The sequence below is a fragment of the Pseudomonas sp. CP-1 genome, assembly GCF_021213715.1.
Taxonomy (GTDB): domain Bacteria; phylum Pseudomonadota; class Gammaproteobacteria; order Pseudomonadales; family Pseudomonadaceae; genus Pseudomonas; species Pseudomonas aeruginosa.
This window is the reverse complement of the sequence record NZ_JAJQKY010000004.1, coordinates 112,037-333,210: the sequence shown is the minus strand read 5'-3', so window position 1 is coordinate 333,210 and position 221,174 is coordinate 112,037. Positions and strand designations below refer to the sequence as shown.

216 protein-coding genes, 2 other RNA genes and 2 pseudogenes (2 of these 220 running past the window's edge) are annotated in these 221,174 nt (G+C 66.5%); 81 read left to right on the top strand and 139 right to left on the bottom strand.

The window, feature by feature from the left end:
* Window positions 1-648: the 3' portion of a LysR family transcriptional regulator gene (locus LT948_RS11000; RefSeq protein WP_003087749.1), read on the top strand. 267 nt of this gene lie to the left of the window's left edge; 648 of the gene's 915 nt are visible here — the last part of the coding sequence; its start codon lies beyond the left edge, outside the window; the stop codon is at window positions 646-648.
* Window positions 649-1,033: 385 nt separating this feature from the next.
* Here LT948_RS11000 and LT948_RS10995 read toward each other — a convergent pair whose 3' ends face one another.
* The 3 genes from LT948_RS10995 to LT948_RS10985 all read right to left on the bottom strand — a co-directional run bounded on the left by LT948_RS10995 (window position 1,034) and on the right by LT948_RS10985 (window position 5,856).
* On the bottom strand, window positions 1,034-3,178 hold the full coding sequence (locus LT948_RS10995) for a 3-hydroxyacyl-CoA dehydrogenase NAD-binding domain-containing protein (protein ID WP_033995746.1): 2,145 nt from the start codon (window positions 3,176-3,178) through the stop codon (window positions 1,034-1,036).
* A gap of 13 nt (window positions 3,179-3,191) precedes the next feature.
* The gene (locus LT948_RS10990) at window positions 3,192-4,397 is read right to left on the bottom strand and encodes an acetyl-CoA C-acetyltransferase (RefSeq protein WP_003087747.1); all 1,206 of its coding nucleotides are present in this window, start codon (window positions 4,395-4,397) and stop codon (window positions 3,192-3,194) included.
* Between the two features lie 571 nt (window positions 4,398-4,968).
* Window positions 4,969-5,856 (bottom strand): AEC family transporter, encoded by an 888-nt coding sequence (locus LT948_RS10985; RefSeq protein ID WP_003087746.1) that lies wholly within the window; start codon window positions 5,854-5,856, stop codon window positions 4,969-4,971.
* Between the two features lie 112 nt (window positions 5,857-5,968).
* Here LT948_RS10985 and LT948_RS10980 point away from each other — a divergent pair, with 112 nt between their 5' ends.
* A complete protein-coding gene (locus LT948_RS10980; RefSeq protein WP_003109519.1) occupies window positions 5,969-6,790 on the top strand; it encodes a cytochrome c in 822 nt (273 codons plus the stop codon).
* A gap of 7 nt (window positions 6,791-6,797) precedes the next feature.
* Here the strand turns inward: LT948_RS10980 and LT948_RS10975 are convergent, their stop codons facing one another.
* From LT948_RS10975 to LT948_RS10950, 6 genes are all read right to left on the bottom strand, one after another.
* A complete protein-coding gene (locus LT948_RS10975; RefSeq protein WP_033995743.1) occupies window positions 6,798-7,529 on the bottom strand; it encodes a peptidase in 732 nt (243 codons plus the stop codon).
* Window positions 7,530-7,610: 81 nt separating this feature from the next.
* The gene (locus tag LT948_RS10970; RefSeq protein WP_003144758.1) at window positions 7,611-8,411 is read right to left on the bottom strand and encodes a transglutaminase family protein; all 801 of its coding nucleotides are present in this window, start codon (window positions 8,409-8,411) and stop codon (window positions 7,611-7,613) included.
* Window positions 8,408-9,361 (bottom strand): alpha-E domain-containing protein, encoded by a 954-nt coding sequence (locus tag LT948_RS10965; protein WP_003087742.1) that lies wholly within the window; start codon window positions 9,359-9,361, stop codon window positions 8,408-8,410. The genes LT948_RS10970 and LT948_RS10965 overlap by 4 nt, the downstream gene beginning before the upstream one ends.
* 2 nt (window positions 9,362-9,363) lie before the next feature.
* Window positions 9,364-10,776, bottom strand: coding sequence for a circularly permuted type 2 ATP-grasp protein (locus LT948_RS10960; protein WP_003087741.1), 1,413 nt, complete (start codon window positions 10,774-10,776; stop codon window positions 9,364-9,366).
* Between the two features lie 349 nt (window positions 10,777-11,125).
* Entirely contained in the window at window positions 11,126-11,824 is a 699-nt protein-coding gene (locus tag LT948_RS10955) for a type 1 glutamine amidotransferase (RefSeq protein WP_003087739.1), read from the bottom strand.
* A 97-nt stretch (window positions 11,825-11,921) separates the two neighbouring features.
* Window positions 11,922-12,263, bottom strand: a complete 342-nt coding sequence (locus tag LT948_RS10950; RefSeq protein WP_003087738.1) for a ribonuclease E inhibitor RraB — start codon at window positions 12,261-12,263, stop codon at window positions 11,922-11,924.
* A 352-nt stretch (window positions 12,264-12,615) separates the two neighbouring features.
* Here LT948_RS10950 and LT948_RS10945 point away from each other — a divergent pair, with 352 nt between their 5' ends.
* Window positions 12,616-14,673, top strand: coding sequence for a putative bifunctional diguanylate cyclase/phosphodiesterase (locus LT948_RS10945; RefSeq protein ID WP_003087737.1), 2,058 nt, complete (start codon window positions 12,616-12,618; stop codon window positions 14,671-14,673).
* Between the two features lie 170 nt (window positions 14,674-14,843).
* Window positions 14,844-17,138, top strand: a complete 2,295-nt coding sequence (gene bglX / locus LT948_RS10940; protein WP_073657173.1) for a beta-glucosidase BglX — start codon at window positions 14,844-14,846, stop codon at window positions 17,136-17,138.
* Between the two features lie 109 nt (window positions 17,139-17,247).
* Here the strand turns inward: bglX and pscL are convergent, their stop codons facing one another.
* The 28 genes from pscL to popN all read right to left on the bottom strand — a co-directional run bounded on the left by pscL (window position 17,248) and on the right by popN (window position 36,156).
* A complete protein-coding gene (pscL, locus tag LT948_RS10935; protein ID WP_003087735.1) occupies window positions 17,248-17,892 on the bottom strand; it encodes a SctL family type III secretion system stator protein PscL in 645 nt (214 codons plus the stop codon).
* Entirely contained in the window at window positions 17,871-18,491 is a 621-nt protein-coding gene (pscK, locus tag LT948_RS10930) for a SctK family type III secretion system sorting platform protein PscK (RefSeq protein WP_003087734.1), read from the bottom strand. The genes pscL and pscK overlap by 22 nt, the downstream gene beginning before the upstream one ends.
* 8 nt (window positions 18,492-18,499) lie before the next feature.
* Window positions 18,500-19,246, bottom strand: coding sequence for a SctJ family type III secretion inner membrane ring lipoprotein Psc (pscJ, locus tag LT948_RS10925; RefSeq protein WP_003120329.1), 747 nt, complete (start codon window positions 19,244-19,246; stop codon window positions 18,500-18,502).
* Window positions 19,243-19,581: a SctI family type III secretion system inner rod subunit PscI gene (gene pscI, locus LT948_RS10920; protein ID WP_003132858.1), complete on the bottom strand. Its 339-nt coding sequence runs from the start codon at window positions 19,579-19,581 to the stop codon at window positions 19,243-19,245. The genes pscJ and pscI overlap by 4 nt, the downstream gene beginning before the upstream one ends.
* Window positions 19,581-20,012, bottom strand: a complete 432-nt coding sequence (pscH, locus tag LT948_RS10915; RefSeq protein WP_003100725.1) for a YopR family T3SS polymerization control protein PscH — start codon at window positions 20,010-20,012, stop codon at window positions 19,581-19,583. Before pscH ends, pscI begins: the two co-directional genes overlap by 1 nt.
* Window positions 20,009-20,356, bottom strand: coding sequence for a YscG family type III secretion system chaperone PscG (gene pscG / locus LT948_RS10910; RefSeq protein ID WP_003109513.1), 348 nt, complete (start codon window positions 20,354-20,356; stop codon window positions 20,009-20,011). Before pscG ends, pscH begins: the two co-directional genes overlap by 4 nt.
* A gap of 2 nt (window positions 20,357-20,358) precedes the next feature.
* Window positions 20,359-20,616, bottom strand: coding sequence for a type III secretion system needle filament protein PscF (gene pscF, locus LT948_RS10905; RefSeq protein ID WP_003087729.1), 258 nt, complete (start codon window positions 20,614-20,616; stop codon window positions 20,359-20,361).
* A gap of 2 nt (window positions 20,617-20,618) precedes the next feature.
* The gene (gene pscE / locus LT948_RS10900; RefSeq protein WP_003100751.1) at window positions 20,619-20,822 is read right to left on the bottom strand and encodes a YscE family type III secretion system co-chaperone PscE; all 204 of its coding nucleotides are present in this window, start codon (window positions 20,820-20,822) and stop codon (window positions 20,619-20,621) included.
* Window positions 20,785-22,083 carry a SctD family type III secretion system inner membrane ring subunit PscD gene (gene pscD / locus LT948_RS10895; RefSeq protein ID WP_073657172.1) on the bottom strand — a complete coding sequence of 433 codons (1,299 nt, stop codon included), beginning with the start codon at window positions 22,081-22,083 and terminating at the stop codon, window positions 20,785-20,787. The genes pscE and pscD overlap by 38 nt, the downstream gene beginning before the upstream one ends.
* Before the next feature lies 1 nt (window position 22,084).
* On the bottom strand, window positions 22,085-23,887 hold the full coding sequence (gene pscC, locus LT948_RS10890; protein WP_003109511.1) for a SctC family type III secretion system outer membrane ring subunit PscC: 1,803 nt from the start codon (window positions 23,885-23,887) through the stop codon (window positions 22,085-22,087).
* Complete coding sequence (gene pscB / locus LT948_RS10885; RefSeq protein WP_003109510.1) at window positions 23,887-24,309, bottom strand: YscB family type III secretion system chaperone PscB; 423 nt, start codon at window positions 24,307-24,309, stop codon at window positions 23,887-23,889. Before pscB ends, pscC begins: the two co-directional genes overlap by 1 nt.
* 33 nt (window positions 24,310-24,342) lie before the next feature.
* On the bottom strand, window positions 24,343-25,173 hold the full coding sequence (exsD, locus tag LT948_RS10880; protein WP_003109509.1) for a T3SS regulon anti-activator ExsD: 831 nt from the start codon (window positions 25,171-25,173) through the stop codon (window positions 24,343-24,345).
* 97 nt (window positions 25,174-25,270) lie between these two features.
* Entirely contained in the window at window positions 25,271-26,107 is an 837-nt protein-coding gene (exsA, locus tag LT948_RS10875) for a T3SS regulon transcriptional activator ExsA (protein WP_003120334.1), read from the bottom strand.
* 297 nt (window positions 26,108-26,404) lie between these two features.
* Window positions 26,405-26,818, bottom strand: a complete 414-nt coding sequence (gene exsB, locus LT948_RS10870; RefSeq protein WP_003109507.1) for a YscW family type III secretion system pilotin ExsB — start codon at window positions 26,816-26,818, stop codon at window positions 26,405-26,407.
* An 8-nt stretch (window positions 26,819-26,826) separates the two neighbouring features.
* Entirely contained in the window at window positions 26,827-27,072 is a 246-nt protein-coding gene (gene exsE, locus LT948_RS10865) for a T3SS regulon translocated regulator ExsE (protein WP_003117722.1), read from the bottom strand.
* An 8-nt stretch (window positions 27,073-27,080) separates the two neighbouring features.
* Window positions 27,081-27,518, bottom strand: a complete 438-nt coding sequence (exsC, locus tag LT948_RS10860) for a type III secretion system regulatory chaperone ExsC (protein ID WP_003100769.1) — start codon at window positions 27,516-27,518, stop codon at window positions 27,081-27,083.
* Between the two features lie 125 nt (window positions 27,519-27,643).
* The gene (popD, locus tag LT948_RS10855) at window positions 27,644-28,531 is read right to left on the bottom strand and encodes a type III secretion system translocon subunit PopD (protein ID WP_023095814.1); all 888 of its coding nucleotides are present in this window, start codon (window positions 28,529-28,531) and stop codon (window positions 27,644-27,646) included.
* 11 nt (window positions 28,532-28,542) lie between these two features.
* A complete protein-coding gene (gene popB / locus LT948_RS10850) occupies window positions 28,543-29,715 on the bottom strand; it encodes a type III secretion system translocon subunit PopB (RefSeq protein ID WP_003087710.1) in 1,173 nt (390 codons plus the stop codon).
* Window positions 29,696-30,202, bottom strand: coding sequence for a SycD/LcrH family type III secretion system chaperone PcrH (gene pcrH / locus LT948_RS10845; protein ID WP_003087708.1), 507 nt, complete (start codon window positions 30,200-30,202; stop codon window positions 29,696-29,698). The genes popB and pcrH overlap by 20 nt, the downstream gene beginning before the upstream one ends.
* Window positions 30,203-30,210: 8 nt before the next feature.
* A complete protein-coding gene (pcrV, locus tag LT948_RS10840) occupies window positions 30,211-31,095 on the bottom strand; it encodes a type III secretion system needle tip protein PcrV (protein WP_003132869.1) in 885 nt (294 codons plus the stop codon).
* Between the two features lie 9 nt (window positions 31,096-31,104).
* Window positions 31,105-31,401, bottom strand: coding sequence for an LcrG family type III secretion system chaperone PcrG (gene pcrG / locus LT948_RS10835; protein ID WP_003109501.1), 297 nt, complete (start codon window positions 31,399-31,401; stop codon window positions 31,105-31,107).
* Window positions 31,402-31,428: 27 nt separating this feature from the next.
* Window positions 31,429-31,863, bottom strand: a complete 435-nt coding sequence (pcrR, locus tag LT948_RS10830) for an LcrR family type III secretion system chaperone PcrR (RefSeq protein ID WP_003100791.1) — start codon at window positions 31,861-31,863, stop codon at window positions 31,429-31,431.
* Window positions 31,860-33,980 carry a SctV family type III secretion system export apparatus subunit PcrD gene (gene pcrD / locus LT948_RS10825; RefSeq protein WP_003087696.1) on the bottom strand — a complete coding sequence of 707 codons (2,121 nt, stop codon included), beginning with the start codon at window positions 33,978-33,980 and terminating at the stop codon, window positions 31,860-31,862. Before pcrD ends, pcrR begins: the two co-directional genes overlap by 4 nt.
* Entirely contained in the window at window positions 33,977-34,306 is a 330-nt protein-coding gene (gene pscY / locus LT948_RS10820; protein WP_003113547.1) for a type III secretion system chaperone PscY, read from the bottom strand. Before pscY ends, pcrD begins: the two co-directional genes overlap by 4 nt.
* A gap of 4 nt (window positions 34,307-34,310) precedes the next feature.
* Window positions 34,311-34,676, bottom strand: coding sequence for a type III secretion system protein PscX (gene pscX, locus LT948_RS10815; RefSeq protein ID WP_003100794.1), 366 nt, complete (start codon window positions 34,674-34,676; stop codon window positions 34,311-34,313).
* On the bottom strand, window positions 34,673-35,044 hold the full coding sequence (gene sycN, locus LT948_RS10810) for a type III secretion chaperone SycN (RefSeq protein ID WP_003087694.1): 372 nt from the start codon (window positions 35,042-35,044) through the stop codon (window positions 34,673-34,675). Before sycN ends, pscX begins: the two co-directional genes overlap by 4 nt.
* Window positions 35,031-35,309: an Acr1 family type III secretion system gatekeeper subunit Pcr1 gene (gene pcr1 / locus LT948_RS10805; protein WP_003087693.1), complete on the bottom strand. Its 279-nt coding sequence runs from the start codon at window positions 35,307-35,309 to the stop codon at window positions 35,031-35,033. Before pcr1 ends, sycN begins: the two co-directional genes overlap by 14 nt.
* A complete protein-coding gene (gene popN, locus LT948_RS10800) occupies window positions 35,290-36,156 on the bottom strand; it encodes a SctW family type III secretion system gatekeeper subunit PopN (protein WP_003087692.1) in 867 nt (288 codons plus the stop codon). Before popN ends, pcr1 begins: the two co-directional genes overlap by 20 nt.
* A gap of 190 nt (window positions 36,157-36,346) precedes the next feature.
* On the opposite strand from popN, the gene pscN reads away from it, so the two are divergent.
* From pscN to pscU, 8 genes are read left to right on the top strand one after another with little or no spacing between them, the layout of a single operon-like run.
* Window positions 36,347-37,669: a SctN family type III secretion system ATPase PscN gene (gene pscN / locus LT948_RS10795; protein ID WP_003100796.1), complete on the top strand. Its 1,323-nt coding sequence runs from the start codon at window positions 36,347-36,349 to the stop codon at window positions 37,667-37,669.
* The gene (gene pscO / locus LT948_RS10790) at window positions 37,666-38,142 is read left to right on the top strand and encodes a type III secretion system central stalk protein PscO (RefSeq protein ID WP_003109497.1); all 477 of its coding nucleotides are present in this window, start codon (window positions 37,666-37,668) and stop codon (window positions 38,140-38,142) included. The genes pscN and pscO overlap by 4 nt, the downstream gene beginning before the upstream one ends.
* Window positions 38,130-39,248, top strand: coding sequence for a type III secretion system needle length determinant PscP (pscP, locus tag LT948_RS10785; RefSeq protein ID WP_079760559.1), 1,119 nt, complete (start codon window positions 38,130-38,132; stop codon window positions 39,246-39,248). Before pscO ends, pscP begins: the two co-directional genes overlap by 13 nt.
* Complete coding sequence (gene pscQ / locus LT948_RS10780) at window positions 39,245-40,174, top strand: SctQ family type III secretion system cytoplasmic ring protein PscQ (protein ID WP_003087676.1); 930 nt, start codon at window positions 39,245-39,247, stop codon at window positions 40,172-40,174. Before pscP ends, pscQ begins: the two co-directional genes overlap by 4 nt.
* Window positions 40,171-40,824, top strand: coding sequence for a SctR family type III secretion system export apparatus subunit PscR (gene pscR / locus LT948_RS10775; RefSeq protein ID WP_003087674.1), 654 nt, complete (start codon window positions 40,171-40,173; stop codon window positions 40,822-40,824). The genes pscQ and pscR overlap by 4 nt, the downstream gene beginning before the upstream one ends.
* 2 nt (window positions 40,825-40,826) lie before the next feature.
* On the top strand, window positions 40,827-41,093 hold the full coding sequence (gene pscS, locus LT948_RS10770; protein ID WP_003087672.1) for a SctS family type III secretion system export apparatus subunit PscS: 267 nt from the start codon (window positions 40,827-40,829) through the stop codon (window positions 41,091-41,093).
* A complete protein-coding gene (pscT, locus tag LT948_RS10765; protein ID WP_003132884.1) occupies window positions 41,090-41,878 on the top strand; it encodes a SctT family type III secretion system export apparatus subunit PscT in 789 nt (262 codons plus the stop codon). The genes pscS and pscT overlap by 4 nt, the downstream gene beginning before the upstream one ends.
* Window positions 41,875-42,924, top strand: coding sequence for a SctU family type III secretion system export apparatus subunit PscU (gene pscU, locus LT948_RS10760; protein ID WP_059298191.1), 1,050 nt, complete (start codon window positions 41,875-41,877; stop codon window positions 42,922-42,924). Before pscT ends, pscU begins: the two co-directional genes overlap by 4 nt.
* 105 nt (window positions 42,925-43,029) lie before the next feature.
* Here the strand turns inward: pscU and LT948_RS10755 are convergent, their stop codons facing one another.
* The 3 genes from LT948_RS10755 to speE all read right to left on the bottom strand — a co-directional run bounded on the left by LT948_RS10755 (window position 43,030) and on the right by speE (window position 47,025).
* Window positions 43,030-45,132, bottom strand: a complete 2,103-nt coding sequence (locus LT948_RS10755) for an LTA synthase family protein (protein ID WP_003087666.1) — start codon at window positions 45,130-45,132, stop codon at window positions 43,030-43,032.
* Window positions 45,133-45,134: 2 nt separating this feature from the next.
* Window positions 45,135-46,004, bottom strand: coding sequence for a YncE family protein (locus LT948_RS10750; RefSeq protein WP_003087664.1), 870 nt, complete (start codon window positions 46,002-46,004; stop codon window positions 45,135-45,137).
* 160 nt (window positions 46,005-46,164) lie between these two features.
* On the bottom strand, window positions 46,165-47,025 hold the full coding sequence (gene speE / locus LT948_RS10745; RefSeq protein WP_003103196.1) for a polyamine aminopropyltransferase: 861 nt from the start codon (window positions 47,023-47,025) through the stop codon (window positions 46,165-46,167).
* A gap of 148 nt (window positions 47,026-47,173) precedes the next feature.
* Between speE and LT948_RS10740 the strand changes: the two genes are divergently transcribed.
* Window positions 47,174-48,067, top strand: coding sequence for a DNA-3-methyladenine glycosylase family protein (locus tag LT948_RS10740; protein WP_003087659.1), 894 nt, complete (start codon window positions 47,174-47,176; stop codon window positions 48,065-48,067).
* Window positions 48,068-48,082: 15 nt separating this feature from the next.
* On the opposite strand, the gene LT948_RS10735 is transcribed toward LT948_RS10740, so the two are convergent.
* The 6 genes from LT948_RS10735 to aroC all read right to left on the bottom strand — a co-directional run bounded on the left by LT948_RS10735 (window position 48,083) and on the right by aroC (window position 52,514).
* Window positions 48,083-48,274: a PLDc N-terminal domain-containing protein gene (locus LT948_RS10735; protein WP_003087658.1), complete on the bottom strand. Its 192-nt coding sequence runs from the start codon at window positions 48,272-48,274 to the stop codon at window positions 48,083-48,085.
* Window positions 48,275-48,322: 48 nt separating this feature from the next.
* Window positions 48,323-49,000 (bottom strand): acireductone synthase, encoded by a 678-nt coding sequence (gene mtnC / locus LT948_RS10730; RefSeq protein ID WP_003087657.1) that lies wholly within the window; start codon window positions 48,998-49,000, stop codon window positions 48,323-48,325.
* Window positions 49,001-49,071: 71 nt separating this feature from the next.
* Window positions 49,072-49,617 carry a 1,2-dihydroxy-3-keto-5-methylthiopentene dioxygenase gene (locus LT948_RS10725; RefSeq protein ID WP_003087656.1) on the bottom strand — a complete coding sequence of 182 codons (546 nt, stop codon included), beginning with the start codon at window positions 49,615-49,617 and terminating at the stop codon, window positions 49,072-49,074.
* Entirely contained in the window at window positions 49,614-50,231 is a 618-nt protein-coding gene (locus tag LT948_RS10720) for a methylthioribulose 1-phosphate dehydratase (protein ID WP_003103182.1), read from the bottom strand. Before LT948_RS10720 ends, LT948_RS10725 begins: the two co-directional genes overlap by 4 nt.
* A complete protein-coding gene (locus LT948_RS10715; protein WP_003087654.1) occupies window positions 50,228-51,379 on the bottom strand; it encodes an MFS transporter in 1,152 nt (383 codons plus the stop codon). Before LT948_RS10715 ends, LT948_RS10720 begins: the two co-directional genes overlap by 4 nt.
* A gap of 43 nt (window positions 51,380-51,422) precedes the next feature.
* Window positions 51,423-52,514: a chorismate synthase gene (aroC, locus tag LT948_RS10710; RefSeq protein WP_003087653.1), complete on the bottom strand. Its 1,092-nt coding sequence runs from the start codon at window positions 52,512-52,514 to the stop codon at window positions 51,423-51,425.
* Window positions 52,515-52,621: 107 nt separating this feature from the next.
* Between aroC and LT948_RS10705 the strand changes: the two genes are divergently transcribed.
* Both LT948_RS10705 and LT948_RS10700 read left to right on the top strand, forming a co-directional pair.
* Window positions 52,622-53,605: an alpha/beta hydrolase gene (locus LT948_RS10705; protein WP_003132885.1), complete on the top strand. Its 984-nt coding sequence runs from the start codon at window positions 52,622-52,624 to the stop codon at window positions 53,603-53,605.
* A gap of 77 nt (window positions 53,606-53,682) precedes the next feature.
* Complete coding sequence (locus tag LT948_RS10700) at window positions 53,683-54,462, top strand: hypothetical protein (RefSeq protein ID WP_003087649.1); 780 nt, start codon at window positions 53,683-53,685, stop codon at window positions 54,460-54,462.
* A 24-nt stretch (window positions 54,463-54,486) separates the two neighbouring features.
* On the opposite strand, the gene prmB is transcribed toward LT948_RS10700, so the two are convergent.
* Complete coding sequence (prmB, locus tag LT948_RS10695) at window positions 54,487-55,401, bottom strand: 50S ribosomal protein L3 N(5)-glutamine methyltransferase (protein ID WP_003087648.1); 915 nt, start codon at window positions 55,399-55,401, stop codon at window positions 54,487-54,489.
* Between the two features lie 170 nt (window positions 55,402-55,571).
* On the opposite strand from prmB, the gene LT948_RS10690 reads away from it, so the two are divergent.
* From LT948_RS10690 to folE, 4 genes are all read left to right on the top strand, one after another.
* Window positions 55,572-56,168: a cysteine hydrolase family protein gene (locus LT948_RS10690; RefSeq protein WP_003110433.1), complete on the top strand. Its 597-nt coding sequence runs from the start codon at window positions 55,572-55,574 to the stop codon at window positions 56,166-56,168.
* A gap of 172 nt (window positions 56,169-56,340) precedes the next feature.
* Window positions 56,341-56,661: a hypothetical protein gene (locus LT948_RS10685; RefSeq protein ID WP_003087644.1), complete on the top strand. Its 321-nt coding sequence runs from the start codon at window positions 56,341-56,343 to the stop codon at window positions 56,659-56,661.
* Window positions 56,662-56,717: 56 nt separating this feature from the next.
* Window positions 56,718-57,275, top strand: a complete 558-nt coding sequence (locus LT948_RS10680) for a Smr/MutS family protein (RefSeq protein WP_003087642.1) — start codon at window positions 56,718-56,720, stop codon at window positions 57,273-57,275.
* A gap of 77 nt (window positions 57,276-57,352) precedes the next feature.
* On the top strand, window positions 57,353-57,898 hold the full coding sequence (folE, locus tag LT948_RS10675) for a GTP cyclohydrolase I FolE (RefSeq protein ID WP_003087639.1): 546 nt from the start codon (window positions 57,353-57,355) through the stop codon (window positions 57,896-57,898).
* Window positions 57,899-57,962: 64 nt separating this feature from the next.
* Here folE and LT948_RS10670 read toward each other — a convergent pair whose 3' ends face one another.
* Window positions 57,963-58,424 carry a bacteriohemerythrin gene (locus LT948_RS10670; protein ID WP_003087637.1) on the bottom strand — a complete coding sequence of 154 codons (462 nt, stop codon included), beginning with the start codon at window positions 58,422-58,424 and terminating at the stop codon, window positions 57,963-57,965.
* A 245-nt stretch (window positions 58,425-58,669) separates the two neighbouring features.
* Here LT948_RS10670 and LT948_RS10665 point away from each other — a divergent pair, with 245 nt between their 5' ends.
* Window positions 58,670-59,050: a VOC family protein gene (locus LT948_RS10665; RefSeq protein ID WP_033939766.1), complete on the top strand. Its 381-nt coding sequence runs from the start codon at window positions 58,670-58,672 to the stop codon at window positions 59,048-59,050.
* A gap of 27 nt (window positions 59,051-59,077) precedes the next feature.
* Here the strand turns inward: LT948_RS10665 and LT948_RS10660 are convergent, their stop codons facing one another.
* From LT948_RS10660 to LT948_RS10570, 19 genes and pseudogenes are all read right to left on the bottom strand, one after another.
* Entirely contained in the window at window positions 59,078-60,067 is a 990-nt protein-coding gene (locus LT948_RS10660) for a serine/threonine-protein kinase (RefSeq protein ID WP_003140077.1), read from the bottom strand.
* The gene (locus tag LT948_RS10655; protein WP_003087627.1) at window positions 60,064-60,792 is read right to left on the bottom strand and encodes a PP2C family protein-serine/threonine phosphatase; all 729 of its coding nucleotides are present in this window, start codon (window positions 60,790-60,792) and stop codon (window positions 60,064-60,066) included. The genes LT948_RS10660 and LT948_RS10655 overlap by 4 nt, the downstream gene beginning before the upstream one ends.
* Window positions 60,792-64,319 (bottom strand): type VI secretion system membrane subunit TssM, encoded by a 3,528-nt coding sequence (gene tssM / locus LT948_RS10650; RefSeq protein ID WP_023091981.1) that lies wholly within the window; start codon window positions 64,317-64,319, stop codon window positions 60,792-60,794. The genes LT948_RS10655 and tssM overlap by 1 nt, the downstream gene beginning before the upstream one ends.
* 15 nt (window positions 64,320-64,334) lie before the next feature.
* On the bottom strand, window positions 64,335-65,204 hold the full coding sequence (icmH, locus tag LT948_RS10645; protein WP_003120354.1) for a type IVB secretion system protein IcmH/DotU: 870 nt from the start codon (window positions 65,202-65,204) through the stop codon (window positions 64,335-64,337).
* Between the two features lie 2 nt (window positions 65,205-65,206).
* Window positions 65,207-66,538, bottom strand: coding sequence for a type VI secretion system baseplate subunit TssK (gene tssK, locus LT948_RS10640; RefSeq protein ID WP_003087620.1), 1,332 nt, complete (start codon window positions 66,536-66,538; stop codon window positions 65,207-65,209).
* Entirely contained in the window at window positions 66,535-67,041 is a 507-nt protein-coding gene (gene tssJ / locus LT948_RS10635; RefSeq protein ID WP_003110438.1) for a type VI secretion system lipoprotein TssJ, read from the bottom strand. The genes tssK and tssJ overlap by 4 nt, the downstream gene beginning before the upstream one ends.
* A gap of 5 nt (window positions 67,042-67,046) precedes the next feature.
* Window positions 67,047-68,240, bottom strand: a complete 1,194-nt coding sequence (gene tagH, locus LT948_RS10630) for a type VI secretion system-associated FHA domain protein TagH (RefSeq protein WP_073657120.1) — start codon at window positions 68,238-68,240, stop codon at window positions 67,047-67,049.
* Window positions 68,241-68,257: 17 nt separating this feature from the next.
* Window positions 68,258-68,398: a hypothetical protein gene (locus LT948_RS10625; protein WP_003087614.1), complete on the bottom strand. Its 141-nt coding sequence runs from the start codon at window positions 68,396-68,398 to the stop codon at window positions 68,258-68,260.
* An 88-nt stretch (window positions 68,399-68,486) separates the two neighbouring features.
* On the bottom strand, window positions 68,487-69,998 hold the full coding sequence (locus tag LT948_RS10620) for a sigma-54 interaction domain-containing protein (RefSeq protein WP_003110440.1): 1,512 nt from the start codon (window positions 69,996-69,998) through the stop codon (window positions 68,487-68,489).
* Between the two features lie 10 nt (window positions 69,999-70,008).
* Window positions 70,009-72,642 carry a type VI secretion system ATPase TssH gene (gene tssH, locus LT948_RS10615; protein WP_218816308.1) on the bottom strand — a complete coding sequence of 878 codons (2,634 nt, stop codon included), beginning with the start codon at window positions 72,640-72,642 and terminating at the stop codon, window positions 70,009-70,011.
* Between the two features lie 6 nt (window positions 72,643-72,648).
* Window positions 72,649-73,656 carry a type VI secretion system baseplate subunit TssG gene (gene tssG / locus LT948_RS10610; protein WP_003087607.1) on the bottom strand — a complete coding sequence of 336 codons (1,008 nt, stop codon included), beginning with the start codon at window positions 73,654-73,656 and terminating at the stop codon, window positions 72,649-72,651.
* Window positions 73,620-75,407: a type VI secretion system baseplate subunit TssF gene (tssF, locus tag LT948_RS10605; RefSeq protein ID WP_023091985.1), complete on the bottom strand. Its 1,788-nt coding sequence runs from the start codon at window positions 75,405-75,407 to the stop codon at window positions 73,620-73,622. The genes tssG and tssF overlap by 37 nt, the downstream gene beginning before the upstream one ends.
* A 159-nt stretch (window positions 75,408-75,566) precedes the next feature.
* A pseudogene (locus tag LT948_RS10600) lies at window positions 75,567-75,734 on the bottom strand (PAAR domain-containing protein); the annotation flags it as partial.
* A gap of 10 nt (window positions 75,735-75,744) precedes the next feature.
* Window positions 75,745-76,152, bottom strand: a complete 408-nt coding sequence (tssE, locus tag LT948_RS10595; protein ID WP_019683149.1) for a type VI secretion system baseplate subunit TssE — start codon at window positions 76,150-76,152, stop codon at window positions 75,745-75,747.
* A 12-nt stretch (window positions 76,153-76,164) separates the two neighbouring features.
* Window positions 76,165-77,640: a type VI secretion system contractile sheath large subunit gene (gene tssC, locus LT948_RS10590; RefSeq protein ID WP_003087596.1), complete on the bottom strand. Its 1,476-nt coding sequence runs from the start codon at window positions 77,638-77,640 to the stop codon at window positions 76,165-76,167.
* Window positions 77,641-77,668: 28 nt separating this feature from the next.
* Window positions 77,669-78,175, bottom strand: coding sequence for a type VI secretion system contractile sheath small subunit (gene tssB, locus LT948_RS10585; RefSeq protein WP_003114607.1), 507 nt, complete (start codon window positions 78,173-78,175; stop codon window positions 77,669-77,671).
* 35 nt (window positions 78,176-78,210) lie between these two features.
* Window positions 78,211-79,767, bottom strand: coding sequence for a type VI secretion system protein TssA (gene tssA, locus LT948_RS10580; protein ID WP_003097814.1), 1,557 nt, complete (start codon window positions 79,765-79,767; stop codon window positions 78,211-78,213).
* Window positions 79,768-80,939: 1,172 nt separating this feature from the next.
* Window positions 80,940-81,542 (bottom strand): glutathione S-transferase family protein, encoded by a 603-nt coding sequence (locus LT948_RS10575; RefSeq protein ID WP_023091986.1) that lies wholly within the window; start codon window positions 81,540-81,542, stop codon window positions 80,940-80,942.
* A 55-nt stretch (window positions 81,543-81,597) separates the two neighbouring features.
* On the bottom strand, window positions 81,598-82,764 hold the full coding sequence (locus LT948_RS10570) for an aminotransferase-like domain-containing protein (RefSeq protein ID WP_003097818.1): 1,167 nt from the start codon (window positions 82,762-82,764) through the stop codon (window positions 81,598-81,600).
* 81 nt (window positions 82,765-82,845) lie between these two features.
* On the opposite strand from LT948_RS10570, the gene LT948_RS10565 reads away from it, so the two are divergent.
* Window positions 82,846-83,322 (top strand): MarR family winged helix-turn-helix transcriptional regulator, encoded by a 477-nt coding sequence (locus LT948_RS10565; protein WP_003097819.1) that lies wholly within the window; start codon window positions 82,846-82,848, stop codon window positions 83,320-83,322.
* 39 nt (window positions 83,323-83,361) lie between these two features.
* Here LT948_RS10565 and LT948_RS10560 read toward each other — a convergent pair whose 3' ends face one another.
* Window positions 83,362-83,997, bottom strand: a complete 636-nt coding sequence (locus LT948_RS10560) for a hypothetical protein (RefSeq protein WP_023091987.1) — start codon at window positions 83,995-83,997, stop codon at window positions 83,362-83,364.
* 230 nt (window positions 83,998-84,227) lie between these two features.
* Between LT948_RS10560 and LT948_RS10555 the strand changes: the two genes are divergently transcribed.
* Window positions 84,228-85,424, top strand: coding sequence for a benzoate/H(+) symporter BenE family transporter (locus tag LT948_RS10555; RefSeq protein ID WP_003087572.1), 1,197 nt, complete (start codon window positions 84,228-84,230; stop codon window positions 85,422-85,424).
* Between the two features lie 6 nt (window positions 85,425-85,430).
* Here LT948_RS10555 and LT948_RS10550 read toward each other — a convergent pair whose 3' ends face one another.
* Both LT948_RS10550 and LT948_RS10545 read right to left on the bottom strand, forming a co-directional pair.
* Complete coding sequence (locus tag LT948_RS10550) at window positions 85,431-86,324, bottom strand: bile acid:sodium symporter family protein (protein ID WP_003087569.1); 894 nt, start codon at window positions 86,322-86,324, stop codon at window positions 85,431-85,433.
* A 158-nt stretch (window positions 86,325-86,482) separates the two neighbouring features.
* Complete coding sequence (locus tag LT948_RS10545) at window positions 86,483-87,244, bottom strand: SDR family oxidoreductase (RefSeq protein ID WP_003120415.1); 762 nt, start codon at window positions 87,242-87,244, stop codon at window positions 86,483-86,485.
* Between the two features lie 250 nt (window positions 87,245-87,494).
* Here LT948_RS10545 and LT948_RS10540 point away from each other — a divergent pair, with 250 nt between their 5' ends.
* Both LT948_RS10540 and LT948_RS10535 read left to right on the top strand, forming a co-directional pair.
* Window positions 87,495-88,499, top strand: coding sequence for an NADP-dependent oxidoreductase (locus LT948_RS10540; RefSeq protein ID WP_003110637.1), 1,005 nt, complete (start codon window positions 87,495-87,497; stop codon window positions 88,497-88,499).
* A 163-nt stretch (window positions 88,500-88,662) separates the two neighbouring features.
* Window positions 88,663-90,384 (top strand): SulP family inorganic anion transporter, encoded by a 1,722-nt coding sequence (locus LT948_RS10535; RefSeq protein ID WP_003087559.1) that lies wholly within the window; start codon window positions 88,663-88,665, stop codon window positions 90,382-90,384.
* Here the strand turns inward: LT948_RS10535 and LT948_RS10530 are convergent.
* Window positions 90,365-92,323, bottom strand: a complete 1,959-nt coding sequence (locus tag LT948_RS10530) for a methyl-accepting chemotaxis protein (RefSeq protein ID WP_009314697.1) — start codon at window positions 92,321-92,323, stop codon at window positions 90,365-90,367. The two genes, LT948_RS10535 and LT948_RS10530, sit on opposite strands and share 20 nt — an antisense overlap.
* Window positions 92,324-92,524: 201 nt before the next feature.
* Between LT948_RS10530 and LT948_RS10525 the strand changes: the two genes are divergently transcribed.
* A complete protein-coding gene (locus tag LT948_RS10525; RefSeq protein WP_003136158.1) occupies window positions 92,525-92,932 on the top strand; it encodes a DUF5086 domain-containing protein in 408 nt (135 codons plus the stop codon).
* 6 nt (window positions 92,933-92,938) lie between these two features.
* Here the strand turns inward: LT948_RS10525 and LT948_RS10520 are convergent, their stop codons facing one another.
* Window positions 92,939-93,547, bottom strand: a complete 609-nt coding sequence (locus tag LT948_RS10520; RefSeq protein WP_003087553.1) for a flavin reductase family protein — start codon at window positions 93,545-93,547, stop codon at window positions 92,939-92,941.
* A gap of 137 nt (window positions 93,548-93,684) precedes the next feature.
* Here LT948_RS10520 and LT948_RS10515 point away from each other — a divergent pair, with 137 nt between their 5' ends.
* Window positions 93,685-94,032 (top strand): GFA family protein, encoded by a 348-nt coding sequence (locus LT948_RS10515; RefSeq protein WP_003114600.1) that lies wholly within the window; start codon window positions 93,685-93,687, stop codon window positions 94,030-94,032.
* Here the strand turns inward: LT948_RS10515 and mnmH are convergent.
* The 3 genes from mnmH to LT948_RS10500 form a co-directional block, all read right to left on the bottom strand.
* Entirely contained in the window at window positions 94,011-95,120 is a 1,110-nt protein-coding gene (gene mnmH, locus LT948_RS10510; protein WP_021264576.1) for a tRNA 2-selenouridine(34) synthase MnmH, read from the bottom strand. The genes LT948_RS10515 and mnmH overlap by 22 nt on opposite strands.
* A complete protein-coding gene (gene selD, locus LT948_RS10505; RefSeq protein ID WP_003087546.1) occupies window positions 95,120-96,154 on the bottom strand; it encodes a selenide, water dikinase SelD in 1,035 nt (344 codons plus the stop codon). Before selD ends, mnmH begins: the two co-directional genes overlap by 1 nt.
* 83 nt (window positions 96,155-96,237) lie before the next feature.
* Window positions 96,238-96,516, bottom strand: a complete 279-nt coding sequence (locus LT948_RS10500; RefSeq protein ID WP_003097836.1) for a hypothetical protein — start codon at window positions 96,514-96,516, stop codon at window positions 96,238-96,240.
* Between the two features lie 114 nt (window positions 96,517-96,630).
* On the opposite strand from LT948_RS10500, the gene LT948_RS10495 reads away from it, so the two are divergent.
* Window positions 96,631-97,668: a patatin-like phospholipase family protein gene (locus LT948_RS10495; RefSeq protein ID WP_003087542.1), complete on the top strand. Its 1,038-nt coding sequence runs from the start codon at window positions 96,631-96,633 to the stop codon at window positions 97,666-97,668.
* Between the two features lie 3 nt (window positions 97,669-97,671).
* Here the strand turns inward: LT948_RS10495 and LT948_RS10490 are convergent, their stop codons facing one another.
* The 10 genes from LT948_RS10490 to LT948_RS10445 form a co-directional block, all read right to left on the bottom strand.
* Entirely contained in the window at window positions 97,672-98,277 is a 606-nt protein-coding gene (locus LT948_RS10490; protein WP_021264574.1) for a DUF4893 domain-containing protein, read from the bottom strand.
* A gap of 110 nt (window positions 98,278-98,387) precedes the next feature.
* Window positions 98,388-99,296, bottom strand: coding sequence for a glutaminase B (gene glsB, locus LT948_RS10485; RefSeq protein ID WP_003087537.1), 909 nt, complete (start codon window positions 99,294-99,296; stop codon window positions 98,388-98,390).
* Between the two features lie 120 nt (window positions 99,297-99,416).
* Window positions 99,417-100,109, bottom strand: coding sequence for a response regulator (locus LT948_RS10480; protein ID WP_003087534.1), 693 nt, complete (start codon window positions 100,107-100,109; stop codon window positions 99,417-99,419).
* Between the two features lie 100 nt (window positions 100,110-100,209).
* Window positions 100,210-102,867, bottom strand: a complete 2,658-nt coding sequence (locus LT948_RS10475; RefSeq protein WP_034014006.1) for a sensor histidine kinase — start codon at window positions 102,865-102,867, stop codon at window positions 100,210-100,212.
* 107 nt (window positions 102,868-102,974) lie between these two features.
* A complete protein-coding gene (gene kdpC, locus LT948_RS10470) occupies window positions 102,975-103,526 on the bottom strand; it encodes a potassium-transporting ATPase subunit KdpC (protein ID WP_003087529.1) in 552 nt (183 codons plus the stop codon).
* 53 nt (window positions 103,527-103,579) lie between these two features.
* Window positions 103,580-105,652: a potassium-transporting ATPase subunit KdpB gene (gene kdpB / locus LT948_RS10465; RefSeq protein ID WP_003087527.1), complete on the bottom strand. Its 2,073-nt coding sequence runs from the start codon at window positions 105,650-105,652 to the stop codon at window positions 103,580-103,582.
* 11 nt (window positions 105,653-105,663) lie between these two features.
* Window positions 105,664-107,358 carry a potassium-transporting ATPase subunit KdpA gene (gene kdpA / locus LT948_RS10460; RefSeq protein WP_023091989.1) on the bottom strand — a complete coding sequence of 565 codons (1,695 nt, stop codon included), beginning with the start codon at window positions 107,356-107,358 and terminating at the stop codon, window positions 105,664-105,666.
* A 10-nt stretch (window positions 107,359-107,368) separates the two neighbouring features.
* A complete protein-coding gene (locus tag LT948_RS10455) occupies window positions 107,369-107,458 on the bottom strand; it encodes a K(+)-transporting ATPase subunit F (RefSeq protein WP_003097848.1) in 90 nt (29 codons plus the stop codon).
* A 187-nt stretch (window positions 107,459-107,645) separates the two neighbouring features.
* On the bottom strand, window positions 107,646-108,800 hold the full coding sequence (locus LT948_RS10450; protein ID WP_003109952.1) for an acyl-CoA dehydrogenase family protein: 1,155 nt from the start codon (window positions 108,798-108,800) through the stop codon (window positions 107,646-107,648).
* 54 nt (window positions 108,801-108,854) lie between these two features.
* Window positions 108,855-109,721 (bottom strand): IclR family transcriptional regulator, encoded by an 867-nt coding sequence (locus LT948_RS10445; RefSeq protein ID WP_003097851.1) that lies wholly within the window; start codon window positions 109,719-109,721, stop codon window positions 108,855-108,857.
* Window positions 109,722-109,962: 241 nt separating this feature from the next.
* Here LT948_RS10445 and LT948_RS10440 point away from each other — a divergent pair, with 241 nt between their 5' ends.
* The 4 genes from LT948_RS10440 to LT948_RS10425 all read left to right on the top strand — a co-directional run bounded on the left by LT948_RS10440 (window position 109,963) and on the right by LT948_RS10425 (window position 114,356).
* Window positions 109,963-110,748 (top strand): enoyl-CoA hydratase, encoded by a 786-nt coding sequence (locus tag LT948_RS10440; RefSeq protein WP_003087516.1) that lies wholly within the window; start codon window positions 109,963-109,965, stop codon window positions 110,746-110,748.
* Window positions 110,749-110,751: 3 nt separating this feature from the next.
* On the top strand, window positions 110,752-112,281 hold the full coding sequence (locus LT948_RS10435; RefSeq protein ID WP_073657123.1) for a 3-hydroxyacyl-CoA dehydrogenase: 1,530 nt from the start codon (window positions 110,752-110,754) through the stop codon (window positions 112,279-112,281).
* Window positions 112,282-112,418: 137 nt separating this feature from the next.
* On the top strand, window positions 112,419-113,066 hold the full coding sequence (locus tag LT948_RS10430) for a FadR/GntR family transcriptional regulator (protein WP_069376763.1): 648 nt from the start codon (window positions 112,419-112,421) through the stop codon (window positions 113,064-113,066).
* Window positions 113,067-113,081: 15 nt separating this feature from the next.
* On the top strand, window positions 113,082-114,356 hold the full coding sequence (locus LT948_RS10425; protein WP_003140135.1) for a CynX/NimT family MFS transporter: 1,275 nt from the start codon (window positions 113,082-113,084) through the stop codon (window positions 114,354-114,356).
* A 51-nt stretch (window positions 114,357-114,407) separates the two neighbouring features.
* Here LT948_RS10425 and LT948_RS10420 read toward each other — a convergent pair whose 3' ends face one another.
* From LT948_RS10420 to LT948_RS10365, 12 genes are all read right to left on the bottom strand, one after another.
* A complete protein-coding gene (locus tag LT948_RS10420) occupies window positions 114,408-115,475 on the bottom strand; it encodes an AI-2E family transporter (protein ID WP_003087507.1) in 1,068 nt (355 codons plus the stop codon).
* A 165-nt stretch (window positions 115,476-115,640) separates the two neighbouring features.
* Entirely contained in the window at window positions 115,641-116,447 is an 807-nt protein-coding gene (locus tag LT948_RS10415; RefSeq protein WP_073657124.1) for a DUF4892 domain-containing protein, read from the bottom strand.
* 8 nt (window positions 116,448-116,455) lie between these two features.
* On the bottom strand, window positions 116,456-117,118 hold the full coding sequence (locus LT948_RS10410) for a glutathione S-transferase family protein (RefSeq protein ID WP_003087500.1): 663 nt from the start codon (window positions 117,116-117,118) through the stop codon (window positions 116,456-116,458).
* Window positions 117,119-117,197: 79 nt separating this feature from the next.
* The gene (locus LT948_RS10405) at window positions 117,198-118,058 is read right to left on the bottom strand and encodes an alpha/beta fold hydrolase (protein ID WP_003097867.1); all 861 of its coding nucleotides are present in this window, start codon (window positions 118,056-118,058) and stop codon (window positions 117,198-117,200) included.
* Entirely contained in the window at window positions 118,055-118,867 is an 813-nt protein-coding gene (locus tag LT948_RS10400; RefSeq protein ID WP_022580598.1) for an alpha/beta fold hydrolase, read from the bottom strand. Before LT948_RS10400 ends, LT948_RS10405 begins: the two co-directional genes overlap by 4 nt.
* Window positions 118,868-118,968: 101 nt before the next feature.
* The gene (locus LT948_RS10395; protein WP_003120430.1) at window positions 118,969-119,610 is read right to left on the bottom strand and encodes a LysE family translocator; all 642 of its coding nucleotides are present in this window, start codon (window positions 119,608-119,610) and stop codon (window positions 118,969-118,971) included.
* 40 nt (window positions 119,611-119,650) lie between these two features.
* Window positions 119,651-120,475, bottom strand: coding sequence for an AraC family transcriptional regulator (locus LT948_RS10390; protein ID WP_019485658.1), 825 nt, complete (start codon window positions 120,473-120,475; stop codon window positions 119,651-119,653).
* Window positions 120,476-120,532: 57 nt separating this feature from the next.
* Window positions 120,533-120,970 (bottom strand): hotdog fold thioesterase, encoded by a 438-nt coding sequence (locus LT948_RS10385; protein WP_003087490.1) that lies wholly within the window; start codon window positions 120,968-120,970, stop codon window positions 120,533-120,535.
* 52 nt (window positions 120,971-121,022) lie between these two features.
* Window positions 121,023-122,690, bottom strand: a complete 1,668-nt coding sequence (locus tag LT948_RS10380) for an AMP-binding protein (protein ID WP_021264571.1) — start codon at window positions 122,688-122,690, stop codon at window positions 121,023-121,025.
* 126 nt (window positions 122,691-122,816) lie between these two features.
* The gene (sixA, locus tag LT948_RS10375; protein ID WP_003087483.1) at window positions 122,817-123,281 is read right to left on the bottom strand and encodes a phosphohistidine phosphatase SixA; all 465 of its coding nucleotides are present in this window, start codon (window positions 123,279-123,281) and stop codon (window positions 122,817-122,819) included.
* On the bottom strand, window positions 123,278-123,619 hold the full coding sequence (locus LT948_RS10370) for a DUF4389 domain-containing protein (protein WP_003097882.1): 342 nt from the start codon (window positions 123,617-123,619) through the stop codon (window positions 123,278-123,280). The genes sixA and LT948_RS10370 overlap by 4 nt, the downstream gene beginning before the upstream one ends.
* Window positions 123,620-123,632: 13 nt before the next feature.
* Window positions 123,633-124,655 carry an NAD(P)H-dependent glycerol-3-phosphate dehydrogenase gene (locus tag LT948_RS10365; RefSeq protein WP_021264570.1) on the bottom strand — a complete coding sequence of 341 codons (1,023 nt, stop codon included), beginning with the start codon at window positions 124,653-124,655 and terminating at the stop codon, window positions 123,633-123,635.
* A gap of 150 nt (window positions 124,656-124,805) precedes the next feature.
* On the opposite strand from LT948_RS10365, the gene LT948_RS10360 reads away from it, so the two are divergent.
* From LT948_RS10360 to LT948_RS10330, 7 genes are all read left to right on the top strand, one after another.
* A complete protein-coding gene (locus LT948_RS10360) occupies window positions 124,806-126,914 on the top strand; it encodes a TonB-dependent receptor plug domain-containing protein (RefSeq protein ID WP_034014003.1) in 2,109 nt (702 codons plus the stop codon).
* A 171-nt stretch (window positions 126,915-127,085) separates the two neighbouring features.
* The gene (locus LT948_RS10355) at window positions 127,086-127,844 is read left to right on the top strand and encodes an ABC transporter substrate-binding protein (protein WP_073647603.1); all 759 of its coding nucleotides are present in this window, start codon (window positions 127,086-127,088) and stop codon (window positions 127,842-127,844) included.
* A complete protein-coding gene (locus LT948_RS10350) occupies window positions 127,841-129,796 on the top strand; it encodes an ATP-binding protein (RefSeq protein WP_003109961.1) in 1,956 nt (651 codons plus the stop codon). The genes LT948_RS10355 and LT948_RS10350 overlap by 4 nt, the downstream gene beginning before the upstream one ends.
* 188 nt (window positions 129,797-129,984) lie before the next feature.
* Window positions 129,985-130,500, top strand: a complete 516-nt coding sequence (gene fabA / locus LT948_RS10345) for a 3-hydroxyacyl-[acyl-carrier-protein] dehydratase FabA (RefSeq protein ID WP_003087475.1) — start codon at window positions 129,985-129,987, stop codon at window positions 130,498-130,500.
* A gap of 11 nt (window positions 130,501-130,511) precedes the next feature.
* Window positions 130,512-131,729, top strand: a complete 1,218-nt coding sequence (gene fabB / locus LT948_RS10340; RefSeq protein WP_003087471.1) for a beta-ketoacyl-ACP synthase I — start codon at window positions 130,512-130,514, stop codon at window positions 131,727-131,729.
* A 153-nt stretch (window positions 131,730-131,882) separates the two neighbouring features.
* A complete protein-coding gene (locus LT948_RS10335) occupies window positions 131,883-133,508 on the top strand; it encodes a methyl-accepting chemotaxis protein (protein WP_003109962.1) in 1,626 nt (541 codons plus the stop codon).
* Window positions 133,509-133,612: 104 nt separating this feature from the next.
* Complete coding sequence (locus LT948_RS10330) at window positions 133,613-134,053, top strand: winged helix-turn-helix transcriptional regulator (RefSeq protein WP_003087468.1); 441 nt, start codon at window positions 133,613-133,615, stop codon at window positions 134,051-134,053.
* Between the two features lie 173 nt (window positions 134,054-134,226).
* Here the strand turns inward: LT948_RS10330 and LT948_RS10325 are convergent, their stop codons facing one another.
* Together LT948_RS10325 and LT948_RS10320 are read right to left on the bottom strand one after the other, a co-directional pair.
* Window positions 134,227-134,703 carry a DUF3859 domain-containing protein gene (locus LT948_RS10325; RefSeq protein ID WP_003087466.1) on the bottom strand — a complete coding sequence of 159 codons (477 nt, stop codon included), beginning with the start codon at window positions 134,701-134,703 and terminating at the stop codon, window positions 134,227-134,229.
* A 68-nt stretch (window positions 134,704-134,771) separates the two neighbouring features.
* Complete coding sequence (locus tag LT948_RS10320; protein ID WP_003140148.1) at window positions 134,772-135,806, bottom strand: amidohydrolase family protein; 1,035 nt, start codon at window positions 135,804-135,806, stop codon at window positions 134,772-134,774.
* On the opposite strand from LT948_RS10320, the gene LT948_RS10315 reads away from it, so the two are divergent.
* The 5 genes from LT948_RS10315 to LT948_RS10295 all read left to right on the top strand — a co-directional run bounded on the left by LT948_RS10315 (window position 135,805) and on the right by LT948_RS10295 (window position 141,463).
* The gene (locus LT948_RS10315) at window positions 135,805-136,710 is read left to right on the top strand and encodes a substrate-binding periplasmic protein (protein WP_003140149.1); all 906 of its coding nucleotides are present in this window, start codon (window positions 135,805-135,807) and stop codon (window positions 136,708-136,710) included. The genes LT948_RS10320 and LT948_RS10315 overlap by 2 nt on opposite strands.
* 38 nt (window positions 136,711-136,748) lie before the next feature.
* On the top strand, window positions 136,749-137,171 hold the full coding sequence (locus LT948_RS10310) for a MarR family winged helix-turn-helix transcriptional regulator (protein ID WP_020751151.1): 423 nt from the start codon (window positions 136,749-136,751) through the stop codon (window positions 137,169-137,171).
* A 206-nt stretch (window positions 137,172-137,377) separates the two neighbouring features.
* Window positions 137,378-137,869: a (2Fe-2S)-binding protein gene (locus LT948_RS10305; protein ID WP_003140151.1), complete on the top strand. Its 492-nt coding sequence runs from the start codon at window positions 137,378-137,380 to the stop codon at window positions 137,867-137,869.
* Window positions 137,866-140,112, top strand: a complete 2,247-nt coding sequence (locus LT948_RS10300) for a xanthine dehydrogenase family protein molybdopterin-binding subunit (protein ID WP_023106761.1) — start codon at window positions 137,866-137,868, stop codon at window positions 140,110-140,112. The genes LT948_RS10305 and LT948_RS10300 overlap by 4 nt, the downstream gene beginning before the upstream one ends.
* Window positions 140,113-140,161: 49 nt before the next feature.
* A complete protein-coding gene (locus LT948_RS10295; RefSeq protein ID WP_003087453.1) occupies window positions 140,162-141,463 on the top strand; it encodes a cytochrome c in 1,302 nt (433 codons plus the stop codon).
* 10 nt (window positions 141,464-141,473) lie between these two features.
* Here LT948_RS10295 and LT948_RS10290 read toward each other — a convergent pair whose 3' ends face one another.
* Window positions 141,474-142,256 carry an AraC family transcriptional regulator gene (locus LT948_RS10290; protein ID WP_073657126.1) on the bottom strand — a complete coding sequence of 261 codons (783 nt, stop codon included), beginning with the start codon at window positions 142,254-142,256 and terminating at the stop codon, window positions 141,474-141,476.
* 80 nt (window positions 142,257-142,336) lie between these two features.
* Here LT948_RS10290 and panB point away from each other — a divergent pair, with 80 nt between their 5' ends.
* Complete coding sequence (gene panB / locus LT948_RS10285) at window positions 142,337-143,158, top strand: 3-methyl-2-oxobutanoate hydroxymethyltransferase (protein WP_003087450.1); 822 nt, start codon at window positions 142,337-142,339, stop codon at window positions 143,156-143,158.
* Window positions 143,159-143,168: 10 nt separating this feature from the next.
* On the opposite strand, the gene LT948_RS10280 is transcribed toward panB, so the two are convergent.
* The 5 genes from LT948_RS10280 to LT948_RS10260 all read right to left on the bottom strand — a co-directional run bounded on the left by LT948_RS10280 (window position 143,169) and on the right by LT948_RS10260 (window position 148,175).
* Complete coding sequence (locus tag LT948_RS10280) at window positions 143,169-143,903, bottom strand: dienelactone hydrolase family protein (RefSeq protein WP_073657127.1); 735 nt, start codon at window positions 143,901-143,903, stop codon at window positions 143,169-143,171.
* A gap of 67 nt (window positions 143,904-143,970) precedes the next feature.
* Complete coding sequence (gene htpG / locus LT948_RS10275) at window positions 143,971-145,875, bottom strand: molecular chaperone HtpG (RefSeq protein WP_003087446.1); 1,905 nt, start codon at window positions 145,873-145,875, stop codon at window positions 143,971-143,973.
* 117 nt (window positions 145,876-145,992) lie between these two features.
* Complete coding sequence (locus LT948_RS10270) at window positions 145,993-147,222, bottom strand: MFS transporter (protein ID WP_073657128.1); 1,230 nt, start codon at window positions 147,220-147,222, stop codon at window positions 145,993-145,995.
* Window positions 147,223-147,258: 36 nt separating this feature from the next.
* Window positions 147,259-147,705 (bottom strand): PaaI family thioesterase, encoded by a 447-nt coding sequence (locus LT948_RS10265; RefSeq protein WP_003087441.1) that lies wholly within the window; start codon window positions 147,703-147,705, stop codon window positions 147,259-147,261.
* Entirely contained in the window at window positions 147,702-148,175 is a 474-nt protein-coding gene (locus tag LT948_RS10260; protein WP_031636299.1) for a PaaI family thioesterase, read from the bottom strand. Before LT948_RS10260 ends, LT948_RS10265 begins: the two co-directional genes overlap by 4 nt.
* Before the next feature lie 172 nt (window positions 148,176-148,347).
* Here LT948_RS10260 and LT948_RS10255 point away from each other — a divergent pair, with 172 nt between their 5' ends.
* Window positions 148,348-148,584: a hypothetical protein gene (locus LT948_RS10255; protein WP_003087435.1), complete on the top strand. Its 237-nt coding sequence runs from the start codon at window positions 148,348-148,350 to the stop codon at window positions 148,582-148,584.
* A 58-nt stretch (window positions 148,585-148,642) separates the two neighbouring features.
* On the opposite strand, the gene LT948_RS10250 is transcribed toward LT948_RS10255, so the two are convergent.
* From LT948_RS10250 to sdhC, 11 genes are all read right to left on the bottom strand, one after another.
* Window positions 148,643-149,407 carry a DUF599 domain-containing protein gene (locus LT948_RS10250; RefSeq protein ID WP_003111671.1) on the bottom strand — a complete coding sequence of 255 codons (765 nt, stop codon included), beginning with the start codon at window positions 149,405-149,407 and terminating at the stop codon, window positions 148,643-148,645.
* A 145-nt stretch (window positions 149,408-149,552) separates the two neighbouring features.
* Window positions 149,553-150,866 (bottom strand): branched-chain amino acid transport system II carrier protein, encoded by a 1,314-nt coding sequence (gene brnQ / locus LT948_RS10245; protein WP_003132922.1) that lies wholly within the window; start codon window positions 150,864-150,866, stop codon window positions 149,553-149,555.
* Window positions 150,867-151,176: 310 nt separating this feature from the next.
* Entirely contained in the window at window positions 151,177-152,064 is an 888-nt protein-coding gene (gene sucD, locus LT948_RS10240) for a succinate--CoA ligase subunit alpha (protein ID WP_003087428.1), read from the bottom strand.
* Window positions 152,064-153,230, bottom strand: coding sequence for an ADP-forming succinate--CoA ligase subunit beta (gene sucC / locus LT948_RS10235; protein WP_031636301.1), 1,167 nt, complete (start codon window positions 153,228-153,230; stop codon window positions 152,064-152,066). Before sucC ends, sucD begins: the two co-directional genes overlap by 1 nt.
* Before the next feature lie 328 nt (window positions 153,231-153,558).
* Window positions 153,559-154,995 carry a dihydrolipoyl dehydrogenase gene (gene lpdA, locus LT948_RS10230; protein WP_003087422.1) on the bottom strand — a complete coding sequence of 479 codons (1,437 nt, stop codon included), beginning with the start codon at window positions 154,993-154,995 and terminating at the stop codon, window positions 153,559-153,561.
* Between the two features lie 68 nt (window positions 154,996-155,063).
* A complete protein-coding gene (odhB, locus tag LT948_RS10225; protein ID WP_003114264.1) occupies window positions 155,064-156,293 on the bottom strand; it encodes a 2-oxoglutarate dehydrogenase complex dihydrolipoyllysine-residue succinyltransferase in 1,230 nt (409 codons plus the stop codon).
* 42 nt (window positions 156,294-156,335) lie between these two features.
* Window positions 156,336-159,167, bottom strand: coding sequence for a 2-oxoglutarate dehydrogenase E1 component (locus LT948_RS10220; RefSeq protein ID WP_003087413.1), 2,832 nt, complete (start codon window positions 159,165-159,167; stop codon window positions 156,336-156,338).
* 256 nt (window positions 159,168-159,423) lie between these two features.
* Window positions 159,424-160,131 carry a succinate dehydrogenase iron-sulfur subunit gene (locus tag LT948_RS10215; protein WP_003087410.1) on the bottom strand — a complete coding sequence of 236 codons (708 nt, stop codon included), beginning with the start codon at window positions 160,129-160,131 and terminating at the stop codon, window positions 159,424-159,426.
* 11 nt (window positions 160,132-160,142) lie between these two features.
* Entirely contained in the window at window positions 160,143-161,915 is a 1,773-nt protein-coding gene (sdhA, locus tag LT948_RS10210; protein WP_003087407.1) for a succinate dehydrogenase flavoprotein subunit, read from the bottom strand.
* Window positions 161,916-161,918: 3 nt separating this feature from the next.
* Complete coding sequence (sdhD, locus tag LT948_RS10205) at window positions 161,919-162,287, bottom strand: succinate dehydrogenase, hydrophobic membrane anchor protein (RefSeq protein WP_003104386.1); 369 nt, start codon at window positions 162,285-162,287, stop codon at window positions 161,919-161,921.
* Complete coding sequence (gene sdhC / locus LT948_RS10200) at window positions 162,281-162,667, bottom strand: succinate dehydrogenase, cytochrome b556 subunit (RefSeq protein ID WP_003104388.1); 387 nt, start codon at window positions 162,665-162,667, stop codon at window positions 162,281-162,283. The genes sdhD and sdhC overlap by 7 nt, the downstream gene beginning before the upstream one ends.
* 348 nt (window positions 162,668-163,015) lie before the next feature.
* Between sdhC and gltA the strand changes: the two genes are divergently transcribed.
* Entirely contained in the window at window positions 163,016-164,302 is a 1,287-nt protein-coding gene (gene gltA, locus LT948_RS10195; RefSeq protein ID WP_003087400.1) for a citrate synthase, read from the top strand.
* 114 nt (window positions 164,303-164,416) lie between these two features.
* On the opposite strand, the gene LT948_RS10190 is transcribed toward gltA, so the two are convergent.
* The 3 genes from LT948_RS10190 to LT948_RS10180 all read right to left on the bottom strand — a co-directional run bounded on the left by LT948_RS10190 (window position 164,417) and on the right by LT948_RS10180 (window position 166,272).
* On the bottom strand, window positions 164,417-165,025 hold the full coding sequence (locus tag LT948_RS10190) for an START domain-containing protein (protein WP_003104390.1): 609 nt from the start codon (window positions 165,023-165,025) through the stop codon (window positions 164,417-164,419).
* 133 nt (window positions 165,026-165,158) lie between these two features.
* Window positions 165,159-165,413, bottom strand: coding sequence for a YkgJ family cysteine cluster protein (locus LT948_RS10185; RefSeq protein WP_003087397.1), 255 nt, complete (start codon window positions 165,411-165,413; stop codon window positions 165,159-165,161).
* Window positions 165,414-165,516: 103 nt separating this feature from the next.
* Window positions 165,517-166,272, bottom strand: coding sequence for a hypothetical protein (locus LT948_RS10180; RefSeq protein WP_015503159.1), 756 nt, complete (start codon window positions 166,270-166,272; stop codon window positions 165,517-165,519).
* 112 nt (window positions 166,273-166,384) lie between these two features.
* Between LT948_RS10180 and LT948_RS10175 the strand changes: the two genes are divergently transcribed.
* Window positions 166,385-166,726, top strand: coding sequence for a DMT family protein (locus LT948_RS10175; RefSeq protein ID WP_003087393.1), 342 nt, complete (start codon window positions 166,385-166,387; stop codon window positions 166,724-166,726).
* Between the two features lie 6 nt (window positions 166,727-166,732).
* Here LT948_RS10175 and LT948_RS10170 read toward each other — a convergent pair whose 3' ends face one another.
* Window positions 166,733-167,599, bottom strand: a complete 867-nt coding sequence (locus LT948_RS10170) for an NAD(P)-dependent oxidoreductase (protein WP_218816309.1) — start codon at window positions 167,597-167,599, stop codon at window positions 166,733-166,735.
* Between the two features lie 103 nt (window positions 167,600-167,702).
* Here LT948_RS10170 and LT948_RS10165 point away from each other — a divergent pair, with 103 nt between their 5' ends.
* Window positions 167,703-168,254: an exonuclease domain-containing protein gene (locus LT948_RS10165; protein ID WP_003087377.1), complete on the top strand. Its 552-nt coding sequence runs from the start codon at window positions 167,703-167,705 to the stop codon at window positions 168,252-168,254.
* A 94-nt stretch (window positions 168,255-168,348) separates the two neighbouring features.
* Window positions 168,349-168,630 (top strand): pyrimidine/purine nucleoside phosphorylase, encoded by a 282-nt coding sequence (gene ppnP, locus LT948_RS10160; protein WP_003087375.1) that lies wholly within the window; start codon window positions 168,349-168,351, stop codon window positions 168,628-168,630.
* 112 nt (window positions 168,631-168,742) lie between these two features.
* Here the strand turns inward: ppnP and LT948_RS10155 are convergent, their stop codons facing one another.
* On the bottom strand, window positions 168,743-169,339 hold the full coding sequence (locus tag LT948_RS10155) for a DUF1287 domain-containing protein (RefSeq protein WP_003087371.1): 597 nt from the start codon (window positions 169,337-169,339) through the stop codon (window positions 168,743-168,745).
* Between the two features lie 9 nt (window positions 169,340-169,348).
* Window positions 169,349-170,494, bottom strand: a complete 1,146-nt coding sequence (locus tag LT948_RS10150) for an ATP-NAD kinase family protein (RefSeq protein ID WP_022580592.1) — start codon at window positions 170,492-170,494, stop codon at window positions 169,349-169,351.
* A 209-nt stretch (window positions 170,495-170,703) separates the two neighbouring features.
* Here LT948_RS10150 and LT948_RS10145 point away from each other — a divergent pair, with 209 nt between their 5' ends.
* Complete coding sequence (locus LT948_RS10145) at window positions 170,704-170,883, top strand: PA1571 family protein (RefSeq protein ID WP_003087367.1); 180 nt, start codon at window positions 170,704-170,706, stop codon at window positions 170,881-170,883.
* A 68-nt stretch (window positions 170,884-170,951) separates the two neighbouring features.
* On the opposite strand, the gene LT948_RS10140 is transcribed toward LT948_RS10145, so the two are convergent.
* Window positions 170,952-171,833: a LysR substrate-binding domain-containing protein gene (locus tag LT948_RS10140; RefSeq protein WP_003132941.1), complete on the bottom strand. Its 882-nt coding sequence runs from the start codon at window positions 171,831-171,833 to the stop codon at window positions 170,952-170,954.
* A gap of 377 nt (window positions 171,834-172,210) precedes the next feature.
* Between LT948_RS10140 and LT948_RS10135 the strand changes: the two genes are divergently transcribed.
* The 6 genes from LT948_RS10135 (at window position 172,211) to LT948_RS10110 (ending at window position 178,599) form a co-directional block, all read left to right on the top strand.
* Entirely contained in the window at window positions 172,211-173,572 is a 1,362-nt protein-coding gene (locus tag LT948_RS10135; protein ID WP_020750793.1) for an MFS transporter, read from the top strand.
* Window positions 173,573-173,624: 52 nt separating this feature from the next.
* Complete coding sequence (locus tag LT948_RS10130; protein ID WP_003087359.1) at window positions 173,625-173,978, top strand: RidA family protein; 354 nt, start codon at window positions 173,625-173,627, stop codon at window positions 173,976-173,978.
* 10 nt (window positions 173,979-173,988) lie between these two features.
* Window positions 173,989-175,386, top strand: a complete 1,398-nt coding sequence (locus LT948_RS10125; RefSeq protein WP_031636302.1) for an FAD-dependent oxidoreductase — start codon at window positions 173,989-173,991, stop codon at window positions 175,384-175,386.
* A gap of 151 nt (window positions 175,387-175,537) precedes the next feature.
* Window positions 175,538-175,726, top strand: coding sequence for a hypothetical protein (locus LT948_RS10120; RefSeq protein ID WP_011666714.1), 189 nt, complete (start codon window positions 175,538-175,540; stop codon window positions 175,724-175,726).
* A gap of 127 nt (window positions 175,727-175,853) precedes the next feature.
* Complete coding sequence (locus tag LT948_RS10115) at window positions 175,854-177,218, top strand: glutamine synthetase family protein (protein WP_031636303.1); 1,365 nt, start codon at window positions 175,854-175,856, stop codon at window positions 177,216-177,218.
* 70 nt (window positions 177,219-177,288) lie between these two features.
* Window positions 177,289-178,599, top strand: coding sequence for an NAD(P)/FAD-dependent oxidoreductase (locus LT948_RS10110; RefSeq protein WP_031636304.1), 1,311 nt, complete (start codon window positions 177,289-177,291; stop codon window positions 178,597-178,599).
* Between the two features lie 31 nt (window positions 178,600-178,630).
* Here LT948_RS10110 and tusA read toward each other — a convergent pair whose 3' ends face one another.
* Both tusA and rlmM read right to left on the bottom strand, forming a co-directional pair.
* Window positions 178,631-178,870: a sulfurtransferase TusA gene (tusA, locus tag LT948_RS10105; protein ID WP_003105999.1), complete on the bottom strand. Its 240-nt coding sequence runs from the start codon at window positions 178,868-178,870 to the stop codon at window positions 178,631-178,633.
* A gap of 84 nt (window positions 178,871-178,954) precedes the next feature.
* The gene (gene rlmM / locus LT948_RS10100; RefSeq protein ID WP_003087345.1) at window positions 178,955-180,013 is read right to left on the bottom strand and encodes a 23S rRNA (cytidine(2498)-2'-O)-methyltransferase RlmM; all 1,059 of its coding nucleotides are present in this window, start codon (window positions 180,011-180,013) and stop codon (window positions 178,955-178,957) included.
* A gap of 326 nt (window positions 180,014-180,339) precedes the next feature.
* On the opposite strand from rlmM, the gene acnA reads away from it, so the two are divergent.
* Both acnA and LT948_RS10090 read left to right on the top strand, forming a co-directional pair.
* Window positions 180,340-183,072: an aconitate hydratase AcnA gene (acnA, locus tag LT948_RS10095; RefSeq protein WP_003132952.1), complete on the top strand. Its 2,733-nt coding sequence runs from the start codon at window positions 180,340-180,342 to the stop codon at window positions 183,070-183,072.
* 372 nt (window positions 183,073-183,444) lie between these two features.
* Window positions 183,445-185,010 carry a methyl-accepting chemotaxis protein gene (locus LT948_RS10090; protein ID WP_003087330.1) on the top strand — a complete coding sequence of 522 codons (1,566 nt, stop codon included), beginning with the start codon at window positions 183,445-183,447 and terminating at the stop codon, window positions 185,008-185,010.
* A gap of 37 nt (window positions 185,011-185,047) precedes the next feature.
* Here the strand turns inward: LT948_RS10090 and cprA are convergent, their stop codons facing one another.
* Window positions 185,048-186,205, bottom strand: coding sequence for a cationic peptide resistance protein CprA (cprA, locus tag LT948_RS10085; protein WP_003087328.1), 1,158 nt, complete (start codon window positions 186,203-186,205; stop codon window positions 185,048-185,050).
* Window positions 186,206-186,293: 88 nt separating this feature from the next.
* Window positions 186,294-186,926, bottom strand: coding sequence for an alpha/beta hydrolase family protein (locus LT948_RS10080; protein ID WP_003105994.1), 633 nt, complete (start codon window positions 186,924-186,926; stop codon window positions 186,294-186,296).
* A gap of 187 nt (window positions 186,927-187,113) precedes the next feature.
* On the opposite strand from LT948_RS10080, the gene ccoN (LT948_RS10075) reads away from it, so the two are divergent.
* The 14 genes from ccoN (LT948_RS10075) to hemN all read left to right on the top strand — a co-directional run bounded on the left by ccoN (LT948_RS10075) (window position 187,114) and on the right by hemN (window position 200,826).
* Entirely contained in the window at window positions 187,114-188,541 is a 1,428-nt protein-coding gene (gene ccoN, locus LT948_RS10075; protein WP_003087322.1) for a cytochrome-c oxidase, cbb3-type subunit I, read from the top strand.
* Window positions 188,542-188,551: 10 nt separating this feature from the next.
* On the top strand, window positions 188,552-189,160 hold the full coding sequence (gene ccoO / locus LT948_RS10070) for a cytochrome-c oxidase, cbb3-type subunit II (RefSeq protein WP_003087318.1): 609 nt from the start codon (window positions 188,552-188,554) through the stop codon (window positions 189,158-189,160).
* A gap of 5 nt (window positions 189,161-189,165) precedes the next feature.
* Window positions 189,166-189,351 (top strand): CcoQ/FixQ family Cbb3-type cytochrome c oxidase assembly chaperone, encoded by a 186-nt coding sequence (locus LT948_RS10065; protein ID WP_003087314.1) that lies wholly within the window; start codon window positions 189,166-189,168, stop codon window positions 189,349-189,351.
* Complete coding sequence (gene ccoP, locus LT948_RS10060) at window positions 189,348-190,274, top strand: cytochrome-c oxidase, cbb3-type subunit III (protein ID WP_003087308.1); 927 nt, start codon at window positions 189,348-189,350, stop codon at window positions 190,272-190,274. Before LT948_RS10065 ends, ccoP (LT948_RS10060) begins: the two co-directional genes overlap by 4 nt.
* Window positions 190,275-190,638: 364 nt before the next feature.
* On the top strand, window positions 190,639-192,066 hold the full coding sequence (gene ccoN, locus LT948_RS10055; protein WP_003087306.1) for a cytochrome-c oxidase, cbb3-type subunit I: 1,428 nt from the start codon (window positions 190,639-190,641) through the stop codon (window positions 192,064-192,066).
* A gap of 14 nt (window positions 192,067-192,080) precedes the next feature.
* A complete protein-coding gene (gene ccoO / locus LT948_RS10050) occupies window positions 192,081-192,692 on the top strand; it encodes a cytochrome-c oxidase, cbb3-type subunit II (RefSeq protein WP_003087303.1) in 612 nt (203 codons plus the stop codon).
* A gap of 5 nt (window positions 192,693-192,697) precedes the next feature.
* Complete coding sequence (locus LT948_RS10045; protein WP_003087298.1) at window positions 192,698-192,883, top strand: CcoQ/FixQ family Cbb3-type cytochrome c oxidase assembly chaperone; 186 nt, start codon at window positions 192,698-192,700, stop codon at window positions 192,881-192,883.
* The gene (ccoP, locus tag LT948_RS10040; protein WP_003087292.1) at window positions 192,880-193,836 is read left to right on the top strand and encodes a cytochrome-c oxidase, cbb3-type subunit III; all 957 of its coding nucleotides are present in this window, start codon (window positions 192,880-192,882) and stop codon (window positions 193,834-193,836) included. Before LT948_RS10045 ends, ccoP (LT948_RS10040) begins: the two co-directional genes overlap by 4 nt.
* A gap of 217 nt (window positions 193,837-194,053) precedes the next feature.
* The gene (gene ccoG, locus LT948_RS10035) at window positions 194,054-195,469 is read left to right on the top strand and encodes a cytochrome c oxidase accessory protein CcoG (RefSeq protein WP_003087288.1); all 1,416 of its coding nucleotides are present in this window, start codon (window positions 194,054-194,056) and stop codon (window positions 195,467-195,469) included.
* A gap of 11 nt (window positions 195,470-195,480) precedes the next feature.
* A complete protein-coding gene (locus LT948_RS10030; protein ID WP_003103941.1) occupies window positions 195,481-196,020 on the top strand; it encodes a FixH family protein in 540 nt (179 codons plus the stop codon).
* Window positions 196,017-198,452 carry a heavy metal translocating P-type ATPase gene (locus tag LT948_RS10025; protein WP_023126249.1) on the top strand — a complete coding sequence of 812 codons (2,436 nt, stop codon included), beginning with the start codon at window positions 196,017-196,019 and terminating at the stop codon, window positions 198,450-198,452. Before LT948_RS10030 ends, LT948_RS10025 begins: the two co-directional genes overlap by 4 nt.
* On the top strand, window positions 198,431-198,640 hold the full coding sequence (gene ccoS / locus LT948_RS10020) for a cbb3-type cytochrome oxidase assembly protein CcoS (RefSeq protein ID WP_003087273.1): 210 nt from the start codon (window positions 198,431-198,433) through the stop codon (window positions 198,638-198,640). Before LT948_RS10025 ends, ccoS begins: the two co-directional genes overlap by 22 nt.
* Window positions 198,633-199,316 (top strand): sulfite exporter TauE/SafE family protein, encoded by a 684-nt coding sequence (locus LT948_RS10015; protein WP_003087270.1) that lies wholly within the window; start codon window positions 198,633-198,635, stop codon window positions 199,314-199,316. Before ccoS ends, LT948_RS10015 begins: the two co-directional genes overlap by 8 nt.
* Before the next feature lie 127 nt (window positions 199,317-199,443).
* The gene (gene hemN / locus LT948_RS10010; RefSeq protein WP_003087267.1) at window positions 199,444-200,826 is read left to right on the top strand and encodes an oxygen-independent coproporphyrinogen III oxidase; all 1,383 of its coding nucleotides are present in this window, start codon (window positions 199,444-199,446) and stop codon (window positions 200,824-200,826) included.
* A gap of 48 nt (window positions 200,827-200,874) precedes the next feature.
* Here the strand turns inward: hemN and LT948_RS10005 are convergent, their stop codons facing one another.
* Window positions 200,875-201,342 carry a hypothetical protein gene (locus LT948_RS10005; protein WP_003087264.1) on the bottom strand — a complete coding sequence of 156 codons (468 nt, stop codon included), beginning with the start codon at window positions 201,340-201,342 and terminating at the stop codon, window positions 200,875-200,877.
* Window positions 201,343-201,587: 245 nt separating this feature from the next.
* Here LT948_RS10005 and anr point away from each other — a divergent pair, with 245 nt between their 5' ends.
* The 5 genes from anr (at window position 201,588) to mdtI (ending at window position 205,132) form a co-directional block, all read left to right on the top strand.
* A complete protein-coding gene (gene anr / locus LT948_RS10000; RefSeq protein WP_003087262.1) occupies window positions 201,588-202,322 on the top strand; it encodes a transcriptional regulator Anr in 735 nt (244 codons plus the stop codon).
* An 85-nt stretch (window positions 202,323-202,407) separates the two neighbouring features.
* Window positions 202,408-202,956, top strand: coding sequence for an adenine phosphoribosyltransferase (locus tag LT948_RS09995; RefSeq protein WP_003087259.1), 549 nt, complete (start codon window positions 202,408-202,410; stop codon window positions 202,954-202,956).
* A gap of 239 nt (window positions 202,957-203,195) precedes the next feature.
* A complete protein-coding gene (locus LT948_RS09990) occupies window positions 203,196-204,032 on the top strand; it encodes a metal-dependent hydrolase (protein ID WP_003087258.1) in 837 nt (278 codons plus the stop codon).
* A 408-nt stretch (window positions 204,033-204,440) separates the two neighbouring features.
* On the top strand, window positions 204,441-204,809 hold the full coding sequence (locus LT948_RS09985) for a multidrug/spermidine efflux SMR transporter subunit MdtJ (RefSeq protein WP_003087256.1): 369 nt from the start codon (window positions 204,441-204,443) through the stop codon (window positions 204,807-204,809).
* Window positions 204,803-205,132: a multidrug/spermidine efflux SMR transporter subunit MdtI gene (gene mdtI, locus LT948_RS09980; RefSeq protein ID WP_003103934.1), complete on the top strand. Its 330-nt coding sequence runs from the start codon at window positions 204,803-204,805 to the stop codon at window positions 205,130-205,132. Before LT948_RS09985 ends, mdtI begins: the two co-directional genes overlap by 7 nt.
* 525 nt (window positions 205,133-205,657) lie before the next feature.
* Here mdtI and LT948_RS09975 read toward each other — a convergent pair.
* Window positions 205,658-205,825: pseudogene (locus tag LT948_RS09975) on the bottom strand (TetR family transcriptional regulator); the annotation flags it as partial.
* 122 nt (window positions 205,826-205,947) lie between these two features.
* Between LT948_RS09975 and LT948_RS09970 the strand changes: the two are divergent.
* From LT948_RS09970 to LT948_RS09960, 3 genes are all read left to right on the top strand, one after another.
* Window positions 205,948-207,531 (top strand): flavin-containing monooxygenase, encoded by a 1,584-nt coding sequence (locus tag LT948_RS09970; RefSeq protein ID WP_003121915.1) that lies wholly within the window; start codon window positions 205,948-205,950, stop codon window positions 207,529-207,531.
* Window positions 207,528-208,415, top strand: a complete 888-nt coding sequence (locus LT948_RS09965) for an SDR family NAD(P)-dependent oxidoreductase (RefSeq protein ID WP_003087246.1) — start codon at window positions 207,528-207,530, stop codon at window positions 208,413-208,415. Before LT948_RS09970 ends, LT948_RS09965 begins: the two co-directional genes overlap by 4 nt.
* A gap of 73 nt (window positions 208,416-208,488) precedes the next feature.
* Window positions 208,489-209,028 carry a CbrC family protein gene (locus LT948_RS09960; protein ID WP_003103931.1) on the top strand — a complete coding sequence of 180 codons (540 nt, stop codon included), beginning with the start codon at window positions 208,489-208,491 and terminating at the stop codon, window positions 209,026-209,028.
* A 12-nt stretch (window positions 209,029-209,040) separates the two neighbouring features.
* On the opposite strand, the gene LT948_RS09955 is transcribed toward LT948_RS09960, so the two are convergent.
* The 4 genes from LT948_RS09955 to dnaX all read right to left on the bottom strand — a co-directional run bounded on the left by LT948_RS09955 (window position 209,041) and on the right by dnaX (window position 213,416).
* A complete protein-coding gene (locus LT948_RS09955) occupies window positions 209,041-210,189 on the bottom strand; it encodes an acyl-CoA dehydrogenase family protein (RefSeq protein ID WP_003111078.1) in 1,149 nt (382 codons plus the stop codon).
* 122 nt (window positions 210,190-210,311) lie between these two features.
* Complete coding sequence (gene recR / locus LT948_RS09950; RefSeq protein WP_003087237.1) at window positions 210,312-210,908, bottom strand: recombination mediator RecR; 597 nt, start codon at window positions 210,906-210,908, stop codon at window positions 210,312-210,314.
* Window positions 210,909-210,986: 78 nt separating this feature from the next.
* Window positions 210,987-211,313 carry a YbaB/EbfC family nucleoid-associated protein gene (locus LT948_RS09945; RefSeq protein ID WP_003087236.1) on the bottom strand — a complete coding sequence of 109 codons (327 nt, stop codon included), beginning with the start codon at window positions 211,311-211,313 and terminating at the stop codon, window positions 210,987-210,989.
* 45 nt (window positions 211,314-211,358) lie between these two features.
* Window positions 211,359-213,416: a DNA polymerase III subunit gamma/tau gene (dnaX, locus tag LT948_RS09940; protein WP_031804324.1), complete on the bottom strand. Its 2,058-nt coding sequence runs from the start codon at window positions 213,414-213,416 to the stop codon at window positions 211,359-211,361.
* A 36-nt stretch (window positions 213,417-213,452) separates the two neighbouring features.
* On the opposite strand from dnaX, the gene LT948_RS09935 reads away from it, so the two are divergent.
* The gene (locus LT948_RS09935) at window positions 213,453-214,319 is read left to right on the top strand and encodes a substrate-binding periplasmic protein (RefSeq protein WP_073657140.1); all 867 of its coding nucleotides are present in this window, start codon (window positions 213,453-213,455) and stop codon (window positions 214,317-214,319) included.
* A 46-nt stretch (window positions 214,320-214,365) separates the two neighbouring features.
* On the opposite strand, the gene ffs (LT948_RS09930) is transcribed toward LT948_RS09935, so the two are convergent.
* The 6 genes from ffs (LT948_RS09930) to smc all read right to left on the bottom strand — a co-directional run.
* Window positions 214,366-214,462: signal recognition particle sRNA small type (gene ffs, locus LT948_RS09930), an RNA gene on the bottom strand.
* A 998-nt stretch (window positions 214,463-215,460) separates the two neighbouring features.
* An RNA gene (ffs, locus tag LT948_RS09925) (signal recognition particle sRNA small type) lies at window positions 215,461-215,557 on the bottom strand.
* Window positions 215,558-215,667: 110 nt separating this feature from the next.
* Complete coding sequence (locus LT948_RS09920; protein WP_003083354.1) at window positions 215,668-216,045, bottom strand: hypothetical protein; 378 nt, start codon at window positions 216,043-216,045, stop codon at window positions 215,668-215,670.
* A gap of 45 nt (window positions 216,046-216,090) precedes the next feature.
* A complete protein-coding gene (gene ligA, locus LT948_RS09915; protein ID WP_073657141.1) occupies window positions 216,091-218,475 on the bottom strand; it encodes an NAD-dependent DNA ligase LigA in 2,385 nt (794 codons plus the stop codon).
* 90 nt (window positions 218,476-218,565) lie between these two features.
* Entirely contained in the window at window positions 218,566-219,435 is an 870-nt protein-coding gene (gene zipA, locus LT948_RS09910) for a cell division protein ZipA (protein WP_023092009.1), read from the bottom strand.
* 165 nt (window positions 219,436-219,600) lie between these two features.
* Window positions 219,601-221,174: the end of a chromosome segregation protein SMC gene (smc, locus tag LT948_RS09905; RefSeq protein WP_003133020.1), read on the bottom strand. It continues 1,915 nt past the right edge of the window; 1,574 of the gene's 3,489 nt are visible here — the last part of the coding sequence; its start codon lies beyond the right edge, outside the window; its stop codon occupies window positions 219,601-219,603.

The window sequence follows — 221,174 nt, the reverse complement described above, 5'->3', positions numbered from 1 at the left end:
GAAACGCCTCACGGCCTGGTACGAATCAACGCACCGCGAAACGCCATCGGTCTCGTCCTCGCGCCACGTTTCGGCGAACTGGCCCGCGACTATCCCGGCATCACCTTGGAAGTGGTGGCGGACGAGGGTTTCGCCAATATCGTCGAAGCCGGTTTCGACGCCGGCATCCGCCTCGGCGAAGACCTCCAGCACGGCATGCGCGCCGTGCGGGTCGGCCCGGACCTGCGCTTGGCCATCGTTGCGACCCCGGCCTACTTCCGACGGCAAGGCAGGCCGGGTAGCCCGGAGGAATTGCTCGGCCACCGTTGCATCGGCTGGCGCAAGGTGTCTTCCGGAGAGCTGTACAAATGGCAATTCAGCAAGGGCACGAAAGCGCTTTCGGTGGCCGTGAGCGGACCGCTGGTCCTCGACGACCCGCGCCTGATGCTACAGGCGGCGCTGGCCGATGTCGGGATTGCCTTCGCCATCGAGGAGGAAGTCGCCGAGCACCTCGCCGCCGGCCGCCTGGAACGGGTCCTGGCGGATTGGTGCGCCCCCTTTCCCGGTTTCCATCTCTATTATCCGAACCGCCGCAACCACCCGGCGGCGTTGAGCGCCGTGATCGACCTGCTGCGCTACCCCGGCGAGGAACACCCAGGTCCCGCGTAGGCACATCGGCGGAAGCGCCCGTGGCAGCCTGGAGGCAAGCATGGAGGCTGGCCCGTACCGACGCACGGCGTAGGGCGCATAACCGCATCGCGGTTATCCGCCGAATCTCGGTATATCGGCGGATAGCGCCTGTGGCGCTATTCGCCCTACCAATGGCGGCTTGGAGGCAAGGGCCTGTACCGACGCGCGGCGTAGGGCGCATAACCGCATCGCGGTTATCCGCCGAACCTCGGCATATCGGCGGATAGCGCCCATGGAGCTATTCGCCCTACCCGTGGCGGCCTGGCTGGCAAGAACCTGGGCATACCGGGGTGGCGTCATCCGCCGCGGTACGCGACCACGAGAAAGCCGGCCCGAAGGCCGGCTCTCCATGCGACGTCAGGACTCAGAACAGCTCGCCCTTCGCCGCCTTCTCCAGCAACAGCGCCGGCGGCTCGAAGCGCTCGCCGTACTGTTCGACCAGGTATTGGGCGCGGGCGATGAAGTCCTTCAGGCCGTACTGGTTGATGAACTGCAAGGCGCCCCCGCTCCAGGCGGCGAAACCGATACCGAAGATCGAGCCGATGTTCGCGTCGGCGGTGGAGTGCAATACCCCCTCCTCCACGCAACGCACGGTCTCGATGGCCTGGATGAACAGCAGGCGGTCGCGTACGTCCTCGGCGGATATTTGCGCATCGGGCTTCTCGAAGCGGCTCTTGAGTTCCGCCCAGAGATGTTTCCTGCCGTTCGCCGGGTAGTCGTAGAAGCCGGCGCCGGCCGCCTTGCCCGGGCGCTTGTACTCATTGACCATCAGGTCGATCACGGCGAACGCGGGGTGCGTCGGCAGAGCCTTGCCCTCGGCCTCGAGGTCGCGGGCGGTCTGGTTGCGGATGTGGGTCATCAGGCTCAGCGAGACTTCGTCGGAAATCGCCAGCGGCCCCACCGGCATACCGGCCTGGCGCGCCTGGTTGTCGATCATCGCGGCGCTCACGCCTTCGCCGAGCATGGCGATGCCTTCGTTGGTGAAGGTGCCGAATACCCGCGAGGTGAAGAAGCCGCGGCTGTCGTTGACCACGATCGGCGTTTTCTTGATCTGCAGCACGTAGTCGAAACCGCGTGCCAGGGTTTCGTCGCTGGTCTTTTCGCCGCGGATGATCTCCACCAGCGGCATCTTGTCCACCGGGCTGAAGAAGTGCAGGCCGATGAACTTCTCCGGCCGCGCCACCGCCTGGGCCAGACCGGTGATCGGCAGGGTCGAGGTATTGGACGCCACCACCGCATCGGCCAGGGCATGTTTCTCGGCCTCGGCGGTGACCTTGCCTTTCAGCGCGCGGTCCTCGAAGACCGCCTCGATGATCAGGTCGCAGCCTTCGAAGTCGGCTTCGCTGACGCTCGGCACGATCCGCGCGAGGAAGACGTCGCGCTTCTCGGCGGACAGGTGCCCGCGCGCAACCTTCTTGTCCAGCAGCCTGGCCGAATAAGCCTTGCCCTTCTCCGCCGCTTCCAGCGAGACATCCTTGAGCACCACCTCGATGCCGGCCGCCGCCGATACGTAGGCGATGCCCGCGCCCATCATCCCGGCGCCGAGCACGCCGACCTTTTTCGTCGCCCGCACCGGATACCCCTGCGGCCGCGACTTGCCGGCGTTGATCTCGTTGAGCTGGAACCAGAAGGTGCCGATCATGTTCTTCGCCACCTGGCCGGTGGTCAGCTCGGTGAAATAGCGCGCCTCGATCAGTTGCGCGGTGTCGAAATCGACCTGGGCGCCCTCCACCGCCGCGCACATGATCTTCTCGGGCGCCGGGAAGCAACCCTTGGTCTTGTCGCGCAGCACCGACGGTGCGATGGCCAGCATCTGCGCCACGTTGGGACTGGCAGGCGTACCGCCGGGAATCTTGTAGCCGGCGCTGTCCCAGGGCTGCTTCGCCGCCGGGTTGGCGAGGATCCAGGCGCGGGCCTTCTCCAGCATTTCCTCGGGGCTGTCGGCCAGTTCGTGGATCAGCCCGGCCTTGAGCGCTTCCGCCGGACGCACCTTCTTGCCTTCGGCGAGGTACGGCAGGGCTTTCTCCAGGCCAAGCAGGCGCACCATACGTACCACCCCGCCGCCGCCCGGCAACAGGCCGAGAGTCACCTCCGGCAGGCCGAGCTGCACGCCGGGATTGTCCAGGGCGATGCGGTGGTGGCAGGCCAGGCAGATCTCCCAGCCGCCGCCCAGCGCAGCGCCGTTGATCGCGGCGACCACCGGCTTGCCGAGGGTCTCCAGGCGCCGCAGTTGGCCCTTGAGTTCGAGGATGCCCTGGTAGAAGGCCGGGGCGTCGGCCTTGGTGACCTTGATCAGCTCGTTGAGATCGCCGCCGGCGAAGAAGGTCTTCTTCGCCGAGGTCAGCACCACGCCGGCGATCCCCTCTTTCTCCGCCTCCAGCCGCGCGATGGTCTTCGCCATCGCCTCGCGGTAGACACCGTTCATGGTGTTGGCGCTCTGCCCGGGCATGTCCATGGTCAGGACGACGACGTTGTCCTGGCCTTTTTCGTAACGGATAGCGTCAGTCATTCCGGTTCTCCCTTCACACGCGCTCGATGATGGTGGCGATGCCCATGCCGCCACCTACGCAGAGGGTGGCCAGGCCGTAGCGCAGGTTGCGCCGCTCCAGTTCGTCGAGCAGCGTGCCGAGGATGATGCAGCCGGTGGCGCCGAGCGGGTGGCCCATGGCGATGGCGCCGCCGTTGACGTTGACCTTGCTTTCCGCCACGCCCATGTCCTTCATGAATTTCATCACCACCGAAGCGAACGCCTCGTTGACTTCGAACAGATCGATGTCTTCCACCTTCAGGCCGGCCTTGGCCAGGGCCTTGCGGGTCGCCGGCGCGGGGCCGGTAAGCATGATGGTGGGGTCGGTGGAGGTCACCGCGGTAGCGACGATCCGCGCCCGCGCCTTCAGGCCCAGTTCGCGGCCCTTGGCCTCGGAGCCGATGAGCATGGCGCTGGCGCCGTCGACGATCCCCGAGCTGTTGCCCGGCGTATGCACGTGCTCGATGCGCTCGACCTGGCTGTACTTGCGCAGCGCGGTGGCGTCGAAGCCCATCTGCCCCATCATCTCGAAACTCGGCTTGAGCGCGGCGAGCCCTTCCAGGGTGGAGTCGGCGCGAATGAACTCATCGTGGTCGAGCAGGACGATGCCGTTCTGGTCGGCGACCGGCACCAGCGACTTGCCGAACAGCCCTTCGGCGCGTGCCTTGGCGGCCTTCTGCTGGGAGCGCAGGGCGAAGGCATCGACATCGGCACGACTGAAGCCTTCCAGGGTGGCGATCAGGTCGGCGCCGATCCCTTGCGGGACGAAGCTGGTGTGCAGGTTGGTTTCCGGATCCAGTGCCCAGGCGCCGCCGTCGGAGCCCATCGGCACGCGTGACATGGACTCGACGCCGCCGACCAGGACCAGGTCCTCGAAACCGGAGCGTACCTTCATCGCCCCCAGGTTCACCGCCTCCAGGCCGGAGGCGCAGAAACGGTTGATCTGCACGCCGGCAACCTGTTCGTCCCAGTCGGCCACCAGCGCCGCGGTCTTGGCGATATCGGCGCCCTGGTCGCCCACCGGCGTCACGCAGCCGAGCACGATATCGTCGACCTGGGCGGTATCCAGGTCGTTGCGCCGCTGGACCGCGCGCAACAGCCCGGCCATCAGGTTCACCGGCTTGACGCTGTGCAGCGCGCCATCCTTCTTGCCCTTGCCGCGGGGAGTACGCACGGCGTCGTAAATGAATGCGTCGGTCATGGCGGTCTCTCTTATCCTGTTCTCGTCCGGCCGAGCGGGCCTCCGCCTACCTTAAACAGGCTCGCCGGCGGGACAATGACCGAACCGCTCAGGCTGATTGACCGCCCAGCTCAGCCTGCAACGCCGGGAAGATAGCACCATGCCATCTTTCGACCGGAAACCCGGACACCGGACGAACGGTCGAGACGCACGCCAGAGCCGTCACCACGCTGTCATATAGAGGGAATATGTCTAGACCGGAGCAGCTTGTATCCAAGTGGTCTAAGCCCGCGCAGGCCGGGGCTTAGACTGATTCATGCAAGCGTTCGAAAGGGAGGTCGACGCCGGGGATGCCGGGCCGACCGAAGAGTACGCCACTGCGTGGCAAGCCGTTCCGCCGGGCCGTAGCGCGGAGCAGGCAGCCACCCGACAACAAGAAAGGCAGACAGGCCATGTTGAACGAGCAGCCAAAAAGATGGCGGCAAGCGAGCCTCATCGTCTTCGCCACCACAGTCATCCTGATCCTTCCCAACCTTAACAGTCTGATCCGCTAGGGCACCCTGCTGCCTGCACGCTGCGCACCGCCTCGCGGTCAGCGCAGCGCAGGCAGCCACCAGGTCAGCAGCAGCGGAATGAAGGCGAACGACAGCAAGGTCGAACACAGCACCAGACTGGCGACCTGATCCGGCGAACGATTGCCGCGCAAGGCGTAGAGATAGTTGAACACCGCCACCGGCATCGACGATTGCACCACCAGCACCCCCTGCGCCAGCGGCGGCAATTGCAACGCCAGCGCCACCGACCAGCCCACCAGCGCCCCCAGCAGAAGACGCAGGCCGCCATAGAAGAAGCCATTGCCCAGTTGCCGCGGACGGATGCTGGCCAGGGACACGCCGAGGGTGATCAGCATCAGCGGAATGGTCAGCCCGGCCATCAGGTCGACGGTATTCGCCATCCAGCGCGGCAGTTGCAGGTCGAGCCCCATCAACAACAAGGCCAGCAGCACGCTGAGCAGGATCGGATTGCCCAGCAGCGAGCGCCAGGAGCGCTCGCCGCTCATCCAGAACACGCCGAGGCTGAAGTTGCCGATCGACATGATCAGGTAGAACGCCACCGCCAGGGTCATCCCCGCCTCGCCGAACGCATACAGGCACACCGGCAGGCCCATGTTGCCGACATTCGGGAAGCTGTAGGCCGGCACCAGCACCTGCCACTCCTGGCGCCCGAGGCGCGCCGCCGCCCAGCCCAGCGCAGCCATGCAGACGCAGATCAGCGCGCTGGCCAGGGCCATCCGGCCGAAGCTATGCAGGTCCACCCGGGTATGCGCCAGGGTGGCGAGGATCAGGCATGGCGAACCGATGTTGAACACGATGCGCGAAACGAACTCGGTCGGATAGGCGTGTCCGAGACGGACCCAGACATAACCGACACCGGCGCCGAACAGCACGGGCGCCATCACGGCGAACAACTCGGCGAGCACGGGAACCCCTTGGTTAGCCAGCTATGCAATGGCCCGCATGCTACCGCGAGGCCCCCGTTCCGTGCCAATCTCTCGCTCCATGTCATAACCGGCGGATGCACGAGGAACCCGCATGCCTGTCACTCTCCCGCGCCTGGCGTTGCTAGGTGCCCTGCTCTTCCCTGTGGCTGCCGCCTGGGCCGCCGAGCTCCGCCTGGAACTGCCGGGGGGCACGCAGACCTGGAGCAGCGAAGAACTGCTCAGGCATCCGCAGGCCCGCGACCTGGACATCCCGGCCGACGTCGCCTACCGCCGGAACATGCGCTACCGCGCCGTGCCACTGGCGGCCTTGTTGAAAGGCGTGCATCCCGAAGACCATTTGCAGGCCGTGGCCAGCGATGGCTTCGCCGCCGAGTTGCCGGCCGCCCCGCTGCTCGCCGAACAGGGCTCGCAAGCCTGGCTGGCGATAGAGGATCCGCAGCGCCCCTGGCCGCCGTTGGGCGCCGGCAAGCCGTCCGCCGGGCCGTTCTATCTGGTCTGGAGCAAACCCGAGGAAAAACGCATCGGTCCGGAGCAATGGCCCTTCCAGGTCGTCCGCATCCGCTATCAGCCCCCTCTGGCCGAACGCTTCCCGGCCCTGCTGCCGGCCGCCGACGCCAGCGCGGAAGTGCGCGCCGGCTTCGCCGTGTTCCAGAAGAACTGCCTGGCCTGCCACCGTCTCAACGGTGCCGGCGACGCCCAGTTCGGCCCGGACCTGAACCTGCCGTACAACCCCACCGAGTACTTCCAGCCGCAATTCCTCTCCCGCTACATCCGCGACCCGCAGGCGCTGCGGCAATGGCCACAGGCGAAAATGCCGGCGTTCCCGGAACGGGTGATCGACGACCAGGAATTGCGCCAGCTGATCGGCTACCTGCGCCACATGGCCGGCCGCAAAGCGGGCGCGGCCGGCTGAAGCGGCGTCAGATGTTGTACGCCGAGGGCGGCGACGGCAGGCGCTCCAGCAAGTCGTGCAGGCCGGCGCTCCACTGGCGGCGGATGGCGCTGAAATAGGCGTCGTCCTCGGTGACCCGGTAGCCCTCCGGCAGGATCAGGCTGTCGCGGTGGTAGACCAGCAGGTCCAGCGGCATGCCCACCGAGAGGTTGCTGCGGATGGTCGAGTCGAACGACACCAGCGCGCAGCGCAGGGCCTGCTCCAGCGGCGTGTCGAAAGTCAGGTTGCGGTCGAGGATCGGCTTGCCGTACTTGCTTTCGCCCAGTTGCAGGAAAGGCGTGTCCGGCGTGGCCTGGATGAAGTTGCCCTGGGGGTAGATGCTGTACAGCGCCGGCGGTCCGCCGGCGATCTGCCCGCCGACCAGGAAGGAACAGCTCAGGTCGGTATTGCCGGCCAGATTGCCGCCGTCGCGGGCCATCACCTCGCGGGTGGTTTCGGCGATCAGCGCCGTGGCGTCGTAGACCGAGGGCACGTTGAGCAGGCTGGCGCCGTCCCGGCGGATGCGCTGCTGCAGCAGGTTGATCACCGATTGCGAGGTCGCCAGGTTGCCGGCCGTCTGCACCACCAGCAGGCGCTCGCCGGGCGTGCCGAAGGTGAACAGCTTGCGGAAGGTGGCGATATGGTCGATCCCGGCGTTGGTCCGCGAATCGGAGGCGAGCACCAAGCCGTCGGCCAGGTGCATCGCGACACAGTAGGTCATCTCGAATCTTCCTTATTCCGTCCGTCCCCGCCCCTCAAGCGTAAAGCCAATCGCCGATAACGCCAGGCGCGCAATAGATCGTCACTGTTGCTGCACCTGCAGCAGCGGCGCGCTGACCAGCACCCGCGCATGCATCTGCTCGCAACCGCCGCCACGGCGCAAACCGCGCACCGGGCAGGCATCCAGGTAGTCGAGGCCGACGGCCAGCTTGAGATGGCGCTCCGGGCGGCCGAGCCGGTTGGTCACGTCGAAGCTGTACCAGCCGTCGCCGAGCCAGGCCTCGGCCCAGGCATGGCTGGCCAGGTGCGTATCGTCCTCGGTGTAGAGGTAGCCGGAGACGTAGCGCCCCGGCACGCCCTTGCTGCGGATGCAGGCGAGGAAGGCATGGGCATGGTCCTGGCAGACCCCGGCGCGTGCGCCGAAGGCCTCGATGGCGGTGCTGTCGACGCGGGTCGCCCCCGGCTGGTACAGGATATGCTCGTGCAGCGCATGCATCAGGTCGAGCAGGCCGCCGCGGTCCTTGCGGCCGCCCATGGCGCGTTCGGCGAAGGCGCGCATCTCGGCATCGGCGCCGGTCAGGCGGGTGCTGCGCAGGAACGGCAACGGCGACTGGCGATCGTGCTCCACCTCGCGCTCCTCGTCGATCTCGACCAGGCCGTGGGCGGCGATCAGGACCGACTCATGCGGTTCGTCCAGGGTCAGGACGTGCAGGATGTTGCCGTACGGATCGCGCAGCGGCCGCGCCGGGCGCGGCAGGTCCAGGCGCCAATCGACCACGTGCTGGCGCTCGCTGTCCTGCGGGGTCAGGCGCAGGTACTGGATGCTGGCGCGCACCCGGTCTTCGTAGCGATAGGTGGTGTCGTGGGTGATCGAGAGTCTCATGCGGCCTCCAGGTAGGAGCTGTGAATGGCGTTGGCCAACTGGCGAACCAGCAGGATGTAGTCGGTGATCCAGGTATGCAGGCCCTGTTCCAGCACCTCGTCGATGCCGGTGTAGCGCACCCGCGCCTCCAGCTCGGCGGCCAGGCGCTGCGCCGGCCGGCCGTTGACACCGGGCAGGCCGGAAAGGATCTCGCTCAGTTCCTCGATGCAGGACAGCAGCGAACGCGGCACGTCCTCGCGCAACAGCAGCAATTCGGCGATGTTGCGCGCGTTGGGCGAGGCGCGGTACAGCTCGGTGTAGCCCTCGAAGGCGGATAGCGCCCGCAGCAGCGCGCTCCACTGGTAGTAGCCGCGCGCGGTGCCCTCGTCCGCCCCGGCGAGCGCCGCTTCGCCCTGGGTCTGGTAGCGCGCATCGAGCAGGCGCAAGGTATTGTCGGCCCGTTCGATGAAGGTTCCGAGACGGATGAAGCGGAACGCATCGTTGCGCATGCTGGTGGCGAAGGTCGCGCCGCGGAACAGGTGCGAGCGGTCCTTCACCCATTCGCAGAAACGACTGATGCCATAGCGCAGGATGCCCTCGGCGGCGATGCCGCGCATTTCCAGCCAGGTGGCGTTGATGTTCTCCCACATGTCCAGGGTGATCCGCCCGCGTACCGCATGGGCACTGGCGCGCGCTGCAGCCAGGCAGCTGTAGATGCTCGCCGGGTTGTCCGGGTCGAGGGCAAAGAAACTCAGCAGGCGCTCGGCGGCCAGTTCGCCGTGGCGCTCCAGGTAGGCGTCGAGGGTGCCGGTGATCAGCAGCGGCATGGCCAGTTCGTCCAGGCCGCCGCCGTTGCGGTCCTGCGGCAACAGCGACAGCGAGTAGCTGACGTCGAGCATGCGGGCGAGGTTCTCCGCGCGTTCCAGGTAGCGCGACATCCAGTACAGGTCGGAAGCGGTCCGGCTGAGCATGCTTATTCCTCCACCACCCAGGTGTCCTTGGTGCCGCCGCCCTGGGACGAATTGACCACCAGCGAGCCTTCGCGCAACGCCACCCGGGTCAGCCCGCCAGGCACCAGGCGAACCCGATCCGGCGCAGACAGGACGAACGGCCGCAGGTCGATATGGCGCGGCGCGACGCCGCTCTCGACGAAGGTCGGACAGGTCGACAGGGACAGCGTCGGTTGCGCGATATAGGCCTCCGGGCGAGCCTTCAGGCGCTCGCGGAACAGCTCGATTTCCTCCCGGCTGGCCGCCGGTCCGACCAGCATGCCGTAGCCGCCGGACCCCTGGGTCTCCTTCACCACCAGCTCCGGCAGGTGCGCCAGGACGTGCGCCAGTTCCTTCGGCTTGCGACATTGCCAGGTCGGCACGTTGTGCAGCAGCGGGTCTTCGCCGAGGTAGAAGCGGATCATGTCCGGCACGTAGGGGTAGATCGACTTGTCGTCGGCCACCCCGGTACCGATCGCGTTGGCCAGCACCAGGTTGCCGGCCCGGTAGGCGGCCAGCAGGCCGGGCACGCCGAGCAGCGAATCCGGGTTGAACGCCAGCGGGTCGAGGAAGGCGTCGTCGATCCTTCGGTAGATCACGTCCACCGGTTGCGGTCCGGCCGTCGTGCGCATGTAGACCCGCTCGTCGCGGACGAACAGATCGGCGCCTTCGACCAGTTCCACGCCCATCTCGCGGGCGAGGAAGGCGTGTTCGAAGTAGGCGCTGTTGAAACGTCCCGGCGTCAATACCACCACGCTCGGCGATTCGACGTCACTGGCCCGCTTTAGGGTGTCGAGCAGCAGGTCCGGGTAGTGGTCGATCGGCGCCACGCGCTGGCGGACGAACAGCTCGGGGAACAGGCGCATCATCATCTTGCGGTTTTCCAGCATGTAGGAAACACCGCTGGGCGTGCGCAGGTTGTCCTCCAGCACGTAGTAGTTGCCGCTGCCGTCGCGGACCAGGTCGACCCCGGCAATGTGCGCGTAGACGTTGCCCGGCAGGTCCAGTCCCTGCATCGCCAGTTGGTACTGGTCGTTGGCCAGGACCTGCTCGGCAGGAATCACCCCGGCCTTGAGGATGCGCTGTTCGTGGTAGAGATCGGCGAGGAACAGGTTCAGCGCCTGGACGCGCTGGATGCAGCCGGCCTCGATGTGCGCCCACTCCGCCGCGGGGATGCTGCGCGGGATGGTGTCGAAGGGGATCAGGCGCTCGGTGCCCTGCTCGTCGCCGTACAGGGTGAAGGTGATGCCGGCGCGATGGAACAGCAGGTCGGCTTCGCGCCGGCGTTGCAGCAATTGCTCTTCAGGGGTGTCGGCCAGCCAGCGAGCGAATTCCCGATAATGCGAGCGGCATTCGCCGCCAGCATCGTGCATCTCGTCGTAAAACATACGTGCCATGCCGGACTCCTTGTCGTCACGAACGATGGGGAACTCGCAAAGCCCGTGCCAGCGCGCGGATCACGGCTCGTCGGCGATTCGCAGGGTCGGCGCGGCGGGTTCGCCCCAGTCTGGTGCATCCTGCCCACAGGGAGAGGAAGGGCGCCCCGTTCGACGGCATGCGCGCCCCGCGGCCACGGACCGGCATCGACCTGCCGATCGCGAAGCGACCTGTGGGACCGATAAGTCTAGAACAGACCCGGAAGGGAGACGGCTTCTCCCCTCCCTTCCATGCAGACAGCCGTCTCGCTCGAACGAGCGATAAAGCGGACCGGCGGTAGTGCCAGGGAAGCGCCCGCGGCCGGGAAGGTCAATCGATCAGCGACAGCCAATGACGGTAGAAACCCTCGGCCACCCGATTCAGCCCGGCAACCTTGGCAGGCAACCCGGCCAGCATGTCCTCGGCGGATTGCTGGCTGGGCTGGGAGGGATCGAGCAGGTGCGGCCAGCCGGCGATCCAGCGCCGCACCAGTTCCTCGGTCATTTCCGGATGGCCTTGCAGGCCGAGTACGTGATCGCCCCAGGAAAACCCCTGGTTCTCGCACCACGGGCTGGACAGCAGGCGCTCGGCGCCCTGCGGCAGGTCGAAGGCATCGCCGTGCCACTGGAAGATCGAGAAGCGCTCCGGCAGCCCGGCCAGCCATGGACTGTCGCGGCTTTCCCGCTGCATGGGCTGCCAGCCCATTTCGGTGTAGGGCTGGTGCCGCACCGTCGCGCCCAGGGCGCGGGCCAGCAACTGGCCGCCGAGGCAATGGCCGATCAGCGGGATGCGCCGCTCGATGAAGCGACGCAGCAGCGCCAGTTCGTCGCGCAACCAGGGCAGGTCGTCGTTGACGCTCATCGGCCCACCCATGATCGCCACCGCTCGCGGGCGTTCGGCGTCGAGACCGGCGAGTTCGCCGAGGTCGGCGCGGATCACGCGGAAGTCCAGGCCGCGCGCCGCCAGCACGGCACCCAGATGGCCTGGCGGACAGAACTCGGCATGGGTCAGGATCAGAATATCGCTCATGGCTTACCTCCTTCCCCAGTCTGAAGGAAAGCCTTCGAGGAAGGAAAGCCCGACGCAGGAGCCCCGGCCCGGGATCGCGGCCGGGGTCCCGCCGCCGTCACGGACGCAGCGAAGTGACCTCCTGGGTCACGCCCCACCCGTCCAGCACGCCGCCCAGCGGCACCACGACTTCCTCCAGGTCGTGTTCGAAGGCACCGATGGCGGCATGGGTGGCGTACATCACCTTGCTGACCTGCAGGTTCCAGGAGCCATCGTCGCGAGCGACGACTTGGGCCCTGAGCGACTCGCCGCGAAACTGGCCCGCTGCCTGGCGGGCCTCCCGCTCACTGGGAAAGATGGCGAAGAAGTCGATGGGATGGATGCGCGCGAAGTCGAAGCCGCCTTCTTTCATGCGACGCAGGACATTCACGCTGACATCATCCGAGAAGGGCTTTTCCATGAGACGCACCTCCTGTCGAGACATTCAGAAAATTCACCGATTCCCCATTCAGCTGAAGCCATCGTCGGCGATCATGAGAGTTTTGTGATCAGGCCAGAGGAGGATCGGACGACCATGGCTTCTTTCAGGGTAGCGTCAACCTGCCAGCGCTGCCGAGCTTTCCGCCGCCTGCCCCGGCGGGCGGCGACCGGCGGCAGACAAAGCGCTGTACAAAACGCCCGGCCGTTGAGCAAGATTCCGCCTGCGCCGGCGACCGTTGGTCCTGCCCGATGGCATTGGCGAAAGCGACTCGTGCAATAATATCAGGTTGATATCAACCACTTCTCTCCCGCTATCCCGTTCGGACGCTTTCATGCTTATCAGCAGCTACAACCAGGTTCTTGTCGCCTTTTCCCTGATTGTGGCCATCCTGGCGTCCTACACCGCTCTCGACATGGCCGGCCGGGTGACCCTGGCGAAAGGCCGCGAGGCGCTCTCCTGGCTGATCGGCGGCGCTTTCGCCATGGGCTTCGGCATCTGGTCGATGCATTTCGTCGGCATGCTCGCCTTCAGCCTGCCGATCCCGCTCGGCTACGACCTGGGCCTGACCCTGCTGTCGCTGCTACTGGCCGTCGGCAGTTCGGCCTTCGCCCTCTGGCTGGTGTGCCAGGCGGAACTCCCCTGGCAACGCCTGGCGCTGGGCGCCCTGCTGATGGGCAGCGGCATCGCCGCCATGCACTACACCGGGATGGCCGCCCTGCTGATGATGCCGGGGATCGTCTACGACCCGCTGTGGCTCGGCCTCTCCATCCTGATCGCGGTGATCGCCTCCGGCGCCGCGCTGTGGATCGCCTTCCGCCTGCGCCATGGCAGCCGGCGCATCGTCCTGGTCCGCGCCGGCGCCGCCCTGGTGATGGGCTGCGCCATCGTCGGCATGCACTACACCGGGATGGCCGCCGCGCAGTTCCCCCTGGGCAGCTTCTGCGGCGCCGCCGGCCGAGGCATCGACAACGGCTGGCTGGCGGTGCTGGTCATCGTGATCACCCTGGCGGTGATCGCCATCGCCCTGATCGTCTCGGTGCTGGACTCGCGCCTGGAGGCACGTACCTCGGTGCTCGCCACCTCCCTCGCACGAGCCAACCGCGAGCTGATCCAGTTGGCCCTGCACGACAACCTGACCAAGCTGCCCAACCGCATGCTCCTCGACGACCGCCTGGAGCAGGCGATCCAGCAGGCGATCCGCGACGATCGCCGGTTCGCCGTGCTGTTCATGGACCTGGACGGCTTCAAGGCGGTCAACGATGCCTACGGCCATCACCTCGGCGACCTGTTGCTGATCGAAGTCGCCGAGCGTATCCGCGCCAACGTCCGCGCCCAGGACACCATCGCCCGCCTCGGCGGCGACGAGTTCGTCCTGCTGATCGAGGCCCGCGAGCCCGCCGACGCCGCGACCCTGGCCGAGAAACTGGTGAAGCGGATCAGCCAGCCGTACCAGATATCCCGCCACGAGGTGCGGATCTCGGCGAGCATCGGCATCGCGCTCTACCCCGGCGACGGGCAGACCCGCCACGAACTGATGATCAATGCCGACGCGGCGATGTATCACGCCAAGGACCAGGGACGGAACGGCTACTGCTTCTTCGAGAGTTCGATGAACGCCAACGCCCAGGAACAGTTGCAACTGCTCCATGACCTGCGCCAGGCCCTGGAGCGCCGGCAGTTGGTCTTGCACTACCAACCCAAGGTACTGGCGCCGAACGGACCGATGGTCGGCGTGGAAGCGCTGCTGCGCTGGGAGCATCCGCAACACGGACTGATCCCCCCCGACCAGTTCCTGCCGCTGGCGGAAAAAACCGGCCTGATCGTGCAGATCGGCGAGTGGGTGCTCGACGAAGCCTGCCGGCAGATGCGCCTCTGGCTGGACGGCGGGCATGCGGAGTGGAACATCGCGGTGAACCTTTCGGCCCTGCAGTTCGCCCATGCCGGCCTGGTCGACTCGGTGCGCAACGCACTCCTGCGCCACAGCCTGGAGCCCAGCCACCTGATCCTCGAGGTGACCGAATCGACCGCCATGCGCGATGCCGATGCCAGCCTGGTGATCCTCGAGCAGTTATCGGCGATGGGCGTCGGCATCTCCATCGACGACTTCGGCACCGGCTACTCCAGCCTGCTCTATCTCAAGCGCCTGCCGGCGAGCGAACTGAAGATCGACCGTGGCTTCATCAACGAGCTGGCCCACGACAGCGACGACGCCGCGATCGTCTCGGCGATCGTCGCCCTCGGCCGCACGCTGAACCTGAAGATCGTCGCCGAGGGCGTGGAAACCGAGGCCCAGCAGGAGTTCCTGACCCGCCTCGGCTGCAATTCGCTGCAAGGCTTCCTGCTCGGCAGGCCGATGCCGGCCGAGCAGTTGCTCGCCAGCGTCGCCTGAGCGCCGCCAGCGGCGTGCCACGGGACCTGTCAGAACCGGCAGATTCGCCCATCGCCGTCTCGTTGACTTCCGCCCGCGCTGCGAACACCTTATGTCGCGCCCGCCGGGCGGCATGCCGCGACATGTCACGCCGCCACGACGAGCGTCTATCCAATAACGAGAAAACATGCATGAACAGGCTGTGTGTACTGGGGCTTCTCATCGGGCTGAGCGGGAGCCCGGCACTGGCGGCTGGCCAGGGCGAATCCGGCAATCCACCGGCTACCGACAAGGAGCGTTTCATCGCCAGCCTGATGGCTCGCATGAGCAACGCGGAAAAGATCGGCCAGCTACGCCTGGTCAGCGTCGGCGCCGACCATCCCAAGGAAGCGCTGATGGCGGACATCCGCGCCGGCAAGGTCGGCGCCATCTTCAATACCGTGACCCGCCCGGACATTCGCGCCATGCAGGATCAGGTCCGCCATAGCCGCCTGAAGATCCCGCTGTTCCATGCCTACGATGTGGCCCACGGCCACCGCACCATCTTCCCCATCAGCCTCGGCCTCGCCGCCAGCTGGGACCCCGAGGTGGTCGCCCGCAGCGCGCGGATCTCCGCCCTCGAAGCCAGCGCCGACGGGCTCGACATGAGCTTCTCGCCGATGGTCGACATCACCCGCGACGCGCGCTGGGGGCGGGTCTCGGAAGGCTTCGGCGAAGATACCTACCTGACCTCGCTGCTGTCCGGCGTGATGGTCCGTGCCTACCAGGGCTCCAACCTGGCCGCCCCGGACAGCATCATGGCGGCGGTCAAGCACTTCGCCCTGTACGGCGCGGCCGAAGGCGGCCGCGACTACAACACCGTGGACATGAGCCTGCCGCGCATGTTCCAGGACTACCTGCCGCCCTACAAGGCCGCGGTGGACGCCGGCGCCGGCGCGGTGATGGTCTCGCTGAACACCATCAACGGCGTGCCCGCCACCGCCAACCGCTGGCTGCTGACCGACCTGCTGCGCCAGCAGTGGGGCTTCAAGGGGCTGACCATCAGCGACCATGGCGCGGTGAAGGAACTGATCAAGCACGGCCTCGCCGGCAACGAGCGGGACGCCACGCGCCTGGCGATCCAGGCCGGTGTCGACATGAACATGAACGACGATCTCTACTCGACCTGGCTGCCGAAGCTACTGGCGGCCGGCGAGATCGACCAGGCCGACATCGATCGCGCCTGCCGCGACGTGCTGGCGGCGAAGTACGACCTCGGCCTGTTCGCCGATCCCTACCGGCGCCTGGGCAAGCCGGACGACCCGCCGTTCGACACCAACGCCGAGAGCCGCCTGCACCGCCAGGCCGCCCGCGAGGTGGCTCGCGAAGGACTGGTCCTGCTGAAGAACCGCGACGGTCTGCTGCCGCTGAAGAAGCAGGGGCGGATCGCGGTGATCGGCCCGCTGGCCAAGAGCCAGCGCGACGTCATCGGCAGTTGGTCGGCAGCCGGCGTGCCACGCCAGGCGGTAACCGTCTACCAGGGCCTGGCCAATGCCGTCGGCGAGCGTGCCACCCTGCTCTACGCCAAGGGTGCCAACGTCAGTGGCGACCAGGCGATCCTCGACTACCTGAACAGCTACAACCCGGAAGTCGAGGTCGATCCGCGCTCCGCCGAGGCGATGCTCGAGGAGGCCTTGCGCACCGCGCGCGACGCCGACCTGGTGGTCGCCGTGGTCGGCGAATCGCAGGGCATGGCCCACGAGGCCTCCAGTCGCACCGACCTGCGCATCCCGGCCAGCCAGCGGCGGCTGCTGAAGGCACTGAAGGCCACCGGCAAGCCGCTGGTGCTGGTGCTGATGAACGGCCGACCGCTGTCGCTGGGCTGGGAGCAGGAAAACGCCGACGCGATCCTGGAAACCTGGTTCAGTGGCACCGAAGGCGGCAATGCCATCGCCGACGTGCTGTTCGGCGAGCACAACCCCAGCGGCAAGCTGACCATGTCCTTCCCGCGCTCGGTGGGCCAGGTACCGGTCTACTACAACCACCTGAACACCGGCCGGCCGATGGACCACGACAACCCCGGCAAATACACCTCGCGCTATTTCGACGAAGCCAACGGCCCGCTCTACCCGTTCGGCTACGGCCTCAGCTACACCGAGTTCAGTCTCTCGCCCCTGCGCCTGTCCAGCGAACGGCTGGCCCGCGGCGACACCCTGGAAGCGCGGGTCACGCTCAACAACAGCGGCAAGCGCGCCGGCGCCACGGTGGTCCAGCTTTACCTGCAGGACCCGGTCGCCAGCCTCAGCCGTCCAGTGAAGGAACTGCGCGGGTTCCGCAAGGTGATGCTGGAGCCCGGCGAATCGCGGGAGATCGTCTTCCGCCTCGGCGAGGCGGACCTGAAGTTCTACGACAGCCAGCTCAGGCACACGGCCGAGCCAGGCGAGTTCAAGGTCTTCGTCGGCCTGGACTCGGCGCAAACCGAAAGCCGCAGCTTCACCCTGCTCTGAAGGCGCCGACCGCACCGCCAGCGTCGCCGCCGCGGGCGAACGGCAGCGCCTCAGCCCTCGGCCCTCGGCCCGGAGCCAACACCCGGGCCGGGGGCGGCGCCTGGTTCCCTCAACCGGCGTCCCCTTCCTCCTCGCCGCTCCGCGCCACGCCCTCCGTCAATGCGGCCTGCAACGCCGCCAACTGGCTGTCGAGCGATGCGTCGATGATCCCGATCTCGGTTTCCAGGATGCAACCGCCCTGGTCCAGCCGGGCATCGCCGACCACTTCCAGGTAGCCCACCTCGGGGAAATCCTTAAGCACCCGGGCGACCTGCTCGCGCACCGCGACCAGCTGTTCCGGCTGGACGTGCAGGATCACCTGCTTCTGGTTGCTCACCAATGCCAGTGCCTCGCGCGTGGCCGCCAGGGTCAGCTCGACAGCGTCGTAGTGGCGCAACACCTTGCGCACCGCCTGCAGCACCACCTCGCCAAGCTGGCGATCGACCTGCCGGTAGTAGCGATTGCAGCGCAGTAGCGTTTCCTGGATCAGCCCGGCCTGGCGCAGACGCGCCTCCTCCAATCCGGCCTCCCAGCCCAGGCGCTTCTGCTCCTGGTAAACCTCGTGGGCCTCGCGCTCGATTTCGGCGGCACGCTCGCGTGCCGCTTCCACCAGGCGGTTGGCGCTGAGGTAGTCCTGGTAGTCGCGGGCGCGCAACAGGGCCTGCCCGGGGGCCAGCCGTACGCGACTGGCGTCTAGTTCAACAAATGGAAGCATTCATCGCTCGCTTGTCGGGCGACCTTCAGGCACAGGGTCCGCGCCAGGGATCGCCGTTGTTCGTCGAAGGTCCAGTCCGCCGGGGCCGGCATGGCCTCCAGACGCAGGCGCAGGCGCCGCGAGAAACCGCAGTCGGCATCGCTACAGGCGGCCAGCCAGAAAGCCAGGCCGCAGCGCCGGAAATAGCCGTCTTCCGGGTTTTCCGGCAAGGCCCGCTGCCAGCCGGGCGGCCAGCGACCGATGAGCAGGTCGAGCTGCTCCAGGCAAAAACGCTGGCCCTGTTCGCCGATCTGCGCGCGGATGCGCCGTACCCGCGCACCGTCCAGCACCTGCCGCAAGGCCTGGCCGTGCAGCAGCGCGCCGAGCCAGCCCAGGGTCCGTTCCAGCGCCGCCTGCGGGTAAAGGGCCAGCCCGCCCAGTTGCGCGGGCATGCGGAACGCGCAGTCCAGCTCCAGTTGCTCCAGCAGCCAGGCGTTGAGAACGCTCTGTCGCCGCCAGTCCGGCAGCGCCGGCAGCAACCGCAGCAATACCGCGGGCAAGTGCGACTCGTGGATGTAGCGGGCCGGGCAGAAGCGCAACTGGTAGGCCGTCAATGGCATCGCGCCGCTCAGCCCCGTTGCCGGTGCCAGAAGAACTGCGCCAGGTTGCTCGCCAGCAGCAACGCCAGCAGCAGGCCGAACAGACCGAGCAGGCGTCCGCGCGAGTGCTCCGCCACCTGGATCGAGAAGACACTCTCGAAGCGTGGCGCCAGCGGGACCTGGCGGACCCCGGCCGACGGCACCAGCACCACGCTGATGCGGTCGTAGCTGAGTCCTTCGATGCCGTTGTTCACCAGTTGCTTGATCTGCGGCACGTAGGCATCCAGTTGCACGTCGGCGGCGTGCTTGATGAACACCGAGGCCGATGCCGGCGAGGACTTCCTGCCCAGTCCGTCGCGCTCCTCGGGCAGCACCACATGGACCCGCGCCACCAGCACGCCATCGATCTCGGAAAGGGTATGGGAAATCTCCTGGGCCTTGGCGTAGTTGAGCCGCGCGCGCTCTTCGATGGGCGAGGAAATCAGCCCGTCCTTGGGAAACACATCCTTCAGCGTGGAGAAGTTCTCCCGCGGATAGCCCTTGCGCTTGAGCACCTCCACCGCCTCGGCGATATCCGATTCCTCCACCAGCAGGCGCACGGTGCCATCCTTGTCCGCCTGCTTGTCCGCGGAAACGCCCTCCGAACGCAACAGCGCCAGCATCTCGTTACCTTCCTTCTGGCTGATCCCGGTATAGAGTTCGACCTTGCACCCGCCCAACGCCAGGACCAGCGCCAGGAGCGCCATGCGCGACAGACCTTTCACCGTTCGCCTCATTGGGTCTTCATCAGGGTTTCGACGTTCTGGCTCATGCGCCCGACGGTCTTGGCGATCAGCTCTTCCTGCATGGTGATGCGCATCAGCGACCACTGCATCTGCATCAGGCTGTTGGGATCGTCGCCGGGCGTCGACAGCTCCACCTGCAACTCCTGCTTGGCCTGGCTGAAACGCTCCTTGATCTGCCCCAGTTCGCTGAGCAGGTCGCCGCCCAGGCTGCCGGCACCGCCCATCGCCCGTTCGAACTCGGCGACGTGGGCCGCGCCGGCCGGGCCGCCGGAGAGTTCTTCGAGACTGGTGATCTGCGCCTGGGCGCCCATCCGAGAGATATCCATCATGACTCCAGGTCGAGTTTGTGGCTGTTGCGCACGAGGTTGTCGAGCATGCCGTTGAGCGGGATCAGCACCTGCAATTCGCGACGCGCCAGTTGCGCCAGGTATTCGCCGCCCGGCGCATGCTCGACTGCACCGAGCAACTGGAGGAGAAAGGTTTGCTGCTGGCGCCCCAGCGGCAGTTCCGCACGGAGCATCGCCTTCAGCTCCAGGCGGTCCGCCTCCAACCCTTGCAGCGGCTGGGCAAAGCGCTGCAGCAGGCGCTCGCCGAGAGCGCCGTTCTCCAACCCGGCCAGGCGGCGTCCGGCCGCCGGCGGCTCGCCGCCGAGGGCCTGCTCGAAAGCCAGCACCTGATCGACAGCCGGCAGGTTCGCCGCCTTTGGACTGGCCGACGGATAGACGGCGAATCCCGGCGGCGTGTCGATGCGGCTCATGTCCGCACCTGGGCGCGCATGCCGGCGGCGAAGTCGGCCAGGGCAGGATCGCTGCTGCCGCCCAGCCCGGCCAGCCTGCGGTCCAGCGCGGCGCCCAGCCCCAGGTGCCACTCGCACAAGGCGAACCAGGGCTCCAGCGCCGGCCAGGGATTGCCATGGGCGAAGACCAGGGCCTCCTGATAGCGCCCCTGGTTGGCCAGGCTGGAAATCCGGATCAGCCGTGCCGCTTCGTCCTGTCCGAGGCGCTCCAGCCACTCGGCGATGCACAGCGCCTCTTCGTGGCAGTGCTGCCCGCTGCCGGCCAGCGCCAGTTCCGCCAATTCGCGTATCAGTGAAGTGTCCATGTTCAGATCTTCTGCAGGATGCCTTGCATCAGGTCGCGCAGCGCACGGGTCACCGTCGAGTTGATGTTGTAGATGACCGACCACTTGTTGATCTTGTGTTGCAGCTCGGCCAGCAGCGCCGGGTTGTCGGCATTGTCGGTCCCCTGCAAGGCCTTGATCGCGTCGTTGACGTCCTTGTTCGCTGCGTTGGCCTGCTCCTTCAGGGCATTGGCCACGGTATCGAGGGTATTCCCCGGGTTGGGGTTGAATATCTGCGCCATGCTTAGTCCTCTGTGAGCTGCGAAAGAATGCCGAGACCGCCTTCGAGGGCCCGGGCCTGCTGTTGCAGGAATTGAAAGCGCTCCGGGCCGGCGCCTCTGGCCAGTTCCCGGCGACACTCCGCCAGCGCCGCCTGCAGACGCTGCCGGAGCGCTGCGGCATGCGTGCCGTCAGCGACCGACAGTCGCGTTTCCAAGGCTGTCATCATGGAGCACCTCCCCTTTGAGATTGATGATGAAACGCTGCTTGCCGCGGGCCACCAGGATCGACTCCGGCTCGATGGCGAGGATTCGCACACCGCGGGATGTCGAGGCGCCCACCGGGTATTTCTGGCCGTCGCCGAGCACTACATAGGGCACCCGCCCCAGCGACACCGAGCGCACCGTGAACTCCAGTTCGTCGCCGCTGGCGCGCTTGCCGCGACTGAGCAGCTCCAGGCTCGGGCGGTTGCCGAACTCCTGCTGGAACTCGCGCTGCAGGCGGTAGAAGGCGCTGAGCTGGACCTCGTCGAGCGTACCGCTCAACTCGATGCGCTCGCCGCGCTCGCGGAAACTCAGTTGCCGGTCGAGGCCGGCGTCCGCCAGCAGGCGCTCGAGGCGGCGCAGGTGCGAGCCGGCCACCCGGACCTGGTTTTCCACCCCGAGCAGGCCCGGCACCTCGGACTCCAGCAATGCGTCGATCCGCGCCCAGCGTTCGTCCTGTTCCGCCAGTTCGCCGTTGAGCCGGACCCAGCCAGGCTTGTCCGCGTTGCTGCTGAGGATCTGCCGATAGCCGAATTTCTGCAGGATGAAATCCACGCCCTGGCGAATGTCTTCCATGCTCCGTGCTTCCAGTCGGTAGTCCACGCCGCTGCCATCGAGGTAGCGCTGCAGCGCCAGGCGCCGAGCGTTGTCCTCCAGGTAGCCGCCGAGCAGGAGACTGTCGCCCTGGCGCTGCACATCCACCTCGCTCATGCCCTGCTCGCGCAGGTAGGCGCGCACCCTCGCCAGGGGCTCCTCGCCGGCCATGCCGTGCTGGCGGGCCGACCAGGGTTCGACGAGCATGCCCAGCAGACACAGCGCCAGCGCCAGGCTGACGCCGAGCAGCCAGGCCCCGCCGGCACGGGCGGACGACTTGCGGCGCACTGGCGCGGTCTGCACCTCGGCTTCGGGGAAACGCTCGGGAAAACGCCGCTGCGGGTCGCAGAATGCCCAGCGCAGCGGGCCGCAGGTCTGCCCGGCAAGCGCCTGCAGGATCGCTCCGGCGACTTGCGCCTGGCCGTCCTGGCGAGGCTCGCAGCCCTCCGCCCACTCCAGCAGGCGCACGCCCTGGGCATCGACCTCGAGCACCAGGTGGACTGCCGCGATGCCCTCGTCGAGCAACACCAGGTCGGCCTGCAACGGATCGCTGCCAAGCGCCACCCGGCCCTCTCCGAGCGAGACTTCGGCGCCCTGGTTCAGCCCGCTGTAGAAGCGGATCTTCCAGGCCATGCTAATTCCCGCGCTCCGCGCCGACGCACCAGGCGCCGTCCTTGGGACAGGCGCCGTCGGTCACCCGCCAGCCCTCCTGCGCACCCATCCGGCAGGGCGTGAGGAACGAACCCTGCCCGGCCTGGCGCAAGCGCTCCTGTTCGGCCCTGGCCGGCGCCAGCGCCTGGCAGCGGGCGCTACCGAGCAGCTTGCGCAACGACAGGCTCTGGTTCGACAACTCGTCGATTTCAAGCAGGCCGCCGCGCAGGTCGCGACGGTTGTTCAGCGCCAGGTAATGGCCGACGCCATCGTCGATCAGCCGAGGCTCGATGAGGAACAGCCGCACCGAGCGGCGCACGGTGTCCGCGGTAGTGCGGAACAGCGCGCCGAGATAGGGAATGTCGCCGAGCCAGGGTACCTTGCGCTGGCTCTGGCTCAGTTCGTCGCGGTAGATGCCGCCGATCAGCAGGCTCTGGCCATGGCCCACGCGGGCGATGGTATCGATCACCGTGCGGTTGATCGTGGGGATCTTGTCCAGGCCGGCGCTGTTGGGTTTCTGGCTGCCGTCCTCGATGTGCAGGCTGAGGCTGATCTCCGGCGTATCGCCGAGAGTCACCACTCGCGGCGTCATTTTCAGCATGGTGCCGTAGGTGATCGCCTTCAGCTCGGCCACCCGCTCGCCCGTGACCCGCACATAGTAGGTTTCGCTCTGGTCGAGCACCGCCTGGGTATTCTCCTGGGTCAGCAGGGTCGGCCGAGATCCGATCTGCGCCTGCCCCTGGCTCTGCAACAGGGTGACCTTGGCCAGCAGGAAATCCAGCCCGCGACTGTCCACCAGGCTGCCGACCGCCCCGTTACCGGCGCCGCCGCCCTCCTCGCTATCCTGGCCGGTGGTGCGGATCTGGATCGACTTGTTGTTGCCCAGGCGAATCCCGGCGCTCCAGTCGACGCCCAGCTGGGCGAGGTTCTCGGCATTGATGTCGATGATCGACAAGCCGACCTCGATCCGCGCCGAGGGCCGGTCGAGGGCTTCGATCAGGCGGCGATACATGGGCAACCGGTCCTTGTGGTCGCGCACCACCACCGCGTTCAGCGACGGTTCCGCCTGGACCACCGCATGGCTCGATTGCGGTCCCGGGCGCAGCTTGCCCGGCTCGTCGCCCACCGCAACCACGTTGGCATCGCTGAGCACCCGCGAGAGGATGCTGGCGATGCCCGGCGCCTCGATCTCGTCGTCGCGGTACTCGATCTTGCGGTCCTCGGCGACCGCATAGCGCAGCGGGAAGATCTCCACGCTGAGGTCGCCGGTCTTTTCGCTGCGCAGGGTGTATTGCTGCTCCAGCACCTGGGCGGTCTGCTCGACCAGTTCGAGATAGCGCCCCGGACCGGACACGTGCACCAGCCGCCCGGAAGGGTCGGCACGCCAGCCGAAGCGCGGTTCCCAGATGCCGGCGGCGGTCAGCGCGCGCTTCAGCTCGGCCTCGCCGACCTGCTCCAGCCTCACCAGCCGCGACTGCATCTCGGTGGTCTTGAATACGTACAGCACGGTGCCGTCGTAGTACCAGCCGAGGTTGTAGAGGGAGGCCATCAACTGCAGGAAGGCCTGCGGGCTTTCCAGGTCGAAGCGGCCGCTGACCTGGTCGTTGACCTTGTCGCTGACGATCACCGAGGCATCGTAGTTGGCGCCGAAGTTGGCCAGCACGTCGCGCAGGCTTTCGCCCTGCGCCACATAGTCGTAAGGCAGGCTGGGCCAGTCCAGCGGCTGCGCGCGCAAGACCGCGCCAGGCAGCAGCGCCAGCAGTCCGCCGATCAGCAGGCGGCGCATCAGGGACGCCACACCGGAACCTGCGGCGGCAACCCGCGGGGCAGCGGCTCCAGCTCCGGCGCCAGCGCCTCGAGCAGCCCCACCTGGGCGGCCAGGGCCCGTTCGAGTCGCTCGGGATCGAGGCCGTCGAGGCCCAGCCGCGCCTGCAACAGCAGGCGCCCGTCCGCATCCAGGACGATGGCCTGGGGATAGCGCCGGCTCCAACTGGCGACCCGCGACAACAGCGCCCGCAGCAACCCCTGCTGGTCGCGCTGCGGGTCCAGGGGGGCGTGCTCCAGCGGGCTTTCCAGCAGCAGGTCGTCGCCCTGGCGCAGCAACAGGACGCTCTGTCCGTCGATGCGCAGGTGGTACGAACCCGTCCGATCGGCAACAAAGGGCCCTTGGCCCAGGCGAGTGGCCAATCCGCTCAACAGATGATCCATGATTCCTCGGTAGGGCCGGCTTTCGCCGGCCGCTCAGCTCTGCCAGTAGAAGTGATCCTGTGCCTGGCACAGGTTGCGTTCGTGCAGCCAGGCCTGGACGGCGTCCGCCGCGCCGACGTCGTCGTCCAGCCGGCAGAGAGGTTGCCAGAGGCATTCGAGGACCTCGGGGATCGGCTCGAAGCCGGCCAGCCCGCCGCTGGCGAGCAGCGTCGCCATGCCCCGCTGCCAGTTCGGCCAGGCGCTCTTCGCCAGTGCCGAAGCCGTCTCCAGCTTGCCGGCCAGTTCGGCCACCTGTTCCTGGGTGCGCGCCTGGCACTTGGCGACCCTGGCCAGTTCCTCGCGGGCCTGCTCCGGCTCCAGCTCGGCCACGCGGGACCAGAATTCGGACTTGATTCGCAGTTGCCGGGACTGGGTTTCCAGCTCCACCAGCGACAGGCGCCAGCCGGGGATCGCCTGGTCGAGCAGGCTTTCCCACCAGCCATAGACCGGCAGCAGGACCCAATCGATCATCGACTGCGGCACGGCGAGGTTGACCCGGTCGCCCAGTTCGGCGCACCAGCCGTCGTCGTCCTGCGCCGCGCAGAGGAGAATCTGCCGCACCTCTTCGCGCCCCAGTGCCAGGCCGCGCGCCAGGCGCTGCTGCAACCATTCGCAGCGGAACAGTTGCTCCAGCCGCAGGCGCGGCAGCATCCGCTGCAGCAACGCCAGTTGCCGCGCACTGATGATTCCGGACTCACGATACAAACTGCTCGATGCGTAACCCGGCACCCGACCCCGCGAGCGGGCGTCCGAGCCCACCACGGATACCCGCCTGCCGGCGAACACCGCTTCTCGGGAGTACTGCTTATCGTCTTCCTGCTCCATTCTCTGCCTTGGCTTCCTCACTACATTGCGCGCTCGTCAGAGCCTGCAATTTGGGCCGATTCTACTCATGCAGCCGCTACCGGGCTTTCAAAAAACGTCAGTTATTTTTAGCCCGGCATTCGTCCTTCCCCTGCCGCGAGCGGCTCGGTGTGCAGCCGAAACGGCGGCGATAGCTCTGGGTGAAATAGGACTGACTGGAAAAGCCCGCCTCCATGGCGATGTCGACGATGCTCATGTCGCTGTTGAGCAGCAACTGATGGGCATAGAGGATTCTCCGCTCGCTGATCCAGGCGCGCGGCGAAACCCCGTAGACACTGCCGAACAGCTCCTTGAAGGTGGTCAGCCCCATGCCGAACTCGCGGGAGAAGTCGGACAGCTTCCACTCGTTGAGGTAGTGCTTCTCCATGAATAGCTGCAGACGCTCGACATGCCGGTTGCTCAGTTGCCGCAGGACCGACATCAGCAGCGGCCCCTGCGGACTGAACGCGAAGAGCATCAGCAACTCCTCGATCTTCAGGCAGGCGAGCATCGGCGGATGCTCATGCACAAGCAATTCCTTCAACCCCTTGACGCAACCGGCCAGCAGAGGCGTGGCAGCGAACGCGATGATGCCCGGCACGGGCTCGTCGCAACGCTCGACTTCACTCAACAGCGCGCCGAAGCGCTGGACGAAGCCTTGTAGAAACTGGGCAGATAATGGAATCCAGAGTATTCGGCTGTCCTTTCCCTTGGTACTTACGACATAGCTTCCGCGGCGGACGAAAAGCAACTCGCCAGGCGCCAGGCAAAAAGTGGAATCGATGTCCTGGACGGTCAGTTCGCCCTCGAGCAGAACATATACGCCCTCTTCCTTGTTTACCCTGTATTCGAAAGTTGGAATGTTCCAATGACAAGACGTTATCTGCTTTCGGCCAAGAGATTTGGCTCCTTGCATATTATAAGAACCCCAACACTTCCCGTCGTACCTTGAATGCCCCGCCTAGCGGAGAGGCATGAATACGCTCCGTTTTATTGATTTTCAAAGCCATGAGCACGGAGTCGATTTTATAATAATCAGGATTATCCGACGTGCGCTGATTCGCAGAGCGAGTCGGCTTCCGCCAATTAATCCAGCCTTCTTTAGAAGCGGAACAAAAGTACCAGTTTTATTATTCGAGGCCTTCCCTGACAACGAACGAGACTTGCACTTCTTTAATCTCCATACGCACTTTCCGAAACAGCAGGCAATGTATCAATCGTTGCCAGATCTTTCTTCCGGGCGAGCGGCCGTACAATTCGGAAAACAGTCGCGCCGAACCAGCCGGACCCGCTCATCGACGCCCGCCGCCACCCGCTGCCAGGCGCTCGCCTGGACCGCCGCGACGCCCACCCAGGAAAGCTCGGTGCGTAGGTACAATGCCTCGCCCTCCAACCTGTCGACCTCCAGATCGAACGCATAGCGCAACGGCAACCCGGACACCCGGTAGCGCCGCTCGGCAATCGTTTGCATCCCTCCCTGAACGACGGCATACAGGCGCAGCCTGAGTTGCGCCTGGCGCGCCTGCAGGGAAACGCCGCCCACCGAACCGCCCACCGTCACCTTCGGCGACATCGGCGCGGGCTGGCTGACGCAACCGCCGAGCAGCAACGCCAGCGGCAACAGCATCCAGCACCTCACCTGCGCCGGACCGTGCGCGCCTCCAGCGGCGTGCCGTCGCCGTCGGCGAGGCGCTGCAAGGCCTGCTCGCTGCGCGGATCGCCAGCCACGTTGCGCGCCAGCCAGCGCGCCAGCCCGGCCACGCTGGAACGGTCGTCGCCGCGAACGGCCGCGCGGGTCACCGAACGCCCCTCGAAATGCCCCACCGTCTCGGCTCCTGCGTCTTGGGACGGCTGCACCGGCGAAATCGATTCGATTTTCATGGGGCCACTCAAACCCTCATGCCGACCGCAGCGACCGCCTCGCGATCGCTGTCGCACGGCAGCAGGCGTTGCCAGAACTCGGCGTGGTCGAGCAGGTTGGCCAGGGTCGCCTCGAAGCATTCGAGGGTCAGTTGCGCTGCGAGAATCTGCGCATACAACTGGACCTTGCCGGTCAGCTCGTCGAAGCCGAAATGCAGATCGAAACGGTGCCAATGGCGGTTGAAGCTGGCGAGCTGGCGAAAGATCCCCTCGCCCAGCACATCGATGCCCGCCACATCGGCCTCCAGCAACAGACGCTCGCGCTCGGCGAGCAGCAACAGGGTGACGCCCACCTGTTCGTCGAACAGCAGGCTCGCCATGCCCTCTTCGTCGAGGGACAGGGAAGGCAAACCGATACGGCCTGCGAACTCGGCAAGCAGTCGGTTGACCTTGCTCGTTAAATCCATGGGGGCGCCTCCTAAAGCTCAGCGCATGCTAGCACCGGGCTATGCATCGCTTTTGTCACTGAGAGACTTTTCTTTTAAGAAAAAAGCCACATCGCTGTGGCCTTTTCCTCCCGCGCGGAGACGGCTCAGACCACTCCGGCCGCCGCACGCCAGGCCTGGTTATGGCTCTGGGTGTACTGCTGGATGAGCTGCAGGACGTCCTTCATGAAGCCGGCATCGAAGCTCATCTGGTCCTCGACCTTCTGCTTCTGGCTCTGCCCGATGGTGGCGTTGACCTCCTCTTCCCGGGCGCTCGCCTGCGACTCGCCCTGGCGCACCTGGACCGAGGCGTTGGCCATCTGGACGAAGGACTGGATCACCGTGTTGGCCACCTGCAGGGCGCCGTTGCGGCTCTCGAAGGCACGGCCCGCCGCGCGCAACGCCACACTGTCCTGCGCCTGGTCCGCCGCCCAGACCTTGCCGACGATCTTGCGATCCTCATCGGAGGTCTTGCCCAGCGCCTGCATCTTCGCGTCGATCAGTTCGTTGCGCCCATCGATGTTCTTCTGCAGGGTCTTCTCCTGGCTGATGGCCTTGCCGTTCTTCAACGCGCCGAGACTGCCGACCACTGCCGAGGCCAACGCGCCGACGCCGGCGATCACCGCCATGGCGATCATCAGCGTGGCGCCGCTGCGCATCTCGTCCACCTGCGCCTTCTGCGCATGGATGATCGCCTGGTTCTCGTTGTCGCGCTGGAGCACGCCCAGCTCGCGCGCCTTCTGCGCGATGCGGAAGAGAATCAGCAGAAGCTCGACGCTGCTGTCCAACTCGCTGCCGGCCGCTTCCATGCGCACCGGGTCGAGCGCCTGGCGCGGAGCGTTCAGCTCGACCCGGTCGGCCCGCGTGGCCGGCGCCTGCGCCAGTTCCGCAGCCGCTTGCGGCGTGCCGACGGAACGCCCGGCAGCGCCGGGAGCGATCGGCTCGGAGGGGATCGCGGCCTGGGTAGCCGCCAGGGAATATTGCGTATCGATCATGTGACGCCTCCTCAGATCGCTGCCGGTCGGCTGGACAGGTTGTGCAGGGTTTCACCCTTGGCCTGGAGCATGGCGAAGATCCGCTCCATGATTTCCTGGAATGCTTCCAGCATGCGGCTCAGCTCTTCCTTCAGGCGCTCGATCACGCCCTGCAGGGTGGTCAGGTCGGCACGCGATTCCTGCACGTCGGCCTGGCGGTTCGCGGCCTTCGCCTGGAATCCCGAATGAGTGGCCTGGGCCGCGCCGTTGGCGACGTCCAGGGTCAGGTCGGAAACCTGCACGCCGAGTTTCAGCGAGTGCGACAGCGATTGGCCGGCCAAACTGCCGAACTTGCCGCCCAGGTCGGCGACCTTGCTCGCCAGGCTGGCGGTCATCTCGGCCGCCTTGCCGCCGATCTTCGCGCCCAGCTTGGCCAGCCCGCCGACCGCTGAGCCGCCGAAGCTGACCACCGCCGCCAGCAGCGCGACGGCGATCTCGATACCCATCAGTGCCGGGCCGAGCTTTTCCATCACTTCCTTGCTGATCAATCCGTCCGCGGCTGCCTGCTGTACCGACTGGGAGACCACTCCCATGACACCGCCCGCGATCATCAGTGCACCCGCGGCCGCGCCGACGCCGGTTGCCACCATGATTGCGCCGACGATGATCGAAGCTATTGCACTGATCCAACCAAAGATTTTGGCTGCCAGACCGGACTTCTGGGCTTCTTTCGCGGCTTCTTCCGATTCCCTGATCTTCTGCTGGTTGTCTTCCATCTTCTGCAGGTTCTGCTTTCGCGCCTGCTCGATTTCGGTCAGCTTGAGTTTCTTCTGCTGGTTCTCGACTTCGCCGGTGATTTTCGCCAGCTCGATCTCGAACGCCTGCGGCGACATCAGGCCGGCGGACAACAGCGTCGAAGCGCCGGCCAGCACAACCTGCCGCGCCAGTCCGGCATCCTCGCCCACTGCTTGCACCAGGCTGGCGATCTCCGCACGATTGGCGACCTCCAGGCGCTGCTGGCTGGCTGCGGACGGCGGCGTCAGCGCCACCCCCGTGCCGCTCGCGGAAGCCGCGGCCGGCGCCGCCAGGCGCTCCACCCGCAGACTCTCGACATCCCTCGCGACCGGCCTGCCGAGCGCCGGGATATCCCCGGCGTCGGCCACCCCGTAGGGCAGTCCGGCGCGTTCAAGCGTTATCGGATTCATATGTTCGATCCTTTCTCGCGGTTACGGCTTCCAACATGGCGCCGGCACGCGCGGCCAGGGCCTCGTGCGCCGGCTGTGCCGCGGCCAGGGCCCGGGCCGAGTAGAAGCCACTCTCGGCTCCGTCGAGATCACCCAGTTGCAGGTGGCACTCGGCGGCATGGAAGGGAAAGCGCGGCTCGTTGATGTCCATCAGCGCGCCGTAGCTGTAGCTCTGCAGGGCCTGTTCATAGAGACCGAGGGACTGGCGGCAGGCGCCCAGGCCGAGAAAGTAGCGGGCGTCGTAGTGGTCCAGCATGCACAGTGCCTGGAAGATCTTCTGCGCGTCGTCCCACTTGCCCGCCTGGTACTGGTTGAAGCCCAGCGCATAGAGCTGCTCCAGGGTGTCCTCGCTGAGTCCGCGAAGCATCGCCAGGGTGCCGCCGTCGCGCAGGAAGGCCTCCAGCGCCTGTTGCTGGTCGGTGTCGGAAGGGGTCGCTTGCTGGTTCATGGATACCTCTAGATCGCGCTGAGAATGTCGCGCAGGACGCTGTCGTATTTCTGGATGAAGCGGTTGAGCGCCTCGACCGCCGAGTTGTAGCGGGAGCTGGTGTCGTTGAGCAGGGTGGTCTTCTCGTTGACCTTGTCGTTCAGCGGACGCGAGCGGTCGCTCACCGTGGTGGCGAAATTGCCGACCGGGTTGTTGTCCTTCTCGAAGGGGTACTCATCCTTGAGGCCCTTGAGTTCCCCGCTCTGCTTCGGCGAGCCGCTGAGAAAATCCTTGATCGACAGCTTGCCGCTGAAGGTATCCAGATTGCTCAGCAACGCATACTCGGGGCTGTCCTTCCACCTGGGATCGCCGACGGCATAGCCATAGAGCGTGGGGTCGACCAGATCGATACCGCCAGCGTCGATCCTGATGCCCTGCTTGGCCGACAGCGCGGCGTTGATCTGCGACTGGATCACGCTGTAGACCTTCAACTCCGCGGTCAGCGCCTTGAGCTCGTCGAGCAGCGCCTTGCGCTTGCCGTCCTGGGTCTGCAGGACATCCTTGTAGACACCGATGACATCCTCGTCGAGACGGCCGTGCAGGCTGAAATAGGCCGACACCAGGAACTCGCGCAAATCCCACTGCGCACCGGGCTGCCGACGTGCCTGCAGGACTTCGCGGAGTACCTCGAGGCCCTGCCCCGGAGGCGCGGACGGATTGGCCGCGAGCAACCAGGCGAGCGCCTTGAGCACTTGCGCCTCGCTCAGCGGCTGGCCGGCGTGGGCCAGCACGATCCGCTCGCTGCGCAACAAGGCCAGCAGTTCCTCCTGCTCGGCACTGGCAGGCGCCGCCGGCGCGGCCAGGAGTTCGTCCAGGAACAGCTCGCGACCGGCATTAAAGTTTCTGACTTCCATCGTGATTCCTCAGATCAACAAGCCACGCATCGGCGTCGGACGCCGCGGCCGGGTACCCTGCTCGCCCTGCGTCGGCTGGGAACTGCGCATGCGCCGCAGTTCGGCCAGCAGCTCCTCTTCGGCGGCTCGCGCCAGCTCTCGCTCCGGCGCCAGGAACAGCAGCTCGCCGGCGTCCGCGGCAAGCCCCAGGCCTTGCCACATTTCCGCCAGCAGGCGGCCGCGTTCCTCGCTGTCGCGAATCGCCAGTTCGGCGGCCTGGACGGTCGCCCGCAGGGTGTCTTCGGTGTATTCGTTCATGTCGCCCATGGTAGGGATCGACGTCGCCGGAGCCTGTCAGGCACGGTCGGGTTTTTGTCGTTTTCGCAGGCTTCGCTGCGTCACCACCCGCCCGGCCTCCAGCTCGAACCAGCCGTCGGCGGGCTCGGCGGCGCCGGTCCAGCGGCGATAGAAGCGCGCCATGCGCTCGCCAGGCAGCGGGCTGCCGGCCAGCGCCAGGACCTTGCCGTAGAGACGCTGGCGCGGCCCCAGCGTATCGAGCGTGGCCTCCGCCAGCAGGTACAGCGCGGCGAATGGATTGGCCAATCCGCTGCGCGCCTGCCGCCGACGCAACATCACGATCCAGACCCGCTCGCCGTCGCAGCGCCAGGCCAGTTCGCAGCCATGGGCCAGGACCTGCCAACCGAGCGCGATCGAGGTGTCGCGCAGGCAATGCGGACGCACCGCCAGGCCGCGGGCGAGAAACCAGGGAATCAGCGGATCGGCGCTCACAACACGATCCTGCCAAGCGGCTGGATGTTGATCTGCTGGGTCAGCTCCTGGTAGGACAGCACCGGCAGCCCGGCATAGTCGCTCTCCACCAGCTTGCGCACGTAGCGGCGGATATCCATGGAAACGATCAGCACCGGCCGGTTCTGCATCTGCGCGAGATCGCCGACGGTCTGCCGCACGCGCTCGAGGAAGGCCTGGGTTATCGCCGGGTCGAGGGCCAGGTAGCTGCCGGCGCTGGTCTGGCGGATGCCACCGCGGATCTGCTCCTCCACCGCCTGGTCCAGCAGATAGGCGGGAAGGATGTTGTTGCCGCTGGAGTACTTGTAGCAGATGTAGCGCTTGAGGCTGCTGCGGATGTACTCGGTGAGCTGCACCACGTCCTTCTCCTTCTGCCCCCACTCCACCATCGCCTCGAGGATCGCCCGCATGTTGCGGATCGAGATGTCCTCGCCGACCAGGCGCTGGAGAATCTCGGTCATCCGCTGCAGGGGAACGATCCGCTGCGCCTCCTTCACCAGCTCGCCGTAACCCTGCTCCATCTGCTCCAGCAGGTAGCGCGTCTCCTGGATGCCGATGAAATCCTCGGCGTACTCCCGCAGCACATGGGACAGGTGCCAGGTGAGCACCTGCTCCAGGCCCAGGCAGGCACAGCCGGAACGCTCCAGGCGATCCTGATGCGCCTGCTCCACCCAGCTCGCTTCCTCTCCCGGCACCTGCAGCTCCGCCGGCTCGTGGGGGACCGCGAGCAGTTCCAGCTGCGCGGCGCGTTCGCGCACCAGCAACCAGCCCGGCCGCAGGCATCCGCGCGCGACCGGGACCTCCTGTAGCTGCACCAGGTATTCGCCATCGCCCATCGCTTCGTTGAAGCGCAAGTGGATACCCGGGAACGGCACGCCGAAATCCAGGTACAGCGCGCGTCGTACCCGCACCAGTTCCTCGTTCAGCGACATCGCCTCCAGACGTTCCTGGAGGCTGGCATCGACGTCGATCAGCAACGGCACGGTGAGGGCGAATTCTTCCTGCTCGGCGAGACGCCCGGCCTTCGGCTTGCCGCCGCCAGCCTTGCCACGCGCCTTGGCCGATGGCGCTCCGGCGCCCTGCGCGAGCAACGCCGGCAGGTCGCGGGAACCGGCGCTGGCCTGGAGCCGCTGGCGCCAGAGCATGAAGTAGCCGCCGCCGCCGACCAGCAGCGCGAGAGCCAGGAAGGTCAGGGTCGGGAAACCGGGAATCAGGCCGAACAGTACCAGCAACAGGCCGCCGATCAGCAGCGCCTTGGGCTGCGCCACCACCTGTTCGCCGATGTCGCTGCCGAGGTCCGCCGATTCGTCGGAAGACACCCGGGTGACGATGATCCCGGCGGTGATGGCGATCAGCAACGCCGGCACCTGCGAGACCATGCCATCGCCGACGGTCAGCACCGCGTACAGTTGCAGCGCGTCGGCGGTGCTCAGGCCCTTCTGCGTGACGCCGATGGCGATGCCGCCGAGGATGTTGACGACGATGATGATCAGCCCGGCGATGGCGTCGCCCTTGACGAATTTCATCGCGCCGTCCATGGAGCCGAACATCTGGCTTTCCTTTTCGATCACCGCGCGCCGCGCCCGCGCCTCGTTGACATCGATCACGCCGGCACGCATGTCGCCGTCGATGCTCATCTGCTTGCCCGGCATGGCATCCAGGGAAAAGCGCGCGCTGACCTCGGCGACCCGCTCGGCACCCTTGGTGATCACCAGGAACTGCACGATGGTGATGATCAGGAAGATGATGATGCCCACCACCAGGTTGCCGCCGACCACAAAGCTGCCGAAGGTGTTGACGATCTGCCCCGCGTCGGCCTGCAGCAGGATCATCCGCGTGGTGCTCACCGACAGCGCCAGGCGGAACAGCGTGGTGATCAGCAGCACCGCCGGGAACACCGAGAACTGCAACGGCGAGCCGATGTACACCGACATCATCAGCAGGACCACGGAGATGGTGATGTTGACGGCGATGAGGATGTCCAGCAGCAGCGGTGGCAACGGCAGCACCATCATGAACACCACCGCCAGCAGCAACACCACCAGCAGGATGTCCTTGCGCTCGCCGACCCGGCCGAGAAGCCCGCTCAGGTCGTTCATTCCCGCGCCTCCAGCTCCAGCGCCCGGGCGTGCGCGGCACGCGCCGCGTCGAGACGTCCGGCGAGCTGTTCGGCACGGCTCAGGCAACGCCACAGACCGGGCTCCTCCTCGCCATCCTCCTGCAACTGCCGGCACAGGCGCACGGCGGGCTCGCCGAGGCCTTGCTGGAGCAACGCCAGGAGCAAGGCGCGGCGCCCGTCGCGGCGCTCCGGCGCAACGCTCAGCAAGGCCTCCAGCAACACCTGGGCGCGTCGCGGCTGGCCGCATTGCAGGTGCAGCCAGCCCAGCATCAGCAACAGGCGCTGTTGCGTCGGTTTCAACGTCATCGATTCATACCTTGTGCAACAGGTTCAGGGCCATTTGCAGCAGTCGCTCGTCTTCGTCGCGCTCGCCGAGCAGGCAGGCCGCAGCCTGCAGGGCTGGCTGGCGGGGCAGCGTGAGGGCCAGGCGGAGATCGCGCAGCGCCTGGCGGAAGTCGCCGGGGCGCAGCAGGCCGTGGAACTCCAGCTGGGGCCGGGCGTAGTCGAACAGGCGCTGTTGCGCCTGCTGCGCGGGATACAGGCTGGCGACGTGGGTCTCCACCGGCCGGCCGTCGGGCGCCAGCAGATGGCGCTCCGGCAGGGGCGGCGCGAACGGCTCGGCATGCGCCAGGTCGAGTCGTTCGATGCCGATGTGCCAGGCACCGACCCGGCTCATGCGGCGAGCACTTCGCTGCGCGCCGAGCGCAGCGCCTGCAAGGCCTGGTGCAGCGTCGGGATGCCGACCTGCCGGGCTTCCAGGGTGATGCACAGCAGCAGGCGCGATTCGCCGCTCCAGGCGCAACGCAGCGGCAGGCTCCCGGCCGCGCGCGCATGGCACAGGCGCAACGCCCGCAGCGTTCCGCGATAGGCCTGGTGCCAGGCCAGGTCACAGGCCAGCCAGAGCGACAACTGTTCGCCATGGCGTTCCAGCTGCAAGGTGCCGCTGTCCTCGAAATCCAGTTGCACCACGCGCGCCAGCGGCGCCGGTACGCTCACCCGCAGGTCCTGGCAGAACTGCGCGACGGCCAGCTCAACCCAGTCCATGCTGCTGCTCCTCTTCGCGCTCGATCGCCAGGTCGAGTGCCATCTGGCAGGCATTCAAAAGATTCTGGCGCTGCTCGTCGTCGCCGAACACTTCGACCGGCAACAGGCGGTAGAGACGCTTCAGTTCGCGGAAGAAATGGATCTGCCGGGCGACGTCGGCCAGCGGCAACGGCTCGAGCAACGCCTGCACCTCGGCGACGCCGACCCAGCGCTTCTCGAGCAAGGCGATGACTGCGCCGGTCAATTCAGAAGGCCCGTATGCCATGGCCCCGCTCCCCTGTCACCAGCACCTGCCAGAGCGCCCCCACCTGCTCCGCCAGGCCGCCGAGCACGCGCAGCTTGTGCATGTCGCTCATGACCCGCTCCAGCTTCACCGGATCGAGCCGGCTCGACTGACTGTCCAGGTCGGCGCTCAGGGCTTTCTGCAGGAAGGCCACGACCCGCTCCAGCGGCGTCGCGGCGAAGCGCGCCTGGATGTCCTGCCAGGCCGCCGACAGGCCCCGGTAGTCGAGTACCGCGTCACGGTAGGTATCGCGCAGCGCCTGGATATCGCCGACACCGGCGGCGGAAGCCTCGGCGGCCAGCGGCTCGATGCGCAGGCCGAGTTCGATCTCCAGGCCCTGCTCGTCGGCCATCCGCAGCAACGCCTGGTCGACCAGCGCCAGCATCGCCCGCGCCTCCGGCCGCCCGGCCAGGACGTCGCGCGCCCGCGACAGCGCCAGGAAGCGCTGGCTGATCTCGCTGGAGAAGCCCTCCAGGTAAGCACTGAGCTGCGCCAGGCTGCTCAGTTGGCCGCTGCCCAGGTGGGCGATCAGCGCCTCGAGCTTCTGCTGGCTTTCCAGGTCCGGAATGCGCTTCCAGTACTCCTGCAGCATGGCCTGGACTTCGCTCAGGCGCGCATGGGCGTCGCTCAGGCGGCGCTTGGCCAGGGATTTCTCGGCGCGCTCGGAAAAGGCGAAGGTCAGCTCTTCCGCGGCATCGGCCAGCGACTGCGAAACGGAAACGTAGTGGACGCGCTCGCCCTGAAAGCTGCCGCCAGCCTGCTGCGCGGGGGCGTTGGCCGCTTCCCGCGGCGCGAGGGGCGCGGCGGAGGAACTCTGGAGGATGTCCATCGTGGCTGTGGTTCCTGGTCTGCAAAGGCGGCGCAGTATAGGAACCGGCCCGGCGGCGCCGATGCCAATATCAGCCGGTTTTTTTTAGCCGCGGCGGCAACCGATTTCTAAAAACTCCCGGCTGGCACTGAAATTCGTCGCGCGAGGCTTTCTCTATAGTGCGCGCCGACTCCAGCCGAACCGATCCGCCATGCCCGCGCCTCTCTCTCCTCTCATCGTCCGGATGCGCCACGCCATCGAAGGCTGCCGGCCGATCCAGATCCGCGGGCGGGTCACCCAGGTCACCGGAACCCTGCTCAAGGCCGTGGTGCCCGGCGTGCGCATCGGCGAACTCTGCCAGTTGCGCAATCCCGACCAGAGCCTGGCGCTGCTCGCCGAGGTCATCGGCTTCCAGCAGCACCAGGCGCTGCTCACCCCGCTCGGCGAGATGCTCGGGGTTTCCTCCAACACCGAAGTCAGCCCTACCGGCGGCATGCATCGCGTGGCGGTTGGCGAGCACCTGCTCGGGCAGGTGCTCGACGGCCTCGGCCGCCCCTTCGACGGCAGCCCGCCGGCCGAGCCGGCGGCCTGGTATCCGGTCTACCGGGATGCCCCGCAACCGATGAGCCGGCGCCTGATAGAGCGGCCGCTATCGCTGGGTGTGCGCGCCATCGACGGCCTGCTGACCTGCGGCGAAGGCCAGCGCATGGGCATCTTCGCTGCCGCCGGCGGCGGCAAGAGCACCCTGCTGGCCAGCCTGGTGCGCAATGCCGAGGTGGATGTGACGGTACTCGCCCTGGTCGGCGAACGCGGTCGCGAAGTCCGCGAGTTCATCGAAAGCGACCTCGGCGAACAGGGGCTGCGCCGCTCGGTGCTGGTGGTCGCCACTTCCGACCGACCGGCGATGGAGCGCGCCAAAGCCGGTTTCGTCGCCACCAGCATCGCCGAGTATTTCCGCGACCAGGGACGCCGCGTCCTGCTGCTGATGGACTCGCTGACCCGCTTCGCCAGGGCCCAGCGCGAAATCGGCCTGGCGGCCGGTGAACCGCCCACACGCCGCGGCTATCCGCCATCGGTGTTCGCCGCGCTGCCACGCCTGATGGAGCGTGCCGGGCAATCCGAGCGGGGCTCGATCACCGCGCTCTACACCGTGCTGGTGGAAGGCGACGACATGAGCGAGCCGGTGGCCGACGAGACCCGCTCGATTCTCGACGGGCACATCGTGCTGTCGCGCAAGCTGGCCGCCGCCAACCACTATCCGGCCATCGACGTGCTGCACTCGGTGAGCCGGGTCATGAACCAGATCGTCGACGACGATCAGCGCCATGCGGCCGGACGCTTGCGCGAATGGCTGGCGAAGTACGAGGAAGTCGAGTTGCTGCTGAAGATCGGCGAATACCAGAAAGGCCAGGACAGCGAAGCCGACCAGGCCATCGAGAAGATCGGGGCGATCCGCCAGTGGCTGCGCCAGGGTACCCACGAAACCAGCGATTACGCACAGGCCTGCGCGCAGTTGCGGAGCCTCTGCGCATGAGCCTGGCGCTGCTGTTGCGCGTCCGACGCCTGCGCCTGGACCGGGCCGAGCGCGCCCAGGGCCGCCAATTGCTACGGGTTCGCGCCGCGGCGCAGGAACACACCGAGCGCCAGGCGGCGCAACGGGACTACCGCGACTGGCGACTGGCCGAAGAGCAACGGCTGTTTCTCGCCTGCCAGGCGGCCATGCTCGACCGCCGACGCCTGGAAGCCTGGCAGCAGCAGGTAGGGCTGCTGCGGGAAAAGGAAGCCGGCCTGGAACAGGACTGCGCCGAGACCGCGCAGCGCCTCGAAGGGGAGCGCGAGCGCCTGCGGCAGTGCCGGCGAGAACTGCTGGAACGCCAGCGGCAACTGGAGAAGTTCGCCGAACTGGAGCGCCACGTCGACGCCGAGCGCCAGGGGCTGCGCGAACGCAGCGAGGAAGGCGAACTGGAAGAATTCACCCGCCACGAGACCTGGCCATGCTCAAGCTGAACGCCGTGGATACGGCTCCGCTCGTGTCGTCCGACACCCCTGCCCCCCTTCCGCCGCTGCGCGCGCAGCAGATCGCCTTCGAACAGGCCCTGCCCGCGCACCGACCGCCGGCGCCCAGGCCACCGTTCGACAAGGGCGACGAAACGACAGAGGCCGAAGAGCCCGCCGCGACAGCCGACGCGCCGACCTCGACGCCTCTCGCCGACCAGCCCGCGGCGCCTGCCGCCGACCGGCCGCCGACCACTCGGCAAGCCCCCGTGCCAGTTGCCGCGGACGCAACGCCAACGCCAACGCCAACGCCAACGCCAACGCCAACGCCAACGCCAACGCCAACGCCAACGCCAACAGTGTCGCCGTCCGGATCGGTAGCACGGCAAGCGCCGGCGGTCTCCGCGCGCGTCGCGGCGTCCACGCAAGCCCGGGAGCCGGCCAGCGTTTCGGCGCCTCCGGTCGACGAACCGCCGCTGGTGCCGGTGTCCTCCCACCCGCAAATCGCAGGTCGGACGCATGAGCGGCCGCAGCCCGGCCCCGGCTTCCCGGCGAAAGCCGCAGCCGAGGTCGCGCCCACGGCGCAGGCCAGTGCCCAGGCTTCGCCGCCCGCGCCGACAGCGGGCGGCGAAGGCCGCGGAGAGGAGCGTCGGCAACCCGGAGAAACCGATCCATCCGCACTGCCCCCCGACGACCAAGCGCCTGTGCCACTGCCTGCCATGCAAACCCCCGGCGACCGCCTGCTGGCACGCATGCTGGCATCGAGCGGGAGCCGGCCACTGCCGCTGGCCGATCTCGCGCGCCTGCTCGATGCCGTGCAGGGGCGCATCCAGGTCGCCAGCGCAGCCGAAAGCCATGCGGCGCGCCTGCAGGTGCAACTGCCCCAGCTCGGCGCCGTGGAGGTGCAGGTCCTGCATGGCCATGGCCAGTTGCAGATCGAGATCAGTGCCAGCCCCGGCAGCCTGGCGTTGCTCCAGCAAGCCCGTGGCGAGTTGCTCGAACGCCTGCAACGGCTGCATCCGGAACAACCGGTGCAACTCACCTTCAATCAGCAGCAGGACAGCGGTCAGCGCTCGCGGCAACGTCGCTACCTGCATGAAGAGTGGCAAGCCGAATGAACGGTGCGGACCTCGACCTGCCGCTCGCCAGCCGCGCCGAACTGGATCTCCAGCGACGTCTCGCACGTTGCCGTCGCCACTATGTCGGCAACGCTTTGCAAGCGCGCCTGGACATCGCCCAGGCCGCCCCCGACGTCGATCTCGAACTGAGCCTGGCGTGGGACGGCCTGCCCCTGCGCTTTCTCTGCCAGGCCCCGGCGCTGGCCCGCTGGCTCGCGCCGAACCTGCAGGAGGCAGCCTTCGCCAGCCTGCCGGCGGCCCTGCAACTGGCCTTGCTGGAGCGCGAAGGCAACGTCTTTCCCGGCCTGGTCTGGTACGGCCTGAGCCCGGCGCAACCACGCGCTGCGATGGGCCTGCGCCTGAGCCTGGAACGCGACGACCAGCGCCTGGCGCTCTGGCTCGACGGCGATCCCGCGACGCTGCTGGCACGCCTGCCGCCGCGCCCCTCGGCGCAACGCCTGGCCATACCGCTGCGCCTGTCGCTGCAATGGCCCGGCCTGCCGCTGGAGGCCGGCGAGCTACGCACCCTGGAGCCCGGCGACCTGTTGCTGCTGCCTGCCGGCCATCGCCCCGACGCAGCGCTGCTGGGGGTTCTCGAAGGACGCCCCTGGGCGCGCTGCCAACTCCACTCCACGCAACTGGAACTGCTCGACATGCACGACATCCCCTCCCTCGCCGACAGCGAGGACCTGCACGAACTCGACCAACTGCCGATCCCGGTCAGCTTCGAGGTCGGCCGCCGCACCCTGGACCTGCATACCCTCTCCACCCTGCAGCCAGGCTCGCTGCTCGATCTCGACTGTGCCCTGGACGGCGAAGTGCGCATCCTCGCCAACCAGCGCTGCCTCGGTATCGGCGAACTGGTCAGGCTCCAGGACCGGCTCGGGGTGCGCGTAACCCGCCTGTTCGGACACGACGAAGCATGATCCAGTTGCCCGACGAGCTCGGCCTGATCCTCGGCCTGGCCCTGCTCGCGCTGGTCCCGTTCATCGCGGTGATGGCGACCTCCTTCATCAAGATGACCGTGGTCTTCTCGCTGCTGCGCAACGCTCTGGGCGTCCAGCAGATTCCGCCGAACATGGCGATGTACGGGCTGGCGATCATCCTCAGCCTGTACGTGATGGCACCGGTCGGCTTCGCCACCCGCGACTACCTGCGCAACCACGACGTCAGCCTGAGCGACTCGGCATCGGTGGAACGCTTTCTCGACGAGGGCATGGCGCCCTACCGGAACTTCCTCAAGCGGCAGATCCAGGAGCGCGAACACACCTTCTTCATGGAAAGCACCCGCCAGGTCTGGCCCAGCGAATACGCCGAGCGGCTCGACCCGGACAGCCTGCTGATCCTGCTGCCGGCCTTCACCGTCAGCGAACTGACCCGTGCGTTCGAGATCGGCTTCCTGATCTACCTGCCCTTCATCGCCATCGACCTGATCATCTCCAACATCCTCCTGGCGATGGGCATGATGATGGTGTCGCCGATGACCATTTCCCTGCCGTTCAAGCTGCTCCTGTTCGTCCTCCTCGACGGCTGGGCGCGGCTGACCCACGGCCTGGTCATCAGCTACGGAGGCTGACCATGAGCAGCGCCGACATCCTCCACTTCACCAACCAGACCCTGTGGCTGGTGCTGGTCCTGTCGCTGCCGCCGGTACTGGTCGCGGCCCTGATCGGCACCCTGGTATCGCTGGTCCAGGCACTCACCCAGATCCAGGAGCAGACCCTCGGCTTCGTCGCCAAGCTGGTGGCCGTGGTGGTGGTACTGTTCGCCACCAGCGGCTGGCTGGGCGGCGAGCTGTACCGTTTCGCCGAAATGACCCTGCTGAAGGTGCCGCTGGTGCGATGAGCGTCCAGGACCTGCAGCAACTGCTGCTGACCTACAGCCTGCTGCTGCCGCGGATCATCAGTTGCTTCGTGGTCCTGCCGGTGCTGGCCAAGCAGACCCTGGGCGGCGGCCTGGTGCGCAACGGCGTGGCCTGCTCGCTGGCGCTGTTCGCCTACCCGATCGTCGCCGGCAGCCTGCCGCCGGCCCTCGGCGCGCTGGACATCGCCCTGCTGATCGGCAAGGAAGTGCTGCTCGGCCTGCTCATCGGCTTCGTCGCCACCATTCCCTTCTGGGCCATGGAAGCGACCGGCTTCATCATCGACAACCAGCGTGGCGCGGCACTCGCCTCGACCCTCAACCCCAGCCTGGGCAGCCAGACCAGCCCCACCGGGCTGTTGCTGACGCAGACGCTGATCACCCTGTTCTTCTCCGGCGGCGCCTTCCTCGCGCTGGTCGGCTCGCTGTTCAGGAGCTATGCCAGTTGGCCGGTGAGCAGTTTCTTCCCGCAGTTCGGCAGCCAATGGGTGGCATTCTTCTACGCGCAGTTCTCGCAGATGCTGATGCTCTGCGCGCTGTTCGCCGCGCCGCTGCTGATCGCCATGTTCCTCGCCGAGTTCGGCCTGGCGCTGGTCAGCCGCTTCGCCCCGTCGCTGAACGTGTTCATCCTCGCCATGCCGATCAAGAGCCTGGTCGCCAGCCTGCTGCTGGTGCTCTACCTGGGCATCCTCATGGAGCACGCCTACGATGCCCTGCTGCTCGCCGTCGACCCGCTGCGCCTGCTGCGTCCCGTGCTGGAGACGCCATGAGCGCCGAGAAGACCGAGCAGCCCACGGCGAAGAAGCTGCGCGACGCCCGCCGGCAGGGCCAGGTGGTGAAGAGCAAGGAAATTGTCTCCAGCGCGTTGATCCTGTCGCTGGTGGCGCTGCTGATGGGCTTTTCCGACTACTACCTGGAGCATCTCGGCAAGCTGCTCCTGCTGCCCGCCGAGTACATCGACCTGCCGTTTCGCCAGGCGCTGGAGACCATCCTGGAGAACCTTCTCCAGGAACTCCTCTACCTGCTGGCGCCGGTCCTGCTGGTCGCGGCGCTGGTGGTGGTGCTCAGCCATGTCGGCCAGTACGGCTTCCTGCTCAGCCTCGACAGCGTCAAGCCGGACCTGAAGAAGATCAACCCGGTGGAGGGCGCGAAGAAGATCTTCTCGATCCGGAGCCTGGTGGAGTTCCTCAAGTCGACCCTGAAGGTCGCCCTGCTCTCCCTGCTGGTCTGGCTGACCTTGCAGGGCAACCTGGCCAGCCTCCTGCGGATTCCCGCCTGCGGGCTGGACTGCGTGGCACCGGTGAGCGGGCTGATGCTCAGGCAACTGATGCTGGTCTGCGCGGTCGGCTTCCTGGCGATTGCCGTCGCCGACTACGCCTTCGAACGCCACCAGCACTACAAGCAGTTGCGCATGAGCAAGGACGAAGTGAGGCGCGAGTACAAGGAGATGGAGGGCAGCCCGGAGATCAAGAGCAAGCGCCGGCAATTCCATCAGGAACTGCAATCGAGCAACCTGCGCGCGGATGTCCGGCGTTCCTCGGTGATCGTCGCCAACCCGACCCACGTCGCCATCGGCATACGCTATCGACGCGGCGAAACACCCCTGCCGCTGATCACCCTGAAGCACACCGACGCCCTGGCCCTGCGGGTCCGGCGCATCGCCGAGGAAGAAGGAATCCCGGTGCTGCAACGAGTTCCGCTGGCACGGGCGCTGCTGCGCGACGGCAATGTCGACCAGTACATACCGGCGGACCTGATCCAGGCCACCGCCGAAGTCCTGCGCTGGCTGGAAAGCCAGCAGACGGATACACCCTGAACGCTATCGGGCAGGGTGGCCGCCTCGGCACCGGCAACGCAAGACGCTGCGACCTGGCGCCGAAAAAAAGGGGCCCGAAGGCCCCTTTCTCATGCTTGCTACGGGTCAGTCCTTGTCCGGGATCCCGTGTACCACGCCCGCGGTATTCTCCAGCAGGCTCTTGGTCGCGGTCTGGATGAACGACTCCAGCTTCTTCTGTAGCTCGGCCTGGTCCGGTACGTCCTTGGTGATCACCGCCTTGGCATCGCCGCCCAGCTGGTAATCGTAGACGCGCACGTCACCGTCCTTCGGCCGCACCAGGATGCGGTTGCCGGAGACGATGGCGACGTTCTGCTCGCTGCCCGACGGCTTGATCACGCCGAAGCCCTTGTCGCCTTCCGGCAGGTTCAGCAGGTCGCGGCCCCAGCACTGGTGGACGGTCTCGCCGCCGAGCAGGCCCATGATGGTCGGCACGATGTCGACCTGGGTACCGACGGTCGGCAGGTGGGTACCGAACTTCTCCTGGATGCCGGGGGCGATCAGCAGCAGCGGCACGTTGAAGCGGTGCAGGTCCATCTCGGTGAGCTGCTCGGGGCTGCCGAAGCCATGGTCGCCGACCACCACGAAAAGGGTGTCCTTGTAGTACGGCGACTTCTTCGCCTTCTCGAAGAACTGGCCCAGCGCCCAGTCGGAATAGCGCATGGCGGTCAGGTGCTCGTCGAGCGAACCGTAGCCGGTCACGCGCTCCACCGGCAGGTCCTTCGGCAACGCGTAGGGCACGTGGTTGGAGAGGCTCTGCAACAGCGCATAGAACGGCTTGCCGGTGCTCGCCAGCTTGTCCAGCTCCTCGTTGCCACGGGCGAACATGTCCTGGTCGGAGACGCCCCAGGTCGGATCGGAGAACACCGGGTCGACATAGTCGTTGCGGCCGATGAAGGTGGTCATGCCCTGGTTGCTGAAGAAGCCGGACTGGTTGTCCCAGGCGAAATCGCCGTTGTAGACGTAGACGTCCTCGTACTGGCGGGCGCTGAGCAACTGCGGCAGGCCGGAGAACTTGTGGCCGCCCTCCGGGGTTTGCATCAGGTATTCGAAGCCCGGCAGGTTGGGGAAGCAGGCCATGGTGGCGAACATGCCCTGGTGGGTATGGGTGCCGTTGGAGAAGAACTGGGTGAACAGCAGGCCTTCCTTCGACAGCTTGTCGAAATACGGCGTGATGTTGCCCGGCGCGCCCAGGGCGCCGACATAGTGGCCGGCGAAGCTTTCCAGCAGGACCACCACCACGTTGCGGATCGGCAGGGTGTTCGCCGCCGGCGGGGTGAACTCGCGGCGCACCGCGGCCTCGTCGGCGTCCACCAGCTTGTCGTTGGGGGTCAGCAACATCTGCCGGGTGGTCTCCAGGGCGACCTTGTCGTCCAGGGTGGCCTTCCAGATGTTCGCGCGGTCTTCGGAGAAGCGCTCCTTGGCCGCCTTGACCAGGGTCAGGGTGCCGTTCAGGCCCAGTTGGTTGGCGAACATGGATTCGGTGGTGAAGGCATCGCCCCAGCGCAGCGGCGGGCCCTGGCGCAGGGTGCCGCGGGCGGCGAGGACGCAGACCAGCACGCAGAGGAACAGCACCACGCCGCGCACGTACCAGGGCGCGGCAGCGCCCGGCCGGGCGATCACGCTGTCTTCGCGCGGCTTGCGCTGGCTCGGGCGGGTCGCCAGGTCGATGGCCTTGAACACCCGGTACAGCACCCAGGTGGCGAAGGCCCAGGCCAGCAGGTAGCGGACCACCGGGAAGCCGTACCAGAGCATGCTCATGACGGTCTTCGGGTCTTCCGACATGTACTGGAAGACCAGGCTGTTCAGGCGCTGGTGGAACTCGCGGTAGAAGTCCAGTTCGAGTACGCCGAGGAACAGGGTGATGCTGGCGAACAGCGTCAACCATGTACGGAACAGGCCGCGAGCGGCCATCGCGCGTACCGCGAACAACGACAGCACCAGCGGCGCCACGGCATAGACGACGACCCGCAGGTCGAAACGCACGCCGTTGCCGAACGCCTCGAGGAAGGTGCTCGCCGGGGTCGCGCCGATCAGTTCGCGGTTGTAGATCAGCAAGGCCAGGCGCAGCAGGCTGAACATGACCAGCAGCACCAGCGCGCTGAGCGCGGTGAACGCCAGGTGGCTGCGGATGGTGGGCTGGAACAGCCGTGGGGGCGATTGGGTGGTTCGGACTTCCGTTTGGTCCATGTTTACAATTCGCTCTTCTGTCGTTCGATTTCGAGAATGCGGTCCCGCCCCTGCTCGGCCAGCAGGTAGCGGCCGGGCCCGATGGGCAGTAGGGACTGTGCGGAACGCAGGCGCCGTACGATCACCTGCAGCGGCCCGTCGGGCGGCAGCAGCAAGGCTCGCGCGTTATGCGTCGAGTCCTCGGTGATCCACAGGCCTTCGCTGTCGCACAGCAAAAAGCTCGGTGCATTCAGTCCGTTCAGCACCACCTCGTCCTCGGCCCCCTCATGCAGACGCATGACGTGGCCACGTTTCTTTTCCGTGTAGAAGACGCTTCCGTCCGGGCAGGCGGCCACCCCTTCGGAGCGCTGCAATCCCTCGCGCAGTACCGTCAGTCCGCCGGTCTCCGGGTCGTAGCGGAGAATCCGCCCGTCCAGGTCGCGATCCTCGGCGGCGTACAGGTAGCGGCCGTCGCTGGCGACGCCCTCCACCTGGATGCCGTCGAACAGCGGCCGGGCCTGCTGGGCATGCCACCAGAACACCGGCGAGGCGCCCTGCTCCTGGCTGATCGCGATGCCGTCGCGGAAGCTGGCCATGCCGTCGGGCTTGGACAGCCCGTCGAGCACCGTATCGCGGCTGCCATCGGCGGCGATGCGGAACACCAGGCCCTTGCCGTCCTGCAACTCCTGGCTCACGTAAAGCAGGCCGTCCGGGTCGCGGGCCAGGGCGCTGACGTGGGGAATGTCCTCGAGCACTACCCGGTAGGTCCAGCCGGATACGGTGGCCGCCGGGGCGAAACGTTGCCAGCCGAGGAAGGCCAGGGCGATGAAGAGGACGCTACCGAGCAGGCAGGAGACTACTACGCCGCTCTGGCGCAATCGTTTGGTCAGCATTCGATGCACTCAAGGACAAAACTGCCATTTATAGCCATGGCAACGGAAAAAAGCGCGCAGATTTTCCCGGATCGATTGTGAAAAAAATGTTAGCTGGCAGTAACAGGGGATGTCGGAGCGACGCATGAAAAAGGGCCTTGCGGCCCTTCCCGGTGAAGCGTCAGTCGTTGTCCTGCTTGCCGATGGCCTGCAGCACGTACTGCGGCAGAGCAAACGCGCCCAGGTGGATATCGGCGTTGTAGTAGCGGGTGGCGATGCCGCTGTCGCGGAAGCGCTGGCGCAGCGTTTCCAGCGGAAGGCGACGCAGGCCTTCGCGAGTCGAACCCCAGGCGAAGGTCATGGCGCCGCCGATATAGGTCGGCACCGCCGCCTGGTAGAAATGCCAGTCGGCGAACAGCCCGTCGGTACGTGCGGCGGTGGTGCGCACTTCCTCCAGTTGCATGAACGGCGTGCCGTTCTGGGTGACCAGGATGCCGCCCTCGTTCAGGCAGCGCCGGCAGGCCTGGTAGAAGTTCTCGGAGAACAGCACCTCGCCAGGGCCGATCGGGTCGGTGGAGTCGGAGATGATCACGTCGAAGCGTTCTTCCGTGGTAGCCACGAAGCGCATGCCGTCGTCGATCACCAGGTTCAGCCGCGGGTCGTCGAAGGCGCCCTGGGAGTGGTTGGGCAGGAACTCCTTGCACATGTCGACCACGGTGCCGTCGATCTCGACCATGGTGATCCGCTCGACGCTCTTGTGCTTGGCCACCTCGCGCAGCATGCCGCCGTCGCCGCCGCCGATGATCAACACGCGCCGGGCCGCGCCGTGGGCGAGGATCGGCACGTGGGTGAGCATCTCGTGGTAGATGAACTCGTCGGCCTCGGTGGTCTGGATCACTCCGTCGAGCGCCATCACCCGGCCCATCCGGGCGTTTTCGAAAATCACCAGGTGCTGGTGCTCGGTGCGCACCTCATGCAGCATGTTGTCGATGCTGAAGCGCTGGCCGTAGCCCTGGTACAGAGTTTCCTGATAATCGCTCATGGGCCGGGATCTCCCTGGTAAGGCTGCAATCTGGCAGCGGGACTTGCCCGCGCCGCGAAGAAAGGCGCGCATTCTACGCTGGCGGCAATGACAGGTCGAACCCCGCCGGCGGATGGCGCCGGATGCGCCGGACGGGTATCGTCTGCCCATGAGCCAGCCTACCTCTCCCCTCGTCCTGCACCTGCCCTACCAGTCGCCCTGGGAATGGCGCCAGTTCCACCAGCATTTCGCCCTGCGCCTGCTCGCCGGTGTCGAAAGCCTGGGCGACGACCACTATGCCCGCAGCTTCCGGGCCAACGGCCGCCCGGCCTGGTTCGAGGTGCGACCGCTGGCGGAACGCCAGGTCCTGGCGCTGAGCCTCAGCCCGTCCGCCCATGCCCTGGCCGCCGAACTCGAGGCACGGGTCCGCCGGATGTTCGATCTGGACAGCGACCCGGCCGCCATCGCCCGGCATTTCGCCGGGGATCCCCTGCTCGGCCCGCTGGTGGCCGCCAATCCGGGGCTGCGCCTGCCGGTGGCCTTCGACCCCTTCGAACAGGCGGTGCGCGCCATCGTCGGCCAGCAGGTCACGGTGAAGGCCGCGGTGACCATCACCGGGCGCCTGATCCAGCGCCTCGGCGAGCCGCTGGAAAATCTCGGCTACGACGGCATCAGCCACCTGTTCCCGACACCCGCCGCGCTGGCGCAAGCCAACCTCGACGGCATCGGCATGCCCGGCAAGCGGGTACAGACGCTGCAACGCTTCGCCGCGGCGATCGCCTCGGGAGAGCTGAGCCTGGACCTGGCGGACGGCCCCGAGGCGCTGGTGGAGCGCCTCTGCGCGTTGCCCGGCATCGGCCCCTGGACCGCCGAATACATAGCCCTGCGTGCCATGGGCGAAGCCGACGCCTTCCCCGCCGCCGACCTCGGCCTGCTGAAATCCACGGTCTGGGGGCCGCAAGGCATCGATGCGCGCAGCCTCAAGGCCCGCGCCGAGGCCTGGCGGCCTTGGCGCGCCTACGCCGCGATCCACCTGTGGCACCACTACGCCGCAGGCGGCTAGCGCCGCGGCGGGAGGCTACAGCCTGACGTTGCCGCGCGGGCCGGCGATGGCCCAGATGATCAGGCCGAGCACCGGCAGGACGATGATCACCAGGACCCAGATGATCTTCATCCCGGTTTCCGCAGTGCTTTTCAGGATGTTGACGATGGCCCAGATATCCAGGGCCAGGATGACCAGGCTGATCAGCCCGCTGAGGGTGGACCCCATGGCGCGATGCTCCCGAGCAAGAGTGTTCCCTCAGGATAGCCGGCGCGCTCACTCCACGACGATGTCGGCGAAGCTGGCCACCGTCGGATGGCCGTCCAGGCTGCCGCCTTCGCGGGCCAGGCCGAGCGTGCGCATGCCCGCGTCGCGCGCGGCATCCAGCTCCTGCACCACGTCGGAAAGGAAAAGGATTTCCGCGGCCGGCAGGCCGATGGCCCCGGCGATCCGCGCATAGGAGGCGCTTTCCCGCTTCGGCCCGCTGGTAGTGTCGAAGTAGCCGGAAAACAGCGGGCCCAGGTCGCCGGCCTCGGAACAGCCGAAGATCAGCTTCTGCGCCTGGATCGAGCCGGAGGAATAGACGTACAGGTCCAGCCCACGGGCCTTCCACTCGCGCAGCGCCTGTACCGCGTCCGGGTAGACGTGGCCCTTCAATTGACCGTCGCGGTAGCCCTGGGCCCAGACCATGCCTTGCAGGGCCTTCAGCGGCGTCGCCTTGCGGTCCTCGGCGATCCATTGCAGGAGGATCGCGATCGCCCGCTCGACATCGGCGTCCGCCTCACCGCTCTCGGCACGCACCGCCGCCAGTTGCGCGGCTACCTCGGGCTCCCCGGCGTGTTCGCGGACGAAGTCCGGCAGGTGCCGGGCGGCATAGGGAAACAGCACGTCGAAAACGAAGCTGACCGCGCTGGTGGTGCCTTCGATGTCGGTGAGGATGGCTTTGATGGTCATGCGGACTCCGGATGAAACCGCCCCCGGCAGGACCGGGGGCGCGGATGGTGACGGATGGGACGGCGCCTCGCTCAGTCTTCCAGCAGGGGGAAGCGGCTGGCGATGTCGTCGCCGGTGAACTGGGCGACCCAGCCCTCCGGGTTGTTGAACAGGCGCACGGCGACGAAATGCGGGTGCTCGCCCATGTCGAACCAGTGGCGCGTGCCGGCCGGCACCGAGATCAGGTCGTTGCGCTCGCAGAGCACGGCGTAGACATGCTCCTCGATATGCAGGACGAACAGGCCGCGCCCGGCGACGAAGAAGCGCACCTCGTCTTCGCCATGGCGGTGCTCGTCGAGGAACTTGGCGCGCAATTCGGCCTTCTGCGGGTGGTCGCTGTTCAGGCTGACCACGTCCACGGTGATGTAGCCGCGCTCGCGCTTGAGCCGCTCGATCTCGTGGGCGTAGGCGGCGATCACCTCGTCCTGGCTGGCGCCGGCGGCGATGGGCGCGGCGGCTTCCCAGCGTTCGAAACGGACGCCGACCTCGGCCAGGGTCGAAGCGATGTCCTCGGCATGGGTCAGCAGCTTCAGCGGCTGCTCCGGCTGGTTCTCGTGATAGACGGTAAGGCTGCTCATCGGCTCAGACTCAGTACTTTCAGTTCACACTCGAACAGAAACTCGAAAGCTTCCACCTGACGCAGGGCATCGCTCATGCGCGCGCCCCAAGTGTACAGCCCGTGGCCGCGGATCAAATACCCCGGGCAGTGCGGATGCGCCTCCAGCCAGGGCTGCACGCGGCTGGCCAGGCGGGCGATGTCCTGGTCGTTGTCGAAGATCGGCACCTCGACCTGGCCTTCGTGGGTGGTGACCCCGGCGAAGGCCTTCTGCAGTTCGTAGTCCTGCAGCACCAGGCGGTCGCCGCGAACCAGGCGGGAAAGCACGGTGGCATTCACCGAGTGGGTATGCAGCACCGCGCCGATCGCCGGGTTCCAGGCATACAGCTGGGTGTGCAGGAGGGTCTCCGCCGAGGGTTTCTTGCCCGGTTCCAGGCTGTTGCCGGCCAGGTCGGTGGCCAGCACGTCGTCGAAGCCCAACTGGCCCTTGTGCTTGCCCGAGACGGTGAGCAGCGCGCGCTGTTCGTCCAGGCGCGCGGAGTAGTTGCTGCTGGTTGCCGGCGACCAGCCGCGGCCGTAGAGGAACCGGCCGGCGTCGATGATCTGCTGGGTCAGCTGTTCACGGTTGTCGTTCATGCCCGCACCTCTTGCAAACGGGTACTGATGATAGCGGCTGCCAGCAAGGCTGCCAGGCTGGCGATGGCGAAGGTCCAGGCAGGGCCCAGGCTGTTCCAGCTATAGCCGGAATACAGCGCGCCCAGGGCTCCGCCGGTACCGGCCAGCGCAGCATACAGGGCCTGGCCCTGACCCTGCTGGCGCGGGCCGAAGCTACGCTGCACGAAATGGATGGCAGCCGCATGAAAACTGCCGAAGGTGGCGGCATGCAGCGTCTGGGCAAAGACCAGCAGCGCCAGGCTGTCGGCCAGGTTGCCGAGAAGCAGCCAGCGCAGCGACGCCAGCAGGAAGCTCGCGGCCAGCACCTGGCGCAGGCTGAAACGTTGCAGCAGGCGTGGCATGGCGAGGAACAACATGACCTCGGCGACCACCCCCAGCGCCCAGAGCAGACCGATCAGCGCCCGGCTGTAGCCCAGCGATTCCAGGTGCAGGGTCAGGAAGGTGTAGTACGGCCCATGGGACAGCTGCATCAGGCACACGCACAGGTAGAACGCCAGCACGCCCGGCTGGCGCAACTGGGCGAGGAAGCCGCCCTCGCCTTCGCGCGGTTCGCGATGGGCCGGCTGGGCATTGGGCACCCACCAGCTGCACAGCACGATGCCGAGCATGATACCCAGCAGCGTCGCCGGGTAGACATCCAGGCTCAGGCGCTCGAACAGCGCGCCGAGACCGACCACGGTGCAGATGAAACCGATCGAGCCCCACAGGCGAATCCGGCTGTAGCTGGCGCTGCGCTCGCGCAGGTGGGCCAGGGTGATGACCTCGAACTGCGGCAGCACGGCGTGCCAGAAGAACGCGTGCAACGCCATCACCAAGGCCAGCCAGGCGTAGCTGTGGCTGACGAAGATCAGCGAGAAGCCCAGCGCCGTGCATACCGCGCCGAAGCGCACGATGGCCAGGCGCTGGCCGCTGCGGTCGCCCAGCCAGCCCCACAGGTTGGGCGCGACGCAACGCATCAGCATGGGAATCGCCACCAGCTCGCCGATGCGCGGGCTGGGGAAGCCCAGGTGATGGAAATACAGGGCGAGGAACGGCGCCGTGGCGCCGAGCAGGCTGAAATAGAAGAAATAGAAGCTGGACAGGCGCCAGTAGGGAACCGCGCTGGTCACGATCCGCCGTTCACCCGTCCCGCACCGCGGCCTGCCACAGCCCTCACAGCTGCGGCAGGACCGGCGTGTCGACGCGCACGTCGGCGTTCTGCCCACGCTGGCGCAGCAACTGGTCGAGCAGGACGATGGCCATCATCGCCTCGGCGATCGGCGTGGCGCGGATGCCGACGCACGGGTCGTGACGGCCCTTGGTGATCATGTCCACCGGCTCGCCGGCGGTATCGATCGAACGGCCGGGAGTGGTGATGCTGGAGGTCGGCTTCAGCGCCAGGTGGGCGACGATCGGCTGGCCGGAGGAGATCCCGCCGAGGATGCCGCCGGCATTGTTCGACAGGAAGCCTTGCGGGGTCAGTTCGTCGCGGTGCTCGGTGCCGCGCTGGGCGATGCTGGCGAAGCCGGCGCCGATCTCCACGCCCTTCACCGCGTTGATGCTCATCAGCGCATGCGCCAGTTCGGCGTCCAGGCGGTCGAAGATCGGCTCGCCCAGGCCCGGCGGCACGCCTTCGGCAACCACGGTGATCTTCGCCCCGACCGAATCCTGGTCGCGGCGCAATTGGTCCATGTAGGCCTCCAGCTCCGGCACCTTGTCCGGGTCGGGGCTGAAGAAGGCATTCTGCTCGACGCTGTCCCAGCTCCTGAACGGAATCTCGATCGGCCCGAGCTGGCTCATGTAGCCGCGCACCTGGATGCCCAGGCCCGCCAGGTATTTCTTGGCGATAGCCCCGGCGGCCACGCGCATGGCGGTCTCGCGCGCCGAAGAACGGCCGCCGCCGCGGTAGTCGCGCACGCCGTACTTGTGGTGGTAGGTGTAGTCGGCGTGGGCCGGGCGGAACAGGTCCTTGATCGCCGAGTAGTCCTTGGACTTCTGGTCGGTGTTGCGGATCAGCAGGCCGATCGGCGTGCCGGTGGTCTTGCCCTCGAACACCCCGGAAAGAATCTCCACCTCGTCGGCTTCCTGGCGCTGGGTGGTGTGCCGGCTGGTGCCGGGCTTGCGCCGGTCGAGGTCGCGTTGCAGGTCCCGGGCGGACAGTTCCAGCCCCGGGGGGCACCCATCGACGATGGCGACCAGCGCCGGGCCGTGGCTTTCGCCTGCGGTGGTGACGGTGAAGAGCTTGCCGTAGGTGTTGCCGGACATGCGAGGCTCCGCGTGAGGACGAGAGGGAAAGACATCGGAGTATACCCGTCAAGGACGGGCCTGCGAACCTTCCCCGGAGGACGCGATCAAAGCGCTATCATCGGCCCATGAAGACCTCCATGCCGCGCGCCCTCCTCGCCCTGTTCTGCCTGCTCGCCAGCCTGGCCCACGCCGCTCCCAACAGCATCCTGCACCGCCCCTACGACCTGGACACCGGGCACGGCGTGCTGCGCGGCTCCTTGCTGCTGCCGCGCAGCGCCGTGCCGCCGCCGGTGGTCCTGCTGGTCGCCGGCTCCGGTCCCACCGACCGCGACGGCAACAACCCCTTCGGCGGCAACAACCGCTACCTGCTGCGTCTCGCCGAGGCCCTGGCCGAACGCGGAATCGCCAGCGTGCGCTACGACAAGCGTGGAGTCGCCCGCAGCCTGGCGGCGGCGCCGCGCGAGGAAGACCTCAGCGTCGGCGCCTATGTCGACGACGTGGTCGCCTGGAGCGAGCGGCTGGCCCGCGACCCGCGCTTCTCCCGGCTGATCCTGGTCGGCCATAGCGAAGGCGCGCTGATCGCCAGCCTGGCGGCGCCTCGCACGCCGGCCGAGGAATTGATCGCCATCGCCGGCAGCGGCCAACCCATCGACCGGGTGTTGCGCGAGCAACTGCGCGGTCGCCTGCCGCCGGCGCAACTGCGCCAGGCCGACTCGGTGCTGGCTTCGCTGAAGGCCGGCGAGACCCGCAGCGATATCCCGCCGGCGCTCTCCAGCCTGCTCCGACCCAGCGTGCAGCCGTACCTGATCTCGCTGTTCCGCGAAGACCCGGCCCGCGCGTTCGGCCGCCTGCGCATCCCGACCCTGATCGTCCAGGGCCGCAATGACATCCAGGTCGGCGTCGCCGACGCCAAGGCGCTCCAGCGGGCCAAGCCCGACTCGCAACTGGTGCTCATCGACGGCATGAACCACATCCTGCGGATCGCCCCGAGCACCGGTCTGCAGCAGCTTTCCGCCTACAACGACCCGAACCTGCCGCTGGCCCGGCAACTGGTCGAGGCGGTCAGCCGCTTCATCCTGCGCGGCGCAGACGCGGAAAAAGGCCGCTGAGCCGCTACAGAAATCGCTTCCCGCGCCGACAAGTTCTGAAAGCCGGCCCGTGAAGGCGGCCGGCCAGAGGATGTCCGATGATCGATAGCGATACCCAACCGGCCGCAGAAGAAGCCGAGAAGAAACCGCCGCACCCCTGGGCCGAACTGGCGCCGGAGCATTTCCGCCTGCTCCGCCTGGCGCCGCTGCCCACCGACCGCGCGACCGGCGCCCGCCCCCTGCGCTTCGTCCAGCTCGGCAGGGTCGAACGGCACAGCGCGGACCAGAGCCTGCTGCGCCTGAGCATCCAGGTGCCAGGCCTGATGCTGCGCAAGGAGCAGAACCTGCTGGAGGTCTGGGCCGATCATCGCAACAAGGAAGTGCGTTTCGGCTCGGACGCCGGGCTCAGCCTTGAACCCTTGAACCGCGGGCTGGGCCGTTTCCTGCTGGCCCAGGCGATCGCCTGGGCGCAACGACGCTGGGCCCACTACAAGGTGGAAGGCGGCGCACTGGCGCTGAAGGATGGCCTGACCGAAGACGCACGCCTGCGCCGCGACCATTTCATCCGCGCCCAGGGCTTCGACGTCAGCTATGAGGACCAGCGGTTGCTCAAGGCCCGCTACAGCGCCGGCCGGGTCAGCGAGCTGCACAGCGATTGGCACAAGGACAAGGTGCAGATCGTGCCGCTGCTGGACGCCGCGGCGATGCTGGAACAGGCCGAGCAGACCCTGCAGGCCCAGGATGCGGAGATCCGCCAACTGGAACAGCGCATCAACCACTACCGCCGCGACGACACCAGCTTGCGCTTCACCATCGCCTGCCTGACCGCCTTCGCGGTGTTCCAGGCCGGCCTGCTGATCTGGATCGCCACTCACTGAACCGGCGGCACCAGCCGCCTCCGATCACTTTTCCAAGCGCGAACGGAACAGTTCCCGGTGCTCGCGGCACTGCGCGGCGGACAGCATGAACACCCCGTGGCCGCCGTGCTCGAACTCCAGCCAGGTGAAGTCCACTTCCGGATACAGCGCCTGCACATGGACCTCGCTGTTGCCCACCTCGACGATCAGCAGGCCTTTCTCGCTGAGGTGGTCGGCCGCCTCGGCGAGCATCCGTCGCACCAGGTCCAGGCCGTCGTCGCCGCAGGCCAGGCCGAGTTCAGGCTCATGATGGAACTCCGCCGGCATGTCGGCGAAATCCTCGGCATCCACGTAGGGCGGATTGGACACGATCAGGTCGAAGCGCTGGCCGGGAAGCCCGGCGAAACCGTCGCCCTGGACGGTGTAGACCCGCTCGCCGAGGTCGTGGCGCTCGATATTGACGTTGGCCACCTCCAGCGCATCGAAGGACAGGTCGGCGAGCACCACCTCCGCCTGCTCGAACGCATAGGCGCAGGCGATGCCGATGCAGCCGGAACCGGTGCAGAGGTCGAGGATTCGCGCCGGCTCGGCCGGCAGCCAGGGCGCGAAGCGCTGTTCGATAAGTTCGGCGATAGGCGAGCGCGGCACCAGCACGCGTTCGTCGACGCTGAAGGGAATCCCGCAGAACCAGGCTTCGCCCAGCAGGTAGGCCGCCGGAATCCGTTCCTCGATGCGCCGCCGGAGGATCTCCGCCAACTCGGCGCGTTCATCGTCTTCCAGGCGGCAATCCAGGTAGCTGTCAGAAATTTCCCAGGGAAGGTGCAGGGAGCCCAGAACCAGGTGGCGCGCCTCGTCCCAGGCATTGTCGGTGCCGTGACCGAAGAACAGGCCGGCGGCGTGGAAACGGCTGACAGCCCAGCGGATGTAGTCGCGCAGGGTGAGCAGACGGGACTCGGACATGACGGAATTGCTCCTCGCAACGCACAAAAGGGCGACATTCTAGCCGATCGCGCCGGAGCTGGCCTCCAGCGCGGGAAGTCCATACCACTTTAGTGCGCATGCGGCAAAGGTTCACAGGCTCGCCGATAGGGGCCAGAATGAAAGGCATGTGCCTTCTCAGGAGTAGTGACATGCCTCATCCGCTCACCCTTTTGCAGATCAGCGGACGCGGCTACCCGCCAGCCCCCCTTCGGCAGAGCACCTTGCTGATCATCGATGCCCAGGAAGAGTACCGCAGCGGCGCCCTGAGCCTGCCAGGCCTGGACGCTGCCGCCGCGGAAATCGGCGTGCTGGTGCAGGCAGCCCGCGCCAACGGTACGCCCATCGTGCATGTGCGCCACCTGGGTATCCAGGGTGGCCTGTTCGATCCGCAGGGTCCGCGCGGCCAGTTCCTCCCGGAACTGCAACCGGAAGCCGGGGAAAAGGTCGTGGAGAAACGCCTGCCCAATGCCTTCTCCGGCACCGAGCTGCACGACCTGCTGCAGAACCACGGCCGTCTCGACCTGATCGTCTGCGGTTTCATGACCCATTCCAGCGTCAGCACCACCGTGCGCGCGGCCAAGGACTACGGCTACCGCTGCACCCTCGCCGACAGCGCCTGCGCCACCCGCGACATACCCACCCTGAACGGCGGGGTCCTGAGCGCCGCGGACCTGCAACGCGCCGAGATCGCCGCCCTCGGCGACAACTTCGCGGCGATCGTCGCCCAGGCCCGGGACCTGCTCTGACCGCCCATCCAGCCGCCCTCCCGCCCCGCCCTGCGGAGGACTAGTCTGCCTGCAGGGCCATGGCTTGCGGCGAGAAGACGAGCGGCGCACGGTTTGCCCACGGCTCCCGGGAATCCGGGAACCCGGCCGGAAGGTTCCGGTCCTAGCCCCGATGACACACGAGGAAGTCGGGATGAAGCTGTCCGATAGTTTCGATGCGCGCCGGCTGCGCCCGCGCCGGCCGAGAGTCTGGCGCTGGCGCCTGGCGGCGGCGTTCGCGGCCCTGGTGGCGAGCCTGGGCGTGCTGCTGTCGCTGGCCGGCACCTCGGCCTTGATCGGCCGCCAGCCGGCTGTCGGCATGCTGCATATCGAACCCGCCGCCGGCGGCGTATTGCTGGCCCTTGGCCTGCTGTCGCTCTGCCTCGGCGTGTTCTTCTGGCGTTTCAGCCGCCGTCGCAGCCGCCGCAACAGCGACCTGAGCCTGTCGCCGAACCTGATGAAAAAGCGCGACTGAGCGGGCTGCCGGCGTGCGGCCGATCCGGTAAACTGCGCCGCTTCGCGGAGGCTCCCATGCAAGACGACGACTTTTCCCTGTTCAAGAGCGAGATGCGCGGCGTCAAGCGCATCTCGGTCGATCGAGCCGATACCGGCAAACCTCGCAACGACCGCCAGCAACTCAAGCAGCGCCAGCTCAATGCCAGCGTGCGCAACGACGAAATCCGCGTCGACGGCCTGTCCGACCAGTTCGTCATCGACGTCGGCCCCGAGGACGAGCTGTCCTGGGCCCGCGACGGCGTCCAGGAAAGCCAGTTGCGCAAGCTCAAGCAGGGCCTGGTGCCCTTCGACGGTAGCCTCGACCTGCACGGCATGAGCGTGGAGAAGGCCCGGCAGACGCTATGGGACTTCCTTGCAGAGGCCACCCGCCTGGAAATCCGCTGCGTGCGCGTGACCCATGGCAAGGCCGCGCGCAAGGACGGACGCAGCCCGCTGGTGAAAAGCCACGTCAATACCTGGTTGCGCCAGCACCCGCAGGTGCTCGGTTTCACCTCCTGCCTGCCACGCCACGGCGGCACCGGTTCGGTCTACGTGATGCTGCGCAGGACCATGCTCGAAGGCCGCGACGAGTAGCCGGCAAGCGCCGAGTCTTGCCAGCGGCCCGGCGACGTCCTACCCTCCGCGCTGGTAATCGTCTGACTGGAACGCTCATGTCCCTGGAACAACACTACTCCTCGATCCTCACTCAGCTCGGCGAGGACGTTAACCGCGAAGGTCTGCTGGACACGCCCAAGCGTGCCGCCAAGGCCATGAAGTACCTGTGCCGCGGCTACCAACAGAGCCTGGAAGAAGTCGTCAACGGTGCCCTGTTCAGCTCCGACAACAGCGAAATGGTATTGGTCAAGGACATCGAGCTGTACTCGCTCTGCGAGCACCACCTGCTGCCCTTCATCGGCAAGGCCCACGTGGCCTATATTCCGAACGGCAAGGTGCTCGGCCTGTCGAAGGTCGCGCGGATCGTCGACATGTACGCCCGCCGCCTGCAGATCCAGGAGAACATGAGCCGGCAGATCGCCGAGGCGGTCCAGCAGGTCACCGGCGCCCTCGGCGTCGCGGTGGTGATCCAGGCCCAGCACATGTGCATGATGATGCGCGGCGTGGAAAAGCAGAACTCGTCCATGGTCACTTCGGTGATGCTCGGCGAATTCCGCGACAACGCCGCCACCCGCAGCGAATTCCTCAGCCTGATCCGCTGAGGCCAGGTCCGCTGGCGAAAGAACCGGCCCCTCTGGGCCGGTTTTGCGTTTCCCTCCCCGGCGATCAGCCGAAGAAGCGCTTCATCGAGCGCGACAACCAACCGCCCTCGCTCTTGTCCTTGACCAGTTCGGACATGCTGTGGCGTACCGCATCCACGTAACCGGCGTCGTCGTTGCGGATGTGGTTGAACAGCCAGCGCGAGAGCAAGCCCTTGAGTTCGTCGCCGACATCCTCGCCGGCCTGGAAGCGCACCCGGTACTCGGAGACCCGGCGGATGAACAGCTCGTGGATCTTCTTGTGCGCCCGGGAAAACTGGTAGCCGGCATCCTCCATCAGGGTTTCCTCGAAGGCGAAGTGCGACAGCGTGTAGTCCACCAGCTCCTCGATCACCTCGGCGATCGCCGCGTGTTCCTTGCCTTGCTGGGCGTCGTGCAGGTGATTGATCATCTCGACGATGCGTTTGTGTTGATTGTCGATGACCTGAATACCGGTATTCAGGTCATCCTGCCAGACCAGATGCGCCATGATGACTTCCCCCAAGCGAACAGCGAACGGCCTTTCCGAACGGCCTGGGGCCAGGGTATTTTTGTGACGCAGTACGGGTATTGACGCCGGTCAAGCGGGACAAGATGTTAATGAATTTCGCATGAATTCATTCGCCCCCCTCGCGGCGGCATGCCCGCTCGATCCGCTCGGTTTCGCGCGGCTGAACATCCGCCATCGTCGCCGGAAAGCGGCGTCACCAGTGGTCCCGACAGGACAGGAAGGAAATGAACCTGATCGCGCACGTGGAAATATCGGTGTCCGACCTGGAGAGGGCGATGCGTTTCTACGCCTCGGTGTTCGGAGTGGCGTTCGGCGAGGTAGCCACCCTGCACGGAAGCAGAATTGCGCATTTCCCCTTCGAGGAAGGTCGTGACGGTGCCAGCGGCGCACTCGCCGAGGGCGACGTCTACGTGCCTACGCTACATGGGGCGATCATCTACCTGAAGGTCGCTGACCTGGATGCCGTCCTTGCCCGGGCCCTCGGCGAAGGCAGCGAAATCCTCTTCCCGAAGACGCCGCTTGGCGACGGCGTGTTCATCGCCGAGATCAGGGACAGCGAAGGCAACCGTATCGCCCTGCAGGGCGCTTGCGGAGAGCGGCCGTAGAGGCCATGCAAACCGAGCGCCGCCGGCTCAACGGGCAAGAACGCCGGCCAGCCAGGAACGCCGCGCGCCCAGCGCTTCCTGCAATTCGCGGACGCCGATGCAGCGCCGTTCGGGATCGAGGCTCAGGGCGGTACGCAGCGCCGGCCAGCAGCGCCGAGGCAGGTGTCCGGGCGCGCGCAGCTGGCGCTCCAGCCCCTGCTCCCGGGCCTGGTTCGAGGGCAGGCGGCGGAACGGATGGCGACCGTCGGCCAGTTCGTAGAGGACGCAGGCCAGCGCATACAGGTCGGCTGCCGGCGACAACGGCGCACCCTCGAGCAGTTCGGGAGCGGCGTAGCCCGGGGTCCAGGCGTCGATGCGGCCCCGGCTGAGCTGCGGCAGGCCGTCCAGGATGCCTGCCTGCGCCTGGCCGAGGCCGAAGTCGAAGAGCCGCACGCCCTCCTCGCCGAGCATCACGTTGCTCGGCTTCAGGTCGCCATGCAGCACCCCTTGTTCGTGGACATAGGCCAGGGCGTCCAGCAACGGCCGGGCGATCGCGCTCAACTCGGACCAGGGCAGGCCTTCGGGACGCTCGCAGAGCAGGCGATCGAGCGGCAGGCCAGGCATGAGTTCCATGACGATGTAGGCGCGCTGGCAGACGGTGTCGACGTCGAAGGTGAACAGACGCACGACGTTCGGATGGCGCAAGCGCCGGGTCAGGGCGAACTCGCTATAGAGCAAGGCGCTGGCGTCGGGTGACTCGGCGACCGATTCGTTGAGCAGCTTCAACGCTACCAGCGGCGCCGGGTCGCCGAACTGCTCATGGAGCAGGTCCCGGGCACGGTATACCGTGCCCATGCCGCCGGCGCCGAGCATCCGCTCCAGACGGTAGCGCCCGGAAAGAACGTCCGGCAGCGGACCGGGCAACACGGCCGGCAGGTCCGGCGCCGAGGCGGTCGGGGCGGCGAAGGCGAAATAGGTCAGGTTCGCGCCGCCCTCCTCCTCCGGCAGCAGCTCCAGCGACGACAGCGGTTCGTTCATTGACGGATCACCACGGCCGTCAGGTTGTCCCGCGCGGCGCCGCTCAGGGCGCCGTCGAACAGCCGCTCCACCGCCACCTGCGGCGATGCCAGGCTCAACGCGCGGCCCAGCGCATCGGCGCTCAGCTCTTCGTAGAGCCCGTCGCTGCAGAGCAGGAAGACATCACCGGGATGCACCTCCAGTTCCAACACGTCCAGCACCAGTTGTTCGCTGGCGCCGACGGCACGGGTCAGCGCGCGCGCCGAGGGATAGGCGCGCGCCTGCTCGATATCCATCCGCCGTTCGTCGACCAGTCGCTGCAACAGCGAGTGGTCGCGGGACAGCTGGTACAGCCGCTGGCCGCGCCACAGGTAGCAGCGGCTGTCGCCGACCCACACGCAGGCCGCCCGCGAACCCTCCACGACCAGCGCCACCACCGTACTGCCGATGATCCTGTCGCCGCGTTCGGCGCTGAGGGTGAGTTCCTCGCCCAGGCGCCGGTTGAGCCAGTGCAGGCACTGGCGCATCGCGTTCAGGCGCTCGTCGAATCCCGCCCGGGCCGGCAGTTCCGCCAGGCTGGTGACGATCATCCGGCTGGCCAGGTCGCCGGCCTGGTGCCCGCCCATGCCATCGGCGACCGCCCAGAGCCCGCGATCCGGGCAGTCCAGGAAGGCATCCTCGTTGCGCGCGCGGACCTTGCCGCGATCCGTGCGCGCCGCGCTGCGCCAGGGCTCAGTGCGTTGCATCAGAGCTGCACCGGCATGCGGAAGCTGCGCAGGACCGCGAGATCGAACGGATTCGGCGTGCGCTGGGCGAGCAGCAGGTAGTTGGCGCGCAGGCCGCCCAGGTCGGCCTTGAGCACCATCACGTCACGCCCGCTGAGGTACTCGGTCTGCATCAGGTCGAACAGCCTGAACAGCGACCAGGGCCCGGTATTGCGTTCGATTCCCACCGGTCGCCCGGCCATCTTCTCCAGCACCAGGCTGGTGCGGCCGCCGTCGGCGTCGCTGGGCCACTTGAACGACATCGGCACGATCGGGCCGTGGCGGTATTCCATGGATTGACCGTCGAAACGGAACTCGGCGCGGCTGACGCCAGGATCGAGGGTATAGGGCTCCAGACGGAAGCGCACCTGCGGCTCGGCCGGGTTCTCGGCGAAGAAGCTCTGGCGGATCACCTGGGCCGTGCCCATCTGGTCGAGATAGACCTTGGACATCGGCAGGCTGTAGCCGTCCACGCTGCGCAGGCGATAGCTGCCCGGGTCGCCGCTGACGAAGGGCCGCATGTAGGTTTCGAAGAAGCGTTCGGCGACGCCCTGCGCCTTGAAGAACTCGCGGAAATCGCTGACCGCGACATCGCTGGCGCTGTGCGCGTTGAACGGGTAGCGCTTGTTGATCGCCTTGCTGTAGAAACCGTACAGCTCGCTCTGGTAGCGCTGGTTGAGGTACAGGTAGGCATCGCCGAGGACCAGCCGCCAGGCGTCTTCGGCCAGCACGCTGAACCATCCGCCAAGCGGTCGCGGCAGTCGCGCGGAGGCGTTGCGCAGGTTGCTCAGGGCATCGCGCTGGCCGCCCATGCGACTCTTCGCCATGTCGAAAGCCGCCTGCTCCGGCTGGCTGGCGCGCGCCAGTCCGGCGAGTTGCAACTGCAACTCGTTGAGCGCCTGCAACAGCGGAGTGAGGTCGGCCGCCGGGCCGTTGTTATCGTCGAGCAGGCGATGCAGGGGCTCGAAGCGGCGTTGCAGGGACTTCTTCGCGGTATCCGGCAGGTTCTTCGCCAACGCGTCCCTGGCCTTGCCGGCCGCCGCGGCGGCCGCCTTGCCCAGCTTGCCGCCCTTTTCCGCGGCCTTGTCGCTGGCCTCTGCCAGCGCCTCGGCGCTCTCCGCCAGGACCGGGAAACGGGTGTTCTCACGGACCTCCAGCAACAACTGGAGGATCGGCGAGTTGGCGGCGAGCAGCCCGGAAACCTGGTCGGCGCCCTCGCCGGCATCGTTGAACGGCAGCAGGCCCAGGCGTCCGACCGCCTCGCTCCAGAAGTTCGCGTAGTCGCGGAAATACAACTGCTCGAGTTCGACCATCAGGCGCCGCAGGTCCATGTCGCTGATCCCGCTGCCCTCGCCCAGGACCCAGTTGTCGCGAAGGATGTCGTTGACCAGGCTGGCGCCCTGGACCACGAAGTACTGCTGGTAGCCCTGCTGGGTGTAGAACCCCGGGATCACGTAGTCGGTGCCGACGAACAGACCGGCCTGCGGCCCCAGGTGCTGGCCGAAGCGATACTCGGGCAGGCTTCGCGCCTGTTCGCGCAGCACCCGGTAGACCACGTTGGCCAGGGACTCGCTGCGCAGCACCTGGCGCGCCTGGGCCACCAGGGTGTCGTTCAGCGGATAGCTGAACGGTTGCTCGAGCAGACGGGCGAAATGCGTGTTCAGGCCATTCTGCACGGTGCCGTTGCCGGCATAGCGCTGCGACCAGTCGTTAGCCACCCAGTCCTTGAGCCATCCGTTCTCGCGGCGCTCGCGCAGATTCAGCATCAGGTAGGCCCGCAGGCTGTTGAGCAGGCGTTCGCGATTCTGCATGTTGCCGCGGATCTGCGCTTCGAGCATCCGCGCCACGCGCGGCAGCAGTTGCGTCTCCAGCTCGCGGCGATAGGCAGCGGCCAGCGGTGGGTTGACCTCGTTGCCCTGGTACAGCCCGGCGCGCTCGTGCAGCGAGACTTCGCCTTTGGGCGGAAACACGGTGGTCGCCGCATAGCTGCTATCCAGCGTCTTCAGCGCCGCCATGGCGTCATCGCGCTCGCCAAGCGCCTGGCGCTGCTGGGTCCATTGCTGCGCCAGCTCGCGGACCCGCTCCAGGCGCTCGTGGTTGGCCGAGAAACCGCCAGCCCAGAGCAGGCCGAATAGCAGAAGGAGCGCCAGCGAGCCGACGTACAGGGCGCGCTGGCCCCAGTGGATGCGCGTGCGTTCGCGGCGATCGAGACCTGCCAGGTTGGCCTCGGGGAAGATCACCTGGCTCAGCAGGTGATGGATGAAGCGCGAGCGCCCGTTGCGCAGGGTCGGCAGCAGGCCGCTGGCGATCCCCAGGTTGGCGCCGATGCCGGCGGTGTCCTCATCCAGCTGCTGGGCCAGGTGCGGCGCACTGGTCAGGTAGAAGCCGCGCAGGCGGCTGGCGCGCTGGTAGCGGTTGCCGGTGAAGGCGAGTTCGACGAACAGGCACAACCGCTCGCCGATCTGGCCAAGCTGGTGCGGGAAGTCGAGGATGCGACCGCGACGCAGGGTATCGCGCTCCTGGTGGATGCGCATGATCACCTGGCTGTTCAGGCGTCGCAGAAGGTCCTCGAACGCCTGGCGCAGGACCGTCACATCGGTGCCGTTCTGCTCCTTGCCGAAGCTGGTGCCCAGAACCTGGTCGCTCTCCTCGCGGCTCAACTGGTCGAAGAACTCGTCGAAGCCGAGCAACTGGTCGGCCTTGCTCAGCACCAGGTAGACCGGCAGATCGAGGTGCAGGGTCTGCTGGATTTCCTGCAGGCGCGCGCGCACCTGGCGAGCCAGCGTATCCAGCGCCATCTCGTCGTCGCTGAGCAACGTTTCCACCGGAATCGACACCATCACGCCATTCAGCGGCCGTGCGCGGCGGCGCTTGCGCAACAGGCCGAGCAGGGTCGCCCAGGCGCCCCCGTCGACCTCGCCGTCGGCTTGGGTCAGGTAGCGCCCGGCGGTGTCGATCAGGACGCCGTGGTCGGCGAAGTACCAGTCGCAGTAGCGCGTGCCGGCGGTATCGCGGGTCAGCTTGCGGTCGATCCGGTTGATCGGGAACTCCAGTCCGGAAAAGTCCAGCAGGCTGGTCTTGCCGCTTCCCTGCGGGCCGATCAGCAGGTACCAGGGCAGCTCGTTGCGCCAGCGCTCGCTACGACCGCGGTACAGGCTGGAGGTCTTCAGGGTGCGCAAGGCGTCCTTGAAGCGGCTGCGCAATTCCTTCTGTTCGTCTTCGATCAGACCGTCGCGGCGCAAGCGCTCCTGGCCCTCGTCGCTGTCCTCGACGGCCTTGCGCCGCACTCCGGCGCGCCAGCTGACGAAGACCATCGCCAGCCCCCAGACCAGGAACATCAGGCTGATGCTCAGCAACCGCGAGGTCGGGCTTTCCCAGAACTTGTAGTCGGCGACCGCCAGCAGCGGCCCGACGAACCACACCAGCAATGCCGCCAGGAGTACCAGCAGCAGCGTCCAGACCCACGTCTTGCGCAGGAAGGCGCCGACTTTCTTGAAGAAGTTTTTCATTTCGCGTCCCTGTGTTTACGAACCGGGCTGTCCTGCCGCCGCATCGAGCGACTGGTAAGGCTGCAGCACCGTGTCGCGTTGCTCGCCGAGAACCCAGGCGAATCCCGAATACATCACCACCAGGCAGACCAGGGTGAACAGCGCCACCATCCACCAGGGCACGATCCGCACCAGGCCGCGACGCTGGTCGCTGAGCCCCTGCCAGTGCGGCGACAGTTCGCGCGGCACGTCGCCGCGCAACTGGCGGATCTGCCGGTAGAGCGCATCGGAAATACCGTCCAGGTCGAGCACGCCGCGAGCCATCACCCGGTACTTGCCCTCGAAGCCGAGGGCCAGGCAGAGGTACATCAGCTCCAGCATCGGCAGATGCTTGACCGGGTTCTTCGACAGCCGGTCGAGCAACTGGAAGAACTTCTCGCCGCCGAAGGTCTCGTTATGGAAGCTGCTCAGCAGGCTGATCTTCGACCATTCGCTTTCGTTGCCCCACGGGGTGGTCACCACCGCCTCGTCGACCACCGTGCACAGCACGTAGCGCGCCGCCATGACCTGGCTGTTTTCCACGCCATCCTGCACGGCGCGGAATTCGAAGAGCTTCATGGCGGAGGTCAACCGCTCCTTGAGCGCCGCAAGGTTCTCCAGCACGCTGCTGTGCTTGAGCCGGACCACTTCCGAAAGCAGTTCGGAAGCCGCCGCCACCAGCGGGTTCAGGCTGACGTTGAAGGCCTCGCCCGGACGCAGGCGCGCCGCGTAGATCATCCGCTCCTCGAGCTGCTCGAAGCGCGGCGGTTCGGCGAAATCGGTCAGCGGCCCCTGGGCCGGTACCTGTCCCTGGTGATCGAGGAGGACGGTCTTCTCGTCCTCGTGGTATTCCCTTTCCTTGATCATGTTCAGTTCCTGATGGCCCAGAATTTCAGTTCAAGCTCGGAGAACTCGCCGGATACGTGGAACGCGAAACCGCCGGAGCGCTCCAGCTGGGTCATATCCTCGGCGTTGGGTTCGAGAATGAAATAGGTCTTGTTGGAGTGGAACGGGATCTGCCGCGGCGCCACCGGCAGCGGCTTGACCCGGATCCCCGGCAGGTGCAGGTTGACCAACTGGCGAATGTGCTCGACCGCACCCACCTTGAGATGCGCGGGCAGGCGCTGGCGCAGTTCCTCCGACTCGCAATTGGCACTGGCGGCGAGCACGAACGAGGCGCTGCCGAGCAGCTTGTGGTCGTGCAGGGGCGAGACCAGGATGCCGTACTGGCGGGCCTGGAGAGGCAGTTCGATGGCATGCTGCTCGAGCACCATCGACAGGACCTGGCGAATCGCCTCCATCAGCCTGCGGAAGCTGGCGCCCTGGTCGCTGTGCTGGTAACGGCTGTCCAGGCGCGGACGCTTGCTCTCGCTGCCGAAGGTGGCGAGGTCGCCGAGCATGGTCAGCAGCACCCGGTACAACTGCTCCGGATGCACCTGCTCCAATCCCAGGTAGTGGCGCAGCAGCAACTCGGTGCGATTGATCAGTTGCAGCATCATGAAATCGCCGACCTCCGCGCCGCCGACCTTGCCATTGGACCGGATACGCTCGGCGATGGTGTCGCCGCGATGGCCGAGCATGCTGATCACCTCCTTCAGGCAGGACAGCAGGTAGGCGGATGCGTGGGCGTGGAGGTAGCTCGGCACGAAGTCGGGGTCGAGGCTGATCACCCCGTCCGGCGTGGTATCCAGCACCACCGCCACCTTCAGTTTGACGTAGGCCTGGTCGCTCTGCTGCTCGCCGAGCAGCAGGCGAAAATCCGGCCGCGCGCAGCTGACCTGCACCATGGAATCCTCGCCGGCGTTGGAGTCCGCCACCTCCAGATCGTAGGCGGTATAGCGCGCCAGGACCTCGGCCTGCTCCGGCCGGCGCGCCTCGATGTGGTTACCGGTGACCAGCGGCAGGGCCAGGTAGATCGGCACGTTCGAGGTATTGGGCGGCACGTCGAGGGCGAGCGGCTCGGTGTTGCCGCCGAGTTCGAACAGGCTGCCGTCGGGCAGTACGCCGGAGGCCTGGCTGATCACCAGCTTGCCCATGTTGAGGAACTGGCGGTCCAGCTCCAGGGCGAGGAAGCCCCAGTTGTAGCTGCCCAGCAACTGGGTCCGGGCCTTCATCTGGTTGTCGTAGTAGCGGTCGTTGTGTTGCAGATGCTGCGGGCGCAGCAGCATGCCTTCCTGCCAGACGATCTTGTGCACGTTCATCGCGCGTCACCCGCCTTGCCGAGCAGTTCGCCGGCATTCAGGATGCCCTTCCGGCCCAGCTTCAGCTCTACCCGGGTCAGCTCTTTCGCCGTGACCGGCACCACGTAGCGCCAGCTTGCCTCGCCGAGATCGCGGTAGGCGGCGAGCACGCCCACGTAGCGGCTCCCCTCCTCCACGCTGAGTTTGAGTTCGACCCGCTCGCCGGGCCGCAGCTCCAGCTCCTCGCTGGTCACCAGGTCGGGGTCCAGGGTCTCCTTGGGACGTTCGTAGAGGCTGAAGAAGTCGGCGTTCTCGAACGCCACCGGGTGCTTCAGCTCGAACAGCCGCACTACCACCGGCGACGGCCGGCCATTGAGGTCGGGATTGACCCGCTCGCCGGCGCTCAGGGCGAGGTCGAGCTTGGTCAGTCTGGAATACGGCGACAGCGTGGAACAGCCGGCCAGCAGCGCCAGGACGGCGAGCATGGCCAGCGCCCTGGCTGGCGGGATCGGGCGACGAGACATGGCGATCATCCTTGGTGCTCGGTGTAGAGGGTGGAAATCAGGCGAACCTGCTCTTCGTAGGCCTGGGCGAAATCACGTGCCAGCAGGCGCTCGCTCCAGTCGTCGTCCTGGCATAGCGACTGGTGGTAGCGACCATAGGCACGCCAGCGGCTGCCCGAGGTGGCCAGCAACGGCCGGCGGCCGTCGCGCTCGAAACGCAGGGTCAGCTGCTGCGGCGAGAAATGCTCGAGGGTCGCGCGCACCGCCGCCCGGCTGGCGCCGAGCAGCGCCACCTGGTGCGCCTGGAGGTCGCGGAAACTGCGTGCGACGGCCTGTTCGCCACTCAACTGGCCAGGCTTGCCATCCCGTAGCAGATGACCCAGCGCCTCGCCGGCATCGGCGCTGAAGCGCAAGGGATTCTTGCCGGTATCGCGCAACGTGCTCAGCGACAGGCGCAGTTCGTTCTTCAGTTCGCTGCGGGTCCGCAGGCTCTGCTGCAAGCCGCCGATGCACTGCCGCAGCAAACCGGCGGCGTTGATCGCCAGCGCTTCGCGCGCAGCGCCGTCGAGGCCTTCGAGGTCCATTCCCAGAGCCTGGCCGAAACGCTGCCAGAAGGCTTCGTCGTGACCCGGACGCGGACTGTCCACGGGTTCCTGCGGAGCCGCCGGGGCGGGCACCAGCTCCGGTACGACCAGGCTTTCCATGTCGATCCGCGCGTAGTCCGCACGCGCCCCGGCCTCCTGGCTGGGCAGGGCGATCGCGCTCAGGTCGTCGAGTTCGTAGGCATCTGCACCGTCCTGGTCGAGCGCCTGCAACGGATCGAGGGCCAGGAAGGCATCGTCCGGAATGATGCTGCCCGCCGGCTGCGGCCGCCCGACGTCCATGGCGAGCTCGTCGGGCTCGCGCAGCAACCGCGCGCGGATCTCGAAGTCGCCGAGCAGGAAGACGCTGTCCTGCTCGATGCGCTGCGGCTCGCCATGCGGCAGGCGGCTGCCGTTGCCGGCGCGGATGCCGTTGCTGCTGGTGTCGGTCAGGTAGAACGCGCCGTTGCGATAGCTGACCCGCGCATGCTGCTTGGACAGGTGCCGCTTGCGATCGGGAATCGCCCAATCGCACTCACCGCCGCGGCCGATGAGGCCGCCGTTCCTGCCGAAGGTCTTGCTGCATAGCTCCGTCGGTACGAATTGCTTGGCGCTGAGCATTTCCAATACCAGTTCCATGAGATCGCTCCTTGCGGTCACTTGCCGCGATTGACCGCCTGCGGATCGCCAAGCGGGCGATAGTCGCCGTCGTTGAATTTGTAGTTGCCGCTGCAACCGGCGAGGCCGCAGAGGACGGCCAGGGCCAGAAGCACGGCGGGCCAGTGACGAACAGGCATCAGGGAGTCTCCATGGAAGGGCTGCGGACGCCGCGCTCCAGGCGCGCGCCCGGCTGGGCTGGTTGGAAGGAAATCTCGATCATGGGTTTCAGGTCCGGGGATCGCCGAAATGAATGTTCAGGCGTCCCATGCGATAGATCAGGGTTCGTCGCGGCAGACCCAGTTCGCGCGCGGCGAGGGTCTGGTTGCCAGCGTTCCTGCGCAGGCAGGCGAGCAGCAGGTCCCGTTCGATCTGCTCCAGGTGCTCGCGCAGCTTGAGCGGCGCCTCCGCTTCCGGGGGCGCGCGCAGGGAAAAGTGTTCGGCCAGCAGCACCTCGCCTTCGCAGAGCAGTACCGCGCATTCCACCAGTCCCTTCAGCTCCCGAACGTTGCCGGGAAAGCCATAGCCGTCGAGCAGTTCCAGCGCTTCCGCGGACCAGCCCAGCGGCGCGCGGCGCAGGAACACGCAGGCGCGTTCGGCGAAATGCCGGGCCAGTTCGAGGGCGTCGCCCTCGCGCTGGCGCAACGGCGGCAACTCGATGGGAAACTGCGCCAGCCGGTAGTAGAGGTCTTCGCGGAACTTGCCATCGCGTACCAGCAGGGCGAGGTCACGGTGGGTAGCGGCGATGATGCGTACATCGACCTTGTGCGTGTCGTTGCCGCCGAGCGGGCGAATCTCGCCTTCCTGCAACACGCGCAACAGCTTGGCCTGGAGCGACAGGGGCATGTCGCCGATTTCGTCGAGCAGCAGGGTTCCGCCATCCGCGGCATCGAACAACCCGGGGCGATCGCGCTCGGCACCGGTAAAGGCGCCCCTGCGGTAGCCGAACAGCTCGCTTTCCAGCAGGTTTTCCGGAAACGCCGCGCAGTTCTGCACCACGAACGCCTGTGCTCGCCGCGGGCCGTACTCGTGGATCGCCCGTGCGACCACCTCCTTGCCGGTGCCGGTCTCGCCCTGCAGCAACACGGTATAGGGGTTGTGCAGGACCTTGCTGATCAGGCGGCAGGTCTCACGCATCGCCGCGCTCCTGCCGATCAGCCCGTAGCCGCTGACCACCGGCGCGCTGGACGGTCCCTGCGGCTCGCCGGAGGGTTGCGAGAGGCGTTGCAGCAGATGCAGCTGGGCCAGCACGAACGAGCCCAACTGGCCCAGTGGATGGGCGAATCCCTGCAGGTCCAGTGGGCGCCGGGTGGCGCAGACCACCATGCCCTCGACCGTTTTCTCCGGGCTCACCAGCGGAACGCAGAGCAGGGACAGCCAGGGCTGCTCCCCTGCCGGCAGGAAGCCGGTCTCGTGCAGCCGCGACGGCAGGTCGACGAGACTGACCACGCGGTTCTGGCACAGGGCGAACTGCAGCAACTGCTCGCCGGTGTAGTCCGCCGGCAGGCTCGACGGCTCCAGCGCCTGCAACAGGCCGTCCCGGCATTCGGCGTTGAGGGTGAGCGCGGTATGGGTCTGGTCGAGCAGATACAGCTGGCTCAGCTCGCAGCCGCTGAGTTCGCCGACTGCGCGTGCGAAACCGCCCAGCAGGGCCGCGATGTCTGTTTCCCGCGACAGCGCGCCGAACTGAGCGAGCAGGGCTTCGGCGAAGGCCAGGGGTTGCGGTACGCGGCTGAACATCGCACCCACCTCAGGCGAACTCGCAGAGCACGCGGCCGTGCTCGCCCAGCGTCGCATGGACCCGCTCGAGACGCTCGTCGCGCGCCATCGCTTCCAGCAAACGGTCGGCCACCAGCGGCAGCAGGTGCGTGTCCAGCAGGTGGTCGATCAACCGTGCGCCGCTGTCGCTCTGGGTGCAACGCTCGGCCAGGTGGTCCACCAGCGCCTGGCTGTAGTCGAAAGCCAGTTGACGGCGGGCCAGACGCTCGCCGAGGCGTTCCAGCTTGATCTCGATCAGCTCGCGCAGTACCGGGCCGCCCACCGGGTAGTAAGGCACCACGCGCATGCGCGCCAGCAGCGCCGGCTTGAAATGCCGGCTGAGCGCCGGCCGGATGGTTTCCTCCAGGAGTTCGGCGGAAGGCCGCGCGCCGTCCTGGCAAAGCGCGGCGATGTGCTCGCTGGCGAGGTTGGAGGTCATCAGGATCAAGGTATTGCGGAAATCGATCTCGCGCCCTTCACCATCGTTGGCCACGCCCTTGTCGAAGATCTGGTAGAACAGGTTGAGCACGTCCGGATCGGCCTTCTCCACCTCGTCCAGCAATATCACCGAATAGGGCTTCTGGCGTACCGCCTCGGTGAGCATGCCACCCTCGCCATAGCCGACATAGCCGGGCGGCGCGCCGATCAGGCGCGAGACGGTGTGCTTCTCCTGGAACTCGGACATGTTGATGGTGGTGATGAAACGCTCGCCGCCATACAGCAGGTCGGCCAGCGCCAGCGCGGTCTCGGTCTTGCCCACCCCGCTCGGGCCCACCAGCAGGAACACGCCGACCGGCGCATCGGGCTTGTTCAGCCCGGCCGCGGTGGCGCGCATCGCGCGGTCCAGGGCGCTGACCGCCTGTTCCTGGCCACGGATCCGCGCCCGCAGGTCGTCAGCGAACCCCATCACCTTGGCGTTGTGTTCCCGCGCCAGTTGTTCCACCGGTACGCCGGTCCAGGCGCCGATCACCTCGGCAACCAGGCGCGGGCAGACCTCGAAGCTGACCAGCCGCCCCTGGGCCTGGGCATCGGCGAGCGCCTGGCGGGTTTCGTGAAGGGCCTTTTCCAGGGCTTCGACACCGCCATGCTCGTCGGCCGGGAAAGCCTCCGCATCCGCCTCGCTGCCCTGCTCTTCCCAGTTCGCCTCGCGGGCCCTGGCCAATTGCTGGCGCAGGGCGAGCAGGCGCTCGGCGAGTTCGCGCTGGCGGCTCCACTGGTCCTCCTGTACGTGCCGCTCGCTTTCCGCCTGGGCCAGACGCTCCTCCAGCGCCTGCAGGGCATCGTGGTCGATCGGCAGGCCTGCCTCGGCATCGCGGCGCAGGGCCTGGCGCTGGCGCTCGCCTTCGGCCAGCTCGCCGCGCAGGCGCTCGAGATTCTCCGGCGCCGCCGCCAGGCTGATGCGCACCCGCGCACAGGCGGTGTCGAGGACGTCGACGGCCTTGTCCGGCAACTGGCGACCCGCCAGGTAGCGGGCGGACAGTTCGGCGGCGGCCACCACCGCGTCGTCGCGCAGGTAGATACCGTGGTTTTCCTCGTAAACCCGGGCCAGGCCACGCAGGATCGTCACCGCCTCGGCAACGCTCGGCTCATGCAACTGCACGGGCTGGAAGCGCCGGGCCAGCGCCGGGTCCTTCTCGAAATACTTCTTGTATTCGGCCCAGGTCGTCGCCGCGATGGTGCGCAACTCGCCACGTGCCAGGGCCGGCTTGAGCAGGTTGGCGGCATCCGAGCCGCCGGCCTGACCGCCCGCGCCGATCAGCGTATGGGCCTCGTCGATGAACAGGATGGTCGGCCTGGGCGCTGCCTTCACTTCGTCGATGACGCCTTTCAGGCGCCGCTCGAACTCGCCCTTCACGCTGGCACCGGCCTGCAACAGGCCCATGTCGAGGGACAACAGCTCGACGTCCCTCAGCGCCGGCGGCACTTCCCCTGCGGCGATCCGCGAGGCCAGGCCTTCGACGATGGCGGTCTTGCCGACGCCGGCCTCGCCGACCACGATGGGGTTGTTTTTCCGCCGACGGGCCAGGATGTCGACCATCTGGCGAATAGCCCCGTCGCGACAGAGCACCGGATCGAGCTTGCCGTCGCGCGCCTGCTGGGTAAGGTTGTGGGTGAAACGCTGCAACAGGGACTCGCCGCCGCCCGGCTTGCCGCTGGGCGCGCCCTCCAGCGGCTGCGAGAGCGCGAAATCCTTCAACCGCTCGATGTCGAGCCGCGCCAGCAGCGGCTGGTAGCGGCTGCCGGCATAGCGCAACGGGTTGCGTAGCAGGGCCAGGATCAATGCCGCCTGGTCGATCTGGCTACGGCCCAGTTCGAGGTTGGCCAGCAACAGCGCATCCTGCAGCCACTGCACCAGCTCGGGCGCGAACACCGGATTGCGCGAGGCGCTGTGCTCGCCCCGCGCTTGCAACGCGGCGTTGAGTTCGCCGGCGTCCACCGCGGCATCCTGCAGGGCGCGCGCCAGCAGTCCCTGGGGACGCTCCAGCAGGCCCAGCAACAGGTCCTCCACCAGTACCTTGCTGCCGCCACGGGCTACGCAGCGCTCGGCCGAGCCTTCGAGGTCGCGCCGGGTGTCGGCATCCAGCGCCTGAATCAGTTGTTGCAGGTCTACGTTGATCATGCTCATCCATCCTTAATGAATCTTGCTGCCCAGCGTCACCACGCCATCGGCGCGCTCCCGGCCCAGCCAACTGGTCCAGCCAAGGCGGCAGGCGTTCTGCGCGCCGATGCGGAACTCGCGGATTTCCTCGTGGCGCAAGACCAGCCGGATGTCGTAGTCGAGCGGGTCGCGCAGGGTGAAGCGGACCAGCGCGCAAAGCGGCTGGTAGCCGGGACCGATCGGCAGGAACTCGTGGAAGCGCTGCCAGTCGAGCTGGCGGATATGAATGCGGAACTTGCCGCTGCGGTCGCGGACCCGTTCGCCCAGCACCGCGTCTTCGCCAAGCTGGCTGTTGAACAGGCCGAGTCGGTTGCGCTGCTCTTCGAGGATCGCGACGCGCCGTTCGATACACTGCTCGGCGACCAGTTCGGCATGCTTGAAGTAGTAGCGCAGCACCGACTCGATCAAGGCCGCCGAGTGCGCCCGCAGGCTGAGCAGGCCCAGGTAGGGCAGCAGGCGTTTCCAGTTCAGTTCCCTGGCCTTGCGGATCTCTTCCCCGCCCAATCCGACGAGGGCGAACAACTGAGCGGAGAACGCATCGCTCGCGCCGCTCTGGAAGCTCACCCGGTAACGGTACTTGCGCCAGATCGGCAACAGCAGCCGATGCAGGCGGTGATGGAAGAGATCGAGGAAGTTCCGCGTAGGATTGCCCTCCTCGCTGTCGCCCAGGGCCTGCTCGCTGTAGAACGCCGGCAACGGCGAACTGGCACCGAACAAGCCGATCAGGTTGAAACGCAGCCGCGCCCGCAGCATGCCGCGCTCTTCGAAGAACTCCACCCGATCGACATCGCTGCCCGGGAAGCCGAGGCTAGGATTGGCCTGGAATTCCAACTGATCGTAGAGCGCCTCGTCTCCCAGGCCGGGATATTCCTCGCGCAGGCGATCCATGACCAGCAGGACCGCCTGGAACAGCGAGTACTCGCGAATGCCCCGGGCCAGCGCGCTTACAGCAGGGGCTGCAAACCCATGCGCGGTTTCCATTGGTACACGTCTCCCTGTGTGCTCCTCACCCGCAACTCGTGGTAGGAGTTGATGCTGGCGTAAAGCGCGAAAAATTCGTTCAGAACCGAAGCGAACACGAACAGGTCGCCCTCGCCGATGTAGCCTTCCGGATCGATCGTCAGCTCGGTACGCAAGCCGCGCAGCGGCAGGCCCCGATGCAGGCGGTCGACATGCTCGTGGCGGACCGCCTTGAGCCCGCCCAGCAGGCGCTTGCTGACCTTCGCCGCATGCTGGTCGTAGTAGCGCGGCAGGTCGTAGGTTTCGAGGATCACCTTGAGCGCGTCGACGTTGGCCAGCGACAGGTAGTTGAGCGACATGTTGCTGATCAGTTTCCAGAGGAAATCGCGGTTCAGCGGCGGCGCGTAGCTCGGCGTCGCCGGGGTGATATTGCGGAAACCGAGGAACTCCGGCGTGCCTTCGCAGGCGACGCAGATATCGCCCAGGCGCAGCCGTTGGGGCAGGTTCTGGTTGGTGCAGGTCAGTTCCACCGACAGCGTCTCGATCTGCTCGGGATGGCGGATGCCGAAGCTCAGATAGGTGTCCAGGCCATCGTGCAGCAACGAGGTACGTTGCCGGACGCTGTAGTGGGGCCGTGCTTCGGGAACGTCGAAGCTGGGATCGTGCTCGAAGGACTCGAACGGCACGTAGGCCTGGTAGCCGAGCCCGCCCGGCCGCCAGCCGGTGACGCCCTCTACCGAGAACACCCCGCAGTCCTCCAGGCTGTATTCGGCCGGCATCAGCAGGTATTCGTCCTGCTTGCCGTCTAGGCGGATCGGCAGCGCATCGTGGCGGAACAGGTTGGCCACCGGCGTACAGTACAGCTTGACGTTCTCCAGCGTCGGGTGCAGGCGCTGGATGCCGCTCTTGCGGATATCGAAGCGCAACTCAAGGCCGCGGACCTGCTTGAGGGTTTCCTCGGGCAGAGCGCCGAGCAGGTCAAGGCCATCCACGTCGACGAACAGGAACTTGTCCTGGAACGCGAAGTATTCCTGCAGGTAGCGATAGCCACGGAAGGTATTCAGCGGATAGGGAATCAACGCCTCGTCTTCGGCGAACCCCACCGGCTGCACCCGCTCGCCCGTCAGGCGGAACGACATCGGCTTGCCGGCCACGCCATCCAGCGGCCGCCCATGGGCGTCCAGCGGAATCAGTTGGATGCTCTCCAGGTTGCGCAGCAGGCACAGATAGAGCATCTGGCTGATGTAGCGCTCGCCGGCCAGGTGCAGGCGCAGCCGACTCAGGCCCAGCTCGCCGAGATGCCCGTCGCAGTTCATCGCCAGGCGCAGGCCGAGCAGCGCACCCTCGCCGGTCACCGAATAGTTGAGCGCCTCCAGCACCAGCGGCAGGACTTCGGTGGCGTAGCAGATACGGAAGCGACAGGCGACCTCGCCCACCGGCCGGCTCTCGACCGGCGTATCGCGCTCCACGCGCAGCGCCCCGCCCGGGCGGGTCAGGGGGTCGAACTGGAGAATGCTGAAAGCCGGCAGCGGGCGCATATAGTTCGGCCACAGCAGGTGCATCATCGAGTGGCTGAGTTCCGGCAACTCGTCGTCCAGCTTCTGCCGCAACCGCCCGGTCAGGAAGGCAAAGCCCTCGAGCAGGCGCTCGACATCCGGATCGCGTCCGACCTGCCCGAGAAACGGGGCCAGGGCCGGGCTACGCTCGGCGAAACGGCGCCCCAGCTGGCGCAGTGCGGTGAGTTCGCTCTGGTAGTAATGATTGAAGGACACGGCTTACCTGCTGGATATCGTTTCACTGATGGCAGTCGTCTGACCGCTGCCGCCAAAACCGCAATGACATTTCTGGCCTGAAGATCGGAAACCCACGGTGTCCGTTGTCTTTCCGTAATCGACCCGATTCGCGCCCATCTCAGAAGACCTCATGGACGAACCAGGCATCGAAGCGGTACAGCGCCAGGCCGAGGCGTCACCCTGGCGGGCCGCCGCGAGGCCGTCGAAGAACACGTCGGCGGAACCGACGACGATGGGGTTGCTGCCGTGCCCGGGGAGCGGACAAGCGGTGGGATCGGAAACGCGGGCTGCGGGTTTGCCGGACATCGAAACCTCCTTAGCTGACCTTCACCTGGCCGCTGCCATCCAGGCGTGCGGAAAAACTCACCTGGCGCTTGAAACCTTCCACCTCCAGCAACCCTTCGATGCTGAAGGCCAGGCGGAGCTGGTCGTTGTCGCGCGGCAGGGAAACGACACGCACGTTGCTCAAGCGCGGTTCGTAAGCCTCGATGAAACCTTCGATGGCCGAGCGGGCCTGGCTCAGGGAGTCGTGCAGGCTCAGGCGCATGTCGTTGAGATCGGGCAACCCGTAGTCGGACAGCGTCTGCACGCTGCCCGCCCGGGTGCTGAGCATCTTGCCCAGATGGGCAGCCACCGACGCCATGGCGGAAACCTCGCGGCTCCAGCCGACGCGCTTATCCGCGTCGCCGTTCAGGCGCTCGAACAGGCTGCCGTATCCGGTCATGGAAAGCTCCGCTTACTCTTTGTCCAGCTTGCCGACCAGCGACAGGGTGAAGTCCGCCCCCATGTACTTGAAGTGCGGGCGCACGTTCAGGCTGACGCGGTACCAGCCCGGCTCGCCCTCGACGTCACTGACGATGATCTGTGCAGCGCGCAGCGGGCGACGGCCGCGCACTTCGGCGCTGGGGTTTTCCTGGTCGGCGACGTACTGGCGGATCCACTTGTTCAGCTCCAGCTCGAGGTCGGTACGCTCCTTCCACGACCCCAGCTGTTCGCGTTGCAGGACCTTCAGGTAATGGGCCAGGCGGTTGACGATCATCATGTACGGCAACTGGGTGCCGAGCTTGTAGTTCAGCTCCGCGGCCTTGCCTTCGGCGCTGATGCCGAAGAACTTCGGCTTCTGCACCGAGCTGGCGGAGAAGAACGCGGCGTTGTCGCTGCCCTTGCGCATGGTCAGGGAAATGAAGCCTTCCTCGGCCAGTTCGTACTCGCGGCGATCGGACACCAGCACCTCGGTGGGGATCTTGGTCTCGATCTCGCCCATGCTCTCGAAGTGGTGCAAAGGCAGGTCCTCCACCGCACCGCCGCTCTGCGGCCCGATGATGTTCGGGCACCAGCGATACTTGGCGAAGCTGTCGGTCAGCTTGGTGCCGAAGGCATAGGCGGTGTTGCCCCACAGGTAATGCTCGTGGCTGTTGGCCACGGTCTCCTTGTAGGCGAACGACTTGACCGGATTCTCTTCCGGATCGTAGGGCGTGCGCAGCAGGAAGCGCGGTACGGTCAGCGCCACGTAGCGGGAATCCTCGGACTGGCGGAAGCTCTGCCACTTGGCGAACTGCGGGCCTTCGAAATGATCCTTCAGGTCCTTCAGGTCCGGCAGGCCGGTGAAGCTTTCCAGGCCGAAGAACTTCGGACCGGCGGCCGCCACGAACGGCGCATGGGCCATGCAGGCCACGCTGGAGACGTATTGCATCAGCTTGACGTCGGGCGAACTGGGCGACATGTAGTAGTTGGCGATGATGGCGCCGACCGGCTGGCCACCGAACTGGCCGTATTCGGCGGTGTAGATGTGCTTGTACAGGCCGGACTGCATCACCTCGGGCGAGTCCTCGAAATCGTCCAGCAGGTCCTGCTTGGAAACGCTGAGAATCTCGATCTTGATGTTCTCGCGGAAGTTGGTGCGGTCGACCAGCAGTTGCAGGCCGCGCCAGGCCGACTCCAGCGCCTGGAAATCGGGATGATGGAGGATCTCGTCCATCTGCGTGCTGAGCTTGGCATCGATCTCGGCGATCATCCGGTCGACCATCGCCTTCTTCACCGGCTCGCCGTCGTTCTGCGGCTTGAGCAATTCCTCGATGAAGGCGGAGACGCCGCGCTTGGCGATGTCGTAGGCCTCGTCGTCCGGGCTCAGGCGGGTCTCGGCGATGATGCTGTCGAGAATGTTGTATTCGCCGTTCTGGTTCCGGCCTTGCTGTGCGGCACTGGTGCTCATGTATCTGCTTCCTTGGCTAGGGGGTGGCTCAGGCGTCCTGGGAGGGGGCGGCGCTCAGCCCCAGCTCGCCCAGCACACGGCTACGGGACTCGTCGTCGGCGAGTACGCTTTCGATGGCCTTGCGGAACGCCGGGGCGTTGCCCAGCGGGCCCTTGAGGGCCACCAGCGCATCGCGCAACTCCATCAGCTTCTTCAGCTCGGGCACCTGCTCGACGATGCTGGCCGGGTTGAAGTCCTTCATCGAGTTGATCTGCAGCCCCACCGCCAGCTCGTCGCTGCCGCCCTCCTCCTGGAGACGATTGGGTACGCTCAGCGTCAGCCCCAGCTCCTGCTTGGCCAGGACCTCGTCGAAGGTCATCTTGTCGATGCCGATCGGCTTGCGGTCCTCCACCTTGCGCTCATCCGCGCGCTGGGTGTAATCGCCGATCGCCAGTAGCTTCAACGGCAGTTCGATTTCTTCCTGGGCACCGCCAGTGGCGGGCTTGAAGGTGACGTTGATGCGTTCCTTTGGGGCTACCGAGCCTTCTTTGGCCATGGCTTTTTCTCCTTGAGAATTGAGGGCGCGAAGCCCTATTCGAGCACCACCTCGAGATCGAGGTGGCACAGCCTGCGATAAATGTCTTCCTTGCGTTCTCGCACGGCGTGGTTCTGCGGCAACAGCTCGCAGCAGCTATGCAGCAGGTGCAGTACATCCAGCGCCAGATCGGGCTCCCAGGCGTGCAATCCCGATTCGTGCAACTGATGGTCGAGGCTCTCCAGCTGGGTCTTGGCCAGCTCGTACTTCTTCGCCAGGAAGCACAGTCGCGCGAGGCTCAGTTGCCAGAAGAACCGGGCGCGCCCGCCGTGGGCGCGCTTCATGCCCTGCTTCAACACCTGTACCGCCGCCTTCAGGCCGTCCTTGCGCAACACCGGCTGGACCTCGTCCAGGGCGACGTCCCATTCGGCCTGCAGGGCCACGGTCTCGACCTTGCGCGGCGCACTGTCGTTCTGGAGATGGGGCATGACATGGGCGCTGATCCAGCCGCGGGTGGCCGCATCGGCGAATGCGCTGCCGTCGTGGAAACGCAGCTCCACCAGCCCCGGCAGACGCTGCAGGAGCAAGGCGAAATGCATTTCGACTTCCCGCATCGCCTGCTCGGCGTTGAGCCCTTGCAGGCACTCCCAGACCAGGCGCTGGCCGTCGAACCAGAACGGCGCCCGTGCCAGGCTCGCCTCCAGCTCCACCAGGAGATCGGCGTACAGGCCCTGGGCGAAACGCTCCTGGTAGCTTTTCAGCTTGTCCGCCGGCACTCCCCTTAGCGCAGTGACCTGTTCGGCATTGCGCTCGGGCATGGACTCGATGGGCAGCCAGAGCATCGTCCGGTTGAGGCGCAGCGCGCGCAGATCGGTGGCTTTCTGCTTCAGCCACCAGGCGCACAGGGGGCGTGCGGCCTCCTGCTGGGCGCGCATGGCCTTGTGGGCGTCGCGCTCGTTGTCGATGGGCGCACCCGGCGCCAGCAACTGGCTGGCCGCCTGCTTGACCTGGGCCACCACGGCGCCGACCACGCCAGGTTCGGGCTGGTTGTCGGCGGCGCGCTGGAGCATGCCCGAAAGGCGTCGGCTGATCGGCAGCAACAAGGGCGCGTCGTCGCCCAGTTGCGCGGTCAGCGCGGTATCGAGTTTTTCCAGGTGCTCGGCGAGACGCCGGAACAGGGGGAGTTGCTCCTTGATCGGTACGTTCTCGTTCAGCGCCTGCTCCAGCCGGGGCACCAGCCAGGCAATGGCCGCGGCGCGAGTGCGCGCCTTGAGCGGATGGATCTCGACCCAATGCCGGCTGCACAGACGTTCCAGCAATCCCAGTCCGGCCAGCAAACCGGGAAAGGATTCCCGTTGGTAGAGAGCCCAGGTCAACCAGGCTGCAACACGCAGGTCCTTGGATTGGGCACGAAGCAGCGCTTCGCTGTTTTCCAGGATTTTCAACCAGTCGGTCTGGCCGTTCTCATGGAGCGAGAGCGCCTTGCCCAGCTCATTTTCCAGCGCCTCGTATTCGCTGGAAAAACGCACATCCTCACCCGCAAAGACATCCTTTGAAATCGGCTGTTCCGCGAGTTCCAGATAATGCGAGGAGAGCTTGCTCGAATAGGTCATCCTAACCCTTCAATGCACACCATGTGCGCCAATGAATATCTTAACAATTCAACTAGTTGGCATAAAAACCGAACAAAAATCCCAATAGCCTGAAGAGCTCTTTGCCTTTTCCATGAAAACAACATAAAAACTGGCAAGCAACAGGACATTCCCTCTTTGGGAATTTTCCTATTCATTGATACGAATCAATGAAAGATTTTCAGCCAAACGTCAGGCGTCTGCGTCCATGCCCTTTACGGCTTGGCTCTAGCCATCATAACGACATTGATGGCCATTTGGAAAACCCTACCAAAACAGGTAGTTAACAATTTATAAAAAATAAGGCAGGCAGTATGGATTCCTCCGGAGAGCCTCGAAACATAGGCGTTCCAAGCGAACCAACAGCTGATTTAGAGCGTAACAGCGATTGTGCAAGAAGTTGCACAATGAAAACCAAGAAATATCCCCAATAACAACCCGCAACCCTTGAAAATACTGGCCTGGACACTACTGCGCAAAAAGTTGCACAACACTGCGCAACTTCTTGCTCAATTCACTTGTTATTTTTCTTTTCAGAATGAGACATGGATAACAATCAGCCATTGGATGAGATTGATTAAAAGAGCCATGAAAAGACTGGCACGGGAATTGTTAGGGAAATTAATCGAGATGGGCGGTCCCATGGCCACCGGCGAGGAAGTTGCGCCGTGACCGACTGCAGGCGGGACGCACCGCTGCGTTTACCCTGGACACGCCCGTACCGCACCGGCTGGGCGGAAATCGATAGCGACCCGAGCAGTCAGGAAAGCAGGATTCGATGACCGCCGCAGCGCCTATCGCCAAGCCCTCGATGACCAACTTATGCGGTAGGCCGCGTACGGCGACGACAGAGAATTGCGCACCGCTTACCCGCTCGACAGTGCTGTGCGCCTACTGGCGAGAAAGCTGCCCGACAGTAGTCGGGTCGGCTAGCGCGGCCAGTCGGTCGATGCCCTCCTGGGCATCGACCTCAACGGCCAGTAACTGACCCGCCACCAGCGCAGCGCCGGGTACCAACAGCAGCGCCAGGAAAGCGAGCTACGAATAATCAGGAAAAACGCGCATCCAGCCCGATGCATAAAAATTTCGCTCTACCCGAAATTCCCGCTCATGACAGAAATCACTGCCTCGCCAACCGCTGATCGAAGCTCCCCTCAATCCAGCATCCCCACATACCCCGGCACCTCCCCCACTCGCTTGATCCACGCGCGGATCGCCGGGTAGGCCGTCAGGTCGAAGCCGCCTTCATGGGCGACATGGGTGTAGGCGTAGAGGGTGATATCGGCGATGGAGAACTGTTCGCCGACCAGGAATGGCGTGCGCGACAGCTGTTTCTCCATGACGTCGAGGGCCTTGTAGCCGCCGGTCTTCTTCTCTTCGAACTCGGCGCGGCGGGCTTCCGGGAGGCCGAGGTAGAGCTTGATGAAGCGCGCCACGGCCACATAGGGCTCATGGCTGTATTGCTCGAAGAATTGCCATTGCAGCACCTGGGTGCGCAGGCGCGGTTCGCTGGGCAACAGAGCGCTGCCGTCGGCGAGGAAGTTGAGGATGGCGTTGGACTCCCACAGGCAACTGCCGTCCTCCAGCTCCAGCACCGGTATCTTGCCGTTGGGGTTCTTCGCCAGGAACTCCGGGGTCTGGGTCTCGCCCTTGAGAATGTCCACCGGAACCCACTGGTAGTCGATGCCGAGCAGCGACATGGCCAGCTTGATCTTGTAGCAGTTGCCCGAACGGTAATCACCGTAGACCTTGTACATCGTGTCGCTCCTCGGATCGGATGGCCGGCGCCCTCGGAGGAGCGCCGATGAGGGTTCAGGCCGCTTCGGCGGCCTGGGCGTCGCGGACGACCTTGGCCAGGCGCCGCAGGCCTTCGTGCAGGCGCTCCGGGGCGACGTGGCTGAAGTTCAGCCGCAGACGCCCGAGGTTCTGCTCCGGCTCGGCGAAGAAAGGTTCGCCGGGCATGAATGCGACATCGGCGGCCAGCGCCGGCTGGAGCAGGGTGCGGGTATCCAGCGGCTGCCTGAGGGTCAGCCAGAAGAACAGCCCGCCCTCCGGGATATTCCATTCGGCCAGCTCGCCGAAGTGCTCCAGCAGCGCCTCCTGCATGGCGTCGCGGCGGACCCGGTAGAACTCGCGCAGTTCGGCCAGGTGCTGGCGGTAGGCCTCGCTGCCGAACCATTGCAGCGCCTGCCACTGCCCTACCCGGTTGGTATGCAGGTCGGCCGACTGTTTCAGCCGCAGCAGGTGCGGGAACAGGTCCGGGGTGGCGATCAGGAAACCGACGCGCAGGCCCGGCAGCAGGGTCTTCGACACCGTGCCGGTATAGATCCAGCTGGACTTGCGCAGGCGGCTGACCAGCGGGGTTGCGCGGCCCTCGTCGAACACCAGTTCGCGATAGGGTTCGTCTTCGATCAGGGTCACGCCGAATTCGTCTAGCAGCGCCGCCACCGCGTCGCGGCGTTCCTCGCTGTAGCGCACGCCGGACGGATTCTGGAAAGTCGGGATCAGGTAGGCGAAGGCCGGCTTGTGTCGCTCCAGGCGCTGCCGCAGGGCAACCAGGTCGGGGCCCTCGGCACCCAGCGGCACGGTCACGCAATCGGCGCCGAACAATTGGAAGGCCTGTAGCGCGGCGAGGTAGGTCGGCGCCTCGAGCAGCACCTCGGTGCCCGGATCGATGAACAGCTTGCTGGCCAGGTCGAGGGTCTGCTGCGAACCGCTGACGATCAGCACCTGGCTCGCCTCGCAGGGGACGCCGAGGGCGCGCGCTTCGGCGGCGATGGCTTCGCGCAGGGCAGGCTCGCCTTCGCTCATGCCGTACTGGCCCATGGAGGCCGGCATCTGCTCCCACTGCACCTTCGGCAGCATCGGCTCGGCCGGCAGCCCGCCGGCGAACGACATCACCTCCGGACGCTGCGCCGCGGCAAGGATTTCGCGGATCAAGGAGCTTTTCAGGCGGGAGATGCGTTCAGAGAAGGCCATGGGATCACCGGTAGCGTAGGCGGGGAAAAATGAGTCAAACTGCTTGACCGAAACTACGATGCCGCGCCCGGAAGCGTCAATATGCCTGACCTGAAAAACCACGCCGTCCAGCAGCAGGCCATGATGGAAGCCTTCTTCTTCGCGTACCAGGCCTTCACCACCAAGCCTGACGAGATGCTCGCCCGCCGCGGCCTGGGTCGCGTGCACCACCGCGTGCTGTTCTTCATCGCCCGCTATCCGGGCCTCAGCGTGAAGGAACTGCTGGCCCTGCTCGGCGTGACCAAGCAGGCGCTGAACATCCCGCTGCGCCAGTTGCTGGAGATGAACCTGATCGGCAGCGCCACCGCCGACGACGACAAGCGCAAACGCCTCCTCGGCCTCACCGCCGAGGGCGTGCGGTTGGAAAAGGCGCTGCGTCGCGAGCAGTCGCGGCTGCTCCAACGCTGCTTCGAGGAAGCCGGCGGCGAAGCGGTCTCCGGCTGGCTGGCGGTCAATCGCACCCTGGCTCGGGCGCATGCAGGCAGCCGCGGCGAAGCGGCGACGGAGGCCGCCGACTGACGCCCCATGGGCCTGGCGCCTGGACGCTCCGGCTGCCCGCTAGCCCCGCTCCAGCTCCCGCGCCGCGCGCCAGCAGGCCAGCGCCATGGCCAGGGTGGCGGCCAGCAGCGGCAGTACCGCCAGCACCAGCAACAGCACCGAAGCCAGCATCGCGCCGCCGGCGATGTCCAGCCAGGCCATGATCCGCAGCGACGGATAGAGGTTTTCCTGCTTGAGCAGACGCAGGCCCAGCCAGAGGGTGGTAGCGCCGATCAGCGCAAGCAGCGCGAAGTACACCAGCGCCTGCCAGTTCCAGCCCTGCAGCGCATCGTCGGTAACCGCCAGCAGGCTCCAGCCCTCGCCCAGCAGGGTCAGGAGAATCGACAACCATACCGGCCAGGCCAGCGAGGGGCCGCGAAAGCGCGACTCGACCAGGTGCTTGAGCCGCAGCAGCAGGTAGGCGCCGAGCAGGCTGAGGAGCAGGCCCAGCCAGTCGGCGTAGACCCCGAACGCGGCGCCATCGCCGAATGCCTCCAGCAGGCTGAGCACCATCAGCACCACGCCGCCGGCTATCGAGGCCAGGCAGAGCCAGGCGAGGATGCGCAGTTGCGCGGACGTCCAGCGCCGGCGGAAAGCATCCGGTATGCCCTGCTCGACCAATTCGACACGCGGCGTGGCGTAGGGGTTTGCATCCATGGCGAAGCTCCTCGGCAAATGCCGGGAAGTTACCAGCTCCGCCAGCTTCCGGCAGCTGCGACTGTATGGCCAACTATGTCCGCGGCTGTACCGGGACAGCCCCTGGCCGGCTGTTTAGGCTGCGCAAAACAGAAAAAGATGATCGGCACTCCGCGCCTCGCGCAACCTGCCCCGTGGCTCCGCCTACCGCCGTGCCCGGTCGTCCCGCACACTCCATGGAAGTACCCGGCATGACCGAAACCACCCAGCCCCAGCCTCGTCTGCGTCCGTTCGCCGACTCCTCTCCCGCCGCCGTGGTGGCCGGCTTCGTCGCCATGCTCACCGGCTACACCAGCTCGCTGGTACTGATGTTCCAGGCCGGGCAGAACGCCGGTCTCAGCAGCGCGCAGATTTCCTCGTGGATCTGGGCCCTGTCGATCGGCATGGGCCTGGCGACCATCGGCCTGACCCTGCGCTACCGGGTGCCGATCGTGATCGCCTGGTCCACCCCCGGCGCGGCGCTGCTGATCAGCAGCCTGCCCGGAGTGCCGTACAGCGAGGCGATCGGCGCCTTCATCGTCTGCGCCCTCCTGATCACCCTGTGCGGCGTCACCGGCAGCTTCGAACGCCTGATGCGCCAGGTTCCCTCCTCGCTGGCCTCGGCGCTGCTGGCCGGGGTGCTGTTCCGCATCGGCATCGAGATCTGCAACGCCGCCGAGCAACAGACCCTGCTGGTGCTGGCGATGTTCTTCAGCTATCTGCTGTGCAAACGCTTCTCGCCGCGCTATGCGGTGTTCGCTGCGCTACTGGTGGGGGTGCTGCTGGCCGGGATACTGGGCCAGCTGGACTTCAGCAGGTTCCGCCTGGAACTGGCGGTACCGGAGTGGACCACGCCGAGCTTCTCCCTGGCCGCCACCATCAGCATCGGCATCCCGTTGTTCATCGTCGCCATGGCGTCGCAGAACATGCCCGGCATCGCCGTGCTGCGCGCCGACGGCTACCAGGTGCCGGCCTCGCCGCTGATCTCGAGCACCGGCATCGCCTCGATCCTGCTGGCGCCGTTCGGCTCCCACGGGATCAACCTGGCGGCGATCAGCGCGGCGATCTGCACCGGTCCCTCGGCCCACGAGGACCCGCACAAGCGCTATACCGCGGCGCTCTGGTGCGGCTTCTTCAACTGCGTCGCGGGAACCTTCGGCGCCACCCTGGCAGCGTTGTTCGCGGCGTTCCCCAAGGCACTGGTGCTGTCCATCGCCGCCATCGCCCTGCTCGGCTCGATCATGAACGGCCTGGCCAACTCGATGGCCGACGAGCGCCAGCGCGAGGCCGCGCTGGTGACCTTCATGGTCACCGCCTCCGGCTTCACCCTGCTGTCCATCGGCTCGGCGTTCTGGGGCCTGGTGGCCGGCCTGCTGACTCAGTTCGTGCTCAACTGGCGGCGCGGCTGACCGACCTCAGTCCGGCGCCGTCACGGGCGCCGGCGCGGCCTGGTGGCCACGGCTGACCCACCAGCCGAAGGCCGCCGCGGTGAAGAACATCAACACCCCGTAGATCGCCGGCGGAATCGCCATGGTGCTGTTGTTCAGCAGGCTCGGACTCAGCGCCAGGGCGATCGCCAGGGTGCCGTTGTGGATGCCGATCTCCATGCCGATGGCCACCGCCTGGGCCTTCGGCAGGCGCAGCAGGCGCGGTACCCAATAGCCCACCGCCAGGCTCAGCAGGTTGAAGGCCAGCGCGGCCAGCCCGACCACCGGCGCGTAGGTGACGAAGGTCTGCCAGTCCTTGGCCAGCGCCAGCAGGATGATCACCAGCAACAGCAGCGCGGAAAGGATCTTCACCGGCTTCTGCAGCCGATCCGCCACGGCCGGCAGGCGGTTGCGCACCAGCATGCCGATGGCCACCGGGCCGAGGACGATGACGAACACCTGCATGACCTTGCCGAACTGCAGGGGAATCGCCTGCCCGTCGCCCATGAAGTATTGCAGCGACAGATTGACGATCAGCGGCATGGTGAGGATGGCGATCACCGAGTTCACCGCGGTCAGGGTGATGTTCAGTGCCACGTCGCCATGCGCCAGGTGGCTGTAGAGGTTGGCGGTGGTGCCGCCGGGCGAGGCCGCCAGCAACATCATGCCGACCGCCAGGGCCGCCTCGAGGGCGAAGCCCTGGACGATCAGGAAACAGGCCATGGGCAGCAGGACGATCTGGCACACCAGGCCGACCAGCACCGGCTTCGGGTAGCGCACCACGCGGAGGAAGTCGGCCGGGGTCAGGGACAGTCCGAGACCGAGCATGATGATGCCCAGGGCGATGGGGAGGAACAGGGTCAGGATGGGATCGGCGGTCATTATTGTTATTGCTCCGATGCGATGGAGACGGGCTCAGGCCCCGGATTCTCGACCCAGGTTAGTCCCCCGGCAGTGGCCTGGCGCGCCAAACCGCGCGCCGACCTGTAACAGAATGCGAATGCCCCGCGCCGGGGCATCCCGATTGTATCGCCGCCCGCTCAGATCGCCGTCGCCCCGCCGTCCACTGGCAAGGCGATACCGGTGGTGAAGCCCGCGTGGTCGCTGCACAGGTAGAGCACCGCGGCGGCGATTTCCTCGACCCGTCCGACCCGACCCAGCGGATGCATCGCGGCGGCGAACTCGGCCTTGCGCGGATCGGCCTCGTAGGCGCGGCGGAACATGTCGGTGTCGATCACCGCCGGACACACGGCGTTGACGCGGATGCCCTTCTTCGCGTACTCGATCGCCGCCGATTTGGTCAGGCCGATCACCGCGTGCTTGGAAGCAGCGTAGATGCTCATCTTCGGCGCCGCGCCGAGCCCGGCGACCGAGGCGGTGTTGACGATCGCGCCGCCGCCCTGGGCCAGCATCAGCGGGATCTGGTGCTTCATGCACAACCAGACGCCCTTCACGTTGACAGCCATGATGGCGTCGAACTCGGCTTCGTTGCCGTCGGCCAGCTTGCCCTGCTCGATCTCGATGCCGGCGTTGTTGAAGGCGTAGTCGAGACGGCCGTAGGCCGCCGCGCAACCCTCGACCAGCGCCTTGACCTCGGCGTCGCGGGTGACGTCGCAGCGAATGAAGAGGGCTTCGCCACCTGCCTGGCGGATCGCTTCGACCGTGCCCTCGCCGCCGGCGCTGTCCAGGTCGGCGACCACCACCTTGACCCCGGCGGCGGCGAAGGCCAGCGCGGTAGCGCGGCCGATGCCCGCCGCACCGCCAGTGACCAGTGCGACCTGGCCGGAAAGAAGTTTGCTCATCTGCTGCTCCTCGGAAAATCGCCTTCCGCCAACCGCGACGGAACCGGGCCGCGCCAGTCTAGCCAGGGCCGGCGCAAGGCATAGCACTATCAGGGGACTGGAGGATGGGCCATCCAGCCCGCTGATAAGACTGATGGCGGCGAATCATCGGCATAGATGACCGGTCATTTCCGCACTCGCCTTCGCTTGCCGCCGGCGCCGGTGCCGGCTATCCCTAGGGACCTGTTTCCCGACATTCGAGTGCCCTGCCATGACCTCCCAGATCAATCGGCAATACCAGTTGGCCCAGCGTCCCAGCGGGCTGCCCGGCCGCGACACCTTCAGTTTCGTCGAGACCCCGCTCGGCGAGCCGGCCGAGGGCCAGATCCTGGTGAAGAACGAGTACCTGTCGCTGGACCCGGCGATGCGCGGCTGGATGAACGACGCCCGCTCCTACATCCCGCCGGTGGGGATCGGCGAGGTGATGCGCGCGCTCGGCGTCGGCAAGGTGCTGGTTTCGAAGCACCCCGGCTTCCAGGCCGGCGACTACGTCAACGGCGCCCTCGGCGTGCAGGACTATTTCGTCGGCGAGCCCAAGGGTTTCTACAAGGTCGACCCGTCCCGCGCGCCGCTGCCGCGCTATCTCTCGGCGCTGGGCATGACCGGCATGACCGCCTACTTCGCGTTGCTCGACGTCGGCCAGCCGAAGAGCGGCGAGACCGTGGTGATCTCCGGCGCCGCCGGTGCGGTGGGCAGCGTTGCCGGGCAGATCGCCAGGCTCAAGGGCTGCCGGGTGGTGGGCATCGCCGGCGGCGCCGAGAAATGTCGTTTCCTGGTCGAGGAGCTGGGCTTTGACGGCGCCATCGATTACAAGAACGAAGACCTCGCCGCCGGACTCAAGCGCGAATGCCCGAAGGGCATCGATGTGTTCTTCGACAACGTCGGCGGCGAAATCCTCGACACGGTGCTCACCCGTATCGCCTTCAAGGCACGCATCGTCCTCTGCGGGGCGATCAGCCAGTACAACAACAAGGAAGCGGTGCGCGGCCCGGCCAACTACCTGTCGCTGCTGGTCAATCGGGCGCGCATGGAAGGCATGGTGGTGATGGACTATGCCCAGCGCTTCCCAGAAGGCCTGAAGGAGATGGCCACCTGGCTGGCGGAAGGCAAGCTGCAATCGCGCGAGGACATCGTCGAAGGCCTGGAGACCTTCCCCGAGACCCTGCTCAAGCTGTTCAGCGGGGAAAACTTCGGCAAGTTGGTGTTGAAGGTCTGAGGTCCGCCGCCGGCGCGAAGAAGCGGCGGATAGCGCCTTGCGCTATCCGCCCTGCGCCTCGCCTCGAAGAGCGTGTGCACTGAAGAAATAATGATTCCCGGCAATCCTGCCGCCTGTCCTTCGGGCTAAGCTGCGGCATCCGCGCCTGCAAGGAAACAGCCGCATGCCACTCGCCCGCTGGGTACCCGGACTCGATAGCCTGCTCCACTACCGCCGCGCCTGGTTCCGTCCGGATGTCCAGGCCGGGCTGTCGGTGGCGGCGATCCAGATCCCCACTGCCATCGCCTACGCCCAGATCGCCGGCTTCCCGCCCCAGGTAGGCCTCTATGCGTGCATCCTGCCGATGCTGATCTACGCCCTGATCGGCAGCTCGCGACAGTTGATGGTCGGCCCCGACGCGGCGACCGCGGCGATGGTCGCCGCCGCCATCACCCCGCTGGCGGCGGGCGACCCGCAGCGCCTGGTGGACCTGTCGATGATCGTCGCGATCATGGTCGGGCTGTTCTCCATCGTCGCCGGCCTGGCCCGCGCCGGATTCATCGCCAGCTTCCTCTCGCGACCGATCCTGGTCGGCTACCTCAACGGCATCGGCCTGAGCCTGCTGGTCGGGCAACTGGGCAAGCTGTTCGGCTACGAGGCGGCGACCAGCGGCTTCGTCGCCGGCATCCTCGCGCTGCTGGAGAACCTGCTGCACATCCATTGGCCGACGCTGATCCTCGGCAGCCTCTCGCTCTTGCTGATGGTGCTGCTGCCGCGGCGCTTCCCGCAGTTGCCCGGGGCGCTCTGCGGCGTCCTCCTGGCCAGTCTCGCCGCGGCGCTGCTGGGCCTGGATCGCTACGGCGTGGAACTGCTTGGCGAGGTACCGGCCGGGCTGCCGCAACTGAGCTGGCCGCAGACCAGCCTGGAGGAACTGAAAAGCCTGCTGCGCGACGCCACCGGTATCACCGTGGTCAGCTTCTGCAGCGCCATGCTCACCGCGCGCAGCTTCGCCGCCCGTCACGGCTACAGCATCAACGCCAACCACGAATTCGTCGCCCTCGGCCTGGCCAACATCGGCGCCGGGGTCTCCCAGGGCTTCGCCATCAGCGGCGCCGACTCCCGCACCGCGGTGAACGACATGGTCGGCGGCAAGACCCAACTGGTCGGCGTGGTCGCCGCGCTGGTGATCGCCGCCACCCTGTTGCTGCTGAACAAGCCCCTGGGCTGGGTGCCGATGCCGGCGCTCGGCGCGGTCCTGTTGCTGGCCGGCTGGGGCCTGATCGACGTGCAGGCGCTGAAGGGCTTCTGGAAGCTCAGCCGCTTCGAGTTCAGCCTCTGCCTGCTGACCACCGTCGGCGTGCTCAGCGTCGGCGTGCTGCCGGGAATCTTCGTCGCCGTCAGCATCGCCGTGCTGCGCCTGCTCTACTACACCTATCGCCCGAGCGACGCGGTGCTCGGCTGGATGCACGGCATCGACGGCCAGGTCGAGCTGGCCAAGTACCCGCAGGCCACCACTCTTCCCGGCCTGGTGATCTACCGCTTCGACGCCCCCCTGCTGTTCTTCAACGCCGACTACTTCAAGCAGCGGGTGCTTGCCGTGGTGGACGGCAGCGAGCGGCCGAATGCGGTGCTGCTCAACGCCGAAGCCATGACCAACCTCGACATCAGCGGCCTGGCCACCCTCCACGAGGTGCAACAGATCCTCAAGGCCCAGGGCGTGCACCTGTCGCTGGCGCGGGTGACCGGGCAGACGCTGGACCTGCTGCAACGCTCGAGCATGCTCGGCGAGATCAAGCCGCCGCTGGTATTCAGCTCGGTGCGCTCGGGGGTCAGTGCTTATCGCTACTGGCTGCGCCAGCAGGAAAGACTCGCCGCCCAGGCCGCGGCTACAAGCGGAAATGCCTGACCATGCCCTGTAGTTCGCGCCCCAGCTCCGCCAGTTGTTCGCTGGACGAAGCCGTCGACTGCATGGCCTGGGCCGACTGATCGGCCACCTCGCGGATCGCCGTGACGCTGCGGTTGATCTCCTCGGCGACCGCGCTCTGCTGCTCGGAGGCCGCGGCGATCTGCTGGTTCATCTGCTGGATCAGCGCCACCGCCGTGGCGATGTTGCCCAGCGCCGCCTCGGTCTGCAGCGCGTCGTCGACGCTCTGGTCCACCAACTGGTGGCTGCGCTGCATACGCTGCACCGCCTGCTGCGTGCCATTCTGCAAGGCACCGATCAGGGTCTCGATCTCGGCCGTGGACTGTTGGGTGCGCCGCGCCAGCGCCCGCACCTCGTCGGCGACCACGGCGAAGCCTCGACCCTGGTCGCCGGCCCGCGCCGCCTCGATGGCGGCGTTCAGCGCCAGCAGGTTGGTCTGCTCGGCCACGCTCTTGATCACGTCCAGCACGCTGCCGATGCGCTGGCTGTCGGCGCTCAGCGCCTCGACGCTGGCGGTGGCCGCGCGCACCGCCTCGGCCAGTCGCTCGATCCGATCCAGGGTCTGGCGTACCACCTCCTGGCCGACGCTGACCTTGCCGTCGGCGCTTTCCGCCGACCCCGCGGCTTCCTCGGCGTTGTGCGCCACTTCATGGACGGTGGCGGCCATCTGGTTCATCGCCGTGGCCACCTGTTCGGTTTCCGCCCGCTGGCTGTCGATTCCCAGGCGGGTGCGCGTGGTAACGCCGGACAGCGCCTCGGAAGCGCCGGCAATCCGCCCGACGCCGTCCTGCAACTGGCTGACGATACCGCGCAGGCTGCCGGTCATGGCGCGCATCGCGGCCATCAGTTGGCCAACCTCGTCGCGCCGCTCGCTGTCGACCCGCACCGCCAGGTCGCCTTCGGCGATCCGCTGCGCCACGCCCATCGCCTGGCGCAGCGGACGGACGATCAGCAGGCTGATGCCGAAGGCCGCGCCCAGGCCCACCAGCAGCGCCAGCACGGCGGCGCCGACGATCAGCAGGGAGTTTGTCCGCAGGCTGTGGAGCATGGCCTGCTGCTGCGCCTCCCAGCTACGGTCGACACGCGCCATCACCTGCCCGGCACGCTCGCCCATGGCGGCGTACATCTGCCGCTCCTGGCGCTGGCTGGCGCGATACTCGGCGAGCTTGTCGGCGAAACCGCGGATATTGGTCAGCACGTCCTTGACCACCGACACGTAGGCATCGTCGGTGATCGCCTGCTCCAGCCGGGCGGCCAGCTCCAGCGCCTCGCGCAGCGATTTCGGCGGCCCCTCCTGCGCATCCGCGGCGCGCGCTTCGAGACGCGAGCGGGCCTCGTCCAACCCCTGCAGGACCAGGCGATTGACCTGGGCGACCTGGGCCGCCTGCTGCAACAGCGGTTCGCCGTCGCGTCCCTGGCTCTCCTTCAGCGCATAGGCGCCATCCTCGGCCAGGCTGGACTGGAGGATATCGAGGCTGTTGGCGGCGCCGTTCAGCGACCAGCTGGCGCTTTCCCAAGCCAACTGGCGTCCCTGGATGGACTGCTCGAAGCGGCCAAACGCTTCGAGGTATGCCGCCAGCACCTGCTCCACCTCGGCCATGCCAAGCGCCTGATCGGCGTCGCCGTCGGCCTTGAGCCGGCCCACCCGTTCAAGGGTCGCGGCCAGGCGCTGGCGCAAGCGCTCGGCGTCACTCTTTTCCCCGTGCAGGGCAAAGTCCTTCTCGGCCTGGCGAACCTCCAGCACGTCGCGATTGATCGCGCTCATCTCCTGCAGGCGCGCGAAGCGCTGCCCCAGCGCATGCAGCGAGAGCACCGCGAGCGCGGCCACCAGCGCGGTCAATAGCAGGACCAGGGTAAAACCGATGGCCAGTTTCTTCGCCGTGCCGAGATCGGCCAGACGCCTGCGCAGCAACCCCAGCATGACTCCCCTCCCCCGTGACGCGCCGTCTGCGTGCGCATTTCCCGCTGTGTCGCGCGTTTTTCGCCGAACCTGAGCGGCCGGGCAAGGTAGTGGCACGATAATGGCCAGGAGAGATATGCGCAGGTCGTTTCCAGGATATCCGGGCTGACGTCGGGCGGGCGCGGCGCCATACTGGGCGCCCCATGGAAAAAGGAGCTTGCCATGCGTCCCGTATTGCCGCTGTTGCTGTCGCTGAGTCTGTGCACCCCCGCCCTGGCCGACTGGAGCGGCCCGATCGAGCAGCCGCTCTGGTCGTTGCCGGCGGCGCCGGGCCTGTCGCGCTGGCTGATCGTACACAACCTGTCGAGCGCGGCGGCCGACGGCCTGTACCACGTCGAGGTCCTGGAGCGCCGCCAGGGCCAGCAGCCCTGGCAGTTCCAGCGCCTGGCCGCGCACCTGGCGCTGACCGAACAGGCGCTGCGCGCGAGTATCGTGGCGCCGCTGAAACGCGGCGGGGTGTATCCGGAAAGCTACCAGTTCGCCTATCGCCAGTGGCAGGAACGGCAGGCCGCGGGCCAGGCGCCGGTGTGCCGGCGCACGGTCGACGAGTGCCTGCGGGCGCCGGACTGAGCCCGACTACCTGGGCCGGATCATGCTGAACGTGTCGCGGGTATAGCTGTAGTGGCTGCCGCCCAGGCGACCGACCAGGTCGAGCCTGTCGCTATCCACATGGCGCTCGTCGGCCAGCACGGCATCGTCGACATGGGCCAGCAGCACGCGGGCGAAGATCAGGTGGCAATTGGGGTTCTCCGCCGGATACGGCTTGATCTCCGCCACCTCGCACTCGAAGGCCACCGCCGCCGCGGCGATCCGCGGCGGCGCCACGCGTACGCTGGACACGGTAGGGATGCCGACCGTCTCGATCTCGCTCACGCCATGGGGCAGCCAGGCGGAGGTGGCGTTCATGGTTTCGGCCTGGGCGGCGCCGACCAGGTGGATCACCAACTGCCCGGTGGCCTGGACGTTGCGCAGGGTGTCCTTGAGGCTGCCGTCGTCGCGCAGGCTGACGTTGACCATCAGGGTCGGCGGCTCGTCGCTGATCACCTGGAAGAAGCTGAACGGGGCCAGGTTGCTGGCGCCCTCGGCGGACAGGGTCGAGACCCAGGCAATCGGTCGCGGGGTGACGGTGGAAGCCAACCAGCGATAGGCCTCGGCGGGAGCGATGGTGGTGAAGTCCAGTTGCATGGCGGTCTCGCGGAAATCGACGGAGGGGACGCCGATTATGCCGCAGCCCCGCAGCTCTCGCGACCGTCTGCGCCGCGGCCCTGCACCACCTGGAGGCAGCGGCTAGACTTGCCCTACCCTCACCCAGGAGCCCTGCCATGAACTATCGAGGAAGCTGCCACTGCGGAACCATCGCCTACGAAGTCGAAGGCGACCTCGACCAGGTGATCCAGTGCAACTGTTCACTGTGCAGCCGGCGCGGCTGGCTGCTGTGGTTCGTCCCGCGCGACCGTCTGGCGCTGAAGACGCCGGCCAGCGCGATGCACACCTACACCTTCAACACCCATCGCCTGCAGCATCACTTCTGCCCCACCTGCGGCTGCGCGCCGTTCAGCGAAGGCATAGGCCCGGACGGCCAGGCGATGGCCGCGGTCAACGCGCGCTGCCTGGAGGACATCGACGCCAACGCGCTCCCGGTACAGCACTACGATGGCCGCAACGCCTGACGCTGGCGCAGGTAGCCGATCACCTCGGCCTGGTTGCCGCGGAACTCGACGCGGTCTTCCTTGCTCTGCCGCTGGAAGGCGTACATCGGGTCGTAGTACTCCTTGAGCAGCCCCTCGATCCAGCCGCGATGGGTATCCACCGAGCCGTCGCGGCCCTGCTCTTCCAGCGCCTGCACAAGGATCGCCGCCAGCCGCTGGTAGCGCTCGCCGCCGAGGCGCTTGACGATGCCGGCGAGGCTCTTCTGCAGGTAGGCGGAGAAGGCGGCGAAGCCCTCCTCCACGCCCACCACACGCTCGAACTCGCTGCGCAGGTCGATCACGTAGTCCCTGAGGATACGCTCGACACGCTGCTCGAAGGCATCCTCCAGCCAGACCAGCGGGTAGCCCTGCATGCCCTGGTACAGCTCCAGCGGCAAGGAGCAGCTACCGACGATCCGCCCCTCATCCTCGAGGACGAACTGGCCGACGCCGCGATGACGCTTCTTCAGGATGTCGATGGCCAGGCGGTTCTCGAAGTCGATCTGCGCCGGCTGCGGCGTGGCTCGCCGGCCAAAGCTGGAGCCGCGGTGGTTGGCGTGGCCTTCGAGATCGAGGCTGTTGTCCAGCGCCGCGATCACCTCGGTCTTGCCGCAACCGGTGAGGCCGCCGACCAGCACGAAATCGCACTCGTCGACCGCCGCGCGGGTGGTTTCGAAAAGGAAGTTGCGCAACGCCTTGTAGCCGCCGATCACCCGTGGGTAGTCGATGCCGGCGTCCTGCTTCAGCCACTGCTGGACGATCTGCGAGCGCAGGCCGCCGCGGAAGCAATACAGGTAGCCGTTCGGGTTGGCTTCGGCGAAGGCTTTCCAGGCCGCCAGCCGTTCGGCCTTGAGCGCCCCGCAGACCAGTTCGTGGCCAAGGGCGATGGCGGCCTGCTGGCCGTGCTGCTTGTAGCTGGTGCCGACCTTCTGCCGCTCGATGTCGTTCATCAGCGGCCGGTTGACCGTGTTGGGAAAGGCGCCCTTGAGGTACTCCACCGGGGCGCGCACATCCATCAGGGGGATATCGTCGAGAAACAGTTCGCGGTAGTGCTGGGTGTTGTCGCGCATTACAGCACCTGTACCGCGAGACTCTGTCGCTCGACCAGCTCGCCGATCGGCGCCAGTTGCAGGCCGAGTTCCGCCGCCACGGCGAGGAACTCCGCCTCGCCTTCCGGAGCCACCGCCACCAGCAGGCCGCCGCTGGTCTGCGGATCGCAAAGCAACAGCTTCTGCACCTCCGGCAGTGGCGCGATGCGCTCGCCATAGCTGTCGAAGTTGCGCAGGGTGCCGCCGGGCACGCAGCCCTGCTCCAGGTAATATTCGGCACTGGCCAGGCGCGGCACCGCGGCGTACTCAACGCGCGCGGTGAGCTTGCTGCCGTCGGCCATTTCCACCAGGTGGCCGAGCAGGCCGAAACCGGTGACGTCGGTCATCGCCTTGACCCCGGCCAACCGACCGAAGCGTGCGCCGGGCCTGTTCAGGGTGCACATCCAGTCGCGCGCCACGCCGACGTCCTCGGCGCGCAGCCTGGCCTTCTTCTCGGCAGTGGTGAGGATGCCGATGCCCAGCGGCTTGGTCAGGTACAGCCTGCAGCCGGCCTCGGCGGTGTCGTTGCGTTTCATGAAACGCTTCTCCACCACGCCGGTCACGGCCAGGCCGAAGATCGGCTCGGGGGCGTCGATGGAGTGTCCGCCGGCCAGCGGGATGCCGGCTTCCTCGCAGACCTTGCGGCCGCCGGCGATCACCTCGCGGGCGACTTCCGCGGCCAGCACGTTGACCGGCCAGCCGAGGATGGCGATGGCCATCAGCGGGTCGCCACCCATGGCGTAGATGTCGCTGATGGCGTTGGTCGCGGCGATACGGCCGAAATCGAAGGGGTCGTCGACGATCGGCATGAAGAAATCGGTGGTGGAGACCACCCCGCGCTCCTCGTCGAGGGCGTAGACAGCCGCGTCGTCGCGCGAGGCGTTGCCGACCCAGAGCTTCGGATCGAGGTTCTGCGCGCCGCTGCCGGCGAGGATCACCTCCAGTACCTTGGGCGAAATCTTGCAGCCGCAGCCGGCGCCGTGGCTGTACTGGGTCAGGCGGATCGCCTCGCTCATCGGTGTACTCCCGTGGATGTCGGAAAAGTGCCCATTCTAGCAAAGCCGGCGCCGCCGCCAGAGGGCCGATCGCCGCGCCCGGCTCAGCGTCCGGCGCGCGACTCGCGGATATAGAAGCGCGCCTTCTCGGCCTTGCTGGTGCAGCCCTCGTAGGCTTCGAACTGCTGCTGGGTCTTGGCCCCGGTGAGCAGGGTCAGGGCCTTCGAGTAGCTGACGGTGCCTGCGAAGCCTTCGGCCTTGGCCAGGTCGAGTTCCTTCCAGGCCGCGTCCAGCTGGTCGGCGCAGTTCTCCCGGTAGGCGGTCTTGCCGGCGCAGCCGGCCAGGGTCAGGGCAAGGACGGGCAGAACGATCCAGGTTTTCATCGAACGATCTCCGGACAGGGAAAGGGCCGCGCATCGCCGCGACGCACTTGGCGGCGGCCGGGCGACACGCGTATCGTTTTCGCTTCGTCACGCAGTATTGGCAAGGGGTTGCAGATGAGCAAACAGGTCGCCCTGGTATTGGGCTCCGGCGGTGCGCGCGGCTACGCGCACATCGGCGTGATCGAGGAACTCGAGGCGCGCGGCTATGAGATCACCTGCATCGCCGGTTGTTCCATGGGCTCGGTGATCGGCGGCATCTACGCCGCCGGCAAGCTGCGCGAGTACCGCGAGTGGGTGGAAAGCCTGGATTACCTCGACGTGCTGCGCCTGCTCGACGTCAGCTTCCGCCTCGGCGCGATCCGCGGCGAGCGGGTGTTCGGCAAGATCCACGAGATCCTCGGCGAGGTGAACATCGAGGACCTGTCGATTCCCTACACGGCGGTTGCCACCGACCTCACCAACCAGCAGGAAATCTGGTTCCAGGAAGGCTGCCTGCACCAGGCCATGCGCGCCTCGGCGGCGATCCCCAGCCTGTTCACCCCGGTCATGCAGGGCAGCCGCATGCTGGTCGACGGCGGCCTGCTCAACCCGTTGCCGATCGTGCCGGTGGTGTCGGCCCACAGCGACCTGATCATCGCGGTCAACCTCAACGCCACCAACCAGAAGCAGTACCACCTGCCGGTGATCGAGCGTCCGGCAGCGCTCAAGGGGCGCTTCGACAGCATGATCGAGAGCCTCGGCCACAAACTCTCGTTCTTCCGCCGCCACGGCGACGACAATACCCCGCCAGAGCTGAGCGCCGACGCCCTGCTCCATCCGGTTCCGGCGGAATCCGAGGAGCCCGCCGAGCCGCAACTGCAACAGCCGGCCGCGGCGCCGCAAGGCAAGGACTCGCCGAAGTCGGCCAGCGGCACCACGGTGGTGGAAAGCAGCGGTCCGGCATCACTGCTGGAACTGGTCAACCAGAGCTTCGAGGTGATGCAGACCTCGCTGGCGCAGTACAAGATCGCCGGCTACCCGCCGGACATCCTGATCAACGTGCCAAAGCGGGTCTGCCGCTTCTTCGAGTTCTACAAGGCGCCGGAGCTGATCGCCCTCGGCCGGCAGATCGCCAGCGACACCCTGGACCGCTACGAGGAAGACAACGCCTGAGCCTCAGCGGCTGAACTCGAGGACCTCGTAGCCGCCGTGCCGTTCCGGGAACAGCAGGAGGAAGCCGCCGGCGTGCGGGCGCAGCAGCGCGACCACGTCGGACTCAGCCGGCGCGCCGTGGGCCAGGCCACTGAAGGTCACCTGGGGCTCGTCGTTGACCGTGGCGCCGCCGAGGAACACGTAGCGCTGCGTGCCTTCGCGGAACAGGTAGCCGCTGACCCGCTGCGAACCGCTGGTCTTCTCCAGGAACAGGCCGCGGTCGGTACGCCGGATGCGGCACTGGAAGTTCGGATAGCGATAGATGCCGTACTGGTCGGCCTGGGTCGAGCGGCACTTCCAGTCGCCCAGCAGGCCTTTCTCGTCGACGGCGACGACGGGCTGCGCCAGGCTGAGTTCCAGTTGCTCCAGTTCCGGCAGGAATTCCTCGAAGGCACTGTCGTAGTAGCGCTTGTTGATGGCCTCGGCGTCCTGCTCGACGGCCAGCACGCTGCGCTGCTGCTGGTCGCTGGTATAGCCACGCCAGTCCGGCTCGGCGGCGCCGGCGTGCGCGCAGGCGGCGAGAACGGTGAGGCAGGCGAAGACACGGGAAACGGGAATCGGGCGGGACATGGCGACCATCCTGGCGAGTGGACCGGCGCATCCGGCGCCGGCAAGCGGTAGCCGCAGAACATAGCGCAGCGGCGCCGGGAATTCGAGCGCCACCACGACGGGCGGCGGTTTCAGAAGATCGACCAGCCGATCCGCTCGCTGAGTTTCTCCAGCGCGGCGATACCCGCCAGCGAATTGCCCGCGGCGTTCAGCTCCGGCGACCAGACGCAGACCGTGAAGCGCCCCGGCACCACCGCGATGATGCCGCCGCCGACGCCGCTCTTGCCCGGCAGGCCGACCCGGTAGGCAAAGTTGCCGGCCTCGTCGTAGAGCCCGCTGGTGGCCATGATCGCGTTGACCTGCTTGGTCTGCCGCTCGTTGAGCACCTGCTCGCCGCTGTGCTTGCAGAAGCCCTTGTCGGCGAGGAAGCAGAACGCCCGCGCCAGGTCGACGCAGCTCATGCGCAACGCGCAATGATGGAAATAGCTGAGCAGCACCGCCTCGACGTCGTTGTGGAAGTTGCCGAACGATTTCATCAGGTAGGCCGCCGCCGCGTTGCGCGAGCGGTGCTGGTACTCCGAGCGCGCCACCACCGAGTCCGACACCACTTCCGGGTTGCCGCACAGGCGCCGGACGAAATCGCGCATCGATTGCGCCGGCGCGGCGAAACGCGACTGGTTGATGTCGCAGATCACCAGGGCGCCGGCATTGATGAACGGATTGCGCGGCTTGCCGCGCTCGAACTCCAGCTGCACCAGGGAGTTGAAAGGCTGGCCGGAGGGCTCGTGGCCGAGGCGTTGCCAGATGTCCTCGCCGGAATGCTGGATCGCCTGGACCAGGCTGAACACCTTGGAAATGCTCTGGATGGAAAACGGCCGCAGGGCGTCGCCGGCATGGAACAGCTCGCCGTCGCGGCTGTACACGGCGATCCCCAGTTGGTTCGGCTCGACGCCGGCGAGCGCGGGAATGTAGTCGGCGACCTTGCCGCGCCCGATCAGCGGGCGGACTTCATCGAGAATCTCGTTCAACAGTTGCTGCATGATGACCTTCGTCGTGACACCGGGGCGCCGACCCGGCGCATCCGGGCCAGCGCGAATGCGCGGCATCATAGGCGATGAACGCGCGGGAGGCATGCCCCTCGCGCAGAATTGCGCTGCGCGTCAGCTGTCGCGCAGGCGATAGCCGACGCCCGCCTCGGTCACCAGGAAGCGCGGGCTGGCCGGATCGTCGCCGAGTTTCTGCCGCAGGTGGCCGACCACGACCCGCAGGTAATGGGTGTCTTCGACGTGGGTCGGGCCCCAGATATCCTTGAGCAGTTGCTGCTGGGTCACTACCCGTCCGAGATGGCGTGCCAGCGCGGCGAGCACCGCGTACTCCTTACGCGTCAGCGCCACTTCCGCACCCTCCAGGGTGACCCGGCGATAGGCGAAGTCCACCTGCAACGGGCCGACCGCCACCGCCGCCTCCGGGCTTTCGCCCTGCGCCGCCTGGCGCAGCAGGACGCGCACGCGGGCGAGGAACTCCTGGATGCCGAACGGCTTGGTCACGTAGTCGTTGGCGCCACCGTCCAGGGCCAGCACCTTCTCGCCCTCGCTGGCGCGCACCGACAGCACCAGCACCGGCACCTGCGACCATTCGCGCAGGTCGCGGAGGATGTCCTGGCCGTCGCGGTCCGGCAGGCCGAGGTCGAGCACCACCAGGTCCGGCCGGTTCAGCGCGGCCTGGGCCAGCCCCTCTTCGCCGGTGCCGGCCTCGAGTACCCGGTAGCCCTGGGCATTGAGGCTGATACGGAGGAACTTGCGGATCTGCGGTTCGTCGTCGATCAGCAGGATGCTGTTCTGCAATTGGGTCATGGCACTCGGCACGGCAGGTGAACACGGCGACGAGCCAGCGGCGGCGTCGCGGAAACGGCAGGAATAGCGCGAGCGCGGGCGCCAGGCAAGTGCGCCGGGCTCATTCGTCGCCCTCCAGTTGCCCGAGGTCCGGCTGCGGATGCAGCGGCAGGTGCAGGACCAGCGTGGTGCCGCGACCGTCGAGGCCTTCGCCGACGCTGATGCGCCCGCCGTGGGCGCCGATCATGCCCTGGCAGATCGCCAGGCCCAGGCCGGTGCCCTGGCCACCGCGGTCGCCACGGGCAGCGGTGTAGAACATGTCGAAGATCTTCTCCCGCTCGGCCTCGGGAATCCCCGGCCCCTCGTCGCTCACCGCGAAACGCAGCTCGGCGGCATCCTGGCTGACCTCGATGCGCAACCGGCCGTGGCTCGGCGAGAAGCGCGCGGCATTTTCCAGCACGTTGATCAGCGCCTGTTCGATCAGCGCCGCATGCACGTAGAGCAACGGCAGGTCGTTGGCCACGATCGCCTGCACCCGGTACGGCGCCAGCACCGCACGCAGGCGGTTCAGCGCGCTGCCGACGATGTCGCCCGGCGCCACCCAGTCGCGCGCCAGCTTCAGGCCACCGTGGCCGAGACGGGTCATGTCGAGCAGGTTCTGGATATAGCGGTCCAGTCGCTCGGCCTCGTCGCGGGTGCTTTCCAGCAGTTCGCGACGATCCGCCGGCGGGATCGCCTCGCCCAGCGCCAGCAGGCTGTCGATGGAACCGCGCATGGCCGTCAGCGGCGTGCGCAGGTCGTGGGACACCGAGGCGAGCAAGGCGCTGCGCAGTTGCTCGGTTTCGCCGTGCAGGCGCGCGGCCTCCAGGTCCTCGGCCAGGCGAGCCCGCGCCAGGGCCTGGGCCAGGGGCTGGCCGAGGGCGGCGAGCAGGCGCCGGCGCTGCGGGCTCAGCGGCTGGCCGTCCAGCGGCGCGACGCCGAGCAGTGCCAGCGGCCCCTCTTCCGCCGACAGCGGCCACCACCACCAGCGTCCTCCGGGCAGCGTGCCAGTACCGAGGCCGGCCGGCTGGTCGTGGGCCCAGGCCCAGTCGGCGGCGACCCGTTCCTGGTCGGCGAGTTGCCGCTGCACGCCGGCCTCGGTCTTCCACTCGCCATTGACCTGACCGAGCAGGCAGACCTCGACGTCCTTCCAGTCGTCGAACTGCTGGGCGGCGGCGGCCAGCACCGCCTGGCGGTCGGTGGCGGCGGTGAGCTTGCGCGACAGCTCCAGCAGCAGGCTGGTTTCCTCCTGGGTATCACGCAGCGCCTCCAGCTGGCGCCGCTGGCGTGCCGCCAGGTTGCCGGTGAGGCCGGCCATGAACAGGAAGAACGCCAGGCTCAGCAGGTCTTCATGGCGATGGATGGCGAAGGAAAAATGCGGTGGGATGAACAGGAAGTCATAGGCCAGGAACGACGCCACCGCGCACAGCAGTGCCGGCATCAGGCTGCTGCGCACTGCCACCAGCAGCACCGCCATCAGGAACACCAGGGAGATGTTCGGCAGTTCCAGCAGGTGCGCCACGACCCAGGCCAGGCCGCTGGCCAGGGCGGTCGCCAGCAGCGCCAGCAGATAGTCGTTCCACACCACCGGATAGCGTGGCCGCGGTTCCGCCGGGCGCAGGTCGGCCTCGCTGTCCAGGGCACTGATCTCCAGGCCCTGGCCGTTGCGCAGCAGGCGCCCGGCGAGACCACCGCCGAAGGCCCGGCGGTACCAGCGGCGCCGCGACTGGCCAACCAGGACCAGGCTGGCGCGGCGCTCGCGGGCATGTTGCAGGAGGGTCCGCGCCACCTCGCCGGCGCGCAGCACGACGATCTCGCCGCCGAGCCGCTCGGCCAGTTGCTGCGCACCCTGCAGGCGCATCCGCGCCTGCTCGCCGCGCAAGCCGCCGGTATCGACGTGTACCACGCTCCAGGGCAGGTGCCGACGTTCGGCGACCCGGCAGGCGTGGCGCACCAGGCGTTCGGCCTGTTCGTCACCGTCGATGCCCACCAGCAGCCGCCCGCGCAACGCCGGCGCCTCCTCGCCGCGCTGGCGGTAGCGGTGGTTGAGGTCGGCGTCGACCCGCGCGGCGGCGGTCTGCATCGCCAGTTCACGCAGCGCGGTGAGGTTGGTCTGCGAGAAGAACGCATCGATCGCCGCCCGCGCCTGTTCCGGCACGTAGACCTTGCCCTCGCGCAGGCGCTCCAGCAGCTCGCGCGGCGGCAGGTCGATGAGGACGATCTCGTAGGCCTCCTGCAACACCCAGTCCGGCACCGTCTCGCGGACCTGCACGCCGGTGATGTCGCGGACCTGGTCGTTGAGGCTCTCCAGGTGCTGGACGTTGACCGTTGTGTAGACGTCGATTCCCGCCGCCAGCAACTCCTGGATGTCCTGCCAGCGCTTGGCGTGGCGGCTGCCGGGAACGTTGCTGTGGGCCAGTTCGTCGACCAGGGCCAGCGCCGGCGGGTCGGCGAGGAGACCGTCGAGGTCCATTTCCTGCAGTTTCATCCCTCGATACTCGAGGCTGCGCAGCGGCTGCTGCGGCACGCCTGCGAGGAGGGACTCGGTTTCCGCCCGCGAGTGGGTCTCGACCACCCCGGCGCGCAGTTTCACGCCCTGGCGCAACTGGGCCTGGGCGGCCTGCAGCATGGCGAAGGTCTTGCCCACCCCCGGCGCCGCGCCGAGAAAGACTTTCAGGCGGCCGCGCCCGTCAGCGGGCAGGTCGGCCAGCAGCGCGTCGGCGCGTGCGGTGTCGGTCATGGATCGGTCGTACTCCGTTGCTCTGCGCCGCGCGGGGCGGACGATCGCCGGCGATCATCCGCCGATGCGGCGATATTGCAAGCCCTTGCGTGGGTCTCTGGGGAAACCTAGCGCTTCAACCCCGCCAGCGCCATGTTCAGCGCCAGCACGTTGACCACCGCCGGCCCCACCAGCGGCCGCTCGGTGTGGCTTTCCACCAGGTCTTCCACCAGCCGCAGCGGCAGCCCGCGTGCCGTGGCCACCCGCAGCGCCTGGTAACGCGCGGCCTGCGGCGGCAGCTGCGGATCGAGTCCGCTACCGGAGGTAGTGACCAGCGCCAGCGGCACCGGCCCCTGGTCGGCGATACGCTCCTGCGCGGCGTCCCTGGCGATGCGCTCGGCCAGTGCCGGGTTGCTCGGCGCCAGGTTGCTCGCGGCACTGGAAACGGTGGCGTAGTCGCCCGCCGAAGGCCGCGAATGGAACCACTCCTCGCCGTCGAACTTCTGCGCGATCAGCCGCGAGCCGAGCACCTTGCCCTCGGCGTCGCGCAGCAGGCTGCCATTGGCCTGCTCGGGGAACGCCAGTTGGGCGATACCGGTGACCAGCAGCGGATAGGCCACGCCGGTGACCAGGCTCAGCACCAGCAGTGACGCCAGTGCCGGACGGAGTTGCTTGAACATGTGCAGATCCTCTCTTCAGTCCCAGGCCCTCGCCCGACGGCGAGGGCCGTTGTTCATGCCAGGCCGACGGCGGTCAGCAGCAGGTCGATCGCCTTGATCCCGAGGAACGGCGCCACCAGGCCGCCGACGCCATAGATCAGCAGGTTGCGCTGCAGCAGTTGCGAAGCGTCCGCCGCCTGCACCCGCACGCCGCGCAAGGCCAGTGGGATCAACGCGACGATGATCAGCGCGTTGAACACGATGGCCGACAGGATCGCGCTCTGCGGGCTTTGCAGGCGCATCACGTTGAGCACGTCGAGCTGCGGGTAGATGCCGACGAACAGCGCCGGCAGGATGGCGAAGTACTTGGCCACGTCGTTGGCGATGGAGAAGGTGGTCAGCGCGCCGCGGGTGACCAGCAACTCCTTGCCCACCTGGACCACGTCGAGCAGCTTGGTCGGGTCGCTGTCCAGGTCGACCAGGTTGGCCGCCTCGCGGGCGGCCTGGGTGCCGTCGTTCATGGCCATGCCGACGTCGGCCTGGGCCAGCGCCGGGGCGTCGTTGGCACCGTCGCCGCACATCGCCACCAGGCGACCTTCGCCCTGCTCCTGGCGAATCCGCGCCAGTTTCTTCTCCGGGGTAGCCTCGGCGATCACGTCGTCGACCCCAGCCTCGGCGGCGATGGCAGCGGCGGTCAGCGGGTTGTCGCCGGTCACCATCACAGTGCGGATGCCCAGCCGGCGCAGTTCGGCGAAGCGCTCGCGAATGCCCGGCTTGACCACGTCCTTCAGGTGAATGGCGCCGAGCAGCCGGCCGTTGGCTACCACCAGCAGCGGGGTGCCGCCGCTCTGGGCGATCTTGTCCACCTCCCGCGAAAGCACCTCGGGCATCTTCTCCCGCGGCAGGTCGATGAAGCGCAGCGCCGCATCCACCGCCCCCTTGCGGTACACCTGGCCGTTCCAGTCGACCCCGGACAAGCGGGTTTCCGCGCTGAAGGCGATCGGCGTCAGCTCCTCGCGGCGCGGCTCCTCGATCGGATGCAGGATGCGCAGGTATTCGACGATCGACTTGCCTTCCGGCGTGTCGTCGGCCAGCGAGGCCAGCAACGCGCCCTCGGCCAGTTCCTTGCCGCTCACCCCCGGCGCGGCGTACAGCGCGCTGCAGCGGCGGTTGCCGAAGGTGATGGTGCCGGTCTTGTCGAGCAGCAGCACGTGGACGTCGCCGGCCGCCTCCACCGCGCGACCGGACTTGGCGATCACGTTCAGGCGCACCAGGCGGTCCATGCCGGCGATGCCGATGGCCGAGAGCAGGCCGCCGATGGTGGTCGGGATCAGCGTCACCAGCAGCGCCACCAGGAACACCAGCGGCAGGTTGCCGCCGGCGAACAGGGCGAACGGCTTGAGGGTCACCACCACCAGCAGGAAGATCAGGGTCAGGCCGATCAGCAGGATGTCCAGCGCTACTTCGTTGGGGGTCTTCTGCCGCTTGGCGCCTTCCACCAGGGCGATCATCCGGTCCAGGGTCGACTCGCCCGGGTTGGCGCCGATCCGCACCAGCAGCCAGTCGGACACCACCTGGGTGTTGCCGGTCACCGCCGAGCGATCGCCGCCGGACTCGCGGATCACCGGCGCCGATTCGCCGGTGATGGCGGCCTCGTTGACCGCCGCCACGCCTTCGATGACTTCGCCGTCGCCGGGAATCATCTCGCCGGCCTGGACCCGTACCACGTCGCCCTTGCGCAGGCTGCTGGCAGCGACGCTCTCGAAACTGCCGTCGGCGCGCCGCTTATTGGCGGAGAGGCCCTGGCTGCCGGCCTTGAGACTGTCCGCGCGGGCCTTGCCACGCCCCTCGGCGAGCGCTTCGGCGAAATTGGCGAAGAGCACGGTGAACCACAGCCAGAGGGCGATCTGCAGCGCCACCGAGGTCGGCACCGCCTGGTCGGGGACGAAGCACAGCAAGGTGGTGAGCACGGCGGTCAGTTCGACCACCAGCATCACCGGCGAGCGCAGCAACTGGCGCGGGTCGAGCTTGACGAAGGCTTGCAGCAGCGCCGGCCGCCACAAGGCGGCGAGGCTGGTGGACGCGTTGTGGCGACGTTCGAGCGATTTGTGCAAGGCGTTCTTGGACGCCTGGGTCTGAGCGTTCATGTGCGATTCCTTCAGAAGCCGAGGCTCAGTTGTTCAGCGATCGGGCCGAGGGCCAGGGTCGGCAGGAAGGTCAGGCCGCCGACCAGCAGGATGGTCACGGTGAGCAGGCTGACGAACAGCGGACCATGGGTCGGGAAACTGTTCGGCCCCACCGGGCTGGCCTTCTTCGCCGCCAGGCTGCCGGCGATGGCGAGGATCGGCAGGATGTAGCCGAAGCGGCCAATGAGCATGGCCAGGCCGATCATCAGGTTGTGGAACGGCGTGTTGGCACCGAAACCGGCAAACGCCGAGCCGTTGTTGGCGCTCCCCGAGGTGTAGGCGTAGAGCAGTTGGCTGAAGCCGTGCGGGCCGGGGTTGGTCACCGCCGAGGCCGGTCCCGGCAGGCTGGCGGCAATGGCGCCGAGCACCAGCACGCCGACAGGCATCACCAGGAGGGTGAAGACCAGCAGGCGGACCTCCTTCGCCTCGAGCTTCTTGCCCAGGTACTCCGGCGTCCGCCCGACCATCAGGCCGGCGAGGAACACCGCGATCAGGACGAACAGCAGCATGCCGTAGAGGCCGGCGCCGACGCCGCCGAAGATCACCTCGCCGAGCATCATGTTCAGCAGCGGCAGCATGCCGCCCAGGGGGCTCAGGCTGTCGTGCATGGCGTTCACCGAGCCGTTCGAGGCGGCGGTGGTGGTGATCGCCCAGAGCATGCTGGCGGCGGTGCCGAAGCGACTCTCCTTGCCCTCCATCGGTGCGCCCTGCTCGACCGGCAACTGCGCCAGCGCCGGGTTCGGCTGGTATTCGGCCCACAGCGACAGGCCCAGGCCGAGGCAGAACAGCAGCAGCATGCAGCCGAGGATCGCGCGGCTCTGGCGCAGGTCCTTCACGTAATGGCCGAAGGTGAATACCAGCGCCGCCGGGATCAGGATGATCGAGGCCACTTCGAACAGGTTGCTCCAGGCGCTCGGGTTCTCGAACGGATGGGCCGAGTTGACGCCGAAGAAGCCGCCGCCGTTGGTGCCCAGCTGCTTGATGGCGATCTGGCTGGCCGCCGGGCCGAGCGGGATGGTCTGCTCGGCGCCTTGCAAGGTGGTGGCATGGACGTAGTCGAAGAAGGTCTGCGGCACGCCCTGCCAGACCAGCAGCAACGCCAGCAGCAGGCACAGCGGCAGCAGCACGTAGAGGGTGCCGCGGGTCAGGTCGACCCAGAAGTTGCCCAGCTGTCGTGTGGAGCGGCGGCTGATGCCGCGCGCCAGGGCCACCAGCACGCAGAGGCCGACCGCCGCGCTGACGAAGTTCTGCACCGTAAGGCCGACCATCTGGCTGAAGTAGCTCAGCGAGGCCTCGCCGCTGTAGGCCTGCCAGTTGGTGTTGGTGACGAAACTGACCGCGGTGTTGAACGCCAGGGTCCATTCCAGGCCCGGCAGGTGCTGCGGGTTCAGCGGCAGGCTGCCCTGCAGCATGAGGATCGAGAACAGCAGGACCAGGCCGGCCAGGTTGAATGCCAGCAGCGCCAGGGTGTAGGTCTTCCAGTCCTGCTCGCTCGCCGGATCGACGCCGAACAGGCGATAGCAGACGCGCTCCAGTGGCGCCAGCGGCGCGCTGAGGAGATTGCGTTGGCCTTCCATCACCTTGAAGCAGTAGCGCCCGAGGAACGGTGCAGGCACCAGGACCAGGGCGAAAAAGGCCAGGATCAAGAGAATCTCGTGGCTGTTCATGTGCCCTCCCCTAGGCACGGTCGGCGCGTAGCAGCGCCACCAGCAAATAGACGAACAGTCCCGTGGCCAGGGCCAGGGACAACCAATCCAGAACGGTCATGTGTGCGATCTCTCCTTCGAACGGCCTCTGCCGCTTGAGGGAAAGTCTCCGCAAAGGGGGCGTAAAGAAGCGATTCCGGGCCGCGCCGGACGGCATAAAGAAAGCGTAAAGAGTGGCGCGGACAGCGCCTGGGAGAGCAACCGGCCGGGGACTGCGCCACGGCCGGTGACAAGGCGAAGGATCGACGCTAGCCCTGGGCGGCGCGGATCATGTTGCGGGCGATCAGCAGTTGCTGGATCTGCGTGGTGCCCTCGTAGATGCGGAACAGTCGCACGTCGCGATAGAAGCGCTCGATCCCATAGTCGCCGATATAGCCGGCGCCGCCGAAGATCTGCACCGCGCGGTCGGCGACGCGGCCGCACATTTCCGAGGCGAACAGCTTGGCGCAGGACGCCTCGGTACCGACATCGCGGCCTTCGTCGCGCTGCCGCGCGGCGTCGATGACCATGCAGCGCGCCGCGTAGGCTTCGGCCTTGCTGTCGGCGAGCATTGCCTGGATCAACTGGAACTCGGCGATCGGCTGGCCGAACTGCTTGCGTTCCAGGGCATAGCGCAACGCATCCTCGAGCATCCGCTCGGCGACCCCCACGCAGACCGCGGCGATGTGCAGGCGGCCCTTGTCGAGCACCTTCATCGCGGTCTTGAAGCCGACGCCCTCGACCCCGCCGATCAACTGGCTGGCAGGCACCCGGCAGTCGTCGAAGATCACGTCACAGGTATGCGCACCCTTCTGTCCCATCTTGCGATCCGGCTTGCCCAGGGACAGCCCGGGCGTACCGCGCTCGACGACGAAAGCGGAGATTCCGCCGGCGCCACGGATCGCCGGGTCGGTGCGCGCCATCACGGTGTAGATGCCGGCCTGCGGGGCGTTGGTGATGAAGCGCTTGGTACCGTTGAGCACGTAGTGCTGGCCGTCACGCACCGCCGTGGTCTTCAGCGAGGCGGCGTCGGAACCGGAGTCCGGTTCGGTGAGGCAGAACGAACTGAGCAGTTCGCCCGACGCCAGGCGCGGCAGGTAGCGCCGCTTCTGTTCTTCGGTGCCGTCGATGACGATGCCCTGGGAGCCGATGCCATTGTTGGTGCCCAGCAGCGAACGGAATGCCGGCGAGGTCCGCCCCAGTTCGAAGGCGATGCTCACCTCTTCCTCCATGGTCACCCCGAGGCCGCCGTAGGCCTCCGGGATCGACAGGCCGAACAGGCCCATCTCGCGCATGCGGGCGATGATCGCCTCGGGGATGCGGTCGGTTTCCGCCACTTCCTGCTCATGAGGCACCAGGCTTTCGCGGACGAACTGGCGGATGCTGTCCAGCAGCAGGTTCAGGGTTTCCGGATCACGAATCATGCTCACTCCAATAGGCCCTTAGGCCGGTTGCCATGATTCCGTCACCGGCCTCGGTCAGCGGGTGGCGGCCTCGATGTTGTGGACCATGTGCAGCAGGCGCGGGCCGATGTCGTCCTCCAGTTTCTCGCGCTTGAGGTGGAAACTCGGCCCGCCGCAGTTGAACGCCAGCAGCCCATGACTCTCGTGGTGCAAGGCCACGCCCACCGCGTTGACGTCGCGTTGCCACTCGCCGAGCGACAGGCAGAAGCCGTAGTCGGCATAGTCGCGGAAGGCCCGCTCCAGCCCCTTGCGCACTTCCGGCCAGTCTTCCGGGTGGCGCTTGCGGATGTGCCCGAGGATGAACTCCCGCTCGTCCTCCGGCATCGCCGCCAGGCAGGCCCGGCCGATCGCGCTGCGGTGCAGCGAGAGGTGGCTGCCGACCTGGCGACGCATGGTCAGGTTGGCCTCGCCATGCACCACGTCGAGGTAGACCATGCTCAGCCGGTCGCGGGCCGCCATGGCCACCGCGGCCTTGGCGTAGCCGGCCATCTCTTCCATCAACGGGCGGGCGAGCGCGCGAATCGACAGGTTCGAGAGCATCGCGTAGCCGAACGACATCACGCCCACTTCCAACTGGTACTTGCCGCTATGCGGCAGGTGACGCAGATAGCCCAGCCGGGTCAGGGTGTGGGTCAGACGCGACACCGTCGGCTTCGGCAGGCCGGTCTTCTTCGCCAGTTCCTGGTTGCCCAGCAGGCTTTCCCGTGGTGTGAAACAGCGCAGCAATTCCAACCCGCGGGCCAGCGCGGTGACGAACTGGCGGTCCTTGAGTTCCTCGTCTTTCTCCTGCATCGGGTCGATCAGCACAGCTTCGAAGGCGGACACTTCCGCTTCCGTACTGGCACCTTCCGCCGGACTCCGACGCTCGTCGTTGCCGCGCATAGTAGGGACCTCTTTTTCAAAAAATCAATAAAACAAAATCATATTTCGCATAGCGAAACTAATAGAAGAGCCCATGCACTTTCAACAACGAAAATAAAAACCTTTTAAAACAGTAAATTGTATAAGTAGATCGTCCGAAATCCGAGGCGAGTATTTACAACGCCACGGCTGGCGCTGATTATTTTCGATAAATCATGAAACTCTATTTCGCATAGCGAAATATCAATTCATCGGAGCTTCCATGTCTGCCGATCCTTCGCCCGTGGTCCTGCTCGAATTTCCCGCAGCCGATATCGCCCTGCTTCGCCTCAATCGTCCGCAAGCCAGGAACGCGCTGAACGACGAAGTGCGCCAGCGCCTCGCCAGCCACTTCCAGACGCTCGGCGCGGATCCGGCGATCCGCGTCATCGTGCTCACCGGCGACTCGCGCTGCTTTGCAGCTGGCGCCGATCTCCGCGATCTCTCGACGAGCACGGCGATCGGCCTGTACGGCCGCCACAGCGAGCGCTACTGGGAAGCCATCGCGCGCTGCCCGAAGCCGGTGATCGCCGCGGTCAACGGCTTCGCCCTGGGCGGCGGCTGCGAACTGGCGATGCACTGCGACCTGATCGTCGCCGGCGAGTCGGCACAGTTCGCCCAGCCGGAGATCAAGGTCGGGGTGATGCCGGGTGCCGGCGGCACCCAGCGCCTGGTACGGGCGGTGGGCAAGTTCCAGGCGCTGCGCATGCTGTTCACCGGCTGCCTGGTGAAGGCTCCGCAAGCGCTGGCCATGGGCCTGGTCAGCGAAGTGGTGGCGGACGAGTCGACGCTGGCGCGCGCCCTGGAACTGGCCACGGAGATCGCCCGCCTGCCCCCTCTGGCGCTGGCGCAGATCAAGGAGGTGGTCCTGGCCGGTGCCGACCTGCCGCTGGACAGTGCCCTGGCCCTGGAACGCAAGGCGTTCCAGTTGCTGTTCGACTCGCAGGACCAGAAGGAAGGCATGCACGCCTTCCTGGAGAAACGCCCGCCGAACTACCAGGGGAAATAGACGATGCCCGATATTCGTTGTATCGCCGTGGTCGGTACCGGTGCGATGGGCACCGGGATCGCCCAGATCGCCGCCCAGGCCGGCCTGACCGTGTGGCTGTTCGACAGCCGCGCCGAGGCCGCCGCCGAGGCACGCCAGCGCCTGCGGCAGACCTTCGAGAGTCTATGCGGCAAAGGCAAGCTGAGCGCCGCCGACGCCGAGGCCGCGCAAAACCGGCTGCGGGTGGCGGAACGCCTGGAACAACTGGGCGACTGCGAACTGGTGGTGGAGGCCATCGTCGAGCGCCTGGAGGCCAAGCAGGAATTGCTGCGCCGGCTGGAAGCCATAGTCGCGCCAGAGACCATCCTCGCCAGCAATACCTCGTCGCTGTCGATCACCGCCATCGCCGCCGCCTGCGAGCGGCCGCAGCGGGTCGCCGGCTTTCACTTCTTCAACCCGGTGCCGCTGATGCGCGTGGTCGAGGTGGTCGACGGCCTGGCCAGCGCTCCGGAAGTCGGCGACGCCCTGCTCGCCCTCGCCGCGCGCCTGGGCCACCGCGGCGTACGGACCAAGGACAGCCCCGGCTTCATCGTCAACCATGCCGGCCGCGCCTATGGCACCGAGGCCCTGCGCATCCTCGGCGAAGGCGTCGCCGAATGCGCCGAGATCGACCGTGTGCTGCGCGAGTGCGCCGGCTTCCGCATGGGGCCGTTCGAACTGCTCGATCTTACCGGCCTCGACGTGTCGCACCCGGTGATGGAATCGATCTACCAGCAGTACTACCAGGAACCGCGCTACCGCCCGCACCCGCTGACCCGCCAGTTGCTCGCCGCCGGCCGTCTCGGGCGCAAGAGCGGCCAGGGCTTCTATCGCTACGTCGACGGCCAGCCGCAGGACAAGCCCGGTCCGCAACCGGTGCCGCAGGCCGCCGCCCGCCCCCCGGTGTGGCTGGGCTGCGAAAACGAGGACGACCGCCGCACGCTCGCCGAACTGCTGCATCGCCTCGGCGTCGAGCCGGAAACCGGCGAACGCCCTTCCGCCGCAGCGCTCTGCCTGCTGGCCGCCTGGGGCGAGGACCTGAGCAGCGCCGTGCAGCGCTTCGCCTGTCCCGCCGAGCGCAGCGTCGGCATCGACCTGCTCTGCGACCTCGAGCGCCGGCGCTGCCTGATGCTCTCGCCGCTGACTACCCCGGCCATGCGCGACGCCGCCCACGCGCTACTGGCTGGCGACGGCGTCGGGGTCACGGTGCTGCGCGACAGTCCCGGCTTCGTCGTCCAGCGGGTACTGGCGATGATCGTCAACCTCGCCTGCGACATCGCCCAGCAGAGCATTGCCAGCGTCGAGGATATCGACCAGGCGGTGCACCTCGGCCTCGGCTATCCCCACGGCCCGCTGGAATGGGGCGACCGCCTCGGCCCGCGGCGCCTGCTGAGCATTCTCCAGCGCCTGCAGGCGCTTACCGGTGACCCGCGCTACCGGCCCAGTCCCTGGCTGCGCCGACGAGCGCAACTGGGCATGTCCCTGCGCGCCGGCGAAACCGCCGCCGTAGACTGACGCATCGGCGACCTGGCGGCGCAGCGTCATGCGTCTCGCCGCCAGGCCAACGCTTTTTCCCCGAGCGACGCTTTCCGGGCTTGCAGTTGCCGAGGTATCCTGCGCGCAAATTCATCCGATGATTGGATGTTTCTTCCGTGACCATTCCCCTCAAGCGCTCCCTGGTGGACATCGCCCTGGAGCAGATCCGCCAGCGCATCGACGCCGGCCATTGGCCGCTCGGCCAACGCCTGCCGCCGGAGCCGGAACTCGCCGAGCTGCTCGGCATGAGCCGCAACACCGTGCGCGAAGCGGTCCGCGTGCTGACCTTCTCCGGCGTGCTGGAAGTCCGCCAGGGCGACGGCACCTACGTGCGCGCCTGCGCCGATCCGCTGGAAACCATGCTGGTGCTGGCGCGCAGCGCGGTGCAGCACTCCCTGGAGGCACGCGGGATGATCGAGATCGAGGCGGCGCGCCTGGCTGCCGTTCGCCGCAACGACAGCGACCTGAGCGCATTGCGCGAGCATCTCGACGCTTCGCGCCAGCGCTACGGCAGCGACGACCTGCAGGACTACATCGAGCACGACGTCCGCTTCCACCAACGGATGGTCGATGCCGCCCACAATCCGGTGCTCAGCGAACTCTACCGCTACTTCTCGCAGGTCATCCGGACCTCGCTGGAACGCACCATGGCCGACCCACAAAGGGCCCAGCCCTGCTTCGAGCTGCACCAGCAACTGCTCGACGCCATAGAACGCGGAGACCCGGACGCTGCCGCCGCGGCCAACCGCGCACTGCTGATCTGAACCCGGGACAGACCCATGACTCACGCCTTGAATGCCCGGCCGGGAGCGCACCCCGGCCATCCTCCGGAAGAACTGCTGATCGATGCCGAAGTCGACGACGAACCAGCCCCGCCGGCGCCGCCGCTACGCCCCTGGCTGCTCCTGCTGGGCCTGGTGCTGGTGGCGCTGAACCTGCGCCCGGCGCTGTCCAGCCTCGCCCCCCTGCTCAACCAGGTACGCGACGATACCGGCCTCTCGGCCGCCGCCGCCGGCCTGCTGACCACCGCGCCGGTACTCTGCCTGGGGTTGTTCGCGCCGCTCGCGCCGCGCCTGGCCCGGCGTATCGGCGCCGAACGCAGCGTGCTGCTGATCCTCTTCTGCCTGGCCGGCGGCATCGTCCTGCGCAGCCTGTTCCCGGTGTTCGGCCTGTTCGCCGGCAGCGTCCTGGCCGGCGCCAGCATCGGCATCATCGGCGTGCTCCTGCCGGGCATCGTCAAACGCGACTTCCCGCGCCAGGCCGGGGTGATGACCGGGGTCTACACCATGGCCCTGTGCCTGGGCGCAGCGCTCGCCGCCGGCGCCACCGCGCCGCTGGAGAAGCTCTTCGGCAACTGGGAACTGGCGCTGGCGTTCTGGTCGCTGCCGGCGATCCTCGCCGCTGCCTTCTGGCTGCCGCAGACCCGCCAGGGCCAGCACGCCCATCGCCAGGCCTTCCGTGTCGTCGGTCTGTGGCGCGACCCGCTGGCCTGGCAGGTCACGCTGTACATGGGCCTGCAGTCGTCCCTGGCCTACATCGTCTTCGGTTGGCTGCCGTCGATCCTGATCGACCGCGGCATGACTGCGGTGGAAGCCGGCCTGGTGCTGTCCGGCTCGGTGATGCTGCAACTGATCACCGCCCTGCTCGCGCCCTGGCTCGCCGCTCGCGCCAGGGACCAGCGCCTGGCGGTGGTGCTGGTGATGGCTACCACCCTCGCCGGCCTGCTCGGCTTCCTCTATGCGCCGCTGCCGACCATCTGGGGCTGGGCGGTCCTGCTCGGCCTCGGCCAGGGCGGCACCTTCAGCATCGCCCTGGCGCTGATCGTCCTGCGCTCGCGCGACGCCCACGTCGCCTCGCATCTGTCGGGCATGGCCCAGGGCGTCGGCTACACCCTGGCGGCCATGGGGCCGTTCATGGTCGGCGTGGTCCACGACCTGACCGGCGGCTGGAACGCGGTCGGCTATATCTTCATCGGCGTCGCCATCGCCGCCACCCTGTTCGGCCTCGGCGCCGGGCGCAGCCAGTACGTGGGGGCCCGCAGCGAACACCTGTAGCCCCGCAGACGCAAAAAGCCCCGCATCGCGGGGCTTTTTCTCCTTCGTCACTCAGGCATCCGGGCCGCGCCCTTCGCCGGGCGGCGTCCGCGGCGTGCTGGCGATCCAGTCGCTGAGCAGGTTGTAGGCCACTGCCAGCAGGATCGGGCCGAGGAACAGGCCCATGAAGCCGAACGCCAGCAGGCCGCCGAACACCCCGAGCAGCACCACCACCAGCGGCAGGTTGCCGCCACGGCTGATCAGGTAGGGTTTGAGGATGTTGTCCACCCCGCTGATGATGAAGAAGCCCCACAGGCCGAGGAACACCCCGTGGCCATAGTCGCCCTTGAAGAACAGCCAGGCGGTGGCCGGGCCCCAGACCAGCGGCGGGACCATCAGCAGGCTGCAGGCGAAGGTCAGCAGGCCGAGCAGCATGGCTCCCGGTACGCCGGCGATCGTGAAGCCGATCCAGGCCAGCAGGGCTTGCGCCGCGGCGGTGCCGATCACCCCGTTGACCACCCGCTGTACGGTGCCGGCGACAAGGTCGCGATAGTGCTCCGCGCGGTTGCCGATCAGGCGTTCCAGGGCACGGTGGACGATGGACTCCAGGCGCGGCCCGTCGCGGTAGAAGAAGAAGATCAGGATCAGACTGAGGACCAGTTCCAGGATCCCTCCACCGATCTTCGCGCTGCGCGCCAGCAGCCAGTTGCCGACCTCGCCGACATAGGGCTTGAGCACGTAGAAGAACGCCACGCCCTGTTGGTCGATGGAGTTCCACCAGCCGATCAGGCGGTCGCCGATCAGCGGGACGCCGGCCATCCACGAAGGCGGCGGCGGCAGGCCCTCGACCTGGAGATTCTTCAATAGCTCCATCAGCGAACGAACGTTGTCCGCCAGGCCGAAGCCGAGCCAGATCAGCGGCAACGCCACCAGGACGATCCAGCCCAGGGTCAGCAGGCCCGCCGCCAGCGACTCGCGGCCACCGAGCAGGCGCGTGAGCATACGCATCAGCGGCCAACTGGCGAAAGCCAGCACCGCGGCCCAGAACAGCGCCGACCAGAATGGCGCCAGCACCCAGAGACTGGCACCGAGCAGGCCGAACAACAGCACGCGAAGCAACAGCCGATCGTTATCGAACATCAAGGCAGGCCTTCCTCAAAGGGGGATACACCGATAGACAGCGCTCGGCGTGCGCCGTTTCCAGCCGGAGCGTGGGGCGCGGGGGAAAGGCAGTCTACTCTGGCGGGCGGCCTTGCCGAAGGCATTTTCGCCATCGCCCGGGCCCGCAGGCCCGGGCGAACGCGTTCAACGCAGCCAGTTGAGGTGCAGGCCCTCGACCTCCGACTGGCCCAGCTCCATGCGGCTGTTCAGCACGCCCTGCCCGCGCAGGGCGTCGCGCCACTCCTGGGCGTGCTTGCCGGACAGCTCGACCCGCACCCCGGTATCCAGGCGCAGGGTCCGCACCAGCAACTCCAGCCAAGAGCCGGCCGGCTCCGCCGGCACATGGCTGAGGGTCAGTTCGCCGTTGGCCTTGAGCAGGCGCAGCAGGGTCGCCGGGCTCGGCAGCAGTTCCCCCAGCGGCGCATCGGCCTTGAGTTCCTCGGCCTGCAGGTAGGCGCGGCGATTGCCGCGGGTGATCGAGTAGACCGCCACCAGGCTGTTCTCCTGTGGCGCCGCCAGGCGCACCAGCAGGTAGGCCTGCTGCTCGTCCGGGCCGTACAGCTTGGCATTGCCGAACACGGCGTTGGCCAGCAGGCTGCTGGAGCCGCAGTCGCGCCGCTCGCACCAGAACAACGGCGTGGCGTCGGCCTTGAGCAGCGCGGTGCGCGCCGCGGCGAACGCCTCCTGGCTGCTGTGCTCGGGCGGCAAGCGGTAGGTCAGCGCGGTCAGCTCGCCTTCGGCGCGCACCTCGCCCTCCATGCGCAGGCGACCGCTGATGCGGCTGATCCCCCCTAGCGGGTAGATCCGCTCCTCGCTCGGCGCCTGGCGGAAGTCGACGATCTCGGCGCGCGGGAAGCGCGGCAGGACGTCCAGGTCATGGCTGCCGGGAAGGTCGGCGGCCAGCGCCGAAAAGCTGAAAACGCCCAGGGATAGCAACAGGAACCCTCGCATACCGGCCCTCAACGGGTCAGCATCGACTGGGCGGTACGGATGGCGTCGTCGCCCTCCTTCTCCCGCCGCGGCACCAGCAGTCCGCGCTGCACCGCGGGACGCGCCTCGATGGCGGCGATCCAGCGCTGCAGGTTGTCCAGCCCGTCGACGGCGACACCGGACCAGTCGTGGATGCGCACCCAGGGATAGGTGGCGATGTCGGCAATGCTGTAGTCGCCGGCGAGGTACTCGGCCTCGCCCAGGCGACCGTCGAGAACTTCGTAGAGGCGCCGGGTCTCATGCTGGTAGCGGTCGATGGCGCCCTGCAACTTCTCCGGGAAATAACGGAAGAACACGTTGGCCTGCCCCTGCATCGGGCCGACCCCGCCCATCTGGAACATCAGCCACTGGATCACCCGCGAGCGACCCTTGACGTCGGCGGGCATCAGTTGCCCGGTCTTCTCAGCGAGGTAGATGAGGATCGCGCCCGACTCGAAGACGGCGAAGTCGTCGTTGTCGCGGTCGACGATGGCCGGGATGCGGCCGTTGGGATTGATCCTGAGGAATTCCGGAGCCTTCTGCTCCTTCTTGTCGAACGACAGCGCGTGCACCCTGTAGGGCAGGCCCATTTCCTCGAGGGCGATGGAAACCTTGTGGCCGTTCGGCGTGGCGGCGGTGTAGAGATCGATCATGCGGTGACTCTCCGTAACGATCCGTCCAGCCTTACGGCTGGACCCGGAATAGTCAAGGAAACAACGGCAAGCCGGTGTTTCAGCGCGCGAAGAAGGCCGCGAAGACCCTGGCCACCGCCTGCGCCCCGGCCTCGTCGTCCAGATGCAGGTGATGCCCACCCGGCAGGTGGTGCCGCTCGAACGGCAGGGTCTCCAGCAGCGCCCGCATGCGCGGCTCCACCGCCAGCATGCCCTGCTCGGCCAGTACCAGGCTGACCGGGCACTCCACGCTGCGCACGAAGTTCAGCGCGTGGGCCTGGGTCAGGCGCAGCGGCGACGGTAGGGTCAGGCGCGCGTCGGTGCGCCAGGTATAGCCGCCGGGCACCGGTTCCAGGCCGCGCTGGGCGAGCAGTTCGGCGGCCTCCCGGGAGATCTCGCCGACCCCGCGCATCCGCGCTTCCACGGCTTTTTCCAGCTCGGCATAGACCGGCTTGCGCTTGTGGCGTAGCGCCAGTTGCGCCTTCAGCGCTTCGCCGAGCTTCTGCGGCGCCTTGTCGGCTTCGCCAGTGTAGGGAATCAGGCCATCGATCAACGCCAGCCGCTCGATGCGCTCGGGCAAGGCCCCGGCGAGCAGCACCGAGACGATGGCGCCCATCGAGTGTCCCAACAGGGAAAACCGCTCCCAGCCCAGTTGCTCGGCCACCATCAGCACGTCCAGCGCGTAGTCCCAGAGCAGGTAGCTGGCACCCTCGGCACGATGCGCAGAATGCCCGTGGCCGGCGAAGTCGAGGGCGACGATACGCAGCCCGGCGAGCTTCGGTGCCAGGCGCGAGAAGCTCATGGCGTTGTCCAGCCAGCCGTGCAGGGCGATCACCGGCTTGCCGTCCGGCGGACCGAACAGATGCGCGGCCAGCTCGATGTGCGGCAGGCTGATGCGTACTTCCTCGACCTGCAGGCTCATGCCGAACGCTCCTCGGTCGTCCGCGACCAGCGTTCGAACACGCCTTTCAGCAGTTCGGCGGTTTCCCGCGGGCGCTCCAGCGGGAACATGTGGCCGCCGGGCAGCGACATGAACTCGCCACGCGGCATCGCCCGGATCAGCCGGGTGTGGTGCGGCAACACCACCTTGCTGTGCCGCCCGCGCACCATCGCCAGCGGCACCTGCAACTGCCGCGCACGCCCCGGACTGCTGTGCGGCACGCTGCGGTAGATGCTGATCTCGGTGGCCGGATCGAAGCGCAGGCGCAGGCCGGAACCGCCGCCGCTGTCGGCCAGCCCGTGGCGTACGTAGGCCTCCAGGCAGTCGGGGTCGAAACGGCGGAACAGCGCCTTGCCGGAGAAGTAGGCCCGCGCCTCTTCCAGGTCGGGGAACGCCTCGCGACGCCCCAGGGTGCGCCCGGCCGGAGTGATCCGGTCGATGAAGCCGAAGCGCTTGGCGGCACGGATCACCAGGCGGTCGGCGAGGGTCAGCACCGGCGAATCGAGCATCACCACGCCGCGGTAGAGTTCCGGCCGGCGCAGCGCCGCGTGGTAGTGCAGCACGCCGCCGAGGGAATGGCCGACGCCCCAGACCGGCTGTTCCAGGCTGGCGAGATGGTGCAGCAGTTCGTCCACCAGGTTGTCCCAGTTGTCGTTCACCGGGAAACGCGGGTCGTGCCCGTGCATTTCCAGGTGATCCACCCGGTACTCCGGCGCCAACGCCTCGAACAGCTTGGCGTAGGTAGCCGACGGGAAGCCGTTGGCGTGGGCGAAGAAAACCGATTGCGACATGCGCGACGTCTCGACAGGGCTGATGCCAGGGATTCTCCGGCAGCCTCGCCGAGGCGGCAATGGCTTTGCCGGCTGCCTTGCACGGCGAAGCGGCCAAAACCTCAGGCAGAGCGGACGAGATGCTCGAGGATCGCCGCCGCCACCAGCAGGAACACCACCCCGCAGGCCGCGTCCAGCCAGGGCACCGCGCGCAACAGGCGGGCCTGCAGGGCCGGGCGGGTAAGGGTCAGGCTGAGCAGGCCGAACCAGCAGGCGCCCATGCCGAACAGCAGCGCCGCCACCGCCAGCTTGCCGCCGAGCGACATCTGCGCAGGAATCAGGCTGCCGAGCAAGGCGATGAAGAACACCAGCGCCTTGGGATTGAACAGATTGGTCGCCACCCCACGCAGCCAGGGCCCCAGGGGCGACGGCGGCAGCGCCCCGTCGAGCCGGCCCGGCTGGCCGTCGCCGCGCCGCAGCCAGGCGCGCAGCGCGCCGACGCCGAGCCAGGCCAGGTACAGCGCGCCGAGCGCCTGCAGGATGGCGAACAGCACAGGCGTACGGCTGAGCAGCAGCGACACGCCGGTCAGCACCAGGGTGGTATGCAGGAGAATCCCGCAGGCCAGCCCCAGCGCGCTGGCCAGGCCGGCCCGCCGCCCCTGGTGCAGGGACGTGCGCACCACCAGGGCGACATCGGGACCGGGGCTGACCAGGGCGACGGCGAACACCGCCGCCAGGGTCAGCAAGACAGACAATTCCTGCATGGCTACTCCACGAAAAAGGGATCGGAAAGGAAAACGCGATTCAGCGCTGGCGCAGGCGCGCCGGCGGTAACCCGTAGGTGCGACGGAACAGACGGGTGAAGTGCGCCTGGTCGTAGAAACCGAACTGCTGGGCCACCTGGCTCAACGGCTGCTCGCCGCGCAGTACCAGCGGCAAGGCGCGCTCCAGACGCAGTTGGGTCAGCCACTGGTGGGGCGGCAGGCCACAGTGACGGCGGAAGCGCCGCAGCGCCTGCCAGGGGCTCAGGCCGCAGAAGGCGGCCAGTTCCTCCAGGCTCGGCGGGTATTCCAGGCGCGACTCCAGCCAGTCGCGCAGCCGCGTCCAGTCGCGCCGGCCGAAGCCTTGCCGGTCACCCTCCTCCAGGCGCAGGCTGCTGCCCAGGCTGAGCAGGCAGGCCAGCGCCTGCCAGAGATGCTCTTCCAGGGCCAGACGGTTCTCCAGCGCCGCCGCGCCGCCGAGCATGCCCAGGTGCAACTGACGCAGGCGCTGCTGCAGACGCTCGTCGCGGACCAGGCTGCTGGTCAGGCGCGGCGCCCCCCGGCGGCCGTCGCTGAAGTCGCGGCTGGCGCGCTCCAGCCAGTCGGCATCGAGCGCCAGGACGCGGATACGGTAGCCCTCCTCGCCGGCGCTGCTGCCGTCGTGGATGCTTTCCGGCGCCATCAGCAACGCGTCGCCGGCCCCGGCCAGGCGCCGTTCGCCGCCGGCGGCATAGCGATGCCGGCCCTGCAGCAGCAAGCCGATGTGGTACTCCAGGTGGAAGTGCCGGGGAAAGGAAAAGCGGTTGTGCTCGGCGTCGATCAGGCGTACGCCGGGAATCCCGCTGCTGAGATGGGTGATCTGCTCCATCCCGCTACTCTACCGCCAGCGGGACGGAACGATCTTGGACAAAATTGCGGACCGCGCTCAGCCCGCCCTGCCCGCCAGCGGCACCACCGCCATGGTCAGGCGGGCGATGCAGCTCGGCTTGCCGTCGTCGCCACTGAGGCGGATGTCCCAGACATGGGTGGTACGCCCCAGGTGGATCGCCCTGGCCACCGCGGTGACCCGGCCGCTGCGCAGGCCGCGCAGGTGGTTGGCGTTCACTTCCAGGCCGACGCAGTAGTACTGGCTGGTGTCGACGCACAGGTAGCTGGCCATCGAGCCCAGGCTTTCCGCGAGGACCACCGAGGCGCCGCCGTGCAGCAGGCCGAACGGCTGGTGGGTACGCGAGTCGACCGGCATGCTGGCGGTCAGCGACTCGTCGTCGAAGGCTTCGAAGCGGATGCCAAGCAGGTCGCCGATGCTGTTCTTCTGCGAGGCGTTCAGTTGCTCCAGGTCGGGCGTTTGTCGCCAGAGGCTCATGGGAATTCCTTGCGCAAGGGGGAAGCCCGGAAGGGCTTCCCGTCGGTGGGAGTCATTCGTGCCAGAGCACGGCCTCGCGGCGTTCCACCCATTCGTGGAAGCGCGAGCCATAGGCACCTTCCACCATATTGCGCTTGATCTTCAAGGTCGGCGTGAGGAAACCGTTGTCCACCGCCCAGGTTTCCTGCACCAGGACCAGGCCGACCAGGCGCTCGTGCTTGTCGAGCGCACCGTTGACCTGTTCCAGGTGCGCCCGCAGGCTGCTTTCCAGCGCCCCGCGGGTACCGTTGAGGGCCTCCCGGCGACCGACCTCGGAGAGCACGCAGAGCCCCAGCGGCGCGCTGAGGCCCTCGCCGACCACGCAGACCTGCTCGATGCGATCGTGCACCGCCAGGCGGTTCTCGATCGGCGCCGGCGCCACGTACTTGCCCTTGCTGGTCTTGAAGATTTCCTTCATCCGCCCGGTCAGGCGCAGGTTGCCGTCGGCGTCCTGCTCGCCCTTGTCGCCGGTGCGCAGGAAACCGTCGGCGGTGAGCACCTCGGCGGTCTTCTCCGGCTCCTTGTAGTAGCCGACCATGGTCGCGCCGCTACGCACCTGCACCTCGCCCTCGTCGCTGATGCGTACCTCGACGCCGGGGCTGTTCTGGCCGATCCAGCCGGTCTTCTGCCGGCCGGGCCGGCAGACGTGGGAGTAGCCGCTGTTCTCGGTCATCCCGTAGACCTCGAGCACGTCCAGGCCCAGGCGGCGATACCAGAGCAGCAGCGCCTCGGGTACCGGCGCCGCGCCGCAGAGCGCGTAGCGCACCGCGTCCAGGCCTAGCCCGGCGAGCACCTTGCGACCGACGATGCGGCCGAGGATCGGCAGCTTCAGCAGGCGGTCGAGCTTCTGCGCCGGCATCTTCGAATACACCCCCATCTGGAACTTGGTCCAGATGCGCGGCACGCCGAACAGCAGGGTCGGCCGAGCACGCTTCATGTCATCGACGAAGGTGTCCAGGCTTTCGGCGAAGAACACCGTGGTTCCCCCGTAGAGCGACCCCATCTCGACGAACATCCGCTCCGCCACGTGGCACAGCGGCAGGTACGAGAGCATCCGGTCGTCTTCGCGGGTGCCGAACAGTTCCACGCCGCGGCTGGCAGCGAAGGCGAAACTGCTGAAGTTGTGCATCACCCCCTTGGGCACGCCGGTGGTTCCGGAGGTGTAGATCAGGGTGGCGAGTTGCTCGGCGGCGGTCGGCGTGTCGCCTTCGAGCGGCGCGCAGGCCTGCAGGTCGCTCCACTGGCGGTCGAAACGCCCTTCCGGGTGCAACGGCATGGCCACGGTCGGTATGCCCTCGGGGACTCCGGGCGCCATCGCCGGCCAGTCGTCGAGCTTGCCGACGAAGACCACCGCCGACTCGGAATGCTCCAGCACCTGGCGCGCCGACTCGGCGGTGAGATTGGGATAGAGGGGGACGGAAACGTGCCCGGCCATCCAGATCGCCAGGTCAGTGACGATCCAGTGCGCACAGTTCTTCGAGATGATCGCGATACGGCTGCCGGCGGGGAGATCCAGGCTGCGCAACCAGGCGGCTGCACGCCGCGCCTGGTCGCCCACCTCGCCCCAGCTCAGCTCCTCGACCCGGCCGCCACCGATGGGCTGCACCAGGTAACGCCGTTGCGGATGACGCTTTTCGCGCTCGAAGAAGACTTCGAGCGGCAGACGATTTGCAGTGACCACGTACCGCCTCCGTTGTTGTTGTTCTGGGAGATCGACCAAGCACTTGCTTGGTCGAATATTCCATCACAGCCAACCGCAGGCAAGCCGGGAAATGTTTCGGTTTGTAGTCGTTGCGCCAGGCGCTTCCTAGCCGTGCCGCGGGTGATGCAGCGAGACCAGGGTCATCAGCCCGGCGGCGGCGAAGTCGCCTTCCAGCTCGGCCAGCGAGGCAGTGCTCATCGGCAACGGATCACGCCGGTTGCCATGCACCAGCAGACCGCCCAGCGCCCCGACCAGGGGCTGGTGGCTGACCAGCAGGAGATTGCGCTCGCTGCGCTCGTCGAGGAAACCGAGCACCTCGCGCGGATCGTCGTCGGGGGTCAACCAGGGGGCGGTGCCGACCGGCTCGACCAGCCCCAGTGCCTCGCGCACCAGCTCGGCGGTCTGCTGGGCGCGCACGTAGGGGCTGGCGAGAATCCCGTCCAGCGGCAACCCGGCCAGCCGCGCGGCGCTCTGCAGCACCTCCTTGCGTCCATGGGCGGTCAGGCGCCGCTCGGAGTCCCGGCTGGCGTGCGATTCGGCCTCGCCGTGGCGCAACAGCCAGAGCTTCACAACTTCGGCTCTTCGTCGCGCGCCGGGTGCGCGGCGGGCGGCACGCTGTGGGCGGCCTCGCCCTCGGCGGCGCGGGCGCTCGGCCAGTCGGCGAACGGCCAGGGTTTCTCGTCGCTGTGGAAGGTACCGAAACGGCCGATCTGCGCCAGGTACTGGCTGAGGCTATCGCCGAAAGCCATCAGGCTGCCGTTCGGCGCGCCGTAGATCAGTCGGTAGACCAGCTGGATCACCACCACCGCCCCGAGGAGCAGTTCGGCGACCTGCCAGACCAGGACGAACAGCAGCATCCAGAGGATGCGGATGGCGATCGATTCGCGTGCTTGCGGGTCTGCGGACATAGCGGTCTCCTCGTCAGAAGCCGGTGGTGGGAATGAAATCGACGTCGGTCTTCGGCTCGCCGCGCATCAGCAGCTGGATGACCTGCGCCAGGGTGCGGCCTTCGAAGAGGATCGCATGGAGACCGGCGACCAGCGGCATGTACACCTGCATCTCGTCGGACTTTTCCTTGAGTACCTTGAGCGTGTTCACACCCTCCGCGGTCTCGCCCATGCGCGATACCGCCTCCTCCAGGCTGAGCCCCTCGCCGAGGGCGTGGCCGACCTGGTAGTTGCGGCTCTTCGGCGAGGAACAGGTGACGATCAGGTCGCCGACGCCGGCGAGGCCGAGAAAGGTCATCGGGTTGGCACCGAGCTTGACGGCGAACCGGGTCATTTCCGCCAGCGCGCGGGTAATCAGCATGCTGCGGGTGTTCTCGCCCATGTCCATCGCCGCGGCCAGGCCGGCCATGATCGCGTAGACGTTCTTCAGCGCACCGCCGAGTTCCACGCCGAAGCGGTCGCGGCTGGCGTAGACGCGGAAGGTGCGGCCGTGCAGGGCCGCCTGGACGCGGGCGCACAGCTCGTCGTCCTCGCTGGCGACCACCGTGGCGGTCAGCTCGTGCTCTGCGATCTCGCGCGCCAGGTTCGGGCCGGAAATCACCCCGATACGGGCTTGCGGGGCGATTTCCTCGAGGATCTCACTCATCAGCTTGAAGGTGTGCGCCTCGATGCCCTTGGTCAGGCTCACCAGCAGCTTGTCCGTCAATGCTGCCTGGTGTGGTTGCAGCACCTTGCGCAGGGCGCTGGAGGGCAAGGCGACGAAGATCAGTTGGCAATCGGCCAGGGTGCGCTCCAGGTTGGTGACCGGCTCGACCCCGGGATGCACCTTGACCCCTTTCAGGTAGCGCGGGTTCTCGCGTCGTGTGCGGATCGCCTCGGCCTGCTCCGGGTCGCGCATCCACTGGCGGACCGCCTGGCCGTTCTCGGCCAGCAGGTTGGCGATGGCGGTGCCGAAACTGCCGCCGCCGAGCACGGCAATCGGTTGCTGCTCTGTCATGATTCATCCATTTCTGGCCGCCACGCGGCAATCACGCCATTATACGGTCGGCCAGCCGGCCGACCAGTCTTGACGCCGGCGCTGGCAAAAGCCCGCGCCTCGTTTACCATGCCCGGGCCAGACAATACCTATCGAGAACAAGGTCGTTCCGTGCCCATCGCTTCGCGTGCTCCCGTCTCCCTGACCCTGCTGGCCCTGCTGTTCGGCAGCAAGCTCGCGGCCGCCGACCTGTTCAACGATCCCAGCGGCGTTCCCGAAGTATTGACCGCGACACGCCTGAAACAATCCCCGGCGGAAGTTCCCGGCAGCATCAGCGTGCTCGACCGCGAGCTGATCGTCGCCAGCGGCGCCCGCGACATTCCCGAACTGATGCGCCTGGTCCCGGGCATGATGGTCGGCTACCTGTCCGGCAACCAGCCCACGGTCAACTACCACGGCACCAGCATGTCGGGGGCGCGGCGCCTGCAAGTACTGATCGACGGTCGCTCGGTGTACCGCCCGGGCCTCGCCAGCGTCGACTGGAGCGACCTGCCGCTGGCCCTCGAGGATGTCGAGCGGATCGAAGTGTTCCGCGGTCCGAATACCGTCAGCTACGGCGCCAACGCATTGATGGGGGTGATCAACATCATCACCCGGGCCCCCGGCGAGTCGCCCGGCACGCGCCTGAAATACACCGCAGGCCAGCGCGGCATCCGCGACTGGTACGCCAGCCAGAGCATCGCCCTGGAAGACAGCGACTTCCGCCTGTCGCTGTCCGGCCAGGAAGACGACGGCTTCGACCACGACCACGACGGTCACGCCCTGCGCGACGGCCGCCGGCTCAGCCGCTTCAACCTCAACGCCAGCCACAGCCTGGCGCCGAACCAGAGCCTGGAGTGGCAACTGGCGGCCAAGGAAGGCTCGAACCAGCACCCCTACGCCTACCGCTCGCCGTTTCCCCAGGTTCCCGACGACGTCGACAACTCCGATACGCTCGCCCACGACTATGCCGGTTCGCTGCGCTGGAACGTCGATCTCGACCCACGCCACAGCTTCTATATACAAGGCTACGCGCAGCACTGGGAGCGCCGGCAGGAATGGAACGCCTGCGAGGCGGGCATCGCCTTCAGCCCGCAACTGGCGCAACTCTGGGAACTGAACCCGGACTACCTGCGCAGGTTCGCCGACGACCCTACCCGGCTGCCGCCCGGCAGCCCCCAGGAGCTGCAACTGGCGACCCAGGTCCTCGACCAGCTACGCAACGGCGGACTACGCCCGGTCTGCGGACGGGTCGACCGCAACATCCGGGAAAGCCGCTACGACCTGGAGATGCAGGACACCCTCAGCCTGGGCGACAACCTGCGCCTGCTGAACGGCCTGAGCTACCGCTACGACCAGGCAAACTCCGAGACCTTCTACGGCGGCAGGGTCAGCAGCCAGATCTGGCGGCTGTTCAGCCAACTGGAGTGGCATGCCGGCGAACACTGGCTGCTGCAGGGCGGCGGGATGCTCGAAGACGTCGAGGCCTCCGGCAGCTCGTTCAGCCCGCGGCTGGCGGTGAACTACCTGTTCAACCCCCAGCACAGCCTGCGCGCGGTCTATTCGGAGGCGGTGCGGTCGCCGGGCATGTACGAAAACGACGTCGACTGGCGCTACCGGGTCCGCCACCTGACACCGGCGCCCTACGGGCAGAGCGAAGCCTACTACTTCGCCAGCGCCCACGGCCCCGGCGACCTGGGCAAGGAACACACCCGTTCGCGCGAGATCGGCTACAACGGTTTTTTCCGCGAGACCGGGCTGGCCATGGATGTGCGCCTGTTCCACGAGGAAATCACCGGACTGATCAGCGATCCGCTCAGCGTCGTCGACTTCAGCCCGGACAACGGCGATCGCATCCGCTTCTCCGGCGCGGAAGGCCAGCTCGACTGGCGCCTGGGCCTGCGCGACCGCCTGCGCGCCACCTACGCCTATCTCGACTACGACGCCACCAGTCGCTACGACCGGCGCCTGACCGCCCGCCACGGCGGCTCGGCCGGCTGGATGCACGACTGGGGCCAAGGCTGGTCCAGCGCCCTCTTCTATTACGGCGACGATTCGCTCAATGGACATCGTTTCGAACGCGTCGACCTGCGCCTGGCCAAGCGCATTCCCCTGGGCAAGGCCGCCCTGGAACTGGCCGGCGTGCTCCAGCAGCGTCTCGACGACCAACCGCTGACTTTTCCCGACAACCGCTACGACAGCCGCCACCTGCTCTACTTCAGCGCCGAGGTGACGTTCTAGATGCGTCGCTTGCGCCCCGCCCGTCGGGCTTTCCAGGCGATTCTCGCGCTCGTCTTCTGTTGTCTCCCGCATGTCGGCGAGGCCGCGCAACTGGTCCTGGTCAGCGCCAACCAGGGGGCCGCGGTGAACGCCTTTCGCGACGCTCTGTCGCAGCGACGGCCGCAGGACCAGGTGGAACTGCGCACGCCCGCGGCCCTGGCGGAGGGGATGGTCTTCGCCGACGACACCCGCCTGCTCCTGCTCGGCCCCGAGGCCCTGGCCTGGCGCCTGCGCCAGCACCGGGCGCCACCGACCCTGGCGCTGCTGCTCAACCGGGTCGATGGCCAGCGCCTGCTGCCAGGCGCCAACGGGCATGGCGGACACGGCGTCGGAGGGCTCTGCGTACTCTGGAGCGACCCGCCGGCGGCCCGCCAGCTCCGCCTGGCGCGCCTGATCCTGCCGGGCATCCAGCGCATCGGCGTGCTCTACGGCAAGGACAGCGAATTCCTCCTCGACGAGCTTCGCCGCGAGGCCCGCAGCCAGGGGCTCGAGCTGTTCGTCGCCAGCAGCAGCGGCAACGACGACCCGCGCCCGCTGCAGTTCCTGCTCGGCAATAGTGACCTGCTGCTCGGCATCGACGACAAACAGCTGTACAACTCGCAGAGCATCAAGAGCCTGCTGCTCGGCAGCTACGCCAAGAACCGCGCGCTGCTCGGACCCACCGCAGCCTTCGTCAAGGCCGGCAGCCTGGCGAGCAGCTACAGCGACCAGGAGGACTGGCTGGACACCCTCGACGAACTGCTCGGCCAGGCGCCCAGGCACTGGCCCCTCAGCCTCTATCCAGGGCATTTCAAGGTGCTCGGCAATCGGCAGGTAGCCCGTTCCCTGGGTATCGACCTGGCCAGCGACGCCGACCTCGGCCGGCGCCTCGCCGAAGGAGAAGAACCATGAGCCAGCGCCACGGCTGGGACATCCGTACCCGCATGCTGGCGATCAGCCTGGGCCCGGCGCTGTTGCTGACCCTGCTGCTCACCGCCTACTTCACCTACTCGCGCCTGCAGGACCTGCGCCAGGAACTGACCCATACCGGCCAGTTGATCGCCGACCAGTTGGCGCCGGCCGCCGAATACGGCGTGATCGCCGGCAACACGCCCGTGCTGCAGAAGCTGCTGCAGGCCACCCTCGACACCCCGCATGTGCGCTTCATCGAGGTACGCGACCGCAACGACAATATCCTGGTGTACGTCGAACAGTTGTCCGGCGCGTTGCAGAACGCCGCGCCGATCGACATCTTCCACTCCACCATCCAGCGCCAGCGCATCGCCCTGGCCAGCGACCCGCTGCTGGACGGCGCCAGCGAAGGCGACGGCCAGTCCGGCGAGGACTACCTCGGCCGGGTGGTGGTCGGCATGTCCAACGACGCCTTCAGCCAGCGGCAACAGGAAATCCTCCTGAAGGCCGCCCTGCTGGCCGCCTTCGCCCTGATCCTCACCTTCCTCGTCGCGCGCCGCCTGGCGCAGCGCCTGTCGGCGCCGATCAGCACCATGGGCCAGGCGGTCGAGGCGATCCAGAGCGGCGACTACAAGACCAGCCTGCCGATCCTCGACGACGGCGAGATCGGCGACCTGGCCCGTCACATCAACAATCTCGCCAGCGGGCTGGACCGCGCGAGCCGGGAACAGGAACAGGCGATCGGCCAATTGATCAGCGCCCGCGAGGAAGCGGAGCAGGCGAACCGGGCGAAGTCCGACTTCCTGGCGATGATGAGCCACGAGCTTCGCACCCCGATGAACGGCGTGCTGGGCATGCTGCAACTGCTGGAAACCACCGAGCAGACCCGCGAACAGGCCGAGTACACGGCGCTGGCCACCGAGTCCACCGAACACCTGCTGAAGGTCATCAACGACATTCTCGATTTCTCAAGGATCGAACGCGGCGCGCTGGAACTGGAGTGCATTCCCTTCAACCTGCTGGAACTGGTGCAAGGCTCCGCCCTGGTGTTCCAGCACAGCGCCCAGCAACGCGGACTGGCGCTGGAATTGCAGATCCAGGCCGGCCTGGAGAATATCGAGGTCTGCGGCGATCCGACGCGGATCCGACAGATTCTGGTGAATCTGCTGGGTAATGCGCTGAAATTCACCGAGGAAGGCGCCATCCATCTCAGCCTGGAGTGGCAGGCGCTCGATCACGACGTACTGTGGCTGACCTGCGCGGTGCACGACAGCGGCATCGGCATCTCGCCGGAACGCCTGGAACATATGTTCGACGCCTTCCAGCAAGCGGATTCGTCGATTTCCCGGCGCTACGGCGGCACCGGGCTCGGCCTGGCGATCGCCAGGACCCTGGCGGAACGGATGGGCGGCACCCTGCAGGCAGAGAGCAAGGAAGGCTCGGGATCGACCTTCACCCTGGAGATTCCGCTGCCCTTCCAGCAGTCGCCGGCGCACCGGCAGCAGGCCGCTGGCGACGCCGCCCCGATTGCCGCCGGTCAGGAAATCCTCCTGGTCGAGGACAATCCGGTGAACCAGACAGTCATAGAAGCCATGTTGCGCAGCCTCGGCTATCGCGTCACCCTGGTCGCCGACGGTATCCAGGCGGTGCGCAGCGCCGAGCGCCAGCGCTACGACGCGATCCTGATGGACTGCCGCCTGCCGGTGCTCGACGGCTACTCGGCGACACGGGAAATCAGGGCCCAGGAGAACGGTCGGCGGGTACCGATCATCGCCCTGACCGCCAACGCCCTGCAGGGCGATCGGGAGAACTGCCTGCAGGCGGGAATGAACGATTACCTGGCCAAGCCATTCAAACGGGCGGAATTGCAACGCATACTGCAACGCTGGATCGGCTCGCAGCCGGAACTCCCCGTGACGTCGAACGAAACCGGACGAGGGGAGCCGGAATGATCTACGACAAGGGCGGCAAGCGGACGCGGGAATAAAGTGAACATCTGTTCGCCGGACACTGTGACTTTCACCGCAACGCAACAGTCTATGACTAGGCTGCCGCTGCGACGCCGATACAATAACCCGGCGCGACGGCCGCTGGACGAACCGCCACAACCCTGCAGTTCAGGGATTTTTGAGGAGCTCGCATGACCAAACAACACGCCTTCACCCGAGAAGACCTGCTGCGCTGCAGTCGCGGCGAGCTGTTCGGCCCGGGTAACGCGCAACTTCCCGCCCCCAACATGCTGATGATCGATCGCATCGTTCACATCAGCGATGTCGGCGGCAAGTATGGCAAGGGCGAGCTGGTCGCCGAGCTGGATATCAACCCGGACCTGTGGTTCTTCGCCTGTCACTTCGAAGGCGATCCGGTCATGCCCGGTTGCCTGGGCCTGGATGCCATGTGGCAGCTGGTCGGTTTCTACCTCGGCTGGCAGGGCAACCCCGGCCGCGGCCGCGCCCTGGGTTCGGGCGAAGTGAAGTTCTTCGGTCAGGTTCTGCCGACAGCGAAGAAGGTCACGTATAACATTCATATCAAGCGCACGATCAATCGTTCGCTGGTCCTGGCCATCGCCGACGGCACCGTCAGCGTCGATGGCCGCGAAATCTACAGTGCCGAAGGCCTCCGCGTCGGCCTGTTCACCTCCACTGACAGCTTCTAAGGGTTATCCGCATGCGTCGCGTCGTTATCACCGGTCTGGGCATCGTTTCCTGCCTCGGCAATGACAAAGACACCGTTTCCGCCAACCTCCGTGCGGGTCGGCCCGGCATTCGCTTCAATCCGTCCTACGCCGAGATGGGCCTGCGCAGCCACGTTTCCGGTTCGGTCGACCTGAACCTCGAAGAGCTGATCGATCGCAAGGTCTTCCGCTTCATGGGCGATGCCGCCGCTTACGCCTACCTGGCGATGGAGCAGGCGATCAAGGACTCCGGCCTGACTCCGGAACAGATTTCCAACCCCCGCACCGGCCTGATCGCCGGCTCCGGCGGCGCTTCCACCCTGAACCAGATGGAAGCCATCGATACCCTGCGCGAGAAAGGCGTCAAGCGCATCGGCCCATACCGCGTGACCCGCACCATGGGCAGCACCGTATCGGCCTGCCTGGCCACGCCGTTCCAGATCAAGGGCGTCAACTACTCGATCTCCTCCGCCTGCGCCACCAGCGCGCATTGCATCGGCCAGGCCATGGAACAAATCCAGCTGGGCAAGCAGGACGTGGTCTTCGCCGGCGGCGGCGAAGAGGAACACTGGAGCCAGAGCTGCCTGTTCGACGCCATGGGCGCCCTCTCCACCCAGTACAACGAGACGCCGGAAAAGGCCTCCCGCGCCTACGACGCCAAGCGTGACGGCTTCGTCATCGCCGGCGGCGGCGGCATGGTGGTGGTCGAGGAGCTGGAGCATGCGCTCAAGCGCGGCGCCAAGATCTACGCCGAGATCGTCGGCTACGGCGCCACCTCCGACGGCTACGACATGGTCGCCCCGAGCGGCGAAGGCGCGATCCGCTGCATGCAGCAGGCGCTGGCCACCGTCGACGCGCCGATCGACTACCTGAACACCCACGGCACCTCCACCCCGGTCGGCGACGTCGCCGAGATCCGAGGCGTGCGCGAAGTGTTCGGCGACAAGGCGCCGGCCATCAGCTCGACGAAGAGCCTGTCCGGCCACTCGCTGGGCGCCGCCGGCGTACACGAGGCGATCTATTGCCTGCTGATGATGGAAGGCGGCTTCATCGCCGGCTCCGCCAACATCGACGAACTCGACCCGGAAGTGGCCGACCTGCCGATTCTCCGCGAGACCCGCGAGAACGCCAAGCTCGATACCGTCATGAGCAACAGCTTCGGCTTCGGCGGCACCAACGCCACCCTGGTCCTCAAGCGCTGGCAGGGTTGATTCCCTCCATCGCCGCATGAAGCGCCCTTCGGGGCGCTTTTTTGTACCCAGCGTTTCTTTACCCGAACTGCATGAACGGGCTAAACCTGGCGCCCCGCCTGCCGATAGAACTGATCAGCCCCGTCTCTCTCCTGCCCCCTGGAATCCGCCATCATGTCTTTGCGCAGTATGCCCATCGCGACCCGTGCCGCCCTGAGTTTCGCCCTGATCACCGCTCTGCTGGTCATCACCGGCATCTTTTCCCTGAACCGAATGGGTTCGCTCAACGAAGCCTCTTCGGACATCAGCGACAACTGGCTGCCTAGCGTCCGCGAAAGCGCCGAGTTGAACGTTCTGCTCGCCGAACTGCGGCAGGTGCAACTGGCCCATGTGCTGGCGGCGGACGACAGCAGCAAACGCTTCCTGGAAAGCCGCATGACGGAAATCGGCAAGGAACTGACCGATCGCGAGGGCGCCTACCAACGGCTGATCAGTGGTGCCGACGAGCGCTCGATCTACGAGCGCTACCTGGCTACCCGGCAGACGCTCCTGCAAAGCCAGCAGACCCTGGTGCAGATGTCGCGCAGCAAGCCGCTGGAAGAGACCCGCCAGTACACCGAAAGCACCTTGCTCGACCAGTACCGCGCCACCCAGCAGCAACTGCAGGCGCTGATCGACTTCAACGTCAAGGGCGCCAGCCAGGCCAGCCACACGGCCGATGAGGTCTATCACAGCGCCTTCGCCGCAGTGATCGGCGTACTGCTGGTCGCCGGCCTCGCTACCGTGGTACTGGCTTGGCTGTTCACCCGCAGCATCACCCAACCGCTCGGCGAGGCGCTGCGAGTGGCCGAGGTGATCGCTTCGGGCGACCTCACCAGCCGCATCGACACCTCTGGCCGCGACGAACCGGCCAAGTTGCTGGTCGCCCTCCAGGGCATGCAGGCACAACTGCGCCAGACCATCCAGCAGATCGGCAGCTCGGCGACCCAACTGGCCTCCGCCGCGGAGGAACTCAGCGCCGTCACCGAGCAGGGCAACCGCTCGCTGACCCAGCAGAACGACGAAATCCAGATGGCCGCCACCGCGGTCAACGAGATGACCGCCGCCGTCGAGGAAGTGGCGCGCAACGCCAGCTCCACCTCGGACGCCTCGTCCGCCTCCGAGCAATCGGCGCAGAACGGACGCCAGCGGGTACTGGAGACGGTCCAGGCGATCCGCCTGATGAGCGAAGAAGTGGACAATACCTCGGCGCTGGTCGGCGGCCTGGCGGAAAAGGCCCAGGACATTTCCAAGGTCCTCGACGTGATCCGCGGTATCGCCGAACAGACCAATCTCCTGGCGCTCAACGCGGCCATCGAGGCGGCTCGCGCCGGCGAGCAGGGCCGCGGTTTCGCCGTGGTCGCCGACGAGGTTCGCGCCCTCGCCCATCGCACCCAGGAATCCACCCGCGAGATCGAGCAGATGATCGCCAACATCCAGGAAGGCACCGGCGCCGCGGTCGGCGCCATGGACAGCAGCAGCGTACGCGCCCGCAACATGCTGGAGATCGCCGAAGCCGCCGGCCTGGCGCTGAACGAGATCGCCGAGCGGGTCGGCCAGATCAACGAGCGTACCCTGGTGATCGCCAGCGCCTCCGAGCAGCAGGCCCAGGTGGCCCGCGAGGTCGACCGCAACCTGGTGAACATCCGCGACATCTCGCTGCAGACGTCCGCCGGCTCCAACCAGACCGCCGCCGCCAGCCAGGAACTGTCGCAACTGGCCATCGACCTGAACAACATGGTCACCCGCTTCGTCGTCTGACCATGCCGTGCGCCGTCTCACGGCGGCGCACTTGCTGCGGTTGCCCAGCGTGGAGCCCGGGTTTTACCATGAAACCCGATCCTCTCCCCCCCGGAGCCGCCCTGATGGTCAAGCGCACCAGCCACAAGCAAGCCAGTTGTCCAGTCGCCCGCCCGCTGGACGTGATCGGCGACGGCTGGTCGATGCTCATCGTGCGCGATGCCTTCGAAGGACTGACGCGCTTCGGCGAATTCCAGAAGAGCCTCGGCCTGGCCAAGAACATCCTGGCGGCGCGCCTGCGCAACCTGGTGGAGCACGGCGTGATGGTGGCGGTCCCGGCCGAAAGCGGCAGTCACCAGGAATACCGCCTGACTGACAAGGGACGCGCGCTCTTCCCCCTGCTGGTGGCGATTCGGCAGTGGGGCGAGGACTATTTCTTCGCCCCGGACGAATCCCATGTCCGCCTGGTCGAGCGCGACAGCGGCCAGCCGGTGCCGCGCCTGCAGGTACGCGCCGGCGACGGCAGTCCGCTCGCCGCGGAAGATACCCGGGTCAGCAGGGACTGATCGAAGGACGAACAGGCTACCATCGGCATCCGCGCGTACGCCGCCAAAACGGCGGATAACCGCGGGCGGCTATTCGCCCTGCCGCACGCAGGCAACCCTTGCCCGGTAGAGCGAATGGCGCCCCCGCGTTATCCACGCGACACAAGAAAACCAGCGCTTTGCATGGCTCGCGCTCAGCGCACGTCGAAGGATTTCTCCGCCAGCAGGCGATCGCCCTGGAACACCATCAACCGCCATTCGCCCTTCACCACTTCGTGCGGCTCGGTGAATTCGTAGGCCATGACATCGGTCGGCGCGCCCGGCACCAGCTTCTGCACCACTTCGAACTTGTCATGCCGCTGGCCATCCGGAGTGACCACGCCCGGGGTGAGGTAGAGCAGCGTCAAAGGCGTATCGCCTTCCTGCTTGCCGCTGAGTTGATAACGCATGCCGAACTTGGTGCCGAGCTTGGCCGGGACTTCGGTGGTCTGCTGGATGTTCTGCTCGCTACGGGTCAATACCCGTTCGCCGGGCTGGAAATCCTGGTAGCGGCTTTCGAACACGCCATATTCGATGGGGCCGTCGATACGCACCTCGGCCTGCGCCGCCACGGCGACGCCGGCGCCGAGCAGGAAGACGGAACGACTGATGCAAGAACGGATGAAGGACATGACTCACTCCTGGATGGGACTGGCGCGAGCCTATGACGCCGGCATGACAGACTGATGACGAATCCGGGTTATTCGCCTCGCGGATCGGCGGGCTGGCGCGGCAGCACCGCCAGGAAGTTGTCCCGCGCCACCTGGCGAGCGACCTGCTCGGGCAAGGCGTCGAGGAACGGATCGAAGCTCGCCATCAACTCGGGCAGGCTGTCGAACTGGCCGACCACATCGGAACCGAGCATGAAGCGTTGCGGAAACCGCTCGACCAGTGCCAGCCACTGCGGGTCGGGCTTGCCCTGCTCGTCCAGCAGGTACGGGCGCAACACCGACCAGGACAGGTCGATGTAGAGGTTCGGGTAGCGCTGCAGCAGACGCCCAAGGGTCGGCAGGAGGAAGTCCAGTTTCTTCTGGTGGCGATGGATCTCCATGCTGGTCCCGGCATGGGCCCAGATGAACCGCACATGCGGGTGATTGCGCAGGGGCTCCTCGATTTCCGCCAGGTACAGCGGGTTGCGTTCGCGCTTGGAAGTGACGTTGGCGTGCAGCAACACCGGCAGGTCGAATTCGGCGGCCAGGTGATAGACCCGCGCCAGCGCCTCATTGTTGGCCCTCGGCACGTCGCCGTAGGTCAGCGCGGTGAGGTCGTCGTGCCGGGTAAAGATCTCGCCGATGCCCTGCCAGAGTCCCGGGTCCAGCTCCAGCATGCGACGGATGTGCGCGTCGGCGTTCTTGTCGGTCGGGTTGAAACCGGTCAGGAACGGATGCACGCGCCGCCGCTGCTCGGCTGGCAGGGATTTCACCGCCGCCGCCACGATCACGTCGGTGGCGCTGTACCAATAGGCTCCGGCATCGTCGCCAGCGTAGTAGCGCGGCCGCTTCGGCTCGTCCTCGTGCCATTTCTTGGCGACCGCGACGCCGCTGAGCATCACATGGTCGACCCGGCCTTTGTCCATCGCCTCCAGCAGGCGCGGCATGCCTTCGCTTTCCTGGAAGAAATCCACGTAGTGCACGTGAGCGTCGCTGTAGCGATAATCCCTGGCATGGGTCAAGGATGTCACCAGGGACAGGGCGAACAATGTCGAAAACAGGGCACGCGTACGGGGGCCAGCCATGGCATTCCTCCTGATAGGCCTGAGTGAACATAGACCGCAGCCGCTCGGCCAGGGTTCGCCGCTCCGCTGGCTGGCCCTGCTGTTCGGCCTGCTGGCCTGGCATGCCGGGGCTGGCGAACGGGTGATCTATCCGCGCCATTCCGAAGGGCGCAACCCCGAACCCTACGTCGTCGAGCTGCTGCAACTGGCGCTGGCCAGGAGCGGCGGCGACTACCGCCTGGAGCCCAGCGCGCAGCCCATGCCGCAGTCCCGTGCGCAACTGCGCCTGGAGCAGGACGATCCGGGCCTGCAGGTGATGTGGGCGCAGTCCCGCGACGACCTGGAAGAGACCCTGCTGCCGATCCGCATTCCGATCTATCGCGGCCTGATCGGCTGGCGCATTCCTCTGGTCAGCGCCGCCAACAAGGACCTCCTGGCCTCGGTGCGGACCCTCGACGATCTCCGCCGCCTGCGCTTCGGCCAGCGCCAGGACTGGGCCGACACACCGATCCTGCGCGCCAACGGCCTGGAGGTGAAGACCAGCCAGAGCTACGAGAGCCTGTTCCGCATGCTCGATGCCGGCCGCTTCGAGGTCTTCCCCCGCGAGGTCGTAGTGATCGACGGAGAACTGGAGGACGCCTCCCGCGCCGGGCTGCACCTGGCGATCGACCAGCACCTGGCCCTGCACTACCCCGCGGCCTTCTATTTCTTCGTTTCGCGTCAACGCCCGGAACTGGCCGAGGCCATTCGCCAGGGCCTGGAGAAGGCGATTGCCGACGGTAGCTTCGAACGGCTGTTCGAGCGACATTTCAAGACGCGGCTGGAAAAGCTTGCCCTTCGGCAGCGGAGAATAATCGAGCTGAAAAACCCCTATCTTCCAGGAAAAACTCCTTTTCAGCGCGAGGCACTCTGGTACCGGCCGTGAGCTAGAATGAGGCCTTCACGCCACCACCGATGCCCAGCATGTCCCGTACCACCCCGTACCGCCTCGACGACCAGATCGGCTTCATCCTGCGCCAGGCCAACCAGCGCTATGCAGCGTTGTTCGCCAATGGCATCGGCAACGGCCTGACACCCACCCAGTGGGCCGCCCTGGTCCGCCTCGGCGAGACCGGACCCTGCCCGCAGAACCAGCTCGGCCGGCTCACCGCCATGGACGCCGCGACCATCAAGGGCGTCGTCGAGCGCCTGGACAAACGGGGACTGATCCAGCGCAGCGCCGATCCGGACGACGGCCGGCGCCTGCTGGTCAGCCTCAGTCCTGCCGGACGCGCCGAACTCGAGGCCGGCCTGGCGGCCGCCCGCGAGATCAACCGGCAGGCCTTGGCTCCCCTCTCCCCGCAAGAACAGGAAACCCTGCGCGGGTTGCTCGCTCGCCTGATCTGAGGCCATTGCGGTCTATCTTTTTTTCCGCGTTACGTCGTCCGGAGCTGCGCCTTTCGTCGTAGCGGCCTGCCATTGACAGTTCGCCGCAGGCATCCATAACATGTTTGTATACAAACAAATTCCCGCAGAGCCGCACGCTACCAGGCACGGCCGACGGGACATCCGCCTGATGAACAGCCATGCCCCCGGCATGGGGAGAAACCGCCATGAGCGATGCCCTTGCCCTGACCGTCAACGGTCAGTCCCTGCGCCTCGATGTCGCCCCCGATACCCCCCTGCTCTATGTCCTGCGCAACGACCTGCAACTGAACGGTCCCAAGTTCGGCTGCGGCCTCGGCGAGTGCGGGGCCTGCACCGTGCTGATGGATGGCGTCGCCACCCGCTCCTGCATCACCCCAGTGGAGGCCGCCGTGGGCCGCCAGGTGGTTACCCTCGAAGGACTCGGCGATGCCGCCCATCCGCATCCGCTGCAACAGGCCTTCATCGACGAACAGGCCGCCCAATGCGGCTACTGCATCAACGGCATGGTGATGACCGCCAAGGCGTTGCTGGATCGCAACCCGAACCCCAGCGACGGCGAGATCCGCCAGGAATTGGCCTACAACCTGTGTCGCTGCGGCACCCATGTGGAGATTCTCAAGGCCGTGCGGCGTGCCGCCGAGAGCCTGAAGGAGCGTCAGGAGGAGCACCCGGCATGAGCCTGGCCAATCCCTCGCGACGCGGCTTCCTCAAGGCCGGCGGCCTGCTGCTGGTCACCGTCAACCTGCCCGCCCCGCTACTCGCCCTCGCCGAGCAGGGCGCCACCGACCTGCCGCTGGACCAGGTCGACTCGTTCATCGCCATCGCCGCGGACGGCAAGGTCACCGCCTTCTGCGGCCACGTCGACCTTGGTACCGGCATCCGCACGGCACTGGCGCAGATCGTCGCCGAAGAGTTGGACGTCGCGTTCGAGCAGGTCGAGATGATCCTCGGCGACACCCGTCGCACACCGGACCAGGGGCCGACCATCGCCAGCGCCAGCATCCAGGTCAGCGCCGTGCCGCTGCGCCAGGCCGCCGCCGAAGCCCGGCGCTTCCTCCTGCGCCAGGCCGGAAGCCATTTCCCGGTGCATCCGGACAGCCTGCGCAGCGAAAACGGCCAGGTCTTCGCCGCCGCCAATCCGCAGCGACGGATCGGCTACGGCGAGTTGCTGCGAGGCCAGCGCTTCAACCTGAACATCGACGGCAAGGCGCCGCTCAAGCCGCGCAGCGAGTACCGCCTGGTCGGCAAGCCGGTGCGTCGGGTGGACATCCCGGCGAAGCTGACCGGCCAACTGACCTATGTCCACGACATGCGCCTGCCCGGCATGCTGCATGGGCGAGTGGTACGCCCGCCCTATACCGGCGCGGATGTCAGCGCCCCGCTCGGCAGCAGCCTGCTGGCGGTAGACGAAAGCTCGGTCGCCGGGCTGCCGGGGCTGGTCAAGGTGGTCGTGATCGGCGACTTCGTCGGCGTGGTCTGCGAACGCGAGGAGCAGGCGATCCGCGCCGCGCGCCAGCTCAAGGTGCGCTGGAAGGACTGGCAGGGCCTGCCGCCGCTGGAACCCGACCGGCTCGAGGACACGCTTCGCCGGCATCCGAAGAAGCCACGCACGCTGCACGACTCGCCCGGTCTCGAGCAGCACCTCGCGGGCATCGCCCGGCCGCTGTCGGCCACCTATGTCTGGCCCTACCAGTTGCATGCCTCCATCGGCCCTTCCTGCGCCCTCGCCGAGGTCGATGCGCAGCGCGCTCGCGTCTGGTCCGGCACGCAGAACCCGCACGACCTGCGCAACGACCTGGCCAGGCTGCTGCAGCGCGAGACCGGGGACATCGAGGTGATCCGCATGGAAGCCGCCGGCTGCTACGGACGCAACGGCGCCGACGACGTCAGCGCCGACGCCGTGCTCCTGGCGCAGGCAGTGGGCCGACCGGTACGGGTACAACTGATGCGCGAACAGGAACATGGCTGGGAACCGAAAGGCACCGCGCAACTGATCGAGGTCCGCGGCGGTCTCGACGAGCAAGGCCGGGTGGCGGCCTACGACTTCGCCACCTGCTACCCCTCCAACGGCGCGCCGACCCTGGCCCTGCTCCTCACCGGGCGGATCCCGGCCACCCCGCAGGTGGCCGACATGGGCGACCGCACCGCGATCCCGCAATACCGCTACCCGCGGATGCGGGTGGTGGCCAACGACGCCGCCCCCATCGTCCGCGCGTCCTGGATGCGCGGCGTCTCGGCGCTGCCGAACGTGTTCGCCCATGAGTCCTACGCCGACGAACTGGCGCACCTGGCCGGCATCGACCCCATCGCCTTCCGCCGCCGCTACCTGGACGACCAGCGCGCCCTGGCGCTGATCGACGCCCTGGTCGCCCGCGCCGGCTGGCAGCCACGCACCTCCCCCAACCCAGAGGCGCGCCGGGACGGCTTGCTGAAGGGACGCGGCTTCGCCTATGCGCGCTACTTCCACAGCAAGTTTCCCGGTTTCGGCGCCGCCTGGGCCGCCTGGATCGTCGACGTCGAGGTGAACCCGGAGAACGGCGCGGTGCGCGTCGCCAAGGTCTGGGTCGCCCATGACTGCGGGCAGATGGTCAATCCCGATGGGGTCAGGCACCAGGTCCACGGCAACGTCATCCAGTCCACCAGCCGGGTACTCAAGGAGTTCGCCACCTTCGACCGCCGCGGCGTCACCAGCCTGGAATGGGGCGGCTACCCGATCCTCGGCTTCCCCGAACTGCCGGAGATCGACGTGCTGCTGCTCGACCGCCCCGAGCAGCCACCGATGGGCGCTGGCGAGTCAGCCTCGGTGCCCAGCGCCGCGGCCATCGCCAATGCGATCTTCGACGCTACCGGAGCGCGCCTGCGACAGGTGCCGTTCACTCCGGAACGCGTACTCGCGGCGCTGCGCAGCGCGCAGGCCTGATCCTTTTCCCCGGGGCGCCGCGGCGCCCCGCGCAGTGGATGACTGACAGATGAAGAAGGCAACACGCATCGGCCTCTGGGCCTCCGGCAGCCTCGTCGCGCTCGCCGCCATCGCCCTCGGCTACGCCTGGCAACCGGCCATCGCGCCACTGGAAGGCACACCCGGTCCCTTCAGCGCCGAGCAGATCGCCCGCGGCGAACGCCTCGCCGCCCTCGGCGACTGCGCGGTCTGCCACACTCGCGAAGGCGGCCCGCGCAACGCCGGCGGACGGGCCTTGCCGACGCCGTTCGGGACGATCTACAGCAGCAACCTCACGCCGGATCGCGCGAGCGGCATCGGTGGCTGGTCCTACCCCGCCTTCGAGCGGGCCATGCGGCATGGCGTGGCCCGCGACGGCAGCTATCTGTATCCGGCGTTCCCTTACACCGCCTTCACCAGGACTCGCGACGAAGACCTGAAGGCCCTGTACGCCTACCTGATGAGCCAGCCGGCGGTGCACAGCGAAACGCCTGCCAACCAGTTGCCGTTCCCCTTCGACCAACGCCAGCTGATGGCCGGCTGGAACCTGCTGTTCCTGGAGCCCGGCGCCTACCGCGACGAGCCGACGCGCAACCAGCAATGGAACCGCGGCGCCTATCTCGCCGAAGGCCTCGGCCATTGCAGCGCCTGCCACTCGCCGCGCAACGCGCTCGGCGCGGAAAAGTCCGGCAGCGCGCACTTCGCCGGCGGCGAGGCGGAGGGCTGGACCGCGCCAGCCTTGAACGCCAGTTCGCCGGCGCCCATCGCCTGGAGCGAGGAGGCCCTCTACGCCTACCTCCGCCACGGCTATTCGGCCTACCACGGGGTCGCCAGCGGGCCGATGGCGCCAGTGGTCGGCGAAGGCCTGGCCAAGCAGTCGGACGAGGACCTGCGGGCCCTGGCCCATTACCTTGCGTCCTACGCCGCTGCCCCGGCCGGGGAAACCGATCAGCAACAGGCGCAACGCCTCGACCGGCAGGGCTACGGCCGCGTGCAACCGCCCAGCGGCAGCGGCGCGCGCCTGTTCGCCGGGGCCTGCCTGGCCTGCCATCATGACGGCGACGGGCCGCGCTTCTTCGGCGTGCGTCCATCCCTGGCGCTGAACAGCAATGTGCATGCGGACAGCCCGGACAACCTGCTGCGGATCATCCTCGACGGCATCCACAGCCCGGCCACCGGCGACCTCGGCTATATGCCCGGCTTCCGCCATAGCCTCGACGACCGGCAAGTCGCCGCCCTGGCCAACTACCTGCGCGAGCGTTTCGCCGGCAAGCCCGCCTGGCCGGACCTCGCGGCCAAGGCGGCAAGCCTGCGCCAACAGGCGGCGCCCTGAAGCATGCGGCTCAGTTGGGCAAGCGCAGGGAGCGGGCGAAGCAACCGGGGGTCTGGCCGAAATGACGCTGGAACAGGCTGATGAACGCCGAGGTGGAGTCGTAGCCAAGGTCGCTGGCCACCCGCGTCACGCTGGCGCCCTCCTCCAGCGCGGCGACCGCGTTGAGCAGACGCAGGCGCTGGCGCCACTCGCGAAACGACAACTGGGTCTGCTCGCGGAACAGCCGCGCCAGGGTCCGTCGGGAAGCCCCCACCAGTCCCGCCCAATCCGAGATGCCGCGCGGATCGGCGGGATCCGCCTGTAGCGCGTCGGTGATCCGGCGCAAGCGCGGGTCGCCAGGCAACGGCAGGTTCAGCGGCGCCTCGCGAAGGCGCCCGACCTCATCGGCGACCACCTGCATGAGACGCTCGGCCTCGCCACCCGGCGGATATTCACGGGGAAATTCCGCCGCCCGCAGTAACAGTTCGCGCAGCAGGCCGGACACCTCCAGTACCCGGCAACCGCCGGGCAGCGAACGATCCAGGTAGAGACTGCGGAACAGCACAGGGTTGCAAGCCTCCGCGGCGTGCCGGACGCGCGGCGGAATCCACAGCGCCCGCTGCGCCGGCACCAGATAGCTGTGCCGCTCGGTGCTGGCGCGCAAAGTGCCGCTGGCGGCGTACATCAGTTGGCCCCAGGGGTGGTCGTGCATCTCCACCCGGTGCCCGGCGGGCATCTCGAAGGCGCGCAGATACACCGCGCAGGGCAGGCTGCGGAATCGCGGCAGGTCGCGTTCTTGTCCCGTTTGCGGCATCGGTTGTCCCCATCCGTCGAGTGAGCGGTGCGTGGCCGATGGTAGCGTGTGGCTCCCCATAGACAAACCGGAGCCACGCCATGAGCAGTCATCGCCCGCAACATCGCCTGTCCGTTCCCGATATCCAGCGCCGCAAGGGTGCCGGCAGCCTGGTGGCGCTGACCGCCTACAGCACGCCCATGGCCCGCCTCCTCGATCCGCACGCCGACCTGCTGCTGGTCGGCGATTCGCTGGGCATGGTGCTCTATGGCATGCCCAGTACCCTGGGAGTGAGCCTGGAGATGATGGTCGCCCACACCCTGGCGGTGATGCGCGGCAGCCGGCGCGCCTGCGTGGTGGCCGACTTGCCGTTCGCCAGCTACCAGGAATCGCCCCGACAGGCGTTCCGCAACGCCGCACGCCTGCTGGCCGACAGCGGCGCCCAGGCGGTGAAGCTGGAAGGCGGTGAGGAAATGGAAGAAACCGTGGACTTTCTGGTACGCCGTGGCATACCGGTGCTCGCCCATATCGGCCTGATGCCGCAGCAGGTCAACGCCATGGGCGGCTTCAAGGCCCAGGGGCGTGACCCGGAAAGCGCCGAACGGGTACGCCGCGACGGCCTCGCCATGCAGCGCGGCGGCGCCTTCGCGGTGGTCATCGAAGGCGTAGGCGAGCCGCTGGCCCGTCGCCTTAGCGAAGAACTGGCGATCCCCTGCATCGGTATCGGCGCCTCGCCGGCCTGCGACGGCCAGGTACTGGTCAGCGAGGACCTGCTCGGGCTAAGCGGCGAACAGGTACCGCGCTTCGTCGAACGCTACGCGCGCCTCGACCGGGAAATCGACGAGGCGGCCCGGCGCTTCGCCGAGGACGTGCGCGAACGGCGCTTCCCCGAGGCCAGGCATTGCTTCGCCATGCGCGAGTGAGCCGGCGGTCTCAGGCGAAGACTTCCGCCAGCAGGTCGTCCATCGCCTGGAAGGCACGCTGGGAGGTCCTGGCGTCATAGTGCATCTTGCCCGGCACCTTGGCGTTCGGATCGGTGAAGGAATGCACCGCGCCGCCGTAGCTGGTGAGCTGCCAGTCGACGCCGGCATCGGTCATCTCCCTGGCGAAGGCCGGCAACTGCTCGCGCGGCACCAGCGGATCGGAGGCGCCGTCGAGGACCAGTACCGCGCCCTTGATATTCCTGGCATGCGCCGGGTCCGGCGTATCCAGGGTGCCATGGAAGGACACGAAGGCCTTCAGCTCGGCGCCGTCGCGAGCCAGCTCCAGCGCGCAGCAACCGCCGAAGCAGAAACCGAAGGCGGCCTGGCGGGTCGCATCGACAGCCGCGAGAGCCGCGAGCGCCTGTCCGCGCAAGGCCGCCAGCGCTGCCTGCATGCGCTTGCGCAGCAGGGCCCGGTCGTTCTTCAGCGGCATCATCGCCGCGCCCGCCTCGTCGCCGTTCTGCGGACGCACGTCCCTGCCGTAGAGGTCCGCGACCAGCACCACGTGCCCACGGCCGGCGACCTGCCGGGCGATGTCCAGCGCGGCGGCGCTCACGCCCATCCAGTTCGGCGCCATCAGCAGGCCCGGGCGCGGTCCCGCGTGGCTGGCGTCGTACACCAGTTGACCTTCGTACGGCTGCCCATCGATGTCGTAGGCGACCGGCTCTACACGAATCTCACTCATGGGTACTGCTCCTGCGAGAGTTGGAAAAGACAAAGCCCGCCGAAGCGGGCTTTGTCGGGGCTACTGCTTAAGCGGACAGCTCCACCAGCAGCTTGTTCAGTCGGCGTACGTAGGCGCCCGGATCCTTGAGGCTGTCCCCCGCGGCCAGGGCGGCCTGGTCGAAGAGAATATGCGACAGCTCGCCAAAGCGGTCCTCGTCCGGCTCCGCATCCAGCTTCTCGATCAGCGGATGCTGCGGGTTGATCTCGAAGATCGGCTTCGAGTCCGGCACTTTCTGCCCACTGGCCTCGAGGATCTGGCGCATCTGCAGGCCAAGGTCCTGTTCGCCGATGGCGAGGATCGCCGGCGAATCGGTCAGGCGGTGGGAGACGCGGACTTCGCTGACCTGCTCGTCGAGCACCTTCTTCAGGCGCTCGATCAGGCCTTCCTTGCTCTTGGCGACTTCTTCCTGGGCCTTCTTGTCCTCTTCCGAGTCCAGGCTGCCCAGGTCCAGGTCGCCGCGGGCGACATCGACGAACTGCTTGCCGTCGAACTCCGGCAGGTAGCTCATCAGCCACTCGTCGATGCGATCGGTGAGCAGCAGCACCTCGATGCCCTTCTTGCGGAAGACTTCCAGGTGCGGGCTGTTCTTCACCTGCGAGTAGCTCTCGCCGGTGAGGTAGTAGATCTTGTCCTGGCCTTCCTTCATCCGACCGATGTAGTCGGCCAGCGCTACGCTCTGCTCGCCCGAATCGTCGCCGGTGGAGGCGAAGCGCAGCAGGCCGGCGATCTTCTCCTTGTTGCCGAAGTCTTCCGCGGGGCCTTCCTTGAGGACCTGGCCGAAGTTCTTCCAGAAGGTCTTGTACTGCTCCGGCTCGTTCTTCGCCAGCTTCTCCAGCATGTCCAGCACGCGCTTGGTCAACGCCGACTTCATCGAGTCGATCACCGGATCCTTCTGCAGGATTTCCCGGGAGACGTTCAGCGACAGGTCGTTGGAGTCGACCACACCCTTGATGAAGCGCAGGTACAGCGGCAGGAACTCGTCGGCCTGGTCCATGATGAACACGCGCTGTACGTACAGCTTCAGGCCTCGTGGCGCCTCGCGATGGTACAGGTCGAACGGCGCGCGGCCCGGCACGTAGAGCAGCGAGGTGTATTCCAGCTTGCCTTCGACCTTGTTGTGGCTCCAGCTCAGCGGGTTCTCGAAGTCATGGGCGACGTGCTTGTAGAACTCCTGGTATTCCTCGTCCTTCACCTCGGCGCGCGGACGGGTCCACAGCGCGCTGGCGCGGTTGACCGTTTCCCATTCCGGCTCGGCCGGCTTGTCGGCCTCTTCGCCGTGGAATTCCTTGGGTAGCTCGATCGGCAAAGCGATGTGATCGGAGTATTTCTTGATCACGTTGCGCAGGCGCCAGCCATCGGCGAACTCCTCCTCGCCCTTTTTCAGGTGGAGGACGATGCGGGTGCCGCGCTCGGGCTTGTCGATGGTGGCGACGTCGAACTCGCCCTCGCCCTTCGACGACCAGTGCACGCCTTCGCTGGCCGGCTGGCCGGCGCGACGGGAGTAGACATCGACCTTGTCGGCGACGATGAAGGCGCTGTAGAAACCGACGCCGAACTGGCCGATCAGGTGCGAATCCTTCTTCTGGTCGCCAGACAAGTTCTTCAGGAAGTCGGCGGTCCCGGACTTGGCGATGGTGCCCAGGTGAGTCACCACATCCTCGCGGCTCATGCCGATGCCGTTGTCTTCCAGGGTGACGGTGTTGGCTTCCTTGTCGAAGCTGACGCGGATCTTCAGCTCGGCGCCGCCCTCGAGCAGCTCGGGATTGGCCAGGGCTTCGAAACGCAGCTTGTCGGCGGCGTCCGAGGCGTTGGAAATCAGTTCGCGGAGGAAGATTTCCTTGTTCGAATAGAGAGAATGAATCATCAGGTGAAGCAGTTGCTTCACTTCAGTCTGAAAGCCCAGTGTCTCTTTTTGGGTTTCCACGCTCATCGCTCCAAGCTCCATCAATGACATAAGCCGCGTACCACGGCGGATGTCCCCTAGGTGGGGCCTTCTTCCGGCTTTTCAAGCGCTTATGCGAAAAAACCGCGCACCGTCGTACGACGACTAGCGTTCGAGCAGTTCGAGACGGGCGATCTCCGCCGGGCGCAACAGGTAGCTCGCCTCCCCCGCACCGGGCATTTCCCGGCGGATCACCAGGCGCCCCTCGCTGTCGAGGCCGGTGAAACGGCCCTCGGCGATACGCCCGCGTACCGTAGTGGCCTTGACCAGGCGCTGGCTGTAGCGCTGCGGTTCGACCTGGACCAGCTCCAGGTCGAGGGTGGCGTTGCCCGGCGCCGGCAGCGCCTGCGGCTCGGACGGCGCTACCGCGGCCACGGTCGCAGGCTCCGCCGGCAAAGCGGGGAACGCGTCGCCGCGCACCGACCACTCCCGCCGGGCGTTCTTCTCCAGCGTCAGCTCCAGCACCTGAGTCTGGCCGGCCACCAGGGCCTCGATACGCAGCGGCCGCGCATGGCTGGCCGCGCGCCAGGACGGCGCCCGCACGAGGCTGACGTCGCGGCTGGCGAAGCGTCGCTGCAGATAGTCGCGCAAGACCAGGGCCAGGGTATCGTCGGAGTCGTAGCCCAGGTCGACCTTGCCGTGCCGATAGCGCAGCCGGTCGGTATACAGCTCGACGTGGCCGCTGAGGGTGGTCCGGTAGTCGCTCGGCAGGCTCAGGTGGAACTCGCCCTCCAGGCGGTTCGGCGCCTTGGGCCGCAGGTCCAGGTGCAAGGTATAGCCACGCAGGAGACGACGCGCCTCGGGCAGGTCCTGCTCCGGTTGCAGCCAGCTCAGCTCGACTTCTGGCAACGCGCCGCCGTCCTCGGGCAGCACGTCCAGGCGCAGCGCCCCGAGCGGCTGTGCCGGAAGGCGGATCTGCAGCTCGCGCTGGGCGTAGAAATCGTGCCCCTGGCGCAGGCTCAGCACGCCGCCGATCAACTCGCCGCTCTGCGGCGCGAAAGGCTTGCCGTTGAACTCCCCGCTGAGCGCGATGGCCAGTTCCGCCGGCGGCCTGGCCTCCGGCTTCAGCCAGCGCAGGCTGAGGATCGCCTCCAGTCGCGCAGCGTCGTGACTGGCCAGCAGCGCCAGGCCGACCACCAGCGGGATGCAACCCAGCGCGGCCAGCCCGACGCCCTTGCGCGCCGTACGCCAGTGCACGCCGATATAGGCCAGCGCCACCGGCGGGAAAAGGCTGCCGTAACCCCACAGCAGACCGGTACCGAAGGCCAGGACGATGACCCAGATATAGCCGGCGACCATCAGCAGCAGGCCGCCCAGAATCAGCAAGGCATCCATCGCGATATCCTCAGCCCACTTTCCGCAGCGTACGGCTCACGGCTCGTCCACCTTGAAATGCGCCCGCGCGGTGGCGATGGGCTCGCCCTGGGTGGTCTGCCAGGCGTTGATCGCGACGTTCGCCACCCGTCGCCCCTGGCGCCAGACCTGGCATTGCGCGTAGGTATCGCGGAAGTGCCCGGCACGCAGGTAATCGATGGAGAAATCGATGATCTTCGGCAGGTGCGGAATGCTCATGAAAGTCAGCAGGTGCAACATCGCCGCATGCTCCATGAAGCCGGCGATCACACCGCCATGGATGGCCGGCAGGGTCGGGTTGCCGATGTTGTCCTTGTTCGCCGGCAGGCGGAAGACCATGTCGTCGCCCAGGCGCAGGCATTCGATGCCGAGCAGCTTGGCGTACGGGATCAGCTCCACCAGCGGGCTGTAGTCGTTGTTCCGGCGCGCGTCGCGGACCAGTTGCTCGAGGCTGGTCGGGCTCATGCCGCACCTCCCTGCGCGGCCGGCCTGGCCGCCCCGGAGCGAGCCGAACCGCCCATGCGCATGAAGGCGCCGACGACATGGGCGATGGGCTGGCTCGGATCGTCCTGGTAGGCGAAGCCGCGGGTGAAGATCACGTTCGGCGTGACCCGGTAGCACTCGGCGAAGCCATAGACATCCTTGTGCGGTTCGGCGGGATGCATATAGTCGATGCGCAGGTCGAGCGTCGGGCAGATCTCGAAGTCCGGCAGCACGCAGACCGTGGAAATACCGCAGGTGGTGTCCATCAGGGTGGTGATCGCGCCGCCGTGGACGACCCCGCTTTCCGGGTTGCCGATGATCGCCTGGCTGTAGGGCAGGCGCAGGGTCAGTCCTTTCTCGTCGGCGGCCTCGACCGTCAACCCCAGCACCTGGCAATGACGCAAGGCCGAGAGAAAGCGCCGGGCGCGCTCGAGGAGAGGATTTTCCGACATGACGGCGACCTTGCTGGGAGTTTTCTGGAGGGCGAATCATACCCTGCCGCCAAAGCCCCGGCAGCCGGGGTTTTGGACATAACGATCGAAATAGTCGAAGTGTGTGGAACTTCACGCCAGCGCAAATGTTCAAAGGGCTACAACGAGGAAAGCCGCACATGGAGGCTAAACGATGAAAAAGACCGTAACTCTTGCCCTGCTGCTCGCTGCCAGCCTTGGCCTGGCCGCTTGCGACAAGAAAGAGGAAGACAAGGCAGCGGCCCCGGCAGCTCCGGCTACCGAGACCCAGCCGAGCGCTCCGGCTACTCCCCCTGCCGAGCCCAGCGCCCCGGCGCCGTCGAGCGACACTCCGGCAACCCCGCAGACTCCGGCACCGACTCCGGAGCAACCGCAACAGAACCAGCAATAAGTTCTCGTTGACGTACCCTGAAAGAGCCCGCGCAAGCGGGCTTTTTCATGCCAGGGATTCAGCCTCTGGGCACCTCGCCCTCGCCTTCCCGCGGGCTTTCGGCGATTGCGGTCTCGGTGTAGACCATCACCTCCAGCACGTCCGAATGGAATTCGCGGCGATACAGGACCAGCACCACGCCGGCCGTCACCAGCATGAAGAACCAGGAGTTGATGAACCAGGCGAGCATGGCCAGGCCGAAATAGTACGAGCGCAAGCCGAAGTTGAACTGGTTGGCCGCCAGCGAGATGACCCGGGCGGCACGCTCGGCAAAGGATTTGCGCTCCAGCTCGCCGACGTTGCGCTCGCCGATCATCGGTGCCGAGCCGACCAGGATCGCCGCGAAGTTGTACTGGCGCATGCACCAGCTGAAGGTGAAGAAGGCATAGACGAAGACCACTGCCAGGCACAGCAGCTTCAGTTCCGACAGTCCCCGGCTGGCCTCCTCCACGAACGGCAGGTCGGCCAGTACCGAGACGGCGCGGTCGGTGGAGCCCAGCAGGGTGAGGATGCCGGCGAGGATGATCAGCGTGCTGGAAGCGAAGAACGACGCGTTGCGCTCCAGGTTGCCGATCACGCTGGCGTCGGCGATACGGTTGTCACGCAGCAGCAGCCGGCGCATCCAGTCCTCCCGGTAGAGGTGCAGGACGCTAGCCAGGCAGGCGGTGTCGCGGCCCTTCCAGGTGGCGTAGCGGGTGTAGCCCACCCAGCAGAACAGGAACCAGAGCGCCGCCAGCAGGTGTTGCGGCAGGTGCCCGTTGAAAATGCCGAGTTCGGCGGTCATGAAAACTCCCTCTTGAGCCGGCCGGGAATCGCCCCGCCGTTGTTTCGCGCCGTTGGGACGCCGCTCGCCGCGGCCAGGACACGACTTTCGTCGGCTCATGAAAAAGGCCGCCCGGAGGCGGCCTTCCTGGGGTTCGCCTGACGTCTCAGGCGACCGCTTCGCGCGGCTTGCCCAGCAGCCGATCGCAAACGACTGCCAGGACCAGCGCAATGGATACCGGCAGCAGCCAGCCAAGGCTCTGATCGGCGAGCGGGAGCTTGGCGAAGACGTCCGGCACCCACCCGTTCAGCTTGGCCGCCCCCAGCCCGTCGACGATGCCGAAGAGCAGCGCGACGATCATCACCGGCACGAACACCCGCGGGGCCGACACCCAGAGCCGGTCGAACAGGCTCAGGGCGATCAGCACGATGGCGAGCGGATAGAGTCCCACCAGAACCGGTACCGAAAGGCTGATCAACTGGGTCAGTCCCTGGTTGGCGACCAGCAGGCTGAACAGCGAGAACACGATCACCACCGTCTTGTACGAAACCGGCAGCAGGTCGCTGAAGAACTCGCCGCACGCCGTGATCAGCCCTACCGCCGTGGTCAGGCAGGCCAGGGTGATGACCACCGCCAGCAACAGGCTGCCGGAAACGCCAAAGGTCTGCTGCACATAGGCGGTGAGGATCTGTACGCCATTCTGGGCGTCGCCGGCGATGCCCTGGCTGGTGGCGCCAAGATAGAACAGCGCCAGGTAGACCAGGGACAGGCCGGTGGCGGCGATGATCCCGGCGATCATGGAATAGCGCGTGACCAGCCGGCTGTCGCTGATGCCGCGGTCGCGAATGGCGGTGGCGATGACGATACCGAAGACCAGGGCACCGAGGGTATCCATGGTCAGGTAGCCCTGCAGGAAACCCTGCACCAGGGGCGCGCTCTGGTACTCGCCGGAACTGCTGCCGATCGCTCCCGCCGGCGCGAAGATCGCCGCGCCGCCAAGAACCAGCAGGGCCGACAGCAGCACCGGCGTGATGACCTTTCCGACCCGGTCGACAAGGCGACCCGGGTTCAGCACCAGGAACAGAACCACGGAGAAGTAAGCGACGGTATAGACGAGCAACGGCGCGCCGCCGTCCCCGGTGAAAGGCGCGACGCCCATCTCGAAGGACACCACGGCTGTACGCGGGGTGGCGAACAGCGGGCCGATGGCAAGATAGACGGCGATGGCGAACGCCACTCCCGCGCGCCGCCCGATCGGCTGGGTCAGGCGGCCAATACCGCCTCCGACCCGGGCCAGGGCGACCACCGTCAGCAACGGCAGGCCGACACCGGTAAGGAGGAAGCCGAAAGCCGCGCTCCATACGTGTTCGCCCGCCGCCATGCCGGCACTGGGAGGAAAGATGATGTTACCCGCGCCGAGAAAAAGCGCGAACGTCATGAAGCCAAGGGCGAGCAGGTCGAACCCTTTCAAATGAGTCATAGGAGGATGTACCACTGGCAGAAGTCTCGGTTGTTCGGGGTTTCCCTTTGGGGGTGTTAGGAAACATCGTCCTTCCGGATGAGGAGGACCGGTCAAGCCGCCCGACCCCTTTTGAGGGCCATGTGGCGCTATAGCTGCAGGCGCGCTGGCCTGCGGGATGATGCGTGGCGCGCCCGGGGTTTTGTCGGACACGAACCGTTGGCAATGATAGCGCATCGCGGCAACATTCGTTTGACGGATGCGATAGAACGACGAAGGCCACCGCTGTGAGGCGGTGGCCTTCGTCCTGGAACTCAGAAAACCCGGGAAATCAGGCCTTCTTCACTTCCCAACCGGTCAGCTCGGCCAGGGCCTTGCCGATGTCGGCCAGGGAACGCACGGTCTTCACACCGGCGTCCTGCAGGGCGGCGAACTTCTCGTCCGCGGTGCCCTTGCCGCCGGAGATGATGGCGCCGGCGTGGCCCATGCGCTTGCCCGGAGGGGCAGTCACGCCAGCGATGTAGGACACCACCGGCTTGGTCACGTTGGCCTTGATGAAGGCCGCGGCTTCTTCTTCGGCGGAACCGCCGATCTCGCCGATCATGACGATGGCTTCGGTCTGCGGATCTTCCTGGAACAGCTTCAGGATGTCGATGAAGTTGGAGCCCGGGATCGGGTCGCCGCCGATGCCCACGCAGGTGGACTGGCCGAAGCCGGCGTCGGTGGTCTGCTTCACGGCTTCGTAGGTCAGGGTGCCGGAACGCGACACGATGCCTACCTTGCCCGGCAGGTGGATGTGACCCGGCATGATGCCGATCTTGCACTCGCCGGGAGTGATCACGCCCGGGCAGTTCGGGCCGATCAGGCGTACGCCCAGCTCGTCGCACTTGACCTTGGCGTCCAGCATGTCGAGGGTCGGGATGCCTTCGGTGATGCAGACGATCAGCTTGATGCCGCCGAATGCCGCTTCCAGGATCGAGTCCTTGCAGAACGGAGCCGGAACGTAGATGACCGAGGCTTCGGCGCCGGTGGCTTCCACGGCTTCCTTGACAGTGTTGAACACCGGCAGGCCGAGGTGGGTGGTGCCGCCCTTGCCGGGGGTCACGCCGCCGACCATCTTGGTGCCGTAGGCGATGGCCTGTTCGGAGTGGAAGGTGCCCTGGCTACCGGTGAAGCCTTGGCAGATGACTTTGGTGTCTTTGTTGATCAGGACGCTCATTACTTACCCTCCGCGGCCTTGACGACTTGCTGGGCAGCGTCGGTCAGGCTGGTTGCCGCGATGATGTTCAGGCCGCTTTCGGCCAGGACCTTGGCACCCAGTTCAGCGTTGTTGCCTTCCAGGCGGACGACAACCGGAACCTTCACGCCGACTTCTTTGACGGCGCCGATGATGCCTTCGGCGATCATGTCGCAACGCACGATGCCGCCGAAGATGTTCACCAGGACAGCCTTCACGTTGCTGTCGGACAGGATGATCTTGAACGCTTCGGTCACGCGCTCCTTGGTCGCACCGCCGCCAACGTCGAGGAAGTTGGCCGGCTTGCCGCCGTGCAGGTTGACGATGTCCATGGTACCCATGGCCAGGCCGGCGCCGTTGACCATGCAGCCGATGTTGCCTTCCAGCGCGACGTAGTTCAGCTCCCACTTCTGCGCATGGGCTTCACGGGCATCGTCCTGGGACGGGTCGTGCATGGCGCGCAGCTTCGGCTGACGGTACAGGGCGTTGCTGTCGATGTTGATCTTGGCATCCAGGCAGTGCAGGTTGCCGTCTTTCTTGATCACCAGCGGGTTCACTTCCAGCAGGGCCAGGTCGTAGTCCTGGAACAGCTTCGCCAGGCCGACGAAGATATGGGTGAACTGCTTGATCTGGTCGCCCTTCAGGCCCAGCTGGAAGGCCAGCTCGCGGCCCTGGTACGGCTGCGCGCCGACCAGCGGGTCGATGGTGGCCTTGAGGATCTTCTCGGGAGTGTCGTGGGCGACCTTCTCGATGTCCACGCCACCTTCGGTGGAAGCCATGAACACGATGCGGCGGCTGGAACGATCGACGACGGCGCCGAGGTACAGCTCCTTGTCGATGTCGGTGCAGGACTCCACCAGGATCTTGCTGACCGGCTGGCCGTTGGCGTCGGTCTGGTAGGTCACCAGGTTCTTGCCCAGCCACTGCTGGGCGAACGCCTTGGCGTCCTCTTTGCTCTTCACCAGCTTCACACCGCCCGCTTTACCGCGGCCGCCGGCGTGCACCTGAGCTTTGACGACCCACTCGTTGCCGCCGATCTTGTCGCAGGCTTCTGCGGCCTCTTCGGGGGTGTCTACGGCAAAGCCCTTGGATACAGGCAGGCCGTATTCAGCGAACAGCTGCTTACCCTGATATTCGTGGAGATTCATGCTTGTCTACCGTTATTCGTCTAGGTATTGCGCATTTCGGCGGAGCGCTCGTGGCACCCCACCACCTGTGACCGTCGCTTCGCGAACCACCCGGCTCGCGAAAAAACAGTCCGGCGGCATACGCCCGCGGCCACCTCGCAACGGTCGCCGGCGCTCACCCGCCGTGGTTCTTCTGAAAGTCTGCCGCCTGCGTCATCCCGACGCAGGCGGCAAACCGTGGATTCTACAGAACCCGGACCCGACAAGGCCAGGAACCTGTCCTGGCCTGACGGACGACGCGTCCCGCGTCGCTGTGACGCCCCTGGCGTGAACCGGGGCGTCGGATCACTCAGCGCTTCTTGCGGTTGGCGATGTGGATGGCATGGCCATTCACCGCCAGGGCAGCTTCGTGCAGGGCTTCGGACAGCGTCGGGTGGGAGAAGACCATCATGCCCAGGTCTTCGGCGCTGGTGCCGAATTCCATACCGATCGCGCCTTGCTGTACCAGCTCGGCGGCGCTCGGGCCGATCACGTGGACGCCCAGGACGCGGTCGGTCTTCGCATCGGCGATGACCTTGACCAGGCCGGTGGTGTCGTTGGCAGCCATCGCGCGACCGCTGGCGGCGAACGGGAAGGTGCCGACGTTGACTTCGACGCCCTCGGCCTTGAGGGTCTGCTCGGTCTTGCCGACCCAAGCGATTTCCGGGTGGGTGTAGATGACCGACGGGATCAGGTCGTAGTTCATCTGCGCCTTGTGGCCGGCGATGCGCTCGGCGACCATCACGCCCTCTTCCGAGGCCTTGTGCGCGAGCATCGCGCCGCGAACCACGTCACCGATGGCGAAGACGCCCGGAACGCTGGTCTTGCAGTGGTCGTCGACGTAGATGAAGCCACGCTCGTCCAGGGTCACGCCGCTGTCGGCGGCCAGCAGGTCGGTGGTCACCGGGCGACGGCCGACCGCGACGATCAGCTTGTCGAAGGTTTCCTTCTGCTCGCCGTTGGCATCGGTGAAGGTCACGGTGACCTGCTTCTTCTTCACTTCCGAAGCGGTCACGCGGGCGCCCAGGCGAATGTTCAGGCCTTGCTTGGTCAGGACCTTCAGGGCTTCCTTGGCGATCTGCTCGTCGGCAGCCGGGAGGAACTTGTCCAGGGCTTCCAGCACGGTCACCTCGGCACCCAGGCGGGCCCATACCGAACCCAGCTCCAGGCCGATGACGCCGGCGCCGATCACACCCAGCTTCTTCGGCACGGCCTGGAATTCCAGGGCGCCGGTGGAGTCGACGATGATGTCGTCGGTCAGCGGGGCCGGCGGGATCTCCACCGGGCGGGAGCCGGAAGCGATGATCACGTTCTCGGCTTCCAGGACCTGGGTCTTGCCGTCCAGACCGGTCACTTCCACCTGCTTGTTGGCCAGCAGCTTGCCGTGGCCTTCGAAGGAGGTCACGCCGTTGGCCTTGAACAGGGTAGCGATGCCGCCGGTCAGGTTCTTGACGATGTTGGCCTTGCGCGCAACCATCGCCGGAACGTCGATGGTGACGCCCTTGGCTTCGATACCATGGACTTTGAAGGCCTCTTTGGCCTCATGGTACTTGTAGGAGCTGTCCAGCAGCGCCTTGGACGGGATGCAGCCAACGTTCAGGCAGGTACCGCCGAGCGCCACCTTGCCTTCCTTGCCGATGTACTTCTCGATGCAGGCGGTCTTCAGACCCAACTGGGCAGCGCGGATGGCGGCAACGTAACCGCCGGGGCCGGCACCAATCACTACCACGTCGAATTTCTGGCTCATATCTCAATCCTTATTCGGGTGAAACCGGACGGCCCCACGAGGGGGCCGCCGTGAAGAGAAACGCTAAATCAGACGTCCAGCAGCAGGCGAGCCGGATCTTCCAGCAGGTCCTTGATCGCCACCAGGAAGCTCACCGCTTCCTTGCCGTCGATCAGACGGTGGTCGTAGGACAGCGCCAGGTACATCATCGGCAGGATCACCACCTGGCCGTTCACGGCCATCGGGCGCTCCTGGATCTTGTGCATGCCGAGGATGGCGGTCTGCGGCGGGTTGACGATCGGGGTCGACAGCAGGGAACCGAACACGCCACCGTTGGAGATGGTGAAGGTGCCGCCGGTCATGTCTTCGATGGTCAGTTTGCCTTCCTTCGCCTTCTTGCCGAAGTTGGCGATGCCGCCCTCGATCTCGGCCAGGCTCATGAACTCGGCGTTACGCAGTACCGGAACCACCAGGCCGCGGTCGCTGGAAACGGCAACGCCGATGTCCTGGTAGCCGTGGTAGACGATGTCGTTGCCGTCGATGGAAGCGTTGACCCCCGGGAAGCGCTTCAGCGCCTCGGTGGCGGCCTTGACGAAGAAGGACATGAAGCCCAGGCGCACGCCGTTGTGCTTCTTCTCGAACAGGTCCTTGTACTTCGAACGCAGGTCCATGATCGGCTTCATGTTGACCTCGTTGAAGGTGGTCAGCATGGCCATGGCGGACTGCGCCTCGACCAGGCGCTCGGCGACCTTGGCCCGCAGGCGGGTCATCGGCACACGCTTCTCGACACGGTCGCCGGCGGCGAAGATCGGCGCCTCGGCAGCCGGGGCAGCAGGCTTGGCCGGGGCGGCCGGGGCGTTCTTCTTCGCTTCGACCGCAGCGACCACGTCTTCCTTGGTCACGCGACCGCCCTTGCCGGTGCCGGCGATGCTGTTCGGATCGATACCGGCCTCCTCGGCCAGCTTGCGCGCGGCCGGGGACAGGATGGCGTCGTCGCCGCCAGCGGCGGCCGGAGCGGCGGCCTGGGCAGCCGGAGCGGCGGCGGGCGCAGCGGCAGCCGGAGCGGCCGGAGCGGCGGCGCCGCCTTCGTTCAGCTTGCCGAGCAGCTCGTTGCTCAGAACGGTGTCGCCTTCGTTCTTGATGATCTCGGCCAGCACGCCGTCAGCCTCGGCGAGAACCTCGATGACCACCTTGTCGGTCTCGATGTCGACGATCAGTTCGTCACGCTTGACCGCTTCGCCCGGCTTCTTGTGCCAGGTGGCGACGGTGCCGTCGGCGACCGATTCCGGGAAGGTTGGGGCTTTGATTTCGATAGCCATTGTGTGCGTTTCCTTAAATTCGGTTTCTTCAGCGCGTAGGCGTTAAACAGTAAAGGCGTCTTGCAGCAGTTTTTCCTGCTGCTCGGCGTGCATCGAGGCGTAGCCGCAAGCCGGAGCAGCGGAGCCTTCGCGGCCGGCGTACTCGAGATTGAGGCCCTTCTTGTGCGCGGCGATGACACGACGCATGTGATGCTGGCTGCAGAACCAGGCGCCCTGGTTCATCGGCTCTTCCTGGCACCAGACGATGTGCTTGAGGTTCTTGTAGGGAGCCAGAACTTCCGCCAGGTCGTCTTCCGGGAACGGATACAACTGCTCGATACGGACGATCGCGGTATCTTCGCGGCCTTCCGCGCGACGCTTCTCCAGCAGGTCGTAGTACACCTTGCCGCTGCACAGCACGACGCGGTCGACCTTCTTCGGATCCAGGCTGTCGATTTCCGGGATCACGGTCTGGAAGGAACCGTTGGCCAGATCTTCCAGGGTCGAGATGGCGAGCTTGTGACGCAGCAGGGACTTCGGCGTCATCACCACCAGCGGCTTGCGCAGCGGGCGGATCACCTGACGGCGGAGCATGTGGTAGACCTGAGCCGGGGTGGTCGGCACGCAGACCTGGATGTTCTGCTCGGCGCAGAGCTGCAGGTAGCGCTCCAGGCGCGCGGAGGAGTGTTCCGGACCCTGCCCCTCATAGCCGTGCGGCAGCAGCATGGTCAGGCCGCAGAGTCGGCCCCATTTGCTTTCGCCACTGGTGATGAACTGGTCGATGACCACCTGGGCGCCGTTGGCGAAGTCGCCGAACTGGGCTTCCCAGATCACCAGCGAATTCGGCGTGGTGGTGGCGAAACCGTATTCGAACGCCAGCACGGCCTCTTCCGAAAGGAAGGAATCGTAGATATCCAGGCGCGGCTGGCCATCGAACAGATTGGCCAGCGGTACGTAGACCGAGTCGTCCTTCTGGTTGTGCAGCACCGCGTGACGGTGCGAGAAGGTGCCACGGCCGACGTCCTGGCCGGTCATCCGTACCGGATGGCCTTCGAACAGCAGGGTCGCGTAGGCCAGGGTCTCGGCGAAGCCCCAGTTGATCGGCAGGCCACCGGCCGCCATCTTCTGGCGATCTTCGTAGATCTTCGAAACCTGGCGCTGAACCACGAAGCCTTCCGGCACTTCCAGCATCTTGCTGGACAGTTCCTGCAGGGTCTTCAGGTCGAAGCGGGTGTCGTGACGCGCGGTCCAGGCATGGCCCAGGTACGGACGCCAGTCGACGAACAGTTCCTTGTTGGGCTCCTTGACCAGGCTCTTCACCACGTGCAGGCCGTTGTCCAGGGCGTCGCGGTAGTCGTCGATCTTCGACTGAACCTGCTCGGCGCTGAGCACGCCGGCGTTCACCAGGGCGTCGGCGTACAGCTCGCGGGTAGTACGCTGCTTGGCGATCTGCTGGTACATCAGCGGCTGGGTGCCGCTCGGCTCGTCCGCCTCGTTGTGGCCACGGCGACGGTAGCAGACCAGGTCGATGACCACGTCACGCTTGAACTGCATGCGATAGTCGACGGCCAGTTGGGTGACGAACAGCACGGCTTCGGGATCGTCGCCGTTGACGTGGAAGATCGGCGCCTGAATCATCTTCGCCACGTCGGTGGCGTACTCGGTGGAACGCGCATCGTCCTGGCGGCTGGTGGTGAAGCCGACCTGGTTGTTGATCACCAGGTGGATGGTGCCACCGGTCTTGTAGGCGCGGGTCTGCGACATCTGGAAGGTTTCCATGACCACGCCCTGCCCCGCGAAGGCGGCATCGCCGTGGATGGAAATCGGTACCACCTTGTCGCCGGAGCTGTCCTTGCGACGGTCCTGGCGGGCACGAACGGAACCCTCGACCACCGGGGAAACGATCTCCAGGTGGGACGGGTTGAACGCCAGCGCCAGGTGGACTTCGCCGCCGCTGGTCATCACGTTCGAGGAGAAGCCCTGGTGGTACTTCACGTCACCGGAGCCCAGCTCGACGATCTTCTTGCCTTCGAACTCGTCGAACAGGTCGCGCGGGTTCTTGCCCAGGGTGTTGACCAGGACGTTCAGGCGACCGCGGTGGGCCATGCCGATGACGATTTCCTTGGCGCCGTAGGAACCGCAGCGCTGGATGATCTCGTCGACCATCGGGATCAGGCTTTCGCCGCCTTCCAGGCCGAAACGCTTGGTGCCCGGGTACTTGGTGCCCAGGTACTTCTCCAGGCCTTCGGCCGCGGTCAGGCGCTCGAGCAGGTGCGCACGCGCCTCGGCGGAGAAGCCGGGACGGCCACGCACGCTTTCCAGGCGCTGGAGGAACCACTTGCGCTGCTCGGAATCGACGATGTGCATGAACTCGGCGCCGAAGGTACCGCAATAGGTGCTCTTCAGGCTGTCGACGATTTCACGCAGGGTCGCCTCTTCCTTGCCGATGTAAAGCTCACCGGTGCGGAAAGTGGTGTCCAGGTCGGCACCCGTCAGACCGTAGTGGTCGATCGACAGGTCGGCAGGCGCGGGACGCTGCCACAGGCCGAGCGGGTCGAGGGTGGAAGCCTGGTGGCCGCGGAGACGGTAAGCGTGAATGAGACGAAGGACTTCGACCTGCTTCTTCTCGTGCTCGCTGCTCACGCTACCGGCGGAAACCGGCTGGGCACGGCGCTGGTTCTTGGCCAGCAGGACGAAATGATCGCGCACTGTGGAGTGCGAGACGTCGGGGGCGGGATTACCATCGGCGGGAAGCTTCTGGAAATACGTGCGCCACTCTTCTGGCACAGCGTTAGGGTCGTGCAGGTAGAGCTCGTAGAGCTCTTCGACGTAGGCAGCGTTACCACCGGATAGATGGGCACTGTTCCACATCCGCTGCATTACGCTTTCGTGCATGCTAGGTCACCCTCGGTAAGGGGACAACCACCTGGCGAAACCTTGAAGGCTCCGAAGTCCTCAGGCAGCGACATCGGTATGGCCACTACAGATCCCGCAGATAGTCCGGGTACCAGCCCGGATGCCCCTGCTGGTCATATTTTTCAAATCTGGGCCATGGCTTTGTGAGCTTGGCCCGCTTAGTTGCTGCGACGCCGGAAGAACTCCGGCGCCACAGGTGTTGCTAGGTACAACTCATATAACAACTGCGAGAGGATCAGGTTCCGCTCTGCAGCAGCATATTACGCACGTGGCCGATCGCCTTGGTCGGGTTCAGACCCTTCGGGCAAACGTTCACGCAGTTCATGATTCCGCGGCAGCGGAACACACTGAACGGGTCGTCCAGCGAAGCCAGGCGCTCTTCGGTCTTGGTGTCACGGCTGTCGGCCAGGAAACGATAGGCTTGCAGCAGTGCGGCCGGACCGAGGAACTTGTCGGGGTTCCACCAGAAGGACGGGCAGGAGGTCGAGCAGCAGGCGCACAGGATGCACTCGTACAGACCGTCCAGCTTCTCGCGCTCTTCCGGGGTCTGCAGACGCTCGATGGCCGGGGCCGGCGTATCGTTCTGCAGGAACGGCTTCACCTTCTCGTATTGCTTGTAGAAGATGCTCATGTCCACGACCAGGTCACGAATGACCGGCAGGCCAGGCAGCGGACGGATCACCAGCTTGCCGCCCTTCAGGCCGGCGGCCGACAGCGGGGTGATGCAGGCCAGGCCGTTCTTGCCGTTGATGTTCATGCCATCGGAGCCGCAGACGCCTTCACGGCAGGAACGACGGTAGGAGAAGCCCTCGTCCTGTTCCTTGATCAGCGCCAGCACGTCGAGGACCATCACGTCCTTGCCGTTGGTGTCGACCTGGAAATCCTGCATGTACGGCGCAGCATCTTTGTCGGGGTTGTAACGATAAACACTCACTTGCAACATGGCGGGCACCCTTAGTAAGTCCGAACCTTGGGTTCGAATGCCGGAACGGTCTTCGGCGCGAAGTTGACGGAACGCTTGGATACGCGCTTCTCACCCGGGAAGTACAGGGTGTGGCACAGCCAGTTCTCGTCGTCGCGCTCCTCGAAGTCTTCACGGGCGTGGGCGCCACGGGACTCCTTGCGGTGCTCGGCCGCGATCGCGGTGGCCTCGGCCACCTCGAGGAGGTTTTGCAGTTCCAGCGCTTCGATGCGCGCGGTGTTGAATGCCTGGCTCTTGTCGTTGATCTTGACGTTGGCGATACGCTCGCGCAGGTCGGCCAGCTGGGCGATGCCCTTCTGCATGTACTCGCCGGTGCGGAACACACCGAAGTAGTTCTGCATGCAGCTTTGCAGCTCGCGCTTGAGCGGAGCGACTTCTTCGCCGCTGGTGCGCTCGTTCACGCCGTTCAGGCGCTTGAAGGAGGCTTCCAGGTCGCTCTCGGAAGCGCCGCGGGCGTCGATGCCCTCTTTCAGCGCTTTTTCCAGGTGCAGACCGGCGGCACGGCCGAATACCACCAGGTCGAGCAGCGAGTTGCCGCCCAGGCGGTTGGCGCCGTGTACCGATACGCAGGCCACTTCGCCCACGGCGAACAGGCCTTCGACGATCTGGTCGTTGCCGTTGGCGTCCTGGGTGATGGCCTGGCCATGGATGTTGGTGGCAACGCCGCCCATCATATAGTGGCAGGTCGGGATCACCGGGATCGGCGCGACGACCGGGTCGACGTGGGCGAAGGTCTTGGACAGTTCGCAGATGCCAGGCAGGCGGCTGTGCAGGACTTCCTCGCCGAGGTGGTCGAGCTTCAGCAGCACGTGGTCCTTGTTCGGGCCCACGCCGTTGCCGGCCAGGACTTCCTTGACCATGGAACGGGCGACCACGTCGCGGCCGGCCAGGTCCTTCGCGTTCGGCGCATAACGCTCCATGAAGCGCTCGCCGTGGGCGTTGATCAGGTAACCGCCTTCGCCGCGGCAACCTTCGGTGACCAGTACACCGGCGCCGGCGATGCCGGTCGGGTGGAACTGCCACATCTCGATGTCCTGCACCGGCACGCCGGCACGCAGGGCCATGCCCACGCCATCACCGGTGTTGATCAGCGCATTGGTGGTGGAGGCGTAGATACGGCCGGCACCGCCAGTAGCCAGGACCACGGCCTTGGAACGGATGTAGACGGTCTCGCCGGTCTCGATGCAGATGGCGATGATGCCGACCACCGCGCCGTCCTGGTTCTTCACCAGGTCGACCGCGTACCACTCGTTGAGGAACGAGGTGCCATTCTTCAGGTTGGCCTGGTACAGGGTGTGCAGCAGCGCGTGGCCGGTACGGTCGGCGGCGGCGCAGGTACGGGCGGCCTGGCCACCCTTGCCGAAGTCCTTGGACTGGCCGCCGAACGGACGCTGGTAGATGCGGCCGGTTTCGGTACGGGAGAACGGCAGGCCCATGTGCTCGAGCTCGAACACGGCCTCGGGGCCGACGGAACACATGTATTCGATCGCGTCCTGGTCACCGATGTAGTCGGAGCCCTTGACGGTGTCGTACATGTGCCAACGCCAATCGTCGTTCGGGTCGGCCGAAGCGATGGCGCAGGTGATGCCACCCTGTGCGGATACGGTGTGGGAACGGGTCGGGAAGACCTTGGTCACCACGGCGGTCTTGTGGCCGCCCTGGGCCAGTTGCAGCGCGGCACGCATGCCGGCGCCACCGCCACCGACGATGATGGCGTCAAAGGAAAGTGTACGAATGCTAGCCATGGATCACATACCCCAAAGAATCTGCACACCCCAGACGAAGAATGCGAACATCGCCATGCCGCAAACCGCCTGGAAGAGGAAACGCACGACTGTCGCCGCCTTGCCGAGAGCCATCGAAGTCAGGTAGTCGGTGGAGATGGTCCACATACCGACCCACGCATGGACGCTCAGGGCAACCAGGGTCAACAGGCTGAAGATGCGCATCCAACCCTGCGAGAACAGGCCGTGCCAGTCCGCGTAGGAAATGTTGGGGTGAGCAATGAGGTAGCCCAGCAGGAAAATGACATAAGCCGCGAGAACGACCGCGGAAACGCGCTGAGCCATCCAGTCGTAGAGGCCGGAGCGCGAGAAGTTTGTGACGTTAGTTACCATACCCATACCCCCGCCAGAACGATCAGCACCACCGCGATGGCGATGACGATTTTGGAGCCACGCTTACCGCCTTCCAGCGTCTCGCCGACGCCAGCGTCCATGACCAGGTGGCGAACACCGGCCACCAGGTGGTACAGCAGCGCAGACAGCAGGCCCCAGATCACCAGCTTGGCCAGGGGACTGGTCAGGCACGCCTTCACCTGCTCGAAGCCTTCTTCCGAACTCAGCGACTTGTCGAGCGCGAACAGCAGCACGGCAATACCGAGGAACAGGATGACGCCAGAGATACGGTGGAGAATGGACGTGTAAGCGGTGACAGGGAGTTTGATGGTCCTTAGGTCTAGGTTTACAGGTCGTTTGCTATTCACGGCTTTTTTCACACTGAGAGCCCTAACGAACAGGGCTAGTTGTCGGGAAGTGCACTTGTCAGGTACCCATCACCAGGGAGTGGCGACCGTCTATGAAAGCGGGCCAGGAATACCCCTTGCGGTCGGACGCCGAGTATAGACAGTTAGGCTACTAATGACAACGAAAACACCCATCGCCAAATGGTTGATTGCGGGCCTTTTATAAAAGGCGTAAATAGCCCCCTTTTTCTGCGAAAACCCCGCAACGAAAGGCTCTACGGCATGGATTCGCGCAAATTGACTTTCGAATTTATCCCTCTATAGTGGTGCGGGCCCTGCGTGGGGGGTACTGATGATTTCAAGCATAAATAGGAGGCCATCATGGCTGACAAAAAAGCGCAGTTGATCATCGAGGGCTCAGCCCCCGTCGAACTGCCCGTCCTATCCGGTACCATGGGTCCCGATGTAGTGGATGTACGGGGCCTCACCGCCACGGGCCACTTCACCTTCGATCCTGGCTTCATGTCGACCGCCTCCTGCGAGTCGAAGATCACCTATATCGACGGCGACAAAGGCGTCCTCCTCCATCGCGGCTACCCCATCGAGCAACTGGCAGAGAAATCCGACTACCTGGAAACCTGCTACCTGCTGCTGAACGGCGAGCTGCCCACCGCCGCGCAGAAGGAACAGTTCGTCGGCACCATCAAGAACCACACCATGGTTCACGAGCAGTTGAAGACCTTCTTCAACGGCTTCCGCCGCGACGCCCACCCGATGGCCGTGATGTGCGGCGTGATCGGCGCCCTCTCGGCCTTCTACCACGACTCCCTGGACATCAATAACCCGAAGCATCGCGAAGTCTCCGCGCATCGCCTGATCGCCAAGATGCCGACCATCGCCGCCATGGTGTACAAGTACTCCAAGGGCGAGCCGATGATGTATCCGCGTAACGACCTGAACTACGCGGAAAACTTCCTCCACATGATGTTCAACACCCCCTGCGAGACCAAGCCGATCAGCCCCGTGCTGGCCAAGGCCATGGACCGCATCTTCATTCTCCACGCCGACCACGAGCAGAACGCCTCCACCTCCACGGTGCGTCTGGCCGGCTCCTCCGGCGCCAATCCGTTCGCCTGCATCGCCTCCGGCATCGCCGCCCTGTGGGGACCGGCCCATGGCGGCGCGAACGAAGCGGTGCTGCGCATGCTCGACGAGATCGGCGACGTGTCCAACATCGACAAGTTCGTCGAGAAGGCCAAGGACAAGAACGATCCGTTCAAGCTGATGGGCTTCGGCCATCGTGTCTACAAGAACTTCGACCCGCGCGCCAAGGTCATGAAGCAGACCTGCGACGAGGTCCTCCAGGAGCTGGGCATCAACGACCCGCAACTGGAACTGGCGATGAAGCTGGAAGAAATCGCCCGCCACGACCCCTACTTCGTGGAACGCAACCTGTACCCGAACGTCGACTTCTACTCGGGGATCATCCTCAAGGCGATCGGCATTCCGACCAGCATGTTCACCGTGATCTTCGCCCTGGCGCGTACCGTCGGCTGGATCTCGCACTGGCAGGAAATGCTCTCCGGTCCCTATAAGATCGGCCGCCCGCGCCAGCTCTATACCGGCCACACCCAGCGCGACTTCACCGCCCTCAAGGATCGCGGCTGAAACCCGTCACGCCTGGCGAGAAAGGCTGCTTCGGCAGCCTTTTTTGTGCCCTCCCCTTTCCTCCGGACACAAAAAAACCGCCCCGGAGGCGGTCTTTTTGCAACGAAGGCGCGCTCAGCGCTTCTCGGCGGCGCTACGCAGGCCCTTGAGGGTGTTCAGCGGCGCGTCGACCACGAAGCTGTTGGCCAACCAGGAAGGAATGCTGCCACCCGGCTCGGTTTCCACCTGGTAGGTCACTTCCGTCACGCCCTGCCCCTTCGGCTGCAACTTCCACTCGCCGACCAGCTTGGGCACGCGGATCTGGCCCTTTTCCTCGGGGATATAGGTCGGATCGGCCTTAAGGTGACGGATCACGGTGCCATCCGCAGTCTTCTCGGTGGTGACATGGATGACCACGTCGCGACCGGTAACTGGCCAGGGCATGTCGATCTTCGAGTAGGTCCAGGCGTCGGCGCCTTCCTGCTTCAGGAGTTTCATCTCGGCGCAGGCATGGATCCACTTGCAGGAACCCTTGACGTCCTCCTGCAGCGCCTCGATGGTCGCCACGTCGGCCTTGATGTCGGTAACGCCGCGATAAGCCTTGTACTTGGAGCCCTGGACACTGCTGAGGTAGACCTTCACGCCATCCTCGTCCTTGGCCAGCTTCCAGTCTTCGGCCAGCGCATTGCCGGCCACCCCGAACACTGCGGCAGCCAGCACGGTCATACGCAAAATGCCACGCATCGTTCCTGTTCCTCTCTTTATGGTTATTTTCGGTTCGCCGGCCGGGCGGTCGACGCCCTGCAAGCCGCGATCCTGAGCCTTCGGCGCAGGATGCGCAGCAGTATGGCGTGAGACAGCCAGACTTCCAACCCGTTCAAGCGGCAGTGATGACTTCCCACTCCGCGATCAGGGCCAGCGCCTGCTCACGGCTGTCGCCGCAGATTTCCGGATCGGCGCCGAACTGGCCGCATACGGCCGGTCGCTCCGGTCGGCCGAACAGCCCGCAGAGATGGTTTTCGTCCAGGTGCAGGCAGCGTACGCCCGCGGGCTTGCCGGCCGGCATGCCCGGCAGCGGAGAGGAAATCGACGGTGCTATGCAGCAGGCGCCGCAGCCGGCTCTACATTGCATGGGAAGGATCTCGCCCGAAAGTTGGCAGAGGAGCGGCCAGGACAGCCGTCCGGAACGGGCGCAAAGAATACGGACCGGCCAGGCCGCCGCCAAGCCCGGCGGATCAGCGGCGCGTTTCCGCCTCGAGACGCGCGCTACGAAGCTGCCACTGCTCGCGGTTGCCGGCAGCGAACAGCCAGGCCCTGGCCGACTCGGTCGCAGCCCGCCATTGCACCCGGCCCGGCTCGCGCAGGTCGAGGGATTGCGCCGCCATCGAGTGGCCGAGGAAGGCGTTGCCAGCGGAACTCCAGTAGCCGGCGACCCCGGCCGGCAAGACCCAGGAGCGACCTTCCGCCTCGTCATCGACGATACCGGACAAGCGCTCCCCCGCTCCACGCCGCCAGGACAGGGCGACCCGGTTCAGCTCGCTGTCCGCCAGCGCGACGCGCACCTCCACGCCGCCCTGGCGCGGCTCGAACGACAGCTCGTAGGCGCTGAGCCGGCCATCGGCGCAGCGCAGGTGCCCCTTCAGGGACAAGCGTCGACCGACCAGCTCGAAGCTCTCCAGGCTCTGCTCCTGGCAGCGCAACTGCAGGCGACCGGCGCTTTCCCGCCCGGCCCCGAGAAAACCGCCCTCGCTCTCCCACAACGGCGGCCGGGCGCTACCCGCCACTGACAGGGCGAGGCTCTTGCCGCCCCAGCTCAAGCGGTATTCGCCCAGGTCGAAATCGCGCGGGATGGCAAACGCCGGCGGCACCCGCAGCTCGCTCCACAGAGCCGGCTCCCGCGACGCCTGGCTCGCCCACCAGGCGGCCGCCAGCACGACGGCCAGCCCGCTCAGCGCGAGCCCCCAGACCAGCGAGCGCTTGTGCAACCGCATACCTTTCATCCTTTTCCGAGCACCAACCCCTACCGACCGATGCCTGCCCACTTGGTTTTATCGCCGCAGCCAATTAGGCTGCGCCGTCCCAGCCCTCCGGAGCCCATCCATCATGCCTGTCTGGCTGCAAACCGCCTTGTTGCTAGCCTGCTCCAACCTGTTCATGACCTTCGCCTGGTATGGCCACCTGAAGACCCTCAACAGCAAGCCCTGGATCATCGCCGCCCTGATCAGCTGGGGTATCGCGCTGTTCGAATACCTGCTGCAGGTGCCGGCCAACCGCATCGGCTACACCGAACTCTCGGTCGGCCAACTGAAGATCATGCAGGAAGTCATCACCCTGGCGGTCTTCGTCCCGTTCAGCGTCTACTTCATGCAGCAGCCGCTGAAACTGGACTACCTCTGGGCCGGCCTGTGCCTGCTCGGCGCGGTGTACTTCATCTTCCGCGCCTGAGCCGCGTCACGAACCTAGCCGGGCGATCAGGCTGGAGGTATCCCAACGACCGCCGCCCATCGCCTGCACTTCGGCGTAGAACTGGTCGACCAGCGCCGTGACCGGCAACTGCGCGCCGTTGCGTCGCGCCTCGGCGAGCAGGATCGACAGGTCCTTGCGCATCCAGTCCACGGCGAAGCCGAAGTCGAACTCTCCGGCCAGCATGCTCTGGTGGCGGTTTTCCAGTTGCCAGGACTGGGCCGCGCCCTTGCCGATCACCTGCATCGCCGCCTCGCCGTCGAGACCGGCGCACTGGGCGAAGTGCAGCGCCTCGGCCAAGCCCTGGAGCAGCCCCGCGACGCAGATCTGGTTGACCATCTTGGTCAATTGCCCGCTACCCACGTCGCCCATTCGCCGGACCATCCGCGCATAGCTGCGCAGCAGCGGTTCGGCGCGTCGATAGAAGGCCTCCTCGCCACCGACCATCACCGTCAGGGCGCCGTTGACCGCGCCCGCCTGGCCGCCGGAGACCGGCGCGTCGAGAAAGCCCAGCTCACGCTCGGCAGCCAGCAGCGACAGCTCGCGGGCGACTTCCGCCGAAGCGGTGGTGTGGTCGACGAACAGGCTGCCCGGCGCCATTCCGGCGAAGGCGCCCTGCTCGCCCAGCGCCACGGCACGCAGGTCGTCGTCGTTACCGACGCAGCAGAACACCAGTTCGGCGCCGGCACAGGCCTCGCGCGGCGTATCGGCGTATCGTCCGGCGTACTCCTCGACCCAGCGCAGCGCCTTGGCCGACGAGCGATTGTAGACGCAGACGTGATAGCCCTCGCGCTGCAGGTGCCCGGCCATCGGGTAGCCCATCGTGCCCAGGCCGAGAAATGCGACCGCAGTCATTCCGTCATCTCCTCGAAATCCGATCCCGCAGCCTAGCACAGCGGTTTGCCGAGGTCCGGAAGCCCCGCCATACTCAGCGCGGACCCTGGTATGGATAGCTCCGATGCCTCACTGGCTGGTAATCGATCTGGAGGCCACTACCGCGGAAGGCGGCTGGCCCCTGGAGGAAATGGAAATCATCGAGATCGGCGCCACCCTGGTCGCCGCCGCGGACGCCCGCGAACTGGACCACTTCCAGCGTTTCGTACGACCGGTCAGGCGGCCGCTGCTGACCCACTTCTGCCGCGACCTCACGCATATCAGCCAGGCCAACGTCGATGGCGCCGCCCATCTCGACACGGTCTGGGAAGCCTTCGAGCGCTGGCTCGCCCAGCATCGTCCGCGACTGGCCGGCTGGGCCAGCTGGGGCGACTACGACCGCCGCCAGCTGGAGCAGGAATGGCGCCAGCACGGGCTGACCAGCCAGCTCAGCGAAGTGCCGCACGTCAATCTCAAGCAACGCTTCGGCGAAGTCCGCCAGCTGCCCCGCCCGGTCGGCCTGAACGCGGCCCTGCAACTGGCCGGGATGAGTTTCCAGGGCCAGCAGCACCGCGCCCTGGAGGATGCCCGCAATACCGCACGGCTGCTGCCGCTGGTATTGCCGGTGGAGCATTGAACGAGGCCCGCGCCGCCTAGTGACGCCTTTCCGAGGCTTGGGCATACTGGCGGGCCTTTTCAAACCCGCCTGTTCACCCCTTCAGGAGAAGCCCATGTTCAAGGTCAACGAATACTTCGACGGCACCGTCAAATCCATCGCCTTCGACATGACCGCCGGCCCGGCCACCATCGGCGTGATGGCGGCAGGCGAATACGAATTCGGCACCAGCCAGTTGGAGATCATGCATGTGGTCGCCGGCGCGCTGACGGTCAAGCTGCCGGGCAGCGACGAGTGGCAGGAATACGCCAGCGGCAGCCAGTTCACCGTCCCGGCGAACAGCAAGTTCCAGCTCAAGGTCGCCCAGGACACCGCCTACCTCTGCGAATACCGCTGAGCCCGGGCAGACAGGAAAACCGGCCGCAGGCCGGTTTTTTCTTGCCCGCCGTCCAGCGGCGGCGGAGGGATCGGTACGCTCATCCGCCGCCGGAGCGGCTTGCCTAGCCCATTCAGCCCTGCGGGAAGCGGTAGTGGCCGATGACCTGGTAGCGGAACAGCAGGTCCTCTTCCCGCACGCCGGCACCGATGTTGTGCAACACCAGCGGCCTGCCCTCCAGCCTGCGATCGGAAAGCACGCCGATATGCAGCAGGCCGTTGTCCAGGCGCCAGGCGACGATGTCTCCGGCCCGGTAGGCGGAGGCGTCGCGGCTCGGCGTCAGTGCCAGGCCCTGGCGGCTGAACCAGGTCATCAGGTTCGGTACGCGGCGGTGATCGATGTTGCGGTCGGTGCCTTTCATCCCCCATTGCTGCGGGTAGGCCGCGAAGTGGCGACGCATGTCCTCGTGCACCGCCTTCTGCAGGTCCAGCCCCTGTCCACGTAGCGCACGGACCACCACGTCGGTGCAGACCCCGGTCTGCAGCGGCACGTCGCCGCCCGGATAGTCCAGTTGCCGGTAGGCCGGGTCGTAGCCCAGGGTCACGCCCACCTGGGCACGCGCCGCATCCACCAGTCGCTGCGGTTCGACCGCAGCGGCCGCCGCCAGTGGCAGTCCGAGCATGGCGAGCAGCAACAGGCGGCGCAACGCGCCGGATACGTCCTTGTCCATCCTTTCCTCCTAGGCGCCCGCGGGCGCGTCCTGGTCCTTCGCGTATCCCAGCGGATACAGCAGTTCTTCCTTGTAGCCGGCCCAGACCCGGATGGCGTCCGGGAAGCTGTCGTCCAGCGCCGGGTCGCCGCTGTCGACCAGCAACGGGCGGCCCCCGAGGGTCCCCAGCTTGCGCTTGGTGGCGACCACCCGCATGCGCTCCAGGCCGATGGCGCGCAACACCCGGGGACTGATCTGCTGGTTGCCGCGACCGATCACGTGGCCCTGGCCGCCGATGGCGGTGACCAGCAGGAACGCCGGATGACCGTCCACCAGTTCGAACAGCCGCGCCTCGTCGACGTCGCGGGCGAGCACCGCGCCATTCTCCAGCACGTCGACGCCCAGCAGGGTGGTTTCCAGGCCGAGGTTGCGCGCCAGGCCATGCAGGGTCGAGCCCGGTCCGAGCACATAACGCACGCCGTCTTCCCAGCTTTCCGCCAGCCAATCGGCGAGGTCCACCAGCACCAACTCCTCGGACTCCATCCCTGCCTGCTTCACGTGCTGCATGAAGTGGCCCTCCTCCGGCACCGTCATCTCGCCGTACCAACGCGCGGCGACGCGGCCGGCGCGCAGCGCCTCTTCGTCGAGATCGCGCACCTCGCCGCTGGCCAGGCGCACCAGGCCGCCCTCGACCAGGCGCCTGGCCAATTCTCCGGCCGCGCGCGGACTGACGGCATAGACCCCGGAGTGGATCTTCACCCCGGCCGGAATGCCGAGCACCGGCTGTTGCTCGCGCACCACCCCGGCAACATCCCGTGCTGTGCCATCACCACCGGCGAACAGGATCAGGGCGACGCCGGCCTCCTGCAAACGCTCGACCGCCAACCGGGTATCCGCCGCGCTGCTGACCGCTCCCTGCCACTCGCCGAGCAGGCGATGGCGGAAGCCCATGCGCTCGAGCAACTCGCCGCCCATGGCCCCGGGAAAGGTCAGGAACTCGATCTTCTCGACCAGCGGCAACAGGCACTCCAGGGCTATCCGGGTGCGCTCCAGCGCACGTGGTTCGGCGCCTCTGGCCAGGGCCTCGGCAGCCACCCCGTCGCTGCCCTTCAAGGCGACCGGGCCACCCAGCCCGGCCAGGGGATTGACCACCAATCCCAGGCGAAACATGTCCATACTCATCCTCGGGCGAACTCCAGGGCGCCCACACCGGTCGGACCACTATAACCAGAAAAACCCAGCGGTAGCCGGCAAGCTGGCACGCCGGCTGCAAGATTGCTATGGTCCATGGCTTTCGCGTTGGAGCGGCACGACATCCGCCGTTTGTCACGGCGGTTTCATCTGCGCTCCCTAGACTGCCGATAAACCTGATGAGGAGACGGGCAATGAATTCGCAACACACCGATACCGCCAAGCGCCGCGTGATCCCCTTCAATACGCAGCAGCACAGCGGTGGCGCCATCATCGACGCCCAGGGCCGGGAAATCCCGATCACCGAGGTGATGATCCAGCGCGCCTGCCGCGAGCTGGACAGGTCCCTGGAGCAGGAACAGAAGCAGGCCTGAGTGCCCGCCAGCACGACTTCGAGGCCCGGCATCCGCCGGGCTTTTTTTCGCTTGCGCGAAGCCGCGCCCTAGCTCGGCGCCGACAGGTCCTCGCCGACCAGGTCGAGGAAGGTCTCGACGATCCGCCGCGAGCGCTGTTCGCGCAGGCACACCAGGGTCTCGGTCAGGCGTCGCTGGCAATCGACGATGGGCAGCGCATGGACCCGCGTGTCGGCGCCGAACTCCGCGGCCGACACCACCCCCACGCCGATCCCCGCCACCACCGCCTCGCGCGAGGCCTCGCGGCCCTCGACCTGGATCGCCGGGCGGATCCGCAGGCCGGCGCGGCTCATCTCCTCCTCCAGGGTCTGGCGGGTCACCGAGCCCTGCTCGCGCAGCACCAGCGGCATGTCGTCGAGATCGGCGAGGCGGATCGACTCGCGCCCGGCCCACGGATGGCTGAGCGAAACGAAGGCGACGATCGGGTCGTTGCGCAGGGTCAGCGAAAGCAACCGCTCGTCGCTGACGTCCCGGCCCAACAGGGCCAGGTCGGCCTGGTAGCTGAACAGTCGCTGCAGAGACTCGTCGGTATTGCCGGTCTCCACCCGCACCGCGATGCCCGGATAGCGCTCGCAGAAACGCGCGATCTGCGGCAATACGTGCACCGGCGCATCCACCGCCAGGGTCAGGGTGCCGGTCTGCAGGGCGCTGGAGGCGGACAACAGCTCCTCCGCCTCTGCCTCGATCGCGAACAGCCGCTGGGTCACCGCGAGCAGGCGCTCGCCCAGTTCGCTCAGGCGCACCGAGCGCTTGTTACGGTGGAACAGCAGCACGCCGTAACGCTCCTCCAGCTTGCGCACCTGGTCGGAAACCGCCGGCTGGGTGAGAAACAGGCGCTCGGCGGCGCGCGTGAAGCTGCCGTACACGGCGACTGCATGGAAAGCCTTCAACTGCGCATGGGATACCGACATGGACCTTCACCACTCCAGGCAGGACAAGGGGTTCCGCGCCATGGGCGGCGCACACGGGGATGACCGTTCGGTCAACTTCCTCGACCCACGCCGCGCCAGGCCTACGGACAAACAAGTAAAACTTATATTTAAAATTTGATAAATCGATTTCATTTATTTATCCGGAATTGTTTCCATCGCTTCACCACAGCGCGCCAGCGCCTCGGCAGCCAGCCCCTGCCTGGGCATCCGCAACCCTTACCCAGGAGGTGAAGCCGACTCCAGATCCCTCTGACCAGGCACCGCGACATGGCGGTGCGGAAGTGCTCATCAGAACAACAACAAGGCGTGTTCCCCTCACACCTGCCGGCACCGATAACAAGATCGAGGTCAGAACCATGAATCAACGTCCCGGGACGGCGCTGCCGTCCTCTCCCGTGTCCAGCTTCCAGCGCTGGCGCCTGCAGATATTCGCGATCACCTGGCTGGCCTACGCCGCCTTCTATTTCACCCGCAAGGCCTTTTCCGTCGCCAAGCTCGGCATCGCCGAAGATCCGGGCTTCCAGTTGGACAAGATGGCGATGGCCGATCTCGACGCCATCTATCTCGCCGCCTATGCCGTCGGCCAGTTCACCTGGGGCGTGCTGGCCGACCGCTTCGGCCCACGCATCGTGGTGTTCGGCGGCCTGCTGATCTCCGCACTGGCCGCGCTGGTCATGGGCACCTTCGCCACCCTGCCGATCTTCGCCACTTGCATGGTGGTCCAGGGACTGGCGCAGTCCACCGGCTGGTCGGGGCTGTGCAAGAACATCGGCAGTTTCTTCGCCACCCACGAACGCGGTCGGGTGCTCGGCCTGTGGAGCACCTGCTACGCCTTCGGCGGCCTGGTCGCCTCGCCGTTCGCCGGCTGGTGGGCGTACAGCGTGTTCGGTACCTGGCACGCGGCGTTCTACTCCAGCGCCGCGGTGGTCGGCGGCGTGGCCCTGCTGTTCCTGTTGTTGCAGCGCAACCGCCCGGAGGACGTCGGCCATCCACCCGTCGAACCGCAGGTCGCGAGCGAGGCCGTGCGCTATGCCGGCTTCAGGCCGGAAGGCGGCAACGGCGGCAGCCTGCAGGTACTCGCCAAGGTGGTGCGCAACCGCACGGTGCTCTGCCTCGGCCTGGCCTACTTCCTGCTCAAGCCGGCGCGCTACGCGATCCTCCTGTGGGGACCGGTGATCGTCTACGAACGCATGCCGGCGCTCGGCAAGGTCGGCGCGGCGATCGTTCCCACCGCCTTCGAGGTAGCCGGCCTGCTCGGCCCGATCCTGATCGGCTTCGCCTCGGACAAGCTGTTCGGCGCACGGCGCATGCCGGCCTGCGTGATCAGCCTGCTGGCGCTGACCGTCTGCCTGGCACTGTTCGTCCCGGCGATGACCACCGGCAGCATTCCGATAGTGGTCGGCCTGCTGTTCATGATGGGACTGACCCTGTACGGCCCGGACTCGATGATCTGCGGCTCCGCCGCCATCGACTTCGGCACCGGCGAGGCCGCCGGCACCGCCTCCGGCTTCGTCAATGGCTGCGGTTCGGTGGGCGCGATCCTCGGTGGCCTGCTGCCCGGCTATTTCGACACCTACACGGTGTTCATCGGCTTCACCGTCGCCGCCCTGATCGCCACCGCGGTGCTCCTCCCGCACTGGAACAGCCGACCCGACGGTGTCGTGAAAGGCCACAGGAACATCCCCAGCCTGGGGGACTTCCGCCCGATCCGCTCCTGACTCCGGCGCGCCCGCCGCGCCACCAGCGTCTTTTCAAGCCAGGGAAACCCTCATGCATATCGAACGCTTCGAAGTCGTCAAACGCCGGGCCGAAATGGCCCTGCACGGCAACACCCTCTACATCGGCGGCCAGGTCGCCGACGATCCCAGCGGTGACATCCAGGACCAGACCCGCCAGGTCCTGGAGAACATCGACCGGCTGCTCCAGAGCGTCGGCAGCGACCGCGGCCAGGTGCTCTCGGTACGCATCCTGCTCGCCCACCGCGAGGACTACGCCGGTCTCAACCAGGTCTGGGACCAGTGGTTTCCCGAAGGCCGGGCGCCGACCCGCGCCTGTAGCCTGGCCGAGTTGATCGACCCGCGCTGGCGGGTGGAAATGATCGTCGTCGCCGCCCGTCCGCAGTGAGAGCACAGCCATGACCTTCCGACCCTTCTGGCTGGACCAGGCCCTACGCTCCGAACATGCGGCCCCCTGCCCGCCGCTGGCCGGCGATACCCGCGCCGACCTGTGCATCGTCGGCGGCGGCTACACCGGCCTGTGGACCGCCATCATGCTCAAGGAGCACGATCCCGGACTCGACGTGGTGCTGGTCGAGGCCGACCTCTGCGGCGCCGGCGCCAGCGGCCGCAACGGCGGCTGCGCGCTGTCCTGGTCGGCCAAATTCTTCACCCTGGAACGGCTGTTCGGGCTCACCGAGGCGATCCGCCTGGTCAAGGCCTCCGAGGACAGCATCCGGGCCATCGGCGCCTTCTGCCAGCGCTACGACGTCGAGGCCGACTACCGGCTGGACGGCACCCTCTATACCGCCACCAACCCGGCCCAGGTCGGCAGCACCGACAGCGTGATCGCCGCCCTGGAGCGCCATGGCATCAACTCCTTCGCCAAGCGCCCGCTGGCCGACGTGCAGCGCCTGGCCGGCTCGCGCCGGCACCTGGAGGGCTGGTTCTCGCCGGCTGCCGCGACGGTGCAACCAGGCAAGCTGGTTCGCGGCCTGCGCCGGGTCGCCCTGCAACTGGGGGTACGCCTGTACGAAGGCACGCCGATGCGAGGACTGGAGCACGGCCGCCCGGCGGAAGTGGTCACCCCCCACGGGCGGGTCGTCGCCGACCGCGTGGTGCTGGCGCTGAACGCCTGGATGGCGAGGGCCTTCCCGCAGTTCGAACGCAGCGTGGCGATCGTCTCCAGCGACATGCTCATCACCGAGCCACGACCGGACCTGCTGCAGGAGATCGGCCTGACCAGCGGGGTCAGCGTGCTCGACTCGCGGATCTTCGTGCATTACTACCACAACACCCCGGACGGCCGGCTGATGCTCGGCAAGGGCGGCAACACCTTCGCCTACGGCGGACGCATGCTGCCGGTGTTCGACCGCCCCTCGCCGTATCTCAGGCAACTACGCGGCAGTTTGCGGGAGTTCTTCCCCGAGTTCGCCGAGGTCGCCATCGAGGCCAACTGGAACGGTCCATCGGATCGCTCGGTGACCGGCCTGCCGTTCTTCGGCCGGCTCGACGGCCGCGACAATGTGTTCTACGGCTTCGGCTACTCCGGCAGCGGCGTCGGCCCATGCCACATGGGCGGGCAGATCCTTTCTTCGCTGGCGCTCGGCCTGGACAATCCCTGGACCCGTTCGCCGCTGATCCAGGGGCCGCTCGGCCGCTTCCCGCCGGAGCCGATCCGCTATGTCGGTTCGCTGATGGTGCGCAACGCGATCCGTCGCAAGGAGCACGCCGAAGACGCCGGCCGGCGCCCGCGTCATCTCGACGTACGCCTGGCTAGGTTCGCCGCCGCCGCGGGCAAGGCCGACAAGGGTTGAGCCGCTTTCCGGGCGTCTCTTCAGCCCATTCGGGGGCGCCCTTCTTTTTCCTTCGGTTTCGATTTCGCTCAAGCAAAGGTCGTAAAAAGCGCATTTAATTCACCCGTCAGCCTGTGCGAGGCTGTTCCAACCCCTGGCCCAGTTTTCCTTCATGCACCTACCGACGACGCGCACCCTGCCCTACCAGCCTTCCGCCAACCCGGCCGGAACGCCCGCGCGTCTACCCCGCAAGCACAGCCGCTGGCTGGAACTGGAGCCGCTCGCCCTCCCTCTCGAACTGGCCTTCTGGGCGCTCTGGCATTGCCGCCACGCGCGTCCGCCGGACGCTCGTCACGCCTGATATCCCTCCGGCCCCGCGCAACGGCGGGGCCGGCCTGCCGCTTGCATGCCGTTCCGCGACGCTGCCGTCGCCGGAGCGCCGCTGCGAGCGTCGCGACGCTACCGGACAAGACCGACAAGAGAGCCCCATGAACTTCGCCTGCGAACAAGAAGCCCAGGATTTCCTGGCCGCCAATCCCGATATCGAACTCTTCGAACTGTTCATCCTCGACGCCAATGGCGTGCCACGCGGCAAACTGCTGCACCGCGACGAACTGCTGGCCGTCTACCGCAGCGGCCGGCCGCTGCCGAGCACCATCCTGGGGCTGACGATGAACGGCGAGGACGTCGAGGACTCCGGCCTGGTCTGGGACGTCGGCGACATCGACTGCCGCGCCTACCCCCTGTCCGGCAGCCTGGTGCGCCTGCCCTGGCGGCAGATCCCGACGGCGGCGGTGCAGGTCAGCATGCACCCGAGCGAGGGCCTGCCCGCCAGCGTCGCCGATCCGCGCCACCTCCTGGTGCGCACCATCGACGCGCTGAAGAGCGAGGGCTATCACCCGGTGATGGCCGCCGAGCTGGAGTTCTACCTGCTCGACCGTGAGCGCGACGCCAACGGCCGCCCGCAACCGGCTCGCGACGCCGATGGCGGCCGCCCGCGGGCGACCCAGGTCTACGGCCTGCGCGAACTGGAGCAGATCGAGCCGTTCCTCGCCGACCTCTATGCCGCCTGCAAGGCGCAGGGCCTGCCGGCACGCACGGCGATCTCGGAATATGCCCCGGGCCAGGTGGAAATCACCCTCGACCACGGCGACGCCCTCGCCGCCATGGACCAGGCGATCCGCTACAAGCGCCTGGTCAAGGGCGTCGCGCACAAGCACGGAATGCTCGCCTGTTTCATGGCCAAGCCGTTCGACGACCTGGCCGGCACCGGCATGCACCTGCACGTCAGCCTGGCCGACGAACAAGGCCACAACCTGTTCGCCAGCGACGACCCCGCCGGCACGCCGTTGCTGCGCCAGGCGGTCGGCGGCATGCTCGCCAGCCTGCTCGACTCGCTCCTGCTGTTCTGTCCCAACGCCAACTCCTACCGGCGCTTCCAGGCCAACAGCTACGCGCCGCTGGCGCAGACCTGGGGCGTCGACAACCGCACCGTGAGCCTGCGCGTGCCGGGCGGCCCGGCCTCCAGTCGGCATATCGAGCACCGCATCTGCGGCGCCGACGCCAACCCCTACCTGGCCGCCGCGGCGCTTCTCGCCGGGGTCCACCGCGGCATCCGCGAAGGCATCGATCCGGGCGCGCCGGTGGAGGGCAATGGCTACGCCCAGGCCGGCAAGCGCCTACCCACCGACTGGCTGACCGCCCTCGACGCCCTGCAAGGCTCCGAGTGGGCGCGGGAAGCCTTCGGCGAGCAGTTCCTCGGCGTCTACCTGGCGGTGAAGCGCGCGGAATACCGGCAATTCATGGGCGAGGTCGGCGAGCAGGACTGGCGCTGGTACCTGACCCAGGCCTGAGCCACCCCGGACCCGCCCGCATACGGCGGCGCGCCGGCAGGACGCGCCGCACTGGAACAAGGAATACCCGATGAACGCAGCAATCCATCCCCGTCCGGCCGCGGAACGCGCGCCGTCCTACTACGCCGCCACGCTCAACGAGGAAACCGACTATCCGACCCTGCTGGGCGCGGTGACGGTCGACATCGCCATCATCGGCGGCGGCTTCACCGGCGTCGCCACGGCGGTCGAACTGGCCGAGCGTGGCTACAAGGTGGCCCTGGTCGAGACCCATCGCATCGGCTGGGGCGCCAGCGGGCGCAACGGCGGCCAGGTCACCGGCAGCCTGTCCGGCGACGCGGCGATGCACAAGCAGATGCGCCAGTGGCTGGGCGCCGAGGTCGAGGACTTCATCTGGCACCTGCGCTGGCGCGGCCACGAGATCATCCGCCAGCGGGTGGAGAAGTACGGCATCGCCTGCGACCTCCGCCATGGCCACCTGCACGCGGCGATGAAGGCCAGCCACATGGGCGAGCTGCAGGCCTCCTACGAGGAGGCGGTGCGCCGCGGCATGGGCGACCAGGTGCTCCTGCTGGACAAGGCCGGCGTCCAGGCCCACCTGGAGACCGCGCTGTACTGCGGCGCGCTGAAGAACACCCGCAACATGCACCTGCACCCGCTCAACCTGTGCATCGGCGAGGCCAGGGCGGCGGCCGGCCTCGGCGCGCTGATCTTCGAACATTCCGAGGTCCTGGATATCGTCCACGGCCCGCGGCCGGCGGTGATCACCCGCGAGGGAAGGATCGAGGCGCAGCAGATCCTGCTTGCCGGCGATGTCTACCACAAGCTCGAACGCAGGCAGCTCAAGGGCATGATCTTCCCGGCCATGGGCGGAATCGTCACCACCCGGCCGCTGGGCGAGCTGGCACGGGAGATCAACCCGCAGGGGCTGGCGGTCTACGATTGCCGCTTCGTCCTCGATTACTACCGCCCCACCGCCGACGGCCGCCTGCTGTTCGGCGGCGGCGCCAACTACTCGGGCCGCGACTCGCGGGACATCGCCGCCGAGCTGCGGCCATGCATCGAGCGCACCTTCCCGCGCCTGAAGGGCGTGGAGATCGAGTTCCAGTGGAGTTGCGCCATGGGCATCGTGATGAACCGCATCCCCCAGCTCGGCAAGCTCTCCGACAACGTCTGGTACTGCCAGGGCTACTCGGGGCATGGCGTGGCCACCAGCCACATCATGGGCGAGATCATGGCCAAGGCGATGAGCGGGAGCCTGGAGCAGTTCGACACCTTCGCCCGTTGCAAGCACCTCAAGGTGCCGCTGGGCGACCTCTTCGGCAATCCGATGCTGGCCGCCGGGATGTGGTACTACCAGCTCATGGAGAAGCTGCGCTGAAGCGCGTGGGATGGCGGGGTCCGCGGAAGGCCTAGTCGGCCTTCTTGCGGATCCAGTAGAGATAGGTGCCCGCCTCTTCCTGCTGCTCGACCAGCTCGTGACCGAGGAACACGCAGAACTTGGGGATGTCGCGGCGGGTCGAGGGATCGGTGGCGATCACCTTGAGCAGGCCGCCGGGCGCCAGGTCGCGGACCTTGTTGTGCAGCATCATCACCGGCTCGGGACAGTTCAGGCCGGTGGCGTCGAGAATGGCGTCGACAGAATGGGTCATCGGGAAACTCCGCAACAGAATCCGCGCATTGTCGCGCATGCGGCGCGGCCGGTCACCTGTCCCCGGCCGGAATGCCGCCGCCCCTCAGCGTTCAAGGCGGCGTAGATGGCAGGTCACTTCCTCGCGGTCGTGATACAGCTGCTTGCAGCCGATCGCTACCTTCAGGCCGCGCGCGTCGAAGCTCTCGCGCAGGCGCTGGAGGATCTTGCGCACCTCGGCGTAGCGCTGCTTCATCGGCAGCTTGAGGTTGACCACCGCCTCGCGGCAAAGCCCTTCGCCGATCCAGGTCTCGATCAACGCACCGGTGCGTGCCGGCTTCTCGACGATGTCGCAGACCATCCAGTCGACCCGCTGGCGCGGGCGGTACTGGTAGCCGTCGACCTTCTGGTGGTCGACCAGCCCGGAATACATCAGGTTCTCCGCCATCGGCCCGTTGTCCACGGCGGTCACCCGCATCTCCCGGTTCACCAGTTGCCAAGTCCAGCCGCCCGGCGCCGCGCCGAGGTCCACGGCGAGCATGTCCGGCGCCAGACGCTTGTCCCATTCGCTGCGCGGGATGAACTGGTGCCAGGCTTCCTCCAGCTTCAGCGTCGAACGGCTCGGCGCCTCGCGGGGAAACTTCAGGCGCGGGATGCCCATCGGCCAGAGCGCGCTGTTGCGCGGCTCGGCGAGGCCGACGAAGACTTCCCGGCCGGAGCGGAAGGTCAGCAGCAGGCGCGGCAGCGCCGGGTCCTCCTGCAACCGCCCGGCCTTCACCAACGCGGCGCGCAGCGGTTTCTCGAACTTGCGGCAGAAGGTCGAGACCTCCTTGCCGGCATTGGTGTCCAGCACCTCCAGCCAGAGGCTGCCGCAGACCGGATAACTCGCCAGTTCCGCCAGCAGCACCTCGATGCGCTGGCTTTCCGGCAATTCGATGAAGCCGGGTCCGCGCGCCCACTGGCGCGGGAAGATCAAGTCGGCGAAACGCAGGCGGCGCATCAGGCGCTCGGCGCCGTCGGCGTCCTGGCAGACGAACTCGACGTGGGCGCTGGCCGGCTTGCTCTTGGCGTAGCCGGGAATCTCGAGAGTGGCTGCATGCTCGGCGATTTCGGCGCAGACTTCACCTTCGAAGCCTGGCCGGCAGTGCATCAACAGGGTATTCATGGGGTTGTCTCCTTGGCCGCGCACTATAGTGCCGGGCATGCCTCAAGGGAACTGCAGCGACCGTTCGTCGGTCCAGTGTATATGGCAGGAGCCCTCGAGCCGGTCTAGCTTGAAGGTTTCGAACAACGCTATCCCAAAGTCTGACTCTCGCCAGCGGCCGGTACCGATGGGATCGGGCCACCGCGCATTACCGAGGTAACGGCACCCTGGCGTCCGCGGACGCCGCGGGTCCCGGGCGAAGCCAGGCACTATCGGCTCGACGACGGGCCTGGCGTCAGGACGAGGCCAGGCCCGCCGCCCCCGGGCCCGCCGTGAGGAAATCAGAAATGCCTGCTTTGGACAGCCTGAAAACCCTTCGCAGTCTCGCTGTGGACGGCAAGACCTACCACTACTACAGCCTCCCGGAAGCCGCCCGGACCCTGGGCGATCTCGGCAAGCTGCCGATGTCGCTGAAGGTCCTGCTGGAAAACCTCCTGCGCTGGGAGGACGGCAGCACCGTCACCGGCGACGACCTCAAGGCCCTCGCCGGCTGGCTCAGGGAGCGCCGCTCCGACCGCGAGATCCAGTACCGCCCGGCGCGGGTCCTGATGCAGGACTTCACCGGGGTGCCCGCGGTGGTCGACCTGGCCGCCATGCGCGCGGCCATGGCCAAGGCCGGCGGCGACCCGCAGAAGATCAACCCGCTGTCGCCGGTGGACCTGGTCATCGACCACTCGGTGATGGTCGACAAGTTCGCCAGCGAATCGGCCTTCGAACAGAACGTCGAGATCGAGATGCAGCGCAACGGCGAACGCTACGCCTTCCTGCGCTGGGGCCAGAACGCCTTCGACAATTTCAGCGTGGTACCGCCGGGCACCGGCATCTGCCACCAGGTCAACCTGGAGTACCTGGGCCGCACGGTCTGGACCAAGGACGAGGATGGCAGGACCTACGCCTTCCCCGACACCCTGGTCGGCACCGACTCCCACACCACCATGATCAACGGCCTCGGCGTGCTCGGCTGGGGCGTCGGCGGCATCGAGGCGGAAGCCGCCATGCTCGGCCAGCCGGTATCGATGCTGATCCCCGAGGTCATCGGCTTCAAGCTCACCGGCAAGCTGCGCGAGGGCATCACCGCCACCGACCTGGTGCTGACCGTCACGCAGATGCTGCGCAAGAAGGGCGTGGTGGGGAAATTCGTCGAGTTCTACGGCGACGGCCTGGCCGACCTGCCCCTGGCGGACCGCGCCACCATCGCCAACATGGCCCCGGAATACGGCGCCACCTGCGGCTTCTTCCCGGTGGACGAGATCACCCTCGGCTACCTGCGCCTGTCCGGACGCCCGGAAAGCACGGTCAAGCTGGTCGAGGCCTACAGCAAGGAACAGGGCCTGTGGCGCGAGAAGGGCCACGAGCCGGTGTTCACCGACACCCTGCACCTGGACATGGGCGAAGTCGAGGCCAGTCTGGCCGGACCGAAGCGCCCGCAGGACCGCGTGGCCCTGCAGAACGTCGCCAGCGCCTTCAACGAGTTCCTCGGCCTGCAACTGCATCCCTCCAGCACCGAAGAAGGCCGCCTGCTCAGCGAGGGCGGCGGCGGCACCGCGGTCGGCGCCAACGCCGCCTTCGGCGAGATCGACTACCAGCACGACGGCCAGACCCACCGCCTGAAGAACGGCGCGGTGGTGATCGCCGCCATCACCTCCTGCACCAACACCTCCAACCCCAGCGTGATGATGGCCGCCGGCCTGCTGGCGAAGAAGGCGGTGGAGAAAGGCCTGCAACGCAAGCCCTGGGTGAAGAGTTCGCTGGCGCCGGGCTCCAAGGTGGTCACCGACTACTTCAAGGCCGCCGGCCTGACCCGCTACCTCGACGAACTCGGCTTCGACCTGGTCGGCTACGGCTGCACCACCTGCATCGGCAACTCCGGGCCGCTGCTGGAGCCGATCGAGAAAGCCATCCAGCAGGCCGACCTGACCGTCGCCTCGGTACTCTCCGGCAACCGTAACTTCGAAGGCCGCGTGCACCCGTTGGTGAAGACCAACTGGCTGGCCTCGCCGCCGCTGGTGGTGGCCTACGCCCTGGCCGGCAGCGTGCGGATCAACCTCAGCGAGGAACCGCTGGGCACCGGCAAGGACGGCCAGCCGGTCTACCTGAAGGACATCTGGCCGAGCCAGAAGGAAATCGCCGAGGCGATCCAGAAGGTCGACACCGAGATGTTCCACAAGGAGTACGCCGAGGTCTTCGCCGGCGACGAGAAATGGCAGGCGATCCAGGTGCCGCAGTCGGACACCTACGAGTGGCAGGCCGACTCCACCTACATCCAGCATCCACCGTTCTTCGAACACATCGCCGAGGCGCCGCCGGCCATCGCCGACGTCGAGCAGGCACGGGTGCTGGCGGTGCTGGGCGACTCGGTGACCACCGACCACATCTCCCCCGCCGGCAACATCAAGGCCGACAGCCCGGCCGGCCGCTACCTGCGCGAGCACGGCGTGGAACCGAAGGACTTCAACTCCTACGGCTCCCGTCGCGGCAACCATGAGGTGATGATGCGCGGCACCTTCGCCAACATCCGCATCAAGAACGAGATGCTCGGCGGCGAGGAAGGCGGCAATACCCTGTACGTGCCCAGTGGCGAGAAACTGGCGATCTACGACGCGGCCATGCGCTACCAGCAGGACGGCACCCCGCTGGTGATCGTCGCCGGCAAGGAATACGGCACCGGCTCGTCGCGCGACTGGGCGGCCAAGGGTACCAACCTGCTGGGCGTAAAGGCGGTGATCGCGGAGAGCTTCGAGCGCATCCACCGCTCCAACCTGGTCGGCATGGGCGTGCTGCCGTTGCAGTTCGAGAACGGCCAGGACCGCAAGAGCCTGAAGCTGACCGGCAAGGAGGTGCTGAACATCCGCGGCCTCGGCGGCGAACTCAAGCCGCACATGCCGCTCAGCGTGGAAGTGACCCGCGAGGACGGCAGCCAGGACAGCTTCAAGGTCCTTTGCCGCATCGACACCCTCAACGAGGTCGAGTACTTCAAGGCCGGCGGCATCCTCCACTACGTGCTGCGCAGCATGCTCTGAGGCAGCGGCGGTACGCGCGGAGGGGTGGCTTCGGCCACCCCTTTTTCATTCCGGCGCCCGGGGCGGCGGGCGCTTCGCAGGGAGAACAACGCCCCGGCGTCATCCGCCGATACCCCGCAGTACCGGCGAATGGCCGCCTCGCGCTTATCCGCCAGGCCCCTCCCCAGCCCATGCGCGCCGCCGGGAATGACACGAAACCGTAACGTATTGACCTCCATCAGCGAATCCGCCATCTATCCGACCACGTGGTCGGTTCTCATGCTTTGGGTCAATAGCTATCTGTTTTTCCTCGTGAAAGCATTCACAAATCCCTCATGTGAAAGGCGTTTTCGCCGATGCAGAGGTAAATGCTTCACTTGTTTTGGAAGGCCCATGCGCAACAATCAACCGATCACCCAGCACGAGCGCGTCTATCCGGCGGAGCAACGCCTGATCACCACCACCAATCTCAAAGGCATCATTACCTACTGCAATGAAGCCTTCATCGACATCAGCGGCTTCAGTCGCGAGGAGCTGATGTCCGCGCCGCACAATCTGATCCGTCACCCCGACGTCCCGCCGGCGGTGTTCGCCCACATGTGGACCACCCTCAAAGCCGGCCGCCCGTGGATGGGGATCGTCAAGAACCGCTGCAAGAACGGCGACCACTACTGGGTCAGCGCCTATGTCACGCCGATCTACGACCAGGGCGCGGTGGTCGGCTACGAGTCGGTGCGGGTCAAGCCGACCGCCGAACAGATCCAGCGCGCCGAGGCCCTCTACCGTCGCCTCGGCGCCGGCAAGCCGGCGATCCCCCGGCGCGACCGCTGGCTGCCGGTACTGCTCGACTGGCTGCCGTTCATCCTGATCAGCCAGATCGGCTTCCTCATCGGTATCTGGCTGAACTCCTGGTGGGGCTTCATCCTCGCCGGCCTGCTCGCCGTTCCGCTCGGCCTGGCCGGACTGCGCTGGCAGAAGCGCGGGCTGAAGCGCCTGATGCGGCTCGCCGAACAGACCACCTCCGACCCGCTGATCGCGCAGATGTACACCGACAGCCGCGGCGACCAGGCGCGCCTGGAAATGGCCATCCTCAGCCAGGACGCGCGTCTGAAGACCTGCCTGACGCGCCTGCAGGACACCGCCGAATACCTCACCGAACAGGCGCGCCAGGCCGACACCCTGGCCCACCACAGCTCCGCCGGTCTGGAACAGCAGCGCGCAGAGACCGAACAGGTGGCCACCGCGGTCAACGAGATGGCCGCCACCACCCAGGAAGTGGCGAACAATGTCCAGTTGACCGCCGACGCCACACAGAAGGCCAACGAACTGACCTCGCGCGGCCGCGACATCGCCGCGGAGACGCGCAACGCCATCCAGCGCCTGTCGGAGTCGGTGGGCGAGACCGGGGCCGCGGTGAGTCGCCTGGCCCAGGACAGCAACGAGATCGGCGGTGTGGTCGATGTGATCAAGGGCATCGCCGACCAGACCAACCTGCTCGCCCTCAACGCCGCCATCGAGGCGGCGCGGGCCGGCGACCAGGGGCGCGGCTTCGCCGTGGTAGCCGACGAAGTGCGCTCGCTGGCGCAACGCACCGCGGCCTCCACCGAGCAGATCCACCATCTGATCGCCAAGTTGCAGAACACCGCCAACGATGCGGTGCATACCATGGAGAGCGGCCTGCAGCAGGCCGAAGCAGGGGTCCAGCGGGTGCTGGAAGCCGACAGCGCGCTGGTCGGCATCAGCGAGGCGGTCAGCAACATCACCGAGATGACCACCCAGATCGCCGCCGCCGCGGAAGAACAGAGCGCGGTGGCCGAGGAAATCAACCGCAACATCAGCACCATCGCCGCCCTGGCCGAGCAGACCTCCGACGAGGCGCTGCGCACGGCGAAACTGAGCGAGGAACTGACCACCACCGCGCAGAGCCAGTATTCCCTGGTCGAGCGCTTCAACCGCTGAGATCAGGCCGCGGGGAGGAAGCTCCCCGCGCCTGCCGTCACTTGAAGTCCCATTGCATCTGCGCCGGGATGCTCACCGCGCTGGACGACTGCACGCAGACGTCGAGGTAGTCGGTGAAGCGCGGTGGCGCGGAGATCCCCTCCTCAAGCAGACGGCTGTTGTCGAACAGGTAGTTGAGGTCGGCAAAGCCGCTGTACAAGCGCAACGCGCGCAGGACCAGACGCGGATTGGCCGGGCCGATGCGCGACTCGAAGCTCTTCGCCAGTTCCTTGAGGTCGTCCACCTCCACCTTGCGGTAGCGCTCGCCTACCGGCGCCGCCCCGTTGGCGCGGGCGAAGGCCTCGTCGATCTCGCCGAAGGTGCAGGCCGCGCGATGGCCGGCGGAGATATGGTAGAGGCTGTGCCCCAGGCACGGCTTCAGCGCCAGGCCGATCAGCGCCTCGGCGCAGTAGTCGACCGGGATCACGTCGATCTGCTCGTCCAGGCCGCAGGTGAAGCTTTCCAGGGCGAAGCCCATGCGGAAGACCCAGAAGATGCTGCCGGAGGCCTGGCAGCCAAGGGTACGGTGGCCCACCACGATGGATGGCCGCGCCACCACCAGGGGCAGGCCCGGCAGTTCCTCGCGCATACGCCGCTCGATTTCCGCCTTGGACGCGGTGTAGTCCACCAGTTGCTGCTCCGCCGCCGGGAATTCCCAGGACTCGCTGATCGGCGACTCTCGCTGCGGTCCGCAGCACATCGCGGTACCGACGTGGAGGAAACGCTTCAGTCGCTTCGAACGGCTCAGCACGTCGGCGAAGGCGAAAGTGCCGTCGACGTTGACCGGCCAGATGGTCGGGTTCTTCGAGAACGACGCCACGGCGGCGCAATTGATCACCCGCTCCACCTGCATCAGGCGCGGCGTCTCGCGGGCCAGCCAGGAGGTGTCGAGGAAATCGCCGCAGAGGATCTGCTCCGCCCGCAGTGCCAGGCAGTCGGCTTCGTCGACGCCATGCATCAGCAGGTTGCCGCGCAGGCGTTCGAGCCCCTGCTGGCGGGACTCGGCGCGGACCAGGAAGGACAGGTTGGCGCCGTGCCCGGCGGCGATCAGCTGGGCGGCGACCGAACCGCCGAGAAAGCCGGTGGCCCCCGTCAGCAGGATGCGTTCGCGGGTATCGATAGCGGTGATCTGCTCACCGTCGGCATGCATGTTCATGTCTTCCCCCCTCAGAGAAGTCAGTCGCCCACGCCTCGATGCGAGGGTGGTTGCGCCGCAGCTTATGAGGGGATGCCTTAAGGAACCGTTAATGGCCCTGGAGCCCGCGAAGGAAGCCGGCCACCTCCCGCGCCGTTGCCGCCAGGTGCTGCTCGTGGGTCAGGCCGGAGGCCTTCAGCGGCTTGAGGTCGTGGTCCGCCGCGGCCAGCCAGTGCAGGCGGATCGTCGGCGCCAGCGCATATCCCGCCACCGCCTCGCGGTTGCCCAGGGCGTCGCGCTCGCCCTGGACGATCAGGGTCGGCGTGCGCAGCCCGGCGAGGTGGGCGACCCGCGGCTTCTCCGGCTTGCCGGCGGCGTAGAACGGGTAGCCGAGGCAGACCAGGGCATCCGCGCCCAGCTCGTCGGCCAGCAGGCTGGCCATGCGCCCGCCCATCGACTTGCCGCCCAGGGCCAAGGGCCCGTCCAGGGTCTCGCGGACCTGCGCATGGACCCGCCGCCAGCAGTCGAGCAACTGCGCCTGCGGATTCGGCGGACGCTTGCGGCCGTCCTCGCGGCGCTGGGCCATGTAGGGAAACTCGAAGCGCGCGACGGCGATGCCCTGGGCGGCGAGCAGTTCGGCGATGCGCTCCATGAACGGGCTGTCCATCGGCGCCCCGGCGCCATGGGCGAGAATCAGGGTGGCCGACAGCGAGCCGGCCGGGCGGTTCCATTTCAGCGACAACTTGCCACACCTCGTATGCAGTGGGGGTCGGGAAGCCAATTGATCCCGATCAATATTTCATAACGCCCCATTATCCATGCTTCCTCTCGCTAATTACGCCAATTAGACCAGCCCCAATGGGGGGACGCCCGGCATCCCAACTGCCGGAAAAAGCCATAGCGTATAACCGTGGATGGAAGCCCATAGCATGAGCACCACTAACCCAGAGTCCGCCTATAACTACAAGGTGGTCCGCCAATTCGCCATCATGACCGTGGTCTGGGGCATCGTCGGCATGACCGTCGGTGTCCTGATCGCCGCCCAGCTGGTATGGCCCGACCTGAACTTCGGCTTGCCGTGGACGAGCTTCGGCCGCCTGCGCCCGCTGCACACCAACGCGGTGATCTTCGCCTTCGGCGGTTGCGCGCTGTTCGCCACCAGCTACTACGCGGTGCAGCGCACCTGCCAGGTGCGACTGTTCTCCGACACCCTCGCCTCCTTCACCTTCTGGGGCTGGCAACTGGTGATCCTGCTGGCCGCCATCAGCCTGCCGCTGGGCTACACCTCGTCCAAGGAGTACGCCGAGCTGGAGTGGCCGATCGACATCCTGATCACGGTGGTCTGGGTCGCCTACGCGGTGGTGTTCTTCGGCACCCTGGTCAAGCGCAAGGTCAAGCACATCTATGTGGGCAACTGGTTCTTCGGCGGGTTCATCCTCACCGTCGCCATGCTCCACGTGGTGAACAACCTCGAGCTGCCGGTGACCTTCACCAAGTCCTACTCGCTGTACGCCGGCGCCACCGACGCCATGGTCCAGTGGTGGTACGGGCACAACGCCGTGGGCTTCTTCCTCACCGCCGGCTTCCTCGGCATGATGTACTACTTCGTGCCCAAGCAGGCCGAGCGTCCGGTCTATTCCTACCGCCTGTCCATCGTCCACTTCTGGGCGCTGATCGCGGTGTACATCTGGGCCGGCCCGCACCACCTGCACTACACCGCGCTGCCGGACTGGGCGCAGTCGCTGGGCATGGTGATGTCGCTGATCCTCCTGGCGCCGAGCTGGGGCGGCATGATCAACGGCATGATGACCCTCTCGGGCGCCTGGCATAAGCTGCGCAGCGACCCGATCCTGCGCTTCCTGGTGGTGTCCCTGGCCTTCTACGGCATGTCCACCTTCGAAGGCCCGATGATGGCGATCAAGACCGTCAACGCCCTCTCCCACTATACCGACTGGACCATCGGCCACGTCCACGCCGGCGCCCTCGGCTGGGTCGCGATGGTTTCCATCGGCTCGCTCTACCACCTGATCCCGAAGGTCTTCGGCCGCGAGAAGATGTACAGCCTGGGCCTGATCAACGCGCACTTCTGGCTGGCCACCATCGGTACCGTGCTTTACATCGCCTCGATGTGGGTCAACGGCATCACCCAGGGCCTGATGTGGCGCGCGGTCAACGAGGACGGCACCCTGACCTACTCCTTCGTCGAAGCGCTGGCCGCCGGCCACCCCGGCTTCATCGTGCGCATGCTCGGCGGTTTCATCTTCCTGCTCGGCATGTTCCTGATGGCCTACAACACCTGGCGCACCGTCAGTGCCGCCAAGCCGGCCGAATACGAAGCCGCCGCACAGATCGCCTGAGGAGCCGAGCATGAAACACGAAATACTCGAGAAGAACGTCGGCCTGCTGGCGCTATGCATGGCCGTGGCCGTGAGCATCGGCGGCCTGACCCAGATCGTGCCGCTGTTCTTCCAGGACGTGACCAACACCCCGGTCGAAGGCATGAAGCCCTACACCGCGCTGCAACTGGAAGGCCGCGACATCTATATCCGCGAAGGCTGCGTCGGCTGCCACTCGCAGATGATCCGTCCGTTCCGCGCCGAAACCGAACGCTACGGCCACTACTCGGTGGCCGGCGAGAGCGTCTGGGACCACCCCTTCCTGTGGGGTTCCAAGCGTACCGGTCCGGACCTGGCCCGCGTCGGTAGCCGCTACTCCGACGACTGGCACCGCGCGCACCTGTTCAACCCGCGCAACGTGGTGCCCGAGTCGAAGATGCCGGCCTACCCGTGGCTGGTGGAGAACAAGCTCGACGGCAAGGACATCGAGAAGAAGCTCGAAGTGATGCGCACCCTCGGCGTGCCCTATACCGACGAAGACATCAAGGGCGCCAAGGACTCGCTGAAAGGCAAGACCGAAATGGACGCCGTGGTCGCCTACCTGCAGGTGCTCGGCACCTCGATCAAGAACAAACGGTGACGGCAATGGATATCGGGACGCTGCGAGGACTCGGCACGCTGCTGATCATGGTCGCCTTCATCGGTCTGGTGATCTGGGCCTACAGCGGCAAACGCAAGAAGAGCTTCGACGAAGCGACGATGCTGCCCTTCGCAGACGATCCCGAAGCCAAAAAGCACGTCGAGCAAGCTTCTAGGAGTAACAAAGAATGACCACCTTCTGGAGTCTGTACATCACAGCTCTTACCGTCGGTACCTTGATCGCCCTGCTCTGGCTGGTCTTCGCCACCCGCAAGGGCGAGGCCAAGGGTACTACCGAAAAGACCATGGGCCACTCCTACGACGGCATCGAGGAGTATGACAACCCGCTGCCGAAGTGGTGGTTCATGCTGTACATCGGCACCATCGTCTTCTCCGTCGGCTACCTGGTCCTGTACCCGGGCCTGGGTAACTGGAAAGGCGTGCTGCCGGGCTACGAGGGCGGCTGGACCCAGGACAAGCAGTGGGAACGCGAGATGAACATCGCCCAGGAGAAGTACGGGCCGATCTTCGCCAAGTACGCCGCCATGCCCATCGAGGAAGTGGCCAAGGACGAGCACGCCATGAAGATGGGCAGCCGCATGTTCGCCACCTACTGCTCGATCTGCCACGGTTCCGACGCCAAGGGCGCCCTCGGCTTCCCCAACCTGGCCGACAACGAGTGGCGCTGGGGCGGTGACCCGCAGAGCATCGAGACCACCATCCTCGGCGGTCGCCACGCGATCATGGCGGCCTGGGGCGACATCCTCGGCGAAGACGGGGTGAAGAACGTCGCCGCCTACGTCCGCACCGAACTCGCCGGGCTGAAGCTGCCGGAAGGCACCAAGGCCGACGTCGAGGCCGGCAAGCAGATCTTCTCGGTCAACTGCGTCGCCTGCCACGGCCCGGAAGGCAAGGGTACCGCCCTGGTCGGCGCGCCGAACCTGACCAACCCCGGCGCGTTCATCTACGGCTCCAGCTACGCCCAGCTCCAACAAACCATCCGCCATGGCCGCCAGGGCCAGATGCCGGCCCAGGAGCCCTACCTGGGCAAAGAAAAGGTGCACATCCTGGCCGCCTACATCTACAACCTGTCGCACAACCAGGGCAGCAACTGACCCCTCCCCCCACCCGCGCCCTCCCGGGCGCGGGTCCTTCCCCCGGTCTCAGACCTTAGTCCCAGGCGGCGCGACGAAGTGTCGCACCAGCGGACGCCTTTCCTACCCTTCCTTTTCAATCGCGTCTAAGCTGCTCTGCATTCGTCCCTCTCCGGCAGAGCGACGGGACACCTAACTTCACCGGCCGAACCCACTCGTCCGGATAGCGCCAGAAAGCCATACGGCCGCCTTGGAAAGCGCTCTGAAGCAGGCATCAAACTGGCGTCGCCCCTGGCCTGGCGCGTTGCAATGCCCACCCGCTTTCTCCATACTTGCCGCCGATTTTTTGTCCCTAAAAAAGTCCATTAACCGTGGAACCCCTAGCATGAGCACAGCAATCAGTCAGACTGCTTATAACTATAAGGTGGTCCGCCAGTTCGCCGTTATGACGGTGGTCTGGGGGGTCATTGGAATGGGTCTCGGTGTCCTGATCGCCGCCCAACTGGTATGGCCCGAATTGAACTTCGACCTGCCATGGACGAGCTTCGGCCGCCTTCGCCCCCTGCACACCAACGCGGTGATCTTCGCCTTCGGTGGGTGCGCCCTCTTCGCCACCTCGTACTACGTGGTGCAACGTACCTCGCAAGCCCGACTGATTTCAGACACGCTGGCGGCCTTCACCTTCTGGGGTTGGCAGGCCGTGATCGTGGGCGCCGTGCTGACCCTGCCGCAGGGTTTCACCACCTCCAAGGAATACGCCGAACTGGAATGGCCGCTGGCCATCCTCCTGGCGATCGTCTGGATCACCTACGCGATCGTGTTCTTCGGCACCATCGTCAAGCGCAAGGTCAAGCACATCTATGTGGGCAACTGGTTCTACGGTGCCTTCATCCTGGTGACGGCGATGCTGCACATCGTCAACCACATGTCGCTGCCGGTGAGCTGGTTCAAGTCCTACTCCGCCTACTCCGGCGCCACCGATGCGATGGTCCAGTGGTGGTACGGCCACAACGCCGTGGGCTTCTTCCTGACCACCGGCTTCCTCGGCATGATGTACTACTTCGTGCCCAAGCAGGCCGAGCGTCCGGTCTATTCCTATCGCCTGTCCATCGTCCACTTCTGGGCGCTGATCTCCCTGTACATCTGGGCCGGCCCGCACCACCTGCACTACACCGCGCTGCCGGACTGGGCGCAGTCGCTGGGCATGGTGATGTCGCTGATCCTCCTGGCACCGAGCTGGGGCGGCATGATCAACGGCATGATGACCCTCTCCGGCGCCTGGCATAAGCTGCGCACCGACCCGATCCTGCGCTTCCTGGTGGTATCCCTGGCGTTCTACGGCATGTCCACCTTCGAAGGCCCGATGATGGCGATCAAGACCGTCAACGCCCTCTCCCACTACACCGACTGGACCATCGGCCACGTGCACGCCGGCGCCCTCGGCTGGGTGGCGATGATCTCCATCGGCTCGCTCTACCACCTGATCCCGAAAGTCTTCGGCCGTCCGCAGATGCACAGCATCGGCCTGATCAACGCGCACTTCTGGCTGGCCACCATCGGCACCGTGCTGTACATCGCCTCGATGTGGGTCAACGGCATCACCCAGGGCCTGATGTGGCGCGCGGTCAACGAGGACGGCACCCTGACCTACTCCTTCGTTGAAGCACTGGTCGCAAGCCACCCGGGCTTCATCGTGCGCATGATCGGCGGTGGTTTCTTCCTCACCGGCATGCTGCTGATGGCCTACAACACCTGGCGCACCGTGCGTGCTGCCAAGCCGGCCGAATACGAAGCCGCCGCGCAGATCGCCTGAGGAGCCCGACGTAAATGAAGAACCACGAAATACTCGAGAAGAACGTCGGCCTGCTGGCCATCTTCATGGTGATCGCCGTCAGCATCGGCGGCCTGACCCAGATCGTTCCGCTGTTCTTCCAGGACGTGACCAATACCCCGGTCGAAGGCATGAAGCCGCGTACCGCCCTGGAACTGGAAGGTCGCGACATCTACATCCGCGAAGGCTGCGTCGGCTGCCACTCGCAGATGGTCCGTCCGTTCCGTGCCGAGACCGAACGCTACGGCCATTACTCGGTCGCCGGTGAAAGCGTCTGGGACCACCCGTTCCTGTGGGGTTCCAAGCGTACCGGCCCGGACCTGGCCCGCGTCGGTGGCCGTTACTCCGACGACTGGCACCGCGCGCACCTGTACAACCCGCGCAACGTGGTGCCCGAGTCGAAGATGCCTGCCTACCCGTGGCTGGTAGAGAACAAGCTTGATGGCAAGGACACCGCCACCAAGATGGAAGTCCTGCGCAAGCTGGGCGTGCCTTACACCGACGAGGACATCGCCGGTGCACGTGAAGCCGTGAAGGGCAAGACCGAGATGGACGCCCTGGTGGCGTTCCTTCAAGGCCTGGGAACCTCTATCAAGAGCAAACGGTGAGTGTGATGGATATCGGGACTCTGCGTGGACTGGGCACCGTGGTGATCATGGTCGCCTTCATCGGCCTGGTGATCTGGGCCTATAGCGGCAAGCGCAAGAAGAGCTTCGACGAAGCGACGATGCTGCCCTTCGCAGACGATCCCGAAGCCAAAAAGCACGTCGAGCAAGCTTCTAGGAGTAACAAAGAATGACGACCTTCTGGAGTCTGTACATTACAGCTCTCACCCTCGGCACCCTGCTGGCGCTGACCTGGCTGATCTTCGCCACCCGCAAGGGCCAGCGCAGCAGCACCACCGACGAGACCGTGGGCCACTCCTACGACGGCATCGAGGAGTACGACAACCCGCTGCCGAAGTGGTGGTTCATGCTGTTCGTCGGCACCCTGGTGTTCGCCGTGGGGTACCTGGCCCTGTACCCGGGCCTGGGCACCTGGAAAGGCCTGATGCCGGGCTACCAGTCCGCCGACGAATTCGCCGACAAGGAAAAAGGCTGGACCGGCGTCCACCAGTGGGAAAAGGAAATGGCCAAGGCCGACGAGAAATACGGCCCGATCTTCGCCAAGTTCGCCGCGATGCCCATCGAGGAAGTCGCCAAGGATCCGCAGGCGGTGAAAATGGGCGGTCGCCTGTTCGCCTCCAACTGCTCGATCTGCCACGGCTCCGACGCCAAGGGCGCCTACGGCTTCCCCAACCTGACCGACGCCGACTGGCGCTGGGGCGGCGAGCCGGAAACCATCAAGACCACCATCATGGCTGGCCGCCACGCCGCCATGCCGGCCTGGGGTGAAGTGATCGGCGAGGAAGGCGTGAAGAACGTCGCCGCTTTCGTCCTCACCCAGATGGATGGCCGCAAGCTGCCGGAAGGCGCCAAGGCAGACATCGAGGCCGGCAAGCAGGTCTTCGCTACCACCTGCGTCGCCTGCCACGGTCCGGAAGGCAAGGGCACCCCGGCGATGGGCGCTCCCGATCTGACCCACCCCGGCGCGTTCATCTACGGCTCCAGCTTCGCGCAACTGCAGCAGACCATCCGCTACGGTCGCCAGGGTGTGATGCCGGCGCAACAGGAACACCTGGGCAACGACAAGGTGCACCTGCTGGCCGCCTACGTATACAGCCTGTCGCACGGCGAGAAGAGCGCCGAATAAGCGCTCCCTCCCCCACGACCCAGACGGCGCCGGCAACCCCGGCGCCGTTTTATTTTGTGCAAAAGAAAAGCGCGAATGGGACAATACGCGACCAAAAGTCGCACAGTTACCGCAAAAAGCCTGATAGATCAGGCGTATAATCAGTAGGCGTGCAACTATTTTCTGACCCTGTCGGCATGTACCGGCCGGGCGCCCCCCACTGCCGTGGTACGCACTGATGAGCAAACAGATTCCCGTTCAAGACGTCACCCCGCCTGCCAAGGGCGACACCAATAACAACGATCTCTACGCCAAGCGCGAGAAGATCTACACCCGGGCCTTCACCGGTATCTTCCGCCGACTGCGCATGGTCGGCGGTGCGGCGCTCTTCCTCCTCTACTTCGGAACCGTCTGGCTCAACTGGAGCGGCCGCCAGGCCGTCTGGTGGGACCTGCCCGAGCGCAAGTTCTACATCTTCGGCGCCACCTTCTGGCCGCAGGACTTCATGCTGCTGTCCTGGCTGCTGATCGTCTGCGCCTTCGGCCTGTTCTTCATCACCGTGTTCGCCGGTCGCGTCTGGTGCGGCTATACCTGCCCGCAGAGCGTGTGGACCTGGATCTACATGTGGTGCGAGAAGGTCACCGAAGGCGACCGCAACCAGCGCATCAAGCTGGACAAGGCCCCGATGAGCGGCAACAAGCTGCTGCGCAAGACCGCCAAGCACAGCCTGTGGCTGCTGATCGGCCTGGTCACCGGCCTGACCTTCGTCGGCTACTTCTCGCCGATCCGCGAGCTGATTCCCGAGCTGCTCACCGGCCAGGCCGACGGCTGGGCCTACTTCTGGGTCGGCTTCTTCACCCTGGCCACCTACGGCAACGCCGGCTGGCTGCGCGAGCAGGTGTGCATCTACATGTGCCCCTACGCGCGCTTCCAGAGCGTGATGTTCGACAAGGACACCCTGATCGTCTCCTACGATCCGCGTCGCGGCGAGAAGCGCGGCCCGCGCAAGAAGTCCCTCGACTACAAGGCCCAGGGCCTGGGCGACTGCATCGACTGCACGATGTGCGTGCAGGTCTGCCCGACCGGCATCGACATCCGCGACGGCCTGCAGATCGAGTGCATCGGCTGCGCCGCGTGCATCGACGCCTGCGACAGCATCATGGAGAAGATGAACTACCCGAAAGGGCTGATCAGCTACACCACCGAGCACAACCTCAACGGCCAGAAGACCCACCTGGCCCGGCCGCGCCTGATCGGCTACGCCATCGCCCTGGTACTGATGATTTCCGCCCTGATCACCGCGGTGGTCCTGCGTCCGCTGGTCGGCTTCGACGTCAGCAAGGACCGCGTGCTCTACCGCGAGAACGAACTCGGCCGCATCGAGAACGTGTACAGCCTGAAGATCATGAACAAGGATCAGCAGGACCACACCTACATCCTCGGCGCCAAGGGCCTCGAAGGCCTGACCCTGGAAGGCCGGCGCGAGCTGAAGGTGGCGGCGGGCGACATCCTCAACCTGCCGATGGAACTGTCCATCGAGCCGGAGAAGCTGCCTTCGACCACCAACGAGATCGTCTTCACCATCGAGTCGGCCGACGACCCGAGCATCCATAAAGAAGCGAAGAGTCGCTTCATTGGCCCACGCACCCGTTGAGTAACTTGAGCATGCAGTCCGAGACCCACCCTCAACCCTGGTACAAACACTTCTGGGCCTGGTTCATCGTGGCCCTCCTGGCGACCTCGGTGGTGCTCGGGCTGAGCCTGGTCACCATCGCAGTGCGCAACCAGGACACCCTGGTCACCGACAACTACTACGAGGCCGGCAAGGGCATCAACCGCTCCCTGGAACGCGAGAACCTGGCCGTACGCCTGCAAGTGCACGCCAAGGTCAAGGTCGACGACCTGACCGGCGAAGTCGAAGTGCGCCTGACCGGCAACAGCCGTCCGGAGCAACTCACCCTCAACCTGATCTCGCCGACCCAGCCGGAGAAGGACCGCCGCGTGGAGCTGCTGCGCAGTAACTCCGACCGCGAGCGCTACGTCGGGCAACTGACCGACGCCGTCGAGGGCCGTCGCTTCGTCGAACTGCTCGGCCAGGAAGGCAGCGGCCAGTGGCGCCTGTTCGAGGAAGAGGTGGTATCGCCGACCGTGGTCATGGAGCTGGGTGACGAACCGCTCCAGGGAGCAGAAGCGAAGCGCCCATGAGCGCCCCCCTGCCCTGCTACCACTGCGGCTTGCCGGTCCCCGCCGGCAGCCGCTTCGAGGCCCGCGTGCTCGGCGAGACGCGGGCCATGTGCTGTCCGGGCTGCCAGGCGGTGGCCGAGGCCATCGTCGCCGGCGGCCTGGAAAGCTACTACCGGCACCGCAGCGAAAACGCCGCCAACCCCGAAGCCTTGCCCAAGGCGCTCAGCGAAGAGTTGCAGCTCTACGACCGCCCGGACGTACAGGGCGGCTTCGTCCGCCATGAGGGCGAGCTGGCGGAAACCAGCCTGATGATCGAAGGCATCAGTTGCGCCGCCTGCGGCTGGCTGATCGAGAAGCACCTGCGCCAGTTGCCTGGCGTGGCCGAGGCGCGGCTCAACCTGTCCAACCATCGCCTGCACGTGCGCTGGCAGGACAGCCAGTTGCCGCTCAGCCAGTTGCTCGGCGAACTGCGCCAGATCGGCTATGCCGGCCATCCCTACCAACCCGACCGCGCCACCGAGCGCCTGGCCATGGAGAACCGCCGCGCCCTGCGCCAGCTCGGTGTCGCCGGGCTGCTGTGGATCCAGGTGATGATGGCGGTGATGGCGACCTGGCCGGAATTCAACCTCGACCTTTCCGCCGGCATGGACCGCATCCTGCGCTGGGTCAGCCTGATCCTCACCACGCCGATCGTCTTCTACTGCTGCGGCCAGTTCTTCCGTGGCGCCCTGCGTGACCTGCGCACCCGCCACCTGACCATGGACGTCTCGGTGTCGCTGGCGATCGGCGGCGCCTACGTCGCCGGCATCTGGTCGACGATCACCGGCCAGGGCGAGCTGTATTTCGACGCGGTCGGCATGTTCGCCCTGTTCCTCCTCGCCGGCCGCTACCTCGAACGCCGCGCGCGGGAGCGCACCGCCGCCTCCACCGCGCAACTGGTCAACCTGCTGCCGGCGTCCTGCCTGCGCCTGGACGCCGCCAACCAGGGCGAGCGCATCCTGCTCAGCGAACTGCGCGTCGGCGACCGCGTGCTGGTACCGCCAGGCGCCGTGCTGCCGGCCGACGGAGTGATCCTCGACGGCCAGTCCAGCGTCGACGAGTCGCTGCTCACCGGCGAGTACCTGCCCCATCCACGCCAGGCCGGCGACGCCGTCACCGGCGGCACCCTGAACGTCGAGGGGCCGCTGACCGTCGAGGTCGGCGCCCTTGGCGACGACAGCCGCCTGTCGGCCATCGTCCGCCTGCTGGAACGCGCCCAGGCGGACAAGCCGCGCCTGGCGGAACTGGCCGACAAGGTCGCGCAGTGGTTCCTGCTCATCGTCCTGCTGGTCGCCGCAGCGGTCGGCGCGCTGTGGTGGCAGGTCGACCACCAGCGCGCCTTCTGGGTGGTGCTGTCGCTGCTGGTCGCCACCTGCCCCTGCGCCCTGTCGCTGGCCACGCCCACCGCGCTCACCGCGGCCACCGGCAGCCTGCACAAGCTCGGCCTGCTGATCACGCGCGGGCACGTGCTGGAAGGGCTGAACCACATCGACACGGTAATCTTCGACAAGACCGGCACCCTCACCGAAGGCCGCCTGACGCTCAAGCAGGTGCTACCCCTGCGCGATCTCGACGCGGATCGCTGCCTGGCCCTCGCCGCCGCCCTCGAGAACCGTTCCGAACACCCCATCGCCCGCGCCTTCGGCCGTGCGCCGGAGGCCGCCGACAGCGTCGCAAGCCATCCGGGGCTGGGCCTCGAAGGCCTGGTGGAAGGCCGCCGCCTGCGCATCGGCCAGGCCGCCTTCGTCAGCGACCTGGGCGGCAGCGCCACGCCCGCGATGCCCGGCGACTCCGGACAGTGGCTGCTGCTCGGCGACGAGCAGGGACCGCTGGCCTGGTTCGGTCTCGACGACCGCCTGCGCAGCGACGCCCCCGCCCTGCTCGCCGCCTGCAAGGCGCGCGGCTGGCGCACCCTCCTGCTATCCGGCGACGCCTCGCCGATGGTCGCCAGCGTCGCTGCCGAACTGGGCATCGACGAAGCCCGCGGCGGCCTGACCCCGGACGACAAGCTGGCCATGCTCGAACGCCTGCACGGCGAGGGCCGCCGGGTGCTGATGCTCGGCGACGGAGTCAACGACGTACCGGTGCTCGCCGGTGCCGACATCAGCGTCGCCATGGGCAGCGCCACCGACCTGGCCAAGACCAGCGCCGACGCGGTGCTCCTGTCCAACCGCCTGGACAGCCTGGTGCAGGCCTTCCGGCTGGCGCGCCGCACCCGCCATATCATCATCGAGAACCTGGCCTGGGCCAGCCTGTACAATGGCCTGGTCCTGCCCTTCGCCGCGCTCGGCTGGATCACCCCGGGCTGGGCGGCGATCGGCATGTCGGTCAGTTCGCTGCTGGTGGTGGTCAACGCCCTGCGGCTGACCCGAATCCCTTCGCCGAGGTCCGTATGGCCGCGCTCTACATCCTGATCCCCGTCGCGATCGTCATCGTCGCCATCGCCATCTACGTGTTCTTCTGGGCGGTGGACAGCGGCCAGTACGACGATCTCGACGGCCCCGCCCACAGCATTCTCTTCGACGACGAAGACCCGAAGCACCAGGCCGGCGTCGACGAAGCGGAGAAGCCGTCGAAACCCGAGGACCGACCGCGTGGCTGAACTGGCGCCGTTGCTGGTTTCCGCGCTGATCCTCGGCCTGCTCGGGGGAGGCCACTGCCTGGGCATGTGCGGCGGCCTGATGGGCGCCCTGACCCTGGCCATTCCCGCCGAACAGCGCGGCCGTCGCCTGCGCCTGCTGCTGGCCTACAACCTCGGCCGCATCCTCAGCTACGCCTGCGCCGGCCTGCTGCTCGGCCTGGCCGGCTGGGCGGTGGCGCGCACCCCGTTGGCCGGCGCGCTGCGGGTGGTCGCCGGGCTGCTGCTGATCGCCATGGGACTCTACCTGGCCGGCTGGTGGAGCGGCCTGACCCGCGTCGAGGCGCTCGGTCGCGGTCTCTGGCGCCACCTGGAACCCTTCGCCCGGCGCCTGCTGCCGGTCTCCAGCCTGCCACGAGCCCTGCTGCTCGGAGCGATCTGGGGCTGGCTGCCCTGCGGGCTGGTCTACAGCACCCTGCTCTGGGCCACCAGCCAGGGATCGGCACTGGACAGCGCGCTGCTGATGCTGGCGTTCGGCCTCGGCACCTGGCCGGTTCTGCTGGCCACCGGCATGGCCGCCGAACGGGTGACCGCCCTGCTGCGCCGTCGCGGCGTACGCATCGTGGGCGGCCTGATGGTCATCCTCTTCGGCCTCTGGACCCTCCCAGGACCGCACCAGGCCTGGCTGATGGGGCATTGACGGACGCCCGTCCCAACATCGGGCGACACATCCTGTATACATTCACCCGCTTGATACAAATCAACAGGCCTTCCCGGCGCAGTCCCTAGACTTCCCGACTAAAGCTCGCCAACTGGGGATCTCTGGCATGCTCGACACCATTCGCTGGGACGCTGACCTGATTCGGCGCTACGACCTTTCCGGCCCGCGTTACACCTCCTATCCGACCGCCGTGCAGTTCCACGAAGGCATCGGCCCGTTCGACCAGTTGCACGCCCTGCGCGACAGCCGGAAGGCCGGACACCCCCTGTCGCTCTACGTGCACATCCCGTTCTGCGCCAACATCTGCTACTACTGCGCCTGCAACAAGGTGATCACCAAGGATCGCGGGCGCAGCGCGCCGTACCTCGCGCGCCTGGTCCGCGAGATCGAGATCGTCAGCCGCCACCTCTCCCGCGAGCAGGTGGTCGAGCAACTGCACTTCGGTGGCGGAACCCCGACCTTCCTCAGTCCCGGCCAGTTGCGCGAACTCATGTCGCAATTGCGCACCCACCTCAACCTGCTGGACGACGATTCGGGCGACTACGGCATCGAGATCGACCCGCGCGAGGCCGACTGGTCGACCATGGGCCTGCTCCGCGAACTCGGTTTCAACCGCGTCAGCCTCGGCGTACAGGACTTCGACATGGAGGTGCAGAAGGCGGTCAACCGCATGCAGACCCCGGAGGAGACCCGTACCATCGTCGAGGCCGCGCGCACCCTGCAGTACCGCTCGATCAACCTCGACCTGATCTACGGACTGCCGAAACAGACGCCGGACAGCTTCGCCCGCACGGTCGACGAAGTGATCGCGCTACAGCCGGATCGCCTCTCGGTGTTCAACTATGCCCACCTGCCCGAGCGTTTCATGCCGCAGCGGCGGATCAACGCCGACGACCTGCCGAGCCCGGGCCAGAAGCTGGAAATGCTCCAGCGCACCACCGAGCAACTCGCCGCGGCGGGCTACCGCTATATCGGCATGGATCACTTCGCCCTGCCCGACGACGAGCTGGCCAGCGCCCAGGAAGACGGCACCCTGCAACGCAACTTCCAAGGCTACACCACCCACGGGCATTGCGACCTGGTAGGTCTCGGGGTCTCGGCGATCAGCCAGATCGGCGACCTCTACAGTCAGAACAGCAGCGACATCAACGACTACCAGACCAGCCTCGACAACGGCCAGTTGGCGATCCGCCGCGGCCTGCACTGCAACAGCGACGACCGGGTGCGGCGCGCGGTGATCCAGCAACTGATCTGTCACTTCGAACTGGCCTTCGAGGATATCGAGACGGAGTTCGGCATCGACTTCCGCAGCTACTTCGCCGAGCTGTGGCCCGACCTCGAACGCTTCGCCGCCGACGGCCTGATCCGCCTGGACGCCAAGGGCATCGACATCACCTCCTCCGGGCGTCTGCTGGTGCGTTCGATCTGCATGCTGTTCGACCGCTACCTGCCCAGCCTCAACCGGCAGCGCTTCTCCCGGGTGATCTGAAAGCGCACCGCCCTGCCCGCACGACAGGGCGGTGAATCCCCGCCCCTTCTACCGGCTGCCCATGACCTTCATGATCAGCGCCGGGTCGCTGATACCCATCTCCTTGATGGCCGATGCCATCGCTGCCGTTGCCGTCTGCAGGGCGGAGTTGAGTTGTTGCAACTCCTTCTGCAACTCAGGCACGCGAGCCTCCTTCGCCCCCGGATCGGACGACCTCATGGCCTCCTGCAGCTCCCTGAGCTTCTCCTCGATCTTCTTCTTCAACTCGCGGATCATCTTCACCATCGGCCGCAACTCCTGCGGGATATCCTCGTCCTCCTCCTCCACCGGCACCCCCATGGTGGCGGCCAGCTCGCGCCCTGCCTGGGAAAGCCGTACATGCTGATCGGCGGCGTCGGTACCGGCGGCCGGGTCTTCCGCCTGCTCGGCGGTGCCGGTCCGCGCGGCCTTGGCGTCCGCGGCGGCGCGCGATGAGGGCGGCACCTGGGTGGTGATCCAGCCACTGAGGGTCAACATTCCAGTCACTCCGGGAAAAATGGAATTCTTCCATTGGATCGGCCCACGCGTCGCGAACTTGAGCCCCCTTTTCGTCGCCCCTTGACAGGGTGCGACAGGTAGTCGCAGCTGTTTGACGCAAGTCACTGATTGGAAACGCCATCGGCCTGTCAGAAATGGTCGTTGCCAGACCTATGGCTGGCACCCGCATCGCGGCTGCGTTACCCTTACTCCTGTTGTGCCTTTAACCTAGCAAGGACCCCTCAATGGCCGAAACCATCAAGGTGCGCGCACTGCCCCAAGCACACTGCAAGGATTGCAGTCTGGCCCCGCTGTGCCTCCCCCTGTCGCTGACCGTGGAAGACATGGATTCGCTGGACGAGATCGTCAAGCGCGGTCGTCCCCTGAAGAAAGGCGAATTCCTGTTCCGCCAGGGCGATCCTTTCGGCTCGGTCTTTGCCGTGCGCTCCGGCGCCCTGAAAACCTTCAGCATCACCGATGCCGGCGAAGAGCAGATCACCGGCTTCCACCTGCCCAGCGAGCTGGTCGGCCTGTCCGGGATGGATACCGAGACCTATCCGGTATCCGCCCAGGCTCTGGAAACCACCTCGGTCTGCGAGATTCCCTTCGAGCGCCTGGACGAACTGTCCGAGCAGCTGCCGCAACTGCGCCGTCAACTGATGCGTCTGATGAGCCGGGAAATCCGCGATGACCAGCAGATGATGCTGCTGCTGTCGAAGAAGACTGCCGACGAGCGCATCGCCACCTTCCTGGTCAACCTGTCGGCGCGCTTCCGTGCCCGTGGCTTCTCCGCCCAGCAGTTCCGCCTGGCCATGTCGCGCAACGAGATCGGCAACTATCTCGGCCTGGCCGTGGAAACCGTGTCGCGGGTCTTCACCCGCTTCCAGCAGAACGGCCTGATCAGCGCGGAAGGCAAGGAAGTGCACATCCTCGACTCCATCGAGCTGTGCGCCCTCGCCGGCGGCCAGCTGGAAGGCTGAAGCGCCTGCGAACCGCCAACGGGCCCGCCTCAGCGCGGGCCCGTTGTATGATGGGCCCCGAAAAACGCCCAGCCCAGGATCTTCCATGATTTTCGACGAGTTCACCCTCAAGTCGCAGATCCGCGCCGTGCCGGACTTTCCCAAGCCCGGCGTGGTGTTCCGCGACATCACCCCGCTGTTCCAGTCGCCGCGCGCGCTACGCATGACCGTGGACAGCTTCGTCCAGCGCTACATCGAGGCCGATTTCAGCCACATCGGCGCCATGGATGCCCGTGGCTTCCTCATCGGCTCGGCGGTGGCCTATGCGCTGAACAAGCCGCTGGTCCTGTTCCGCAAGCAGGGCAAGCTGCCCGCCGACGTACTCGCCGAGGGCTACCAGACCGAATACGGCGAGGCCTTCCTCGAAGTACATGCCGACAGCCTCTGCGAAGGCGACAGCGTACTGATCTTCGACGACCTCATCGCCACCGGCGGGACCCTGCTGGCGGCCGCGAGCCTGGTACGACGCCTCGGGGCCAGGGTCTTCGAGGCCGCGGCGATCATCGACCTGCCGGAACTCGGCGGCTCCACTCGCCTGCAGGACGCCGGCATCTCCACCTTCAGTCTCACCGCGTTCGCTCTCGACGAGCGTTGATACGCCGGGGCGCGCCCTGGCGCCCCGCGTTCGCTCCTTGCGCCCCATCTTCCGTCTGGTCGAGCCGACCTGGCCATTAATGACTTCGAAATGGCCAGAAATGACCTCCCGCTGTTGGACAATCCTGCAATAATTACATCAGCTAATGACACATTCAGAGGTGTTATAGCGAACTCGCCATAGGGAACCCGAGGAAACCTGTGCGTTTCCCCTCCCCAGAACAACAAAAGGAGTTAGCCATGACTGCCACTGGCACCGCCTCCCCGGTTCGCGCCAATTTCCCCGTGCGGCGGATGGATTTCAGCTTCAGCGAAACCCCGAAGTACTGGTGGGACGGCCAACCCTTCATGACCCAGTTCATGAACAACCTGTCCTCGCTCTTCCCCTACGGCGAAAAATTCTTCGTCGATAGCGTGCGCGCGGTGCGCGACCGCCTGGAGGATCCGCAACTGAAGAAGGACGTCAGCGCCTTCATCGGCCAGGAGGCGATGCACTCCAAGGAGCATGCCGCCTACAACGAATATGCCGAGGAGCACGGGGTCGACCTGGAGTGCCTCGAACTGCGGATCAAGGTCCTGCTGGAAAACGTCAGCAAGGTCACCACCAGGAAACACCAGTTGGCGATCACCTGCGCCCTCGAGCATTTCACCGCGACCATGGCCGCGCAGCTGCTCAAGCGCGAAGACCTGACCATCCAGATGCAGTCGCCGAAGATGTACAAGCTGTGGATGTGGCATGCCATCGAGGAGAACGAACACAAGAATGTCGCCTACGATGTGTACCAGAAAGTCTACGGCGGCTACTTCACCCGGGTTCTGGTGATGATGCTGACCACCCTGATGTTCTTCGGCGTCATCGGCTGGTTCCAGCTCGACCTGCTACGCAAGGACGGCCAATTGTTCAACTGGCGCTCCTGGAAGCATGGCCTGGGCACCCTGTTCGGCCTGCGCAAGGGCTTCTTCACCCGCCTGCTGCTGCCCTACCTGGACTACTACCGGCCGGGCTTCCACCCCAGCGACCACGACACCGCGAAACTGGAGAAATACTGGAAGGACAAACTGGCCTTCGCCGATTGAAGCCCGCCTCCGCCAGTGCCGCTCCGCCCCCGACGCCAGGCCCCGCCTGGCGTTTCTTATTCGAGAGAAGAACAGGATATTGCACACGGAAAAGCCTCCGTTTCGACTACCGTTCCTGAATCCGCCATTTTACGGAGGAAATAATTAGTCAATTCCTATCGATTGGCTTTTTACGATGCCCTGAGGTAATATCATGTTCATTATGTTGAACACTAAGGCATTACCTCTCCCCACTTCCCGTCTGGTCTCCCGCGAGCGTCACTGGACCGGCGACCTCTAGCTCCCTCCCTCGACACCTGCTGTCGGTGGCGACCGCCCCTGCGCTTCGGGGTCTTTCCCGCCCCTCGCCACCGCTCTTCGTCATCTTTGGCCGCGGCCTCCATTCCGCGGTGCCCATGGGAGGGCAACATGCGTTCCTGGATCTATCTGTTACTGGCTATCGGCGCCGAAGTGATCGGCACCACCTCGATGAAACTGGCCGCCACCCACGCCCCTGTCGCAGGCATGCTGCTGATGTACGGGATGATCGGCCTGTCCTATTTCTTCCTCGCCCTGGCGGTCAAGCGTGTCCCCGTCGGAGTCGCCTACGCCCTTTGGGAAGGCATTGGCATCGTCCTGATCACGGCGGTCAGCGTCGCCTGGCTGGGCGAAAGCATCGGCCTGTACAAGGCCGTCGGCCTCGGCGTGATGATCGCCGGCATCCTGCTGATCAAGTCCGGCACCCGCAACGCCAGCGGCACGCCGGCGCAGCCCCGTGGGGAGGCCGTCACATGCTGACCCTGAACTGGATTCCCTTCGCCTGGCTCGGCCTGGCGATCGCCCTCGAGGTCGTCGCCAACCTGCTGTTGAAATACTCCGACGGTTTCCGCAGGCGCGGCCTCGGGATCGCCTCGATCCTCTGCGTGATGGCCGCCTTCACCGCGCTGGCGCAGGCGGTGAAGGACATCGAGCTGTCACTCGCCTATGCGATCTGGGGCGGCTTCGGCATCCTCGCCACCGTCGCCATGGGCTGGGCGCTGTTCGGCCAGCGCCTGGCCTGGCGCGGCTGGCTCGGCCTGTTGCTGCTGCTGGCCGGCATGAGCCTGCTCAAGCTGGCCTGACGCCTCGGCGTCCAACGAAACGCCCATCATCTGCAGGACCGCGGCGCCGGTGAACAACAGCAGTATCTGTTCCTCACCCAGGGCGCAGATTTCCCGACGCCGCTCCGGCTGGCCGATATAGTCCAGCGACAACTGAAACAGCTGGCGGCCGATCAGGCTGGAGAGGCGGCGGATGGTCGCCTCGCTCACCGCCGGCAACAACCTGAATTCGATGATGTCCTCCGACATGTCCTCGGCGAACTCATCCATGATCTGACGCAGGGCACCACGCAGCACCGGCGAAGCCCCATGCAGTTCGCGCACGCCGACGATGAACGCGGCGGGATTGCTCTCCACGAAGTCGAAGAACAGCCGCACCGTCTCCCGGCAGACCCGCCGCCCCCTTTCCAGGTCCAGCCCGAACGGCGTCGTCTGCGCTCGGGCGCTGGGCGCCGCACGAGTCGCGGCCTCGCGGCGAAGCTGGCGCAGCGGCTGGCGCAGCTGGGTAGAGATGTCGCGGATCATGGTCAGGCCAAGATCGTCGATATCGCGGAAATGCCGATAGAAGGTGTTCGGATTCAGGCCCGCCTCGCGCGCCAGCTCGCGCAAGCCGATGGCCCCCAGGCTGCGGCTGCTGCTGCCCAGGCGCAAGGCCGCCTCCAGCAAGGCGCGTTTGCCGGGAGCGTCGGCAACCCTGTCCTTCGTTTCGTTCATATCGCTCATGTTCCACCTGGTTGTTTCCATGCGCCACAAGTTCGGCCGTTGCGTCGCGCCGACCCTACCTAAGGTTGGCTTGACCCTGAAGTATACAGATGTCTACATTCGCAGGTAGACGAGTGTATACGCCAGCAAACAATCATAACAGGAGCTTGGCCATGAGTACCCAACCCACCCCTGCCGCCGCCCGGCACTGCAAGGTCGCCATCATCGGCACCGGTTTCTCCGGGCTGGGGATGGCGATCCGTCTCCGCCAGGAAGGCGAGGACGACTTCCTGATCTTCGAAAAGGACGCCGGCGTCGGCGGCACCTGGAGAGTCAACAACTACCCTGGCTGCGCCTGCGACGTGCAATCCCACGTCTATTCCTTCTCCTTCGAAGCGAACCCGGAGTGGACGCGGATGTTCGCCCGCCAGCCGGAAATCCGCGCCTATCTGGAGAAGTGCTGGGAAAAATACCGCTTGCAGGAAAAGACCCTGCTGAACACCGAGATCGGCAAGCTGGCCTGGGACGAGCGGCAAAGCCTCTGGCACCTGCATGACGCCCAGGGCAACCATTACACCGCGAACGCCGTGGTTTCCGGCATGGGCGGCCTGTCCACCCCGGCCTATCCACGCCTCGATGGCCTGGAGAACTTCCAGGGCAAGGTCTTCCATTCCCAGCAGTGGGACCATGACTACGACCTCAAGGGCAAGCGAGTGGCGGTGATCGGCACCGGCGCCTCGGCGATCCAGTTCGTCCCGGAGATCCAGCCGCTGGTGGCCGCGCTCGATCTCTACCAGCGCACTCCGCCATGGATCCTGCCCAAACCCGACCGGGCAATCAGCGAAACCGAGCGCCGCCGCTTCCGGCGCTTCCCGCTGGTGCAGAAGCTCTGGCGCGGCGGCCTCTACAGCCTGCTCGAAGGGCGGGTGCTGGGCTTCACCTTCGCCCCGCAGGTGATGAAGCTGGTGCAGCGCCTGGCGATCCGCCACATCCACAAGCAGATCAAGGATCCGGAACTGCGCCGCAAGGTCACGCCGGACTACACCATCGGCTGCAAGCGCATCCTCATGTCGCACAACTACTACCCGGCCCTGGCTGCCGCCAACTCCACGGTGATCACCGAAGGCATCCGCGCCGTCACCGCCAACGGAATCGTCGACGGCAACGGCCGGGAACGCGAGGTCGACGCGATCATCTTCGGTACCGGCTTCACCGCCAACGACCCTATCCCCCGCGGAGTGGTCTTCGGTCGCGACGGCCGCGACCTGCTGGACAGCTGGACCAAGGGCCCGGAAGCCTACAAGGGCACTACCACCGCCGGCTTCCCCAATCTGTTCTTCCTGATGGGACCGAACACCGGCCTCGGCCACAACTCGATGGTCTACATGATCGAGTCGCAGATCGCCTACGTCCTCGATGCGCTGAAGCTGATGAAGCGCCGCGAACTGCTCAGTCTCGAGGTCAAGGCCCCGGTGCAGGAACGCTACAACGAATACCTCCAGCGCAAGCTGGACCGCAGCGTCTGGAGCGTGGGCGGTTGCAAGAGCTGGTACCTGCATCCGGTCAGCGGCCGCAACTGCACCCTGTGGCCGGGATTCACCTGGCGCTTCCGTGCCCTGACCCGGCAGTTCGACGCCTCCGCCTACCACCTCACCACGACACCGCTCGCCGCCCTGAGCAACGAAGCCCGCCAACAGGCCGAAGGGGTACCCGCATGAAGTCGTTCGAAAACAAAGTCGCCGCCATCACCGGCGCAGGCTCGGGCATCGGTCGCGCCCTGGCCGTGGAGCTGGGCAGGCAGGGTTGTCACCTGGCCCTGGCCGACGTCAATGCCGCAGCTCTCGAGGAGACCCGCCAATTGCTCGCCAGCAGCGGGGTACGCGTCTCCACCGCGGTCGTCGACGTGGCCGACCGCGAGCAGGTGCAGGCCTGGGCCGACAAGGCGGCCAGCGAACATGGCCGGGTGAACCTGATCTTCAACAACGCGGGCGTCGCCCACGCCGGTACCGTGGAAGGCAGCGACTACTCGGAATACGAGTGGATCATGAACATCAACTTCTGGGGCGTGGTGAACGGCACCAAGGCGTTCCTTCCGCACCTGAAGGCCTCCGGCAACGGCCACGTGGTCAATGTCTCCAGCGTCTTCGGGCTGTTCGCCCAGCCCGGCATGAGCGCCTACAACGCCACCAAGTACGCGGTGCGTGGCTTCACCGAGTCGTTGCGCCAGGAACTGGACATGGAGGACTCCGGCGTCTCCGCCAGTTGCGTGCATCCCGGCGGGATCAAGACCAACATCGCCAAGACCGCGAGAATGAACGAGAGCATGGCCAAGGTCACCGGCCAGGCTGCCGACAAGGCTCGCCAGCAATTCAACGACCAGTTGCTGCGGACCACCCCGGAGAAGGCCGCCCAGGTCATCCTGCGCGGCGTGCAGCGCGACAGCCGGCGCATCCTGATCGGCGCCGACGCCCACGCGATCGACGTGATGCTGCGCCTGGCGCCAGTGCTCTACCAGCGCGTGGTCACCGCCAGCATGCGCCTGGCAGCGCGCTTCGCGCCGCGCCCGAAGAGCCCCCAGGGCGCCCGCGAAGCCAGCGAGTGAACAGGCCCGCCGGGTAGCCGCTAGGCTGCCCGGCACGTCATACTCGACGGCCAGTCTCCAGGGTACGGCCGTCATGAACCCTCCCCTTCCTCACTTCCGCTACCATCCCGAACCGCTCGCCAGCGGCAGCATCGAGGCTTCCGCCACCACCTGCCAGTGCTGTGGCAAGGCTCGTGGCTACGTCTACACCGGTTCGCCCTATTCCCGCCACGAGTTGCCGCCCGGCAGCCTTTGCCCCTGGTGCATAGCCGACGGCAGCGCGGCCGCGCGCTACGAAGCGAGCTTTTCCGACGACTATCCGCTGCTCGACGCCGGCGTCGCCGCGGATATCGTCACCGAAGTCTGCGAGCGCACGCCCGGCTACACCTCCTGGCAGCAGGAGCGCTGGCTGGTTTGCTGCGAGGATGCCTGCGCCTTTCGCGGCGACGCGGGGCGTGAGGAAATCGGGCAACTGGGAGCCGAGGGCCTGGCGCAGCGCTTCGCCGATTTCGCCTGGCCGGCTATCACCTGGCAACGCCTCGTCGACGCCTATACGCCCGGCGGCAATCCGGCCATCTACCGCTTTGACTGCCTGCACTGTGGCCAGGCGCATTACGACCTGGACTTCACCTGATAGAACGCGGCCCTACAACCCCATCTGCTTGCCGATGATCTCGTTCATGATTTCCCGCGAACCGCCGCCGATGGAGAGAATCCGGTTGTCGCGATACAGCCGCTCCACTAGGCTTTCGCGCATGTAGCCCATGCCGCCGAGCACCTGCACGGCATCATAGGTCAGGCGATCGGCGACATCGGTAGCGAAGTTCTTGGCCATCGAGATCTCCTTGATCACGCTCTTGCCGGCAGCCATCTTCGCTGCCTGGCGATAGGTGAACTCGCGGGAAACCTCCAGTTGCGTGGCCATTTCCGCGAGACGATGGCGCAGCACCTGGAACTTGCCGATCGGCTTGCCGAACGCTTCTCGCTCGCGCGCCCAGCGCAGCGACTCCTCCAGAGCCAGTTGCGCGGTCATGTTGGCCATCACCGCCAGGGCCAGGCGCTCGCTCTGGAAATTGGCCATGATGCAGGCGAAGCCAGCGTTCTCCACGCCGATCAGGTTTTCCGCAGGCACCCGGCAGTCGTCGAAGAACAGTTCGGCGGTATCCGACGCCCACCAGCCCATCTTCTTCAGCTTGCGTCCGACACTGAACCCGGCAGTGCCCTTCTCCACCAGCAGCAGGCTGATGCCGGCGAAACCCTCGCCGCCGGTACGCACCGCGACCGTGTAGTAGTCCGCGCGCACGCCGCTGGTGATGAAGGTCTTGCTGCCGCTGACGCGATAGTGATCGCCATCGCGCACCGCACGGGTCTTCAGGTTGGCCACGTCGGAGCCGCCGGAGGGCTCGGTGACCGCCAGGGCCATGATCTTCTCGCCGCGCAGCACCGCCGGCACCACCCGCTCGCGCACCTCGGGACGGGCCCACTTGACCACCGGAGGCAAGCCGATATCCAGCGATCCCAACCCGGCGACCAGGCCGCCGGAACCGCAGCGCATGAGTTCTTCGCTGGCCGCCACCTTGGCGAACAGATCGCCTTCGCAACTGCCGCCGTAGGCTTCCGGGTAGCCGATGCCGAGGATCCCGGCCGCGCCGGCCTTGAGATAGAGTTCACGGGGAAATTCCTCGGCCTCCTCCCATTCATCGATGTGCGGCAACACCTCGCGCTCGACGAAACGGCGCACCGAATCCCGGATCAGTTGATGGGACTCGTCGAAGTACTGCTGGAAGTCAGTCATGGCCGGGCTCCTGATGGGAGCCTCAGAACTTACCTAGCGCTTGCTTGGTTTTCAATACGGGAAACTGGCCATCGGCGAGGGCGTATAGGCCGCCCGTCCTACGGATACGGGAGGCACAGAGCTCAGGAGATCGGCCGCCGTCCGGCCAGGGCGTGGGCCAAGGTGCCGCCATCGACCAGCTCCAGCTCGCCGCCCAGCGGCACGCCATGGGCGATACGCGACAAGGTCAGGCCGCGGCCGGCCAGTAGCTGGGCGATATAGTGGGCGGTGGCCTCGCCTTCCACGGTGGGGTTGGTGGCGAGGATCACCTCGCTGAAGGCTCCGTCCCTGATCCGCGCTTCCAGTTCGGGAATGCCGATCGCCTCCGGCCCCAGGCCGTCGAGCGGCGACAGGTGTCCCTTGAGCACGAAATAGCGGCCGCGGTAGCCGGTCTGCTCCACCGCGAATACGTCCAGCGGGCCTTCCACCACGCAGAGCAGCGAGTCGTCGCGTCGCGGGTCGGCGCACTGCGGGCACAGCTCCTCCTCGCTGAGGGTACGGCACTGCCGGCAATGACCGACCCCTTCCATCGCGGCGGTCAACGCCTGGGCCAGCTTCAGGCCGCCGCTGCGATCGCGCTCCAGCAGCATCAGCGCCATGCGCTGGGCCGACTTCTGCCCGACACCGGGAAGAATGCGCAGGGACTCGATCAGTTGGCGGATCAGCGGGCTGAAACTCATGCAGGACTCGTCGGATAGAGGGAGGGGAATGGCTGCCGGGCGCCGTCCTAAGAAGGCGGACCCGGCACGAACGCAGAATCAGAAGGGCATCTTGAAGCCGGGCGGCAGTTGCATGCCCGAGGTGAAGCCGGACATCTTTTCCTGGTTGTTCTGCTCGATCTTGCGCACCGCATCGTTGACCGCGGCGGCGATCAGGTCTTCGAGGATTTCCTTGTCTTCCTGCATCAGGCTGTCGTCCAGGCTGACGCGCTTGACGTCGTGGCGCCCGGTCATCACCACGCTGACCAGACCGGCGCCGGATTGCCCGGTCACTTCGGCGTTGGCCAGCTCTTCCTGCATCTTCTGCATCTTTTCCTGCATCTGCTGCGCCTGCTTCATCAGGCCGGCCATGCCACCTTTCATCATGTTCTTCACCTCGAATGTCGTCTTGTTGCGTGCGCCAAGCGCCGGTCAGGCCTTGGCTTCCAAAGGTTCGATGGTACCGTCACGGACCACCGCGGCGAACTGCTCGCGCAACTGCCGGACCAACGGGTCGGCATCGATCGATGCCTCGGCCGCCCGCTGGCGCTCGGCACGCCGGCGTGCCGCTGCCTGGGCCGGGGTCTCCTGCTCAGGCTTCTGCAGGGTCACCTCCAGTTTGAGGGTGCGCCCCAGGTGCTGGTTCAGCGCATCGTTCAGCCGCCGCTGCTGGGTGGCGTTGAACAGCGCGCTCTGGCCCGGATCGAGATGCAGATGCCAGTGGTCGCCGTCGGCAGCTACCAGCGTACAGTTGGCAGCGATGCTCGCGGTCAGGCCGCCGAGGCCGAGCCGCGGGAACAGCTCCAGCCACTCCGCGGCCAGGCCGGTGGCCGGCTTCGCCGCCGGCAGCGGCTCCTCCACCACGACCACGTCAGGCTCGGGCGCGGCATCCAGGTAGGCCAGGGTATCCATGTCGACTTCGTAGTAGTCGTCCGCGGGCGGTGGCTCATCGTCCTGCTCGTCCTGCTCGTCAGGTGCTACCGGCAACGCAGCCGGCAGGGCTTCCAGAACGGTTTCCACCACCGCCTCGACCGCCACTGCCGGAGGGACCGAGGGAGCCTCCACGGCTAGCGGCTCGGGCTCGGGCTCGGGCTCGGGCTCGGGCTCGGGCTCGGCAGCGAGGCTCGGAGCCGGCTCTTCCCAGGGCAAGTCGACGACCTCTGCCGCGGCGGCGGGCTCTTCGACAACCGCTTCCGCGACGCGCACCTCGACCGCCGCCGGCGGCGCGGATGGCGCTGCCGGCGGGGCAGCCGGGGCTTCGACGGGCGCAGCCACGACAGGCGCGGCAGCAACGGCAGCGACCGGCGCAGGCGAGGCCGCGCCGGCCACGGGGGAGTTGGCGGGATCAGTCGTGGCCTTGCTGATCCCCAGGTCCTTTAGCGGCGTCCTCGGCGCGCCGTCGGCGTCCGCCGGGCGGAACGCGAGCATCCGCAGCAACACCATCTCGAAGCCGCTACGCGGATCGGGCGCCAGCGGCAGGTCGCGACGGCCGATCAGGCCCATCTGGTAATAGAACTGTACGTCTTCCGCCGGCAACGCCTGGGCCAGGGCCAGCACCCGCTCGCGGTCGCCCTGGCCATTGTCGATCGCTTCCGGCAGGGCCTGGGCGATCGCGACGCGGTGCAGCACGTTGAGTATTTCGGCAAGCACGCCGCCCCAGTCCGGCCCCTGCTCGGCCAGGTGGCGCACCGCTTCGAGCAGGGCGCGCGCATCGCCCTCCAGCAAGGCCTGGAGCACGCCATAGACCTGGCCGTGATCGAGGGTACCGAGCATCGCCCGCACGTCTGCGGCCAGCACCTTGCCCTCGCCGAAGGCGATGGCCTGGTCGGTCAGGCTCATGGCGTCACGCATCGAGCCGTCGGCGGCGCGCCCGAGCAACCACAGGGCGTCATCCTCGAAGGGCACGTTCTCGGCTCCGAGCACGTGGGTCAGGTGCTCGACCACCCGCTCCGGCGGCATGTTCTTCAGGGAGAACTGCAGACAGCGCGAGAGGATGGTCACCGGCAACTTCTGCGGGTCGGTGGTGGCCAGCAGGAACTTGACGTGCGGCGGCGGCTCCTCGAGGGTCTTGAGCAGCGCATTGAAACTGTGCGACGAAAGCATGTGCACTTCGTCGATCAGGTAGACCTTGTAGCGTCCGCGGGTCGGCGAGTACTGCACGTTGTCGAGCAGCTCGCGGGTATCCTCGACCTTGGTCCGGCTCGCGGCGTCCACTTCGATCAGGTCGACGAAGCGGCCTTCGTCGATTTCGCGACAGACCGAGCATTCGCCGCACGGCGTGGAGCTGACCCCGGTCTCGCAGTTCAGGCACTTGGCCAGGATCCGCGCGATGGTGGTCTTGCCGACCCCGCGGGTACCGGTGAACAGGTAGGCATGGTGCAGCCGCTGGTTGTCCAGGGCGTTGATCAGAGCCTTGAGCACATGGGTCTGGCCGACCATTTCACGGAAGGAACGGGGACGCCATTTACGCGCAAGAACTTGATAACTCATCGAAAACCGTCGCAGAAGGGAAGCACAAGTCGGCCAATGCTAGCGCAATTTACCCCTTCTGCGCTCGCCGACTTGGCAAACTGCGTGCTAAGAATTCCCCTGGCCCTTCAGCAGCCCTCGTCGGTGGCAATGACTCTACCCTCCCTGACTTCGTTCATGCCTCATTTCGGCGCACCGGCGCTGCTCCTGCTGCAGTTGCTCGCGGCCCTGCCAGCGACGGCCGCGGAGGCCGACGCGACGCCATTGCGCTTCTCGGTGATGGAAAGCTGGAGCATGCCGTTGGTCCGCCTGCAACGGGGCCAGCCGATCGACGGCATCGTCTACGACATCACCCGCTCCCTTGCCCGGCAGGTCGGCCGCAAGGCGCTCTACCACCCCTACCCGCGCGGGCGCATCGAGCAGGCGATGAACGCTGGCGAAATCGATGTCCGCTGCTACATCAGCCCCGCCTGGCTCAGCCACGACTTCCCCGGCTATCGCTGGAGCGTCGCGCTGCTGGTGCAACGCGACATCCTGGTCGCCCGCGAAGGCTTCGCGCCGATTCCCGAGGCGCTGCCGGCCCAGCGTATCGGTACCGTCCTTGGCTACAGCTATCCCCGCTTGCAAGCGCTGTTCGACATCGGCCGACTGCGCCGCGACGATGCGCGCACCCAGGATCTGGTGCTGGAAAAGCTGCGCGCCGGCCGCTACCGCTACGCGGTCAGCCATCAACTGTCGCTGCACTGGAGCAACCGCCAGGCGCCGGGGCAGCCGCCACTCCAGGAAGCCGCGCAGCTCGAGGAAACGGCGGTGAGCTGCCTGGTGCGGGATTCCGCGGAGGTTCCGGTGGAAGCGATACTAAAGACGTTCGAGGAAATGAAGCGCAGCGGAGAGATCGAGGAGATACTGCAGCGCTACCGATAAGAGCGTCGACGGCCTGCGAAAAATGGCGGGCCTGAAATGGAGGCGGCCCCGCCAGCCACACCCCGGCACACAATGTTCCCGCTGTGGCTGCTTCCTTCCGGACCAGACCAGGTTGACGGGTAATCGTTGCGGGGGGACCTGAAAACCCCGCCACTCCTGACTTCTAGCGTTTTCTGCTCTTCGCACGACTATCAATCGGGGATCACATTCTATAGCCAGGGCTTTAGCCTTTGGGAGCGCTTTGGATCACTGTTTCGGATCCCTTTTGGATCACTTGGCCACACCCCCACCGGCCATTTTTTGTAAAAAATGCGAGCCTCTATCCATCGAGCCGCCACCATCGCCTACGTTCGAGCCAGCACCGACGACGGGTTCTACCCCGTTAGCACGGACTCTTTTGAGTAATCCGAGTTTGGACACCATCAAGGTCCTAGAGGATGCATTGCACATCTCGCTGTCAGAATTACTTACAGATTTATGAAGAAGCCCGCAGTAGCGGGCTTCTTCACTTGCTCTACGCGTAGGACGTCAATTGCCACGTCACGGCTTTACCATTGTGCGGCGGAAACACGTTTCCCTTTGCAATGGGGGCAGTCGTCGACGGGACATCTTGCGATCTCCACACACCACTTTCAGGGCAGCGCTCGCCTGTCCGGCCGGTGGTTCCGATAGGGGCTTTGCTCATAGCTATCAAACTCCGTTTGATTCCCAATGGCGATATCAAAGCGATATCAACTTGCAGCCTAGCCCAAAAACCCATGCCGTCAATGTGGCTAATGGCCGTCAATCTGTATTCCAGTGCTTCGGTCAAAACCGTCAGCGTAGGGTAGCCACCCACCCGGCAGGGGCTGTGCTTGGACGGCACCTAGATAGCAACTAGCCATGAGAGCCAGGCCGGCCAGTTGCTATCTAAAGGACCGGAAACCATCCGGGCAGTGGGAATCAACCTAAGCTCTAGTAGCCAGTCCCGAGCGACCCAAAGATACCGACGCGGCGGATAGCTGCGCATAGGAATCAGTGCTTTGCGAAAAACAACCGACTAGAATGCCGAGCGAGGTGTACCATCTAGCTAGGTGTACACACTCTCAGAATTATAAGCAGAAAAACCCTTTAGAATTAAGGGCTTAAGAAATGGAGGCGGCCCCGCCAGCCACACCCCGGCACACAATGTTCCCGCTGTGGCTGCTTCCTTCCGGACCTGACCAGGTTGACGGGTAATCGTTGCGGGGGGACCGACAGGGCCACCATTGCAGCCTACCCTCGGGTAGGCCGCGCCATTCTACCGGCTTGCGCGTAAGTTACAACCACTTCAAGCACTTACGTTTGCAATCCATTTCGCGAAAGCGGTTCATTGCTGCTGGATCAGACCCTCCGGCGGCGGCTGGGTCGATACGCTCAGCTCGGTATCGACATACAGGTCCAGGGTGCCCCAGCCCGGCTTGGTGCTGAACGACGCATACTTCTCCTCACCGCGATGGAAGGAGAAGGCGATCCGGTAATCGCTGCCGCCGAACAGCTTCACCGGAAACTCGCGGACCTGGCCGGGCCGGATCTCCCCGGAGAAGGTTTCCACACCCTGCTCCTTGTAGCTGTAGGCGATCGGCGCCGAAGCCTGGCCACTGTAATGCAGCAGGATGCGCGGCCGCTCGCTCCAACCCACGTAGGCGCCGAACAGCACCACCAATGCGAGCACGCCCAGCAACCGCTGCTTTCTTGCCTTGTCCATCGTTCACTCCAGTCTTCGGAAATCTTTCGCAGCAGCGCCGCCGCTTCAGCGGGCGACGCCGTGCTCGTCGAACAGTTTCAGCAGGCCGTCTTCGTCGAGCACCTTCACGCCCAGCTCGTTGGCCTTGGTCAGCTTCGAGCCGGCGCCGGGCCCGGCGACCACGCAGTGGGTCTTGGCCGACACCGAGCCGGCCACCTTGGCGCCGAGCCCTTCCAGCTTGTCCTTGGCTACGTCCCGGCTCATCGCCTCCAAGGTGCCGGTCAGCACCCAGGTCTGCCCGGCCAGAGGCAGGCCTTCGACCGCCTTGCGCTCGCTCTGCCAATGCATGCCGAACTCACGCAACTGCGCCTCGATGGCCAGGGCACGCTGCACGTTGGCCGGCTCGTCGAAGAAATCGCGCAGGCTTTTCGCCGCTCGCTCGGGCAGACGCTCCACCTGGCGCAGATCGAGCCAGTCGGCACGGATGATGCCGTCGAGCGAACCGAAGCGGCTGGCCAGCTTTTCCGCGCCGGTGGCGGCGATGAAGGGAATGTTCAGCTTGTCGATGAAACCGGCCAGCGAGGCACAGGCGGCGAACTCCGCGGCGACCTCGCCCTCTTCCTGCAACTGCACGCCATGTTCGGCATCGCGCAACTGGGCGATCACCTGGCGGTTGTGCTCGTCGGCGAAGAAGTTGTGGATCTCGTAGGCTACCTCGGCGCCGACGTCCGGCAGGTAGGTCAACACTTCCGGCAGCGCCTTGCCGATCCGCTCGAGCGAACCCAGCGAACGCGCCAGCAGCTTGGCGGTTTCCTCGCCGACGTCGGGAATCCCCAGAGCGAAGATGAAGCGCGCCAGCGAAGGCTTGCGGCTATCGGCGATGGCCGCCAGCAGGTTGTTGGTGGACAGCTCGGCGAACCCTTCCAGCTCGAACACCTGTTCATAGGTCAGGGTATAGAGATCCGCCGGCGAGGCGACCAGCCCGCGATCCACCAGTTGCTCGACGATCTTGTCGCCAAGACCGTCGATGTCCATTGCCCGGCGCGATACGAAATGGATGATCGCCTGCTTCAACTGCGCCTGACAGGAGAGGCGGCCGACGCAGCGATAGATGGCGCCCTCGCTGATCAACTCCTTGCCCTTGCTGCGCTTGACCAACTGGGTCCGCTCCACGGCCGAGCCGCAGACCGGGCAATGCTCGGGCACCTCGATAGCCTGCGCATCCGCCGGGCGGCGCTCGAGCACCACCTGCATGACCTGCGGAATCACATCGCCAGCACGGCGGATCACCACCGTATCGCCGATGCGCAGGCCCAGGCGGGCGACTTCATCCATGTTGTGCAGGGTCGCATTGGACACCGTGACGCCGGCCACCTGCACCGGCTTGAGGCGTGCCACCGGGGTCACGGCGCCGGTGCGGCCGACCTGGAACTCGACACCCAGCAGCTCGGTCAACTCCTCGCGCGCGGGGAACTTGTGGGCGATCGCCCAACGCGGCTCGCGCGCGCGGAAGCCCAGTTCGCGCTGGAAGGCGATGCGGTTGACCTTGAACACCACGCCGTCGATCTCGTAGGCCAGCGCATCGCGTCGGCGACCGATGTCGTCGTAGTAGTCGCGGCAGGCCTGGGCGCCCTTGACCAGGCGCAGCTCGCGACTGATGGGGATACCCCAGCCGCGGAACGCCTCGAGGATGCCCACCTGGGTGTCCGGCAGCGTCCCGCTGACCTGGCCGAAGCCGTAGGCACAGAACTCCAGCGGGCGACTGGCGGTGATCTTCGAATCCAGCTGGCGCAGGCTGCCGGCCGCCGCGTTGCGCGGGTTGGCGAAGGTCTTGCCGCCGGTTTCCACGGCCTTGGCGTTGAGCGCCTCGAAACCGGCCTTGGACATGAACACCTCGCCGCGCACTTCGAGGATCTCCGGCCAGCCTTCGCCGTGCAGCTTCAGCGGTACGTTGCGAATGGTGCGTACGTTGCTGGTGATGTCCTCGCCGGTGCTGCCATCGCCGCGGGTGGCGCCGCGCACCAACTGGCCGCGTTCGTAGAGCAGGCTGACGGCCAGGCCGTCCAGCTTCGGCTCGCAACTGTACTCGACCTCCGCGCCACCGCCGAGCAGGTCGCCGCCAGGCAACAGGTCGGCCAGTCCTTCGCGTACGCGGCGGTCGAAGTCCAGCAGGTCCTGCTCCTCGAAAGCGTTGCCGAGGCTGAGCATGGGGATCTCATGGCGCACTTCGCCGAACGCCGAGGCCGGCGTGCCGCTGACCCGCTGGGTCGGCGAGTCGGGCGTCAGCAGTTGCGGGTACTCGGTCTCCAGCGCCTGCAACTCGCGGAACAGGCGATCGTATTCGGCGTCGGGAATGCTCGGTTCGTCGAGCACGTAGTAACGGTAGTTGTGGGTGTCCAGTTCGGTTCGCAGTTGCGCGATGCGTTCGGCGGCAGCCTGGGTGTCGGTCATGGTGGGAGTCCGTGAAACGAAAAGAGCAGCCTCGGCTGCTCTATAGAGTAGTTCGCCCCCTCCCGTACGAAGAAAGGGGCTGTGGCCGGATCAGCGCTTCTGCATCAGGCTGCGACGCTCATGGTCGATGATGCGCTGGCGGTAGTGCTCGATGGTCTGGGCGGTCAACACGCTGCGCTGCTCGTCCTTCAGCTCGCCGTTCAGCTCGTGGGCCAGCTTGCGCGCGGCGGCAACCATCACGTCGAAGGCCTGCTTCGGATGGCGCGGCCCCGGCAGACCGAGGAAGAAGCTCACGGCGCGGGTGCTGAAGTTGTCGATGTCGTCCAGGTCGAAAGTGCCCGGTTTCACCGCATTGGCCATGGAGAACAGGATCTCGCCATTGCCGGCCATGCTTTCGTGGCGATGGAAGATGTCCATGTCGCCGAAGCGCAGGCCGCTCTCGAGGATGTTCTGCAACAATGCCGGCCCCTTGAAGCCGCTTTCGTCGCGGGCGATGACGTTGATGATCAGCACCTCGTCGACCGGGGCAGGTTCGGCAGCAACCGCAGGGGCTTTCTCCCGCTCTTTCTCCTTGCGGCCCTTCGACTTGCCCTTGCGCGGCTCCACCGTCTCGGCGGCATCGCTCGGGTCCGCCTCCAGGGCCAGCCCCTCGTCGAGGTCCAGATCGCCCTGGCGCGGCTCTTCCTGGCGCTTGCCGCCCTTGCGCTCCTTGGTTTCGCGGGCACTGACGCTGGGCAGGTCCTGTTCGTCGAAGGACGGCTCGCGATGCTCGACCACCCGCGCCGGCCCCAGCAGTTCAGCCGAGTCGCCGTCGTCGTCCGGCAGATTGGCGAAACTGCGGTCGAGCTTGAACTTCAACTTGCCCTTGCCGCCCCGCATCCGCCGCCAACCGTCGAAGAGAATGCCGGCGATCACGATAAGCCCGATAACGATAAGCCATTCGCGCAGACCGATATCCATGTAATTCCGTAGCCCCTAGTGAAAATGGTGAATAAAAAAATGAAAAAAGGACGTCCCGTCCCTTGAAACGTGGAGCCAACCTTGTTCTGACAGAACTTTCCCACGCGATACAAAAAGTGGCCATTAAACTAACATGCCCATGCACAAGTTTACACTGCCTGACACTCAGGCTTCAGCCAATGCGACCGCCTCTTCCACGTCAACTGCAACAAGCCGTGAACAGCCCGGCTCATGCATGGTCACGCCCATCAACTGATCGGCCATTTCCATGGCGATCTTGTTGTGGGTGATATAGATGAACTGCACCTTTTCCGACATCTCCTTCACCAATCGCGCATAACGTCCGACGTTGGCATCGTCCAATGGCGCATCGACTTCGTCGAGCATGCAGAACGGCGCCGGGTTCAACTGGAAGATGGCGAATACCAGCGCCAGCGCGGTCAGCGCCTTTTCCCCGCCGGACAACAAGTGGATGGTGCTGTTCTTCTTGCCCGGCGGGCGCGCCATGATCGCCACACCGGTATCGAGTAAATCTTCGCCGGTAAGTTCCAGATATGCCGTACCGCCGCCGAATACCTTCGGGAACAATGCCTGAAGGCCAGCATTGATCTGGTCGAAGGTTTCCTTGAAGCGATTGCGGGTTTCCCGGTCGATCTTGCGGATGACGTTTTCCAGCGTCTCCAGCGCTTCGGCCAGGTCGTCGTTCTGCGAGTCCAGGTAGCGCTTGCGCTCGGACTGCTGCTGGTACTCCTCGATCGCCGCCAGGTTGATCGGCCCCAGACGCTGGATGCGCGCCGCGAGACTCTCGAGACGCTCCTCCCATTCGCGTTCACTGGCATCCAGGGGCAGGTTGGCCAGTACCGTATGCAGGTCGTAGCCGTCTTCGGCGAGCTGCTCCTGCAAGGCTTTGCGCCGCACCACCAGCCCCTGCCACTCCAGGCGCTGCTGCTCCAGCTGGCCACGCAGCAGTTGCGATTGCTGCTCGGCCTGGCCGCGGCGCTTCTCCACCTCGCGCAGTTCGCGATCGGCGTCTTCCAGGGCCAGCCGCGCCTGCTTGAGTTCGTCCTCGACGGCCATCCGTCGCTCCAGCAACTCCTCGAGCTTCATGCGCAGCTCTTCCAGCGGCGCCGCACCCTCCTCCAGATTGAGGTTGAGCTGTTCGCAACGCTCGTTGAGGCGCGCCGACTGCTGGTCGAGGCGCTCCAGAGCCTGCTGGGTGGAATTGTGCTGCGCCCTCAGCGAGCCGACCCGCACCGCCAGTTGGTGCGCATGGTCCTTGTGGGTACGGGCATCCTGGCGAATCCGGTCGAGCCGTTCGCGCAGGGCGTCACGCTCCGCCAGCAGGGTTTCCCGGCGCTCGGTGTCCAGCGCCATGCTATCCAGCGCTTCCTGCAGGGTCAGGCGCGCCTCGCTCAGTTGCTCCTGTTCCAGCGCGCGCTGCTCGGCCAGTTCCGCCACTTCTTCGTCGAGACGGCGGCGACGCAGTACCAGTTGCTCGACCTTGGCCTGCTGCGCGGACAACTGCGCCTTCAGCTCGCCGTGCCGGCGCCCCTCCTCCTGGACCTGGCGCCGCACCTGCTCGCGCGCGCCTTCCAGCTCGCGCTGCTCGTCGCGGGCCGCAGCCAGACGCTCCTCGCCCTCGGCGACGCGGGTTTCCAGGACCTCGCGCCGTTCCTGCAACGCCTCCAGTTCCTGGGCGCGGGCGAGCATGCCGCCTTGGGCCTCGTCGCTGCGCCGGA

Excerpts from the sequence above, each read along its gene's own strand:
- mtnC (WP_003087657.1), bottom strand. The coding sequence starts at position 49,000 with ATGACCATCAAAGCCATCCTCACCGACATCGAAGGCACCACCAGCGCG.
- anr (WP_003087262.1), top strand. The coding sequence starts at position 201,588 with ATGGCCGAAACCATCAAGGTGCGCGCACTGCCCCAAGCACACTGCAAG.
- LT948_RS10970 (WP_003144758.1), bottom strand. The coding sequence starts at position 8,411 with ATGAGACTCTCGATCACCCACGACACCACCTATCGCTACGAAGACCGG.
- LT948_RS10965 (WP_003087742.1), bottom strand. The coding sequence starts at position 9,361 with ATGCTCAGCCGGACCGCTTCCGACCTGTACTGGATGTCGCGCTACCTG.
- LT948_RS10455 (WP_003097848.1), bottom strand. The coding sequence starts at position 107,458 with ATGACCGTTCTGGATTGGTTGTCCCTGGCCCTGGCCACGGGACTGTTC.
- LT948_RS10410 (WP_003087500.1), bottom strand. The coding sequence starts at position 117,118 with ATGATCGATCTCTACACCGCCGCCACGCCGAACGGCCACAAGGTTTCC.
- pscK (WP_003087734.1), bottom strand. The coding sequence starts at position 18,491 with ATGCCATTGACGGCCTACCAGTTGCGCTTCTGCCCGGCCCGCTACATC.
- mnmH (WP_021264576.1), bottom strand. The coding sequence starts at position 95,120 with ATGCGCGACAACACCCAGCACTACCGCGAACTGTTTCTCGACGATATC.
- LT948_RS10125 (WP_031636302.1), top strand. The coding sequence starts at position 173,989 with ATGACCTTCCGACCCTTCTGGCTGGACCAGGCCCTACGCTCCGAACAT.
- LT948_RS10190 (WP_003104390.1), bottom strand. The coding sequence starts at position 165,025 with ATGCGTGGCATTTTGCGTATGACCGTGCTGGCTGCCGCAGTGTTCGGG.
- sucC (WP_031636301.1), bottom strand. The coding sequence starts at position 153,230 with ATGAATCTCCACGAATATCAGGGTAAGCAGCTGTTCGCTGAATACGGC.
- sucD (WP_003087428.1), bottom strand. The coding sequence starts at position 152,064 with ATGAGCGTCCTGATCAACAAAGACACCAAAGTCATCTGCCAAGGCTTC.
- LT948_RS10960 (WP_003087741.1), bottom strand. The coding sequence starts at position 10,776 with ATGGCACGTATGTTTTACGACGAGATGCACGATGCTGGCGGCGAATGC.
- pscB (WP_003109510.1), bottom strand. The coding sequence starts at position 24,309 with ATGGATCATCTGTTGAGCGGATTGGCCACTCGCCTGGGCCAAGGGCCC.
- prmB (WP_003087648.1), bottom strand. The coding sequence starts at position 55,401 with ATGTCCGAGTCCCGTCTGCTCACCCTGCGCGACTACATCCGCTGGGCT.
- sdhA (WP_003087407.1), bottom strand. The coding sequence starts at position 161,915 with ATGGCTAGCATTCGTACACTTTCCTTTGACGCCATCATCGTCGGTGGC.
- pscU (WP_059298191.1), top strand. The coding sequence starts at position 41,875 with ATGAGCGCCGAGAAGACCGAGCAGCCCACGGCGAAGAAGCTGCGCGAC.
- LT948_RS10405 (WP_003097867.1), bottom strand. The coding sequence starts at position 118,058 with ATGAGCCTGCAGGTCGAGGAAGTACGCATCAGCCTGCCGCACATCGAG.
- ccoN (WP_003087306.1), top strand. The coding sequence starts at position 190,639 with ATGAGCACAGCAATCAGTCAGACTGCTTATAACTATAAGGTGGTCCGC.
- LT948_RS10115 (WP_031636303.1), top strand. The coding sequence starts at position 175,854 with ATGAACTTCGCCTGCGAACAAGAAGCCCAGGATTTCCTGGCCGCCAAT.
- LT948_RS10700 (WP_003087649.1), top strand. The coding sequence starts at position 53,683 with ATGATCGATAGCGATACCCAACCGGCCGCAGAAGAAGCCGAGAAGAAA.
- fabA (WP_003087475.1), top strand. The coding sequence starts at position 129,985 with ATGACCAAACAACACGCCTTCACCCGAGAAGACCTGCTGCGCTGCAGT.
- LT948_RS10570 (WP_003097818.1), bottom strand. The coding sequence starts at position 82,764 with ATGGCCTTCTCTGAACGCATCTCCCGCCTGAAAAGCTCCTTGATCCGC.
- LT948_RS10450 (WP_003109952.1), bottom strand. The coding sequence starts at position 108,800 with ATGATTCGTGATCCGGAAACCCTGAACCTGCTGCTGGACAGCATCCGC.
- kdpC (WP_003087529.1), bottom strand. The coding sequence starts at position 103,526 with ATGTTCAAGCAACTCCGTCCGGCACTGGCGTCACTGCTGGTGCTGAGC.
- LT948_RS09995 (WP_003087259.1), top strand. The coding sequence starts at position 202,408 with ATGATTTTCGACGAGTTCACCCTCAAGTCGCAGATCCGCGCCGTGCCG.
- LT948_RS10390 (WP_019485658.1), bottom strand. The coding sequence starts at position 120,475 with ATGGAGCAGATCACCCATCTCAGCAGCGGGATTCCCGGCGTACGCCTG.
- pscD (WP_073657172.1), bottom strand. The coding sequence starts at position 22,083 with ATGGCCTGGAAGATCCGCTTCTACAGCGGGCTGAACCAGGGCGCCGAA.
- tssJ (WP_003110438.1), bottom strand. The coding sequence starts at position 67,041 with ATGTCTCGTCGCCCGATCCCGCCAGCCAGGGCGCTGGCCATGCTCGCC.
- aroC (WP_003087653.1), bottom strand. The coding sequence starts at position 52,514 with ATGTCCGGCAACACCTACGGCAAGCTCTTCACCGTCACCACCGCAGGC.
- LT948_RS10110 (WP_031636304.1), top strand. The coding sequence starts at position 177,289 with ATGAACGCAGCAATCCATCCCCGTCCGGCCGCGGAACGCGCGCCGTCC.
- LT948_RS10180 (WP_015503159.1), bottom strand. The coding sequence starts at position 166,272 with ATGCGGTTGCACAAGCGCTCGCTGGTCTGGGGGCTCGCGCTGAGCGGG.
- kdpA (WP_023091989.1), bottom strand. The coding sequence starts at position 107,358 with ATGAACAGCCACGAGATTCTCTTGATCCTGGCCTTTTTCGCCCTGGTC.
- LT948_RS10440 (WP_003087516.1), top strand. The coding sequence starts at position 109,963 with ATGTCTGCCGATCCTTCGCCCGTGGTCCTGCTCGAATTTCCCGCAGCC.
- LT948_RS09920 (WP_003083354.1), bottom strand. The coding sequence starts at position 216,045 with ATGGACAAGGCAAGAAAGCAGCGGTTGCTGGGCGTGCTCGCATTGGTG.
- LT948_RS10560 (WP_023091987.1), bottom strand. The coding sequence starts at position 83,997 with ATGGATGCAAACCCCTACGCCACGCCGCGTGTCGAATTGGTCGAGCAG.
- kdpB (WP_003087527.1), bottom strand. The coding sequence starts at position 105,652 with ATGAACGCTCAGACCCAGGCGTCCAAGAACGCCTTGCACAAATCGCTC.
- pcrH (WP_003087708.1), bottom strand. The coding sequence starts at position 30,202 with ATGAACCAGCAAGCGACCCCTTCCGACACCGACCAGCAACAGGCGCTG.
- LT948_RS10490 (WP_021264574.1), bottom strand. The coding sequence starts at position 98,277 with ATGTCCCGCCCGATTCCCGTTTCCCGTGTCTTCGCCTGCCTCACCGTT.
- LT948_RS10250 (WP_003111671.1), bottom strand. The coding sequence starts at position 149,407 with ATGACCGCCGAACTCGGCATTTTCAACGGGCACCTGCCGCAACACCTG.
- LT948_RS10420 (WP_003087507.1), bottom strand. The coding sequence starts at position 115,475 with ATGTTCGATAACGATCGGCTGTTGCTTCGCGTGCTGTTGTTCGGCCTG.
- speE (WP_003103196.1), bottom strand. The coding sequence starts at position 47,025 with ATGAGCGATTATCAGGAAACTCTGTACCAGGGCTACGGCCAGCGCTTC.
- pscR (WP_003087674.1), top strand. The coding sequence starts at position 40,171 with ATGATCCAGTTGCCCGACGAGCTCGGCCTGATCCTCGGCCTGGCCCTG.
- ccoN (WP_003087322.1), top strand. The coding sequence starts at position 187,114 with ATGAGCACCACTAACCCAGAGTCCGCCTATAACTACAAGGTGGTCCGC.
- rlmM (WP_003087345.1), bottom strand. The coding sequence starts at position 180,013 with ATGAATACCCTGTTGATGCACTGCCGGCCAGGCTTCGAAGGTGAAGTC.
- LT948_RS10515 (WP_003114600.1), top strand. The coding sequence starts at position 93,685 with ATGAACTATCGAGGAAGCTGCCACTGCGGAACCATCGCCTACGAAGTC.
- pcrG (WP_003109501.1), bottom strand. The coding sequence starts at position 31,401 with ATGGGCGACATGAACGAATACACCGAAGACACCCTGCGGGCGACCGTC.
- pscE (WP_003100751.1), bottom strand. The coding sequence starts at position 20,822 with ATGATGACAGCCTTGGAAACGCGACTGTCGGTCGCTGACGGCACGCAT.
- LT948_RS10725 (WP_003087656.1), bottom strand. The coding sequence starts at position 49,617 with ATGAGCAGCCTTACCGTCTATCACGAGAACCAGCCGGAGCAGCCGCTG.
- glsB (WP_003087537.1), bottom strand. The coding sequence starts at position 99,296 with ATGCAGCAACTGTTGAACGAGATTCTCGATGAAGTCCGCCCGCTGATC.
- exsD (WP_003109509.1), bottom strand. The coding sequence starts at position 25,173 with ATGGAGCAGGAAGACGATAAGCAGTACTCCCGAGAAGCGGTGTTCGCC.
- LT948_RS10280 (WP_073657127.1), bottom strand. The coding sequence starts at position 143,903 with ATGAGTGAGATTCGTGTAGAGCCGGTCGCCTACGACATCGATGGGCAG.
- LT948_RS10350 (WP_003109961.1), top strand. The coding sequence starts at position 127,841 with ATGAGCCAGCGCCACGGCTGGGACATCCGTACCCGCATGCTGGCGATC.
- LT948_RS10165 (WP_003087377.1), top strand. The coding sequence starts at position 167,703 with ATGCCTCACTGGCTGGTAATCGATCTGGAGGCCACTACCGCGGAAGGC.
- LT948_RS10415 (WP_073657124.1), bottom strand. The coding sequence starts at position 116,447 with ATGCGAGGGTTCCTGTTGCTATCCCTGGGCGTTTTCAGCTTTTCGGCG.
- LT948_RS10185 (WP_003087397.1), bottom strand. The coding sequence starts at position 165,413 with ATGCAATGTAGAGCCGGCTGCGGCGCCTGCTGCATAGCACCGTCGATT.
- LT948_RS10425 (WP_003140135.1), top strand. The coding sequence starts at position 113,082 with ATGACTCACGCCTTGAATGCCCGGCCGGGAGCGCACCCCGGCCATCCT.
- ccoO (WP_003087318.1), top strand. The coding sequence starts at position 188,552 with ATGAAACACGAAATACTCGAGAAGAACGTCGGCCTGCTGGCGCTATGC.
- htpG (WP_003087446.1), bottom strand. The coding sequence starts at position 145,875 with ATGAGCGTGGAAACCCAAAAAGAGACACTGGGCTTTCAGACTGAAGTG.
- ppnP (WP_003087375.1), top strand. The coding sequence starts at position 168,349 with ATGTTCAAGGTCAACGAATACTTCGACGGCACCGTCAAATCCATCGCC.
- LT948_RS10670 (WP_003087637.1), bottom strand. The coding sequence starts at position 58,424 with ATGGCGCATCTGGTCTGGCAGGATGACCTGAATACCGGTATTCAGGTC.
- LT948_RS10120 (WP_011666714.1), top strand. The coding sequence starts at position 175,538 with ATGCACCTACCGACGACGCGCACCCTGCCCTACCAGCCTTCCGCCAAC.
- brnQ (WP_003132922.1), bottom strand. The coding sequence starts at position 150,866 with ATGACTCATTTGAAAGGGTTCGACCTGCTCGCCCTTGGCTTCATGACG.
- LT948_RS10325 (WP_003087466.1), bottom strand. The coding sequence starts at position 134,703 with ATGTCCTTCATCCGTTCTTGCATCAGTCGTTCCGTCTTCCTGCTCGGC.
- tssK (WP_003087620.1), bottom strand. The coding sequence starts at position 66,538 with ATGAACGTGCACAAGATCGTCTGGCAGGAAGGCATGCTGCTGCGCCCG.
- pscH (WP_003100725.1), bottom strand. The coding sequence starts at position 20,012 with ATGAGCCGCATCGACACGCCGCCGGGATTCGCCGTCTATCCGTCGGCC.
- LT948_RS10330 (WP_003087468.1), top strand. The coding sequence starts at position 133,613 with ATGGTCAAGCGCACCAGCCACAAGCAAGCCAGTTGTCCAGTCGCCCGC.
- LT948_RS10665 (WP_033939766.1), top strand. The coding sequence starts at position 58,670 with ATGAACCTGATCGCGCACGTGGAAATATCGGTGTCCGACCTGGAGAGG.
- LT948_RS10540 (WP_003110637.1), top strand. The coding sequence starts at position 87,495 with ATGACCTCCCAGATCAATCGGCAATACCAGTTGGCCCAGCGTCCCAGC.
- popN (WP_003087692.1), bottom strand. The coding sequence starts at position 36,156 with ATGGACATCCTCCAGAGTTCCTCCGCCGCGCCCCTCGCGCCGCGGGAA.
- LT948_RS10400 (WP_022580598.1), bottom strand. The coding sequence starts at position 118,867 with ATGTCGCAATCGGTTTTCTTCGCCCACGCCAACGGCTTCCCGTCGGCT.
- LT948_RS10705 (WP_003132885.1), top strand. The coding sequence starts at position 52,622 with ATGAAGACCTCCATGCCGCGCGCCCTCCTCGCCCTGTTCTGCCTGCTC.
- mdtI (WP_003103934.1), top strand. The coding sequence starts at position 204,803 with ATGCTGACCCTGAACTGGATTCCCTTCGCCTGGCTCGGCCTGGCGATC.
- LT948_RS10755 (WP_003087666.1), bottom strand. The coding sequence starts at position 45,132 with ATGGACCAAACGGAAGTCCGAACCACCCAATCGCCCCCACGGCTGTTC.
- ccoG (WP_003087288.1), top strand. The coding sequence starts at position 194,054 with ATGAGCAAACAGATTCCCGTTCAAGACGTCACCCCGCCTGCCAAGGGC.
- pscP (WP_079760559.1), top strand. The coding sequence starts at position 38,130 with ATGCTCAAGCTGAACGCCGTGGATACGGCTCCGCTCGTGTCGTCCGAC.
- LT948_RS10545 (WP_003120415.1), bottom strand. The coding sequence starts at position 87,244 with ATGAGCAAACTTCTTTCCGGCCAGGTCGCACTGGTCACTGGCGGTGCG.
- zipA (WP_023092009.1), bottom strand. The coding sequence starts at position 219,435 with ATGGATATCGGTCTGCGCGAATGGCTTATCGTTATCGGGCTTATCGTG.
- ccoS (WP_003087273.1), top strand. The coding sequence starts at position 198,431 with ATGGCCGCGCTCTACATCCTGATCCCCGTCGCGATCGTCATCGTCGCC.
- LT948_RS10620 (WP_003110440.1), bottom strand. The coding sequence starts at position 69,998 with ATGTTCAGCCGCGTACCGCAACCCCTGGCCTTCGCCGAAGCCCTGCTC.
- pscL (WP_003087735.1), bottom strand. The coding sequence starts at position 17,892 with ATGCTTCCATTTGTTGAACTAGACGCCAGTCGCGTACGGCTGGCCCCC.
- LT948_RS10520 (WP_003087553.1), bottom strand. The coding sequence starts at position 93,547 with ATGCAACTGGACTTCACCACCATCGCTCCCGCCGAGGCCTATCGCTGG.
- tssC (WP_003087596.1), bottom strand. The coding sequence starts at position 77,640 with ATGAGCACCAGTGCCGCACAGCAAGGCCGGAACCAGAACGGCGAATAC.
- LT948_RS10145 (WP_003087367.1), top strand. The coding sequence starts at position 170,704 with ATGAATTCGCAACACACCGATACCGCCAAGCGCCGCGTGATCCCCTTC.
- LT948_RS10565 (WP_003097819.1), top strand. The coding sequence starts at position 82,846 with ATGCCTGACCTGAAAAACCACGCCGTCCAGCAGCAGGCCATGATGGAA.
- pscC (WP_003109511.1), bottom strand. The coding sequence starts at position 23,887 with ATGCGCCGCCTGCTGATCGGCGGACTGCTGGCGCTGCTGCCTGGCGCG.
- LT948_RS10955 (WP_003087739.1), bottom strand. The coding sequence starts at position 11,824 with ATGAGCGATATTCTGATCCTGACCCATGCCGAGTTCTGTCCGCCAGGC.
- LT948_RS10130 (WP_003087359.1), top strand. The coding sequence starts at position 173,625 with ATGCATATCGAACGCTTCGAAGTCGTCAAACGCCGGGCCGAAATGGCC.
- lpdA (WP_003087422.1), bottom strand. The coding sequence starts at position 154,995 with ATGAGCCAGAAATTCGACGTGGTAGTGATTGGTGCCGGCCCCGGCGGT.
- pscQ (WP_003087676.1), top strand. The coding sequence starts at position 39,245 with ATGAACGGTGCGGACCTCGACCTGCCGCTCGCCAGCCGCGCCGAACTG.
- LT948_RS09935 (WP_073657140.1), top strand. The coding sequence starts at position 213,453 with ATGCTAGCGCAATTTACCCCTTCTGCGCTCGCCGACTTGGCAAACTGC.
- LT948_RS10975 (WP_033995743.1), bottom strand. The coding sequence starts at position 7,529 with ATGACCTACTGTGTCGCGATGCACCTGGCCGACGGCTTGGTGCTCGCC.
- tagH (WP_073657120.1), bottom strand. The coding sequence starts at position 68,240 with ATGGAACTGGTATTGGAAATGCTCAGCGCCAAGCAATTCGTACCGACG.
- ccoO (WP_003087303.1), top strand. The coding sequence starts at position 192,081 with ATGAAGAACCACGAAATACTCGAGAAGAACGTCGGCCTGCTGGCCATC.
- ccoP (WP_003087308.1), top strand. The coding sequence starts at position 189,348 with ATGACCACCTTCTGGAGTCTGTACATCACAGCTCTTACCGTCGGTACC.
- LT948_RS10555 (WP_003087572.1), top strand. The coding sequence starts at position 84,228 with ATGACCGAAACCACCCAGCCCCAGCCTCGTCTGCGTCCGTTCGCCGAC.
- LT948_RS10685 (WP_003087644.1), top strand. The coding sequence starts at position 56,341 with ATGAAGCTGTCCGATAGTTTCGATGCGCGCCGGCTGCGCCCGCGCCGG.
- LT948_RS10135 (WP_020750793.1), top strand. The coding sequence starts at position 172,211 with ATGAATCAACGTCCCGGGACGGCGCTGCCGTCCTCTCCCGTGTCCAGC.
- pcr1 (WP_003087693.1), bottom strand. The coding sequence starts at position 35,309 with ATGGCATACGGGCCTTCTGAATTGACCGGCGCAGTCATCGCCTTGCTC.
- LT948_RS10550 (WP_003087569.1), bottom strand. The coding sequence starts at position 86,324 with ATGACCGCCGATCCCATCCTGACCCTGTTCCTCCCCATCGCCCTGGGC.
- LT948_RS10395 (WP_003120430.1), bottom strand. The coding sequence starts at position 119,610 with ATGCAGGAATTGTCTGTCTTGCTGACCCTGGCGGCGGTGTTCGCCGTC.
- LT948_RS10980 (WP_003109519.1), top strand. The coding sequence starts at position 5,969 with ATGCCTGTCACTCTCCCGCGCCTGGCGTTGCTAGGTGCCCTGCTCTTC.
- exsC (WP_003100769.1), bottom strand. The coding sequence starts at position 27,518 with ATGGATTTAACGAGCAAGGTCAACCGACTGCTTGCCGAGTTCGCAGGC.
- pcrD (WP_003087696.1), bottom strand. The coding sequence starts at position 33,980 with ATGAACGACCTGAGCGGGCTTCTCGGCCGGGTCGGCGAGCGCAAGGAC.
- LT948_RS10155 (WP_003087371.1), bottom strand. The coding sequence starts at position 169,339 with ATGGACAAGGACGTATCCGGCGCGTTGCGCCGCCTGTTGCTGCTCGCC.
- LT948_RS10175 (WP_003087393.1), top strand. The coding sequence starts at position 166,385 with ATGCCTGTCTGGCTGCAAACCGCCTTGTTGCTAGCCTGCTCCAACCTG.
- LT948_RS10990 (WP_003087747.1), bottom strand. The coding sequence starts at position 4,397 with ATGACCGACGCATTCATTTACGACGCCGTGCGTACTCCCCGCGGCAAG.
- tssE (WP_019683149.1), bottom strand. The coding sequence starts at position 76,152 with ATGACCGGATACGGCAGCCTGTTCGAGCGCCTGAACGGCGACGCGGAT.
- LT948_RS10435 (WP_073657123.1), top strand. The coding sequence starts at position 110,752 with ATGCCCGATATTCGTTGTATCGCCGTGGTCGGTACCGGTGCGATGGGC.
- LT948_RS10305 (WP_003140151.1), top strand. The coding sequence starts at position 137,378 with ATGAGCGATGCCCTTGCCCTGACCGTCAACGGTCAGTCCCTGCGCCTC.
- icmH (WP_003120354.1), bottom strand. The coding sequence starts at position 65,204 with ATGATCAAGGAAAGGGAATACCACGAGGACGAGAAGACCGTCCTCCTC.
- LT948_RS10315 (WP_003140149.1), top strand. The coding sequence starts at position 135,805 with ATGGCATTCCTCCTGATAGGCCTGAGTGAACATAGACCGCAGCCGCTC.
- cprA (WP_003087328.1), bottom strand. The coding sequence starts at position 186,205 with ATGAACATGCATGCCGACGGTGAGCAGATCACCGCTATCGATACCCGC.
- LT948_RS10535 (WP_003087559.1), top strand. The coding sequence starts at position 88,663 with ATGCCACTCGCCCGCTGGGTACCCGGACTCGATAGCCTGCTCCACTAC.
- tssG (WP_003087607.1), bottom strand. The coding sequence starts at position 73,656 with ATGGAAACCGCGCATGGGTTTGCAGCCCCTGCTGTAAGCGCGCTGGCC.
- LT948_RS10220 (WP_003087413.1), bottom strand. The coding sequence starts at position 159,167 with ATGCACGAAAGCGTAATGCAGCGGATGTGGAACAGTGCCCATCTATCC.
- tssM (WP_023091981.1), bottom strand. The coding sequence starts at position 64,319 with ATGAAAAACTTCTTCAAGAAAGTCGGCGCCTTCCTGCGCAAGACGTGG.
- exsB (WP_003109507.1), bottom strand. The coding sequence starts at position 26,818 with ATGCTGTTGCCGCTGGCGTTGCTGCTCGGCGGTTGCGTCAGCCAGCCC.
- exsA (WP_003120334.1), bottom strand. The coding sequence starts at position 26,107 with ATGCAAGGAGCCAAATCTCTTGGCCGAAAGCAGATAACGTCTTGTCAT.
- folE (WP_003087639.1), top strand. The coding sequence starts at position 57,353 with ATGTCCCTGGAACAACACTACTCCTCGATCCTCACTCAGCTCGGCGAG.
- bglX (WP_073657173.1), top strand. The coding sequence starts at position 14,844 with ATGAACAGGCTGTGTGTACTGGGGCTTCTCATCGGGCTGAGCGGGAGC.
- pscJ (WP_003120329.1), bottom strand. The coding sequence starts at position 19,246 with ATGAGGCGAACGGTGAAAGGTCTGTCGCGCATGGCGCTCCTGGCGCTG.
- LT948_RS10690 (WP_003110433.1), top strand. The coding sequence starts at position 55,572 with ATGCCTCATCCGCTCACCCTTTTGCAGATCAGCGGACGCGGCTACCCG.
- tssA (WP_003097814.1), bottom strand. The coding sequence starts at position 79,767 with ATGACCTATTCGAGCAAGCTCTCCTCGCATTATCTGGAACTCGCGGAA.
- exsE (WP_003117722.1), bottom strand. The coding sequence starts at position 27,072 with ATGAAAATCGAATCGATTTCGCCGGTGCAGCCGTCCCAAGACGCAGGA.
- LT948_RS10025 (WP_023126249.1), top strand. The coding sequence starts at position 196,017 with ATGAGCGCCCCCCTGCCCTGCTACCACTGCGGCTTGCCGGTCCCCGCC.
- pscY (WP_003113547.1), bottom strand. The coding sequence starts at position 34,306 with ATGACGTTGAAACCGACGCAACAGCGCCTGTTGCTGATGCTGGGCTGG.
- pscF (WP_003087729.1), bottom strand. The coding sequence starts at position 20,616 with ATGGCGCAGATATTCAACCCCAACCCGGGGAATACCCTCGATACCGTG.
- pscI (WP_003132858.1), bottom strand. The coding sequence starts at position 19,581 with ATGGATATCTCTCGGATGGGCGCCCAGGCGCAGATCACCAGTCTCGAA.
- LT948_RS10310 (WP_020751151.1), top strand. The coding sequence starts at position 136,749 with ATGTCCCGTACCACCCCGTACCGCCTCGACGACCAGATCGGCTTCATC.
- LT948_RS10265 (WP_003087441.1), bottom strand. The coding sequence starts at position 147,705 with ATGAGCCCGACCAGCCTCGAGCAACTGGTCCGCGACGCGCGCCGGAAC.
- LT948_RS10215 (WP_003087410.1), bottom strand. The coding sequence starts at position 160,131 with ATGTTGCAAGTGAGTGTTTATCGTTACAACCCCGACAAAGATGCTGCG.
- pscX (WP_003100794.1), bottom strand. The coding sequence starts at position 34,676 with ATGAGCCGGGTCGGTGCCTGGCACATCGGCATCGAACGACTCGACCTG.
- LT948_RS10995 (WP_033995746.1), bottom strand. The coding sequence starts at position 3,178 with ATGACTGACGCTATCCGTTACGAAAAAGGCCAGGACAACGTCGTCGTC.
- LT948_RS10720 (WP_003103182.1), bottom strand. The coding sequence starts at position 50,231 with ATGAACGACAACCGTGAACAGCTGACCCAGCAGATCATCGACGCCGGC.
- fabB (WP_003087471.1), top strand. The coding sequence starts at position 130,512 with ATGCGTCGCGTCGTTATCACCGGTCTGGGCATCGTTTCCTGCCTCGGC.
- LT948_RS09955 (WP_003111078.1), bottom strand. The coding sequence starts at position 210,189 with ATGACTGACTTCCAGCAGTACTTCGACGAGTCCCATCAACTGATCCGG.
- LT948_RS10660 (WP_003140077.1), bottom strand. The coding sequence starts at position 60,067 with ATGAACGAACCGCTGTCGTCGCTGGAGCTGCTGCCGGAGGAGGAGGGC.
- tssH (WP_218816308.1), bottom strand. The coding sequence starts at position 72,642 with ATGAGCATGATCAACGTAGACCTGCAACAACTGATTCAGGCGCTGGAT.
- LT948_RS10255 (WP_003087435.1), top strand. The coding sequence starts at position 148,348 with ATGAAAAAGACCGTAACTCTTGCCCTGCTGCTCGCTGCCAGCCTTGGC.
- LT948_RS10370 (WP_003097882.1), bottom strand. The coding sequence starts at position 123,619 with ATGTCCGCAGACCCGCAAGCACGCGAATCGATCGCCATCCGCATCCTC.
- LT948_RS10150 (WP_022580592.1), bottom strand. The coding sequence starts at position 170,494 with ATGGACATGTTTCGCCTGGGATTGGTGGTCAATCCCCTGGCCGGGCTG.
- sycN (WP_003087694.1), bottom strand. The coding sequence starts at position 35,044 with ATGGACTGGGTTGAGCTGGCCGTCGCGCAGTTCTGCCAGGACCTGCGG.
- LT948_RS10680 (WP_003087642.1), top strand. The coding sequence starts at position 56,718 with ATGCAAGACGACGACTTTTCCCTGTTCAAGAGCGAGATGCGCGGCGTC.
- recR (WP_003087237.1), bottom strand. The coding sequence starts at position 210,908 with ATGAGTTTCAGCCCGCTGATCCGCCAACTGATCGAGTCCCTGCGCATT.
- gltA (WP_003087400.1), top strand. The coding sequence starts at position 163,016 with ATGGCTGACAAAAAAGCGCAGTTGATCATCGAGGGCTCAGCCCCCGTC.
- LT948_RS10530 (WP_009314697.1), bottom strand. The coding sequence starts at position 92,323 with ATGCTGGGGTTGCTGCGCAGGCGTCTGGCCGATCTCGGCACGGCGAAG.
- panB (WP_003087450.1), top strand. The coding sequence starts at position 142,337 with ATGAGCAGTCATCGCCCGCAACATCGCCTGTCCGTTCCCGATATCCAG.
- selD (WP_003087546.1), bottom strand. The coding sequence starts at position 96,154 with ATGAGCGAGGCGATCCGCCTGACCCAGTACAGCCACGGCGCCGGCTGC.
- LT948_RS10030 (WP_003103941.1), top strand. The coding sequence starts at position 195,481 with ATGCAGTCCGAGACCCACCCTCAACCCTGGTACAAACACTTCTGGGCC.
- sdhD (WP_003104386.1), bottom strand. The coding sequence starts at position 162,287 with ATGGTAACTAACGTCACAAACTTCTCGCGCTCCGGCCTCTACGACTGG.
- LT948_RS10065 (WP_003087314.1), top strand. The coding sequence starts at position 189,166 with ATGGATATCGGGACGCTGCGAGGACTCGGCACGCTGCTGATCATGGTC.
- LT948_RS10005 (WP_003087264.1), bottom strand. The coding sequence starts at position 201,342 with ATGTTGACCCTCAGTGGCTGGATCACCACCCAGGTGCCGCCCTCATCG.
- LT948_RS10740 (WP_003087659.1), top strand. The coding sequence starts at position 47,174 with ATGAGCCAGCCTACCTCTCCCCTCGTCCTGCACCTGCCCTACCAGTCG.
- ccoP (WP_003087292.1), top strand. The coding sequence starts at position 192,880 with ATGACGACCTTCTGGAGTCTGTACATTACAGCTCTCACCCTCGGCACC.
- dnaX (WP_031804324.1), bottom strand. The coding sequence starts at position 213,416 with ATGAGTTATCAAGTTCTTGCGCGTAAATGGCGTCCCCGTTCCTTCCGT.
- LT948_RS10575 (WP_023091986.1), bottom strand. The coding sequence starts at position 81,542 with ATGTACAAGGTCTACGGTGATTACCGTTCGGGCAACTGCTACAAGATC.
- LT948_RS10090 (WP_003087330.1), top strand. The coding sequence starts at position 183,445 with ATGCGCAACAATCAACCGATCACCCAGCACGAGCGCGTCTATCCGGCG.
- LT948_RS10170 (WP_218816309.1), bottom strand. The coding sequence starts at position 167,599 with ATGACTGCGGTCGCATTTCTCGGCCTGGGCACGATGGGCTACCCGATG.
- LT948_RS10945 (WP_003087737.1), top strand. The coding sequence starts at position 12,616 with ATGCTTATCAGCAGCTACAACCAGGTTCTTGTCGCCTTTTCCCTGATT.
- LT948_RS09960 (WP_003103931.1), top strand. The coding sequence starts at position 208,489 with ATGAACCCTCCCCTTCCTCACTTCCGCTACCATCCCGAACCGCTCGCC.
- LT948_RS10625 (WP_003087614.1), bottom strand. The coding sequence starts at position 68,398 with ATGCCTGTTCGTCACTGGCCCGCCGTGCTTCTGGCCCTGGCCGTCCTC.
- LT948_RS10320 (WP_003140148.1), bottom strand. The coding sequence starts at position 135,806 with ATGGCTGGCCCCCGTACGCGTGCCCTGTTTTCGACATTGTTCGCCCTG.
- pscO (WP_003109497.1), top strand. The coding sequence starts at position 37,666 with ATGAGCCTGGCGCTGCTGTTGCGCGTCCGACGCCTGCGCCTGGACCGG.
- popD (WP_023095814.1), bottom strand. The coding sequence starts at position 28,531 with ATGATCGATACGCAATATTCCCTGGCGGCTACCCAGGCCGCGATCCCC.
- pcrV (WP_003132869.1), bottom strand. The coding sequence starts at position 31,095 with ATGGAAGTCAGAAACTTTAATGCCGGTCGCGAGCTGTTCCTGGACGAA.
- popB (WP_003087710.1), bottom strand. The coding sequence starts at position 29,715 with ATGAATCCGATAACGCTTGAACGCGCCGGACTGCCCTACGGGGTGGCC.
- LT948_RS10385 (WP_003087490.1), bottom strand. The coding sequence starts at position 120,970 with ATGAGCCTCTGGCGACAAACGCCCGACCTGGAGCAACTGAACGCCTCG.
- LT948_RS10525 (WP_003136158.1), top strand. The coding sequence starts at position 92,525 with ATGCGTCCCGTATTGCCGCTGTTGCTGTCGCTGAGTCTGTGCACCCCC.
- LT948_RS10475 (WP_034014006.1), bottom strand. The coding sequence starts at position 102,867 with ATGACCGACACCGCACGCGCCGACGCGCTGCTGGCCGACCTGCCCGCT.
- LT948_RS10335 (WP_003109962.1), top strand. The coding sequence starts at position 131,883 with ATGTCTTTGCGCAGTATGCCCATCGCGACCCGTGCCGCCCTGAGTTTC.
- LT948_RS10295 (WP_003087453.1), top strand. The coding sequence starts at position 140,162 with ATGAAGAAGGCAACACGCATCGGCCTCTGGGCCTCCGGCAGCCTCGTC.
- LT948_RS10045 (WP_003087298.1), top strand. The coding sequence starts at position 192,698 with ATGGATATCGGGACTCTGCGTGGACTGGGCACCGTGGTGATCATGGTC.
- pscN (WP_003100796.1), top strand. The coding sequence starts at position 36,347 with ATGCCCGCGCCTCTCTCTCCTCTCATCGTCCGGATGCGCCACGCCATC.
- ligA (WP_073657141.1), bottom strand. The coding sequence starts at position 218,475 with ATGACCGACACCCAGGCTGCCGCCGAACGCATCGCGCAACTGCGAACC.
- odhB (WP_003114264.1), bottom strand. The coding sequence starts at position 156,293 with ATGGCTATCGAAATCAAAGCCCCAACCTTCCCGGAATCGGTCGCCGAC.
- pscG (WP_003109513.1), bottom strand. The coding sequence starts at position 20,356 with ATGGACACTTCACTGATACGCGAATTGGCGGAACTGGCGCTGGCCGGC.
- LT948_RS10750 (WP_003087664.1), bottom strand. The coding sequence starts at position 46,004 with ATGCTGACCAAACGATTGCGCCAGAGCGGCGTAGTAGTCTCCTGCCTG.
- LT948_RS10300 (WP_023106761.1), top strand. The coding sequence starts at position 137,866 with ATGAGCCTGGCCAATCCCTCGCGACGCGGCTTCCTCAAGGCCGGCGGC.
- LT948_RS10260 (WP_031636299.1), bottom strand. The coding sequence starts at position 148,175 with ATGTCGGAAAATCCTCTCCTCGAGCGCGCCCGGCGCTTTCTCTCGGCC.
- LT948_RS10950 (WP_003087738.1), bottom strand. The coding sequence starts at position 12,263 with ATGGAAAAGCCCTTCTCGGATGATGTCAGCGTGAATGTCCTGCGTCGC.
- LT948_RS10365 (WP_021264570.1), bottom strand. The coding sequence starts at position 124,655 with ATGACAGAGCAGCAACCGATTGCCGTGCTCGGCGGCGGCAGTTTCGGC.
- tusA (WP_003105999.1), bottom strand. The coding sequence starts at position 178,870 with ATGACCCATTCTGTCGACGCCATTCTCGACGCCACCGGCCTGAACTGT.
- LT948_RS10270 (WP_073657128.1), bottom strand. The coding sequence starts at position 147,222 with ATGGATGCCTTGCTGATTCTGGGCGGCCTGCTGCTGATGGTCGCCGGC.
- hemN (WP_003087267.1), top strand. The coding sequence starts at position 199,444 with ATGCTCGACACCATTCGCTGGGACGCTGACCTGATTCGGCGCTACGAC.
- LT948_RS10480 (WP_003087534.1), bottom strand. The coding sequence starts at position 100,109 with ATGACCCAATTGCAGAACAGCATCCTGCTGATCGACGACGAACCGCAG.
- LT948_RS10445 (WP_003097851.1), bottom strand. The coding sequence starts at position 109,721 with ATGCGCGGCAACGACGAGCGTCGGAGTCCGGCGGAAGGTGCCAGTACG.
- LT948_RS09945 (WP_003087236.1), bottom strand. The coding sequence starts at position 211,313 with ATGATGAAAGGTGGCATGGCCGGCCTGATGAAGCAGGCGCAGCAGATG.
- LT948_RS10735 (WP_003087658.1), bottom strand. The coding sequence starts at position 48,274 with ATGGGGTCCACCCTCAGCGGGCTGATCAGCCTGGTCATCCTGGCCCTG.
- LT948_RS10655 (WP_003087627.1), bottom strand. The coding sequence starts at position 60,792 with ATGCAACGCACTGAGCCCTGGCGCAGCGCGGCGCGCACGGATCGCGGC.
- LT948_RS10290 (WP_073657126.1), bottom strand. The coding sequence starts at position 142,256 with ATGCCGCAAACGGGACAAGAACGCGACCTGCCGCGATTCCGCAGCCTG.
- LT948_RS10495 (WP_003087542.1), top strand. The coding sequence starts at position 96,631 with ATGAGCAAACAGGTCGCCCTGGTATTGGGCTCCGGCGGTGCGCGCGGC.
- LT948_RS10140 (WP_003132941.1), bottom strand. The coding sequence starts at position 171,833 with ATGTCGGTATCCCATGCGCAGTTGAAGGCTTTCCATGCAGTCGCCGTG.
- pscS (WP_003087672.1), top strand. The coding sequence starts at position 40,827 with ATGAGCAGCGCCGACATCCTCCACTTCACCAACCAGACCCTGTGGCTG.
- LT948_RS09990 (WP_003087258.1), top strand. The coding sequence starts at position 203,196 with ATGACTGCCACTGGCACCGCCTCCCCGGTTCGCGCCAATTTCCCCGTG.
- LT948_RS10500 (WP_003097836.1), bottom strand. The coding sequence starts at position 96,516 with ATGAAAACCTGGATCGTTCTGCCCGTCCTTGCCCTGACCCTGGCCGGC.
- tssB (WP_003114607.1), bottom strand. The coding sequence starts at position 78,175 with ATGGCCAAAGAAGGCTCGGTAGCCCCAAAGGAACGCATCAACGTCACC.
- LT948_RS09965 (WP_003087246.1), top strand. The coding sequence starts at position 207,528 with ATGAAGTCGTTCGAAAACAAAGTCGCCGCCATCACCGGCGCAGGCTCG.
- acnA (WP_003132952.1), top strand. The coding sequence starts at position 180,340 with ATGCCTGCTTTGGACAGCCTGAAAACCCTTCGCAGTCTCGCTGTGGAC.
- pscT (WP_003132884.1), top strand. The coding sequence starts at position 41,090 with ATGAGCGTCCAGGACCTGCAGCAACTGCTGCTGACCTACAGCCTGCTG.
- LT948_RS09985 (WP_003087256.1), top strand. The coding sequence starts at position 204,441 with ATGCGTTCCTGGATCTATCTGTTACTGGCTATCGGCGCCGAAGTGATC.